This is a genomic window from Streptomyces sp. NBC_01446 (assembly GCF_026340095.1).
Lineage (GTDB): Bacteria > Actinomycetota > Actinomycetes > Streptomycetales > Streptomycetaceae > Streptomyces > Streptomyces aureus.
The window spans coordinates 1-225,827 of the sequence record NZ_JAPEPO010000003.1 but is presented as its reverse complement, the minus strand read 5'-3'; the positions used below and the strand labels follow the sequence as shown (position 1 = coordinate 225,827).

The 225,827-nt window shown below is 68.8% G+C and carries 196 protein-coding genes and 45 pseudogenes (1 of these 241 running past the window's edge); 125 read left to right on the top strand and 116 right to left on the bottom strand.

The features are described 5' to 3' along the window. Positions 1-522, top strand: the 3' portion of a protein-coding gene (tnpB, locus tag OG456_RS45230) for an IS607 family element RNA-guided endonuclease TnpB (RefSeq protein ID WP_266570961.1). 951 nt of this gene lie to the left of the window's left edge; 522 of the gene's 1,473 nt are visible here — the last part of the coding sequence; the start codon falls outside the window, past its left edge; it ends in the stop codon at positions 520-522. 57 nt (positions 523-579) lie between these two features. Here tnpB (OG456_RS45230) and OG456_RS45225 read toward each other — a convergent pair whose 3' ends face one another. Next, positions 580-735, bottom strand: coding sequence for a hypothetical protein (locus tag OG456_RS45225; protein ID WP_266570960.1), 156 nt, complete (start codon positions 733-735; stop codon positions 580-582). Between the two features lie 76 nt (positions 736-811). Between OG456_RS45225 and OG456_RS45220 the strand changes: the two are divergent. From OG456_RS45220 to OG456_RS45210, 3 genes and pseudogenes are all read left to right on the top strand, one after another. Continuing rightward, positions 812-1,157: pseudogene (locus OG456_RS45220) on the top strand (hypothetical protein); the annotation flags it as partial. A gap of 120 nt (positions 1,158-1,277) precedes the next feature. Further along, positions 1,278-1,856 carry a hypothetical protein gene (locus OG456_RS45215; protein ID WP_266571760.1) on the top strand — a complete coding sequence of 193 codons (579 nt, stop codon included), beginning with the start codon at positions 1,278-1,280 and terminating at the stop codon, positions 1,854-1,856. 209 nt (positions 1,857-2,065) lie between these two features. Then, positions 2,066-2,716, top strand: coding sequence for an HAD family hydrolase (locus OG456_RS45210; RefSeq protein WP_266570959.1), 651 nt, complete (start codon positions 2,066-2,068; stop codon positions 2,714-2,716). Between the two features lie 246 nt (positions 2,717-2,962). On the opposite strand, the gene OG456_RS45205 is transcribed toward OG456_RS45210, so the two are convergent. Both OG456_RS45205 and OG456_RS45200 read right to left on the bottom strand, forming a co-directional pair. Beyond that, on the bottom strand, positions 2,963-3,313 hold the full coding sequence (locus tag OG456_RS45205; RefSeq protein ID WP_266570958.1) for a hypothetical protein: 351 nt from the start codon (positions 3,311-3,313) through the stop codon (positions 2,963-2,965). Between the two features lie 80 nt (positions 3,314-3,393). Then, positions 3,394-3,582: a hypothetical protein gene (locus OG456_RS45200; protein ID WP_266570957.1), complete on the bottom strand. Its 189-nt coding sequence runs from the start codon at positions 3,580-3,582 to the stop codon at positions 3,394-3,396. Between OG456_RS45200 and OG456_RS45195 the strand changes: the two genes are divergently transcribed. After that, positions 3,569-4,213: a GNAT family N-acetyltransferase gene (locus OG456_RS45195; protein WP_266570956.1), complete on the top strand. Its 645-nt coding sequence runs from the start codon at positions 3,569-3,571 to the stop codon at positions 4,211-4,213. The genes OG456_RS45200 and OG456_RS45195 overlap by 14 nt on opposite strands. Before the next feature lie 117 nt (positions 4,214-4,330). After that, positions 4,331-4,525: a hypothetical protein gene (locus tag OG456_RS45190; protein ID WP_266570955.1), complete on the top strand. Its 195-nt coding sequence runs from the start codon at positions 4,331-4,333 to the stop codon at positions 4,523-4,525. A 318-nt stretch (positions 4,526-4,843) separates the two neighbouring features. Here the strand turns inward: OG456_RS45190 and OG456_RS45185 are convergent, their stop codons facing one another. From OG456_RS45185 to OG456_RS45170, 4 genes are all read right to left on the bottom strand, one after another. Then, positions 4,844-5,191 (bottom strand): YciI family protein, encoded by a 348-nt coding sequence (locus OG456_RS45185; RefSeq protein WP_266570954.1) that lies wholly within the window; start codon positions 5,189-5,191, stop codon positions 4,844-4,846. A 64-nt stretch (positions 5,192-5,255) separates the two neighbouring features. Beyond that, positions 5,256-6,146, bottom strand: coding sequence for a virginiamycin B lyase (locus tag OG456_RS45180; protein WP_266570953.1), 891 nt, complete (start codon positions 6,144-6,146; stop codon positions 5,256-5,258). Between the two features lie 14 nt (positions 6,147-6,160). Continuing rightward, the gene (locus OG456_RS45175) at positions 6,161-6,817 is read right to left on the bottom strand and encodes a CatB-related O-acetyltransferase (RefSeq protein ID WP_266570952.1); all 657 of its coding nucleotides are present in this window, start codon (positions 6,815-6,817) and stop codon (positions 6,161-6,163) included. 115 nt (positions 6,818-6,932) lie between these two features. Next, on the bottom strand, positions 6,933-8,402 hold the full coding sequence (locus OG456_RS45170; protein ID WP_266570951.1) for an MFS transporter: 1,470 nt from the start codon (positions 8,400-8,402) through the stop codon (positions 6,933-6,935). A gap of 152 nt (positions 8,403-8,554) precedes the next feature. Between OG456_RS45170 and OG456_RS45165 the strand changes: the two genes are divergently transcribed. Continuing rightward, entirely contained in the window at positions 8,555-9,121 is a 567-nt protein-coding gene (locus OG456_RS45165; protein ID WP_266570949.1) for a TetR/AcrR family transcriptional regulator, read from the top strand. A 130-nt stretch (positions 9,122-9,251) separates the two neighbouring features. Then, entirely contained in the window at positions 9,252-9,473 is a 222-nt protein-coding gene (locus tag OG456_RS45160) for a hypothetical protein (protein ID WP_266570948.1), read from the top strand. Positions 9,474-9,665: 192 nt separating this feature from the next. Here OG456_RS45160 and OG456_RS45155 read toward each other — a convergent pair whose 3' ends face one another. Both OG456_RS45155 and OG456_RS45150 read right to left on the bottom strand, forming a co-directional pair. Beyond that, positions 9,666-10,118 (bottom strand): tautomerase family protein, encoded by a 453-nt coding sequence (locus tag OG456_RS45155; protein WP_266570947.1) that lies wholly within the window; start codon positions 10,116-10,118, stop codon positions 9,666-9,668. A 261-nt stretch (positions 10,119-10,379) separates the two neighbouring features. Further along, a pseudogene (locus OG456_RS45150) lies at positions 10,380-10,697 on the bottom strand (transposase family protein); the annotation flags it as partial. Between the two features lie 255 nt (positions 10,698-10,952). Here OG456_RS45150 and OG456_RS45145 point away from each other — a divergent pair. Further along, entirely contained in the window at positions 10,953-11,333 is a 381-nt protein-coding gene (locus OG456_RS45145; protein ID WP_266570946.1) for a hypothetical protein, read from the top strand. Between the two features lie 69 nt (positions 11,334-11,402). Here the strand turns inward: OG456_RS45145 and OG456_RS45140 are convergent, their stop codons facing one another. After that, on the bottom strand, positions 11,403-12,578 hold the full coding sequence (locus tag OG456_RS45140) for an ISAs1 family transposase (protein ID WP_266570945.1): 1,176 nt from the start codon (positions 12,576-12,578) through the stop codon (positions 11,403-11,405). A gap of 1,031 nt (positions 12,579-13,609) precedes the next feature. On the opposite strand from OG456_RS45140, the gene OG456_RS45135 reads away from it, so the two are divergent. The 3 genes and pseudogenes from OG456_RS45135 to OG456_RS45125 all read left to right on the top strand — a co-directional run bounded on the left by OG456_RS45135 (position 13,610) and on the right by OG456_RS45125 (position 16,743). Further along, positions 13,610-14,332, top strand: a complete 723-nt coding sequence (locus tag OG456_RS45135; RefSeq protein ID WP_266570944.1) for a hypothetical protein — start codon at positions 13,610-13,612, stop codon at positions 14,330-14,332. A 236-nt stretch (positions 14,333-14,568) separates the two neighbouring features. Next, positions 14,569-15,585: pseudogene (locus OG456_RS45130) on the top strand (ISAs1 family transposase); the annotation flags it as partial. 72 nt (positions 15,586-15,657) lie between these two features. Further along, complete coding sequence (locus OG456_RS45125) at positions 15,658-16,743, top strand: integrase core domain-containing protein (protein WP_266571759.1); 1,086 nt, start codon at positions 15,658-15,660, stop codon at positions 16,741-16,743. A gap of 102 nt (positions 16,744-16,845) precedes the next feature. Here the strand turns inward: OG456_RS45125 and OG456_RS45120 are convergent. Beyond that, positions 16,846-17,094 (bottom strand): annotated as a pseudogene (locus OG456_RS45120) (helicase associated domain-containing protein); the annotation flags it as partial. Positions 17,095-17,101: 7 nt separating this feature from the next. Here OG456_RS45120 and OG456_RS45115 point away from each other — a divergent pair. After that, positions 17,102-17,296, top strand: a complete 195-nt coding sequence (locus tag OG456_RS45115) for a hypothetical protein (RefSeq protein WP_266571817.1) — start codon at positions 17,102-17,104, stop codon at positions 17,294-17,296. Positions 17,297-17,325: 29 nt separating this feature from the next. On the opposite strand, the gene OG456_RS45110 is transcribed toward OG456_RS45115, so the two are convergent. Genes OG456_RS45110 through OG456_RS45100 form a run of 3 tightly spaced genes read right to left on the bottom strand, consistent with a single transcriptional unit; the run spans position 17,326 to position 19,171 of the window. Next, positions 17,326-18,459, bottom strand: a complete 1,134-nt coding sequence (locus OG456_RS45110) for an epoxide hydrolase family protein (protein ID WP_266570943.1) — start codon at positions 18,457-18,459, stop codon at positions 17,326-17,328. Positions 18,460-18,482: 23 nt separating this feature from the next. Further along, complete coding sequence (locus tag OG456_RS45105; RefSeq protein WP_266570942.1) at positions 18,483-18,875, bottom strand: hypothetical protein; 393 nt, start codon at positions 18,873-18,875, stop codon at positions 18,483-18,485. Continuing rightward, positions 18,872-19,171 carry a hypothetical protein gene (locus tag OG456_RS45100; RefSeq protein WP_266570941.1) on the bottom strand — a complete coding sequence of 100 codons (300 nt, stop codon included), beginning with the start codon at positions 19,169-19,171 and terminating at the stop codon, positions 18,872-18,874. Before OG456_RS45100 ends, OG456_RS45105 begins: the two co-directional genes overlap by 4 nt. Between OG456_RS45100 and OG456_RS45095 the strand changes: the two genes are divergently transcribed. Beyond that, complete coding sequence (locus OG456_RS45095; RefSeq protein WP_266570940.1) at positions 19,149-19,358, top strand: hypothetical protein; 210 nt, start codon at positions 19,149-19,151, stop codon at positions 19,356-19,358. The genes OG456_RS45100 and OG456_RS45095 overlap by 23 nt on opposite strands. 97 nt (positions 19,359-19,455) lie before the next feature. Here OG456_RS45095 and OG456_RS45090 read toward each other — a convergent pair whose 3' ends face one another. Then, positions 19,456-20,175, bottom strand: coding sequence for an alpha/beta fold hydrolase (locus OG456_RS45090; RefSeq protein ID WP_266571758.1), 720 nt, complete (start codon positions 20,173-20,175; stop codon positions 19,456-19,458). Between the two features lie 531 nt (positions 20,176-20,706). Here OG456_RS45090 and OG456_RS45085 point away from each other — a divergent pair. Beyond that, entirely contained in the window at positions 20,707-21,672 is a 966-nt protein-coding gene (locus OG456_RS45085; RefSeq protein WP_266571757.1) for an alpha/beta fold hydrolase, read from the top strand. Positions 21,673-21,858: 186 nt separating this feature from the next. Here OG456_RS45085 and OG456_RS45080 read toward each other — a convergent pair. Together OG456_RS45080 and OG456_RS45075 are read right to left on the bottom strand one after the other, a co-directional pair. Continuing rightward, a pseudogene (locus OG456_RS45080) lies at positions 21,859-22,117 on the bottom strand (acetoacetate--CoA ligase); the annotation flags it as partial. 8 nt (positions 22,118-22,125) lie between these two features. Continuing rightward, positions 22,126-22,356 (bottom strand): annotated as a pseudogene (locus OG456_RS45075) (alpha/beta fold hydrolase); the annotation flags it as partial. On the opposite strand from OG456_RS45075, the pseudogene OG456_RS45070 reads away from it, so the two are divergent. The 6 genes and pseudogenes from OG456_RS45070 to OG456_RS45045 all read left to right on the top strand — a co-directional run. Beyond that, positions 22,356-22,511, top strand: a pseudogene (locus OG456_RS45070) (IS110 family transposase); the annotation flags it as partial. The pseudogenes OG456_RS45075 and OG456_RS45070 overlap by 1 nt on opposite strands. Positions 22,512-22,704: 193 nt before the next feature. Beyond that, positions 22,705-23,094, top strand: a complete 390-nt coding sequence (locus tag OG456_RS45065; protein ID WP_266570939.1) for a lipocalin-like domain-containing protein — start codon at positions 22,705-22,707, stop codon at positions 23,092-23,094. Between the two features lie 113 nt (positions 23,095-23,207). Continuing rightward, positions 23,208-24,083 (top strand): fumarylacetoacetate hydrolase family protein, encoded by an 876-nt coding sequence (locus OG456_RS45060; RefSeq protein WP_266570938.1) that lies wholly within the window; start codon positions 23,208-23,210, stop codon positions 24,081-24,083. A 61-nt stretch (positions 24,084-24,144) separates the two neighbouring features. After that, a complete protein-coding gene (locus tag OG456_RS45055) occupies positions 24,145-25,068 on the top strand; it encodes a VOC family protein (protein WP_266570937.1) in 924 nt (307 codons plus the stop codon). Positions 25,069-25,091: 23 nt separating this feature from the next. Beyond that, on the top strand, positions 25,092-26,732 hold the full coding sequence (locus tag OG456_RS45050; RefSeq protein WP_266570936.1) for a bifunctional 3-(3-hydroxy-phenyl)propionate/3-hydroxycinnamic acid hydroxylase: 1,641 nt from the start codon (positions 25,092-25,094) through the stop codon (positions 26,730-26,732). Positions 26,733-27,024: 292 nt separating this feature from the next. Continuing rightward, a complete protein-coding gene (locus tag OG456_RS45045; RefSeq protein ID WP_266570935.1) occupies positions 27,025-28,329 on the top strand; it encodes a CdaR family transcriptional regulator in 1,305 nt (434 codons plus the stop codon). A 175-nt stretch (positions 28,330-28,504) separates the two neighbouring features. Here the strand turns inward: OG456_RS45045 and OG456_RS45040 are convergent, their stop codons facing one another. The 5 genes and pseudogenes from OG456_RS45040 to OG456_RS45025 form a co-directional block, all read right to left on the bottom strand. Further along, positions 28,505-28,900: a hypothetical protein gene (locus OG456_RS45040; protein ID WP_266570934.1), complete on the bottom strand. Its 396-nt coding sequence runs from the start codon at positions 28,898-28,900 to the stop codon at positions 28,505-28,507. A 46-nt stretch (positions 28,901-28,946) separates the two neighbouring features. Then, complete coding sequence (locus OG456_RS50990; RefSeq protein ID WP_353963584.1) at positions 28,947-29,168, bottom strand: NIPSNAP family protein; 222 nt, start codon at positions 29,166-29,168, stop codon at positions 28,947-28,949. A gap of 130 nt (positions 29,169-29,298) precedes the next feature. Continuing rightward, positions 29,299-29,463 (bottom strand): SsgA family sporulation/cell division regulator, encoded by a 165-nt coding sequence (locus tag OG456_RS45035; protein WP_266570933.1) that lies wholly within the window; start codon positions 29,461-29,463, stop codon positions 29,299-29,301. 74 nt (positions 29,464-29,537) lie between these two features. After that, positions 29,538-29,636, bottom strand: a pseudogene (locus OG456_RS45030) (SsgA family sporulation/cell division regulator); the annotation flags it as partial. A 395-nt stretch (positions 29,637-30,031) separates the two neighbouring features. Further along, a complete protein-coding gene (locus tag OG456_RS45025) occupies positions 30,032-30,445 on the bottom strand; it encodes a hypothetical protein (protein ID WP_266570932.1) in 414 nt (137 codons plus the stop codon). 163 nt (positions 30,446-30,608) lie between these two features. On the opposite strand from OG456_RS45025, the pseudogene OG456_RS45020 reads away from it, so the two are divergent. Then, positions 30,609-31,148, top strand: a pseudogene (locus OG456_RS45020) (ATP-binding cassette domain-containing protein); the annotation flags it as partial. A gap of 215 nt (positions 31,149-31,363) precedes the next feature. On the opposite strand, the gene OG456_RS50680 reads toward OG456_RS45020, so the two are convergent. Beyond that, positions 31,364-31,660: an ATP-binding protein gene (locus tag OG456_RS50680; RefSeq protein WP_323136488.1), complete on the bottom strand. Its 297-nt coding sequence runs from the start codon at positions 31,658-31,660 to the stop codon at positions 31,364-31,366. A 166-nt stretch (positions 31,661-31,826) separates the two neighbouring features. After that, a pseudogene (locus tag OG456_RS45015) lies at positions 31,827-33,827 on the bottom strand (SpoIIE family protein phosphatase); the annotation flags it as partial. A gap of 327 nt (positions 33,828-34,154) precedes the next feature. Between OG456_RS45015 and OG456_RS45010 the strand changes: the two are divergent. Next, positions 34,155-34,787 carry a TetR/AcrR family transcriptional regulator gene (locus OG456_RS45010; RefSeq protein WP_266570931.1) on the top strand — a complete coding sequence of 211 codons (633 nt, stop codon included), beginning with the start codon at positions 34,155-34,157 and terminating at the stop codon, positions 34,785-34,787. Between the two features lie 50 nt (positions 34,788-34,837). Here the strand turns inward: OG456_RS45010 and OG456_RS45005 are convergent, their stop codons facing one another. Further along, positions 34,838-36,661 (bottom strand): glycoside hydrolase family 15 protein, encoded by a 1,824-nt coding sequence (locus tag OG456_RS45005; RefSeq protein ID WP_266570930.1) that lies wholly within the window; start codon positions 36,659-36,661, stop codon positions 34,838-34,840. 470 nt (positions 36,662-37,131) lie between these two features. Next, complete coding sequence (locus tag OG456_RS45000) at positions 37,132-37,527, bottom strand: DDE-type integrase/transposase/recombinase (RefSeq protein WP_266571756.1); 396 nt, start codon at positions 37,525-37,527, stop codon at positions 37,132-37,134. A 77-nt stretch (positions 37,528-37,604) separates the two neighbouring features. Here OG456_RS45000 and OG456_RS50985 point away from each other — a divergent pair, with 77 nt between their 5' ends. Continuing rightward, positions 37,605-38,156: a hypothetical protein gene (locus OG456_RS50985; protein WP_354006149.1), complete on the top strand. Its 552-nt coding sequence runs from the start codon at positions 37,605-37,607 to the stop codon at positions 38,154-38,156. 43 nt (positions 38,157-38,199) lie between these two features. On the opposite strand, the gene OG456_RS44995 is transcribed toward OG456_RS50985, so the two are convergent. Next, entirely contained in the window at positions 38,200-38,484 is a 285-nt protein-coding gene (locus OG456_RS44995) for a hypothetical protein (RefSeq protein ID WP_266570929.1), read from the bottom strand. Positions 38,485-38,521: 37 nt separating this feature from the next. Between OG456_RS44995 and OG456_RS50980 the strand changes: the two are divergent. The 3 genes and pseudogenes from OG456_RS50980 to OG456_RS44980 form a co-directional block, all read left to right on the top strand. Beyond that, positions 38,522-39,031: pseudogene (locus OG456_RS50980) on the top strand (DDE-type integrase/transposase/recombinase); the annotation flags it as partial. Next, the gene (locus OG456_RS44985; RefSeq protein ID WP_354006148.1) at positions 38,955-39,326 is read left to right on the top strand and encodes an integrase core domain-containing protein; all 372 of its coding nucleotides are present in this window, start codon (positions 38,955-38,957) and stop codon (positions 39,324-39,326) included. The pseudogene OG456_RS50980 and the gene OG456_RS44985, both read left to right, overlap by 77 nt. Positions 39,327-39,518: 192 nt before the next feature. Then, positions 39,519-40,172, top strand: a complete 654-nt coding sequence (locus OG456_RS44980) for a TetR/AcrR family transcriptional regulator (RefSeq protein ID WP_266570926.1) — start codon at positions 39,519-39,521, stop codon at positions 40,170-40,172. A 168-nt stretch (positions 40,173-40,340) separates the two neighbouring features. Here the strand turns inward: OG456_RS44980 and OG456_RS50675 are convergent, their stop codons facing one another. The 3 genes and pseudogenes from OG456_RS50675 to OG456_RS44970 all read right to left on the bottom strand — a co-directional run bounded on the left by OG456_RS50675 (position 40,341) and on the right by OG456_RS44970 (position 45,291). Beyond that, on the bottom strand, positions 40,341-42,020 hold the full coding sequence (locus tag OG456_RS50675) for a SpoIIE family protein phosphatase (protein WP_354006152.1): 1,680 nt from the start codon (positions 42,018-42,020) through the stop codon (positions 40,341-40,343). 24 nt (positions 42,021-42,044) lie between these two features. Beyond that, positions 42,045-42,647: pseudogene (locus OG456_RS50975) on the bottom strand (PAS domain-containing protein); the annotation flags it as partial. Between the two features lie 184 nt (positions 42,648-42,831). Further along, positions 42,832-45,291, bottom strand: a complete 2,460-nt coding sequence (locus tag OG456_RS44970; RefSeq protein ID WP_266570925.1) for a SpoIIE family protein phosphatase — start codon at positions 45,289-45,291, stop codon at positions 42,832-42,834. Positions 45,292-45,485: 194 nt separating this feature from the next. On the opposite strand from OG456_RS44970, the gene OG456_RS50665 reads away from it, so the two are divergent. Then, on the top strand, positions 45,486-45,671 hold the full coding sequence (locus OG456_RS50665) for a TetR/AcrR family transcriptional regulator (RefSeq protein ID WP_323136463.1): 186 nt from the start codon (positions 45,486-45,488) through the stop codon (positions 45,669-45,671). 97 nt (positions 45,672-45,768) lie between these two features. After that, entirely contained in the window at positions 45,769-46,173 is a 405-nt protein-coding gene (locus OG456_RS50660; RefSeq protein ID WP_323136462.1) for a hypothetical protein, read from the top strand. On the opposite strand, the gene OG456_RS44960 is transcribed toward OG456_RS50660, so the two are convergent. Genes OG456_RS44960 through OG456_RS44950 form a run of 3 tightly spaced genes read right to left on the bottom strand, consistent with a single transcriptional unit; the run spans position 46,119 to position 48,901 of the window. Beyond that, positions 46,119-47,303: a cytochrome P450 gene (locus OG456_RS44960; RefSeq protein WP_266570924.1), complete on the bottom strand. Its 1,185-nt coding sequence runs from the start codon at positions 47,301-47,303 to the stop codon at positions 46,119-46,121. The genes OG456_RS50660 and OG456_RS44960 overlap by 55 nt on opposite strands. A 31-nt stretch (positions 47,304-47,334) precedes the next feature. Next, positions 47,335-48,702 (bottom strand): NAD(P)/FAD-dependent oxidoreductase, encoded by a 1,368-nt coding sequence (locus OG456_RS44955; protein ID WP_266570923.1) that lies wholly within the window; start codon positions 48,700-48,702, stop codon positions 47,335-47,337. Beyond that, positions 48,692-48,901: a ferredoxin gene (locus tag OG456_RS44950; protein ID WP_100595393.1), complete on the bottom strand. Its 210-nt coding sequence runs from the start codon at positions 48,899-48,901 to the stop codon at positions 48,692-48,694. The genes OG456_RS44955 and OG456_RS44950 overlap by 11 nt, the downstream gene beginning before the upstream one ends. A gap of 372 nt (positions 48,902-49,273) precedes the next feature. Between OG456_RS44950 and OG456_RS44945 the strand changes: the two genes are divergently transcribed. From OG456_RS44945 to OG456_RS44935, 3 genes are all read left to right on the top strand, one after another. Further along, positions 49,274-49,705, top strand: coding sequence for a hypothetical protein (locus tag OG456_RS44945; RefSeq protein ID WP_266570922.1), 432 nt, complete (start codon positions 49,274-49,276; stop codon positions 49,703-49,705). Between the two features lie 26 nt (positions 49,706-49,731). Continuing rightward, on the top strand, positions 49,732-50,151 hold the full coding sequence (locus OG456_RS44940) for an SsgA family sporulation/cell division regulator (RefSeq protein WP_266570921.1): 420 nt from the start codon (positions 49,732-49,734) through the stop codon (positions 50,149-50,151). A gap of 69 nt (positions 50,152-50,220) precedes the next feature. Next, positions 50,221-50,550: an NIPSNAP family protein gene (locus OG456_RS44935; protein ID WP_266570920.1), complete on the top strand. Its 330-nt coding sequence runs from the start codon at positions 50,221-50,223 to the stop codon at positions 50,548-50,550. 673 nt (positions 50,551-51,223) lie between these two features. Here the strand turns inward: OG456_RS44935 and OG456_RS44930 are convergent. Next, entirely contained in the window at positions 51,224-51,820 is a 597-nt protein-coding gene (locus tag OG456_RS44930; protein ID WP_266570919.1) for a TetR/AcrR family transcriptional regulator, read from the bottom strand. A gap of 247 nt (positions 51,821-52,067) precedes the next feature. Here OG456_RS44930 and OG456_RS44925 point away from each other — a divergent pair, with 247 nt between their 5' ends. After that, positions 52,068-55,289, top strand: coding sequence for a cytochrome P450 (locus OG456_RS44925; protein ID WP_266570918.1), 3,222 nt, complete (start codon positions 52,068-52,070; stop codon positions 55,287-55,289). A 131-nt stretch (positions 55,290-55,420) separates the two neighbouring features. Continuing rightward, positions 55,421-56,467, top strand: a complete 1,047-nt coding sequence (locus tag OG456_RS44920; RefSeq protein WP_266570917.1) for a zinc-binding dehydrogenase — start codon at positions 55,421-55,423, stop codon at positions 56,465-56,467. A gap of 362 nt (positions 56,468-56,829) precedes the next feature. Here OG456_RS44920 and OG456_RS44915 read toward each other — a convergent pair whose 3' ends face one another. Together OG456_RS44915 and OG456_RS44910 are read right to left on the bottom strand one after the other, a co-directional pair. Next, positions 56,830-59,016, bottom strand: coding sequence for a SpoIIE family protein phosphatase (locus tag OG456_RS44915; protein WP_266570916.1), 2,187 nt, complete (start codon positions 59,014-59,016; stop codon positions 56,830-56,832). Between the two features lie 185 nt (positions 59,017-59,201). Further along, positions 59,202-59,837, bottom strand: a complete 636-nt coding sequence (locus OG456_RS44910; protein ID WP_266570915.1) for a TetR/AcrR family transcriptional regulator — start codon at positions 59,835-59,837, stop codon at positions 59,202-59,204. Between the two features lie 137 nt (positions 59,838-59,974). Between OG456_RS44910 and OG456_RS44905 the strand changes: the two genes are divergently transcribed. The 5 genes from OG456_RS44905 to OG456_RS44885 all read left to right on the top strand — a co-directional run bounded on the left by OG456_RS44905 (position 59,975) and on the right by OG456_RS44885 (position 66,475). Next, entirely contained in the window at positions 59,975-61,120 is a 1,146-nt protein-coding gene (locus tag OG456_RS44905; RefSeq protein WP_266570914.1) for a VOC family protein, read from the top strand. After that, entirely contained in the window at positions 61,117-62,055 is a 939-nt protein-coding gene (locus tag OG456_RS44900) for a fumarylacetoacetate hydrolase family protein (RefSeq protein ID WP_266570913.1), read from the top strand. The genes OG456_RS44905 and OG456_RS44900 overlap by 4 nt, the downstream gene beginning before the upstream one ends. Continuing rightward, positions 62,052-63,674, top strand: coding sequence for a bifunctional 3-(3-hydroxy-phenyl)propionate/3-hydroxycinnamic acid hydroxylase (locus tag OG456_RS44895; protein ID WP_266570912.1), 1,623 nt, complete (start codon positions 62,052-62,054; stop codon positions 63,672-63,674). The genes OG456_RS44900 and OG456_RS44895 overlap by 4 nt, the downstream gene beginning before the upstream one ends. Before the next feature lie 16 nt (positions 63,675-63,690). Further along, positions 63,691-65,709 carry an acetoacetate--CoA ligase gene (locus tag OG456_RS44890; protein WP_266570911.1) on the top strand — a complete coding sequence of 673 codons (2,019 nt, stop codon included), beginning with the start codon at positions 63,691-63,693 and terminating at the stop codon, positions 65,707-65,709. A gap of 142 nt (positions 65,710-65,851) precedes the next feature. After that, positions 65,852-66,475 carry a malonic semialdehyde reductase gene (locus OG456_RS44885; RefSeq protein ID WP_266570910.1) on the top strand — a complete coding sequence of 208 codons (624 nt, stop codon included), beginning with the start codon at positions 65,852-65,854 and terminating at the stop codon, positions 66,473-66,475. A gap of 200 nt (positions 66,476-66,675) precedes the next feature. Here OG456_RS44885 and OG456_RS44880 read toward each other — a convergent pair. Next, a pseudogene (locus tag OG456_RS44880) lies at positions 66,676-67,083 on the bottom strand (HoxN/HupN/NixA family nickel/cobalt transporter); the annotation flags it as partial. 39 nt (positions 67,084-67,122) lie between these two features. On the opposite strand from OG456_RS44880, the gene OG456_RS44875 reads away from it, so the two are divergent. The 6 genes and pseudogenes from OG456_RS44875 to OG456_RS44850 all read left to right on the top strand — a co-directional run bounded on the left by OG456_RS44875 (position 67,123) and on the right by OG456_RS44850 (position 72,117). Beyond that, complete coding sequence (locus tag OG456_RS44875; protein WP_266570909.1) at positions 67,123-67,446, top strand: hypothetical protein; 324 nt, start codon at positions 67,123-67,125, stop codon at positions 67,444-67,446. A 421-nt stretch (positions 67,447-67,867) separates the two neighbouring features. After that, a pseudogene (locus OG456_RS44870) lies at positions 67,868-68,160 on the top strand (NAD(P)/FAD-dependent oxidoreductase); the annotation flags it as partial. Between the two features lie 137 nt (positions 68,161-68,297). Next, positions 68,298-69,809 (top strand): MFS transporter, encoded by a 1,512-nt coding sequence (locus OG456_RS44865; RefSeq protein WP_266570908.1) that lies wholly within the window; start codon positions 68,298-68,300, stop codon positions 69,807-69,809. Positions 69,810-70,097: 288 nt separating this feature from the next. Further along, a pseudogene (gene ribA / locus OG456_RS44860) lies at positions 70,098-70,801 on the top strand (GTP cyclohydrolase II). 43 nt (positions 70,802-70,844) lie between these two features. Continuing rightward, positions 70,845-71,396 carry an SsgA family sporulation/cell division regulator gene (locus tag OG456_RS44855; RefSeq protein WP_323136461.1) on the top strand — a complete coding sequence of 184 codons (552 nt, stop codon included), beginning with the start codon at positions 70,845-70,847 and terminating at the stop codon, positions 71,394-71,396. Positions 71,397-71,412: 16 nt separating this feature from the next. Next, positions 71,413-72,117 (top strand): hypothetical protein, encoded by a 705-nt coding sequence (locus OG456_RS44850; RefSeq protein WP_266570907.1) that lies wholly within the window; start codon positions 71,413-71,415, stop codon positions 72,115-72,117. Here OG456_RS44850 and OG456_RS44845 read toward each other — a convergent pair. Beyond that, positions 72,102-72,329 carry a hypothetical protein gene (locus tag OG456_RS44845; RefSeq protein WP_266570906.1) on the bottom strand — a complete coding sequence of 76 codons (228 nt, stop codon included), beginning with the start codon at positions 72,327-72,329 and terminating at the stop codon, positions 72,102-72,104. The genes OG456_RS44850 and OG456_RS44845 overlap by 16 nt on opposite strands. A 290-nt stretch (positions 72,330-72,619) precedes the next feature. Here OG456_RS44845 and OG456_RS44840 point away from each other — a divergent pair, with 290 nt between their 5' ends. The 6 genes from OG456_RS44840 (at position 72,620) to istB (ending at position 77,620) form a co-directional block, all read left to right on the top strand. Next, complete coding sequence (locus OG456_RS44840; RefSeq protein WP_266570905.1) at positions 72,620-72,841, top strand: hypothetical protein; 222 nt, start codon at positions 72,620-72,622, stop codon at positions 72,839-72,841. Next, entirely contained in the window at positions 72,838-73,209 is a 372-nt protein-coding gene (locus tag OG456_RS44835; protein ID WP_266571816.1) for a hypothetical protein, read from the top strand. The genes OG456_RS44840 and OG456_RS44835 overlap by 4 nt, the downstream gene beginning before the upstream one ends. After that, positions 73,133-73,441: a SpoIIE family protein phosphatase gene (locus tag OG456_RS44830; RefSeq protein WP_266570904.1), complete on the top strand. Its 309-nt coding sequence runs from the start codon at positions 73,133-73,135 to the stop codon at positions 73,439-73,441. The genes OG456_RS44835 and OG456_RS44830 overlap by 77 nt, the downstream gene beginning before the upstream one ends. A gap of 554 nt (positions 73,442-73,995) precedes the next feature. Continuing rightward, positions 73,996-75,177 (top strand): ISAs1 family transposase, encoded by a 1,182-nt coding sequence (locus OG456_RS44825; protein WP_266557116.1) that lies wholly within the window; start codon positions 73,996-73,998, stop codon positions 75,175-75,177. Then, on the top strand, positions 75,174-76,703 hold the full coding sequence (gene istA / locus OG456_RS44820; RefSeq protein WP_266570903.1) for an IS21 family transposase: 1,530 nt from the start codon (positions 75,174-75,176) through the stop codon (positions 76,701-76,703). The genes OG456_RS44825 and istA overlap by 4 nt, the downstream gene beginning before the upstream one ends. A gap of 71 nt (positions 76,704-76,774) precedes the next feature. After that, complete coding sequence (gene istB, locus OG456_RS44815) at positions 76,775-77,620, top strand: IS21-like element helper ATPase IstB (protein ID WP_266570902.1); 846 nt, start codon at positions 76,775-76,777, stop codon at positions 77,618-77,620. A gap of 3 nt (positions 77,621-77,623) precedes the next feature. Here the strand turns inward: istB and OG456_RS44810 are convergent, their stop codons facing one another. Further along, positions 77,624-77,833 (bottom strand): hypothetical protein, encoded by a 210-nt coding sequence (locus OG456_RS44810; RefSeq protein WP_266570901.1) that lies wholly within the window; start codon positions 77,831-77,833, stop codon positions 77,624-77,626. Between the two features lie 83 nt (positions 77,834-77,916). Then, positions 77,917-79,362 carry an IS607 family element RNA-guided endonuclease TnpB gene (gene tnpB / locus OG456_RS44805; protein ID WP_266570900.1) on the bottom strand — a complete coding sequence of 482 codons (1,446 nt, stop codon included), beginning with the start codon at positions 79,360-79,362 and terminating at the stop codon, positions 77,917-77,919. Between the two features lie 291 nt (positions 79,363-79,653). On the opposite strand from tnpB (OG456_RS44805), the gene OG456_RS44800 reads away from it, so the two are divergent. Together OG456_RS44800 and OG456_RS44795 are read left to right on the top strand one after the other, a co-directional pair. Further along, the gene (locus tag OG456_RS44800) at positions 79,654-80,112 is read left to right on the top strand and encodes a PP2C family protein-serine/threonine phosphatase (RefSeq protein ID WP_266570899.1); all 459 of its coding nucleotides are present in this window, start codon (positions 79,654-79,656) and stop codon (positions 80,110-80,112) included. 190 nt (positions 80,113-80,302) lie between these two features. Then, positions 80,303-80,680 carry a hypothetical protein gene (locus tag OG456_RS44795; RefSeq protein ID WP_266570898.1) on the top strand — a complete coding sequence of 126 codons (378 nt, stop codon included), beginning with the start codon at positions 80,303-80,305 and terminating at the stop codon, positions 80,678-80,680. Between the two features lie 262 nt (positions 80,681-80,942). On the opposite strand, the gene OG456_RS44790 is transcribed toward OG456_RS44795, so the two are convergent. Further along, entirely contained in the window at positions 80,943-82,100 is a 1,158-nt protein-coding gene (locus OG456_RS44790; RefSeq protein WP_266570897.1) for a transposase, read from the bottom strand. A gap of 23 nt (positions 82,101-82,123) precedes the next feature. On the opposite strand from OG456_RS44790, the gene tnpA (OG456_RS44785) reads away from it, so the two are divergent. Next, a complete protein-coding gene (tnpA, locus tag OG456_RS44785) occupies positions 82,124-82,552 on the top strand; it encodes an IS200/IS605 family transposase (protein WP_266569878.1) in 429 nt (142 codons plus the stop codon). 199 nt (positions 82,553-82,751) lie between these two features. Here the strand turns inward: tnpA (OG456_RS44785) and OG456_RS44780 are convergent, their stop codons facing one another. Further along, positions 82,752-83,150, bottom strand: a complete 399-nt coding sequence (locus OG456_RS44780; RefSeq protein ID WP_266570896.1) for a transposase — start codon at positions 83,148-83,150, stop codon at positions 82,752-82,754. Positions 83,151-83,413: 263 nt separating this feature from the next. On the opposite strand from OG456_RS44780, the gene OG456_RS44775 reads away from it, so the two are divergent. Together OG456_RS44775 and OG456_RS44770 are read left to right on the top strand one after the other, a co-directional pair. Beyond that, positions 83,414-84,004: a Uma2 family endonuclease gene (locus OG456_RS44775; RefSeq protein WP_266570895.1), complete on the top strand. Its 591-nt coding sequence runs from the start codon at positions 83,414-83,416 to the stop codon at positions 84,002-84,004. Continuing rightward, the gene (locus OG456_RS44770; protein ID WP_266570894.1) at positions 84,001-84,288 is read left to right on the top strand and encodes a helix-turn-helix domain-containing protein; all 288 of its coding nucleotides are present in this window, start codon (positions 84,001-84,003) and stop codon (positions 84,286-84,288) included. The genes OG456_RS44775 and OG456_RS44770 overlap by 4 nt, the downstream gene beginning before the upstream one ends. Positions 84,289-84,485: 197 nt before the next feature. On the opposite strand, the gene OG456_RS44765 is transcribed toward OG456_RS44770, so the two are convergent. Together OG456_RS44765 and OG456_RS44760 are read right to left on the bottom strand one after the other, a co-directional pair. Further along, complete coding sequence (locus tag OG456_RS44765) at positions 84,486-85,880, bottom strand: SWIM zinc finger family protein (protein ID WP_266570893.1); 1,395 nt, start codon at positions 85,878-85,880, stop codon at positions 84,486-84,488. After that, positions 85,877-88,864 carry a DEAD/DEAH box helicase gene (locus OG456_RS44760; RefSeq protein WP_266571754.1) on the bottom strand — a complete coding sequence of 996 codons (2,988 nt, stop codon included), beginning with the start codon at positions 88,862-88,864 and terminating at the stop codon, positions 85,877-85,879. Before OG456_RS44760 ends, OG456_RS44765 begins: the two co-directional genes overlap by 4 nt. 1,011 nt (positions 88,865-89,875) lie before the next feature. Between OG456_RS44760 and OG456_RS44755 the strand changes: the two genes are divergently transcribed. The 3 genes and pseudogenes from OG456_RS44755 to OG456_RS44745 all read left to right on the top strand — a co-directional run bounded on the left by OG456_RS44755 (position 89,876) and on the right by OG456_RS44745 (position 92,423). Beyond that, positions 89,876-90,100 (top strand): hypothetical protein, encoded by a 225-nt coding sequence (locus OG456_RS44755; RefSeq protein ID WP_266570891.1) that lies wholly within the window; start codon positions 89,876-89,878, stop codon positions 90,098-90,100. Between the two features lie 112 nt (positions 90,101-90,212). Further along, a pseudogene (locus tag OG456_RS44750) lies at positions 90,213-90,787 on the top strand (IS607 family transposase). Further along, positions 90,780-92,423 (top strand): IS200/IS605 family accessory protein TnpB-related protein, encoded by a 1,644-nt coding sequence (locus tag OG456_RS44745; protein WP_266570890.1) that lies wholly within the window; start codon positions 90,780-90,782, stop codon positions 92,421-92,423. The pseudogene OG456_RS44750 and the gene OG456_RS44745 overlap by 8 nt, the downstream one beginning before the upstream one ends. A gap of 12 nt (positions 92,424-92,435) precedes the next feature. Here the strand turns inward: OG456_RS44745 and OG456_RS44740 are convergent, their stop codons facing one another. The 4 genes from OG456_RS44740 to OG456_RS44725 are packed head-to-tail and all read right to left on the bottom strand — an operon-like array spanning position 92,436 to position 96,226. Continuing rightward, a complete protein-coding gene (locus OG456_RS44740) occupies positions 92,436-92,891 on the bottom strand; it encodes a MaoC family dehydratase (RefSeq protein WP_266570889.1) in 456 nt (151 codons plus the stop codon). Positions 92,892-92,916: 25 nt separating this feature from the next. Further along, positions 92,917-94,404 (bottom strand): long-chain fatty acid--CoA ligase, encoded by a 1,488-nt coding sequence (locus OG456_RS44735; protein WP_266570888.1) that lies wholly within the window; start codon positions 94,402-94,404, stop codon positions 92,917-92,919. 11 nt (positions 94,405-94,415) lie between these two features. Next, positions 94,416-95,285, bottom strand: coding sequence for an amidohydrolase family protein (locus tag OG456_RS44730; protein WP_266571753.1), 870 nt, complete (start codon positions 95,283-95,285; stop codon positions 94,416-94,418). 5 nt (positions 95,286-95,290) lie between these two features. After that, positions 95,291-96,226, bottom strand: coding sequence for an SDR family oxidoreductase (locus OG456_RS44725; protein ID WP_323136460.1), 936 nt, complete (start codon positions 96,224-96,226; stop codon positions 95,291-95,293). A 77-nt stretch (positions 96,227-96,303) separates the two neighbouring features. On the opposite strand from OG456_RS44725, the gene OG456_RS44720 reads away from it, so the two are divergent. The 4 genes from OG456_RS44720 (at position 96,304) to OG456_RS44705 (ending at position 100,800) form a co-directional block, all read left to right on the top strand. Further along, complete coding sequence (locus OG456_RS44720) at positions 96,304-96,750, top strand: MarR family winged helix-turn-helix transcriptional regulator (RefSeq protein WP_266570886.1); 447 nt, start codon at positions 96,304-96,306, stop codon at positions 96,748-96,750. 89 nt (positions 96,751-96,839) lie between these two features. Next, a complete protein-coding gene (locus tag OG456_RS44715) occupies positions 96,840-97,670 on the top strand; it encodes a PaaX family transcriptional regulator C-terminal domain-containing protein (protein ID WP_266570885.1) in 831 nt (276 codons plus the stop codon). Positions 97,671-97,771: 101 nt separating this feature from the next. After that, entirely contained in the window at positions 97,772-99,145 is a 1,374-nt protein-coding gene (locus OG456_RS44710; RefSeq protein WP_266570884.1) for an alpha/beta hydrolase, read from the top strand. A 35-nt stretch (positions 99,146-99,180) separates the two neighbouring features. Then, positions 99,181-100,800 carry an MFS transporter gene (locus OG456_RS44705; RefSeq protein WP_266570883.1) on the top strand — a complete coding sequence of 540 codons (1,620 nt, stop codon included), beginning with the start codon at positions 99,181-99,183 and terminating at the stop codon, positions 100,798-100,800. A gap of 549 nt (positions 100,801-101,349) precedes the next feature. On the opposite strand, the pseudogene OG456_RS50970 reads toward OG456_RS44705, so the two are convergent. The 3 genes and pseudogenes from OG456_RS50970 to OG456_RS44695 all read right to left on the bottom strand — a co-directional run. Beyond that, positions 101,350-101,529, bottom strand: a pseudogene (locus OG456_RS50970) (IS30 family transposase); the annotation flags it as partial. 42 nt (positions 101,530-101,571) lie between these two features. Continuing rightward, the gene (locus OG456_RS44700; RefSeq protein ID WP_266570881.1) at positions 101,572-101,823 is read right to left on the bottom strand and encodes a hypothetical protein; all 252 of its coding nucleotides are present in this window, start codon (positions 101,821-101,823) and stop codon (positions 101,572-101,574) included. Positions 101,824-101,865: 42 nt separating this feature from the next. Further along, entirely contained in the window at positions 101,866-102,318 is a 453-nt protein-coding gene (locus OG456_RS44695) for a helix-turn-helix domain-containing protein (protein ID WP_266570880.1), read from the bottom strand. A gap of 38 nt (positions 102,319-102,356) precedes the next feature. Here OG456_RS44695 and OG456_RS44690 point away from each other — a divergent pair. Beyond that, positions 102,357-102,897 (top strand): annotated as a pseudogene (locus OG456_RS44690) (transposase); the annotation flags it as partial. A 37-nt stretch (positions 102,898-102,934) separates the two neighbouring features. On the opposite strand, the gene OG456_RS44685 reads toward OG456_RS44690, so the two are convergent. The 6 genes and pseudogenes from OG456_RS44685 to OG456_RS44660 form a co-directional block, all read right to left on the bottom strand. Continuing rightward, positions 102,935-104,089, bottom strand: coding sequence for an ISL3 family transposase (locus OG456_RS44685; protein WP_266571751.1), 1,155 nt, complete (start codon positions 104,087-104,089; stop codon positions 102,935-102,937). A gap of 17 nt (positions 104,090-104,106) precedes the next feature. After that, positions 104,107-104,810: pseudogene (locus OG456_RS44680) on the bottom strand (SpoIIE family protein phosphatase); the annotation flags it as partial. A gap of 240 nt (positions 104,811-105,050) precedes the next feature. After that, positions 105,051-106,220, bottom strand: a pseudogene (locus OG456_RS44675) (PAS domain-containing protein); the annotation flags it as partial. 355 nt (positions 106,221-106,575) lie between these two features. Then, positions 106,576-107,342 (bottom strand): annotated as a pseudogene (locus OG456_RS44670) (NADP-dependent oxidoreductase); the annotation flags it as partial. A gap of 391 nt (positions 107,343-107,733) precedes the next feature. Further along, a pseudogene (locus tag OG456_RS50965) lies at positions 107,734-108,195 on the bottom strand (MFS transporter); the annotation flags it as partial. Positions 108,196-108,306: 111 nt separating this feature from the next. After that, positions 108,307-108,945 (bottom strand): HD domain-containing protein, encoded by a 639-nt coding sequence (locus OG456_RS44660; RefSeq protein ID WP_266570878.1) that lies wholly within the window; start codon positions 108,943-108,945, stop codon positions 108,307-108,309. A gap of 229 nt (positions 108,946-109,174) precedes the next feature. Here OG456_RS44660 and OG456_RS44655 point away from each other — a divergent pair. Continuing rightward, positions 109,175-109,444: pseudogene (locus OG456_RS44655) on the top strand (IS6 family transposase); the annotation flags it as partial. A gap of 84 nt (positions 109,445-109,528) precedes the next feature. Here the strand turns inward: OG456_RS44655 and OG456_RS44650 are convergent. After that, entirely contained in the window at positions 109,529-110,686 is a 1,158-nt protein-coding gene (locus OG456_RS44650) for a transposase (RefSeq protein ID WP_266569877.1), read from the bottom strand. Between the two features lie 23 nt (positions 110,687-110,709). Here OG456_RS44650 and tnpA (OG456_RS44645) point away from each other — a divergent pair, with 23 nt between their 5' ends. After that, positions 110,710-111,138 carry an IS200/IS605 family transposase gene (tnpA, locus tag OG456_RS44645; RefSeq protein ID WP_266569878.1) on the top strand — a complete coding sequence of 143 codons (429 nt, stop codon included), beginning with the start codon at positions 110,710-110,712 and terminating at the stop codon, positions 111,136-111,138. A gap of 104 nt (positions 111,139-111,242) precedes the next feature. After that, positions 111,243-111,689: pseudogene (locus OG456_RS44640) on the top strand (transposase); the annotation flags it as partial. A gap of 617 nt (positions 111,690-112,306) precedes the next feature. On the opposite strand, the gene OG456_RS44635 reads toward OG456_RS44640, so the two are convergent. Then, positions 112,307-113,002, bottom strand: a complete 696-nt coding sequence (locus OG456_RS44635) for a TetR/AcrR family transcriptional regulator (protein WP_266570876.1) — start codon at positions 113,000-113,002, stop codon at positions 112,307-112,309. Between the two features lie 261 nt (positions 113,003-113,263). Here OG456_RS44635 and OG456_RS44630 point away from each other — a divergent pair, with 261 nt between their 5' ends. Continuing rightward, entirely contained in the window at positions 113,264-113,635 is a 372-nt protein-coding gene (locus OG456_RS44630) for a hypothetical protein (RefSeq protein WP_266570875.1), read from the top strand. Positions 113,636-113,647: 12 nt separating this feature from the next. Beyond that, a pseudogene (locus OG456_RS44625) lies at positions 113,648-113,899 on the top strand (transcriptional regulator); the annotation flags it as partial. Between the two features lie 104 nt (positions 113,900-114,003). Here the strand turns inward: OG456_RS44625 and OG456_RS44620 are convergent. Beyond that, on the bottom strand, positions 114,004-114,570 hold the full coding sequence (locus OG456_RS44620) for a dihydrofolate reductase family protein (protein WP_266570874.1): 567 nt from the start codon (positions 114,568-114,570) through the stop codon (positions 114,004-114,006). Positions 114,571-115,055: 485 nt separating this feature from the next. Between OG456_RS44620 and OG456_RS44615 the strand changes: the two genes are divergently transcribed. Then, on the top strand, positions 115,056-115,688 hold the full coding sequence (locus tag OG456_RS44615) for a DUF2461 family protein (protein WP_266570873.1): 633 nt from the start codon (positions 115,056-115,058) through the stop codon (positions 115,686-115,688). 59 nt (positions 115,689-115,747) lie between these two features. On the opposite strand, the pseudogene OG456_RS44610 reads toward OG456_RS44615, so the two are convergent. Further along, a pseudogene (locus OG456_RS44610) lies at positions 115,748-115,998 on the bottom strand (IMP dehydrogenase); the annotation flags it as partial. 3 nt (positions 115,999-116,001) lie between these two features. Here OG456_RS44610 and OG456_RS44605 point away from each other — a divergent pair. Beyond that, positions 116,002-116,139, top strand: coding sequence for a hypothetical protein (locus tag OG456_RS44605; RefSeq protein WP_266571815.1), 138 nt, complete (start codon positions 116,002-116,004; stop codon positions 116,137-116,139). A gap of 132 nt (positions 116,140-116,271) precedes the next feature. Here the strand turns inward: OG456_RS44605 and OG456_RS44600 are convergent, their stop codons facing one another. Further along, positions 116,272-116,880 carry a class I SAM-dependent methyltransferase gene (locus OG456_RS44600; protein WP_266570872.1) on the bottom strand — a complete coding sequence of 203 codons (609 nt, stop codon included), beginning with the start codon at positions 116,878-116,880 and terminating at the stop codon, positions 116,272-116,274. A 64-nt stretch (positions 116,881-116,944) separates the two neighbouring features. On the opposite strand from OG456_RS44600, the pseudogene OG456_RS44595 reads away from it, so the two are divergent. Beyond that, a pseudogene (locus OG456_RS44595) lies at positions 116,945-117,061 on the top strand (two-component sensor histidine kinase); the annotation flags it as partial. 3 nt (positions 117,062-117,064) lie between these two features. On the opposite strand, the gene OG456_RS44590 reads toward OG456_RS44595, so the two are convergent. The 5 genes from OG456_RS44590 to OG456_RS44570 all read right to left on the bottom strand — a co-directional run bounded on the left by OG456_RS44590 (position 117,065) and on the right by OG456_RS44570 (position 123,026). Then, positions 117,065-118,798, bottom strand: coding sequence for an amylo-alpha-1,6-glucosidase (locus OG456_RS44590; RefSeq protein WP_266570871.1), 1,734 nt, complete (start codon positions 118,796-118,798; stop codon positions 117,065-117,067). Positions 118,799-118,863: 65 nt separating this feature from the next. Beyond that, positions 118,864-119,625 carry a carbohydrate ABC transporter permease gene (locus OG456_RS44585; RefSeq protein WP_266571750.1) on the bottom strand — a complete coding sequence of 254 codons (762 nt, stop codon included), beginning with the start codon at positions 119,623-119,625 and terminating at the stop codon, positions 118,864-118,866. Positions 119,626-119,693: 68 nt separating this feature from the next. Next, a complete protein-coding gene (locus tag OG456_RS44580) occupies positions 119,694-120,677 on the bottom strand; it encodes a carbohydrate ABC transporter permease (protein ID WP_266570870.1) in 984 nt (327 codons plus the stop codon). Between the two features lie 10 nt (positions 120,678-120,687). Further along, positions 120,688-121,935, bottom strand: a complete 1,248-nt coding sequence (locus OG456_RS44575; RefSeq protein WP_266570869.1) for an extracellular solute-binding protein — start codon at positions 121,933-121,935, stop codon at positions 120,688-120,690. Positions 121,936-122,012: 77 nt separating this feature from the next. Beyond that, complete coding sequence (locus tag OG456_RS44570) at positions 122,013-123,026, bottom strand: LacI family DNA-binding transcriptional regulator (RefSeq protein ID WP_266570868.1); 1,014 nt, start codon at positions 123,024-123,026, stop codon at positions 122,013-122,015. A 301-nt stretch (positions 123,027-123,327) separates the two neighbouring features. Between OG456_RS44570 and OG456_RS44565 the strand changes: the two genes are divergently transcribed. Beyond that, the gene (locus OG456_RS44565; RefSeq protein ID WP_266570867.1) at positions 123,328-126,969 is read left to right on the top strand and encodes a LamG-like jellyroll fold domain-containing protein; all 3,642 of its coding nucleotides are present in this window, start codon (positions 123,328-123,330) and stop codon (positions 126,967-126,969) included. A 122-nt stretch (positions 126,970-127,091) separates the two neighbouring features. Beyond that, positions 127,092-127,376: pseudogene (locus OG456_RS44560) on the top strand (zinc ribbon domain-containing protein); the annotation flags it as partial. Here OG456_RS44560 and OG456_RS44555 read toward each other — a convergent pair. Next, positions 127,290-127,694, bottom strand: coding sequence for an SMI1/KNR4 family protein (locus OG456_RS44555; protein WP_266571749.1), 405 nt, complete (start codon positions 127,692-127,694; stop codon positions 127,290-127,292). The pseudogene OG456_RS44560 and the gene OG456_RS44555 overlap by 87 nt on opposite strands. Between OG456_RS44555 and OG456_RS44550 the strand changes: the two are divergent. Continuing rightward, positions 127,689-127,841: pseudogene (locus tag OG456_RS44550) on the top strand (OsmC family peroxiredoxin); the annotation flags it as partial. The gene OG456_RS44555 and the pseudogene OG456_RS44550 sit on opposite strands and share 6 nt — an antisense overlap. A 199-nt stretch (positions 127,842-128,040) precedes the next feature. Here the strand turns inward: OG456_RS44550 and OG456_RS44545 are convergent. Next, entirely contained in the window at positions 128,041-129,507 is a 1,467-nt protein-coding gene (locus tag OG456_RS44545; protein ID WP_266570866.1) for a non-reducing end alpha-L-arabinofuranosidase family hydrolase, read from the bottom strand. Between the two features lie 681 nt (positions 129,508-130,188). Here OG456_RS44545 and OG456_RS44540 point away from each other — a divergent pair. The 5 genes and pseudogenes from OG456_RS44540 (at position 130,189) to OG456_RS44515 (ending at position 136,675) form a co-directional block, all read left to right on the top strand. Then, positions 130,189-131,619 (top strand): endo-1,4-beta-xylanase, encoded by a 1,431-nt coding sequence (locus OG456_RS44540; protein WP_266570865.1) that lies wholly within the window; start codon positions 130,189-130,191, stop codon positions 131,617-131,619. Positions 131,620-132,127: 508 nt separating this feature from the next. Further along, positions 132,128-133,411: pseudogene (locus OG456_RS44530) on the top strand (IS701 family transposase). Between the two features lie 273 nt (positions 133,412-133,684). Continuing rightward, positions 133,685-135,024 (top strand): annotated as a pseudogene (locus OG456_RS44525) (IS630 family transposase). Positions 135,025-136,042: 1,018 nt separating this feature from the next. Then, positions 136,043-136,294 (top strand): hypothetical protein, encoded by a 252-nt coding sequence (locus OG456_RS44520; protein ID WP_266570864.1) that lies wholly within the window; start codon positions 136,043-136,045, stop codon positions 136,292-136,294. Between the two features lie 3 nt (positions 136,295-136,297). Continuing rightward, the gene (locus OG456_RS44515; RefSeq protein ID WP_266570863.1) at positions 136,298-136,675 is read left to right on the top strand and encodes a toxin Doc; all 378 of its coding nucleotides are present in this window, start codon (positions 136,298-136,300) and stop codon (positions 136,673-136,675) included. 191 nt (positions 136,676-136,866) lie between these two features. Here OG456_RS44515 and OG456_RS50655 read toward each other — a convergent pair whose 3' ends face one another. Genes OG456_RS50655 through OG456_RS44500 form a run of 4 tightly spaced genes read right to left on the bottom strand, consistent with a single transcriptional unit; the run spans position 136,867 to position 139,071 of the window. Next, positions 136,867-137,334 carry an NUDIX hydrolase gene (locus tag OG456_RS50655; protein ID WP_323136459.1) on the bottom strand — a complete coding sequence of 156 codons (468 nt, stop codon included), beginning with the start codon at positions 137,332-137,334 and terminating at the stop codon, positions 136,867-136,869. Continuing rightward, positions 137,250-137,498 carry an NUDIX hydrolase gene (locus OG456_RS50650; protein ID WP_323136458.1) on the bottom strand — a complete coding sequence of 83 codons (249 nt, stop codon included), beginning with the start codon at positions 137,496-137,498 and terminating at the stop codon, positions 137,250-137,252. The genes OG456_RS50655 and OG456_RS50650 overlap by 85 nt, the downstream gene beginning before the upstream one ends. Beyond that, positions 137,495-138,040, bottom strand: a complete 546-nt coding sequence (locus OG456_RS44505) for a hypothetical protein (RefSeq protein WP_266570862.1) — start codon at positions 138,038-138,040, stop codon at positions 137,495-137,497. The genes OG456_RS50650 and OG456_RS44505 overlap by 4 nt, the downstream gene beginning before the upstream one ends. Before the next feature lie 59 nt (positions 138,041-138,099). Then, entirely contained in the window at positions 138,100-139,071 is a 972-nt protein-coding gene (locus OG456_RS44500) for an Lrp/AsnC family transcriptional regulator (RefSeq protein ID WP_266570861.1), read from the bottom strand. 135 nt (positions 139,072-139,206) lie between these two features. Between OG456_RS44500 and OG456_RS44495 the strand changes: the two genes are divergently transcribed. The 3 genes from OG456_RS44495 to OG456_RS44485 are packed head-to-tail and all read left to right on the top strand — an operon-like array spanning position 139,207 to position 143,275. Continuing rightward, positions 139,207-140,514 (top strand): Nramp family divalent metal transporter, encoded by a 1,308-nt coding sequence (locus OG456_RS44495; RefSeq protein WP_266570860.1) that lies wholly within the window; start codon positions 139,207-139,209, stop codon positions 140,512-140,514. Between the two features lie 39 nt (positions 140,515-140,553). Continuing rightward, entirely contained in the window at positions 140,554-141,984 is a 1,431-nt protein-coding gene (locus OG456_RS44490; RefSeq protein WP_266570859.1) for an amidase, read from the top strand. 16 nt (positions 141,985-142,000) lie between these two features. Next, entirely contained in the window at positions 142,001-143,275 is a 1,275-nt protein-coding gene (locus OG456_RS44485) for an FAD-binding oxidoreductase (RefSeq protein WP_266570858.1), read from the top strand. Between the two features lie 409 nt (positions 143,276-143,684). Here OG456_RS44485 and OG456_RS44480 read toward each other — a convergent pair whose 3' ends face one another. Next, on the bottom strand, positions 143,685-144,941 hold the full coding sequence (locus OG456_RS44480; RefSeq protein ID WP_266570857.1) for an MFS transporter: 1,257 nt from the start codon (positions 144,939-144,941) through the stop codon (positions 143,685-143,687). Positions 144,942-145,367: 426 nt separating this feature from the next. Between OG456_RS44480 and OG456_RS44475 the strand changes: the two genes are divergently transcribed. The 4 genes from OG456_RS44475 to OG456_RS44460 all read left to right on the top strand — a co-directional run bounded on the left by OG456_RS44475 (position 145,368) and on the right by OG456_RS44460 (position 149,515). Next, on the top strand, positions 145,368-145,538 hold the full coding sequence (locus OG456_RS44475) for a hypothetical protein (RefSeq protein ID WP_266571814.1): 171 nt from the start codon (positions 145,368-145,370) through the stop codon (positions 145,536-145,538). Positions 145,539-145,773: 235 nt separating this feature from the next. Continuing rightward, positions 145,774-146,697 (top strand): hypothetical protein, encoded by a 924-nt coding sequence (locus OG456_RS44470; protein ID WP_266570856.1) that lies wholly within the window; start codon positions 145,774-145,776, stop codon positions 146,695-146,697. Between the two features lie 1,128 nt (positions 146,698-147,825). After that, entirely contained in the window at positions 147,826-148,239 is a 414-nt protein-coding gene (locus tag OG456_RS50645) for an ATP-binding protein (RefSeq protein WP_323136457.1), read from the top strand. A gap of 787 nt (positions 148,240-149,026) precedes the next feature. Continuing rightward, the gene (locus tag OG456_RS44460) at positions 149,027-149,515 is read left to right on the top strand and encodes a lamin tail domain-containing protein (RefSeq protein WP_266571748.1); all 489 of its coding nucleotides are present in this window, start codon (positions 149,027-149,029) and stop codon (positions 149,513-149,515) included. 269 nt (positions 149,516-149,784) lie between these two features. On the opposite strand, the gene OG456_RS44455 is transcribed toward OG456_RS44460, so the two are convergent. Continuing rightward, positions 149,785-150,414, bottom strand: a complete 630-nt coding sequence (locus OG456_RS44455; RefSeq protein WP_266570855.1) for a hypothetical protein — start codon at positions 150,412-150,414, stop codon at positions 149,785-149,787. Between the two features lie 22 nt (positions 150,415-150,436). Between OG456_RS44455 and OG456_RS44450 the strand changes: the two are divergent. The 4 genes and pseudogenes from OG456_RS44450 to OG456_RS44435 all read left to right on the top strand — a co-directional run. Then, positions 150,437-150,538, top strand: a pseudogene (locus OG456_RS44450) (ribonuclease); the annotation flags it as partial. Positions 150,539-151,268: 730 nt separating this feature from the next. Next, on the top strand, positions 151,269-151,631 hold the full coding sequence (locus tag OG456_RS44445) for a four-helix bundle copper-binding protein (RefSeq protein WP_100596915.1): 363 nt from the start codon (positions 151,269-151,271) through the stop codon (positions 151,629-151,631). A 305-nt stretch (positions 151,632-151,936) separates the two neighbouring features. Further along, the gene (locus tag OG456_RS44440; protein WP_266570853.1) at positions 151,937-152,344 is read left to right on the top strand and encodes a hypothetical protein; all 408 of its coding nucleotides are present in this window, start codon (positions 151,937-151,939) and stop codon (positions 152,342-152,344) included. 94 nt (positions 152,345-152,438) lie between these two features. Further along, positions 152,439-152,975 (top strand): hypothetical protein, encoded by a 537-nt coding sequence (locus OG456_RS44435; protein ID WP_266570852.1) that lies wholly within the window; start codon positions 152,439-152,441, stop codon positions 152,973-152,975. Positions 152,976-153,093: 118 nt separating this feature from the next. On the opposite strand, the gene OG456_RS44430 is transcribed toward OG456_RS44435, so the two are convergent. From OG456_RS44430 to OG456_RS44415, 3 genes and pseudogenes are all read right to left on the bottom strand, one after another. After that, positions 153,094-153,345: a hypothetical protein gene (locus tag OG456_RS44430; protein WP_266570851.1), complete on the bottom strand. Its 252-nt coding sequence runs from the start codon at positions 153,343-153,345 to the stop codon at positions 153,094-153,096. Beyond that, positions 153,342-154,088: pseudogene (locus OG456_RS50640) on the bottom strand (hypothetical protein). The gene OG456_RS44430 and the pseudogene OG456_RS50640 overlap by 4 nt, the downstream one beginning before the upstream one ends. A 447-nt stretch (positions 154,089-154,535) precedes the next feature. Next, entirely contained in the window at positions 154,536-155,108 is a 573-nt protein-coding gene (locus tag OG456_RS44415) for a CGNR zinc finger domain-containing protein (protein ID WP_266571747.1), read from the bottom strand. A gap of 87 nt (positions 155,109-155,195) precedes the next feature. Here OG456_RS44415 and OG456_RS44410 point away from each other — a divergent pair, with 87 nt between their 5' ends. After that, positions 155,196-156,425, top strand: a complete 1,230-nt coding sequence (locus tag OG456_RS44410; RefSeq protein ID WP_266570848.1) for an MFS transporter — start codon at positions 155,196-155,198, stop codon at positions 156,423-156,425. Positions 156,426-157,218: 793 nt separating this feature from the next. Here OG456_RS44410 and OG456_RS44405 read toward each other — a convergent pair. Next, positions 157,219-157,608, bottom strand: a complete 390-nt coding sequence (locus OG456_RS44405) for a DUF6281 family protein (RefSeq protein ID WP_266571746.1) — start codon at positions 157,606-157,608, stop codon at positions 157,219-157,221. A 218-nt stretch (positions 157,609-157,826) separates the two neighbouring features. Beyond that, a pseudogene (locus OG456_RS44400) lies at positions 157,827-157,961 on the bottom strand (GNAT family N-acetyltransferase); the annotation flags it as partial. A 797-nt stretch (positions 157,962-158,758) separates the two neighbouring features. Here OG456_RS44400 and OG456_RS44395 point away from each other — a divergent pair. Genes OG456_RS44395 through OG456_RS50960 form a run of 3 tightly spaced genes read left to right on the top strand, consistent with a single transcriptional unit; the run spans position 158,759 to position 159,533 of the window. Beyond that, on the top strand, positions 158,759-158,962 hold the full coding sequence (locus OG456_RS44395) for a hypothetical protein (RefSeq protein WP_266570846.1): 204 nt from the start codon (positions 158,759-158,761) through the stop codon (positions 158,960-158,962). Further along, positions 158,959-159,189: a MarR family transcriptional regulator gene (locus tag OG456_RS44390; protein WP_266570844.1), complete on the top strand. Its 231-nt coding sequence runs from the start codon at positions 158,959-158,961 to the stop codon at positions 159,187-159,189. Before OG456_RS44395 ends, OG456_RS44390 begins: the two co-directional genes overlap by 4 nt. After that, entirely contained in the window at positions 159,189-159,533 is a 345-nt protein-coding gene (locus OG456_RS50960; protein WP_354006151.1) for a DUF6233 domain-containing protein, read from the top strand. The genes OG456_RS44390 and OG456_RS50960 overlap by 1 nt, the downstream gene beginning before the upstream one ends. On the opposite strand, the pseudogene OG456_RS44385 reads toward OG456_RS50960, so the two are convergent. After that, a pseudogene (locus OG456_RS44385) lies at positions 159,482-159,700 on the bottom strand (LacI family DNA-binding transcriptional regulator); the annotation flags it as partial. The gene OG456_RS50960 and the pseudogene OG456_RS44385 overlap by 52 nt on opposite strands. Positions 159,701-159,740: 40 nt before the next feature. Beyond that, positions 159,741-159,881 (bottom strand): annotated as a pseudogene (locus OG456_RS44380) (peptidase); the annotation flags it as partial. Positions 159,882-160,135: 254 nt separating this feature from the next. On the opposite strand from OG456_RS44380, the gene OG456_RS44375 reads away from it, so the two are divergent. Further along, positions 160,136-161,307, top strand: a protein-coding gene (locus OG456_RS44375) for an IS3 family transposase (RefSeq protein ID WP_266570843.1) whose coding sequence is annotated in 2 segments (ribosomal slippage) — positions 160,136-160,388 and positions 160,388-161,307 — 1,173 coding nt in all. Because the reading frame shifts where the segments join, the coding sequence is not laid out codon by codon here. 203 nt (positions 161,308-161,510) lie between these two features. After that, positions 161,511-162,065, top strand: a complete 555-nt coding sequence (locus tag OG456_RS44370) for an SMI1/KNR4 family protein (RefSeq protein ID WP_266570842.1) — start codon at positions 161,511-161,513, stop codon at positions 162,063-162,065. 166 nt (positions 162,066-162,231) lie between these two features. Here the strand turns inward: OG456_RS44370 and OG456_RS44365 are convergent, their stop codons facing one another. After that, entirely contained in the window at positions 162,232-163,812 is a 1,581-nt protein-coding gene (locus OG456_RS44365; protein ID WP_266557237.1) for an IS1182 family transposase, read from the bottom strand. Between the two features lie 343 nt (positions 163,813-164,155). Here OG456_RS44365 and OG456_RS44360 point away from each other — a divergent pair, with 343 nt between their 5' ends. Continuing rightward, positions 164,156-164,518: a hypothetical protein gene (locus OG456_RS44360; RefSeq protein ID WP_266570841.1), complete on the top strand. Its 363-nt coding sequence runs from the start codon at positions 164,156-164,158 to the stop codon at positions 164,516-164,518. 42 nt (positions 164,519-164,560) lie between these two features. After that, positions 164,561-165,642: pseudogene (locus tag OG456_RS44355) on the top strand (IS630 family transposase). A gap of 13 nt (positions 165,643-165,655) precedes the next feature. Here the strand turns inward: OG456_RS44355 and OG456_RS44350 are convergent. Together OG456_RS44350 and OG456_RS44345 are read right to left on the bottom strand one after the other, a co-directional pair. After that, entirely contained in the window at positions 165,656-166,438 is a 783-nt protein-coding gene (locus OG456_RS44350) for an IS630 family transposase (RefSeq protein ID WP_266570834.1), read from the bottom strand. Further along, positions 166,327-166,797: a helix-turn-helix domain-containing protein gene (locus OG456_RS44345; RefSeq protein WP_266570833.1), complete on the bottom strand. Its 471-nt coding sequence runs from the start codon at positions 166,795-166,797 to the stop codon at positions 166,327-166,329. Before OG456_RS44345 ends, OG456_RS44350 begins: the two co-directional genes overlap by 112 nt. Positions 166,798-167,079: 282 nt before the next feature. Between OG456_RS44345 and OG456_RS44340 the strand changes: the two genes are divergently transcribed. Then, positions 167,080-167,634, top strand: a complete 555-nt coding sequence (locus OG456_RS44340) for a hypothetical protein (protein WP_266570840.1) — start codon at positions 167,080-167,082, stop codon at positions 167,632-167,634. 139 nt (positions 167,635-167,773) lie between these two features. Here OG456_RS44340 and OG456_RS44335 read toward each other — a convergent pair. Both OG456_RS44335 and OG456_RS44330 read right to left on the bottom strand, forming a co-directional pair. Further along, positions 167,774-167,938 (bottom strand): annotated as a pseudogene (locus tag OG456_RS44335) (ATP-binding cassette domain-containing protein); the annotation flags it as partial. A 32-nt stretch (positions 167,939-167,970) separates the two neighbouring features. After that, positions 167,971-168,642 carry a DUF4097 family beta strand repeat-containing protein gene (locus tag OG456_RS44330; protein WP_266570839.1) on the bottom strand — a complete coding sequence of 224 codons (672 nt, stop codon included), beginning with the start codon at positions 168,640-168,642 and terminating at the stop codon, positions 167,971-167,973. A 364-nt stretch (positions 168,643-169,006) separates the two neighbouring features. On the opposite strand from OG456_RS44330, the gene OG456_RS44325 reads away from it, so the two are divergent. After that, on the top strand, positions 169,007-169,741 hold the full coding sequence (locus OG456_RS44325) for a helix-turn-helix domain-containing protein (RefSeq protein WP_266570838.1): 735 nt from the start codon (positions 169,007-169,009) through the stop codon (positions 169,739-169,741). Between the two features lie 232 nt (positions 169,742-169,973). Here the strand turns inward: OG456_RS44325 and OG456_RS44320 are convergent, their stop codons facing one another. The 5 genes from OG456_RS44320 to OG456_RS44300 all read right to left on the bottom strand — a co-directional run bounded on the left by OG456_RS44320 (position 169,974) and on the right by OG456_RS44300 (position 173,636). Next, the gene (locus tag OG456_RS44320) at positions 169,974-170,294 is read right to left on the bottom strand and encodes a hypothetical protein (protein WP_266570837.1); all 321 of its coding nucleotides are present in this window, start codon (positions 170,292-170,294) and stop codon (positions 169,974-169,976) included. Positions 170,295-171,251: 957 nt separating this feature from the next. After that, positions 171,252-171,584 carry a hypothetical protein gene (locus OG456_RS44315; protein ID WP_266570836.1) on the bottom strand — a complete coding sequence of 111 codons (333 nt, stop codon included), beginning with the start codon at positions 171,582-171,584 and terminating at the stop codon, positions 171,252-171,254. After that, positions 171,585-172,382: a hypothetical protein gene (locus tag OG456_RS44310; protein ID WP_266570835.1), complete on the bottom strand. Its 798-nt coding sequence runs from the start codon at positions 172,380-172,382 to the stop codon at positions 171,585-171,587. Between the two features lie 112 nt (positions 172,383-172,494). After that, positions 172,495-173,277, bottom strand: a complete 783-nt coding sequence (locus OG456_RS44305) for an IS630 family transposase (RefSeq protein ID WP_266570834.1) — start codon at positions 173,275-173,277, stop codon at positions 172,495-172,497. After that, positions 173,166-173,636, bottom strand: a complete 471-nt coding sequence (locus tag OG456_RS44300) for a helix-turn-helix domain-containing protein (RefSeq protein ID WP_266570833.1) — start codon at positions 173,634-173,636, stop codon at positions 173,166-173,168. The genes OG456_RS44305 and OG456_RS44300 overlap by 112 nt, the downstream gene beginning before the upstream one ends. 722 nt (positions 173,637-174,358) lie before the next feature. On the opposite strand from OG456_RS44300, the gene OG456_RS44295 reads away from it, so the two are divergent. After that, on the top strand, positions 174,359-175,852 hold the full coding sequence (locus OG456_RS44295) for an APC family permease (RefSeq protein WP_266570832.1): 1,494 nt from the start codon (positions 174,359-174,361) through the stop codon (positions 175,850-175,852). Continuing rightward, positions 175,852-176,799: pseudogene (locus OG456_RS44290) on the top strand (serine hydrolase domain-containing protein); the annotation flags it as partial. The gene OG456_RS44295 and the pseudogene OG456_RS44290, both read left to right, overlap by 1 nt. A 617-nt stretch (positions 176,800-177,416) precedes the next feature. On the opposite strand, the gene OG456_RS44285 reads toward OG456_RS44290, so the two are convergent. Beyond that, complete coding sequence (locus tag OG456_RS44285) at positions 177,417-179,033, bottom strand: helix-turn-helix domain-containing protein (RefSeq protein WP_266570831.1); 1,617 nt, start codon at positions 179,031-179,033, stop codon at positions 177,417-177,419. A 241-nt stretch (positions 179,034-179,274) separates the two neighbouring features. Between OG456_RS44285 and OG456_RS44280 the strand changes: the two genes are divergently transcribed. Then, entirely contained in the window at positions 179,275-179,727 is a 453-nt protein-coding gene (locus OG456_RS44280) for a hypothetical protein (RefSeq protein ID WP_266570830.1), read from the top strand. Between the two features lie 115 nt (positions 179,728-179,842). On the opposite strand, the gene trxB is transcribed toward OG456_RS44280, so the two are convergent. Next, positions 179,843-180,817, bottom strand: a complete 975-nt coding sequence (gene trxB, locus OG456_RS44275; RefSeq protein ID WP_266570829.1) for a thioredoxin-disulfide reductase — start codon at positions 180,815-180,817, stop codon at positions 179,843-179,845. Then, on the bottom strand, positions 180,814-181,236 hold the full coding sequence (locus tag OG456_RS44270; RefSeq protein ID WP_266571745.1) for an arsenate reductase ArsC: 423 nt from the start codon (positions 181,234-181,236) through the stop codon (positions 180,814-180,816). Before OG456_RS44270 ends, trxB begins: the two co-directional genes overlap by 4 nt. A gap of 96 nt (positions 181,237-181,332) precedes the next feature. Between OG456_RS44270 and OG456_RS44265 the strand changes: the two genes are divergently transcribed. The 4 genes from OG456_RS44265 to OG456_RS44250 all read left to right on the top strand — a co-directional run bounded on the left by OG456_RS44265 (position 181,333) and on the right by OG456_RS44250 (position 184,711). Next, entirely contained in the window at positions 181,333-181,641 is a 309-nt protein-coding gene (locus OG456_RS44265; protein WP_266570828.1) for a helix-turn-helix transcriptional regulator, read from the top strand. Beyond that, positions 181,638-182,750 carry an ACR3 family arsenite efflux transporter gene (gene arsB / locus OG456_RS44260; protein WP_266570827.1) on the top strand — a complete coding sequence of 371 codons (1,113 nt, stop codon included), beginning with the start codon at positions 181,638-181,640 and terminating at the stop codon, positions 182,748-182,750. The genes OG456_RS44265 and arsB overlap by 4 nt, the downstream gene beginning before the upstream one ends. Next, on the top strand, positions 182,747-183,814 hold the full coding sequence (locus tag OG456_RS44255; protein WP_266570826.1) for an ArsO family NAD(P)H-dependent flavin-containing monooxygenase: 1,068 nt from the start codon (positions 182,747-182,749) through the stop codon (positions 183,812-183,814). The genes arsB and OG456_RS44255 overlap by 4 nt, the downstream gene beginning before the upstream one ends. A 72-nt stretch (positions 183,815-183,886) precedes the next feature. Next, a complete protein-coding gene (locus OG456_RS44250) occupies positions 183,887-184,711 on the top strand; it encodes a sulfite exporter TauE/SafE family protein (RefSeq protein ID WP_266570825.1) in 825 nt (274 codons plus the stop codon). 83 nt (positions 184,712-184,794) lie between these two features. Here the strand turns inward: OG456_RS44250 and OG456_RS44245 are convergent, their stop codons facing one another. Together OG456_RS44245 and OG456_RS44240 are read right to left on the bottom strand one after the other, a co-directional pair. After that, positions 184,795-185,169, bottom strand: a complete 375-nt coding sequence (locus tag OG456_RS44245) for a helix-turn-helix transcriptional regulator (protein WP_266570824.1) — start codon at positions 185,167-185,169, stop codon at positions 184,795-184,797. Positions 185,170-185,211: 42 nt separating this feature from the next. Beyond that, positions 185,212-186,272: pseudogene (locus OG456_RS44240) on the bottom strand (flavin-containing monooxygenase). A 112-nt stretch (positions 186,273-186,384) separates the two neighbouring features. On the opposite strand from OG456_RS44240, the gene OG456_RS44235 reads away from it, so the two are divergent. The 3 genes from OG456_RS44235 (at position 186,385) to OG456_RS50955 (ending at position 189,668) form a co-directional block, all read left to right on the top strand. Next, positions 186,385-187,788, top strand: a complete 1,404-nt coding sequence (locus OG456_RS44235) for an NAD(P)-binding domain-containing protein (protein ID WP_266570823.1) — start codon at positions 186,385-186,387, stop codon at positions 187,786-187,788. Further along, complete coding sequence (locus OG456_RS44230) at positions 187,785-189,026, top strand: MFS transporter (protein WP_266570822.1); 1,242 nt, start codon at positions 187,785-187,787, stop codon at positions 189,024-189,026. The genes OG456_RS44235 and OG456_RS44230 overlap by 4 nt, the downstream gene beginning before the upstream one ends. A 117-nt stretch (positions 189,027-189,143) precedes the next feature. Beyond that, the gene (locus OG456_RS50955) at positions 189,144-189,668 is read left to right on the top strand and encodes an ATP-dependent DNA ligase (RefSeq protein WP_353963585.1); all 525 of its coding nucleotides are present in this window, start codon (positions 189,144-189,146) and stop codon (positions 189,666-189,668) included. A 102-nt stretch (positions 189,669-189,770) separates the two neighbouring features. On the opposite strand, the gene OG456_RS44225 is transcribed toward OG456_RS50955, so the two are convergent. Further along, complete coding sequence (locus tag OG456_RS44225) at positions 189,771-190,544, bottom strand: FAD-binding oxidoreductase (RefSeq protein ID WP_266571744.1); 774 nt, start codon at positions 190,542-190,544, stop codon at positions 189,771-189,773. Positions 190,545-190,897: 353 nt separating this feature from the next. Between OG456_RS44225 and OG456_RS44220 the strand changes: the two genes are divergently transcribed. Further along, complete coding sequence (locus OG456_RS44220; protein ID WP_266570821.1) at positions 190,898-192,241, top strand: endonuclease domain-containing protein; 1,344 nt, start codon at positions 190,898-190,900, stop codon at positions 192,239-192,241. A 29-nt stretch (positions 192,242-192,270) separates the two neighbouring features. Here the strand turns inward: OG456_RS44220 and OG456_RS44215 are convergent, their stop codons facing one another. Beyond that, positions 192,271-192,453, bottom strand: a complete 183-nt coding sequence (locus tag OG456_RS44215; RefSeq protein WP_266570820.1) for an FAD-dependent oxidoreductase — start codon at positions 192,451-192,453, stop codon at positions 192,271-192,273. A gap of 848 nt (positions 192,454-193,301) precedes the next feature. On the opposite strand from OG456_RS44215, the gene OG456_RS44210 reads away from it, so the two are divergent. Together OG456_RS44210 and OG456_RS44205 are read left to right on the top strand one after the other, a co-directional pair. Further along, positions 193,302-194,540: a replication-relaxation family protein gene (locus OG456_RS44210; protein ID WP_323136486.1), complete on the top strand. Its 1,239-nt coding sequence runs from the start codon at positions 193,302-193,304 to the stop codon at positions 194,538-194,540. A 92-nt stretch (positions 194,541-194,632) separates the two neighbouring features. Then, positions 194,633-194,928: pseudogene (locus tag OG456_RS44205) on the top strand (hypothetical protein). An 89-nt stretch (positions 194,929-195,017) separates the two neighbouring features. Here the strand turns inward: OG456_RS44205 and OG456_RS44200 are convergent. Further along, positions 195,018-195,338, bottom strand: a complete 321-nt coding sequence (locus OG456_RS44200) for a hypothetical protein (protein WP_266570819.1) — start codon at positions 195,336-195,338, stop codon at positions 195,018-195,020. After that, complete coding sequence (locus OG456_RS44195; RefSeq protein ID WP_266570818.1) at positions 195,338-195,889, bottom strand: hypothetical protein; 552 nt, start codon at positions 195,887-195,889, stop codon at positions 195,338-195,340. The genes OG456_RS44200 and OG456_RS44195 overlap by 1 nt, the downstream gene beginning before the upstream one ends. Positions 195,890-196,080: 191 nt before the next feature. On the opposite strand from OG456_RS44195, the gene OG456_RS44190 reads away from it, so the two are divergent. Next, positions 196,081-196,488, top strand: coding sequence for a hypothetical protein (locus OG456_RS44190; RefSeq protein WP_266570817.1), 408 nt, complete (start codon positions 196,081-196,083; stop codon positions 196,486-196,488). A 150-nt stretch (positions 196,489-196,638) separates the two neighbouring features. Here OG456_RS44190 and OG456_RS44185 read toward each other — a convergent pair whose 3' ends face one another. Continuing rightward, positions 196,639-197,532 carry a LysR family transcriptional regulator gene (locus OG456_RS44185; protein ID WP_266570816.1) on the bottom strand — a complete coding sequence of 298 codons (894 nt, stop codon included), beginning with the start codon at positions 197,530-197,532 and terminating at the stop codon, positions 196,639-196,641. Positions 197,533-197,634: 102 nt separating this feature from the next. Between OG456_RS44185 and OG456_RS44180 the strand changes: the two genes are divergently transcribed. Both OG456_RS44180 and OG456_RS44175 read left to right on the top strand, forming a co-directional pair. Beyond that, the gene (locus OG456_RS44180; protein WP_266570815.1) at positions 197,635-198,723 is read left to right on the top strand and encodes a zinc-binding alcohol dehydrogenase family protein; all 1,089 of its coding nucleotides are present in this window, start codon (positions 197,635-197,637) and stop codon (positions 198,721-198,723) included. Between the two features lie 151 nt (positions 198,724-198,874). Continuing rightward, complete coding sequence (locus tag OG456_RS44175) at positions 198,875-199,384, top strand: hypothetical protein (RefSeq protein ID WP_266570814.1); 510 nt, start codon at positions 198,875-198,877, stop codon at positions 199,382-199,384. A 589-nt stretch (positions 199,385-199,973) separates the two neighbouring features. Here the strand turns inward: OG456_RS44175 and OG456_RS44170 are convergent. The 6 genes and pseudogenes from OG456_RS44170 to OG456_RS44145 all read right to left on the bottom strand — a co-directional run. Beyond that, positions 199,974-200,459, bottom strand: a complete 486-nt coding sequence (locus tag OG456_RS44170; RefSeq protein ID WP_266570813.1) for a hypothetical protein — start codon at positions 200,457-200,459, stop codon at positions 199,974-199,976. Between the two features lie 392 nt (positions 200,460-200,851). Then, positions 200,852-201,577, bottom strand: coding sequence for a helix-turn-helix transcriptional regulator (locus OG456_RS44165; protein WP_266570812.1), 726 nt, complete (start codon positions 201,575-201,577; stop codon positions 200,852-200,854). A 97-nt stretch (positions 201,578-201,674) separates the two neighbouring features. After that, positions 201,675-201,989, bottom strand: coding sequence for a hypothetical protein (locus OG456_RS44160; RefSeq protein ID WP_266570811.1), 315 nt, complete (start codon positions 201,987-201,989; stop codon positions 201,675-201,677). 248 nt (positions 201,990-202,237) lie between these two features. Beyond that, positions 202,238-203,530, bottom strand: coding sequence for a nucleobase:cation symporter-2 family protein (locus tag OG456_RS44155; protein ID WP_266570810.1), 1,293 nt, complete (start codon positions 203,528-203,530; stop codon positions 202,238-202,240). 1,017 nt (positions 203,531-204,547) lie between these two features. Then, positions 204,548-205,789 (bottom strand): IS110 family transposase, encoded by a 1,242-nt coding sequence (locus OG456_RS44150; RefSeq protein ID WP_266570809.1) that lies wholly within the window; start codon positions 205,787-205,789, stop codon positions 204,548-204,550. Between the two features lie 680 nt (positions 205,790-206,469). Further along, a pseudogene (locus OG456_RS44145) lies at positions 206,470-206,574 on the bottom strand (transposase); the annotation flags it as partial. Positions 206,575-207,287: 713 nt separating this feature from the next. Here OG456_RS44145 and OG456_RS44140 point away from each other — a divergent pair. Beyond that, entirely contained in the window at positions 207,288-209,687 is a 2,400-nt protein-coding gene (locus OG456_RS44140) for a 2OG-Fe(II) oxygenase (protein ID WP_266570808.1), read from the top strand. Positions 209,688-209,779: 92 nt separating this feature from the next. After that, positions 209,780-210,846, top strand: a pseudogene (locus OG456_RS44135) (transcriptional regulator); the annotation flags it as partial. 129 nt (positions 210,847-210,975) lie between these two features. Here the strand turns inward: OG456_RS44135 and OG456_RS44130 are convergent. From OG456_RS44130 to fxlM, 4 genes and pseudogenes are all read right to left on the bottom strand, one after another. Then, a complete protein-coding gene (locus tag OG456_RS44130) occupies positions 210,976-211,419 on the bottom strand; it encodes an NUDIX domain-containing protein (protein WP_266571742.1) in 444 nt (147 codons plus the stop codon). Beyond that, a complete protein-coding gene (locus OG456_RS44125) occupies positions 211,416-211,904 on the bottom strand; it encodes a lantibiotic dehydratase (protein ID WP_266570807.1) in 489 nt (162 codons plus the stop codon). The genes OG456_RS44130 and OG456_RS44125 overlap by 4 nt, the downstream gene beginning before the upstream one ends. Before the next feature lie 87 nt (positions 211,905-211,991). Further along, the gene (gene fxlA, locus OG456_RS44120; protein WP_266570806.1) at positions 211,992-212,183 is read right to left on the bottom strand and encodes an FxLD family lanthipeptide; all 192 of its coding nucleotides are present in this window, start codon (positions 212,181-212,183) and stop codon (positions 211,992-211,994) included. Positions 212,184-212,238: 55 nt separating this feature from the next. Continuing rightward, positions 212,239-213,463: pseudogene (gene fxlM / locus OG456_RS44115) on the bottom strand (methyltransferase, FxLD system). A 720-nt stretch (positions 213,464-214,183) separates the two neighbouring features. Here fxlM and OG456_RS44110 point away from each other — a divergent pair. Next, positions 214,184-215,185: an NAD-dependent epimerase/dehydratase family protein gene (locus tag OG456_RS44110; RefSeq protein ID WP_266570805.1), complete on the top strand. Its 1,002-nt coding sequence runs from the start codon at positions 214,184-214,186 to the stop codon at positions 215,183-215,185. Here the strand turns inward: OG456_RS44110 and OG456_RS44105 are convergent. Next, positions 215,182-216,615, bottom strand: coding sequence for a hypothetical protein (locus OG456_RS44105; RefSeq protein WP_266570804.1), 1,434 nt, complete (start codon positions 216,613-216,615; stop codon positions 215,182-215,184). The genes OG456_RS44110 and OG456_RS44105 overlap by 4 nt on opposite strands. A 114-nt stretch (positions 216,616-216,729) precedes the next feature. On the opposite strand from OG456_RS44105, the gene OG456_RS44100 reads away from it, so the two are divergent. Beyond that, on the top strand, positions 216,730-217,104 hold the full coding sequence (locus OG456_RS44100) for a hypothetical protein (RefSeq protein ID WP_266570803.1): 375 nt from the start codon (positions 216,730-216,732) through the stop codon (positions 217,102-217,104). A gap of 234 nt (positions 217,105-217,338) precedes the next feature. Next, on the top strand, positions 217,339-217,560 hold the full coding sequence (locus tag OG456_RS44095; RefSeq protein WP_266570802.1) for a hypothetical protein: 222 nt from the start codon (positions 217,339-217,341) through the stop codon (positions 217,558-217,560). A 257-nt stretch (positions 217,561-217,817) separates the two neighbouring features. On the opposite strand, the pseudogene OG456_RS44090 reads toward OG456_RS44095, so the two are convergent. Next, positions 217,818-218,572, bottom strand: a pseudogene (locus OG456_RS44090) (IS3 family transposase); the annotation flags it as partial. Positions 218,573-219,579: 1,007 nt separating this feature from the next. Between OG456_RS44090 and OG456_RS50635 the strand changes: the two are divergent. After that, complete coding sequence (locus OG456_RS50635; protein ID WP_323136456.1) at positions 219,580-220,191, top strand: muconolactone Delta-isomerase family protein; 612 nt, start codon at positions 219,580-219,582, stop codon at positions 220,189-220,191. Here OG456_RS50635 and OG456_RS44075 read toward each other — a convergent pair. Both OG456_RS44075 and OG456_RS44070 read right to left on the bottom strand, forming a co-directional pair. Then, positions 220,181-220,606: an ester cyclase gene (locus OG456_RS44075; protein WP_266570801.1), complete on the bottom strand. Its 426-nt coding sequence runs from the start codon at positions 220,604-220,606 to the stop codon at positions 220,181-220,183. The genes OG456_RS50635 and OG456_RS44075 overlap by 11 nt on opposite strands. A 286-nt stretch (positions 220,607-220,892) precedes the next feature. Beyond that, on the bottom strand, positions 220,893-221,261 hold the full coding sequence (locus OG456_RS44070) for a helix-turn-helix domain-containing protein (protein WP_266570800.1): 369 nt from the start codon (positions 221,259-221,261) through the stop codon (positions 220,893-220,895). A gap of 362 nt (positions 221,262-221,623) precedes the next feature. Between OG456_RS44070 and OG456_RS44065 the strand changes: the two genes are divergently transcribed. Next, positions 221,624-224,428 (top strand): multifunctional oxoglutarate decarboxylase/oxoglutarate dehydrogenase thiamine pyrophosphate-binding subunit/dihydrolipoyllysine-residue succinyltransferase subunit, encoded by a 2,805-nt coding sequence (locus tag OG456_RS44065; protein WP_266570799.1) that lies wholly within the window; start codon positions 221,624-221,626, stop codon positions 224,426-224,428. Between the two features lie 369 nt (positions 224,429-224,797). Further along, a partial coding sequence (locus tag OG456_RS50630) for a DUF488 family protein (RefSeq protein WP_323136455.1) occupies positions 224,798-225,827 on the top strand: 1,030 nt, incomplete at its 3' end.

Genomic DNA, 225,827 nt, shown 5'->3' with positions numbered 1-225,827 from the left:
GCCGTGCGTGCCGAGTACGGCACCGTCGTGGTCGAAGACCTCAACGTCGCCGGCATGCTCCGCAACCGCCGTCTGGCACGGAAGATCGCCGATGCCGGATTCGCAGAGATCCGCCGTCAGCTCACCTACAAAGGCCAGCGCAACGCCTGCCCCACGGTCGTCGCCTCGCGCTGGTACCCGTCCTCGAAAACCTGCTCGTCGTGCAAGACGGTGAAAGCCAAACTGCCCCTGCACGTGCGAGTGTTCTCCTGCGACGCGTGCGGCCTGGTCATCGACCGGGACGAGAACGCCGCCCGTAACCTCGCCGACCTCGCATCGGCCGGCACAACCGGTACCGGAGTGGCCGGAGACCGGGGCACGCCCAGCGTGCCGAAACCGCGTGGAGCCGACCAGAAGACCCGCGCCAGCCGGGCCAGCCGCAAAGCTGACCCGGTGCGGGCAGGTGGCGCAAACCCGCCCCACAGGCGGAAGGAACCGCGAGACCTTCAACAGGACACCACCGCCCAGCTCGGGCTGTGGTGACACCGTTAAGGACCATCTGTGCGCAAACGCACGGATTGCTGAGATCTGACTATGACCTCAGCAACGGTACCTCGTCGACGCCGCAGTCGGCGCTGCCACTCCTTGAGGGTCTGCGGCTCTGTCGACGACGCTGAGTTCGCGGTAGTCGTGCTCGATGCGCCAGCGGATCTTGGCCAGGCGGACCAGGTCGGCCATCGGGGTGTCGGCGGGCATGTTGGACAGCCGTGATCCCAGCCATCCGCACGTGGACCCTCGCGGTGACTTCTGACCTGACCAAGCGATGATCGCACTCGGCGGTGCGCTGGCGGACCGCTGGGACCGCCGGCGCACGATGTGGGTCACGGACGCGGCACGTGCGGTGCTGCTCGCGATACCGGCGGCGGCCGAGCTCGACGTGCTGAGCATTCCGCTGCTGGCGGCTGTCGCCTTCCTGCTCGGCCTGGGCGGACTCTTCTTCGACACGGCCGCCACGGCCTATCTGCCGGATCTGCTCGGCCGCGACCCCGTGTTCCTGGAGCGCGCCAACTCCCGCCTGCGTGGCGCCCAGACCGCCGCGTCCGGCTTCGCGGGCTGCCGGCCCATCTCTTGCCCGCTGGGGCATGCGGACCCGGCCGCAGCCGGGCATTGCTGCGGCATGATCGTTCGGCATGTACGCAATGAGGTTCGATGCGCTGTTCGAACGCGGTCGGGAGGCGGTACTGGCGGGTGCGGTTCAGTGCCAGGTGCCGCCTGTAGACGGCGGGAATCGCTGGGTCATGTCCGTCGTCATGCGACCTGACGCCGCGACCGCGCGCAGGATCGGGGAGATCACCCGCGAGGCGATGACCGTTGCTGGGGAAGAACACTGGCCGACCGGGACTGCTGACTCCTCGCACTTCACTCTTCGCGCGCTGGAAGAGCACCGTGTATCGGTCCCGGACGGCGACGCACGGGTATCCCGCTACATGGCTGCACTGCGGGGGACGGCGGCGACGGGCGCCGGCCCCGTTCGGCTGACACTGTCGGGTCTGACCCTGACGCCAGGCTGCGTCATGCTGTGTGCCGAGCCGTCGGGTGACGCTATTGAGCGTCTGTATGACGCCTACGAAGAGGCGTTGGGCGAAGACGGCTGGCTGGAGGCCGATTTCGACCGCAACATCTGGTACTCGACGCTGGTGCATTTCACGCGTCCATTGACCAATCCGCAGGCCGTCGTGGATTGGGTGGGTGAGCGTCGGGAGCTCGGCCTTGGGCAGGTCGAATGCCGTGATGTCGAGCTCGTCGTCTATCGGTTCAACGGGAGCCGCATTGTCATGGAGACGTTGGACGCCGTCACGCTCGGCCATCGACCGTGACCGGTCCCGCCCAGCTTCCTGGCGAAGGGGCAGGAGCGGGAATGTTCACGAGAAATGACGTCAGTGCATTCGACGGCCCGCCGCCCAGGGGCGGGGCCGTCGAGCCTGAACCCGCAGGAAGAAGAGTCGAGTTCCGTGTAGCCGACCACATCGATGCAGGGCGGGAAACCCTCCCGCCCGAAACCAGTGCGCGTGATCTACTACTGGTCATGCCGTTGCTTCTGCTGGACCTCGACAACACTTTGGTCGACCGCGATGCGGCCTTCCGTACCGCGGTCGCGGACTTCCTTGCCCAGCACGGCCTGCCCGACTCTGACCTCACCTGTTTGACGACTATTGACGCCAGCGGGTATACCGCGCGGCACGACGTCGCCGCAGCCCTGAGCGACCGATACGGCGACGTGGTGTCAACCGCCGCTGTCCGCGCTCTCCTCGACAACGGCGTTGCCGAGCACGTCGTTCTGACGCGTTCCTCCCGCGAAGCGCTGAGTAAGGCCCAGGCTGACGGATGGACCTGTGTGATCGTCACCAACGGGCGCACCATCCAGCAGGAAGCGAAGATTCGCAATACCGGGCTCGATCAACTCGTCGAGGGCTGGGTGATCTCGGAGACCGTCGGTCACAAGAAGCCCGACCCGGAAATCTTCCATGCGGCGGCAGCAGCCGTCGGCATGCCTCTGCCTGGTGCGTGGGTCATCGGCGATTCACCGCATGCCGACGTAGCCGGCGCCGAAGCGCTCGGGCTTCGCAGCGTGTGGGTGACGGACGGCCGGCCCTGGTCCCAGGACTCATACCAGCCAACCCACACCGCTAAAGACGTCGCCTCCGCGATCGGCCACGCCATGCGGAATCAGGAGTAGGGACCGCCGCCCGTCGATCCCCGAGGCCCGGCTACAGCTCGACCTTCGACATCTGCGGCATGACCAGCACCTTTCGCCAGGAGCATTCCGATGCTGCCCTGGCAGGTACCCCGGTGCGGCCGAAACTCGTGACCAACACCCGACCGTGGATCTGGGTGCCTCCCAAACCCGTGAACAACTGACGGCGTTACTCGTGAATAGAGCCACTCGAACGGACTACGTCGGAAGGCCCGAGACGATGTCGGGTCAGCCGAGGTACGACGAGCCGGGACGCTGTTCGCCCTGCGCCCGGTCCATCGACTCTTCCTTGCTCAGAGGCCGGTACAGGTAGGCGGCGGCGACCGCCGCCGATACGGCGCTGATCCAGATCACGGCGGCGGGAAGGTCTTCGCGCAGAGTCCCGGAACCCTCGCTGAAGACCACGAAGAGCAGCCACACCACGATCTGCACGACGCCGAACACCGCCGCCACGATGATGTCGCTGCGCTTCTTCGTCTTCAGTGCCCGCCAGACGAACGGCAGCTCCAGGATGAACCCGGCGAGCGCGACCGGAACGATTGCCCAGACGATCTGGGCCGTACGAGAGTTCAGCCCCATGAGGGACCTCCTTGACTGTGGTGAAGGGTCACCCGGCGGCGTGCCGGAGTGCCTTGTGAAGGATGCAGCCAATGGCCGCTTCAGGCGTCCGCTTCTTCGGAGTTGAGGTAATCCGAGTAGGTCGTTGCGTCGTTCCAGGGCTTCACGGCGACGTCGTAGCCGTGCTGCGCGCACAGCCGGTCCCACAGGTCCGGGAACGGCGCCCTGTCGCCCTCGACCGGATCGTCGAGGCGGGCCAGGATGCTGTCCTGATGGATGCTGCAGCACACCGAAGATCCCGGGATGAGAAACAGCCCGTTCACCGACTTTGCCCACAAGCCAGTTCTCACCGGTGAGAAAGCCCTGCTACGCCCCTTCACAGAGGCAGACGCGACCGCCATCGCCCAGGTCATCGAAGATCCTGAAGTCATCCGCTACACCTTCGAACCGTCGGCTGAACTCACGTTGGAACGACTGCGTGCCTGGTACGGGTCACGCAGTGAGCAAGCCGACCGGCTCGATCTCGCAGTCACCGACCGCGCAACGGGGACCGTGGTCGGTGAGGTCGTCCTCTACGACTGGAATCCGGCCAACCGCAGCTGCGCCTTCCGGACCCTGATCGGCCCTCGCGGGCGGGGCAGGGGGCTGGGCACCGAAGCCACGCAACTCATCGTGGGGTACGCCTTTGAGCGGGTCGGCTTGCACAGAATTCAGCTGGATGTGTACGCCCACAACCACAGAGCACGGCGCGTGTACGAGAAGGTGGGCTTTGTCGAGGAGGGCACGCGACGGCAGGCACAGCTGCGTGACGGTGCCTGGCTCGATGAGGTGGTGATGTCGATCCTTTCCCACGAATGGGACGCTCGCGACAACGGCTCTGTCCGCGCCCACTGCGCGTCGGCCAACGGCACACCAGGCTGACTCTTCTACCTCAAGCACGCGCACCGACCAGTCGGCTGACCGTTCAGCGCCGCTGTCACGGGCGCGCTGTCAACAACCCTGAAAGACAGGCTTGTTGATAGCGGCACAGCGGGGATCATGGCGACGATGGAGCCGGTTGAGCTGGACGCGGACCTGGTCGGCGCGGCATCCGTGCTCGCCTTCGCCGCCCTCCAGGCGGTGGAGCAGGCGCTGCCGGAGTACCGCAGCAGCGCGCTCGGGCACCTGGGACGGACCGAGGAAGCCGAAGCCGAGGCGCGCCGGGCGTACAAGACCGAGCAAGGCCGCGGCTAGTTCAAGCACAACCCGCACAGTGCGGACGCCATCGCGGCGGCGACGAAGGCCGCCGACGAGGCGAGGGAGCGCACCGCGCAGTACCTGCTGGCGGCGCGGCTGGAGCAGCTGCGCCGCCAGGCCGCCGCCTCGACCGAGCAGACCGCGGCCGCGCCGTGGACGGACCGGCTGCCCGAGCTCGCCGCCCGCTGGACGACGACGCCACCGGGACTGTGATCGCATGACCGAGCTGAGCGGCGTGGACCTCGCGCGCCAGGCCATGGTCGCAGCCCGGGGGAGTGGAGAACAACGGCGCCGCCGGGGTCGGGTACGTCGCGCTCAGGCGGATTCGAGGATTGGGCGGATCTCGACGGTCTCCGGGGTGGGGAGGTTCTTGGCCAGTTCGATGGCCTCCTCGCGGTCGGCCACGTCGACGATGAACCAGCCGCCGAGGGTTTCCTCGCCGGCGTGCGCGGGTCCGGCGGTCACCGTCGACGTCCCGTCGGCCGCAGTGCGCACTGTCGCGGGAGCCGTGTGGTCGGTCTCCAGGGCGTCGCCGCCGACCAGTTTTCCGGCTGTGGCGAGTCCGCCGATCCAGCCTTCGTACTCCTTGCGGTATGCGGCCCGGTCGGCCTGGATCCGGCGGCGCGACTCGTCCGTCTCGAAGATCACGAGTGCGTATTTCATGGGAATTCCTCTCCGGCCGCCGTACGGGCGACCGTTGCTGATGGTGTGGGAGGGGGTGGCTTGTTCAGGGGGTGCTGTCGGCTGAGGCGATGCGGGCGAGTGAGCCGATCTCCAGCGCGGTCCACAGGGCGCCGTCGGGACCGACGGTGATGCCGTGCGGTTCGGAGTGGGGGGTGGGCAGGTCGTGGACGGTGACGGAGCCGTCGGGGGTGAGCGTGCCGACGCGGTTGCCGCCCCATTCGGTGAACCATGCGGTGCCGTCGCCGTCGACGGTGACGGCGTGCGGTCGGGCGGTGCGGTCGGGCAGCGGGAACTCGGTGATCTTTCCGTCGGGAGTGATGCGTCCGATCTGTCCGGCGGCGATCTCGACGAACCACAGTGCTCCGTCACGGCCTTCGGCGATCCCGACTGGCGCTGCCGCCTCCGTCGGCAGGGGATGGAGGGTGACCGCGCCGTCCATGCCGATCCGCCCGATGGCGTTGGCCTGGTTGAGGGTGAACCACATGCCTCCGTCGCCGCCGGCGGTGATCGCCGAGGGGAACGCGCCGGTGACGGGCAGCGGGAACTCGGTGACGCTGCCGTCGACGGTGATGCGGCCGATGCGGTCGGCGGCGGTCTCGGTGAACCACAGGGCGTCGTCGGGTCCCGCCGCGATGCCGAACGGCCCGCAGCTGGGCGTGGGCACGCCGAATTCGTCGATCACGCCGTCGGTGGTGATCCGCCCGATCCGGTCCGCCCGGTACTGGGTGAACCACAGCGCGCCGTCCGGGCCGGGGGTGATGACGGTCGGCCCGCTGTCGGGGGCGAGTTGGTGGCTCGTCGGCTTCCCACCGGGGACGAGGCGGCCGATCCGTCCGCTGTGGACGAGGGTGAACCACAGGGCGCCGTCCGGTCCTGTGGTGAGGGCGTAGGGTCCGGCTGCGCCGTCGGCCACCGTGTGCTCTTCGATGGACACCTGGGTTACATGACTCAAAGGGGCTTCCCCGTTCCGTGCTCGGTGGCGATGCGTTCGATGTCGGCCGAGGTTCCGGCCATGATGGTGCGGGCGTGTTCGGTCACCAGGTCGGCGGGCCAGTCCCACCACGCGGCGCGCCGCAGCCGCTCGATGTCGGCGTCGTCGTAGCGCTGCCGGATTGGTCGGGCCGGGTTGCCGCCGACGATCGTGTAGGGCGGGACGTCGGCGGTGACCACGGCGCCGGCCGCGATGATGGCGCCGTCACCGATCTGTACGCCGGGCATGACGGTCGCACGGTAGCCGAACCAGACGTCGTTGCCGACGACTGTGTCGCCACGGCTGGGCATGGCGGTCACGATGTCCAGGGTCTGCTCGGCCCACCGGCCGCCGAACATGGTGAACGGGTACGTCGACACCCCCATCGTCGGGTGCTCGGCGCCGGCCATCAGGAAGGTGGTTCCTGTGGCGATCGCGCAGTACTTGCCGATGACGAGGCGCTCCGGCCCGTAGGCGTAGAGGACGTTGCGGCGCTCGAACTCCGTGGCGCCGTCCGGGTCGTCGTAGTAGGTGTAATCGCCCACGGTGATGTTGGGTGAGGTGACCAGCGGGTTGAGGAACACCACGCGGTCATGGGCGGGCAGTGGGTGCACGGTGGTCGGGTCGGGAGACAAGGCCGGGGTCCTTTACGTGGTGGTTGCGGGATGGTGCAAACGGTCCTGGCGGGGCGTCGCCACGACAGGGTCGGCTCACCCTGGTGCGGTGGAACTTCGATCAAGGCGGTTGGTGTCAACGGCTGTTTACAGATGCCTCGTTCGAGGTGGTGACCGCATCTTGATCGGTGGAACGTTGCGGCGCCGCGGAGCCTTCCGCGGGCTTGGACCTCGCCAGCCACAGGCCGGTGAACACGGCGGTGGCCAACGTGATGGCGCCAGCCGCGACGAAGGCGCTGTTGAGGCCGGTCTCGAAGGAGGCGCCGCCGGATTGCCGGGTGCGGACGATGGCTCCGAGTACCGCCACGCCGAGCACCGCGCCGATCTGCCGGGTGGTGCTGCTGATGCCTGATGCGAGGCCGCCTTCCTGCGGGCTGACTGCTTGGATGGCGGCTCCCGTCAGTGGGGACATGGTCAGGGCGAAGCCGATGCCGACGACCCCCAGCCGCCACCACACGTTCCCGTAGCCGGTGTCGGCGTGCACCATGCCGAGCGCCAGCAGTCCCAGGCCGGCCAGGGCCAGGCCGGTGGTGACCACGATGCGGAAACCGTGCCGGGCGGCGAGTCGGCCCGCGTACGGGCTGACGATCACCATGGCGAGGGAGACGGGGAGGGTCTGCAGGCCGGCGCGCAGGATCGAGCTGCCCTGGACGTACACGAAGAACTGGGAGAAGAAGAACGACGAGCCCATGAGCGCGAACCCCACTACGGTCATGGCGGTGTTGGACACGGTGAACAGCCGCTGCCGGAACAGCCGCAGCGGCAGCATCGGGGCGGAACGGCGCGCTTCGACGGCGACGAAGGCGGCGAGGAGGATCACCGCGGCGGCGAAGCTGCCAAGGATCACCGGCGACGACCAGCCGCGGGCACCACCCTCGATCAGCCCGTAGGTCAGCACTCCCACTGCCAGTACGGACAGCACCGTGCCCGGGATGTCGATCGCGGGGGCGGCCGGGTTGCGGGTCTCGCCGAGGTGGCGCAGGCCGACCAGCAGGAGGACCGCGCCGATGGGCAGATTGACCAGGAAGATGGCGGGCCAGCCGAAGGCTTCCGTCAGCACGCCGCCGGCCACGGGGCCTGCGGCCAGACCGATTCCGCTGAATCCGGCCCACAGCCCGATCGCCTTCACTCGTTCTTGCGGCACGGGGTAGGCGGCGGCGAGCAGGGCCAGCGAGGCAGGGCTCAGCGCCGCGGCCCCGATGCCCTGGAGCACCCGGCCGGCGACCAGCCAGCCGACCGACGGCGCGAGGCTGCACAGCACCGACGCGGCGGTGAACACCACCACGCCGGTCAGGTACACCCGCTTGCGGCCGAACCGGTCGGCGAAGATACCGCCGGACAGCAGCAGCATGGCCACCAGCAGGACGTACGCGTCGACGATCCATTGCAGACCGGTCAACTGCGTGTGCAGCCGGTGCTGCATATCGGGCAGCGCCGCTCCAACAATCGTGTTGTCGAGCAGGACCATGAACTGGCCCAGGCAGGTCACCGTGAGCAGCACGGCCCGGTTTGATCGACTGCCTACGGTCGCATGCGATGCAGCCATGGGGTCCCCCCTCAATCGATAGGTGCGCCCGGCCACGGTCGACGCGGGTGGCGATACACCTGAGCGCCCTAAAGCAGCCGGCGGATGCGTTAGGTGACTATAGGGAGGGTCGCCCCGTAAACGCAAGTCGCGACTGCGTTAAGGTGGAGGGTATGAACGAGCGACAGCGAGCCCGGCGGCCCGGCGGGCGCAGCGCCCGCGTGGGCGCGCAGGTGCACCAGGCCGTCACCGACCTGATCAGCGAGCGCGGCTACGGCAACTTCACCGTCGGCGAGGTCGCAGCCCGCGCGGGCGTAGCCGACAGCAGCATCTACCGCCGGTGGGGCAGCCTGGAAACCCTGCTCACCGACGTGGCGCTCACCCGCCTCAATGCGCAGTCGCCGATGCCCGACACCGGGAGCCTGGCCGGCGACCTGCGCACTTACGCGGCCCAAGTGGCCCGCGAGATCACCGGACCCGACGGCCTGTTGTTGGTGCGCCTGGCCGTCGCCCTGTCGAGCATCGGTCAGCAAGGCCTGCAGGCTCGTGACGACCTCCGCGGCGAACGCACCCGGCAACTGCAGTCCATGCTCGATCGCGCCCGCGAACGCGGCGAGCCCGCACCCGACGCGCTCGACGTGCTGGACCACATCCTGGCCCCGATGTATATCCGCGTCTTGTTCGGCATGGTCCCGCTCACCCCGGACTACGTCGACGGGCTGGTCGACCGATTGCTGTGACCGCAACCCGGTTCCTGACCCGCCACGGAGGTCCCTGACCGGGTACGCCTTTCGCCCCGATGGTCAGCTGCACTCTGCGGCGAAGCCATCACCTGAGTCCGGTCGCGTGCGAAGTTGGCTTGTCGTACCGGTGTGGCTTAATGCTTCCCGGCCGCACGGCACGAGCGGCACCATCGACGACCGACGCGACGCATCCGAGCACGCCAACGTCGTGGTCTACGTGCGGGGCGCCGTGCGCGAGACGTACGCCTACGCCCGCCGCACCGGCAGTTCTCCAGCGAACTCCGCCCCAGCGCTGCACGCGCTGGAGAACGCGGCCGCTCTCGTCGACCTCACCGAAGCCGACGACTGACCCGCAAATGACTCCAGGCGCTCCCGGCCCGGAGCGGCGTCGACGGCGCAAGCGTTCTCGAGGTCGCCGCCGCCCCAGCCGCCGTCCACGCCGACCACCACCGCGGCGGAGTCCTCGAGGAAAGCGACCCCACCGTCCGCGGCCGCGCCTGTCACGGGGCTGGGGTTTGCCCGCCGGGATGCAGACGGGGTGTCAGGCGCGGATGGAGTCGGGCCACTTGAAGTCGGCGGGGACGCTGTTGGGGTCCAGGCGGTCGGCGGGGACGCCCTTGCCGTAGGTGACCTCGCCGTTGCCCATCGACCAGTCGGCGGGCTGCACCGTCTGGAGGTTGAAGAAGACGTCCTCCGTGCGCAGCTGCAGGCGCTTGTTCAGCTCGCCGACCACGCCCTTGTAGAAGTTGCCCTTCTGCTCGGGGGTGGCGACGTCGAGGAAGACCAGCTGGATGAACACGACGTTCTCCGAGCGGTGGATTCCCAGGTAGTCGGGGTCGGCGATGAGGTTGCCGGGCTTGTGCTCGGAGATGACCTGGAAACGGTCCTCCGGAACTCCGAGATGAATGATCATCTGGTCGTAGACGACGTCGGCGATGGTGCGCTTGTACTCTTCCGACTTGCCTTCGAGGAGATCAATTCGTGCGAGCGGCATGCGAGGCTTCTTTCTTTCTCTTCGGCGACCGGGGTGTCGCCTTCCGTATGAGTCGGCAAGTTTCCTGCCGTGCCACCAACCAAGGCACTCCTAGACCGGACGTCTAGTGGTGGGGGATGGAGCGCATCCCAGACGCTCACCGCCGTCGCGCACAGGTCATCTGCAGTACACCCGACGTGGTCATGAAGAAGAACGAGACACACGTCCCGCCACAGCAAACCCAAGCCATCGGACGAAGCGTGTCACCGCCCCGCGAGATCAGGACGCAGACGCCGGCCCGCGGAACCGCTTGCGAGGCTGGAGGACGAGCATCGGCCCGAGGTGATCGACGATCCGGTCCGCCGCCCACTTGGAAACCCCGAACAGCGGCGCCAGTTGGCGCGTGGTCAGGTTCGTCCGCCAGTAGGCCGCGACCAGCAGCGCCCGGTCCTCCAGCGGCAGGCTCCATGGCCGACCCCTGCGGACTGTGTCCGCACCCTCGCGCCGCAGAACTGTCACCAGCTTCCCGAACTGGCCCGGACTCAGCCCGGTGAACGGGGCTATCCAAGACGGCTCCGACGCCGTGATCACACCAGCCACGCGAAGATCATCGCAGGATGGTTAGGGCGCCTTCGTCGAGCCGACGGACTGGAGACGGATGATGGAGCAGAACGAAGCTCTGCAACTCGCGGTGGCATTTCTCGCGAGCAGTCAGGGCGAGTACGAGCCGCCTCTTGCCATCGACACAGAGCAAGTCCGCCAGAGCAACGGGCTCCCCCTCTCTGTCAGCCTTGGGTGAGACGTTCCGATCCGGCGGGTTAGCCTGAGAGTGCACGACAGGAGAACCACCCCCTCATGACCAGCACCAAGCCCGCCGGATCCGACCCGGCTCCCAGGCCAAAGCGCCGTTCCTTCAGCCCGGAGTACAAGCTGCGGATCGTGGCCGAGTACGACGCCGCACCCAAGAACGAGAAGGGCGCGGTCCTGCGCCGCGAGCGCCTGTACCACTCGCATGTCAAGGAATGGCGGGCCGCGCGGGACGCCGGGGCCCTGGAAAAGCTGGTCGACAAGCGCACCAGCCCGGCCCGTCCGAAGAAGTCGGCCGCCGAGGCAGACAACGAGAAGCTGCGCCGCCAGGTGGAACGGCTGGAGAAGGAACTGGCCCGGAACAAGGCCGCGCTGGAAGTCATGGGAAAAGGTGTGCCACGAACGCGGGTGGCCGCAATGGGTAGTTGAGCGGCTGAACGCGATGCTGTGCGAGCGATGAAGGTAGGCCCTTCGCAGCCGCCCTGCGGCAGGGCTTGATCAAGTTCCGTTGAGGTCGGGCTTGTAGGTGATGCCCAGGATGGGGAGGGCTCGTTCGGGTTGGTCGCGGATGGCGCGAGTGGTCTTGGCGATGTTGGTCGCTCCGAGGGCTTTGAGGGCTCCGATTGCGAGGTTGCGGAGGGCGGCCATGACGCGGGGTGCGTTGCCGGCGTGGACGGTGGAGGCGTCTTCGGCGAAGGTACGGTCGCGGATGTGGTGCTGGGCTTCCACGATCCAGTGTCCGCGCAGGTGGGAGGCGAGTTCGGCCGGTTTCGCCTGGTGGGCGTCGAGGCTGGTGACCGCGTAGACGGTCTCGCGGGTTTCCTTCCTGCCGGTTGCTTTGCGGCGGCGGTGGACGCGGAGGGCGAGCTTCGCGTGGGGGAAGGCGATGCCGTCGAGGTTGTCGGCGATGGCGAGAGTCTTGACCGAGCGGGACTCGCGACGGCCGTGTCCCTTGTTCGAGGCGGTGTGCTGGATGGCCACCGCGTGCCAGTCCAGACCGTCCAGCTGGGCCCAGGCGGTGGGCTGATTGGGCTTGATCACGGCCACGTAATGCGCCTTCTTGGTCTCCACCAGCCAGGCGACATTGGCCTTCACGGAGTGCAGCGCGTCGAAGGTGACCACGTCTGCGTCCAGGTCGAGCGGTGCAAGCAGGGGCTGGAAGTGCCGTGTCTCGTTGGTCTTGGACCCGACCTCGGCCTGGGCGAGGGTGACCGGGCGGCCGTGGGTGACGGCGGACAGCAGGTGGCGGCGGGGCCGGCTCAGACGGGCGGAGCCGCGCAGTGCCTTGCCGTCCACAGCGATCACCCGTCGTCTGCCCGGGGCTGCGGCGGTATGGCGGTGAGCCAGCCAGGCTCCGACGGCCGCATCGAGTGCGTCGGCGTCGAGGCGCTCGAGGACCCTCCCGATCGCCGATCTGGACGGTGCATGCCGCCAGTGCAGCAGGTGACGGCGCACGTCGAGCGCGGCGAGGAGCCCGGCGTCGGCACGGGCGCTCCACTCGGCGAGCTCGTCGATGGTCCGGGCTCCTGAGACCGCGGCGGCCGCGCAGACCAGCAGGATTGAGGCCAACGAGTACCAACGGCCCCGCCGGGAGCGAGGATCGGGCACCGCCTCCAGGAAGAACCGCAGGTCAGCCACGTCGTCCGGATTGAGCGGACCCAACTTGGCCAACACGGCAGGGATCGGGGAAGATGAGACAGCGGACACGGGAACCCTCTTGATCACTCGGCTTAGACACCTGAATGATCACGGATTCCGTGTCCGCTCTGTCATCCACCCCAACCCGCAGCAGCATCCTCACGCCAGTTGGGCGAACCCGGGAACTTGCGCAAGCCCTGTGTTTGCGGGGGGAGGCTTCAAACCGCCACATGCTGCGGAAGCGGTGACGCGACCGTGGTGAGCGATGTGGAAAAGGCGTCCAAGAGGCGTCAGGTGGGGATCAGGAAGACGGAGCGCGAATCCCCGTAAGGGGGGCGCTGTTGACGCGTCGTTAAGGATGAAACGGCATCAAAACCGGGGGTTACTTTTTGCCCCGGGATGAGCCTGGCGGATACCCGATCTACTGGCCAGGTGGTGCCCGGCGTGGAGGCGACGTGAGCCTGGTCTGCTGCGCTCGCAGGGAACGTGGGAAGACACGAACTGATGCTGCGGTAGCCCGTTTTGGATGACACCGCATAAGGGAGGACCTCAAGCGGACAACCCGCAAGAGGCAGAGTACCGATGCAGATCGTGTCGGCGGACCGGTTCGTAGTAGTGATGAAGTCCTTGCTCGGCGCGGTGAGGGTGGAGCGAAGGGACCGGATTGTCCGTGGTTCGTTTGTTTGGTCAACCGGAGTCAGTCCGGGAGGCAGGGCCCCGGCGTTTGTCTCGGATGTCCGGTTGATCGCGCGATGCCGTAGGGCGTGTGGGTACGCCTCCGGAGGCAACGTCGGAACCTGCGTTGGGGTGTCGCGGTGCGGGGCGCGTGAATGGCCGGGTGGGGCGGCGCTTTCTACGGTCGGACGGGGCCTGGGCGATGTGGCCGCGGGTTGGCGGCAGGGTCCCCGCGCCAGGCATGGTGTGGCGGGCGCGCGCCGGGACTTGGCGAATACTTGATCAATAAAATAGCTGTGCGTGGCTTGTATGTTGCCTGTCCCGCATACAGTCCTCGGACCTGGCTATCGACAGGCTGGGCCCTTCTGTAACTCTTCAACTCCCGAGGAATCATGCGCATCCCGTCTCCTGCCGTCAAGGCGCTCCCGCTCGTCGCTTTGTCACTCGCTCTGCCCCTGACGGCCTGCTCCTCCGGCACGTCCGACTCCTCCGCTGGTACAGCCAAGCCGAAGCAAGCGGCTTCCAAAGACCCGAACGCCGGTCTCCTGACGGGTGCACAGCTGAAGAAGGTCTTGGCGCCGACTTCGTTCTTCCCGGCCGGCTTCGCCGTCGATGCGAGTGGCGCTCGGGACACCGGAGGCACGTACGTCGAGCCGTCGTCGGCGCCCGCGTCGGCGAAGCCGGACTGCGCGAAGCTGGACGGTACGAGCTGGATCGCCGTCACCGGGGTCTCGGGCGTGTCGTTCGCACAGAACGACTTCGTCAACAAGAACACTTCCGAGGACATCGCGCAGGAGATCGACGTATTCCGGGGGACAACGTCCTCGACGGTCCTGAAGGGCGTGGAGGAGGTGGCCTCGGCCTGCGCGACGTTCACCGACGACCAGACTCACACGAAGGTGAAGGTGACCGGGCAGGCGGCGTCCGGCCTCGGCGACGCCGCGTACACCGTAACGCTCACGGACGGCGCGTGGCAGAACGGCGCCACCCTGATTGCGGCCCGTGTCGGCACGAACGTCGTGAGCGTGATGTCGACGGACGGCCACGACAACGGTGCGGCCACGGCGAAGAAGCTGACGGCGCAGCTCGTCGCCTCCCTGAAGAAGACGGCCTGAGAATTTCCTTCGGCTCTGTCGGCACCTGCGCCCCGAGCTGCTGCATTAGCTCTGTCTCCGGGGCTCTTGCCTCATCTCTGCGGCAGGGAGCGCGGGGGAGAACTCCAGGGCCCCGGCGTTTGCCCGGCTCGTGCGAATTTTGGGTCGGTTGATGTCCGTGGCCAGCCCCGGAAGCAGGCGAACACGGCCCCTGTGGATCATGGAGTTGTCTAAGCTTCAAGATCCACGAAGGTGCCGTGTTCGTCCCACCATCATCCCCTAACACTGCTCCCGTTTGCCCGGCACCCCGTCTGCAAGCCCTGCATGAGGGCGCCGCGCGGGATCAAGTCCGCAGCCTGGTCGCCGAGTTCGAGTCGCTCACCGATCCGCGCGGAGCCAGCGGGGTGCGCTACCGGCTCTCCTCCCTGCTGGCCCTGGTGGTCTGCGCGATGACTCCCGCGGGCCACGACTCGATCACCGCGGCAGCGGAGTGGTGCCGGCGTGCGGCACCCGAGGAACTGGCCGCCTTCGGCCTGCCTTACCACCCGCTCCTGGGCCGCTACCGGGTACCGAGCGAGAAGACCCTACGCAGTGTGCTGGGCCGCCTCGATCCGGCCGAGCTCAGTGCGGCCGGGTTCGCCTACCTGACGTCCCTGATCCCCGACAAGCCCGCACCTCCCGCGCCGTTGATGCCCGACGGCGGCCCAGAGCGCGAACAGCGCCGGGCCCACCGGGCTGCCGCCCAGGAAGATCCGGTGCGCCGCAGGCGCCGGGCGATCGCGGTGGACGGAAAGTGCCTGCGCGGGGCACGGCGCTCTGACGGCAGCCGGGTCTTCGTGCTCTCCGCGGTCCGCCACGGCGACGGCATCACCCTCGCCTCGCGTGAGATCGGCGCGAAGACGAACGAAATCCCCGAGTTCCAGCCTCTGCTCGACCAGGTCGACGAAGCCAACCTCGCCGGAGCGGTCATCACCGCCGACGCCCTCCACGCCCAGCACGCCCACGCCGCCTACCTGCGCGAACGCGGCGCCCACTACCTCCTCACGATCAAGAACAACCAGCGCGGTCAAGCCCGCCAGCTCCACCGGCTGCCCTGGAAAGAGATCCCCGTGATCCACCGTGACGACACCCGCGGCCACGGCCGCCACGAGCAGCGTCACGTGCAGGTCGTCACCGTCGACGGCCTGCTCTTCCCACACGCCCGCCAGGTCCTGCGCATCCAGCGCAGACGCCGCCTGTACGGGGCGAAGAAGTGGTCCAGCCAGACCGTGTGGGGCTCGTAAAGTCATCGCCGCAGGTGAAGGCCGGTGTTCAGGGTCGTTGGCGGTGGCTGGGATGCTGCCGGGATGATCGTGTCGCTGCTCTACCGGGCCACCCGCGCGCTACTGTCCCTGCCTGCGGTGCTGCTTCGCCGAGACACTGCCAAGGATGCCGAACTTCTGGTGCTCCGGCACGAGAACGCGGTGCTGCGGCGGCAGCTCAGGGGTCCGGTCCGCTACGAGCCGACCGACCGGTTCTGGCTCGCCGCGCTCTCGTCACTGATACCGCGCCGACGCTGGGCCAGCGTCTTCCCGGTCACGCCGGGGACGCTGCTGGCCTGGCACCGACGGCTGATCGCGAGGAAGTGGGACTACTCCGCCCGCCGCGGCCGCACCGGACGCCCGCCGACCGCGGCCGCGCTCAAGAAGCTGGTGCTGCGCCTGGCCGGGGAGAACCCGCGCTGGGGCCATCGCAGGAGCCAGGGCGAACTGGCTCGGTTGGGACACCCGATCGCCCACTCGACGGTTTGGCAGATCCTGCACGCGGCCGGCCTCGACCCGGCCCCGCGCCGCACTGGCCCGAGCTGGCGCGAATTCCTGACCGTGCAGGCCGAGGGGAACATCGCGGCGGACTTCTTCCACCTGGACACGGTGACCGGCAGGCGGCTGTACACGCGGGCGTTCCTCGAGCACGGCACCCGCAGGCTGCACATCACCGGCGTCACCGCCCACCCGACCGCGCAGTGGGCCACCCAGCAGGCCCGCAACCTCACCGACCAGCTCGGCACCCGGGCGGGGTCACTGCGCTTCGTGCTCCGCGACCGCGACACCAAGTACACCGACTCCTTCGACGCCGTCTTTGAAGCCGAGGAGATACAGGTGCTGCTCAACGCGCCGCGGGCGCCGCGCATGAATGCCCACTGCGAACGCGTCATCGGCACCATCCGCCGCGAGGCCCTCGACCATATCCTGATCATGAACGAGTCCCACGCTCGGCACGTCCTCGCCGCGTACCAGGACCACTACAACGGCCATCGGCCCCACCGGTCCAGAGACCAACGGCCGCCCCGGGCGCACGACCAGCCCGCCACCGTGCGTGACCTCGACGCCCGCAGACTCCTGCGCACCCGCGTCCTCGGCGGCGTCGTCAACGAGTACCGGTACGCCGCCTGAGCTGCAGCGACGACTTTCCGAGCCCCACAGGTTCTTGGCGAGACGGAAGCAGCGCTGCCAGGCGGTGTCCCAGACCGGGCACCAGCCTGGATCGATCGCGTCCAACGCATCCTGACGGCTCTCCGGCAAACCCCACCCTCCCACAGGCACCAGCTGGCCCTGTTCGTGCGCGAGAGCAGCCTCCACGGCCTGCCGGGCAGCAGCCCGCTGGTTCTTCAGCCACACACCGACCGGGAACCCGCCCTCACCCACCGCACCGACCGGCGCCAGCAGATGCCCGTGTTCTTCCGCCCAAGCCCGGGCGACAGCGAGGCCCGCGTCGAAGGCATTATCGTGCGCGCTCCACACCATCCCGAGCTTGTCCAACTGCCGCACCCGCTCGCCCTCGAGCAACTCCGTGGCCCGGCTCTCGCCGTTCGTGCGGCACCACGTCAACATGCTCGGCAGGTACTCGTTCCAACTGCCGGAGCTGCCCGGGGGCCTGCGGCCCTGCGGGATCCGGACGCCGACGACGACCGGTAAGTCGATCCGGCTACGGGCGCGTTGGTGCTGAGGCTCAAGAACTCTCACGGGTTTCGGTGTTCACCGGTGTGCGCGGAAGAACTCGGTGAGGTCGTGCGCGAGGAGCTCGGGTTCTTCGTGGGCGGCGAAGTGTCCGCCACGGGGCATGCGGGTGTACCTCGTGATGTTGTACGTGCGCTCGGCCCAGCTGCGGGGCGGCTGAGTGAGGTCGGCCGGGAACAGAGCGAGGGCCGTGGGCACGTTTACCCGCTCCACCCGCCTCGTCAGCCGCTGGGCGTATTCGTAGTAGGGCCGGAAGGAGGTCGAGATGGTGCCGGTGAACCAGTAGAGCGACGCCTGCGTGAGGAGGAAGTCGTCGCTGAACCGGGACGACACGTCACCACCGCAATCGCTCCACGCACGGTACTTCTCGACGATCCAGGCAAGCAACCCGGTCGGCGAGTCGGCCAGACCATAGCTCAGCGTGAAAGGGCGGGTGCTCTGTTCGTGCAGGTACCCGCCCTCTTCCGCGGACCACCCCGCGACGGAATCGAGGTACTCCTGCTCCTCTGGGGTGACACCGGCCGCGTCATAGGAGACTGGACTGGCGATCGCCATCAGATGGATGCCCACCACGGCCTCGGGGTGTGCCTCGCCGAGCCGGGAGGTGATGCCGGCACCCGGGTCGCCCCCGTGCGCGGCGTAGCGGGAGAAGCCGAGTTCGTCGTGCATGAGCCGGTGCCAGATCTCATGTGTCTGCGGCGGCTCCGCGAGCGAGGGCCGCTGAGGAGAGAGGGCGAATCCGGGCAGCGAGGGGACAATGACGGTGAACGCGTCGGCGGCGTCACCCCCGTGCCGCGACGGCGTGGCCAGCCGGCGGGCGAGGGTGGTCAGTTCGAGGAAGGTACTGGGCCACCCGTTGGTCAGGACGATCGGCAGGGCGCCGGGGTGTTCGCCGTCGAAGCGGAGGTAGTGGACGGGGGTTCCGTCGATATCTGCGAGATGGGACGGTAGGGCGTTGATGGTGGCTTCGTGAGCACGCCAGTCGTATTCGGAGGCCCAGTAGGTGACGAGACGTCGCAGTTCGCCGGAGTCGGTGCCGGCCTCCCACCCTGTGGCGGGCCAGGGGGTCGGCCAGCGTGTGTTGAGCAACCGTGAGCGCAGCTCGTTCAGTTCGGCCTCGGGGACGGCGATCGCGGGCGCGTGGCGGGTCATGGGGGTCTCCATGGGGTTCGTTCTCACATGACAGTGGTGCGTGCCTGGGTGTCGGAGCCGCTCTGCGTGCGGTTGTCGGGGGACAGGCGGGTGGTCCCGGCGATCACAGTGGACAGAGCCATGAGAATCGCGATGACGAGCAGGGCGACGACGGTGACGGCCCGGCGGGGGCCGATGCGGGTGACGACCGTCCCCGACAGGGGCAGCACGATCACGCCGCCGACGGCGATGGTGAGCAGCAGGAGTCCCAGTGATGCCGAGTCGAGATTCAGCTGCGTGCGGACCTCGGGGAGCCGGGAGGACCAGGTCGACCCGGCCAGCCCCAGACCGGCGAAGGCCGCGTAGGTCGCCCTCGCACCCGCCGTCACCTCCCGCGCTGTCGGCGCCGCCGGGACGGCTGCAGACGCACCGGTCACGATCCCGGCCGACCAGCTGGGCCGATGGTCTGGTCGATCGCGTCCCGCGTCTTCTCAGGCGACTCCGGAGCAGTCGTGAGCAGAGCATGCATGATCATTCCCTCAAGCAGGGGGCCCAGGCGGGCGGCGCTGTCCGGGCCGGCGAAACGGGCCAGAACAGTGCGGCTGCCCTCCGTCCATGCCTGCGTCAGGGCTCGCAGTCCGGGGTTGCGGAGCGCCGCCAGGTGCAGCTCGAAGCCGAGGACCGCACTGCGGTGCCTGGCCAGGACCTCCGTGGACGAGATCGACCAGGACATCAACGAATTGCTCGTGCGTTTTGACATCCTCGAACAGATTCTCAAACGCCGCGGACTGCAGTTCGACATGCCGGGCGAACGCCTCCGTCTGGAGATCGGTCGAGCTGGCGAAGTGGTAGGTGATCGACCCGAGCGGCACGCCGCCCGGGCAGCAATGTGCCGATGCATCGTGCCGGCCACTTCATGATCACGTGGGCCCGCGCCCCGTCAACACCGTTGCGTTTGAGTCTTGAGTCGCAGGTCAAGCCCTGGTGAAAGGCGGAACGGCGTTGGGCAATAGCTGCTCAGGCGTTCCAGTGCGCTTCAAGGGCTGCGGCGACCTCGGCCGGCTTCTGGATCAACGTCCAGTGGCTGCAGTCGAGCTTGACGACCCGGGACGCTCGCACGGCTTCGCCGAGTTGATCGGCGAACGCGATCGGACAGGCCGGGTCGAGCGTCCCCCAGAGGACCAGGCACGGTGCGGACACGTTCGCCAGTTCCGGTTCCCACTCCGCGCCCACCGTCATGGCGGAGCGGTACAGCTTGAGGATGCTGTCCCTCATCGACCCGTCCACGTGACGGACCATTTCCTCGGCCACGTCAGCCGGGACATCGAGTTTGCTCAGGTCCTTGGCGAAGGCTGCTGGGTCAAGCTCGTTCATGAACCGGTCCCCCGCGACCGGGTCCTGCCAGATCTTGGCCAGCGGATGCCAGTCGTACTGAGCACTGACCGGAGCGCTACTGCCAGCCCACGTACGAACCAGGTCCGGCCGCAGGGAAGCGACGCGCGCGGTAAGAATGCAGCCCCAGTCATGGCCGACCAGGTCCACCGGCTCGCCGACCTGCTCTAGTCGTTCGATGAGCCAATCGACGTACTCCTCTTTGGTAGAGCCGAAGCCGTGCGGCCGCGGTGCGCCGAAGCCGGGCAGGTCCCAGGCCGCGACGTCACTTCGGCTCAGGTGCCGGCGCACTCCGTCCCACACACGGTGAGTGTCGGGGACGCCGTGGATCAGAACTGCAGGCATGGACGACAACTCCTTCACGGGATGAAAACATCATACATGAGGCTTTCATCATTATTATGTTTTTGGCCCCGAGGCGCGACTCGGGGCCCTGGAGCCGTCATGTCCCGTCCCCCTGCCGAACGCATGGCCCAGGGGGTGCCGTCGCTCCTGCGGCATGGTCAGGCCGCTGAACAAGGGCACAACCCCCGTCGCCCCGGCTCTCCATCACAGCCCGCCGCCGGTGGGTGTGGTGGGGACGAGAAGGAGAGACGCCTCCTTCGGTGGTGCGCCATGAGTCGGTGGTGCCCGGCGAGCCCCCGCAGGACCGCTTGGGCATCGAGAGCACCGGCAACTGGACACCCGCCGGCGCCGCTGGCCCTTCCGCTGCCAGCCTGGTCGCAGCCTGATGGGAATGCGATGCCTGCCGGCGTGGCGGTGCGCGTCGAACTGAGCAACGGCCCCGCGACCACGGCGGGCGATCACTCGGCTGTCGGTGTGATGGCGCGTAGCGTTGTTACGTACCAACCGCACCCTGGAAGGGGGCGCGTGACCATGGTCGAGCACCGCACCGTCACGGTTGGAGGGCTTCAGCTGCACACCGCGGAGGAGGGCGAAGGGCCCCTGGTTCTCCTGCTCCACGGCTTTCCCGAATGCTGGTACAACTGGCGCCACCAGTTCGCGCCCCTGGCCGGGGCCGGATACCACGTCGTCGCCCCCGACCAGCGTGGTTACGCCCGCAGCGACCGGCCCGCCGCGGTTGAGGAATACACCACCCTGCACCTCGTCGGTGACGTCATCGGCCTGATCCATACACTCGGCGCACAGCAGGCCGTGGTCATCGGCCACGACCTGGGCGGCATGGTCGCTTGGTCCACCGCGCTGATGCGGCCCGACGTCATCCGGGGGGTCGTGGGCCTCAGCGTCCCGCCTCCGCAGCGCGGTCCGATCCCTCCGCTGCAGGCGATGAGCGAGCGGTTCCGCGGCCAGTTCTACTGGAACTACTTCCAGACCCCCGGCGTCGCCGACGCCGAGCTCGCGAAGGACCCGCACGCCACCTTCCGCCGCGTGATGTATGGCCTCTGCGGAGACAACCCGCACAGCGACCCGCCGATCGAGCCGCTCGTCCCACCGGGCAAGGGATTCCTGGACCTCTTCGAGGACCCCGAGGAACTTCCCGCCTGGCTCACCGAGGCCGACATCGACACACTCGCGACGGAGTTCACCGAAGCCGGGTTCACCAGTGTCCTCAACTGGTACCGCAACTTCGACCGCAACTGGCAGCTGACCGCCCCATGGGACGGCGCGCAGTATGAGATGCCCGGCCGCTACCTCACCGGCGATCGGGACCTGGTCTACGGATTCCCGGGGATGGACCGATTCATCCCCGCCCTGCCCACGCTCCACCCGACCGTCGGACCGGCGCACATCCTTCCCGGCTGCGGCCACTGGATCGCCGAGGAACGCCCCAACGAGGTGAATGCGGCGCTCCTGGAATTCCTTGGCTCCCTGAACAGTTGACGACCAGTCGGCTGCGGTCGAAGTCGGCACGTCTTTTCGGCAGCTGCCGCGGGAGCGACGGGCGCCCACAGTAGTGCGGGCGCCGTCACAGCCTTGATCGCGGCCTGCGGTACAGCCGACATCTCGACGACCTCACGTTGCTCCTCACCGCACGTCCGCGGACGGAGTGCCGCCGCGCCACCGTCGGCGATCGCGCAGGGAATCGTCCAGGCCGACCCCGTCGGCGAGTACCACGAAGAGCAGCATCCAGTAGCCGCCGTCGGGTTCCTCCGCGCCGATGACGAGGGCCTCGGCGAATTCGGGGAGGTGTTCGACGACGTCGTGGATGTCGGGCACTGCCCAGGCGTACGCCGTTGCGGTTGAGGGTGGCGTCGGAGCGGCCGTGGACGATCACCGAGCCGTGCGAGGTGTGGGTGATCCAGTCGCCGTGCCGTCACACGCCCGGTAGGCGCGGCGACGCACCGCTGCGCCGCCCGCAACGAGCAGCCCTGAGTTGACCTCGCCGAGCCGCCCCGACGACGTACCGGCGAGCGCGACGGCGGCCACCCGGTCGCGTACGAGGTCCGGGTGCCGGTCGGCCAGGGCCATGACCGTCATGCCGCCCATGGAGTGTCCGACCAGCACGATCGGCCCCTCGGGCACGGCCGCGTCGATGACGGCCTTCAGATCGCTGCCGAGCTGGTCTGATCAACGAGCGGCGCGAGCGGCTGCTGTCCCGCCGAGTCCTGAATGACGAGGCGGCCCTGCTGGAGCTGATTCGCCACGTCCTGGACATCGACCAGAAAGTGCTGTGGGCGGTGGACGTCAATCACGGCGGTGCTGCGCTGCTGATCGGTCTGCGCTGTCAGCCCAAAGCAAGCGGACTTTTGAGTGCCGGGGACCAAGAGTCGGTGCCGCGGTCGCGGGTCTACTGCTCTGTGTGGGCGGCAGGCGTCGGCCACTCGGTCCGGCCGCTCGGGCATCGCCGTGGTGCTCTGTGACGGTGCCTGTCGCGGTCGGGCCGACGGTACTGGAGCATGGTGCGAGGCAGACATGAACGGTTTGGTCGGAGCTTGGGCCCTTGAGGACTTCTCGGAAACATGCCAGGGGACGGTCGTCCGTCCGCTCGGGGAGCGTCCCAGCGGGGTGCTGCTCTACGCGGCCGACGGGTGGATGAGCGCACTGCTGACAGCCGATCCCGATGTGGCCCCGGTCGCATCCCACGTCCAGGAGACAGTGGGCCGGACCGTGGCGTATGCCGGCCGCTGGGAGCGCGAGGCGGACGGGCCGGTCATGCACCTTATTCAGGCGAGTCACTACGCACCGTGGGTGGGGACGACCTTGGTGCGCAATGTCCGGTTCAGTCCGGGACGGCTGGAGCTGACAGCCGCCGGGGCCGATGAGTCCCTGTTGCGCCTGCGCTGGCGACGGGCCGACGCCTGACGGCGTGGGACCGGGCCGGCCGCCCGCCGCACAGCCGGAGCAGCGACAACGACCGCCTGGCTGATCACCCTCTCATCCCCTTTTCCCCTTTATTCTCATGGAGGTGTTGTGCCATGCGCACAGCCAATCTGAACGGCCGTCTGGTGCTCGTCCTCGACGACGGTGCCGTGGACGTGGAGAAAGCCAGTGACGGGCTGTTCTCCTCGGACCCGCAGGCAGTCTTCGACCGCTGGGCCGAGTTCAGCGACTGGGCCCAGTCCGCGGCCGCGACCGGCCACCAGCGGACGCCCTTGGAGGAGCGGCAGCTGGGCGCGCCTGTTCCGCGCCCGCGGCAGGTCTTCGCGGTCGGGCTGAACTACGCCGACCACGTGGCGGAGTCGGGGGTCGCCATACCGGAGCGTCCCGCTGTCTTCACCAAGTACCCCACGTCCCTGACCGGGCCCTACGACACGGTCTCGCTGCCGAGTGCCTTGGTTGACTGGGAGGTCGAGCTCGTAGCGGTGATCGGTCGTGAGGCGTCCCAGGTCGCCGTCTCGGACGCGTGGCAGTACGTGGCCGGCCTCACGCTCGGCCAGGACCTGTCCGAGCGCGGCATCCAGTTGTCGGGACCGGCGCCCCAGTTCTCCCTGGGCAAGTCGTTCCCCGGCTTCAGCCCGACCGGGCCGGTGCTGGTCACCCCGGACGAGTTCGACAACCCCGACGACCTCGCGCTCGGCTGCGCGATCGACGGCGAGACCATGCAGGACTCGCGCACCTCCCAGCTGATCTTCTCGGTGTCCCAGCAGATCGCCTGGATGTCGTCGATCTGCCCGCTGCTACCCGGCGACCTGATCTTCACCGGCACACCGGCAGGCGTGGGCGGTACCCGGGACCCGCGCCGCTTCCTGGCCCCCGGCGAGGAATTGCACAGCTGGATCGACGGCATCGGTGAGCTGCGCAATCCGCTGGTCGCCGGCCCCAGCTACCCCGAAGGCCCGCAGGCCGTCTGACGCGCGGCCGCACCTTCCTGCGTACCCCATCCGCACACCGAAGCTTTTTGAGGAGACTGCCATGGCCCTGCACCGCGTGGCGTACATCACGATCGGGGTGCCCAATGTGGCCGACACCTCGGCTTACTACGCCGATTTCGGGCTGACGGACCTCGGCGACGGCCGTTTCGCCACTGCCGACGGCGGCGAACAGCTCAAGATCGTTCACGCGGCGCGGCGCCGCCTGGAAGAGCTCACCCTGAGCGCCGACGACCCCGACGACCTCGGCCGGATCGGCTCGGCCCTGGACCGGCTCGAGGTGCCGTTCGTCCGGGACACCCACCGCCTGCGCGCGGTCGACCCGGGCACCGAGGTGACGGTGACCGTCGAGGTGCAGCCGCGCATCGTGCAGCCCGCAGCCGCGCGGATGCCGTACAACGCTCCCGGGCGGATCGAGCGGACCGGCGAGCGTGCCGCCGGCGTACTGCGTGAGGGGCCGGTGCGCGTCCGCCGTCTGGGACACGTTGTCCTGGGCTCCACCGAGCAGGAGGCTTCCCAGCGCTTCTTCACCGAAGGGCTCGGCTTCAAGGTCAGCGACGTGGTACCGGGCGCGGCGTTCCTGCGCTGCTCCACCGACCACCACAACGTCCTCGTCCAGCAGGCCCCCATCTCCTTCCTGCACCACACCTCCTGGCAGGTGGACGACGTGGACGAGGTCGGACGCGGCGCCACCCGGATGCTGGAAGGCCACGCCGAGCGCCATGTGTGGGGTATGGGCCGCCACCAGCTGGGGTCGAACTTCTTCTGGTACCTCAAGGACCCGGCCGGCAACTTCTCCGAGTACTACTCCGACATGGACTGCATCGTCGACGACCAGCTGTGGACGCCCGGGATGTGGGAGGACGCCCGCGTCGCCCTGTACAACTGGGGCCCGCCGGTGCCGCCGTCCTTCCTGCGTCCCGAGGACCTCGCCGCGCTGATGACCGGCGCGCACGACGCCGGCTGAACGAAAGGAACGCAGGCACGGTTATGAGCAGCTCTACCAAGGGCCTCGCCGCGCAGGCCTACGACGTGCTGGTCGTCGGCGCCGGTCCGGTCGGGCTGGCCACGGCCATCCAGCTGGCCACCCGAGGCCGCCGGGTCGGCATCGTCGAACGCTGGCCGCAGCACTACCCGCTGCCGCGCGCCGTGGTCTTCGACCACGAGGCCGGCCGCATCCTGGCGTCGCTGGGGGTGGACATGGCCGCTGTCAGTGAACCCGCTGTGGACTACGAGTGGCGCAATGGAGAGGGTCAGCAACTCCTCCATTACGACTTCTCGGACGGCAGCCACTCCGGCTGGCCCAACCTGAGCGCGTTCAACCAGCCCACCCTGGAAGCGGCCCTGAACGAGCGCGTCCGGTCGCTGCCGGGGATCGACATCCTGCGCGGCTGGGAAGCCGTCGGCGTCCAGGCGGGCCCCACGGCGGTGGAAGTCACTGTGGCGGAGAGCACCGGAGACGAGCCCCTGCTCCGTGACGGAGAACGCGCGCAGCGCACTCTCCGGGCCGCGTATGTCGTCGGCTGCGACGGCGCCAACAGCTTCATCCGTTCGTGCATGCGCACCTCGGTCACCGACCTCGGCTTCAAGTTCGACTGGCTGGTCCTCGACGTCATCCCCCATGACCGGGACCGCCAGTGGACGCCACGGAACCTGCAGCTCTGCGATCCGGCCCGGCCGACCACGGCGGTGGTCGGCGGCCCGGGCCGCCGTCGCTGGGAGTTCATGCGCCTGCCCGGCGAGTCCATCGCCGAGCTCCACCAGGCCGAGATGGCCTGGAAGCTGCTCGAGCCGTGGGACCTGCACCCGGACAACGCCACCCTGGAGCGGCAAACCGTCTACACCTTCCAGGCACGCTGGGCGGACTCCTGGCGCGACGGCCGACTGCTGCTGGCCGGCGACGCGGCCCACCAGATGCCGCCGTTCGCCGGGCAGGGACTGTGCTCGGGACTGCGTGACGCCATCAACCTGAGCTGGAAGCTCGACCTGGTGCTGTCCGGGAAAGCCGACGACAGTCTGCTGGACACCTACACCACCGAGCGATGCCAGCATCTGCAGCATGCGATCGAGAAGTCTGTGGGCCTGGGGAGGGTCATCTGCGAGCCGGACCCGGCCGCGGCCGCCGAGCGCGACGCCCGCATGATCGCCGACCAGCAGGCAGGCCGCGTACCACAAGGAGATCAGTTCCTGGTGACCTTCACCCGCGGACTGCTGGACCGCGACCGCACCGGCGCCACGGCGGAGCCGACCGGGCAACTCAGCCGGCAGGGACGGGTGCGGTTCGCGGACCGTACCGGCCTGTTCGACGAAACCGTCGGCATCGGGCTCACCCTGCTCACCACCGGTGATCCGCGTGACGGGCTCGACGAGGACACCCTGGCCTGGTGCGACCAGGTCGGGCTCCGCCTGCTGAGGATCACGGACGACCCGGCGGCGAACGGCCCCGACGACGCCGTCGATCTCGACCGCACCTACCTGATTGACCTGGCCCGTACCGGCCTTGAGGCCATGCTGGTGCGCCCCGACTTCTACATCTTCGGCGGCGCCAAGAGTACGGCCGACATCCCGCGTCTGGTGGATGCGCTACGCGGCCGACTCACGGCGGTCCCCGCCCCGGAGGTCACCGCTTGAGCCACCGGCGCCACAGCCGGTGCCCACGGCCGGCCTCGCCGAGCACAGCGGCGCGTGACACGGCCGGCGCTCACCGCGCCGCGCCGTGCCGACACGCGGAGTGAACCAGCCCGGCCGGTGAACGGTGCGACCGTCCCGGCCGGGCAGCACGCCGTCGGCCGCACGGCGGCCCTCGTCAGCGGCGGGGTCCGCGGCTGCTCGACTCTCCGCGGAAAGATATGGTCCCCTGACCTGGGTGGCAGCAGCGAGCGGCCCGCTCGCGCGCCTCCCCGGCGACGGAGGGACGGGAAGCGTGACGGGACAGTGGCTCCAGTGGTTGCGGCCGGATCCCGGCCGCCTGACCGAGCCCGTCCTGTCGCCGGTGGAGCTGGCCGCGGCACGCACGGAGCTTGGCGCGGCCCCGGTCGAGTGGGCGCTCCAGAGCGCCGACGCCATCGCAGAGGAGGTTTTGAGGAAGGTGCCCGAGCACGGTGGCGGTCCCACTGCCGGGACCACCCTGCGACGTGTGACCCAGTCCGCGGTGCTGACGGGCTTGCACCTGATGGCGTCCGACTTCAGCCGGCCCATCCCCACCCTCGCCGAGGATGCGCTGGAAGGATGCCGGGAGTTTGCGCGCCGCGGAATCCCGCTGGAGCTCGTCCTGCGGGGAGTGCGGCTCGGGCACGCGCAGCTGGCGCACCGCCTGGCAGCAGGAGTCGAGGAGCACGTCCCGGCCGACCAGCGCCTGGCCGAGCTGCGCCGGATCGACGACCTGATGTTCACCTACGTCGACGCCCATTCGAGCGTCATGGCCGAGGAATACATCGCCGAACGGGACCGCTGGCGTGGCAGTGACGAAGCCGCCCGCCGCGCCGTCATCGACGAACTGCTGGCCGCCCGCCCGGTCGACCGGGAAGCCGCCGCCCTGCGTCTGCGGTACGACCTGTCAAGCACGCACGTGGCCGCAGTGCTGTGGGGCGACGACACCGCCACCTCCGCGCCCGCCGCAGAACGGCTGCACCACGCGGCCTCGACCATGGCCCGCGCCCTGGAAGCGGCCAGGACGCTCGTCATCCCGGCCCACGACAACAATGTGTGGGTATGGTTCGCCGTCAGCGGCGAGACCGCCGAAGACCACATCCGACACCTGCGCAGCTCCATGCCCGAGCCGGCAGGGGTGCGTGCGGCTCTCGGCCCGCCCGCACCAGGGCCCCACGGCATGCGCCGCAGCCATCTGGGGGCGTTGCAGGCACAACGGATGGCCTTGCGCGCTTCGGACTCCTGGCTCTGCGACTACCGGGACATCCGCCTGGCAGCCCTCGTCACGGCTGACTCCGAACACGCACGCTGGTTCGTACAGGAGGTCCTCGGGCCGCTGGCCTCCGAGGGAGCCCGCCTCCATGAGCTGCGCGAAACCCTGCGCATCTACCTCGCCGAGGAACGCAGCCCCCGCACCGCGGCCGAACGCCTGCACATTGCCCGCAACACCGTCACTTACCGCGTCAAACGCGCGGAGGAACTGCTGCCCGTGACCACCACAGCAGTCAGCTCACTGGAAGTGCGCGTAGCGCTCGAAATGGCGGCTGCCTCACGAACCGGCACGTCGGCCGCTAGCTGAAGGCAGTGCCCGGCGGTTTCTGTCCGTAGTCCGAGCCGGTTGTGCGAATCAACTCCCAGCGATCCTCGACGCCTTCGCCCAGCACAAGCATGCCCTGGAAGCCCGCAGCATCCTGGCTGCAGCACCGACCCCACCATGGCTGCGAAGCTGACACGGCGGCGGCTGCTGTCGCTGCTCAGCAGGCCGGCCGGGTCCGCGGCATCCAGGCCGAAGCCGCAAGGCTCCACGAGGTCTCCCCAGCCTGTTTGACGTGCGCCATCGCCCGGCGGAGGCCGCCGGTCATCGTCTCGGGGCCGCAGCGCTTGTACGGGCCGTTGAAGCGCTGCTGGACCGCCTGTCGGGTCACACCCAGGGCGGCACCGATGTCGGTCCACGAGGAGCAGTACGTCCGGCAGTGCTCGACGTAATCCTCGACCAAGTCGTCAGCCAGCGCGTGCAGTTGGCCGGCAAGTTCGGCAGCGACGGTCAACAGGGCGAGCCAGTCGAACTGTTCTTGCCCTGCGGGGCGGTGCGCGGTCTCGCATCTCCGGTCGACTTCCGCGATGAGATCGTCCAGGTCCGGAAGAGCCATGAGGACGCTCACCCTTCTGGCTGCGTCACCCGTCGAAGGTCAACCGTTATCGCAAGGGCGATTCGGCGGTGGGCGTCAGCACGGACTCGGCGATGTCCAAGCCTTCCATGTCTGCGCGGAATTCAGGACTCGACAAGTGCGCATCCAGCCGCTCCTGCATGTCGTCGGCGTCCCTGTAAGAAACGAGGGCGTACAGCTGGGGAGCCTCGCTTGCGGGCGCTGCGGGCACCATCCAGACACCGTGTGTGGTGATCCGGTGCTTTGCCATACCGGAATGTGCTTGGCCCAGATGGTCTCGTAGGCGGCGAGCGGCTCAAGGCTGCGCACGGTGTAGACACGAAGCTGTTATTGGGACATGAACTTTCGTTCCTTTTCTTCTGGGCGTGGACGGATGGCGGTCAGTCTTGCGAGGGGAGGAACGCGAGTTCGGTGTCCCAGTCGATACGTCCGGACTCGGTACCCCGTGGCACCAGCGCCTCCGTGTTCTGCAGGAAGGGCTTGATGTCCTGCACGGGAACCTCGAGCAAGGCGGTGCCTGCGGAAGATCCGAGGGTGATGTACATCGCCTCGTCACCAGGACCAACGGCCAGACCCGGACATCTCCATCGCCCGCGGAATCCGTCAGGCCATCTCTCAGAAGGTCGCGACCCAGGACCCATTCGACCGGCTCATCACCGTGGACGAAGAAGACGGCACGGACGACATAGGGATCGGTGGGTTCGTAGCACAGGCGCATGCACATGGGCAGGGAGTAGTCGCGTGAGACGACAAGCTGCGCGGCCACACCCTGCAGGACGGTCTTCAAGGACTTCATCGACATTCACTCCAAGGCGCCACTGCCTCAGCCGCCCGCCACCCGGCTGGCGACGAAGAGGGCGGAGGGAGGGGCGTTACAGCAGGGCCCGGGCGGCCGGACCGCGCAATTCGTGCGCGCATCGCGACAGCTGGGCGACGTGAGTCCGCGACACCTGATGGGTGTCCGCAGGCAGCGGCTAGGGCGGGGCCCTCAGTCGGGCGGCCCGGGCGGCGGTCAGGGACCGCTGATCCCTGACCAGCGAGCGCCTCCCTGCCGCCGACGGACTTCAAGGCGGGCGAAACGGCCTGGGCCCATGGCCACAAGCGGATCCTGCCTCACCAGCCACCGTGGTTCCGGTTGTGGTGTTCCCCGTTCCAGCCGATGTGCTCTGAGCGGTTCCAGTCGTGCTGGTACGACCGGCCGGACTTCCAGCCATGTCCCTCGCCCTCCCAGCGGTAGAAGTGACCATCGCGGTAGAAGAGGTCATCGCAGTCGTGCCGGGTCGAATCGGTGCCGTGGTGGTCCTGGTGCCAGCCGCGGATTCCGTCGCAGGAGTAGCCCTGTTCGAGCAGGTAGCCGACTCCGTGGTCCCAGTGGTAGTCGGCGGCCTTGGCGCCGACAGCCGGGCGGTGGACGTGTGTGGACGCAGGAGTCGCGGCCGAAGCGGTGCCCCCGGCACCGAGAACGGCGACACCCGCGACCGCCACGGAGGAAGCAGTGACAGCGATGCGCTTCGTGAGCTTCTTCATGATCTTTCCTTCCCGGTTGGCGTGAGGTGCGCCGACCGGTTGTACGGGCAGGCGATGTGTAGCGCCTGGCGTGGTCCGAGTCAGATTTTCCATACGCTGTATGGAATCTCCCTTTCATTAATACCATACGTTGTATGGAAAGGTCGAAGTGGCATGGGTCACGGGCGCGAAGTCGATTTTCCAGGCACTCGACCTGGCCGTGCCCGCAGGCGCACTATCGGCCTGGTCGGCAGGTCCGCCGGCGGCAAGGCGACACTCACCCGGCTCCTGCTGCGGATGCCGGACATCGTCGACGGACGCATCATGATCGGTGGTAAGGACATCAGCCGGCTGCGCCAGACCGACCTGCGCTCACTGATCGCCTACGTCCCGCAGGAACCCGCCATGTTCCACCGCAGCCTGCGGGACAACATCACCTTCGCCCGGCCCGGCGCCACCGACGAGGATCGGCCGCGGCGTGGCCGAGCACGTCACGGAGTTCGCCGACCAACTCCCCGACGGCTTCGGCACTCTGGTGGGGGAGCGGGGACTGAAACTCTCGGGCGGCCAGCGCCAGCGCCAGCGCCAGCGCCAGCGCGTCGCCCTCGCCAGGGCCATCCTGCGCGACGTCCCAATCCTGCTGCTCGACGAGGCGACCAGCGCGCTGGACTCGGAGAGCGAGCTCCTCGTCCAGGACGCCCTGTGGTGGTTGATGGACGGACGTGTTCCTCGGCGGGACGGGCCTCACTCTCGACAGACCGAACTGACCCTAAAACGCCGAAGTCAGTAATTCGGCCACACCAAGAAGTGCGCTGCCAGGGCCGACGCCGATCACCATCGTGGACATGGCTGTCCATCGCTGCATGGCCCCGCCCTACCAGACGGTTGGCCCCTCCAGCCCGGACGATCATGAGAAGTCGTCGCGGGCATGGCAGCGCATCATGTCGCGAGGTCCTTGAAGGGCAGGTCTTGTTCGGCCCAGACGATCTTGCCATCCGTTGCGGAGCGCGAGCCCCACCTGCGGGAGAGTCGAGCGACGAGGGAGAGGCCGCGGCCGTTCTCGTCGAGGACGAGGGGTTGCCGTGGACGCGGGTGACTGGTGCTGTTGTCGGAGACTTCGCAGGTCAGAACCTGGTGCTGGATCAGCCGTAGGCGGATCGGCCCGCCGCCATAGCGGATGGCGTTGGTGACCAGTTCGCTGACGATCAGCTCCACGGTGGTCGTGAGATGCTCCATCCCCCATGCGCTGACCTGGCGGCTGGCCAGGTGCCCGGGCGGTGCGAACGGCGGTCGGCTCGTTCGGCAGGTCCCAGGACGCGGCCTGGGTCGGTGGCAGAGCGCGGGTGCGTGCAAGGAGCAAGGTGACGTCGTCAGAGTGTTTCTGGGTGGGCAGGGCGTCGATCACTGCGGAGCACATGTCATCCAGGGATCGTTCGGATGGTGAAAGGGCGGCGCCCAGGCGGTGCATGCCGACGTCGAGGTCTTCGTCGCGGGTTTCGATGATGCCGTCGGTGTAGAACGCGAGCACACTTCCCTCGGGGAGTTGGAGTTCCACGGACTCGAAGGCGAGCAGGCCGAGGCCGAGGCCGAGAGGTGTTCCGGCGGGCATGTCGGGGAAGGTGACACGGCCCTGCGGGTCGATGATCGCGGGCGGGGGATGTCCGGCCCGCGCCATCGTGCACCGCAGGGTGACGGAGTCGTAGACGGCGTACAGGCAGGTGGCGCCCACCACGGCGGGGACGTGGCCGGGGCCGTCGGCGTCTTCCTCGCCCAGTCGCCGGACGGTGTCATCGAGGTGCGTCAGCAGTTCATGGGGAGGCAGGTCCATGTCCGCGAGCGTGCGGACGGCGGTGCGCAGCCGGCCCATGGTGGCCGCGGCGTTGATGCCGTGTCCGACCACGTCTCCGACGACGAGGGCCACCCGGGCGCCGGACAGCTCGATCACGTCGAACCAGTCACCCCCCACTCCGTGGTCCATGTCAGCCGGCACATAGCGCGACGCCACCTCGATGGCGTCGCCGCCTCGCACTCGGTGCGGAAGCAGGTCACGTTGCAGCGTGAGGGCGGCGGTGCGTTCGCGCGTGTACTGGAGCGCGTTCTCCAGGCAGAGTGCGGCTCGGGTGACGAGCTCCTCGGCGAGGAGCAGGTCGTCCTCCTGGAACGGCGTCGGTTCTTCGGAGCGGGCGAACAGCGCCAGTCCCAGCACGCTGCGCCGCGCACGGATGGGTACGACCATCAAGGAGTGGATGCCGTGGTCGCGCACCTTCTGCGCCCGGACCGGGTCAGGGTCGACCCAGGGGCCGGCATGGGTGTCCAGCACCGGTTCCAGGTGCGACCTGCCCGTGCGCAGGGCGGCGGCGAAGGATGAGGCCGGTTGGGGGTGGATGACCTCTTCGCGTATGAACGGCAGCCTCGGCACATTCGGGTCGATGGTGGCCACTCCGGCACGGCGCAACACAGGGGGGCGGCCGCTCGCCGTGCCGCTCCCTGCCGAGAGCTCGAAACCGAGCGGAACCGACTCCACCAGGTCGACAAGGACGTGGTCGGCCAGGAGGGGCACGGCCAGGTCGGCCAGCTCCTGCCCGGTCCGCATGACGTCGAGGGTGCTGCCGATGTGTGTACTGGCCTCGCTGAGAATGGCGAGGCGCTCGCGCGCCCGCCGGTTGCCGGTGACATCCACGGTCATGGAGCACACCCCCAGAGGGGTGTCGTCTGCATCCTGGACGCAGAAGAACGAGACCGAGAACGCGTGCTCACGGCGCCGGACCGCCGGCGGCCATGCCCGGTATTCGTGGACCATGGTGGTGCCGCTGTCCAGCACCTGTCGCATCACCACCTCGAGCGCTTCCGCCTCAAAGGCGGACAGCCAGTCCTTCAGGCCGTGTCCGAAGCGTCGGTCACGACGAATGCCGTCTTGCTGTTCCATGGCGTCATTCACCCAGGTGCAGCGCAGCTGAGGATCGTAAACGGCGATGCCGATCGGGGCGTGGGATAGGAGCGAGTCCCGCACCGGCTCGGTGCTCGCCCCGGAGGACAGCGCGCCGACGTCGGTCACGGATACCAGCCACCGGATGTCGGTGTTCTGTCCCCGCAGCAAGGAGACCCGCAAGGTCATTCTGAGCGTGTGGCCGTGGCGGTGGCGGACCGGCACGGTGCCGGACCAGCCACCTTGGGCACGGCACTGCTCGGCGAAGGCCGAAGCACCAAGGGCGTCCACAGGGGACGCCAGCACGCGTGTGGCGGACCGCCCCACCATGTCCCTGGCCGCGTACCCGACGAGCTGCTGAGCGGCCTCGGTCCACCCCACCACCGTTCCTGTTGCATCGATCACCGCTATCGCCGCGTCGGGTTTTTCACTGGGGCTCACCGGCTCGGCGGGTGATGTGTAGTCGGTGTGGGTCATGTGGTTCATCCCATCGGTGCGGAGGTGAGCGCGCGACGGCATGCGGCGGGCGGACCCGACCGACGATGCACGGTGACGTCCACGGAGTGGGCCGTAGCGCCGCATGGGTCCGAATTGAGTCAACTTCGCCCATATCTGATGAAATGGTCAGATACGATCGCTTTGCTGTCAAGGTCGCCAGAAATGATCCTTCCATCAGTTGTGGCGCCGTCGCAGCCTGCTCGGTCCGTCGAACCCGCTGTGCGCGGGGACCTTCGGTGGACGTCCGGGGTCGGTGGTGACATGATGAAAACATCAGTAATGCCGCTTCTCTCACGGTGCATGCCGATGTCAGTCACAGGCAGGAATCGCTTCGAACGCCGTAGGTCCCAGACCCGGCAGGCGCTCGTCCATGCCGCGCGGGAGATCCTGGCCGAGTCCGGCGACACCAGCACCAGCATCCGGGCTATCGCGGAGCGTGCGGACGTGGGCTTCGGCTCCTTCTACAACCACTTCACGTGCAAGCCGGACCTGTTCGATGCGGCCGTGGCCGATGCGCTGGAGGAGTACGCCGAAGCCATCGACGACCGCTTGCACGGCGTCGAGGATCCCGTCGAGCGCCTCGCCGACGGCATGCGGCTCAGCGCGCGCCTGGCCGGATCACACCCGGACATCATGCGGATCCTGTGCCACAGCGGACTCGGTCGCCTGTGCACCGGCCACGGACTGGCTCGGCGCGCGAAGCGCGATATGGAGCAGGGCATGGCCTCGGGCCGCTTCGCCGCGGTGGACCCGGTCATCGCCCTGACCGCGCTGAACGGCAGCCTGCTGGCGCTCCTGCAGCTGTGGTTCATCCTGCCGCAGGCCGACAGTGACCAAGCCGCGAGCAAGATGGTCGAGATGCTCCTGCACCTGCTGGGTCTCTCCGCTGATGAGGCCCGCGACCTCGTCCGGCGGCCCCTTCCCTCGGCAGCCTCGTAGCGGGGTGAGCCGGTGCCGATGCGGGGTGGCAGTGCGCCGAGGGGGACCTGTCAGCCCAGGGCGCGGTCGAGATTGAAGGCCGCGCTGATGAGAGCGAGGTGGGTGAACGCCTGCGGAAAGTTGCCCAGTTGCTCCCCGGTATGGCTGATCTCCTCCGCGTACAGACCAACATGGTTGGCGTAGGTGAGCATCTTCTCGAAGGCCAGGCGCGCTTCGTCCAGGCGCCCGGCTCGGGTGAGAGCCTCCACGTACCAGAAGGAGCAGATGGAAAAGGTGCCTTCGTCACCTTCGAGCCCGTCTGGGCTGGCCTCAGGGTCGTAGCGCCAGACCAGGGAGTCGGAGACCAGTTCGTTGCCGAGGGCGTCGAGGGTGGACAGCCACACGGGGTCGTTGGGTGCGATGAACTTCGTCAGCGGCATCATCAGCACCGCCGCGTCCAGAACGTCGCCGCCCTCGTGCTGGACGAACGCCTGCTTGGTGGGCGACCAGCCCTTGTCCATGATCCGCCAGTAGATCGCGTCCCGGACCGGGCCCCAGCGGCCGAGCTCGGCGGGAAGGCTCCGGTGCTGGGCGATGCGGATCGCACGATCGATGGCCACCCGGCACATCAGCCGGGAGTAGAGGAACTTCTTACGCCCGCCGCGGGTCTCCCACACGCCCTCGTCCGGCTGGTCCCAGTGCGCGCAGACCCAGTCCACCAGCGCGCACACCGCACGCCAGCGACCGCTGGAAAGAGGTTGGCACCACTTGTCGTACAGGTACACGGAGTCGATCAGGGCGCCGTAGATGTCGAGCTGCAGTTGGGTGGCGGCACCGTTGCCGATCCGCACGGGCGCCGAGCCCCGGTAGCCCTCGAGATGGGGTAGCTCGGTCTCGGGCAGTTCGGAGCGTCCGTCGATGCCGTACATGATCTGGAGCGGCCCGGACGGTCCGTCGTCACGCCGCTCGATGTGCTGGGTGAGGAACCCCATGAAGGCTTCGGCCTCCTCGGCGAAGCCGAGCCTGAGCAGCGCGTAGACGGCGAACGCGGAGTCGCGTACCCACGCGTAGCGGTAGTCCCAGTTGCGGCTGCCGCCGATCTGCTCGGGCAGGCTGGTGGTAGGGGCTGCCACGATCGCGCCGGTGGGCAGGTTGGTGAGCAGCTTGAGGGTGAGGGCGGAGCGGTGCACCATCTCCCGCCACCGGCCGCGGTACCGGGACTGGTGCAGCCAGCTCCGCCAGAACGCGACCGTGGCCGTGAACTCCCGCTCGGCCTCAGCGAGCGGGCAGGCGTCCGGCGCAGTGTCTTGGCCGGCCCGGTTCAGGATGAAGACCGCGGTCTCACCCTGGGAGAGGGCGAACCGCGTCCGGACGTCCTTCCCGTCGGACTCCAGCGGCACCGTGGCGGTCAGCGCGAGCGACAGCGCCTCGGACGCGAACAGGGCCGAGCATTCCAGTGTCCGCAGGGTGTGCGGTTGGGCGCCGTAGCCGAACCGGGGTGCCACCCGGGCCCGGAACGGAATGGTGCCGCGGACGCACACCACCCGCCGGATCAGCCTGTGGCGGTCGGACTGCATGGAGTCCGCCACGGGCATGAAGTCCTGGACCTCCCCGAGCCCGTCCGCGGTGAAGAACCGGGTGATCAGCACATTGGTGTCCGGGAAGTAGAACTGCTTCGTATCGGCCGGCACGGCGGCCGACAGCTCGAACGCGCCGCCCCGGGCCGCGTCGAGGATGGCGGCGAAGACGCTCGGGGAGTCGAAGGAGGGACAGCAGTACCAGTCGATGGTTCCGTCGGTGCCCACCAGGGCCGCCGTGCGCAGGTCCCCGATCAGGCCGTGCTCGGCGATCGGCAGGTAGGGGACTGACGTGGACCGTGTCGGTGCTCCGGACATCGCAGCAGCCTCCTTTTGCTCCTGCCTCCACTGTGGTCCTTCCCGATCGCATGGGCATCAGGGCGGCCGAGCGAAGGCATCGAGCGCCCGATCAAGCGGTGGTCGGCCCGACAGCACCAGCTCTCGGCTCAGCCCTGAATGCGCCCGCCGTCCGGTCCCCTGACCCGCACTGACGGTGACTGTCGGCGAGCGTGCCGCCCCGCCAGTGGGACGGCCGTGCGAGGCGGCTCGGGGCCCGGCCCGGTGGGAGCGAGTCGGCCCGGGTGCCCGTCGAGGTCAGACCTCTTGCGTGAGCTGGGCTGAGGTGCTGGATGCCCTGGCCGGGCTCGGACCTTCCCCCGGGAAGGTGGGCACGCGGTTATTGATCACGCGGCGAGCGTGAGGTTAGAGGTGTGGTGTCGGTGTTCGTATTCGTGGGGGCTGAGGTGGCCGTTGGCGGAGTGCCGGCGGCGGGTGTGGTAGCGGGTCAGTCAGGCGAAGGCGGCCCTGCGGCAGGTGTCGAAGTCGCCGTAGTCGTGGGCGCCCTGGAGGGTCTCGCGTTTCAGGCAGGCGCGGAAGCTTTCGCAGGCCGCGTTGTCGGCGCTGGTGCCGGCCGCGCCCATCGACCGTGTGACCCCGAGATGGTCGCACAGGCCGGCGAAGGCCCGGGATCCGTATGGCGCTGCGTGGTCGCAGTGGAACACGGCGCCGTCCAGGCGGCCGCGGGTCGAGGCTGCCATCCGCAGTGCGCCGGTGACCAGGCTGGTGCGCATGTGGTCGGTGATGGACCAGCCGACGACCTTGCGGCTGAAGCCCGTCATCGACATCACCACTCTCAAGACGGTCGGGGCACCCCTGCCCGTCGGCAACGCCCCACATGACGTCACCTTGGCCCCGGGCGGGCTTCGGGTGTACGTCGCCAACCCCCGCCTCGAACATCGTGTCGTTGGTGGACCTCTGAGTAATGACCCGTGAGGAGGATCAGCGTATGGGCGAGTTCGTCATCGTCACCGGCGACGAGGTGATGGCCGCGCCTGCCGAGGACCCCGACGCGACATACACGCTCGCCCCGCTTACGCCCCTCCCCGTATCCGGATCAAGCCCGCATGTGCAGGTTCGCGGCCTGCCCGCATGCGTGCCGGACGACATCGAGAAGAAGCTCAAAGCGCATTCACCTATGTCGCCGCAACGTTCACAGTCCCTGGGGGCGGAACCATCTCCTTCGAACCCAAGGACGCTGACAAGTCCCGGAAGACCGACGGCGGCGGGTTCCGGGGAACCGCTCGTTATCGTGCCACGGCTGGCGGACGGGAGAGGGCCGGGCCACAGACCGGTTGTTCATGCACGATGCAGGGTTCTACACGCCGTCGCGCCGGGAATGACTCACAGCCTGCCACGCCGCAACGCGGCCGTGGGGTGCGGACGTCGTCACTGCTCGCCCGAGTCTGCCTTCGCCTTGGCCTTTTCGTCGGCTTCAATCTCGTGCCTGCGCCCTCGTCCTTCGCGTGTTCGGTGACCGCGGCCTGGACATCGCGGGCAGGTCACGACCGCCCCCCTTGTTAACCAACGCTGCCGTTGATCTCGCCGTCGTCGTAGTAGTCGAGGGTGTCCTGATCCTTCTTGGGCATGTCGTCGATGGCGTGCTTCAAGACCCAGGCTGTGAGGAGGGTGTCGTAGTCCTCCTGGCGGAGGCTCTTGCATGCCTCGGGCCGGTTGGTCTTGGTCGCTGACGAGCTGAGCGCCTTCTGAAAGTCGGCTTGCTGCTCGGCTTCGGACTTGCCACAGCCTGTGAGGCCGACGGTGAGTGCGAGTAGGCCGGCGATGACGGCTCCGCGGATGCGCATGGTCCCCCCAAGGACGGTCGGGTGCTGAGGGGGCATCATGCGTCGCGTGGAGGCAGCGTGGTGGCAGTGTGGCTGTCTTGTGACCGCAAGCCATGCGCCCGCCCCGGCGATAGGGCGCCCCATGGCGGACGGCGACTCGCTCTACGCGGCCATGGGCGCGCGCTGCGGCATGGGCACCCACGGCTCGCCGAAGATCTGGATCAGGCTGGTGAGGCAGGGCTGGCGAGTCTCGGTGAACACCATCGCGAAGATCATGTCCGGGTTCGGCCTGGTCGCGCGGAAGGTACGCAGAAGGCGGGGGCTGACCCGGCCAGGCAAATGGCCGGCCGCTCCGGACTTCGTGCGGCGGGACTTCACCGCCGAGGCGCCCGACCTGGTCTGGTGCGGGGACATGACAGAGATCGATACCGGTGAGGGCAAGCTGTACTTGGCCACGGTCATCGACCTGTTCTCCCGCCGCCTGCTCGGCTATGCGATGGGCACCCGCCACGATGCCGAACTGGTCGTCGCCGCTCTGCACATGGCCGCGACAACCCGCGGCGGCGACGTGCGCGGCGTCATTTTCCACACCGACCGCGGCAGCGAATACGCCTGGCGGAAGTTGCGCCGGGCGTGGTTCCTGCTTCGACAACGCCGTCAGCGAGGCGTTCAACAGCGTCCTGAAGGTCGAGTACGTCCACCGGCACACCTTTGTCACCCGTGCAGCGGCCCGGATACGGATCGCGACCTGGATCACCGACTTCTACAGCGCTCGACGGATACACAGCGTGTGTGGCTTCAAGAGCCCGATCGGATACGAGCACGACTACTGGGCCGACCTCAGCAAGAAGTTGGCTGCATAGGAAGGTCCCCACGATTCGAGGGCATTGGCAGATGGCCAGCATGTCCATGGGGACTTTACGTGCGGCGGCTGCTGGCGAGATTGGCGCACAGCGACGGGCCGATAGAGCAGGCGATTCCCGCTTCTGCCAAAATAGGCCGTACCGATTGGCCTTTGCACCACCATCCTGCGATACAGATCTACCGAGGTTGTCGTGAGCAAGCCCGTGGCCCGCGCGCCTCAGCGCCGCAACGCACGGTCCAACCGGGCGCGCATCCTGGACACGGCCCGCCAGGAGCTCGGCCGGAACCCGAACATCACGATGGAGGAGCTCGCGCGAGCCGCCGGTGTCGTGCGGCGCACGCTCTTTGGGCATTTTCCCGGGCGGGAAGCCCTGCTGGTCGCGCTCGCCGACGAGGCGTCCGCAGCGCTGCAGGAGGCGGCGGAGGACGCGGTGGGGCTGGATGAGCCGGCTGAGCGGGCTCTGGCGCGGCTGTTCCTTGCGATGTGGCCTGTGGGAGACAGGTACCGGATGCTCTTGGCGCTGGCTCGCAGGCACTTGGGAGCCGAACGCGTAACGGGGATCCTGGCTCCGATCCGAGACGCGGCGACGGACATTTTGGAGAGGGGACAGCGGGACGGAGTTTTCCATTCCCGCCTGCCGCCCGTGGCGCTCAGCGCCGGACTGGAAGCGCTGACGGTCGCCTTGCTGGAGAGCGTTAATGACGGGGTACTGGATGATGATGTCGTCCCTCTCGTCATCGCCACCCTGATCGCTGCCGGGGTGCCGGAGAAACGTGCGAGTGACGTGGTCATGGACGTCTCTTCCGTGATCAATGCCAAGCCCGGCTTCGGTGATGGCACCTGATCCCGGTCGCTGCGACTCCATCGATCCGAGCCGCGCCGTGGCCACGAGGTGGGGGTCTGCTCCTGCTCGCAGGCTCCCGCCTCGGGTAGCTGCTGTCATGGCACACCGGGTCGAGAGACATCACAGCTGTGGGTGACTCTGCCTCGACCCACTCGGTGAGCGGTAGCTTCAGGGGGAATCCTGGATGACTTGCTCGGACCAGATTGTCTTTCCGTTCTGGCCATGGCGGCAGCCCCATCGTCCGCCGAGTTGAGCGACGAGGAACAGGCCGGGTCCTCCCTCGTCGGTTGTGCGGGCACGCCGCAGGCGGGGTTGGGTGCTGCTGGAGTCGGTGACCTCGCATACGAGGGCGTCATGGCGAATCAGACGGAGGTCCATCGGAGGACGGCCATAGCGGATGGCGGTGGTCACCAGTTCGCTGACGATGAGTTGGGTGGTGAAGAGGAGGTCGTCCAGGCCCCACATGGTGAGTTGGCGGGTTATCCACTCTCGAGCCTTGGAGGCGGCGGCCGGATCGGCCAGGATCTCCCAGTGAGCGGTGTCCGCCGCTGGGATGGCGCGGGTGCGGGCCAGGAGCAGAGTCGCGTCGTCGCGCGGCGCTTGGTCTGTCAGGTCGGCGAGGAGAGCCCGGCCGGTTTCGTCCAGCGCGCGATCCGGACGGCATGACACGGCGAGGGCATCTGTCAGGCGCCGCAGGCCTTGGTCGATGTCGCGGTCGCGGTGTTCGACCAGCCCGTCGGTGTAGAGGGCGAGCACGCTGCCCGGCTCGAGGTGGATCACGGTGGTCTCGTACGGCATGCCGCAGACGGCGAGCGGTGGCCCCGGGGAGATCGCGACTGCTTCGGCGGTCCCGTCGGGCCGGACCAGGACGGGTGGCGGGTGCCCGGCACTGGCTATGGCACATCGTTGGGTGACCGGGTCGTAGACCGCGTACAGGCATGTGCCGCCGATGATGTCGTGGTCGCCGGCTGGGGCTTCGGCCGCGAGGCGCTGGACCAGGTCCGCGAGCCGGGTGAGCAGCTCGTCCGGTTCGAGTTCCAGGTCCGCGAGCGTCTGGATGGCGGCGCGCAGGCGGCCCATGGTGGCGCTTGCGGGCATGCCGTGGCCGACGACGTCTCCGGCGACAAGTGCCAGCCGGAGAGAGGGCAGAGCGATGGCGTCGTACCAGTCGCCGCTGATTTCGGCTCCGCCGCCTGCGGGCAGGTAGACGCCGGCGGTCTCGGCTGCAGGACTGTCGGTCGTGGCCGGGGGAAGGAGGCGCTGCTGCAGCACTACGGCCGCCCGGTGCTCGCGCGTGTAACGGCGGGCGTTGTCGATGGCGAGCGCACCCCGTGAGGCGATCTGTCTCATGAGGTCCGCCTCGTCCTCGGTGAAGGGGTCGGATCGGCCGCATCGCCAGGCCGATATGGCGCCGAGCGTGAGCCCGCGGGCATGCAACGGTGCCACCATCACCGAATGGGCGTCCTTCGGGACGAGATACTCGACCAGCTGCGGGTCGCTGACCAAGGCGATGTAGTCGTCGCGGCCGAAGACGACTGTGTCGCCGTGTCGGAAGCTGCGCAGGAGGGGGTGGTCGGGAAGGGGCGGGACGGGGTCGCCGCGTTTGATGTCGGCCGGCCACACTGCGGTGGTCGGCGCAAGGGCCGCGTTGCCCATGTCTCCACCGCCCAGCTGCTTCGAGGGTTCTTCCCCGTTGAAAACGGGGTGCGCAAGGTCGACTGCGGCGAGATCCGCGAACGCAGGTGCGAGAACGTCCGCAAGGTCCTGCGCAGTGCGCACGACATCCAGGGATCCTCCTACTCGCTCGGCCACCTCGCGGGCGAGATCCAAATGACGGCGGGCACGCATCTGGTCGGCGTTGTCGATGTAGAGGGCTGCGACCCCCGTTGGGCGTCCTCGCGCGTCCTCCAGACGGAAGGCGGACAGCGACAGCGCGTGCTGCCGCGCCGGATCGTGCCGCCAGCTCACTTGCTGGTTCTTGCGGATCACTGGGGCACCTGTCTCGAGTACCTGGCGCAGTACTGCCTCGAGGTTCTCGGCGTCCTTGGCGCACAGTACGTCGCTCAGCCGAGCGCCGGGCTGTACTGGACGGCCGTCGAGAGTGCCCGGCGTGGCGTTCGTTTGCACGGTGGTGAGATCCGTGTCGTGCACAGCGATCGTGATCCGGTTCTGTGCGGACAGTGCACGCAGGAGCGCTGCGCCCTGCTCGTGGTGGGTGACGCGGTGTGTAGGAGCGGCCAGGACGAGGACCTCCGCCGAGCCCACTTTTGTGGTCCGGAAGGTGACATCGACGGTGTCGCCGCACTGGTGCCACAGCCGTACCCGGCCGGACGTCGGCATCTCCGTGGTGTCGCGCAGGTCGTCCGGGAGGTCGGCCACCAGTTCCTGCGCGGGGCGGCCACAGACCTCTTCGGCGCGGAACCCCGTCAGGTCCTCTGCTGCCTTGGTCCACCGCAGCACCGCGCCTCGATTGTCGAGGACGGCGGCTGCCGGACCGTCGCAGGCGTACTACCTGCCGCTGGGACCGGAACCGGAGACGCCTGCCGAGTATGCGTTCTTGACACTCTCTGTATTCATCTCTGGCCTTCTTTCCGAGAGCCTGGGGCTCGAGAGATCGGCCCGCTGTGGCGGCGCCGTCGGCCGCCTGGTCGGCAGCGCGTCACACCACAACGGCTTTGGAGCGCAGGTCTTGTTCGGCCCAGACGACCTTGCCGTCCGTGGCGGAGCGGGAGCCCCACCTGCGGGACAGCTGCGCGACGAGGAAAAGACCGCGGCCGTTCTCGTCGATGCTGTGGGGATGACGGGGGCGTGGGTGGCTGGTGTTGCTGTCGGAGACTTCGCAAGTCAGGACTTGGTGCTGGATGAGCTGTAGGAAGATCGGCCCGCCGCCGTAGCGGATGGCGTTGGTGACCAGTTCACTGACGATCAGTTCCACGGTGCTTACCAGATACTCAAGCCCCCATTCGCTGAGCTGATGAACAGCTGCCTGCCGGGCGATGCGGACGGCGGCCGGCTCGTTCGGCAGTTCCCAGGAAGCGACCTGGGCCGGTTCGAGTCCGTGAGTCCGCGCAAGGAGCAAGGTGACATCGTCGGCCGGGGCCTGGGACGGCAAGGCCTCGATCACCTGAGAGCACAGGTCTTCCAGGGACGGACCGGTCCTGGCCAGGGCGACGCCCAGACGATCCAGGCCCACGTCGATGTCGTCGTCGCGGGACTCGACCAGACCGTCGGTGTAGAGCGCGAGCAGAGTTCCCTCGGGCAGTTCTAGTTCCACGGACTCGAAGGGGACTAGGCCGAGGCCGAGGCCGAGCGGGGCCCCGGCGGGCATGTCGGGGAAAATGACATGACCCTGCGGGTCGATGATCGCGGGCGGGGGATGTCCGGCCCGCGCCATCGTGCACTGCCGGGTGACCGGGTCGTAGACGGCATACACACAGGTGGCGCCCACCACCGCGGGGTCCTGGTCGGGAGCGTCGGCGTCTTCCTCGTTCAGGCGCCGGACCGTGTCATCTAGGTGCGTCAGCAGTTCGTGGGGAGGCAATTCCATGTCCGCGAGCGTGCGGACGGCGGTGCGCAGCCTGCCCATGGTCGCCGCAGCGTTGATGCCGTGTCCGACCACATCGCCGACGACGAGGGCCACCCGGGCGCCGGACAGTTTGATGACGTCGAACCAGTCGCCCCCCACGCCGTGGTCCATGTCAGCCGGCACGTAGCGCGTGGCCACCTCGACGGCGGCGCCGCCTCGCACATGGTGGGGGAGCAGGTCGCGTTGGAGCGTGAGGGCCGTGGTGCGTTCGTGAGCGTACCGGAGAGCGTTGTCCAGGCAGAGCGCGGCGCGGGTGACGAGCTCCTCGGCGAGGAGCAGATCATCCTCCTGGAACGGCGTCTGCTCCTCGGAGCGGAAGAACAGCGCCAGTCCCAGCACGCAGCGCCGCGCACGGATGGGGACGACCATCAAAGAGTGGACCCCGGTGTCACGGACCTTCTGCGCCCGCACCGGGTCGTGGTCGACCCATGGGCCAGCGGTGTCCAGCACCGCTTCCAGGTGAGCGCCGCCCGTGCGCAGGGCGTTGGCGAAGGACGAGGCGGGGTGGACGTGGACCACCTCTTCGCGCACCCACGGCAACTCCGGGACATCTGGGTCGATGGTGGCCAGGCCGGCACGGCGCAGCAGAGGGAGGCGGCCGCTCGTCGTGCCGATCCGCCCCGAGGGCTCCACCCCGAACGGAACCGACTCCACCAGGTCGACGAGGGCGTGGTCGGCCAGCAGGGGCACGGCGAGGGCGGCCAGTTCCTGCCCGGTCTGCACGACGTCGAGGGTGCTGCCGATGCGCGTGCTGGCTTCGCTGAGGATGGCAAGGCGCTCACGCGCCCGCCGATTGCCGGTGACATCCACGCTCAGGGAGCACACCGCCAGTGTCTCGCCGTCGGCGTCCTGGAGGCAGAAGAACGAGGCCGAGAACACGTGCGCCCGGCCACTGCCCGCCGGTGGCCACGCCCGGTACTCGTGGACCTTGGTGGTGCCGCTCTCCAGCACCTGCTGCATCACTGCCTCGAGTGCTTCGGCCTCGAAGCCGGGGAACAGATCTTTCAGGTGGCGTCCGAACCATCGGTCACGAGGAACGCCAACGTGGTGCTCCATGACGTCGTTCACCAAGGTGCAGTGCAGTTGCAGGTCATGAACGAGGATGCCGATTGGTGCGCGGGCGAGGAGCGACTCCCGCACCGGTCCGTTGGTCGCCTCCGAGGACAGGGTGCCGATGTCGGTCACGGATACCAGCCACTGGGTGCTGGCGTCCTGTCCCCAAAGCAACGAGAGCCGCAGAGTCATTTTGAGCGTGTGGCCGACGCGGTGGCGGACCGCCACGGTGCCGGACCAGCCACCCTGGGCACGACACTGCTCGGCGTGCGACGCAGCCCTCAGGGCCTCCTCGGGAGGCGGCAGCACGTGTGCGGCGAACCGGCCTACCACCTCCCGGGCCGTGTACCCGACCAGCTGCCGGGCGGCATGCGTCCACCCGACCACCGTCCCCTCCGCATCGAGCATGGCTATTGCCGCATCGGGTATTCCTCGGGGGCTCACCGGCTCGGCGAGTGGCGTGTGGTCGGTGTTCGTCATCCGGCTCTTTCCATCGGTGCGGAGGTGTGAGACAGCGTCGACATGTAACTTTCGTCGGCTTTGTCCACTTCTGATTGAAGTGTCAGATGCGATCGCTTCATCGTCAAGTAAAAAATGATGGATTCATCAGAATTGTTGCTCTCATTGATGGGCGTGCCGATGCCCGCCACGCAGGAACCGATTCGAACCCCGTCGTGCCCCAGACCCGCCAGGCACTCGTCCGCGCCGGGCGGCAGGTCCTGGCCGAGTCTGGCGGCAGCAAGGCCAGCGTCCATGCCGTCGCGGAGCGTGCGGACGGGGGCCTCCGCTCCGTCTACAACCACTTCACGGGCAAGTCGGGCCTATTCGACGCGGCCGTGGACGATGCACTGAAGGAGTAGGCCCAAGCCGTCGACGAACGCCTGCACGGCGTGGACGATCCGCCGAGCATCTGGCTGAGGGCGTTGGCGTGCGGCTCAGCGCGTGCAGGCTCGGCGGGTGAAGCGCGACGTGGAGGACGGCATGGCCGCAGGCCGGTTCGCCGTGGTCGACCCGGTGATCGCCCTGACCGTGCTGAACGGCAGCCTGCTGGTGCTCCTGGAGCTGTGGTGCAACCAGCCCGAGGCCGACAGCGACCAGGCCGCAGGCACGATGGCCGAGATGGTCCTGCACATGCTCGGTCTCTCCCCGGATGAGGCCCGTGACCTCGCCGGGCGGCCCCTCCCGCTGCAGCGTGAAGAGGATCCTGTCGCGCACGGGCCCACTGGCGCCGACTGCGCACCGATTCCCACGGCCTGCGTAATGTCCGGGGTGGCTGGTCTCTTTTGCCGCTGTCGCCGCCCACAGCCTCAGAGTTGGATGGGCAGGTGGCGGGGTCCGCGGAGCATGGCGTTCTGCCGGTAGGGCGGCGGGTCCTGGACCAGGCGTGCCGTGCCGAGGTGGGGGAGCAGTGCGCCCAGTGCGGCTTGGGCTTCGATGCGGGCGAGGGGTGCGCCGTAGCAGACGTGGATGCCGCTGCCGAAGCCGAGGTGCTCGTTGTCGGGGCGGGTGGGGTCGAACCGCTCGGGGTCGTGGAACCGCCTGGGGTCGCGGTTGCCCGAGGCCAGCACCAGAACGACGGGGGTACCTTGGGCGATCGGGGTACCGGCGACGTCGATGTCGGCGAGCGGGATGCGCTCACGGATGTGGACCGGAGGTTCGTAGCGCAGCAGTTCCTCCACCGCTCGCGGCAGCAGGTCGGGGTCACGGCGCAGTTGGTCCAGGTGCTCGGGTTGGCGCAGCAGGGTGAGCACCCCGTTGGTGATCAGGTTGACCGTGGTCTCGTGTCCCGCGATGAGGAGCAGCACGGCGGTTTCCGCGAGTTCCTCCTGGGTGAGCCGCAGGGCCGGGTCCGGTTCGTTGATGAAGGCGGAGAGCATGTCGTCGCTCGGCTTGCCACGGCGCTGTTCGGCGAGATTGACCAGGTACCCGCCCATCTCGATGCGCGCCTGGTCGCCCGCCTTGTCGGTCTCGGTGGTGTCCTGTTCGGGCCTGACGTCGGCGGCTGCGACCAGGGCGTCGGACCAGGCCCGGAACAGCGGCTCGTCCTCGTGCGGTACGCCGAGCAGGCGGCAGATCACCGTGACGGGCAGCGGGTAGGCGAAATCGTCGACGACGTCGATCTGTCGGCCCGCCTCGAAGGACTCCATCAGTTCCTTGGTGATCCGGTCGATCTCGCCGCGCATGGCATCGACCCGGCCCGGGTTGTGCGGCGGGCCGAAGGGCCGCATGGCGAGGGTGCGCAGCCTGTGGTGCTCCGGGTCGTCGAGCCGCAGGAACGGCGGCTTGTGTGTCACTTCGCCACGGCTGCGGGGGTCGGCACTCATCCGCGGGTCGTGGAGCAGAGAGGCGATCTCGTGGTAGGTGCCGACCAGGTAGCTGCCGTCTGCCTGCTGCACCACGGGACCGGCCTCGCGGAGTTCCGCGTAGAGCGGGTAGGGGTTGGGGCGACTGGCGTAGTCGGTGATCCGTGCCAGCAAGGTCTCGGAGGGCATCGTGGCTCCTCGTGGTTGGGCGGGACGGGGGTCAGCGGGTGGGCTGCACCACCGTCAGCCGGCGGTCGGGCAGGTATCCGGTGAGCGCCACGGTGGGGCCGTGCGACAGCCCACTCGGATCCGGCACGTCCGACGGAACCGCGATGTCGGCCGCGATCGCACGGTCCTGGGCGCCGGGTGGGGGCGGGAACGGCGCGGCCGTCTCGATCAGGTGCCGGTAGTAGTCGAGCGACTTGGCCATGTCGACGGTGACGGCGGCGGTGACCCGCCCCTGGTAGCCGTAGACCATTGCCAGGCGACGCGCCTCCAGAGAGCCCTGGGCGATGACCACGTGGTCGGAGTAGGTGGGCACGCCCACCGATTTGATGTTGAGTCCGAACTGGGTCGACCAGAACGTCGGGATGGCCAGGTGCGGGCGCCGCAACGGCCCCGGATTGACCATGTTGTGGGCCGCCACCTCGGCCTGCTCGACCGCGTTGCCCCAGTGCTCCAGGGAGAGCATCTGGTAGCCGAACAGCGGGTGCGGGAACCGGGAGACGTCACCGGCCGCGAAGACGTCGTCGGTGACGATCCCGTACATGTTGAAGGCCCGGCAGCCGGCGTCGCAGGCGATCCCGCGCGGGCCCGCCGCGAGCCCGGAGTCCGCCAGCCACTCGACGTTGCGGATCGCGCCCAGGGCCACGACGCACACGTCTGCGTCGACGCGGCTGCCGTCGGACAGGTCGGCGCCGGTGAAGCTGCCGTTCCCGTGCAGGGCGGTGACTGTCACCCCGGTGCGCAGGTCGACGCCGTGGTTGCGTTGCATGGCGGCGGCGAGTTTCCCGAGGGTGCCACCCAGCGCGCCCACCAGGGGCGCGGGGCCGCGTTCGGCGACCGTGACCTCCAGCCCCCGTTCCCGGCAGGCGGAGGCGATCTCCGAGCCGGTGAAGCCGCCGCCGATCACCAGCACGCGCTCCGGCCCGGCGGCCAGCCGCTCGGCCAGTCCCCCGGCGTCCTCGCGGGTGCGCAGGGTGAATACCCCGTCTAGGGCGCCCTCGTCCTGGTTGGGCCAGGGCCGCGCGCGGGTTCCGGTGGTGATCAGCAGCCGGTCGTATGGCAGCGACTCGCCGTCATCCAGCAGCACCTGTTTCGCGAGTGGGTCCACGCCGGTGGCGCGTACGCCCAGCCTCCACTCGGCGTCCGGGTCCCGGCGCATCGGCAGCCCGGTGGTGTCCGCCGTCGCCTGCCCGAGCAGCACCTGCTTGGACAGGGGTGGCCGGTCATAGGGCGGGTGGGGCTCGTCCCCGACCACGGTCAGCGAGCCGGTGAAACCCTCCTCGCGCAGTGCCTCCGCGGCCCTGAGCCCGGCCAGCGAGGCTCCGACGATGACGATGCGGCCGTCCTCGAGGTCACCGGGCACCGCTGCTCACCTCTTCCCCGAGGAGAATCGCCTGCACCGGGCACGCCGCCGCGGCCTGGCGCACGCGCTCGACCTGGTCGTCGGGGACGGCCGTGGCGTACAGCAGCCCCTCCTCGCCATGCAGCTCGAATACGTCCGGCGCGAGAAAGACGCACTGTGCGTAGCCCTGGCAGCGCGTGAGGTCCACCACGGTCTGCATCCCCACCACTCCCTCGGTTGTCGCACCCCTCCTTCCAGCATGGGGCCAGACCCGGGGGCCCGCATGCCACGGCTCCGGAGACGGAAATCCCGGGCAGCTCGCCCCTCGAGGGAGAGGGCTCAGCCCTGGGACGTGGTCGAGTCCGACGTCGCGCCGATAGGCGGCCGACGCGGTCCGGGCGAGGACATCGAGCCGTTCATGCCGCTGCTTCAGCCGTGCGGGCCATTTCCGCCGCCTGGACAGTTCCATACGTTGTATGGTAATCCTTGTAGAGCACTTCCATACGCCGTATGGAAAAGCATTGACCACCCCCAGGCGCCGCACTTCGCCTGCATTGATGGTGCAGATCGCACCAGTCGGGAAGGGAAGACCATGAACAAGCTCACGAGGCGCATTGCTGTCACCGCTACCTCCGTGGCGGTCGCGGGTGTCGCCGTTCTCGGTGCCGGGGGCACCGCTTCGGCCGCGACTTCTGCATCCGCGCATGTCCAGCGCCCGGCCGTCAGCGTCAACGCCGACGACTACCGCTGGGACCACGGTGTCGGCTACCTGATCGACCTGGGCTACTCCTGGGACGAGATCCATGGCTGGCACCGCGACGGCCGGGATGAGATCAACGGTCGCGGCACCGCTTCGGCCGCGACTTCTGCATCCGCGCGTGTCCAGCGCCCGGCCGTCAGCGTCAACGCCGACGACTACCGCTGGGACCACGGTGTCGGCTACCTGATCTTCGTACAGGGCTATTCCTGGGACGAGATCCGTGGCTGGCACCTCGATGGCCGGGATGAGATCAGCGGTCGCTGACCGCCGCCAGGCAGGAGCGAAAGTCGATGGAGAGTTTGAAGCCCGTCATGCAGGGGGTGGCCGTGCAGCTCGTCATCTCGCGCACCTACTCGCTATCCATGCGTATGAGCCTGCGGTACGAGACCACTGATCCCTACGTCGTCCGTGCCGCCTTTTTCACCGACACCGACGAGCCGGTCGAATGGGTCCTGGGGCGCGATCTTCTGGCTGATGGCCTGAGGGGTTCCGCCGGCTGTGGGGACGTCCGGGTCTGGTCGGCCGTCGGCCGTGGTGACCAAGCGATGTACATCGTTCTCGGGTCACCCGCGGGCACCGCTTTGCTCGAGGTTCCCGTGGAGGATGTCAAGTCCTTCTTGGAGAACACGGAGGCGGTGGTGCCACGGGGTACCGAGTCCGGACACATCGACTGGGACCTCGAGCTGGCGAACCTGTTTGCAAAAGGCTGAGAGAAGCCCCCGACCCCCGTGCCGCTGGGCACCTTTGCCTCGGCGGCAGAAGAGAAGGAAAGAGTGTTCATGTCTCAGTACCAGCTTCGTGTCTACACATTGCGCAGCCCTGAGGTGCTCGTCGCCTACGAGAACATCTGGTCCAAGCACATTCCCGGTATGGCCAAGCACAGGATCACCACACACGGCGTCTGGACGGTGCCTGCGGCCCCCGGGAGTGAGGAGCGCCAGCTGTACGCCCTCGTTTCCTATCGGGACGCCGACGACATTCAGGAGCGGTTGCAGGCGTACCTGTCGAGCCCCGAATTCCGCGCGGACATGGAGGGCTTCGACATGGGCCAGATCGTTGACGTCGCCGAGTCCGTGCTGACGCCCACCGCCGACTCGCCCTTGCGGTGACAGGTACCGAGCCGCTCGAAGTCTGCGGCGACCTGCTCGTTCGTGCCAGAACGCTGCGCAACTCCGCCAAGGCGCTCGCCGGACGGCAGCGGGCATGGACGAGACCGGGGGCACGGTTGCAGTTGCCGAAGACCGGGCTGAGTGCCCGTCAGTACGGGGCAGCCGACGCCCGGTGACATGGAGGCCAGTCGACCGGGGGGTGAACGCGTACCGGCACCGTGCGCCAGGCTTCGGCTGTTGCCGCGTCCGCAGCTCGGCCGTCGAGTCATGTGCAGGGTCGCAGTCCGGAGTGCGACCGAGCCGCACCGTAGCGTCCCGGGTCCTGGACACTGCCGGACGCCGTGGTCCTGGGACCTTCTAGACCGGGGGTCATGCGCACCACTCAGGTGAGCGAACCAGGGGCAAGGGTGAGCGTGAGGTGGCGTAGGGCAGGCTTCGCCCGCAGGGCGCGCAGGTGGATCCGTCGACGGAGTGCACCACCAGGTCGGCCACAGATCGGGCGCCCGGCCCAGCCGCAGCACACCGCGCATCTGCTGCGGCCGCGTGGACAGGGCCTTTCCGGATGACGGGTGGCTCCTCATGCGCCGCGGCCTAAGCCCGCCCGAGTACGGGCCGGCATCAGGCCTCAATGCTTCAGGACTACCCAACAAATGGCCGACGCCCTCGCCGTCCGTCATCCATCGGCGGCAAGTCGGCTCTCCAGACCCGTGATGAGCGTGTCCAGCGCTAGACGGAAGACACCGTTCTCGTCACTGCCTGGAGGGGCGAGCCCGTCTTCGCAGACAGTGGGGGGTTTGAGGCTCGACCACTGGTGGAGCGCGCCATTGAGCTCGGCGGTGAGGACACCGGTGATGACGGCGCACACGAGAGCGGCGATTTGCGGGAGCTCGGAGTGCGGCACCCCAGCGGCGTCCAGGATCGCGGCGAGCGAAACCCAGAACGGGTCTTCGGGCTGGATGAAGTCCGCCTGGTGGCTGAACGAGTAGGCCATGAGCTTGGGGTGGCGGTGCGCCAGCGTCCGGAAATCCGTGGCGAGCAGGCGGATGCGCTCCTGCCAGGGAGCATCCTCCAGCGTCACGGTGCGGAACTGGGTGCCGACCATTCTCGCCACGCCGCGCAGCACGGCGTCCTTGTTCGGCACGTGGTGGTACAGCGACATCGGGTTCGCATCGAGCGCGGTCGCGAGTTTGCGCATGGTGAGCGCCTCGGCCCCGTCCGCGTCGATGAGCCGCAGGGCGGCGGCATAGATCCCGGCCTCGGTCAGAGGCACGTCCCTCTTTCTTGTTCCCCGCGGGGGACGCTTCGCCTTTTCCATACGCGGACGGTATCAGTTTCATACAGCGTACGGAAATGACTTCGGCCACACGGCGACATGACGGTCGCCCGCATGACTCCGGGTTGCGGTCGACTTTCCATACGTCGTATGGTACCAATTCCATACGGCGTACGTTTCCGTGGTGCACTCCGGGTATCGCCGCCGCCCTTGCCCGTCCCCTCTCTGCACAGAGGAGCAAGCCATGACCACACAGCCCAAGAACGACCTGCGACCCATCCGGTCTCCGCGCGGGGTCCCATTCCTCGGCCACACGCCGCAGATCCCCAGCACCAACCCAGTGGAGTACTTCGGCAAGCTGTCCAAGCAGTTCCCCGAGGGCATCTACGGCATGGACATCGCCGGTATCGAGCAGGTCTTCGTCTGGGACCCGGACCTGGTGGCCGAGGTCTGTGACGAGACGCGGTTCTTCAAGCAGATCGACAAGACGCCGCTGGCCCATGTCCGGGACTACGCGGGAGCTGCCCTGTTCACGGCCCACCAGCACGAGGAGGAATGGGGCATGGCGCACCGGGTCCTCCTCCCGGCGTTCAGCCAGCGGGCGATGAAGGGCTACTTCGGGCAGATGCTGGAGATCGCCGAGAACCTGGTGGGCAAGTGGGAGAGCCGAGAGGGCCGGCCGGTCAACATCACCGATGACTACACCCGGCTGACCCTGGACACCATCGCCCTGACGGGGTTCGGTTACCGGTTCGACTCCTTCGCCAAGGAGGATCTGCACCCCTTCCTCAACGCGCTGCTGGAGGCCCTGATCGAGTCGCTGAGGCGCTCGCAGGAGCTGCCGATGATGACCAAGATGCGTAAGGCGGATGACAAGAAGTACCGCGAGAACATCCAGCTGATGCGGGACCTGGTCGAGAGTGTGATCAAGGAGCGTCGTGATGGGAAGGGCACCGCTGAGGATGACCTGCTGGGTCTGATGCTGGAGGCCACCGACCCGGAGTCCGGCAAGGGGCTGGAGGACGACAACGTCCGTGACCAGGTGCTGACGTTCCTGATCGCGGGTCACGAGACCACCAGTGGTCTGCTGTCGTTCGCCACGTACTCGCTGATGCGCAACCCGCACATCCTGGCCCAGGCCTACGCCGAGGTGGACCGGCTGCTGCCGGGTGACACGGTCCCGGACTACGACACGATCATGCAGATGGATGTGATCCCGCGGATCCTGGAGGAGACCCTGCGCCTGTGGGCTCCCATCCCGATGATCGGCAAGTCCCCGCTGGAGGACACCGTCATCGGCGGCTGCTACGAGCTGAAGAAGGGAGCGCGGGTCAACATCCTCGAGGGCCCCCTGCACACTCACCCCAAGGCGTGGGACCGGCCGGAGGAGTTCGACATCGAGCGGTGGCTGCCGGAGAACCGGGTCAACCACCACCCGCACGCCTACAAGCCGTTCGGTAACGGCGTGCGTGCCTGCATCGGCCGGCAGTTCGCGCTCACCGAGGCCCGTCTGGCCCTCGCGCTGGTGCTGCAGAAGTTCAAGTTCGCCGACACCGACGACTACAAGTTGGACGTCAAGGAGGCTTTGACGCGCAAGCCCGGCGGCTTCGAACTGAAAGTGCGGGCCCGTCGGGACCACGAGCGGACCGTCTTCGGCGCAGCCGACCTGCAGACCGACGACATCCGGGAGCAGGCCGCGGTCAGCGGTGTCGGGGTGAACCTGACCGTCGCCTACGGCTCCAGCCTCGGCTCGTGCGAGGACCTGGCGCGCACCATCGCCGACCGCAGCGAGCGCTCCGGGTTCGGCACCACCGTGGTCGGCCTGGACGAGCTGGGCGACAACCTGCCCACCGAGGGCCTGCTCGTCGTCGTCGCGTCCAGCTACAACGGCAAGGCCCCGGACAACGCGCAGCGTTTCGACGACCTGCTCGCCGCCGGACTCCCGGAGGACTCGCTGTCCAACGTGCGGTTCGCGCTGCTGGGCGCCGGCAACACCCAGTGGGTGGCCACCTACCAGGGCTTCCCCAAGCGGATCGAGGCAGGCCTGCTGGCCGCCGGCGCCACCCCCGTCATCGAGCGCGGCATCGCGGATGCCGCCGGTGACTTCGACGGCATGGCCACCCGCTGGATGGACACCCTCTGGACCACCCTGGCCGAGGAGTACGCCGCCGACACCTCCCAGGCCAGCGGCCCGCGCTACCAGGTGCAGCTGCTGACCGAGGCCGACGTGCGCCCCGCGATCGTCTCCGAGCAGGCCTACTCGCTGACCGTCGTCGCCAACGACGAACTCGTGTCCGACGCGACCGGGCTGTGGGACTTCAGCATCGAGCCGCCCCGCCCGGCCGCGAAGTCCATCACCATCGAGCTCCCCGACGGCGTCACCTACGACACCGGCAACCACCTGGCCGTCTTCGCCAAGAACGAGCAGCCGCTCGTCGATCGCGCCCTCGCCCGCCTCGGCGTCGACCGCGACCAGGTCCTGCGCCTGGAACTGCCGGCCGGCGGCCGCACCCACCTCCCGGTGGGCACCCCCGTGACCGCAGGCCTGCTGCTCACCGAGTTCCTGGAGCTGCAGGATGTGGCCACCCGCTCCCAGATACAGACGCTGGCCGAGCACACCGAGTGCCCGTGGACCCGGCCGCAGCTCCAGGCCTACACGGCCGACACCGCAGAATCCGAGGAGCGCTACCAGACTGAGATCCTGGGCAAGCGGGTCTCGGTGCTGGGTCTGCTGGAGCGCTTCCCGGCGGTCGAGCTGCCGCTGGCGGTCTTCCTGGACATGATGGGCCCGATCCGCCCGCGGTTCTACTCCATCTCCTCCGCCCCGTTGGCCAACCCGCGCCACGTGCGCCTGACCGTGGGCCTGCTGGAAGGCCCGGCCCTGTCCGGCGACGGCCAGTACCGCGGTACCTGCTCGTCCTACATCGCAGGCCTCGAGCCCGGAGACGTCTTCTACGGCTACGTGCGGGTGCCCTCCCCGACCTTCGCCCCGCCGGCCGACCCGGCCACGCCGCTGGTCCTCATCGGCCCGGGCACCGGCATCGCGCCGCTGCGCGGATTCCTGGAGGAGCGCGCCTCGCAGCAGGAGAACGGCATCGAGGTGGGCCTGTCCCAGGTCTTCGTCGGCTGCCGCCACCCGGAGCACGACTACTTCTACCGGCAGGAGATGCAGGACTGGGAGCAGGCCGGGATCGCTCAAGTGCACACCGCCTACTCCGCGGTGACCGGCCACCCGGCCCGGTTCGTCCAGAACGCCATCGCCAACGCCGCCGACACCGTGTGGCAGGCCATCCAGGACGGCGCGTACGTCTACGTCTGCGGTGACGGTCGCCGCATGGCACCCGCCGTGCGCGAGGCCCTCGCCGCCATCTACCGGAAGCACACCGGCGCCGACGACGAGACGGCCCAGCAGTGGCTCGCCCAGCTCGAAGCGGACGAGCGCTACCAGCAGGACGTCTTCGCCTGACCCTCAGACGCCGGGAGAGTGCGGCGCTCTTGACACCCGCACTCTCCCGGCCACCACTCACCCCCGACGGCACCACACGGCACCCATCGGCCCGAACCGCCGGGCGTGCCGCTCACAGAAGGCAGATCACCATGGACACCATGCTCGCCGGACGCTTCCACCTGGACAGCAAGAAGTTCGCTGTGGAGGAGGTCCCCGTCCCCGTTCCGGGCCCGGGTGAAATCCTGATCGAGGTGAAGGCCGCAGGCGTCTGCCTGTCGGACGTCCACCTGCTCGACGGCTCCCTCGTCCCGCTGTTCACCACCTCCGACACGGTCACCGTCGGCCACGAGGTCGCCGGTGTGATCCACACCCTCGGCCCCGACCTCAAGCGCGGCCTGACCGTCGGTACCCGCGTCACCCTGGAGGCCGGCAAGACCTGCGGCCAGTGCGCCGGCTGCGTGCGCAGCCGCCCCTGCACCCAGATGCGCACCGCCGGCATCGACTACGACGGCGGCTGGGCCCAGTACACCGTCGCCCGCGAGGACACCCTCATCCCCATCCCCGACAACCTCCCCTTCGACCAGGCCGCGATCATCCCCGACGCGGTCTCCACCCCCTACGCCGCCGTCGTCACCACCGCGGGTGTACGCCCCGCCCAGTCCGTCGGCGTCTGGGGCGTGGGCGGAGTCGGCGCGCACAACGTCCGCGTGGCCCGCCTGGCCGGCGCCGCGCCGATCATCGCCGTCGACCCGCTGCCCAGCGCCCGCGAACGCGCCCTGGCCTTCGGCGCGGACTTCGCCCTCGACCCGGCTGCCGACGACTTCGCCGACCAGGTCCGCGCGGCCACCGCCGGACGAGGCCTCGACTTCGCCTTCGACTGCGCCGGCGTGCCCGCCGTCCGCGAGCAGGCCGCCGCCGCACTCGGCCTGGGCGGCTCCCTCATCCTGGTCGGCATCAGCCCCAGGCCCCTCACCATCACCGAGGGCCTGACCTTCAACTACCTGGGCAAGCAGGTGCGCGGCCACTACGGCGGCAGCCCCGAGTCCGTCACTGAGCTGGTCCGGCTGGCCGAGGTCGGCCGTCTCGACCTGGCCCCCTCGATCACCGACCACATCCCGCTCGCCGAGGCCGCCGACGCGGTCAACCGGCTGGAGAACAAGATCGGCGACCCGATCCGCCTCATCCTCGTCCCCTGACAACTGAACAGAAAGTTCATCAAGACCACCTCGGGCAGGGGTGAGTGGGCGCCGGTGCTTGAGGGAGCACCGGCGCCCACGGTTTCCCGGTATCCGGGTCTGGCGCATACCGACTCCGGGTGGGCAGGTGAAGTCGGGCAGGGCGAGCCGGGTCATACCTCTGTGCGGGACGCACCGAGGTACTGGTCGCCGCGGGAGGAACGGAACGCGAGGTCTGCCGGTGCCGGTGAGCGCTACGCCGAAGTGGAGAATCAGCTGACCTTGTCCGCGTTCAGGTGGACGCCGACAGGTGCTGCATCGTTAGCCAGTCGAAGCCCCCGAGGAAGCTCGCGATCGTCTCGGTGGGCCGGGTGAGATGGTGCTCATACGACCCCGGGAATACCCTCCAAATCCAGCGCTGCTGCGGCCGAGAAGAGGTCCGGTGCGCCCAGGGCACACTCCGCCCAAACCGTCTTGCCACGTCGGGCATGGCGCGTTCCCCAGTGCTCGGCGAGTTGGGCGACGAGGAACAGACCTCGCCCGCCCTCGTGGAAGACACGGGCCCGGCGCAGGTGCGGAGTCGTGTTGCCGGCATCCGCGACCTCGCACGTGAGGGTGCGATCGTGGATGAGACGCAGCTGGATGGGAGGCCGGCCGTAGCGGATGGCGTTGGTGACCAGTTCGCTGACGATCAGTTCAGCGGTGAAGTCGAGTTCCTCCAGCCCCCAGCTGGTCAGCTGCTCGGAGACGCTCGCTCTGACCCGGGCGACCTCGGCCGGGTCGGCATCCACGTCCCAAGTGGCGACCTGACGGTCCCCGAGGGTGTGGGTGCGGGCCAGGAGGAGTGCCACGTCGTCGTGCGGTCGGTCTGCGGGCAGCAGCGCTTCGAGGACGGTGTCACAGGCGGCCTCCAGGGAGGGAGCGGGCTGGGTGAGGGCCTGGCGGAGCAAGGTGAGGCCCGTCTCGATGTCGTGGTCGAGGGCCTCGATCAGGCCATCGGTGTAGAGAGCGAGGAGGCTGCCCTCGGGCAGGTCGATCTCCGCCGCCTCGAACGGCAAGCCGCCCAGGCCGAGTGGCGGGCCGGCGGGCAGCTCGAGGATGTCAGCGGTTCCGTCCCGGGTCATCACGACGGGCAGCACGTGGCCCGCGCGGGCAAGGGCGCAGCGGCCGGCGACGGGATCGTAGACGGCGTACAGACAGGTGGCGCCGATGTCCCCTGCGGATTCGGTGTCCGCTTGGGCAGAGACTTCGGAAGAGACTTCGGCGGCCAGGCGGATGACGACGTCGTCCAGGTGGGTGAGGAGTTCGTCGGGCGGCAGGTCGATGTCGGCGAGGGTGCGCACGGCGGTCCGCAGCCGACCCATGGTGGCGGCGGCGTGGATGCCGTGGCCGACCACGTCACCCACCACGAGTGCGACCCGGGCGCCGGACAGCGGGATGACGTCGTACCAGTCGCCGCCCACGCCGAGCTGGGCGGCAGCAGGCAGGTAGCGGCAGGCGACCTCCACGGCGGACAGCGCGGGTGTACTGCGCGGGAGCAGACTGCGCTGGAGGGTAAGGGCGGTGGCGCGCGCGTGCGTGTATCGACGGGCGTTGTCGATGGCGAGCGCCGCCCTGGCCGCGACCTCCTGGGCGAGGAGCAGGTCCTCGTCCCCGTACGCGTCGGGCTTGTGATGACGGAAGAACTGAGCGACACCCAGCGTGCTACCACGGGCGCACAGCGGTACCAGCAGCATTGATGCGGTCGGACCGAGGTGGTGCCGTGAGGACCGGCCGGTGATCAGGGCGCGAGCCGGTGGTGATCCGTCCGTATACCTCTGGAGCTGCTGCGGCGGAACCGGAGACTCCCCGTAGATCGCTTCCAGGGAGTTCGTCTCGGGGCAACCCTCCATCACCGACCGCTGGGCAACTCGGCGGACCACGAGTGTGCCCTTCGCAGGAGGCTCGTCTGCGGAAGACGTGTCGAGGAGGTCGACGGTGACGGCGTCGGCGAAGTGTTCGGTGGCCAGGTCCGCCAACTCCTGGGCCGTGCGGGCGATGTCCAGGGTCGTTCCGACGCGTACGCTCGCCTCGTTCACCACCGACAGCCGCCACTGCAAATGGCGATCCCGCTCCGCCTGGAAGGTCAGGACGCCCGTCTCCGATGTGCGGTCCAGGTACCCGGTCGTCAGGGCGATCAGCTTGCGTGTCTCCGCGTTGATCAGCTCTGCATCGCTGGTGAGCCGGGGCAGCTCTTCGAGCAGCAGGTCGAGGATACGGCTGTGCGCGAGCCGGAAGGCGCGCAGCATCGCTGTGACCGGCTTCCCGCGCTGAGCCAGCCGACGCGCGCGCTCTGCGTCTGCGGCTGGCGGATCGATCCTCCATGGCTCGATGTCGTGCTCGATGCCGGAAAGTACGGCAAGGACGTGCTCGGCGACGTTCTCCCGCGTCATCTGCGCGATGTCCGGTTCGTCCCACAGCTCGGGGACCTCGCGCCGCAGGTATTGCTCTAGGTCGTGGATCAGCTCGTCCGCTCGCGGACTGAGCACATGCGCGGCACGGGACAGAAGGCTGTCCGCGGTCGGATCCACGCTAACGACGTTACGCCGTCCTGGTGGACCGCGAAGCCTCAGCCAGCTATGCGGTGTCCGGGTGGGAGCCCGGTCTCACGGGCTGGTCGTGGTCGAGGACGAGGGGGCCGCGCGGCCACCGGCGACCTGGGTGGCGCCCACGGCTTTCCGGTGCCCACGGGGCCCGGCACAGCCGGTGCTCCGGGTCAACCGAGGTGGGGCAGCGGCCGTCGGGTCACCTGATGGGCGTCGTCCGGCGGGACGCCGAGCATGCGCAGGACCATTTCGGCCAGGTCCGAGGCGGCCTCGTCGCCGTCGAGGTCGGGGCGGGCCAGCCGCAGCGCCACGAGGGACAGCAGGGTCCCGCCGAGGGCGGACAGGGCGGTGGTCGGGTTGGTGCAGGTGAATCTGCCCGAGGCGATGCCGATCTCCAGGTCGCGCAGGGCTCGAGGGGCGAGGCCCCGGTCGGTGTGGATCTGAGCCAGCCCGCGGTCCCGCAGGATCCGCATGAGTTCAGGGTGGGAGTCGGCCATCTGGGCGGTGAGCCGGAAGCCCGCCGCGACGAGCTCGGCCGGGTCGTCGATTCCTTGTACGCGCTCGTCGATGACCTGCCCGAACTCGTCCAGGGCGTCTGTCACCGCGGAGTCGAACAGCTCCGTCTTGGACTCGAAGTGGTTGTAGAAGGAGCCGAAACCGACGTCCGCGCGCTCGGCGATGGCCTGGATGCTGGCGCTGGTGTCCCCCGTCTCCGCGAGGATCTGCCGGGCCGCACGGACGAGTGCCTGACGGGTCTCGGCGCGGCGCCGCTCGAAGCGGTTCTTGGGCGGGGCTGACGTCGGCATGCGGCGAGTGTAACAACCGTCGCGATGAGTATGCCATTGCTGATGAGATTATCAATTATTTGAGTCCACCCTATTGACGATGGGTAACGGCAAAGTTGATGATTTCCTCATTACAGCAGTGTTGCTTGGAGGACACCATGTCCCACACCCCCGTTAACAGGGCCGCTCCCCAGACGCCCCACCAAGACCTCCACAGTGAGCAGGGCGCCTTGCGCGGTGAGCATCCGGGACGGTCCCGGAATCCCGTGATCAAGGCGGCCGACCTGGCCTGGCTGGAGTTCGAGAAGCCCGACCTGGACCAGGCCGAGGTCTTCGCCCGTGACTTCGGCTTCGCGATCGCCGCCCGCACCGAGGGCGAACTGTGGCTGCGCGGCACCTTCGCCGGCTCGCCCTGCATGGTGATCCGGCGTGGGCGTGCCTCGCGGTTCATCGGGCCGGCGTTCCGCGCGGCCGAGCGGGCCGACCTGGACCGGCTGGCCCGCGCCACCGGCAGTACCGTCCGGGACATCGGCGTACCGGGCGGTGGGCAGTCGGTCGCCCTGCTCGATCCCTCTGGCCTGCCGGTACGGGTCGTGCACTGCACCGAGCAGCTGCCAGCGCTGCCCGAGCAGGAGCCGCTGACCCTCAACTTCGGTACCGATCACCGTCGTACGAACGCCACCCAACGTCCGCCCCGTGAGCCGTCCCGTATCCAGCGGCTGGGCCATGTGGTGCTGGAGACACCGGTGTTCGCCCGCACCCTGGACTGGTACCTGGACACCCTCGGGATGATCGTGTCCGACTTCCTGTTCCTGGACGGGCAGCGCGGGCGCGGGCCGACGATGGCGTTCATCCGGTGCGACCAGGGGAGCGTGGCCGTCGATCACCACACGCTGGCCCTGCACCTGGGGCCCGGAACCGGCTACGTCCACTCCGCCTACCAGGTCACCGACCTCGACGCGATCGGCGCCGGCGGGGAGTACCTGACCGAACGCGGATACCAGCGCAGCTGGGGCATCGGCCGGCACATCCAGGGCAGCCAGCTGTTCGACTACTGGCGCGACCCCGACCACTTCATGCTGGAGCACTTCGCCGACGGCGACCTGTTCTCCTGCGACCTGGAGCCCGGCTGGGCCCCGATGTCGGCGAGCGGCCTGGCCCAGTGGGGCCCGCCGGTCACCCGCGACTTCCTGGGCGCCACCCCGTCCCCCGCCAAGCTGCGCGAGGTCATGACGGCCCTGCGTGGCGACAACGAACTCGATCCCGCACGCCTGCTGGGCCTGATGAAAGCGATGAGCTCATGAGCACCAACGTTCTGCGCACCACCGACGGCTGGTGGGTCGTCCAAGACGAGCGCGCCGTCCGCGCCGAGACCAAGGCGGCCACCACCGCCGAGCTGCTCGCCGACCGGGACGCGGTCCGCGAGGCCGCCGCCTCCGCCGAAAGCGGCACGCCCGTCGCCGACCTGGTTGCACTGCCTCCGGTCACCACCCCCTGCCGGGTGGTCGCCCAGATGGTCAACTACCGCAGCCACGCCAAGGATTCGGGCTTCACCGGCGACATCCCGCCCACCTTCTTCCGCAAGGCATCCGGCTCGGTCAGCGGCCCCCATGACACGATCATCCGTCCCGCGCACGTGAAGTTCCTCGACTACGAGGTGGAACTCGGCCTCGTCATGGGCGCGACCCTGCCCGTGGGCACCGTCGTCGAGGAGCAGGACCTGCCGCGCTACGTCGCCGGCCTTGTCCTGACCAACGACGTCAGCGCCCGCGACGTCCAGCTGACCAAGACCCAGTTCTACGAGAGCAAGTCATATCCGACCTTCACGCCGACGGGTCCGTACCTGGCCCTGCTGGAGCCCGAGGACTTCGCCCATCTGCTGAACCTGCGGCTGCGGCTGTCGGTCAACGGCGTGTCGCGCCAGGACCGCACGCTGGCCGACATGATCGTACGGCCCGCAGAGGCGCTCACTCTGCTCGCCCGCTTTCAGACCCTCGACCCGGGTGACCTGCTGCTGACCGGCACTCCCGGCGGCACGGCCCTGAAGGCCCCGCCCAAGCCGGCCGAGAAGATCGGTGCGCTGCTGCCGCCCGCACTGAAGTGGAAGGCGTTCTTCAAGGGCCAGGCCAAGAACCCCAAGTACCTGCACAGCGGTGACCTCATCACCGCCACGATCGCCACCCCGGACGGACGGATCGACCTCGGCGAGCAGCGGACCCCTGTCACGGACGCAGCATGAAGGCCGCATCCCAGAGACCGGTGGTGATCATCGGTGGGGGACCCGTCGGGGTCACGGCCGCCCTCCTGCTCGCCCGGCACGGAGTGCCCAGCTTGATCCTCGAACGCCACCAGGACATCTACCCCCTGCCACGCGCCGTCGTCGTGGACGACGAGATCCGCCGGATCCTGCAGAGCCTCGGTGTCCACGAGGAATTCGCCGCCCTCGCCCGCCCGGCGCCCGGGCTACGGCTGCTGGACGCCCGGCGCCACGTGATCACCGAATTCCCGCGGTCCATGCACGGACACCACGGCTTCCCGCAGCTGAGCATGTTCAACCAGCCCGAGCTGGAACGCCTGCTGCGTGACGCCTTGGCGCGCCGCCCGGAGTGCGAGCTGTGGAGCGGGGTGGAGGTCGTGTCCGTCACCCAGTCCGACACGCAGAACACCGACGCACCCGACGATCCGACGGGTCCGGTCCGGGTCACCTTCCGGCGCGACGGCAGCGACGAGGAAGAGCACCTGTGGGCCGATGCCGTCCTCGGCTGCGACGGTGCGGGCAGTCTCACCCGTGACGCCATCGGCGCCGTGTGGGAGGACCTGCACTTCGAGGAGAGCTGGCGGGTCATCGACGTGCGCACCAGCCGCCCGGTGCGTACCTGGGAAGGCGCCGAGCAGATCTGCTGCCCCACCCGGCCGGCCACCTTCATGCGCATCAGCGAGGACCGCTACCGCTGGGAGTTCCGGCTGGCCGATGACGAGAACCTGGACGGTCCGGACGGATGGGAGCGCCTGCGCGAGCTGGTCGCCCCCTGGGTGGACCTGCCGTCCGACGCCTCGCAGGGCGACGACTTCGAGGTGATACGACAGGCGCAGTACACCTTCCAGGCCCGTCTCGCCGACCGGTGGCGCAGGGGGCGCGTCTTCCTGCTGGGCGACGCCGCCCACCTCACCCCGCCCTTCGTCGGGCAGGGTCTGTGCTCCGGCCTGCGCGACGCCAACAACCTCACCTGGAAACTCGCCCGCGTCCTCCAACAGGGCGCACCCGAGGGGCTGCTGGACACCTACGAACGCGAGCGCAAGCCGCACGCCCGCCATGCGATCCGCGTCGCGGTCGCCGTCGGCTGGGCCATGACCGGCGGACAGGACCGCGGTGCGGCGTTCCGCCGGGCCGTGGTGGGCGCGGTCTGTCGCGTCCCCGGCGTGACCGCGGCGGTGAGCCGTGACCTCAGCCCCGCCCTGAGCGCCGGTCCACTCGTACGGCGCCGCCCCAGGCTGACCGGCCGCGTGCTGGCCGGCACCTTCTGCCCGCAGCCCTGGGTACGGCATGACGGCAGGCGAGTGCGCCTCGATGACGTCCTCGGGGACTCCTTCGCCGTCCTGACCGCTGTGCCGCCCACGGCGCAGATGACGGCCGTGGCCACGGCACTGGGCGCCCCGACGGTCCACGTCGACGACCTGGGCGACGACGGCACCCTGGCCGGCTGGCTGGCACGCGGCCGTGCCGACGCCGTCCTGCTGCGCCCCGACCGCGTCGTGACGGACACCGTCCCGGCCGGCACCGGCGACTTCACGGACACCGTCGCCTGGGCCCCCCTGCTGCACACGGCCCGCCGCACAGCCGACGCCCGGCCCGCCTGACGAGGAGCACCACACCATGACCACCCCGCACCCCGCGCCGTATGCGGACCCCTTCTTCACTCCCGACCCGAAGTCGGCCGCCCACAGCCGCATTGCGGACTTCGCCCGATGGGCGGCCCGGCACCGGGGCGCCGAAGGTATCCAGGATCCCACGGACTACCGTGCCCTGTATCAGTGGTCCGTCACCGACCTCGAAGGGTTCTGGGCCGCGGTGTGGGAGTACTTCGACATCGACGCGACGACTGAGTACGAGCGGGTGCTGGCCGAGGAGACCATGCCCGGCGCCCGCTGGTTCCCCGGTGCCACCCTCAACTACGCCCATCACGCGCTGCGCAACCTGCAGCCGGACGCTCCCGCGATCACCGCCCTGGACGAGACCGGAGCCGGCTATGAGATCACGGGCCGGGAGCTGCGCGCCCGGGTCGCCTCCGTCGCTGCCAGCCTGCGCGACCTGGGCGTCGGACAGGGCGACCGGGTGGTGGGCTATCTGCCCAACACCCCCCACGCCATCGTCGCCTTCCTTGCCACCGCAAGCCTGGGCGCGGTGTGGTCGGTGTGCGGCCAGGACTACGCGCCCAAGGCCGCCGCCGACCGCTTCGCCCAGCTCGAACCCGCGGTGCTCATCACCGCCGACGGCTACCTGTTCAACGGCACCACTCACGACCGCCGCGCCGCCTCGCTCGAACTCGCCGACGCCCTGCCGACGCTGAAAGCCACGGTGCTCGTGGACCACCTGGGCCTTGCCTGGCCCGAGGGCGGGGACTCGGGGCTGACGATTTCCTGGGACGACGCGGCCAACCGCGCCGAGTACCTCACCATCGCCCCGGTGCCGTTCGACCACCCTCTGTGGGTCGTCTTCTCCTCCGGCACCACCGGACTGCCCAAGGGCATCGTCCACGGGCACGGAGGGGTCCTGCTCGAACACCTCAAGATGCTCGGCCTGCACACCGATCTGGGCACCGGGGACCGCCTGCTGTGGTACACCACCACCCACTGGATGATGTGGAACCTGGTCGTCTCCACCCTGCTGACCGGCGCGACCACCTGCACCTACGACGGCAGCCCGGCACCGCTCGCGCGTCCGGACATCCTGTGGGAGCTGGCGGCCCGCCACAAGGTCACCGTCTTCGGCACCAGCCCCCAGTACCTGCTGGCCATGAGCAAGCTGGGCATCGAACCCTCCAGGCACGACCTGTCGGCCGTCCGCGCCGTCGGCTGCACCGGCTCCGCTCTGCCCGCCTCCGCCTACCCCTGGGTCCGCGACCACGTGGGCCCCGGTGTCCAGCTGGCCTCCACCAGCGGCGGCACGGACATCGTCTCCGGCTTCGCCGGCAGCGCCTCCACGACCCCCGTCTGGGCGGGGGAGCTGTCCGCCCCCGGCCTGGGCGTGGCGCTGGCCGCCTACGACACGACGGGCACCCCTGTCCTCGACCAGGTCGGCGAACTGGTCGTCACCCGGCCCATGCCGTCCATGCCGCTGTACTTCTGGAACGACCCCGACGGCAGCCGCTACCACGACGCCTACTTCGGCGCCTACCCCGGTATATGGCGGCACGGAGACTGGATCACCCTCACCTCGCACGGCTCGGTGATCGTCCACGGCCGCTCCGACGCCACCCTCAACCGCAACGGCGTACGCCTAGGCAGTGCCGACATCCACGACGTCGTCGAACGCCTCCCCGAGATCACCGAGGCCCTCGTCATCGGCGCGGAGGAACCCGACGGCGGCTACTGGATGCCCCTCTTCGTGGTCCTCGCCGACGGGGCCGGCCTGGACGATGCCCTGCGCGAGAAGATCCGCGACGCGATCCGCGCCGGCGCCTCACCCCGCCACGTCCCCGACGAGATCCTCGCCGTACCGGCCCTCCCGCACACGAAGACCGGCAAGAAGCTCGAGGTCCCCGTCAAGCGACTGCTCCAGGGCGCCCCCGCCGAGCAGGTCCTGAACCCCGCGGCGGTCGACCACCCCGAACTGATCGCCTACTTCGCCCGGTTGGGCGCGGAGCGGAACAAGCGGTCAACACACCACACATGACGTCGGTCAGGGGACCACAGGCCCACGTGACAGGACCAGGTCCTTGTGCCCCGCCCGGCTCCGCAAACCCCGTCCCCACGGGGTGGTGCCGGGGCGGTCACCCCGCCCCGGCACCACACACAACCGAAGTAAGAGAGAAATGATGAGCTTGACCGACCGTGAACCGCAGGCCCTCGATGTCCTCGACGACGCCGGACGAAAGGTGCTGTTCACCGAGGCCCGCACCGCGAACACCTTCGCCGAGGTGGCCGTTTCCGACGACGAACTCGCCCTGATCTGGGACCTCGCCCGCTGGTCGCCGAGCGCCGCGAACGGTCAGCCTCTGCGTGTGCTCTTCGTGCGCACCGACGAGGGCAAGGAGCGACTGGTCCGGCATCTCGACGAGGGCAACAGGGCCAAGTCGCTTCAAGCGCCGGCCGTGGCGGTCCTGGCGTACGACGTCGACTTCCACGAGCAGATGCCGACCGTCTTCCCGGCTCGCGGCGACATGCTGCGAGCGGCGTTCGCCGACCAGACGGAGAAGCGCGAGAGCCTCGCGGCCTACAACTCGGCACTGCAGACCGGGGTCTTCCTGCTCGCCGTGCGCGCGGCGGGGCTGGCGGCTGGTCCCATGGCGGGCTTCGACCGGGCCGGCGTGGACGAGGAGTTCTTCGCCGGTACCAGCTGGCGCTCGCATCTGGTGGTCAACATCGGTCACCCCGGTGCCGACCCGTGGTTCCCGCGGCTGCCCCGCGTGCCCGCCGAGGACGCCGTCGCCTATGCCTGAGGGCACTGCCGCCGCCAGGTAGATGAGAGGCGCCATGCCGTGGGCGCCGATGCTCTTCCGAGTACCGGCGCCCATTTTTCACAGAGGTGGCCGTGGTGGATTTTCCGCAGAGGTGTCAGGGCACGAGAACGGGACCAGGGCGCCGATCGGCACCGTGACAATAAATGCGCCGTCCTGCCGAGCTCGCGCATCACCCGCTGTCAGTCGGCCTCTTGCTCGGCGGGCCGCAGCCCGGCGGTCCACTTCTCCTCGATACGGCCGAGCTTCCACACGGCCAGGGCAGCAGCCCACGTGGCGAAGAAGAGGCCGACGATGACGAAGCCGATGGTGTTCAGGTCCAGGCCGCTGATCCAGTCCCAGAACGGGCCGTGCAGGCCGGCCTTGTCGGCGAGCAGGCCCAGTAGTTCGGCGGTACCGATGATCAGCGCGACGGCGACGGACAGGCCGGTGTTGGTGAGGTTGTAGTAGACCTTCCGTACCGGCTTGGAAAAGGCCCAGCCGTAGGCGAAGTTCATGAACGAACCGTCGATGGTGTCCAGCAGGCTCATGCCGGCCGCGAAAAGGACCGGCAGGCAGAGGATGGCGTACCAGGCCAGGCCGGAGGCGGCTCGTTCCTGACTGTCGGCTTCGAGCACTTCGTGGACTGGATGCAGCACACCACCGAGTGGGACACCAAGATCGCCCCGTGGATCGAGAAGTCCGGCGGCCTTGAGTCGCTCACGGGCGACAAGACGCGCGAGGGATTCGAGGAGCACATCCTCGGGAGCATGGCCGGCATGAGGCAGATCCTGCAGGACGGGCAGCAGAAGGCCGCCGCCTACTGGAACCCGGTCAGCTCCCTGACGATGTCGGAGATCATCAAGGCCGACCGGATCAACGCCGCCTTCCAGGAGGTCCTGGACGACCCCGCCGCCGAGGAGGCCCTCCAGCACCCGGCCCTCAAGCCGCTGCTCGCCCAGGCCGCCAGCTGACCCACACCCCGGAGGGGGCGCCACCCCACGCCCCCTCCGGGACCTCGGTATGACCGCGACTCGAAGCGGTGCGACCACGACTCGAAGCGGTATGACCACGACTCCAGCCGGTCCAACGACGACCGAGGCCGCGACAACCGGTGAGACATGGGCCGTCGGTGCGGGTGGGCTCAGACCGTGCACGTCGCCGTGATGCCCGCCGGCGGTAGGCAGGCGTCCGCTGATCTGGGGATCAGCCCCTCCTGACCGCGCCCGGGCGGCGGGCAGGAGGGGCTCAACGGCACCCTCCTGCCTGCACCTGTAGACATTCCATACGCTGTACGGAACAAGGTGATACCGTACAGCGTATGAAACATCCGCGCCGACTTTGCCCGCCCGGAAGGCACCCGTGGGCGGGGCTCGGGGCTGCGTCGGAGCCGGCTGGACAGCCGGCGTCCGCTCCAACCCCGCCTTGGCCCACTTCGTCCTGCCGCTCGGCCCGCGTGGCCACGTCGACACCCTGCACCCTCCAGGTCAGGGGCCTCGACCACGTGTGGGTCGCGGGCGACAACGCCCAGGTTCCCGACCTGGTCGCCGAAGAGGGCGCGTGATGCCCTCCCGACGCGCAGCACGCCATACGCGTACGCGACCCCAGCGTTCGCCGACAACGTGATCACGGTTCCGCGCGGCCGTCCGCCGAAGGAGTACCGGCACAAGAACTTGGGCGCGGTGGCCCGCACGGCCTCCGGCGTCGCGATCTTCTTCACCGAGGCGGTCACGCCGTCCCGCAGCCGTACTTGATCTCTCCGCCCATTTCTTGTCCCTTTCTCCTGCCGCCATACCCCCCGTCCCCTGCCTGGAGGGCTGTCCCCATGTCACAGAACACCGTCGCCGCCGCTCGCGGCGCTGAGACCACACCGGAGAATGGGCCTGTCGACCCGTCACACCAGCGCCGATGGTGGATTCTGGTGGTCATTTCCCTCGCCCAACTGATGGGAGTCCTCGACGGCACCATCGTGAACATCGCTCTGCCGTCCGCCCAGCGCGACCTGGGCTTCTCGGATGGCGATCGGCAGTGGGTAGTCACCGCCTACGCACTGGCCTTCGGCAGCCTGCTCCTGCTCGGCGGCCGGGTCGCAGACCTGGTCGGCCGGAAGGTGACCTTCCTGGTGGGTCTGACCGGCTTCGCGGCCGCTTCCATGCTGGGAGGCGCGGCGAACAGTTTCGGCATGCTCGTCACCGCGCGCGCGATCCAGGGCGGGTTCGCCGCCCTGCTGGCCCCGTCCGCGCTGTCGCTCCTGATGACCACCTTCACCGAACCGCGCGAGCGGGCGAAGGCCTTCACCGTCGCCGGCTCGGTCGCCGGTGCAGGCGGAGCCATCGGCCTGATCCTCGGCGGAGTGCTGACCGAGTACCTGGACTGGCGCTGGACCATGTACGTCAACGTGGTCTTCGCCGTGGTGGCGTTCGTCGGTGGTGCAGCCCTGCTGCACCGCACCCCGCGAAACACGTCCGCCAAGCTCGACGTCCCCGGCACCCTGCTGGTCTCCGCCGGCCTGTTCTGCCTGGTCTACGGCTTCTCGAACGCCGAGAAGCACGGCTGGGGTTCGGTGGCGACCTGGGGCATGCTGGCGGCCGGCGCCGTACTGGTGGCCCTCTTCGTCTGGCGGCAGAGCAGGGCGGCATATCCGCTGCTACCCCTGCGGGTCCTGCTGGACCGTAACCGCGGCGCCTCCTTCGCCGCCCTCTTCGTCAGCGGCGCGGGCATGTTCGGCGTGTTCCTGTTCCTGACCTACTACCTGCAGCAGAGCCTCGGTTTCAGCGCACTGAAGACCGGCTTCGCCTTCCTGCCCATGATCGTGGCATCGTCGTCCGCCTCCGCCGTGGCCGCCAACATCCTGGTGCCACGCATAGGCCCCAAACCGGTGGTACCCGTGGGCATGGCCATTGCGGCCGCCGGCCTGGTCTGGATGACCACGCTGGACATGAACAGCGGATACGTGACGCAGGTACTGCCACAGCTGGTGCTCGTCGGCATCGGGCTGGGCGCGGTCATCGCGCCCGCGATGAGCCTGGCCACCTCCGGTGTGGCCGCGGCCGACGCCGGAGCCGCGTCCGCTGCCGTCAACACCGTCCAGCAGGTCGGCGGGTCCATCGGCGTCGCCCTGCTCAGCACGATGGCCTCCGAAGCCGTCACCGACTACCTCTCCGGCCGCAACCCCAAGGACCCCGGCGTCCTGGCCCAGGCCGGCCTCGAGGGCTACTCCACCGCCTACTGGTGGTCGGCAGCCATCTTCGTCATCGGCCTGGGCGTGACCGCCCTGATCTACCGCCGTGGCGTGCCCCAGCAGGACGAGAACGCCGCGCCTGTCGTTCACATGTGATCAACGAACGGGTCTGTCCGAGACGGGCGCGGGCCGTGCTGCGGTCACCTGCTGCGACAGCTGCCGTGCACGAGGAATAACAAGGGGAAGTGTCCGGGCGCCTTTGACGGGGTCGTGCGGATTCTTTGAGGCTGCCCCGTTCCTCTTTCGAGAACAAGATCGGCGATCCGATCCGCCTCATCCTCGTTCCCTGACGAGTCGACCGAGCGCGATGGGCCGCCCCTGCGGCGGAGTCGGCCCATCGCGCCACCAACATCCCCAACCGCCGCCCCGGAGAAGCAGACCGACATGCGCGACTCGCACAACGCCACCGCATCCAGCGACAGCAGCAGTCCGACACGCCTGTCGGCAGCCACGGTGCGCACCCGCGTGACGGTCCCTCTCCGCTTCGGCGACGGCTCTACGGTGACCGCCGACCTCGCCACCTTCCACCACCTCGCCGACGGGCAGGAACATGTGGCCGTCATCCTCGGCGAACCCGCCACTGGTCGGCCCCCGCTGGTGCGCCTGCACTCCGAGTGCCTGACCGGCGACGTCTTCCGATCGGCCCGCTGCGATTGCGGCCCCCAGCTGTGCGAGGCGGTCGAGCGCATCGCCGACCGCGGAGGCGTCCTGCTCTACCTCCGCCAGGAGGGACGCGGCATCGGCCTCCGCCAGGAGGGAGGCGGCATCGGCCTCTACAACAAGCTCGACGCCTACGCCCTCCAGGACCAGGGCTCGACACCTACGAGGCCAACGCGGCCCTCGGCCTCCCCGAGGACGCCCGCGACTACACCGCCGCCGCTCAGATGCTCGCCGCCCTCGGCATCTTTGAGCTGGACCTGCTGTCCAACAACCCGGACAAGGCGGCCCAGCTGCGCACCCTGGGGCTTACGGTGACCCAGCACGTTCCCACGGGCGTCTTCACCACGGCCCACAACGTCCGCTACCTTCGTACCAAGGCGGTCCACACCCAGCACACGCTGCCGCTGACGGAACTGACGGCGGGCTGACCGCCGATGGCCATCGGGTCATGGCCCCCCTGTCGTCACCGCGATGCCGCGCGTGACCAGACAGACGGGCCGCGTTACCGAGGAGGAAGACGCGTCCCCGGCGCCAGCGGTCGCGATGCGAACCCGGAAGCTGTACTCGGTAAGCCGTGGGGTCGTTCTCGTCCGTCCGCCACCGGATCCCCGTGGTACCCGCTTCCGTGTTCAAGGCCGCTTTGACTCCGGCGGCAGCCCTGCCGGTGGCCCTCCCCGACTCGAGGCACCGGGAGTGAACCCCGGGCCCGCTGGCGAGGGAGACGTTCGCATATGGCCCGCCGACGAGCATGGCCGCTGCGACTCGTACATCCTTCTCAAGCCGCCAGCTGGTACGGCCTTGCTCAAAGCCTGGACGCAGGAAATCAAGATTTTCCTCCAGGAAACGGAGGTCGTGGTGCCCAGGGAGTCCGAGCCCGGGTGGATCGACTTGGACGCGGTGCTGGCGCACTTCCTCGCCGAAGGAAGAAGGCGGCCCAGCTGCCACTCACCGAGAGGCCGGGTCGCTCGGGGCCCCTCGTCACCGAATCCTGTTAGCGTGCCCACCCTGAGGCTGGCAGACTGAATTTGTGCTTCCGTTGATGGCCGCTACTGATCAGAACGCGTTCTCATCGCTTTCTGCCGCCAGTATTGTGTCGGTCAGTGCATTGCTATTCACCGTCGCCTCATTCTGGTGGCTCAACGCCAGACAGGGGCGCCTGGAGTCGTGGGAGCCTCATTCCTTTGCAGCGATTGTCCGCGGCTCCATGACTCGCCTGCGGCTTCCGCTCGTCCTTCACAACAGCGGTGCCAAGCCGATAATCGTGCAGGACCTCAGATTGAGCTTCCCCGATGAGCCCGCCTCTCATCTGCCACTCCTGTGGACGTCTTCAGCATCTCGTCTCCAACCCGGGCCGGACGAGGAATCGGAGTTGCCGACCGGTTTCGTTGTGGCCGGCAGAGAGGCGCGAAAGCTCTTCATCGAGTTCGAGGCACCGTTTTCTGGGTTGGTTCCGGAGGCCCGTGACTACAAGGTCCAAATCCAAGTGAGGGTTGGCCACCGCAAGGGGTGGCGCTCGCTTCTGACGTTCACCTTGAGGACCACCAACATCATTCATCCCGACCAGTACACCGTCTACCACAACGCCCCTGTCGAACTGACGAAGGAAGACCAGAAAAAGGCAGACGCTGCGCTCCTGGAGCTGTTGGAGGGGCAGGAGAAAGGCGATTCCGCCAAGGGCGAAGCCAAGCGGCGAGACTCTTCGGACGACGAGGGCAACACCGGCACGCCTCAAACGCCGACCTGACCTGCCCGCATTAGGGTGTCGCCGTGATCCAGCTGCTGCCCTGCCGTGCCGAGGGCCCGGGCGTTGTGGGCGTGCCCGCCGATCAGCGGCTTGCCCCTCCGGTGCCCGGTCCGCCACTTCCGACCCGAGGCAGGGAAGCGGCCGATGACCCCGTGGGTCCAGGTCTTGTCGCCGCTCGCTGACGACAGCTTGACGAGGCGGTACGCACCCACACCCTCACCTGCGGAGCCGCCATGCTCGCGGCCAACCGCGCCCCTGAGGGCGACAGGCCACTGCAGAGGACGTCGCAGCGGTCGCTCTCACGGAGCTTGCCTTGCTGCTGGACGCTCGCCAGGCCAGTGCCGCACTGAGGGAATCGACACTCCAGCGCGGGTGACCGCCGTCGGATTCGCGCGCTCCTCGGCGCCCGTACAGCGCAACGTGCTCAGTGCACATGGCTGATTAAGCGGGAGCAGCAGGTGACAGCTATGACCGGCCTACCGCACCCGGGTACTCGTAAACGATGCGTCATAAGTCGGAGCTCCGGCGGCGGTGGCAGCCGCGCCATGCGCTGCTGGCGCTTCCGCTCTGCCTGATCGCGGTCGTCACGGTGGTCGACACCCTGGCGCCGCCCGACGTGCACCTTGGCCCTTTGCTGGTCGCCGCCCCGGCGGTCACGGCTGCTATCGGTGGTGCCCGGCTCGTGGCGGCGGTCGGTGCCCTCGCGGTGGTGACCAGCTGGTGATCGGCGTGGTCCGCCGTGGGTGGCCGCTCACGCTCAACCACGAGATGCAGATCCTCTCGCTGGCCATCGTCACGGCGGTCATCGCGGCCTTCTGCTACCTGCGCGAGCGTCGGCAGCGCGAACTGGCGCAGGTGCGTTCGGTCTCCGAGGCGGCGCAGCGTGTGGTGCTGCGTCCTCTTCCCCGTCGCCTCGGCCCGCTGAAAGTGGCCTCCGTCTACCTGGCCGCTGAGGCCGAGGCCCGCATCGGAGGCGACCTTTTTTGCCGCCGCCCGCGTCGGCGAGGTGACTCGGATGATCATCGGCGATGTGCGAGGCAAGGGCCTGAGCTCTATCAGCGACGCAGCCCTCCTGCTCGGCGCTTTCCGTGAAGCAGCCCACCATCACGCCGACTTGGCCGGACTCACGCGGTATCTGGAGGGAAGCGTCACCCGTGACCTGGCCGAACTCACCGAGACCGACCAACGCGCCGAAGAGGACTTCATCACCGCTGCCGTCCTGGAGATCCCTGACCAGGAGCCCGTGATCCATGTGATCAACTGTGGCCACCCACCGCCACTGCTCGTACGCGGTCAGCACGTCACGCCGTTGCTGAGGTCATAGTCAGATCTCAGCAATCCGTGCGTTTGCGCACAGATGGTCCTTAACGGTGTCACCACAGCCTGAGCTGGGCGGTGGTGTCCTGTTGAAGGTCTCGCGGTTCCTTCCGCCTGTGACAGCGGACAGCGCAAGATCCAGGTAGGCGGACATCTCGGGTCTTGGCTGGCGGACAGCTCATCTCCCTGGCTGTTGAGCCATTCGTGGCAGTTCCGAACAGCGGTTCCGAACAGATGATCCCTCCGGGGTTTTGCTCGGTGATGACGAGTCGCCCGAGCAATTCCTCCCGGAGGGATCGTGAAGAAGAATGCCAAGGAAGTCATGGAGATCTTCGAAGCTCTGGACGCCACCGAGTGCGTGTATTCGGCGGCCCAGCTGGCCAGGGGCATTGCGTGTTCGCGATCGGTCCGGTTCGCCGGTCTCGCGTGTGACGTGACGTCATGTTCCGGTACCAGGTGGGATGTTCCCGGGAAGCAGGACAGGCACGGCGCTGGTGATCATGTGGTTGTCGAGACCCATGAGAACCGAGCGAGACCGTGCCTGCCCGAACATCATCTCCCATGCCCGCCAGGCTGGACCAACTGGCCCTCCCGAACCTCCGCGTCACCCAGCAGGACGCCGCCGACCTGCGTCGCTTCCTGATCTGGGTGCCCGATCCACGCGGCCTGCGAGGACGGCGCTATCCCATGCTCCCGCTGCTTTGTGCGGCCGCCGCCGCAGTCCTGGCCGGCGCCCGCTCCCTCGTCGCGATCGGCGAATGGATAACAGACGCCCCGCAGTCCGCCCTGAGGCTCCTCGGCTTCCCGGCCGACCCGCTCACCGGCATCCGGCCGGTGCCGCACGCGGCCACGGTCCGCCGCCTGCTCCAACGCGTCGACGGCGATGCCCTCGACGCGGCCATCGGCGCATACCTGAAGGCCCGAACGCCATCGTCACAGCTGTCCGAGCCGCCGCCGAAGCCGTCGTTGCGGGCGATCGCGGTCGACGGCAAGACCGTGCGCGGCTCCCGCACCACCACGGCCACCGCGATCCAGCTGCTTGCCGCGATGGACCACCACGGCGTCGTCCTGGCCCAGCGGCAGATCACCTCCAAGAGCAACGAGATCCCCTCCTTCCAGCCCCTGTTGGACACCATCGATCTGGAGAACACCGTGCTGACCACAGACGCCCTGCACACCCAGCACGCCCACGGCGCCTACCTCCGCATGCGCGGCGCCCACTACCTGGCCGTCGTCAAGAAGAACCATCCCGCTCTGTATGCGCAAGTCAGGAAGCTGCCGTGGGCCGACATCCCGCTGGAGCACCGCACCCGCGACAAGGCCCACCACCGCGTGGAGATCCGCCGGCTCAAGGTCGCAGCCTTCCGCCACCTCGACTATCCCGGCGCCCGCCAGGCCATCCAAGTCGTCCGATGGCGCAGGGAATTGAGTACCGGCAAGCTCACCATCGAGCGGGTCTACGTGATCACCAGCCTGGACATCTACGACGCCACCCCGGCCCAGCTCGCCGCCTGGATCAGAGGCCACTGGGGCATCGAGAACCTCCTGCACCACGTCCGTGACCGCACCTTCCGCGAGGACGACTCCAAGGTCCGCACCGGCCACCTGCCCCGCACCATGGCCGGCCTGCGCAACCTCGCCGTCAGCCTCTTCCGCCAGAACGGCGAGACCAACATCGCCGCCGCCCTCCGCCACACCAGCCGCGACTACCACCGCCCGCTGTCAGCCCTCGGCCTCACATGACCAACCCGGACAGATCGCGATCATGCAATGGCCCTGCCCAGCTGGCGGGGGTTGATCCCAAGACCGTGCGCCGGTACGCACGGATGAGGGACACCGGGATGTCGGTCGACGCCCCGATCATCAGACCGAAGCTGATCGACCCGTTCATGCCGAAGATCGAGGAATGGGTCGAACGCTCGCAAGGCAAGGTCCGCGCGGACAAGCTCCACGAGCGTCTGCAGCTGATCGGGTTCACCGGCGACGAACGCACGACCCGCAGAGCGGTCGCGAAGGCCAAGGAACGCTGGCAGGCCGGGCATCGCAGAACGTATAGGCCCTGGATCACCGAGCCGGGGCTGTGGTGCCAGTTCGACTGGGGTTGGGGACCGAAAGTCCCAGGTCCGGGCGGGGACGAGCGCGAGACGCTGCTGTTCTGCGCCTGGCTGGCATGGTCGCGCTACCGAGTCGTGATCCCGACCTGGGACCGCACTTTGCCCACGCTCATCTCGTGCATCGACTCCACGCTGCGGGCGTTCGGCGGGGTGCCGACGTATGCGCTGACCGACAACGAGAAGACGGTGACCATCGACCGGGTCGCCGGCGTCGCGGTCCGCCACCCTCAGATCGTTTCGGCGGGACGCCATTACGGCCTGCAGGTCCACACCTGCGTCCCCTTCGACCCGGAGTCCAAGGGCGGGTCGGAAGCAACGGTCCGGATCGCGAAAGCCGATCTTGTGCCGACGGATGCGAACCTGCGGAGCGCGTACGACAGCTTCGCCGAACTCCGTGGCGCCTGCGCGGTGTTCTGCCAGCAGGTCAACACCCGCATCCATCGCGAGACCGGCAAGACACCGGCGTCGATGCTCGACATCGAGCGGGGGCGCCTGCACCCGCTGCCGCCGTCCCCGCACACCCTCGCGCTCGGCGAATCGAGGACGGTACTGCGCGATCAGACGGTCCGCTTCGGGTCGGTGCGGTACTCGACCCCGAGCGGTCTGGTCGGCAGCGAAGCCTGGGTCCGGGCGGACGGCGACGAACTCGTCGTCGTGGTCGACCTGTCGAAGGTGCCCGTGCGGCCCGGCTGGATGCAGGGCCCGGCCGGCCTCTCCGAGGTAGCCCGCCATCCGCTGTCGATGCCCGGCCGTCCCGTGATCGAGCCCTCGCACTACCCCGGCCACCCGCAGGACAAGGACGGCTCGCCCCGGCCGCCGAAGCCCAAGCCTGTCAACGACGCGGAGAAAGCATTCCTCGCACTCGGGCCCGGGGCCAAGTCCTGGCTGATCGAAGCCTCCGCGGCCGGCGCAACCAGGATCCGGGTGAAGATGGCCGCCGCCGTCGAACTCGCCGCCCTGGTCAGCGTTGGCGAGGTCGACCTCGCACTCGGCCTCGCGGCGACCGCCGGACGGTTCGAGGAAGACGCACTCATGTCGATCGTCCAGCACCGCCGCCACGGCACCCGGCCCGCCGACCTGGTCGTCGCCGACGAAACACATTCCGTCCAGCCAGGCACCTCGGCCTGGGCCGACTTCGGCCGCCCCGGCACCTGATCTCCCGGTCCCGGGCCGCTTCGCGGCCCGGGACCGGGGCCTTCACCAGCCCGCACCAGAAAAGGAAGTTGATGATGACCGCACCCGTCATGGACCCCGCCGAAGTTGTTCCCGCACCCGTCCCCACCCCCGTTCCTCCACCGCCACTGGCACCGCCGATCCCGGCCGAGCTGGAGGTCGCACTCAAGCGGATGCGGTTCCCGTACTTGCGCAGGGCGGCCCCCGAGGTCCTCGCGACCGCCCGGTCCCAGCGATGGGATCCGGCCGAGGTGGTGCGGATCCTGCTGGAAACAGAGATCAAGGGCCGTGACGAGGCCACACGCCGCAACCACCGCAAGCAGGCCCAACTCCCCTCCGGCAAGACCTTCGACTCGTGGAAGGAGGAGGACTCCTCAATCCCGGTTCCGACCCAGCACGCGCTGATGACACTGGAATGGATCTCCCGCGCGGAGAATCTGGCCTGCGCGGGCCCGTCCGGTACCGGGAAAAGTCACCTGGCCGAAGCGCTGGCGAACAAGGCGATCGACGAGGGCATGAAGGTGTCCTGGTTCACCCTGGAATCGCTGACCGCCCACCTGGGGCGGGCGACCGTGGACAACACCGTCTCCAAGGCCGTCGCGAAGATCACCCGCTCCGACCTCATCGTCGTCGACGACATCGGCATGCTGCCCAGCGGTCAGGCCGCCGCGGAAGCGTTCTACCGCGTGATCGACGCCGCCTACGAGCGTCGCTCGGTGATCGTGACCAGCAACCTTCATCCCTCAGGATTCGATTCGATCATGCCGAAAACACTGGCCACCGCCGCTGTCGACCGGCTCCTGCACCACGCTCATATCGTCCTGACCGAGGGATCGTCCCTGCGGCTCACCCAGGCCACCACCGGACAGGGCGTCCAGCCTCTCGCCCCGGCCGGCTGACCTCTACAACCCGGCGACGCTCAGCACGTTGCGTATGTCGATCGGCGTCTTGCCCGTCCGTGCGGCAAGCTCCGCCACCGACACCCCGGCACGACGCTCCGCGACGATCACAGCAGACAGACTCCTGCGAGCCACGATCACCGCAGCCTCCGCCTCCCGCAACTGAGCCACCGCACGTTTCAGTACATCCTCTTCACCCGTCACACCGGCCATCGTCCCAGGGACCAATCGAGGGACGAACAGTCATACCGCGACGGGAGATGAGCTGTCCGCCCACCAAGCGATCACCTGTCCGCTCACCCGGACGGACCGCTGTCCGTGGACAGCCTGTGGGGCGGTTTTGCGCCACCTGCCCGCACCGGGTCAGCTTTGCGGCTGGCCCGGCTGGCGCGGGTCTTCTGGTCGGCTCCACGCGGTTTCGGCACGCTGGGCGTGCCCCGGTCTCCGGCCACTCCGGTACCGGTTGTGCCGGCCGATGCGAGGTCGGCGAGGTTACGGGCAGCGTTCTCGTCCCGGTCGATGACCAGGCCGCACGCGTCGCAGGAGAACACTCGCACGTGCAGGGGCAGTTTGGCTTTCACTGTCTTGCACGACGAGCAGGTTTTCGAGGACGGGTACCAGCGCGAGGCGACGACCGTGGGGCAGGCGTTGCGCTGGCCTTTGTAGGTGAGCTGACGGCGGATCTCTGCGAATCCGGCATCGGCGATCTTCCGTGCCAGACGGCGGTTGCGGAGCATGCCGGCGACGTTGAGGTCTTCGACCACGACGGTGCCGTACTCGGCACGCACGGCGGTGGTGAGCTTGTGCAGGGCGTCTTCGCGCAGGTTCGCCACGCGGTGGTGCACGCGGTTGCGTTCGGCGTTCGCCTTGACCCATCGTTTCGATGGTTCCCGGCGGATGGTCTTGCCGGTGGCGGGGTCGTGCACGGCCGGCCCCTGGCGGCGCGACACACGACGGGACAGACGCCGCAGCCGCTTGCGTTCGCCCTCGTAGTGCTTGGGGTTGTCGACGTAACCGATCTGTCCGGCACTGTCGGCCATCACCGCGAGCACCTTCACCCCGAGGTCGATACCGACTGCGACACCAGGACGGGCCACGGGGGTGATCTCCCGCTTGACCTCCATCTGGAAGGACACGAACCAGCGGCCCCGCTCATGCCGCACCGTCGCGGACAGGATGCGTGCCATTCCGGCCTGCACGCGGGCCACAAGCTTGACGGTGGACTCATGGGTGCGGATGGTTCCGAGCACCGGCAGCGTCACGTGCCCCTCGTCGGCCACGCGGATGCTACCGGTGGTGAACCGGCACGCAAGACGGGCCTTGCGCTTGGACTTGAAACGTGGCGTACCCATGCGGGCGCCCTTGCGGCGGCCGTTCTTCGACTTCGTGTAGTTGTCGAACGCGGCAGCCGCGTTGGCCAGGCCGGTGCTGTACGCCTCCTTGGAGTTCTCGTGCCACCAGTGGGCATAGCGCGGATCGGTGCGCTTGACCTGGTTGAACTCCTTACGCAGCGCGGGCAGCGACCACGGCCGCCACGGCGTCAGCTCCTCCTCGGCGACCCCGTACGAGGCTTCCGAATTCCGCTGCCACCACGAGGCCGTCACCCAGCCGACAGCCCAGTTGTACGCGGCCCGAGCAGCCCCGCAGTGCGACCGCAGCGCGGATTCCTCAGTCGCATTCGGGTCCAGGGCGAAACGGAACGCCTGCACCACAAAGCCCGGCTGCGCCTGGAACTTTTTCACCCTGAACACCCCCTCACTAGCCAGTCATTGACTATGCACTACGCATCATGGAACAGATCAACGGATGGATCACCAGCGGTGAAGCCTGCGAGCGGCTGGAAATCGCCTGGCGCACCCTCTACCACCTCCACCGCCAAAGCCCGGACTTTCCCAAACCTAAGAAGATCGGACGAACCCTCCTTGGGAGGCAAAAGCCCTGGATGCCTGGCGGGACAAGCACCCCAAACGTCAGAGAAAAGAAGACGTTCGTTGAGATCCGACTATGCATCCCGCAGCAGTTGTTAGCCCCTCATGGCCGACCAGCCCGAAACCCCATTGGGCCTGGGCGAGTTCTCGAACCCCAGCTACACCCCCGACGTGTTCCCACTGGCGGCCGACGACATCGTCCTCCTCTACACCGACGGTGTCATCGAGGCCCGCGACCAGGAAGGTACTTTCTACCCGCTCGCCGAACGGATCACCTCGTCGGCTGCGGGCTACCCCGAGACCCTCGTCCAATGGATCCGAGACGACCTGCTCGCTTACAGCGGCGGCAGCCTGGGCGACGATGCCGCCATGATCGCGCTCCAGCGCGCCCCCGCATCGCCGGCCGCCTCCGCATCCTCCCGACTCGTCCGGTCCGCATCGCGGTCTCTCCACAGCTCCGCCGGACACTGCACGATCGCGCCTCGCCCAGCCTCTTCGACGGGCACCAACTGGGCGCCGTTTCCACGCCGGGGAGGGGCACCTGAACGTACCCAGGAAGCATAGGCGGTTGGGGCTGGTCAAGGGGTCTGATCTGCTCAAACGCTGAATGGCTCCATGGGTCCAAGACGTCGGCGCGCTGTGGGTGCCGATGCGGCATTGGTTCGACCCCAACCAGGTGTGGGTGTGACTTCCGCCCGGCGAACTGCCGCCTGCCCTGCAGAGCCTGAGCCCGGGCACCAGCCTGGGAACCCTTGTGAACGCGGTGGAGACCGCTCACCCCGACCTGCGGGACCGCTTTCGCGAACAGGTGGCCGCCACCTTGGAAGAAGTCGAGGACGAGGTCGACGGTGCGCGGGGCTACCTTGTCGAGCAGCTGTGGCCGGCCGCGATCTGCTACGCCGTCACCGCAGCCGACCGTTTACGCGATCGCCCAGGCGGCCACTCGACGTGGGACCTCCTCGGTGACGGCTTCGAGGAGGGCAACCTGGCCGAGAACTTCGACCAGATCGGCAGCACTCTGAACGCCTACTCCCTCGGGCCCGTGTTCACCCTGCGGATCGGTGTGTCGGTCATCGCCGAAGCTCCCGGCCTTGCCCCAACTCGTGCGATGCGCCGGAAATCCTGGACTTAAGTGTGCAGCGTGTTGCCATGTCGCCGGACCTCGTGCTGTTGAAGTCATGCTGTCTGATGTGGAGTTCGCCGAGTTGTCGCGGTGGGCGGACGGGGCGATAGGGCCCCGTCCTGGCGAGCGGGCTCGCATCATTTTGGCGTGCGCAGGTGGGATGCCGAATACGTGTGTAGCGGCGGATGTCAACTTGACCCGGCCCTGAAGGGCCGGGCTTGGAGGTAGTGCCCGGCTGGCTGCTGGGTTGGCTCCTCCGTCCAGACACCCGCTATGGGGTGGCAGGGACGCGTGACTCACGCCCCGCAGTCCACACAGCAGCGCCGCGTGCGGCGATGTTGTGGGAAGCGTTCCGGTCTGCGTGGGCAACGACCCCGCAGTTCCGGCAGATGAAGAGACCTTGACCGACACGGTTGCGCTTGTCGGTGTGGCCGCACTCGCAGCACATCTGCGAGGTGTACGCGGGATCGACGTACACCAGCGGCACACCGGCGCGCCGGGCCTTGTAGACGATGAAGTCTCCGAGCTGGGAGAAGGCCCAGGAATGGAGCGTGACCCGTTGCGGCTTGCGGAGCCGTACCCTCTGCCGGATGCCTGTGAGTTCTTCCAGGGCGATACCGGCCGAGGTGCGTTCAGCCTCGGTCACAATCGTCTTCGCGATGACGTGGTTGGTGTTCTTGGCGTGCCGCTGCTCGCGGCGCGAGCGTTCCTTGAGCCTGCGCTTGGCGGACTTGGTTCGCTTCTTCTGGAGTTTGGCCCGCAGCGTTAGCTGCCGCTTGCGGTACCGGTTGAGGCCGCGCCCGGCGGCCTGGTAGCCGGTGGACGTGGTGGCGATGTTGGCGATGCCGAGATCTACGCCGACGAAACCGTCCGGCTCGTACACGTCGGGCTCGGGTACCTCGCACGTGGCGATCAGGTAGAACACGCCGTCACGTTCGATCAGGTCGGCTTCGCCCTTGCGGAACTCGCGGAGTGTCTTGAGCGACTTGGCCGAGCACAGGAACCGCACACCTTTGAGCCGACCGGCCGTCGTCCAGATGCTCACGGTCTGGGCGTCGTACTGCCACGAAAGGCACCGGTCGTCGTACGGCTGAGCCGCGTTCGGCCGGAACGTGATCGGCTTCGACTCGGCCTTGATCCGGCGCTTACTGCCGGTCTTGCCGAGGTTCCCGGCGCGGATGTTCGCCTTCAACGTGGTGTAGGCGTCACGCGTTTTCTTGATCACGTGTTGTGCCGCCTGAGCGCCGAGCCCGAGTTCCTTGAGCTGCGCATAGGTGTGCTTGCGCAGCTCGTACTCACGCGGAATGCCGCGCTTGAACGCCACCCGCGACACCCAGCACGCGGCCTCGTTAACGGTGCGCAGGGTCGCCGACAGCGCGGCGGCCTGGTCGGCCTCCGGTATCAGCTTCACCTGCGTCACGATCTTCACAAGACGGATCGTAGCATTGATCTATGTCACCTCGATGGGAACCAAACCCCAACATCCGCAGGGGCCGAAGCGTCGTTCATACCCTTCACGCCCACTTGGTCTTCACCCCCAAGTACAGGCGCGGACCCTTCACAGACGAGATCCTCACGCGCTGCGAAGAGGTCATGCGCGCCGTCTGCGCCGACTTCGAAACCGAACTGGTCGAGTTCAACGGCGAACGCGATCACGTACACCTACTCGTGCGCTACCCACCGAAGGTGGCCGTGTCCCGGCTGGTCGGATCCCTCAAGGGAGTCTCTGCGCGCCGACTCCGCCAGGAGTTCCCGGCCCACATCCGCAGGTACCTATGGGGCGCGCACTTCTGGTCGCCCTCCTACTTCGCCGCGTCGTGCGGGGGCGCTCCGTTGTCGATCATCAAGGAGTACATCGAGAACCAGAAGCGTCCCGACTGAGGCAGACAGCGCAGACCCGTGCACCAGCGCGGGTCAGAGCAGCCCAGAGAAGCGATTCCTCCTGGGCGTGAACGCCCAGGGTTCCTCGCTAGAACAAGCTGAAGGTGACTGCAGCAACGGTCACCGTTGCGGTCCTGGTCGCGTGGGTCGTCCCGGGGGATCCTGGAGCTGTGGCTAGGCAGAGCGTCCGGAGTTGCAGTCAGTGTGGCAGCCCGCTGTCCGAGGGCAGTCGGAAGTCACGCCGGTACTGCTCAGCGGCCTGCCGGACGAAACAGTGGAGATGTAGGCGTGAGCGGGAGGAGTGGTGGCGGAGCAACGTGGAGCTCGGCGCCGCCTTGCGCGAGGGGTATCCGTACCGTCCGCCGCCGCGGTGAACACGAAGTACGTCGGCGACATCACCGAACAACGGCGTCGGCGGCTCGGTCGGCACCTCCGCCCGACGTCCCCGCGGCCGGCTCGCGCCAGCTGCCCGCACCCAGTTCCGCAAGGTCTCGGGGTTGATTCCCAGATCGGCAGCGACCTGCCGGATCGTCGCCTCGGGCCGCGACTGGTACAGCGCGACCGCGTCGGCCTTGAACTGCGGCGGATAGTTCTTCATGACCACGAGATGTCCTCAGATCCTCAGGATCTAGTGTCTCGTGTGTCCAGGATCAAGGGTCAAGGCCCGCGATTCGAAGGCGCGTCATGGGGCGTCAACCCTGGTGGGTGGTCAGTCCGTATATCGGACTGGCGCAAGTCTTGATTCTGTCAGTCCGCAGTCGGCTCTTCTCGGCATACCCATTCCTTGCTCGACACCCTCGGTGCGGTCGGCGCCCGGCATCGGACCGTGCATATGTCGAAATCCGCATGTACGGTGAGGGTATGACCGAGACGGATATTTACCGGCACCTGCGCGACTACCGCGACGTGCTCGGGGCTCAGGCCGAGCAGCACGGTGCGCGGTGGCCTGAGATCTCCGACGGCCGTCTCATCATGATGATGAGCCCCCGTGCCCGGCATCAGTTCGTCGGTCACCGCCTGCGCAAGCAGCTCGAGCCGCAGCTTCCGGACGGCGTCATCCTCATGGTCGAGACCGATGTCGAAGACGCATCGCTGGGCATCCTGCGTACTCCCGACCTGGTCGTCGTCGACGAGACGGCCGACCTCGCTCACCGTGAGGCACTCGACCCGCGGAGCGTGCACCTGATCATCGAGATCGTCTCGCGCTGGAATGCCTCGAACGACTACCGCGAGAAGGTCGCCGACTATCCCCGCATGGGCGTGCCCCATTACGTGATCGTGGACCCGCGCGATCAGGGCAGCGCCGTGCGCCACTGGGGCATCAGCACCCAGAGCGGACAGCCCGCGTACGAGAACGAGGAGCACTACCGCTACGGCGACACGATCACCGTGGGCGAATGGAAGATCGACACGACGGACCTTCCGCGCTACGACGCCGGGAGTGAGCGGTGACGCCGGGCGAGCAGGTCCGCGCATGGCGGCGCCGGCGCGGCCTCACGCAGGCGGAGTTGGCAGCCGCCGCGGGCACGCAGCAAGCCTCCGTCTCCCGCATCGAGAAGGGAACCGACGTGCCCACGCTGCCCTTGCTGGAACGCATCGCGGAGGCGATGCGCTGCAACGTGACGATCACGCTCACCGACCGCGACGAGCGCCCCGGGCGCGTCGAGGGCATCCCCGACGAACTCCTGGTTTCCGACCGCGACATCCGCTACCGCCTCAAGTCGAACGGCAGTTGACCTCCGCCCCGTTCACCTGCTCCCTCCCTGCGGTGCGGAGGGAGGGCCCGTCCAGCTCGTCGGTTCGTGCTCGTCGCCACCGTGCTCCCAGCGTTCAGGGGGGCTTCGGTGTCCGGTCACCGGACCTCGCCGTCGCCCTGCAGGCGAGGCCGCACGGAGCACCGCGGTGTACGAGAAATCGATGGGGAACGCCACGTTCACCCGGCGGCGAACGTGCCGCGCAGTGCCTCGGCCGCGTCGTGTGCGGGTGGACCGGCCGCCCACCACTGGCCGCGGTCCTTGCGGTACGGGTACCAGCGTTCGTCGGGACCCCAGCGCAGTTCGACGCCCTCGCCGGTGAGCTGCAGGCGGCCGCGGGTCCGGCGGATGCGCGGCGGGGCGGAGCGTTCCGGTAGCCGTACCGTGCGGAGCTGGTGGCGTGCGGCTGCTTCGGCCTCGGGGCTCGGCATGTGGGTGCCGTCCAGGGTGGCGAGTGCTGCCTCGCCGCCGTGGCGCCAGGCGACGGCGGCGCGGGCCAGCCCCGTGCGTGCCTGGTCCGAGCTGTTCAGCAGGCGCCCGAACTGATGCGGGTCGCCGTCGCAGGCGGCGGCGCGGCGGACCGCGTCGTGCCAGGGGCTCGCGTCGAGGAAGAGGTCCGGGGCGGGCGTGGCGGCCTGGGCCTGGCGGTGGTGAGGGCCAGCGGCAGCGGCATCTGCGACATCTGTGTCGTCGTGCGCGCAGGGCCGCGTCAGCTGTGCGTAGAGATGCGCGGCACGCTGTGCGGCGTCTGCGACCAGGAGACGCAGCGGCGCCGGATCGATGGTCTCCCCGCCGGTGAACGGCACGGTCAGGGACGGCATGTCCTGCTGTACGGGTGCGGGCGCCGGAAGGTCGGGCAGGCCAGGGGCGCCGGCCGCTTCCCGGGCCTGTGCGAAGATCCGGGCGGCCGGTAGGCCCGAGGGCCCGGCTTGCTGCGCGGCCGACGCGTCGGCCAGGGCCTGCTCCTGCCGGGCGAGGCGGGTCGCGAGGTCCACGCATGCCTGCTCAAGGGGCCGGCCCCGCAGGGTGAGCAGGGCGTCGTGCCGGGTGTCCAGGGTGTGGGCGAAGGCGTACGAAAGGGCCGCCGCGTGCTTGCACGGGTCGCCCCAGTCGGGGCAGGAGCAGAAGTACGTGAACTCGTCCGGGAGCGGGGTCAGCAGTACCTCCACGGCCAGCGCTGCCTCGATCGCCAGGTCACCCAGGTCTCCTTCGGCCAGCTCGCGCAGCAGCTCGGGTCCGGTGGCGGCCCAGGCGCCCAGGAGCGTCTCCCATGTGGCGTCGGGCAGTTCGGGTACATGGATCTCGCAGCGGTAGGGGGTGCGCCGGCTGCCCTTCACGCGGGCCGCGAGGTATCCGGCCCGTACGGTGATCTCGCCCACCGAACCCTGACGGGCGTAGGTGCGGCCTCGGGCCAGGCGCCCGTCCCGGCCCGAGGAGCTGTACCCGTACGCCTGGCCGTCGGGATCCTCCAGGGAGTCGACCCACCGCTCGCCCCACCACTTGGTCGCCAACTCCCGGCGTCCGCCCAGTGGTTTGGGTGCGGGCAGGGTCATGGCGGTGGCGCGGCGGTTCATCGGGTGCTCCCGTCGTGGGCGGTGGTGTGCAGGGAGACCAGGTCGGCGAGTTCGTCGTCGTCGAGGTCGGTGAGGGCCGCCTCGCCCTGGCCGTGGAGAACGGCGTCGGCCAAGCCTCTTTTGTTGGCGAGGAGTTGGGCGATGCGATCCTCGACGGTGCCTTCGGTGACCAGGCGGTGGACCTGGATGGGCCGGGTCTGGCCGATGCGGTGGGCGCGGTCGGTGGCCTGGTCCTCGACGGCCGGGTTCCACCAGCGGTCGTAGTGGATGACGTGTCCGGCGCGGGTGAGGTTGAGGCCGGTGCCGGCCGCCTTGAGGGAGAGCAGGAAGACGGGTGCCTCGCCGCGCTGGAAGGCGGCCACCATCTCCTCGCGCCGCTTGACCGGCGTACGGCCGTGCAGATACAGGCAGTTGACGCCGCGCGTGGTCAGATGCCGTTCGAGCAGCCGCGCCATCTGCGTGTACTGGGTGAACAGGAGTGCCGAGTCGTCCTCGGCCAGGATCACGTCGAGGAGTTCGTCGAGCAGTCCCAGCTTTCCGCTGCGGCCGGTCAGGCGGGCCGTGTCCGGCTCCTTGAGGTATTGGGCGGGGTGGTTGCAGATCTGTTTGAGGGCGGTGAGCAGTTTGAGGACGAGCCCGTGTCGGGCGATGCCCTTCGTGCGGCGGATCGCGGCGAGGGATTCGCGGACCTGCGCCTCGTACAGGACGGTCTGTTCGCGGCTGAGGAGCACCCGCTGGTCGGTCTCCGTCTTCGCCGGCAGCTCGGGGGCGATGCCCGGGTCGGACTTGCGGCGGCGCAGTATGAAGGGCCGGATGAGTCGGCCCAGGCGCTCGGCCGCGGCCGCGTCCGCGTCGTCTGCTTTGCTGCCGCGAGCGGCGCGTTCGGCGGCGCGTGCGTACCGGTCGCGGAAGGTCTTCAGCGGTCCGAGCAGGCCGGGCGTGCACCAGTCGAGCAGTGCCCACAGTTCGGTGAGGTTGTTCTCCACCGGAGTGCCCGAGAGTGCGACGCGTGCCTGGCCAGGCAGGGTGCGCAGGGCCTTCGCGGTGGCGCCCGTCGGGTTCTTCACGTGCTGTGCCTCGTCGGCGACGATCATCCCCCAGGGGCCGGCCGCGGACAGTACCTCCCTGTCGCGGCGCATGGTGCCGTACGTGGTGAGTACGACCTCGTCCTGTTTGAGCCCGGTCAGGTCCCGGCCCGGGCCGTGATGGCGCCGCCACGGAGTGCCGGGGGCGAACGTGTCGATCTCCCGCCCCCAGTTGCCGAGCAGCGAGGCCGGGCACACCACGAGAGTGGGACCCGCCGGGGCGGCCACGCTGGCTTGCGCGTCTTCGTGTCGGCGCAGGTGCAGGGCGAGTGTGGTGACGGTCTTGCCCAGGCCCATGTCGTCGGCGAGGCAGGCTCCGAGGCCGAGGTTCGTCATCTGTCCCAGCCAGGCCAGGCCCCGCGACTGGTAGCCGCGCAGGTTCGCGCGCAGGGCAGCGGGCGCGGCACGCCCGGCATCCTGGGCGTGCTCTGGGGCGGCGATCCGGTCGCGCAGGTCGGCCAGCCAGCCGCTGGGCCGCACCGGGACGAGGGCCCCCTCCGGGCCCTCGACGCTGCCGGTGAGCGCGGCGCCCAGCGCCTCCAGGGCGCCCACCTCGCGGCGGACGCGCCGCGCCTTGCGCAGCAGGTCCGCGTCGACGACGACCCACTGGTCGCGCAGCCGCACCAGGGGGCGCCTGGCCTGCGCGAGACGGTCGAGCTCGTCCTGGGTGAGGGTGCGGTCGCCGACCGCGAACTGCCAGCGGAAGGAGAGCAGTTGCTCGGGCGAGAAGAACGCCGGCGCCTCCTCCCGCTCCGGCGCCTCGTCCGGTCCGATGACGGCGTGGGCGGTCAGCTCGCGGGCCAGGTCCCTGGGCAGATGCACGCCGATGCCGACCGCCGCGAGCGCCTCGACCCCGCTCTCGAGGAGTGACATGAACTCGTCGTCGTCCAGGTCGAGTTCGGCCGGAGCCGTCTGTCGCGCGAGCCGGACCAGCGGCGGCCACGCCTGGCCGGCCCGGCCGAGTAGCTCCCGCACCTGTTCTACTGCGCGCGGCCCGAACCCGTCCGGCGCCTCGGCGAAGACCTCGGCGGCATCCGCGAGCAGCAGCGGATCCGACAGCGCGTGCACCTGCGCCACAGCCCGCACCGCCTCGCCGGGCTCGCCCGCCGACTCCACGTGCGGCCACCCCTGGGCGAAGGCGTCTTCTCCGGACCAGTCCTCTGGGCCATCGACGGTGTACGACTCTTCGCCGCCGGCCTTCGCACCGTAGGCCTCTCCTTCATACGCTGCCGGCCCGCCGTCTGGAAGTTCGATCCGCAGCGACAACCGCACCCCGGTGTCCCGGCCGTCGGCCACTCGCGCCGCCCACGCCCGCAGCTCGGGCACATGCAGCGGCTCTCGCGCGGCGAACGGCCGGATACCCGCCGCCACTTCAGCCGCCGGGGTGCGCGGCAGGCAGTCGACGACCGCGTCCATGAAGGCCCGCACCCGCTCGTACGGATCGGGGATCAGCACCGGCCCGGTGCCCGCGCCCGGCTCCCGCTCCACCACCACCGCGTAGCCGGCCGGCACCATCGCCCCGGCCAGCTCGCGTACCCACCTCGCATCCTGCTCCGCGTAGGGGCCGAGCCGCCAGCTGTCGTGCCCCTGTGCGCTCACGCCGGGCAGCAACAGCCCCCGCCCGGCCATGTGCAGGGCGTACAGCGCGGCATGCCGCCACGCCTCGACCGTGCTGCTCCGTGTCCCGTCTCCCGACAGGAGCCAGGGCAGGACCTCGGCCAGCGGGCGCACCACTGCTGGCACGGTCCGACGCCGCGCACCCCGCCCGTGCGCCACCACAATCTCCATGTCCGCCACGGGGACGCCGCGGGGGAGCGGTCCGCCGCCGACCGCATGAAATGCGATCCGCCCCTGCCGCGCCGGATCGCCCGGCAGGAACACCGCGGTGCACGCGCGCATTGTCGCCCACCGCGTGGCATCGATCGGCGGACCGGCGGTTGTCTCGGCCCCCGCGGCTGCCGGTGCAGATGCGCTCACCCCAGCCCGGGCGACGGCCGGGCCCGACTCCACGGACACAGCGGGCACCGAGGCGTGCCGAGCGTAGGCAGCGGGGGCAGGGATCTCATGACCGGCGGTATCGAGGTAGCGTTCATCGCGTTCGGTGCCGTCCTCGTCCACGGACACCACGCGATAGACGGTCGCCATGCCGCTGTGCTCCTCACCTGTCGGGAGGCCCGTGCCGTCAACCGCCCCACCCGGACCCAGGGCCGACAGGACCAGTGGTTCAGACTAGCGAAACAGCGGATGCCCCCTTGACAGCCGGGCAGTTACGAGGCGCCGCGGGACCGCATGCGCACACCATCGTGCTTGCCGCGTCCGGGCGCCCGGTGCCTGCCACGTGATCGTTGTCGCCTGGGATCGCGGGGCCTGCGCGTGCCGGGGACGGGCGAGGCCGACGCGCTCGCCGCCCCGCAGCACACCGTCGACCCCGCCGTGTACGGCGCCGTGCGCGAGGGCGTCATCCCTCTCATCCGATCCGGGGAGATCCGTCCCGACTCTTCCGCCGGCCCCGTCTACTTCGTCTTGCACGACGTGGACAGCGAAGGACGGGCCCGTGCACTGGCCGCCGCCTTGCACGCTGTCCTCTACGGCGACCTCGAGCCCCTGGTCCGTGCCGTGCCCCAACGTCCTGACGACGTACCCGCGCCCAGACAGCGAGATCAATCGCAGAGCCCCCTCCCGGCCGCAGACACTCGCCGGCCCGCCCGCATCCGATACGAACGGGCCCGGGAGTGGCAAGGATTCCTGGTTGTCAGGGCTGGCGGCAGGCGACCGCACTGTGTCTCCGTCGGTGCGAGCCGAGCAAGGGCGGTGTAGACAGGAGTCATGGCGCAGCGCCTCGAAGGACTTCGAGGGCCGGTGCGAGCGGGTCGGGCGTTGATCGCCATCCCGATCGCGTGGATTGTTGCGGTGTCCGTGATCGACGATCTTGCTCCGCCCAACATTCATCACCGGCCGGCGTCAGCCGCACCCGGCGGCTCCGACATCCAGCGCCGCGAGACCGCGCTGTGCGCCCGCCTCCCCACGCTGGTCGTCACCGACCGCATCGTCGGCCTGCGCACGGTCAAGCGCGTGGGCCACCTCCTGGGCAGCGACGGCCGCCGCACCGGCGTACAGCTGACCTCTCCCTGGTAGAGGCGGCCTGACCCGCGTGCGGCCGGTGTCGAGTGCCAGGGGTCAGGAACTGCCCTTGACTAAGTGTCTATAAGTGGTCTTTAGCTGTCATGAGTGTCGTATGGTCGGGTGTATGAACCTGACGGAATGGGCGCGCGCAGGGGGTTGCCCCGCGTACTGCGTACCGCTGGTTCCGTGAGGGCACGTTGCCGGTCCCTGCGGAGCGGGTGGGGCCGCGCACGATCTTGGTGAACATCGATGCGAACACTTCACCGTCCGTGGCCGGTGGCGTGGGCCTGTACGCCCGCGTCTCCTCCCGCGACCAGAAGGCCGATCTGGAGCGGCAGACGGCACGTTTGTCGGCATGGGGCCAAGGCCGGGTATAAGGTCGTGCGCGTCGAGTCCGAGGTCGCTTCGGGTATGAACGGCGCCCGCGCCAAGGCCCGTCGCCTGCTGGCCGACCCGGCGGTGACCACCGTAGTGGTGGAGCGCAAAGACCGGTTGGGCCGCATGAACGTCGAACTCGTTGAGGCCGCTCTGGCTGCAACCGGCCGTCGACTCGTTGTGCTGGATGACGGCGAGGTCGAAGACGACCTGGTGCGCGACATGGTGGAGGTTTTGACCTCGTTCTGTGCCCGCCTGTACGGCCGTCGCAGTGCGAAGAACCGTGCCAAGAAGGCACTGGAGGCGGCGGCTGCCGATGGCTGACAAGAAGAAGCAGCTGCGCATCATCGACCCGCCGTTCGTTGCTGTCGGCCCGTTGGGTGTGGCGTTACGCGACCGCCTCAAGCACCTCACGCCAACGGACGAGAAGGTGTTGCGTCTGGTCGGCGAGCACCAGGGCCGCCTGGCCTCTCGCGACCTCAAGGCCCGTTGCGAAGCCGGGCACCAGCACAACAACGAGGCGTGGGCATCCCGCAAGCGTGTCCTGAGCGAGCAGTCGTCGTCGCGTATCGCGGGTGCGATCACGAAGGCCACGCACGACCAGTACGGCCTGGCCCGACGCTGCCTGCTCGCCCATGTCCACAACCTTGAGGCCGGTATCCGCATGCTGCGACACCGCCTGTCCCTCCCGATCGGGGAGAAAGGCAGCAAGCGGGCGCCGGGCGGGTACCGGTCCAAGGGCGAGTGGTTCCACAAGTCCCGCCGCCTGGCCACCCTGGAACACCGCCTCGACATGGCCCGCGACGACTGGAAGTCCGGACGTGTCCGTGTCGTTCGCGGCGGTCGGCGGCTGCTCAAAAACCGGCACAACCTTCAGGCCGCGCAGCTCACCGAGCGCGAGTGGCGTCAGTGTTGGGAGGCTGAGCGCTGGTTCCTCGCCGCAGACGGCGAGTCCGGAAAACGCTTCGGTAATGAGACGATCCGCGTCACCCCTGACGGCGAAGTGTCGATCAAGATGCCCGCCCCGCTCGCCCACCTGGCCAACAGTAGGCATGGCCGGTACGTTCTTGCCTCCAAGGTCGCGTTCGCGCACCGTGGGGACGAGTGGCGCGAGCGCACCGAGGCCAACCGTGCCGTCGCCTACCGCATCCACTGCCACGTTGAGCGGGGCCGCTGGTACCTCACCGCTTCGTGGACCAGGCCCGTCGTGCAGACGATGTCGCCGGCCACCGCTTGCGCCAAGGGCATGGTCGGCGTCGACACGAACGCCGACCACTTCGCCGCTTACCGGCTCGACCGGCACGGCAACCCAGTCGGCGACTCGCGCCGCTTCCACTACGACCTGTCCGGCACCGCCGACCACCGCGACGCCCAGATCCGGCACGCCCTCACTCGCCTCCTGCACTGGACCAAGCAGAGCGGAGCGCAGGCGATCGGCATCGAAAACCTGGACTTCGCCGCCGAGAAGACCCGCGAGAAGCACGGCCGCAAGAAGCGGTTTCGGCAGCTCATCTCCGGTATGCCCACCGGCAAGCTCAAGGCCCGCATCGTCTCCATGGCCGCCGAGCACGGCATCGCCATCGTCGCCGTCGACCCGGCATACACCTCGATGTGGGGCGACCAGCACTGGCGCAAGCCCCTGATCAGCAAGACTCGCAGCATGACGCGCCATGACGCCGCCTCGGTGGCCATCGGCAGGCGCGCCCTCGGGCACCCGATCCGGCGACGGACGGCACCGCCCCAGCATCACCGGAGTGATGGTGCTGGGCATCGGACCGTCCAGGCCGATCGTGGTGAGCGAGGGCGTGAGGAAACCCGCCGCCCCGTCCCGGAGCGTGCACACGATGCACGTTGCCGGACAGGGACAACGAGAACGCGGGGGACCAGCGCATCCAAAACCGTTCGGGATGCGCGCAGTTCCGGGACGTGGGTACAAGGCTCACTCCCGGACACTGTTTAGGAACGGTCCGTATCAGGCGTAGAAGCGGGACAGGCTCTGCAGTACGGCAGCCGGCTTGGTCCCGCCCTCGATCTCGACCGTCCCGTCCACGGTGATCTGCAGTCCTCCGGCGACCTCGTCGACCGCCGCGAGGCGCGCCACGAGGCGGATGCGCGATCCCACCGGCACCGGCGCGGGGAAACGGACCTTGTTGAGGCCGTAGTTGACCTTGGTACTGACGCCCTGGACGTCCAGCAGCCCGGTGAAGAGCGGGATGAACAGCGACAGCGTCAGATACCCGTGGGCAATGGGTGCGCCGAAGGGGCCGGCGGCGGCGCGTTCGGGGTCGGTGTGGATCCACTGATGGTCCTCGGTCGCGTCGGCGAAGCCGTTGATCCGGTCCTGGGTGATGTCGATCCAGTCGCTGGTGCCCAGTTCGGCTCCGGCGAGGGACTTGAGTTCGTCCAGCCCGTTGACGGTGACGGTCATGATGGTTGCGTTCCTTGTCTGGTTGTCAGTTTCCGTGCTGGGCACGGACTTTGTGCTTCAGGAGCTTCCCGGATGCGGTACGCGGCAGCTGTTCCACCCGTACCGCCGATTTGGGGATCTTGTACTTGGCGAGTACTCCGGCCAGTGAGGCCAGCACCTCCTGGGGGTCGGGCTCGCTGCCCTCCCGGGCGACGAAGACCGCCCGGCCGACCTCGCCCCACTTGTCGTCCGGGACGGCGATCACCGCGCATTCCGCCACATCGGGGTGGGCCAGCAGGGCGAGTTCGACCTCGGCGGGTGAGACGTTCTCGCCGCCGGAGATGTACATGTCCTTGACTCGGTCGGCGATGGTGACATAGCCGTCCTCGTCCACGCGGGCCGCGTCCCCGCTGTGGAACCAGCCGTCACGGAAGGCCGCGGCGGTCTCCTCCGGCAGCCCCCAGTAGCCGGCGGCGACGTGCGGGCCGCGGACCGCAACCTCGCCCAGTGCGCCGGGGGCCATGGGGTGTTCATCGGGGCCGAGCACCCGTACGTCGCTGAAGAAGTGCGGGACACCGGCCGAGCCGACCTTGCTCGTCGCGTGTTCGGCGTCGAGGAAGAGCGTCCCCGGGGCGGCCTCGGTCATTCCGTAGCCCTGGAGGAAGGTGAGGCCGCGGGACTGATAGGTGCGGATGAGCGGGGTCGGCACCGGGGCGCCGCCGCAGGTGAGCAGCCGCAGCGAGGAGAGATCGGCGCCGTCCCAGCCGGGCTGGCGGGCGATCAGGTCGTACATGGTGGGGACGCCGAACATGAAGGTGACGCGGTGCTCGTCGATCAGTTCCAGGGTCGCGGCCGGGTCGAATGAGTCGACCAGGACACAGGTGCCGCCCTTGAGCAGGACCGGCAGGGTCAGCATGTTCAGTGCGGCGGTGTGGAACAACGGGGCGGTTACCAGGGCGCGTTCGTCGGCCGTGAGGTCGTGGTCGACGAGGACGTTGAACGCGTTCCAGACGAGGTTGGCATGGGTGAGCATGACGCCCTTGGGGCGACCGGTGGTGCCCGAGGTGTACATGATCAGGCAGAGGTCGTCTGGGGCGACCGTCTCGTCGATCGGCCCGGCGTCGGCACCGGCGAGCAGCTCCTCGTAACCGGGGCCGATTTCCACCGCCGTTGGCGGTGCGTCCCGCGGAACGAGTGCGGCGCACTGCGGGGCGTAGAGCAAAGCGCGGGTGCCACTGTCGCGCAGCTGGTAGGCGATCTCGGGAGCGGCCAGCCGGGTGTTGAGGGGAACGAAGACGGCCCCCAGCAGGCCCGCGGCGAAGAGGGTTTCGAGGTAGGCGGGGTGGTTGGGCCCGAGGTACGCGACTCGGTCACCGCGCCGGACGCCGGCGGCGCGCAGCGCCTGCGCGAGCCTGCTGCTGCGCTCGTGCAGGCCGGCGTAGCTGAGGTGGTGGGAACCGTGGACGAGTGCGGTGCGGTGGGGTGTCTTCCTGGCCCGGCGCGCGGGCCAGGATCCGATGCCCTCATTACGCATATGACGCTCCTTCAGGAGAGGAGCCCGAGCAGCCGGGCGGCGTTGTCCTTGAGGATCTTGGGCCGGACGCTGTCCTTGATGGGCAGCTTCTCGAAGTCGGCGAGCCAGCGGTCGGGGCTGAGCACCGGGTAGTCGGAGCCGAAGAGCACCTTGTCCTGCAGCAGTGTGTTGGCGTACTGGATGAGTTGCGGCGGAAAGTACTTGGGCGACCATCCGGAGAGGTCGATGTGGACCCCGGGCTTGTGGGTGGCCACGGCGAGGGCCTCGTCCTGCCAGGGGAAGGAGGGGTGCGCCAGGATGACCTTGAGGTGCGGGAAGTCGGCGGCGACGTCGTCCACGTACATCGGGTTGGAGTATTTGAGGCGGATGCCGCCTCCACCGGGGACGCCCGCGCCGATGCCGGTCTGGCCGGTGTGGAAGAGCGCGATGGTCCCGGTCTCCTCGATGACCTCGTACAGCCCGTACGCCATCCGGTCGTTGGGGAAGAAGCCCTGGATGCTGGGGTGGAACTTGAATCCCTTGACCCCGTACTCCTCGACCAGCCGCCGCGCCTCGCGGATCCCGGCCTTTCCCCGGAAGGGGTCGATGGAGGCGAAGGGGATGAGGACGTCCGGGTTGGCCGCGGCGGCCTCGGCGACCTCCTCGTTGGGTACGGGCGGGGTTCCGGTGGCGTGTTCCGCGTCGACGGTGAAGACGACGGCGGCCATCTGCCGCTCCCGGTAGTGGGCGGCCAGCTCGGGGAGCGTCGGCTTCCGGCTGCCTTCGACCTTGAAGTAGCCGCTCGATGCCTCGTGCAGATCCTCCGGGAGGGAGGAGATGCCCTTGGCAGAGACCTCGGCGTGCGTGTGCACGTCGATCGCGGTCAGTCGGTCGAGATCCATCTCGTTCATGCCCCGGCCTCCGAGGGGAGCCGCGGGGCGGGGATGCCGACACTCTGCGGTTCGCGGCCCACCGAACCGTGCCAGCTGTCCGCGATGGTCTGCGGGCTCCAGCCCCCGTCGGCGTACGCGAGGGCGATCTCCTGCGGGTGCGACCAGAGGGTGAGCTTGTCGCCGCCGATGCCGATGCACTGGCCTGTGACGTCGCGGGCGGCGTCCGAGGCGAGGAAGGGCACGAGGGCGGCACAGTCCTCGGGGGTGCCGAAGCCCTCGCCCTTGCGCAGAAAGTCCGGCAGTGGCGAGCCCTGCTTCCATTGCTCGATATAGGGCGCGAAGGCGGGGATGGTCTCGGTCATCGACGTGGCGGCGACGGGCACCACGGCGTTGGCGGTGATACCCGAGCGGGAGAGCTCCATCGACCAGGTACGGGTCATCGCCGCGATTCCCGCCTTGGCGGCCGCGTAGTTGGTCTGCCCGAAGTTGCCGCGCTGCCCGGCCGGGGAGCCGACGAGGACGAGGCTGCCACCCTCGCCCTGCTCGCGCATCCGGACCACGGCGGCGCGGGCGCAGGTGAAGGTGGCGCGGAGGTGGGTGCTCACGACGGCGTCGAAGTCGTCGTCGGTCATCTTCCACAGCACCCGGTCGCGCAGGATGCCGGCGTTGGTGACCATGACGTCGAGACGGCCGAAGGAGTCGACCGCGCGGGCCACGAGACGGTCCGCGGCCTCGGCGGTGCCGACTGCGACGGCCTCGGCGACGGCTCGGCCGCCCGCCTCGACGATCGACTTGGCGGCCTGTTCGGCGACCTCTGCGTCCAGGTCGTTGACGACGACACAGGCACCGGCCGCCGCGAGGGCGGTGGCATAGGCAAGGCCGAGGCCGCGCCCGCTGCCGGTGACGACGGCGACCTTGCCGGTGAGATCCAGGAGGAGTTCAGTACTCATGGAGAAGGAAGCTAAGAGAAACCATTGTGTTCGTCAATAGTTGTCACTGGCAGTCATTCTGCGACATGCTGACTCCCATGACTGACGCCCCCTGGATGTACGGCCTGCACGCGGACACCGGATATCTGCTCTACCGACTCGGTCTCCGCTCGGGCAGCATGTTCAATTCCGAGCTGGAACAGCACGGCCTGCGCCTGCGCCACTACGCACTGCTGCGCTACCTCGCCACCGTCGAGGGCGCCCTGCAGAGGGAGTTGAGCACCCGGCTCGGATACGACCCGAGCGCGATCGTGAGCCTGGTGGACGATCTCCAGCGCCTCGGTCTCGTCGAGCGGCGGCCCGACCCCAAGGACCGGCGCAACCGCATCGTCGTCCTCGCCCCCGCCGGCACCAAGCTGCTGAGCGAGAGCGAGCAAGACGGATCCAGGGTCACCGACACCCTCCTCGCCCCACTCGACCCACAGGAGCGCCGCACCCTGCAAGCACTGCTGCTGCGCATCGCCGAAGCGCCCGACGCGCCCTGACCGGCACAAAGCAGGATGGATGAGAGACGGCCGTCACGGAAAGAACGTACATTGCTCACGGCCGGCCGGTACGGCTCTACGCTGGGCCCGTGACCAGTGCCGACACCCCCGATGCGCCCGAGCCGCGCACCCAGTCCGTCATGCTGTCCTTCTTCGGCATCCATCTGCTGGGGCGCCCCCTCGCGGTCTCCTCCGGCAGTGTGATCGCGGTGCTCGGACAGGTCGGCGTCAGCGAGGAGGCTGTGCGCTCCACCCTCAACCGGATGGTGCGGCGCGGCCTCCTCGAGCGCCACCGCCAGGGCCGCAAGACGTACTTCGGGCTCACCCCGCACGCCGCGACGGTGCTCGAGGACGGCCGTGACCGGATCTGGCACACCGGCGCGGTCAACCGCGACTGGGACGGGCAGTGGACGATGGTCGGTTTCTCCCTGCCGGAGGCCTGGCGCAGCGAGCGCCATGACCTGCGCTCCCGGCTGGTCTGGGCCGGGTTCGGCCCGCTGCAGAACGGACTGTGGGTGGCGCCGGCCCCGGTGGACGTCCGCGAGGCGGTGTCCGGGCTCGGCCTGGAGCCGTATCTTCGCGTCTTCCGGGCGACCGTGGCCTCTCCGACGGAGGTACGCGAGGTATTGGAGCAGGCCTTCGACATCCCGGCCGTCGGCGCCCGCCACCAGGCCTTCCTCAAGCGCTGGGACCGCACCGACCCGGTTCCGGAGTTTCCCGGGGAACTGGCCGGTCAACTCCTGCTGCACGCCGACTGGCTGAGTCTCGTACGGCAGGACCCGCACCTGCCTGCCGAACACCTGCCCGCCGACTGGCCCGCCGCACGGGCGGAGTCCGTCTTCCGCGGACTGTCCCGGCGCTGGGAGCGGCCTGCGGCGCTGGCTGCGGCGGAGTTGCTGGACACCGTCCCGCTGGACTGAGCCGTTCAATGTTATTCGTCATTCTATTGACGGCCGTCTTGAACCAGACCTACATTCGTCGCACTTCGGCACGCTCCCCCACCACACTGTGGAGCTTTCCCATGCCTCGAATGCGCCCCCGCACGCTTGCCGCCACCTGCGCAGCGCTGCTCCTCTCCCTCACCGCCCCTTCGGTCGCCGCCCGGGCGGACAGTCCGTCCCCGGCCGCGACAGGCCCGGCCCACATCAGCGGAACACTCTCCGACGGTGCGACCTGGATCGCGGACACCCCCGCGCACTGGAAGGGCACCGTCCTGCTCTTCAGCCACGGTTTCGGCCCGACCACGGCGGACGACGCCCCGAGCTCCGCCGCCAAGTCGGCGCTGCTCGAAGCGGGTTACGCGCTCATCGGCTCCTCCTACGACCCGCACGGTTCCATGTGGGCACTCGACTCCGCCGAGCGCGACCAGTTCGCCGCCCTCACCGCCTTCCGGAAGCAGGTCGCCACCCCCACCCGGACCATTTCGGTCGGGCAGTCGATGGGCGGCCTGGTCAACGCGCAGATCGCCCGCGACGGCGCCGGCCGCATCGACGGCGCCCTGGGCCTGTGCGGGCTGGTCGCGGGCGGAGTGGACCTGGACAACTACCAGCTCGACGCCGAGTACACGCTGGCCACCCTCTTCGACCCCGCCGATGCCGACCGCCTCGTCGGCCTCGCCGGCGCCGCCGAGGCCAACGCACTCGCCACCCGCCTGACTGCAGCCGTCACCGCGGCGCAGCAGACCGCCGCCGGCCGCGCCCGGATCGCCCTTGCCGCGGCCTACCTCAACCTCTCCGACTGGGCGCCCGGCCAGAGCGCACCCGCGGCCTCGGACTACGCGGGGCAGCAGGCCCAGCAGTACGCCTGGCTCGCCCAGGGGCTGCTCTCCTTCATCGTCCCGGGCCGCTGGTCGGTGGAGCAGTCGGCGGGCGGCAACACCTCCTGGAACAAGGGGACCGACTACGCCGCACGGCTGCGGGGGTCCGTCCACGCCCGGCAGGTCCAGTCGCTCTACCGGACCGCCGGAATCGATCTCCGCTCCGACCTCGCCACGCTCACCCGCAATGCGCGCATCACCGCCGACCCGCAGGCCGTGGCGCGCCTCGAGCACAGCTCCACCGCGGGTCAGAGCCTTTCCGTACCTCTGCTGGACATCCACACCACCTCCGACCAGCTCGTCCCCGTGGAGCAGGAGGACGCCTTCGCCCGGCGCGTCCGCGCGGCCGGCGCCTCCTCGCTGCTGCGGCAGGCCTACGTGTCCCGGCAGGGCCACTGCAACTTCACCACTGCCGAAGTCGTCGCCGCGCTCCACGCGCTGGAGCACCGGCTGGACTCGGGCCGCTGGGACGACGCCACCACTGCTGCCCGACTCCAGCGCGACGCAACCGAGTTGGACCTCGACGGTGCGGCCTTCACCGCCTACCGTCCGGGCCCGTTGACCGGCTCCGGTCGCTGACCGTCCGTCATTCACCCATTTCCCAGGAGCCCTCCGTGTCAACGAAGACCGATTCCGCCTCCGCCGCCATAGGTCCGGGCCTGGCGAAGGGCACACTTGTCGCCGGACTGCTGGCCGTCTGTCTCGCCCAGATCGGGCTGGCCATCCCGGCCACGCTCAACGGACTGTTCCAGAACGACCTGCAGCCGGTCGGCTCCCAGCTGACCTGGATATCGGATGCCTTCCTGCTGCCCGTTGCCGTGCTGGAGCTGACCTTCGGCCTGCTGGGCGACCTCTTCGGCCGTAAGCGGCTGCTGGTAGGCGGCGCGGCACTGCTCGCCGTCGGCGAGGTGGTCAGCACCACCTCCTCCGGTATCCACCAACTCTGGTTCGGCCAGGCCCTTGCCGGCCTCGGTGCGGCCGCGCTCTTCCCCGCCTCGCTGGCGATCCTGGCCGCCGGAACCACCTCCCCCGCCCAGCGGGCCCGGGTCATCGCCCTGTGGGCGGCGCTGCTGTCCACCGGTGGATTCCTCGCGCCGCTGCTGGGCGGCATCACCGCCACCTACGGCTCCTGGCGGTGGTCCTTCGTCGTGGTGACCGTCATCGCCGCGGCAAGCGCGGCGATCAGCGCGCTCTTCGCCACCGACTCCCGCTCCCCCGAGGGTCGTTCACTGGACCCGGCCGGTCAGATCACGATCGGCATCGGCCTGTTCGCGCTCCTCTACGCCATCATCCAGGGTCCCACGGACGGCTGGGCCTCAACCCCGATCGTTTCCGCCTTCGTCGTCGCCGCCGCATCTCTGGGGCTGTTCGTCCTCGCCGAACTCCGGGCCGCCTCACCGCTGCTGCGGCTGGATCTGTTCCGTAACCGGTCGTTCGCCGTCGCCTCCGTCGTCGCCGTCGTGGGCATGTTCGGCTTCCTCGGCACCGCCTACGCGGTCAGTATCCGCCTCGGCCCGGTGCAGGACCAGCCGCCGATGCGCACCGCCATGGCCTTCCTGCTTCTCAACGGCATCGCCCTGGCCATGCTGCCGCTGACGGAGCGCCTGCTGAAGTCCGTGACGCCGCGCCTGCTGCTGGGCTCGGGGCTGGTGCTGATCGCCGCGGGTGACTACTGGGCGGCCACCCTTCCGATCACGGACCGGGCGTTCACGTCGCTGATCCTGCCGCTGGGTCTGGTCGGTCTGGGCTTCGCCGTCACGGTCTCCTCGATCACCGCGACCGCCGTCAACACCGTTCCGCTGCACCTGGCCGGGATGGCGAGCGCGACCACCAACCAGCTGCGCGACTTCGGCTTCACCCTGGGCCCCGCCGTCATCGGCGCGGTGGCACTGAGCCAGGCATCGAGCGGCTTCCACTCCTCGCTGCACGCCTCGGCACTGCCCGAGTCGCTCAAGGGCGCCGGGTCCGCGGTACTGGAGGAGGGCGGGCCCCTGGCCGTCAACGGCGCGTCCGCCGCCTCACCCAAGCTGGCCGAGCTGCATCCACTGGCGCTGGAGGCCCTCGGCCACGGCTACGCGATCGGCTTCGTGGTCTGCGGCACGGCGGCGCTGGTCTCCGCCCTGCTGGCGCTGGTCGCCCTGCGCGGCCGCTCCGCCGGCAGCGCGGTCCCGAGCCCCGTAGAAACGGCACGACCGTCGTGTGGTGAAGCTGAGGGATCCCGGAGCCGCACCTGATACGTGTCCTGGTCGGATCACCGCGGCGGCCAACAGGGAGGTGGCGACATGCCGGAACGCCCCGATCCGCGCCCCACGGCGCTCGTCGGCCCGCCGGCCGGGTGCACGCCTTTCGGTGCTCCATGTGATCGCCTTCGGCGGCAGGAGGAGCAGCTTTTGCCGGCCGACCCGGCGAGGTTTCGGCGACTGCCGAGCGGCTCGGGGTACTCGGAGGTGCGGGGATTGAGCACCGAGTCCGACCTGATGGCGGTGGCGGGGATCCTGCCGTCGTTCTAGCGGATCCTCCCCGCCACCGTGACCGAGGGTCCGTCGGGGACGGCAACATTCCGTGCACGGCAGTGGACAGGTGAGCCCCGTGGGCTGGAGCCGGACAAGTGCCTCGGCTGGGGTTGGTGGCCCCTCGACGCACTCCCGAACCCGACCGTGTCGTACACCGCGGCCGCCATCAAAGGCATCCGGGCCGGGAGCTGCTACACCGAGATGGGCTGGACGTTTGGGCAGGTACTGCCGGAGCAGCTTGTTGGTGTTCTCGTTGGTGCCGCGCTGCCAGGGGCTGCGTGGGGCTGCGAAGAACACGTCGACGCCGGTGTCAGCGCTGAGACGCTTGTGGGCTGCCAGTTCCATGCCGCGATCCCAGGTCAGCGTGCCGCGTAGTCGGGAGTCCATGCGCGTGTATGTCGCGGCCAGAGCTGGAACGACCACGTTGGTGTGGCGGCTGGCGAGTTTCACGACCGTGAGGAACCGCGTCTTCCGGTCGACCAGTGTGGCGACCTAGCTGTTGTTCGAGCCGATGACCAGATCGCCTTCCAGGTGCCCGGGCTCGCTGCGGTCCTCCGCGGCCTGGGGGCGCTCCTCGAGCGGCCGGGCATCGGTGATCTGCGAGCGCCATTGCCCCTTCACCGTGTGTCGCTTGTTCGTCCGGATCGGGCGGCCGGTGCGAAGGCGTTTGCAGACTTCGCGGGGGATCACCTTCCACCGGGCGGTGTAGACCGACCGGTAGATCGTCTCGTGGCTGATCTCCATCGCCGGGTCATTGCCGTGATAACGACGAAGGTGGCCGACTATCTACTCGGGTGACCACTCCTCGCAGAGCAGGGTCAGTACCGTCTGCCTGAGCGCCGGTCTGGCGGCGAGCAGGCACTGTTTCGGGCGCCGGGCACGGTCAAGTGCCCGTTCCTGCGCAGCGATTGCCCGATAGACGTCGCGTCCGCCGTTGTTGCCGACTTCACGGCTGATCGTCGACACCGCACGCCCCAGCAGGCGGGCGATCGCCCGGTAGGAATGGCCGGCACAAAGCCCGCGTGAGATCTCCTCCCGCTCGCCCAAGGTCAGGCTTCCAGCGCGCGCCTTGCGGGGCGCGGGAGCGATTCCTCCGTGGTGCTTGAGGACGGTGAACACCGAGCCGGGTGGTTTGCCGATCTGTCTCGAGATGACGCTGATCGACTCCCCGGACCTCCACCGCCGCCACAGGTCGACCTTCATCGGGTCTGTACGCTCACCGGTGTAATTGATGATCATGGAAGAGACATCAAGTGACTGACACCGTGACCGAGTCCGTGGCCGCCGATGACCAGGCGGAACCGTCGTTGGAGACCGCGGCGGTTGAGCAGAAGCTCATTGACCAGCTCGTCGAGCAGGCCCGGAGTAAGGGGCTGCAGCTGACCAAGACGGTTCTGGAGTCCGCCCTGGAGGGCGAGATCACCGACCACCTCGGCTATGGCAACCCACGATCCGGCGGGCAAGGACGGCGGCAACTCCCGCAACGGAACCCGGTCCAAGACGGTGCTGACCGACATCGGCCCGGTCGAGATCGACGTGCCCCGCGACCGCGAGGGCTCCTTCGAGCCGGCCATCGTCAAGAAGCGGCAGCGCCGGCTGACCGGCGTCGACGAGATGGTCCTCTCGCTGTCCGCGAAGGGCCTCACCCACGGCGAGATCTCCTCGCACCTGGCCGAGGTCTACGGCACCAACGTGTCCAAGACGACCATCAGTACGATCACGGACAAGGTGATGGACGGCATGGCCGAGCGGTCCAACCGGCCTCTCGACCGCGTCTATCCAGTCGTGTTCATTGACGCCATCAACGTGAAGATTCGGGTTCTGTCGACGATCTTGTGATCCGGACGGGCTGGACTCATCGCGCGAGCAGGACGCGTTTGCGAAGGGGATCGAGGCCGGCTCGGCCGAACATCTGCCGCTTCAGCATCTTCAGCCGGTTGATATTGCCCTCGACGGCGCCGGAACTGTGCGGCAGGGACAGGCCGTTGCGGACGGCGTCGAAGTCGCGGCGGAGGTTGCGGGCGAAGCGCGCGAGTGGGGCGAAGGGGTCTCGTTCGACCTCGGTGATCCAGTCCTCGAGGCGGTCGCCATGGCGTGCGGTCATCATGACGGCGAATTTCCTGACGTGCCCGGTGAGCCGGTCCAGGTCGGGATCGCGTTCACGCAGCCGGCGGAGCTTGCTGGCGTCCTCGTCCCGCAGGTGTTCGGGGTGGGTCATGATCCATGAGGTGACCTCGCGGACCGATGGAGGCTTTGGTCCCGGATCGGGTGCGTGTCCGCGCCCGGTTCGGTAGCGGCGCAGGTGACGCTGGACGGCCAACTCGCCTCCGGGATAGCCCTGTTCCTGAATCTCGCGGTAGAGCTGGGCGGCGTTTCTGACGCCTTCGTTCCAGCGCCGGTGCAGGTAGCCGGCATACGGGTCGACGATGTGCGCCCGCTGCAGGCTCTTGGCGATGACGTCGTCCGCGGAAGGGGCGTTAACCAACTTACGGACGGTGGCCTGGTGCAGTCCGATTTTCCGGCCGATCGCCGCCTTCGACATCCCCTGCTGCCACAGGTCGTGGGCAGCGGCATGCTGTTCACGGAGCCGAGTCACGATCTTCAGCTCCGTCTGCGGCTGGACTACCTGCGGTTCGTCGGGAATGTCAGCGGGTTCCGCAGGCGGTTCGGCCAGACGGGAGCGATGACCGTTCACCGTCTTCTCGACCGCCTGGCCGAGATTGGCCCACAGATGATACCGATCAGAGACCTGCTCGGCCTGCGGCGCCCCGATGCGTGCGCCCTCCGCGTAACCGCTGGACCGGTCCCGGCTGATCACCTTCACCTCGGGGTGGTCGCGGAGCCATGCGGCGAGGTCTTCGCCTTCGCGCCCGTCGTAGAGATGCAGTGGACGGTGGGTGGCCATGTCGATCAGCACCGTGCCGTAGTGACGGCCCTTGCGGAAAGCGAAGTCGTCGACTCCGAGGACCTCCACCTCGCCGACCTCCGGTTCAGGCAGGGCTCTGACCAGCCGCAGCAGCGTGTCCTGACCGCGCGGAAGCGGGGCTCCTCGGACTCGGGCAGCCTCAGGAAGCCATGCCGTACGGCGCGCGCACCCGCTCCTCGCACACCTCCCGGAGCGTGTGCCCCGTGGCCCGGCGCACCACCTCGCCGGTGAGCGCGCCGATCACCAGGGCGTGGTAGCCGTTCTAGTCAGCGGCGGGGTGGATGCGGGCCAGAAGGAGGGCGATGTCGTCGTCCATCGGTCCGTCCGGGGCCAGGGTGTCGACGACCGATGTGCATAGGTCGTCCAGACTGGAAATGGGGCCGGCGAGAGCGGTGCGCAGCCGCTGCAGTCCCCGGTCGACGTCGTGCTCCGTCTCGATCAGACCGTCGCTGTACAGCCCTATCACGCTGCTGTCCGGTAGCTTCACCTCGGTCGATTCGAAGGAGCCCAATCCCACCCCGATGGGTGCACCTGGAGGTACTTCGGCGAAGTCGACCGATCCGTCCGGGAAAATGATCGCGGGTGGGGGATGGCCGGCACTGGACATGGTGCATCGCTGAGATTTCGGGTCGTACACACAGTAGAGGCAGGTGGCTGCAAAAGCCGATGGTGTGGAGGTGCCGTCGTCGAAACGGTCACGGGCGATGTCGACGGCGAGTTCATCCATGAGATGTAGCAATTCGGCGGGCGGCAATTCCAACTTGCTGAGCGCACGGGTCGTGGCGCGCAGGTGTCCCATGGTCACGGCCGCGTTGATGCCGTGACCGACAACATCTCCCACGACCAAGGCCACTCGGCCATCAGACAGTTGGATGACGTCGAACCAGTCGCCGCCGACGCCGGCGTGCGTGTCCGCGGGCAGGTAGCGGGTGGCCACCTCGACTGTGCTGCCGCCTGACAAGTGGTGCGGCACCAGGGCGCGTTGTATCGCAAGCGCGGCAGTTCGCTCTCGGGTGTATCGCAGGGCGTTGTCGATGATCAGTGCGGCCCGGGCCGTGAGTTCCTCGGCAAGAGCAAGGTCTGCCTTGCTGAACGGAACCGGGTTCTGGCTGCGCACGAAGACGGCGATGCCGAGTGTCGCACCGCGGGCCTGCAGGGGGACGATTATGAGGGAATGCATTCCGGTCTGGCGAATGACGTGGGCCCGATCCGGGTCGTTGTCGAGCCAAGCGCCGGGGGAGGTGTCGAGAACAGGCTCGAAGTAGGACCTACGATTTTTGAGCACGGTGGTGAAAGGGGATGCTGGCGGAACGTAGACCGGCGTTCCGCGCGCCCAGAGAGACTCGCGAAGATCGGCGTGGATGGAAGCGGCGCCGGCGCGGTAGAAGCCAGGGATTCTCGTATCGGTGGACTTGAGGCGTCTCAACGGCTCCTTGTCCAGCGGCACGGCCTCGACGAGGTCGATGGTGACGTAGTCGGCGAGGTTCGGTACCGCTGTCTCCGCCAGCCTCTGGCTGGTGACCAACGGGTCCAAATCTGTGCCAATGCGGCTTTTCGCCTCGTTGAGCAGGCGAAGTCCTCCGACTTCCTGCCCGGTGCTGGCCTGCACAGCCACAGAACAGACGCCCAGCGGTCGACCGTCCGGTCCATCGAGACGGATCAAGGCAACACAGTAGTAACGGTCGGGGGCGCGAGCCTCGGTCGGCCACAGTTCGTACCCGAGGAGCGGCACCCCGTTGTGCAATACGCGCGCCATAGCGCGTTCCAGAATCTCTGGGTGACGAGCGCGGACCACATCGGTGACATAGCCGCCCAGCTCCGGCTCGGAGCTGTAGATGTCCTGATTGTGAACGCTGTCGTTGAACCAGACACAGCGCAATTCCCGGTCCCAGATGACCAGACTGATCGGCGAGTGGTGAAAGAACGCATCCGCCGCTGCCGGATCCAGGCCTGGCCGGCCAAATGTGTTCGGCCCCCAAACGAGCCAACCCGCGCCGCCGTCAGTGTCCAGAGGAGTAATCCGCAGATCCACAGCTGACTCATGGCCGTCGCAGCGGCGGATCCGCACCCGCCCTGACCAGGGGCTGCCGGCAAAGATACGGGGAATTTCCGGGGCGCCCGAAACCAGCAGGCCCTTGGCGGGACTATGGAGCGCTTGGTCAGCCGAATAGCCCCATAGGCGCTCGGCGGCCCCGGTCCACACGGAGACCGTCATGTCGGCACTGAGCACTGCCAGGACGTCACCCGGTTGCACGGCCCACTCTCCAGCTGCGGAGCTCGTAGAACCATCACTGGACATACTGCAACTATGCCGCGCATGTGCCGGCCCCTCTACGGCAGGGGGCCACTGCTCGATGACCGCAATGTCAGTGCCCGCCGAATCTCTCCGCGACGAAGCCGTCGAATACGCCGACCGGATCCGGCAAGCCGGCGGCGAAACCGAGCTGCGCGTCTGGTCAGACACCCCATGACGTTCGGGGGCTGGTGGCGTGAGGGTGTGCGCGGTGCGACCAGGCGGTTGCTTCCTCGCAGTGGGTCCTCCGCGGTACGGAGAGCCGGTGTCCTCACCCTCACTCCTCTGCGACGCGGATGATCGTGCGGCCGGCGATGCGCCGCTCAGGGGTGAAGGCGGCGGCTGCCTCGGCCCGCGCCCGAACGGAGCCGACCCGCACCTCGAGCCGTCCTTCCCGGAGTCGCCGGGCGAGGTCGGTGAGGCCTGCGCGGTCGGGTTCCACGACGAAGAAGAGGGCCCGCCCGTCGTCGGGGCGCACGGTGGGCGGGTGGGCGATCGTGATGAGCGTGCCGCCGGCGCGCACGAGCGCGGCCGAGCGTTCGAGCACGTCGCCGCCGATCACGTCGAACACCACGTCGACCTGGCCTGCGTCCTCCCACCGGTCGGCCTGCAGGTTGAGGCACGCGTGCGCGCCCAGGCCGAGGACGGTGTCCCGGTCGGCGGAGCGGCCCGTGCCGATGACGCGGGCTCCCGCCTCGCGGGCGAGCTGGACGGCGAGGCGCCGTGAATCATCATGGTCTGACCGGTAGTGAGGTGTGCGTGGTCGAACAGACCCTGCCAGGCGGTCAGTCCGCAGATCGGCAGCGAGGCTGCCACCGTATGGTCGACGTCGGCGGGGAGCGGAGCGAGATTGCGGGCTTCCACGGCGACGTACTCGGTGAGCGAGCCATCGCGGGTCCAGTCCGTCAGCCCGAAGACGCGCTGGATGACGGTGAGACCGGTGGTTCCGTAGCCGAGTTCCGTCACGACGCCCGAGACCTCGTGTCCCGGCACGGTCGGGGTGCGGTCGCGGCCGGCGCGGTCGGACGTGGTTGCGGGCCAGTCGCGACCGGGGACGGCAGGGCCATGGCCACCGCAGGGCCGGGCCGATCCCACGGTCAGGAGGACTGCGCCCAGCAGCGTGGCCTGCCGCACCGTGTGGTGGGCGGAGCACATGCCGCCCATGCCGCCGGCCAGGAACAACGCGGCGATGTCGAGTCCGCCCGCGGCTCCCTGCGTGACGTGCAGGACGTCGGTGACCACTGAGGGGGTGAGCGTGAGGAACAGCCCGGTGACGGACCAGCTCGCCACGAGGGCGGGTACGGCGGCCAGAAACCGGCGCCGGGAATCCTTGGGGGACCCCCGCCCTGGGACGGAGGGAGACGGGGACGCCGACCGGCGACGCCACCGTCTCGGGGATGAGCCAGATCGCCCCCGCGAGGAGCAGGAAGATCCGGGTGAGGGCGGAGAAGACGTCGGTGTCGGGGTGGGGGACCGACTGGACCGGCAGCCCCACCACCGCGGCGCCGGCGGCCAGGCCCACGCTCGTGCCGACCGCCGTCACCGTGGTCCCTGCCTGCGGCGGTGGCGGGTGTCTCGCCGGGGAGAAGTCGACCAGCCCGGCCGCCAGCCCACTGATGGCGGTTCCGGTGGCGACGCCCTGCACCGCCCGTGCGATCACCAGGGACAGGACACCGTCGGCCGTCCAGAAGATCGCCGTACTGGCCGCTGCCGGCAGGAGTGCGGCGAGCGGCACCGGACGGCGTCCCAGGCGATCGCTCGTGGCACCGAGGGTCAGGAGGGCACCGAGCAGCCCCACGACGTACACGGCGAAGACGACCGTCACCGTGGTGACCGAGAAGTCCCAGCGCTCCCGGTAGAGGGGATAGATCGGCGAGGGTGCACTCGCAGTCGCCATCGGCACGACGGTGGTGACCGTCAGAACGGTGAAGGCGGCGCGTCGTCCCAGAGGACGAGGTCCGCGGAGGGGCCGAGCGGTTTCATCGGCACGCTCGTGACTGCTGCCGGCTCACTGCGACCAGGGCGCATCGGTGATGCGCTCAATCACGGACGTGCGGTGGAAGCCGGGAACGGAGCGTTCCAGGTAGTCCGCATTGATGGTCCCGTACGTGGTGTCCGGACGGTCCTTGAGCCCCTCGATGAACGTTTGTACGAATTCCTTCTTGAAGTTTCCGCGCGGATGAGCGGCGATGATCTCGTCCACCTGGTCGCCCTCGAGTCCGTCCAGGCCCCAGCCGACCGCGTCGGTCAGAACGCCGTAGTTGGTGGCAGCGATCTCCGGGCCCATCCGGCCTGGAATCCCCGGCGTCGTGTGCAGTGCGATCGCCGTCCAGACCACTTCGGCGGCGCTCTTGGGGAACCCGCGGTCGAGCAGGAACTTGCGCGCGTGGTCGGCGCCGTCGAGCTCGAAACGCTGTTCCTCCTCGGAGAACGGGGTCAGGAGGCCGGCGTCGTGGAACATCGCGGAGATGTAAAGCAGCTCGGGATCGGGCTGCAGGCCCAACTCGCGCGCGTGCAGGGAGGCGAAGAGAAAAACACGCCGGGAGTGATGGAAGAGCAGGGGCGTGATCGTTTCCCGGAGGTGGCTCGTGGCCTCCGCCACGGCCGAGGTCTCGGGGATTTCCACCCCTGCGATGATGTCGGTCATGCGTCCGCTCTTTCCTATGCGATCTGTTACGAGTGGACTGTGCGTCCGTTGTCCACAGTGCCGGCCATGCGGACTTCGGTACCGCATCGGTCCGGCCGTGAACCACTTAAATTCCAGCCACTTCAGGATGGGGCTGCGAGCTCTGACACGCATCGGATAGCGAGGCGCTGTCACGTCGACTGACCGGGTGGGATGATCTTCTGGTTGATCACGCTGGGAGGGGTCGTCCGTGGGGAGCACGTCGCCGTCGTACAGGGGGCACCGGTACCCGGTCGAGGTGATCTCCCACTGTGGGTGGCTGTACTTCCGCTTCCCGTTCAGCTTCCGCGAGGGCGAGGAGCTGATGCTCCAGCGAGGCGTCATCGTCTCCTACGAGACGACCATCCGCCGCTGGTGCGCCAAGTTCGGCCAGGCCTACGCGAACGGACTGCGCCGCCGCCGGCCCCGGCCCGGCGACAAGTGGCACCTGGGCGAGGTGTTCATCAAGGTCAACGGGGAGGTCAACTTGACCTGGCCCTAAAGGACCGGGCTTGGAGGTAGTGCCCGGCTGGCTGCTGGGTTGGCTCCTCCGTCCAGACACCCGCTATGGGGTGGCAGGGACGCGTGACTCACGCCCCGCAGTCCACACAGCAGCGCCGCGTGCGGCGATGTTGTGGGAAGCGTTCCGGTCTGCGTGGGCAACGATCCCGCAGTTCCGGCAGATGAAGAGACCTTGACCGACACGGTTGCGCTTGTCGGTGTGGCCGCACTCGCAGCACATCTGCGAGGTGTACGCGGGATCGACGTACACCAGCGGCACACCGGCGCGCCGGGCCTTGTAGACGATGAAGTCTCCGAGCTGGGAGAAGGCCCAGGAATGGAGCGTGACCCGTTGCGGCTTGCGGAGCCGTACCCTCTGCCGGATGCCTGTGAGTTCTTCCAGGGCGATACCGGCCGAGGTGCGTTCAGCCTCGGTCACAATCGTCTTCGCGATGACGTGGTTGGTGTTCTTGGCGTGCCGCTGCTCGCGGCGCGAGCGTTCCTTGAGCCTGCGCTTGGCGGACTTGGTTCGCTTCTTCTGGAGTTTGGCCCGCAGCGTTAGCTGCCGCTTGCGGTACCGGTTGAGGCCGCGCCCGGCGGCCTGGTAGCCGGTGGACGTGGTGGCGATGTTGGCGATGCCGAGATCTACGCCGACGAAACCGTCCGGCTCGTACACGTCGGGCTCGGGTACCTCGCACGTGGCGATCAGGTAGAACACGCCGTCACGTTCGATCAGGTCGGCTTCGCCCTTGCGGAACTCGCGGAGTGTCTTGAGCGACTTGGCCGAGCACAGGAACCGCACACCTTTGAGCCGACCGGCCGTCGTCCAGATGCTCACGGTCTGGGCGTCGTACTGCCACGAAAGGCACCGGTCGTCGTACGGCTGAGCCGCGTTCGGCCGGAACGTGATCGGCTTCGACTCGGCCTTGATCCGGCGCTTACTGCCGGTCTTGCCGAGGTTCCCGGCGCGGATGTTCGCCTTCAACGTGGTGTAGGCGTCACGCGTTTTCTTGATCACGTGTTGTGCCGCCTGAGCGCCGAGCCCGAGTTCCTTGAGCTGCGCATAGGTGTGCTTGCGCAGCTCGTACTCACGCGGAATGCCGCGCTTGAACGCCACCCGCGACACCCAGCACGCGGCCTCGTTAACGGTGCGCAGGGTCGCCGACAGCGCGGCGGCCTGGTCGGCCTCCGGTATCAGCTTCACCTGCGTCACGATCTTCACAAGACGGATCGTAGCATTGATCTATGTCACCTCGATGGGAACCAAACCCCAACATCCGCAGGGGCCGAAGCGTCGTTCATACCCTTCACGCCCACTTGGTCTTCACCCCCAAGTACAGGCGCGGACCCTTCACAGACGAGATCCTCACGCGCTGCGAAGAGGTCATGCGCGCCGTCTGCGCCGACTTCGAAACCGAACTGGTCGAGTTCAACGGCGAACGCGATCACGTACACCTACTCGTGCGCTACCCACCGAAGGTGGCCGTGTCCCGGCTGGTCGGATCCCTCAAGGGAGTCTCTGCGCGCCGACTCCGCCAGGAGTTCCCGGCCCACATCCGCAGGTACCTATGGGGCGCGCACTTCTGGTCGCCCTCCTACTTCGCCGCGTCGTGCGGGGGCGCTCCGTTGTCGATCATCAAGGAGTACATCGAGAACCAGAAGCGTCCCGACTGAGGCAGACAGCGCAGACCCGTGCACCAGCGCGGGTCAGAGCAGCCCAGAGAAGCGATTCCTCCTGGGCGTGAACGCCCAGGGTTCCTCGCTAGAACAAGCTGAAGTATTTGCGGCGGGCCGTCGACCAGGACGGCAACGTACTCGACATCCTCGTCCAGAACCGGCGGGACAAAGCCGCCGCTCGACGCTTCTTCCGCAGGCTGATGAAGAAGACCCGGTCGGTGCCGCGGGTGGTCGTCACGGACAAGCTCCGCTCATACGGCCCGGCCCACCGCGAGGCCATGCCCTCCGTCGAGCACTGCTCCCACAAGGGACTGAACAACCGGGCCGAGAACAGCCACCAGCCCACCAGGCAGCGTGAACGCGCGATGAAGGGCTTCCGTAGCGCGGGCGCAGCCCAGCGTTTGCTGTCCGCGTTGAGCGGCATCTCACCCCACTTCCGGCCCCACCGGCACCTGATGACAGCCTCCGACTACCGAGCCGAGATGACCCTCCGCTTCGCCATCTGGGACCAGATCACCGGTGCTGCCAGCCGGCCCACCACGGCCTGAACACAAGCCCGCGGGCCCACCACGCCCCGACGCACCATCAGACAGTCACGCACCCAACAACGTGACAATGCCCGATCACCCTCCGCCTGGACTCCGCTTTTTGGCCTACGTGAACCTCAACACGGATGGTCCAGCCGCGGCCGATGCCAAGATCCTGGACTCTGTCACCCGCATGTTCGAAGTTGAGCCAGAACCCGTTCTCGTGGATGAAGCCAAGCTCGACGACGCGCGCCGCCGCCGGGAGCGACCAGGAGCACGACTTGAAGCAGGACCAGGTGCGCGATCAGAGGCGCGACCACGCACCCGGGGGCGCGGGTTCATCATCATCCCTGTACGTGGCTACCCGGGACATCAACATGCAGACGAGGCTGGCCGCTGTGGGCCTCCCATTCATTGAGGCCCCTTGACCTTGTGCGAGCCCCGGGCCTGTGACTGATGCTCAGCCTGGCTTTGTCCACGACTTCTCACCGACAGAGCCACTTCACCGACCAGCAGCTGTTTCACCAGTCGTGCGCCTGGCCGCCCGGAGTGCTGTCCGGGGTCTTCCCGGCCGGTCGGCCGAGGTACCGGTCCGGTGTGACGCGCAGGTGTTATCGGCGGCCTCGGCTCTCGTGTGGTCAGGACTGCTCGCGGCAGCCCTCTTCGGTGCACTCGAGAGTGACGAGGGTCTGGTCGACCTGCTGGCTGGTCAGAGGAGGATCGGGCAGTTCGTGGGCGCCCTCGGTGCGGAAGGCGTCGAGCATCAGGTGGAGGTGGCGGCGCCAGGCCTGGGGGGCGATGGTGCGTGTGGCCTGGATGATCCCGGCCTGGGACCAGATCACGAAGGCGATGTCCTGCGCGGTGACGTCGCCGCGCAGGACGCCCTGTTCCTGGGCGTTGCGCATGATCTGGACACAGAGTTCCTTGGTGCGTTCGTACATCTCGCGGCCGGCCACGTGAAGGGGCAGCCGTGCCGAGACCAGGTCGTTGAAGGCGCGGTCGCAGGCCTGCAGCTTGCAGAGCTTCTCCAGGTAGCGGCAGAACCCCTCCCAGGCATCATCCATGGCCGCGGCTTCTTCCGCGGCGGTGAGCAGTTCCGCGTACTTCGCGTTGAAGAGTGTTTCGACCAGGTCGAGCCGGGTGGGGAAGTGGCGGTAGAGCGTGCCGATCGCGACGCCGGCCTCGCGGGCGACGCCCTCCAGGGACGCCCCGAGGCCCTGCTCGGAGAAGGCCGTGCGGGCGGCGGCCACGATCGCGTCCCTGTTGCGCTGTGCGTCACGGCGCAGGGGTTTCGCCGGCGTCTCCCTCGCGGACGGGGCGTGGTGGTGGCTCATGGCTCGAGCGTAACATGAGGCCCCCCTCGAATTCGGTTGTTGTCATGTTTCCGATCGCAATATCGCCCCTCCGACGTGCTGTGATGAGCCTCACCGCAAACATGAGGCCCCCCTCGGGTACGGTGGCAGAGCCAAATGTGAGGCACCCCTCCGGATGACCTTGCGGCAAGCCGACTGACCCGGGATTTCCGGATCTCGGTTCACATAGAGCGGCGGCCGCCAGTTCGGCGAAACCGCGGCAGTCTCGCAAGGGAAATGACCATGAACAGCATGACCAAGCGCGTCTCGATCGCACTCGCCTCCACGGCACTGGCCGGCGGAGTCCTTCTCGGAGCCGGCGGCTCGGCGTCGGCAGCCACGGCTTCGGTGCCCGCGCAGCACACGCACTACGTGTCCGTCACCTCCGCGACCGGCAGCGAGCAAGCCGGCCACCACACGGATGACGACCACCGTGGGCAGGACGCTGTGCGCGACGTACGGGCTGCGGACCACGAGGGCGAAGCGGCCTCGTGGCGCGGTGTCAGCGCCGCCCGCTGGTACGAGGATCAGGTCGACGCAGCGGCCTCGTGGCGCGGTGTCAGCGCCGCCCGCTGGTACGAGGACCAGGTCGTCTGGTCCCTGAACCACAGCTGACGCGGCCCGAGCCGCCCCACCCGGCAGGGCCGGGGCACCCGCGTCGAGTTCCATCCCCTCAACCAGTCCCAGGTCCCCCGACCGCTGCAGCGCGACGTCTCCTTCCGCACCCTCAACGTGCGGCACTGGGACCGGGTGGTGCAGGCGTGGGCGGCCGATGACGACGAGGCCATGGACGAGGCATGGTTCGACGGCATCACCGTCGACCTCGGCTCCGACTACGGCGCCTACGAGTACGTCATGAACATCGGCTTCGCTGCCTGACGGCTGCTGTAGGGGCTCGCGGCTGATGTCGTAACCCCACGGGTCGTGTCGTACCGATGTCGTATACGACATCGCCGTGAGACTAGCGCGTGGGGTGCTGCTGCTCAGCGCCTCGTCTCGTACCTGGTCAGGACCACGCCGCCGGGAAACGTCCGCGTCTCGACCAGGTTCAGGTTCACCCAGCTGTCCAGCGCGGTGAAGAACGGCGTGCCGCCGCCCACCAGGACCGGATGGGTGGCGATCGCGTACTCGTCGATCAGCCCGGCGCGCATGGCCGCCCCGGCGAGCGTTGCGCCGCCGATGTCCATTGGGCCGCCGTCCTCGGCCTTGAGCCGGGTGATCTCGGCGATCGCGTCGCCGGTGACCAGGCGGGTGTTCCAGTCGACCTTGTCGATCGTGGAGGAGAACACCACCTTCGGCGTGTCCCGCCAGTTCCGCGCGAACTCGATCTCCGCCGGGGTGGCGCCCGGCTGCTGGTCGCCGGTCGGCCAGTAGGAGCTCATCGTCTGCCACAGCTTGCGCCCATACAGCGACAGGCCACTCGCCTGCTCGTGGTCGAGCCACCACTGGAACAGCTCGTCGCTCGGCGGTCCGCTCCAGCCGATGTCGTCGTCGGCCGCGGCGATGTAGCCGTCCAGGGTCAGGTTCATGCCGTAGATCAGTTTCCGCATGGCCCAGCCTTCCGTCCGTGGGTGTCCGGCGTATAGACCAGCGGCGGCGCGGGAAACTCATCGGTGCGCGATCTGGGCTCGCCGGTAGTCCTCGTGCTCGGGGCTCAGCGTGGTGTACTCGGCCGACTCGGGCAAGCCGCCTGATCTCGACCTCGCCCTCGCGAGGAAATGCCACGGATTTGAGACTGGTCATGGGTGACAAGGCCGTGAGACTGCCAAGAACGCCCAGGTCACGCAAAATCGACATGTCACGAGCGGCGAGACCCTACAAGCACTGTGGGATCTCAAGTTCGGCTGCACAATCTCACCGCCCGCTTCATATCGACTGCACTCTCCGTGCTTCTCGACGAACTCGCCCACCGCGCACGGCACATCGAACTGGCCGGCAAGAGCCCCGCCGCAGCACCTCCCACCTTGTCTGGGGTTACGCCTCCCTGCCCGTCTCACTCTCCGCGCGCGGATCATGGGTGAGCTATCCTCCGCGCATGCGCGGACAGTTCACCGGCTGGCCGGAGCAGGCCATGGACGTGTTGTGGCAGCTCCAGGGCGAACCCACCCACGCGACCCGCGAGCGCTACCGCGCGGACCGCGAACGCCTGATCCGGCAGCCGATGATCGCCCTGCTCAACGAGGTCGCGGACACCGACCCCAAGTACGAGGACTTCTCCGTCTGGCACTATCGCACCGACTCCTGGTGGTGGCAGCACCAGGGCGCGGTGATCCGGCTCGGCCGCAAGATCGAGATCGGTCTCCGGTTCGACCTGGACGGCCTGCGGATCCAGGGCGCCTGGTGGTACCCCGATCCCGGCCAGGTGGACATGTTCCGCAAAGCCGTGGCCTCCGAGGGGAGCGGCCGCGAACTGTCCGCCATCGTCGAGGACGTGCGGAAGAAGGGCTACGACATCTCCGGGGACGTGATGAAACGCCCACCGCGCGGCTATCCGACGGACCACTCCCGTACGAAGCTGCTGCGCCACCGTTCGGTGATCGCCGCCCGTCCTCTCGGCTGCGAGGAGTGGCTGCACACCTGCGAGGCGGTTGACCGGGTCCTCTCGGCCGCCGCCGACCTGGACGCCCTGCTGATGTGGCTGGTCCGCCATGTGAAGGGCGCCGCCTGACATCACGAGGCCGCCGCGGGGAACGGGAGAACCACACCCGTGCCGCCGGCCCCCCGCGCTCAGAAGGTGATGCGCACCTTCAGCGCCGACCGGTCGTCCATCGCCCGATATTCGTCCGGCACCTCGGCCAGGGGGACGGCACGGTCGAAGACGGGCCCCAGAGAGCACATCCGGCAGGAGTTTGAGAATGCAGGCGCGGACCGGGGCGATGCCCCGCGCGGCGCGATGTTGCGGTCGAACATCCGGCGGCAGAACGGCCCCCGCGTTTCCCGTCGTCCGGCACCCCCACACAGCCGACCGCACCGCCGTCCCAGTGCCCACCACCGACAATGTGACGGTCTACCTGTTCCGCAAAGAGGACCACCTGGTGATCACGTTGGAGAGCCGAGCGGGCGTGGTTCATGGCGTCCAGTTCGTTCGTACGGTGGCGCGCTCCACCTGGACGCCATGAACCACGCCCGCTCCACGGTGTGTGGGTCGACGGCGGACGGGATGGGAGCTGGGTGAGTGGTGGGGTTGAGGAGGAGGTGGGGGCGCGCGAGAGACAGCGTCAGCGGGATCGGCGCAGCACTGCCCAGCTGCCTCATCCCGCATTGGCTTCGACAGCCTGCCAATCGCCCGGCAAGGCATCGGCGACGTCTGTCGCAGGCAGGTGCAGGGGGCCGGCCTCACCGAGTTGGTTGATCCACAACAGCACGCCGTCCGGAGCCAACACGCGAACGATCTCGGCAGGAAACAGCAGCATGTCGATCGCGGCGACGGCTGACACTTGGGCATTGGTCAAGGGGAGCGCGGCGGCATCGGCGCGGACACGAGCTGGTGAGCGGCCGACAGCTTGGCGGAGCATCTGTTCGGAGAGGTCGACACTGATCACGCGGGGGAACTCACTGCGGAGTAGCTCGGTGAACAGACCTGTCCCTGATCCGAGTTCCAGGCACACGCCATCAGGGAAGGGCCCGCCACGCTCCAGAGCATCACGCACCGGTTCGTCTCGACCCGTTGCCAAGGTGGTGTCCCACTCGGCAGCCGTCTGATCGAACTGGTCGGCGATGAAGTGGGACGTCTCGCCAACCCAGGAACGCCGGCCAACAGCCAGCTCGCGGGCAAAGATGCGGAACACCTCGGCCGTTCCCCTTGAAGGAATTGGCTTACCGTCGAAGCTGGGCCAGATGCGAGGCAAGAAAGAAGTCACGAGCCCATGTCAGCAGAAGCAGGCCCTGCATGGATCGACCCCGGGGTGGAACGCGACTTGCACCCGCCAGGGCCTGATCGGCCTGCGCGAGCCCGCCGAGCTGCTCCACGGCACCTTCACCGCCGCGCCCACACCGGAGGGCGGATACAAGGTCGCACTGCGGGCTCCGTCCCGGCCCGACTGTTCAGTGGGATTCCCTGTGTACGTGTGCTGCGGCGAGCAGGAGATAGGCGGCGGCGGTCCAGGTGTACGCGCGGTCGCGCAGCCCGGTCCCGGTGAGGGCGTCAAAGTTCTCCGCGAAGCCGTGGGTCTCGCACAGGGTGCGGAAGCGGGCGCTGATGTCGTCCGCGAGCCGGAGGTGCCCGGCGCGGCGCAGCCCGTCCTCGACGAGGACCGTGGCGGGGGCCCAGATGGGCCCGCGCCAGTAGCCGTCGGACAGGTAGTGCGGCGAGGAGGGGCGTTCGGTGGCCAGGCCGTGCGGGGTGAGATGGGCCTCGATGCGGGCGGCCAGTACGTTGCTGATCCGGGCCGGGAGGTGTTCGCCGACCACGATGGGCATCAGGTCGAGGAGGCTGGCGCTGGACCAGGTCTCGCCGCTGTCGACGCCCTGGGTGACGAAGCGGTCTTCGCGCCACAGCTGGTCGAGCATCGCCGTCTGGATCTCCTCGGCGGCGCTCGCCCAGCGCTCGGCGCCGTCCGAACGGCCCAAGTCCTGGGCGAGGGAGGCCAGTTCACGCATCTGCAGGGCGAGGAAAGCGGCCAGGTCGGCGGTGACGACGACGCGTTCCGGGTCGAAGGCGGTGGCGTTGTCCCAGCCGCTGTCGTTGCCGTGCTGGTAGTGGGGGAGTGCGGCGCCGGGTGCGCGGCGGGCAGTGAGCCAGAAGTTCGTCCAGCGCTCCAACCGATCGTACGTGGCGGCCAGTTCGTCCTGCCCGAGGGGCATGGTCAGGCGGCGTCGAAGGTGCCCGAGCGTCCACCCGTGAATGGGCGGCTTGACGAAGTTGCGCAGGACTTCGGAGTGCGTGACCGAGTCGGGCAGCGCCCCCGTCTCGTCCTGGTGGTCGAAGGGCAGGTGGTACTGGTCCCAGGCCAGTTCGGGGCAACCGGGCGCCAGGGCAAGGGCGTTGAAGCAGTGGTCCCAGCTCCAGACCTTGTCCATCCAGTGCTTGGACATCAGCACGGCGGGCCGGGTGACCAGAGAGGCGGGGCGTACGGTCGCGGACCACAGGACGTAGGCGGCGAGTTCGGCCGCGGGCGTGGCGGCCGAGCGCCACGGAGCCACCGTGTCGGCGAAGTCCGTGAAGGCGTTCTGCGCCGCCTCGACGATCTTGGTGAAGGCGGCCGACGCCACGTACCGAGGGCGGGCCGTGTCGATCTCCTCGACCGCGATCTCCCAGGGCCCGTCCCCCACGGAGCCGATGGTCAGTCCGCGCTCGGCGGCGCCCAGGCTCTGGCTGCCGAAGGCGGCGACCGTGCCGGACAGCACGGTGACGCGGTAGCGGCGCCCGGTCTCGTACGACGTGAAGACGTGCGCGTCGGCAGCGGCGTCGTGGAAGAAGTAGGTTCCGTTGAACGGGGTCAACGTCCCTGCTGCCGCCGCGAGGTGAAGACTCAGCCCCTCGCCGCGCAGCCGCACGGTGTCCGGAGACTGGTAGGCGAGGTCGACGCGGCCTGCGGCGCCGAGCCAGCTCAGCAGGCCCGGGGTCGCCTCCACGCGGGTCGCCGCCCGGTCGCCCGTCGCGGGGTCGAGAGGCATCAGGCGCAGGACGGCGTGCATGCCGTTCTGGTGCGAGACGAGGTGGAGGTCGTCGGCGTGGGTCTTCTCCGCCACCACGGGGGAGAGGTCGAACCAGGACCCGTACGTGCTGAACGGGATGTCGTGGACGGAGAAGGCCGGGCCGGGACGGGCGGCGGTCATGTGGTGTCACTCGTTTCTCGGGCAGGGGGTGACCACGGCGACGAGGGGCCATGGCGAAGGGGAGATCAGTCCTTGACCGCGCCGGCGGTGACACCGGCGGCGACGTAGCGCTGAGCGAGGACGAGGATGACGGCCGCGGGCAGCGAGGCCAGGACGGCGGTGGCCATGATGGCGTTCCACTGCTGGTTGTTGTTGCCGATGTAGTGGTAGATGCCGAGCGTGATCGGCTCGTGGGCGCCGCCGTTGGAAAGGGTGCTGGCGAACACGAAGTCGGACCAGGACCACAGGAACGCGAAGAGCGACACGGTGACCACGGCGTTGCGGCTCATCGGCATGACGATCGACCAGAACGTGCGCAGCGGGCCCGCGCCGTCGGTCCGCGCGGCCTGGAGGAGTTCGCCGGGGATGCCGGACATGAACGCGGTGAAGATGAGCACCGCGAAGGGAACGGCCAGGGTGGAGTCGGCGACGATCAGCCCCGGCACGGTCCTGAGCAGCCCGAGCTGGAGGTAGATGGCGTAGAAGCCCATCGCCATGATGATGCCGGGGATCATTTGGGCGGCCAGCAGCACGAAGCTCAGGACGCGGCCGCCGCGCGGGCGCAGCTTGGCCAGCGCGTACCCGGCGGGCGCGGCCAGCGCTACGGTCAGGGCGACGGTCCCCAGGCCGATGACCAAACTCGTTTCCAGGTACGGTAGTTGATCGTCCAGGACGGTGCGGTAGCCGGTCAGGGTGCCGTGCAGCGGGAGCAGGTCGGGCGGGCTCTTGCGCATGTCCGTGTCCCGGGTGAGGGACACGTTCAGCATCCAGTAGACGGGGAAGAGCATGACGGCGGTCAGGACGACGCCGATCGTGGTCTTGAACCAAGTGGTCTTTGTACGCGCATGAGTTCGGCTCACGACAACGCCTCCTGTCGCCGCTGGACCCGGATGTAGACCAGGCCGAAGACCAGGGCCGCGACCACGAGCAGGTTGCCGACGGCGGCTCCCGGCCCGAAGGCGGGCAGCATGTTGCCGAAGCCGAGTTGGTAGGACCAGGTGGCGAAGGTGGTGGACGCGTCCGCCGGGCCGCCCTTGGTCATGATCCAGATGATGTCGAGGACCTTGAGCGTGTAGATCAGGCCCAGCAGCAGCGTGATCGCGGACACCGGGCGAAGAAGCGGGAACGTGATGCGCCAGAACCGCTGCCAGGCGTTCGCCCCGTCGAGCGCGGCGGCCTCGTACAGGCCGGAAGGGATGGACTGCAGGCCGCTGTAGAGCACGACCAGGTTGAACGGGACACCGATCCAGATGTTCGCGATGATCACCGAAGTCAGCGACCAGGACGGCGACGTGAGCCAGTTGACCGGGTCGACACCGACGGCGTGCAGGGCGGCGTTCACGATCCCCGAGTCGCTGTTGAGCATCCACGACCACGTCGACGCCGACACGATCAACGGCAGCAGCCACGGTACGAGGAACAGGGCCCGCAGGGTCGCGGCGAGCCGGAAGTGCTGGTTGAAGAAGACCGCGAGGGCCAGCCCGATCGCGTACTGGAAGGCCAGGCACACGAAGGTGAAGACGGCGGTGTGGAGCAGGGCCGGGGCGAAGGTCGGGTCGTCGAGGACGGTGCGGTAGTTCTTCAGGCCCGTGAACGGTGCGTTGCCCTGGACGAAGGAGCGGACGGTGTAGTTGCGCAGGCTCAGGTCGAGGTTGCGGTAGAGCGGATACGCGTAGAAGAGGACGAGGTAGACGGTCACCGGGGCGAGGAACGCCCAGGCGGCCCACTGGGTGGAGGCGGGCCGTCGTCGCTTCTTGGCTCCGGGCGGGGGAGTGGGGGCCGGCTCGGCGGGGACGGGCGTGGGCCGGGGGAGGTCCGGCGGATGTGTGGTCTGGTTCATCGGTGTCATGTCACTTGACCGAGCCCTGCGCCGAACTCAACGCGTCCTTCGGCGACTTGGACCCGCTGAGAGCGGACTGCACAGCCTTCCACAACTGCTCGGAGATCTTGGGGTACTTGGTTCCCAGGTCGTCACTGGTGCGGCCCTTGGCCGCCTTGACCGCGGCGACCCACGGCTTCAACTCGGCGTTGTCAGCGACCTGTTTGTCCTGGACCTCGCTCGTCGGCGCCACGTAGGACAGGGTGGTGTCGGTGGCGTAGATGTTGGTGGTGCTGGTCAGGCAGGCCGCCAGCTTCTTCGAGGTGGCGTAGCGATCGGTGTCCTGCTGGACGGGGATGGTCACGAACTCGCCGCCGGTCGGTGCCGCGGCGGCGCCGCCCATGGCGGCGGGGATCGGCAGCACGCCGTAGTCGAGGCCGGCCTTCTTGGCGTTCGCGAGCTGCCAGGTGCCGTTTTCGCCGAAGGCGTAGTCGCCGCTCGCGAACTCCTGCCAGCTGGTGGTCTGCGTGTTGTTCAGTACGGAGTTCGGGGCGTAGCCGTCCTTCAGCCAGTCCTTCCACAAGGAGAGCGCCGACTCGGCCTGGGAGGAGTCGAGTTGGGTCAGCTTCGCGCCCGCGCCCCAGAACCACGGCAGGAACTGGAAGCTGCCCTCCTCCGTGCCGATCGCCGAGAACGTGATGCCCTTCTTGCCGGCCTTCTTTACCTTCGCGAGGGCGGCCGTCAGTGACGGCCAGTCCTTGACCGAGGCGATGTCCACTCCGGCCTGCTGAAGGACCTTCTTGTTGTAGTAGAGGGCAATGGTGTTGGCGCCGATGGGTGTGCCGTACGTCTTGCCGCCCGACTGCCCGGCGGCGAGCAGGTTGGCGTCGACCTTCGAGGTGTCCAGCTTGGTGTCGGCGGTCGAGGTGAGGACGCCCCCGTCGGCGAGGGTGGAGACCACCGGGTTGTCGACGACGAGGACGTCCGGCGCGTTGCCCTGCTGCGCGGCCAGCAGCGTCTTGTTGGCCAGGTCGCTGGTGTCGAACCCGGTCCGCTTGACCTTCACGCCGGCCTTGGCGCCGCACTGGTCGAGGAGCTTCACCCAGGCCGAGCTCTTGGCGAACTGCGGATAGGGATCCCAGACGGTGTACGTGCCGCTGTCGGCGTCCTTGGAACCGGCGCTGCCCGAACCGGAGGAACAGGCGGTCGCGCCGGCCGTGACGGCCAGGGCGGTCAGGGCCGCGACGACCAGGCGGCGTTGTCCGGAGGAGCTGTTCATGGCAGGGGTCCTTTGGTTTTGGGCATGCGGGTGCCGTGAGCACGGCGAAACGGGGCCGGGCGGAGGGGATGGGTAGGTCAGTCGGAGGTGGCGGGCCCGGTGCTGGCCCGCAGCGAGATCGGCGGCGTGAGCAGATGGTGCCGGGCCGGTGCGTCGGGCTGGTCGAGCCGCTCCATCAACAGATCGACGGCGAGCCGGCCCATCTCGGCGGCCGGTACGTCGGCGGCGGTGAGCTGCGGTGTCACGGTCTCCGCCCAGCGGCTGGCGACGACGCCGGTGACGGAGAAGTCGCGCGGCACGTGGCGGCCCGCCCGGGCGAGCCCGCGGTACAGGCCGCCCAGCGCCGCCTCGTTCAGTGTGACCAGGGCCGTGGTCGCCGGGTCGTCGTGCAAGATGCGCTCGACGCAGCTCTGCCCCGACGCGGCGTCGTCCCCGCAGCAGTACGCGCGGACCGTGAGCCCGCGCTCCGCGGCGGCCTTGGTGAAGCCCTCCAGGCCGTGGTGCGCCGACTCGTATCCCGAACGCAGCAGCTGCTCGGGCCTGTTGACGAAGGCGATGCGGCGGTGGCCGAGGTCAGCGAGGTGGTGCACGCACGCCTCCGCCAGCGCCGTGTGATCCAGGCCCACCCACCAGCCGTCGTTGTTGTGCGCGGTCCGGCCGATGGCGACCGCCGGGAAACCCACCGAGGCCAGGTGGTCCACCCGGTCGTCCTCGAGCCGGATCTCCATCAGGATCGCGCCGTCGACCCGCCGCTCCCCGAGCAGCCGCTGGAAGGAACGGTCGCTGTCCGCGCCGCTCGGGGACAGCAGCACGTCGTAGTCGCAGGCCGCGGCGGCCTCCACCACGCTGCCGATGAAGTCCAGCTGCATGCCGGTGTAGTGGTTCCCGGCGGGCGGGAAGACGAGACCGATCGTGCTGGTACGCCCGTTGGCGAGAGCCCGCGCACTGGCGCTCGGCCGGTAGCCGAGCTCGTCGACGACACGCTGGATCTTGCGGCGCGTCTCCTCCGACACCGGGCGCTTGCCGCTCAGCGCGTACGACACGGTGCTGCGCGAGACACCGGCCAGCCGGGCTATCTCACCGATGTTCACGGCAACTCCTCACGGGACGAGGGGACACCGGCCACTCGTCGAACCGGTTCGCGTGGAGTGAACGTAGGGAGGGACTGTACGCCTGTCAAGACCCCCTGCATGACCTACCAACTCGCCTAAAATGGCGGAAAGTTCGTTCTGTGCGAGGGATTGAAGGCGTCTTCGCCCGGTGCTAGCTTGCCGAACCGGTTCGACGAACTGATCCTTCCGGCACCCGTACTGGCTTCAGCGCCGCAACAAGTCCCCGCACCAGGGCAGTTCCCCCACCTCACCCGCACCGGTCGAAGACGAGGACTCATCCATGTCATCCGCTGACAGACCATCCCGGCGCCGGGCCCCGGCCGCCGTCACCCTGGCCCTCGGCGCGGGCCTGCTGGCCGCCCCGGCCGCCCCCGCGCAAGCCGCCGACCCGCCCGGGCCGGCCGTCCACTACACCTTCGACCAGGACGACCTCGCCTCCGGAAAGATCACCGACGCGTCCGGCAACGGCCGCACGGCGACCCTGGTCAACGGCTCCACCGCCCAGTCCGTCACCGGCGCCGACGGCGGCAAGGCCCTCGCCCTGCCCGGCGGCGCGTCCACGTCCGACGGCGCATACGTCCGTCTGCCCCGCGAAGTCCTCGCCGACAGCGCTGACTTGACGGTCTCGGCGCGCGTGAAGTGGAGCGGCGACAGGGCCCCCTGGCAGCGCGCCTTCGACCTGGGCACCGACACGTCGACGTACCTGTTCACGACCCCGTACAACGGCGACGGGCTGCTCCGCACCTCGGTGACCACCGGCGGAGGCGGCGCGGAGGCGCAGGTGTCCGGGTACGCCCCGCTCCCCGCCGACGCGTGGCGGACGATCACGGTCACCCTCGACACCGCGGCCCAGCGGGTCACCACGTACCTCGATGGCGTGCCGGTTTCCTCCGCCAAGTCGACCGTCAACGCAAAGGATCTGCTGGGGAGTTCGGCCACGACGGCCGGTTACCTTGGCAAGTCCTTCTACGCGGACCCCCTCTTCAAGGGCGCGATCGACGACTTCACCGTGTGGCATGCGGCGCTCAGTCCCGAGCAGGTGGCGGACACCGTCGGCGGACAGCTGCCGACCCTCACGGAGTTGTCGAAGACGACCTTCGACGTGCGTACGACGACGGGTACGGCCCCGTCGCTGCCAGCGGCCGTCCGCTCGTCCTACTCCGACGGCTACGACCGCGACGCACCCGTCACCTGGGACGCCGTGCCCTCCGACAAGTACGCGCGACCAGGCGCCTTCACGGTCGTCGGCACCGCGGCCGGACGCGCGGTGAAGGCAACGGTCACCGTGGTCCGCGAGGGCGCACTCACCGTCGACCTCGGCTCCAACACGGGCGCGTTCCACGGCGGCGCCTCCGGCACCCTCTACGGCGTCTACGGACCCGACGTCCCCACGAACAACCTCATCGAGGGCATGGGCCTGCGCACCGTCTCCACCAAGGCACAGGACGGCCCGCAACACCCGGGCGCCGACGCCCTCGACGTGGTCAAGCCGCTGGCCGACTCCACCGACGGCGACGTGTACATCTACATGACCGACATCCACCGCGGCTTCCCGTACCAGTGGCCGGGCGACACCCCCGAAGAGAAGCTCAAGCTCTACAAGGAGAAGATCGCCAAGCAGGTCGACCAGGTCCTCCAACTGCCGAAGCAGTACCAGGACAACATCGTCTTCGTGCCGTTCAACGAGCCCGAGGGCAACATGTTCGGCACCGGCGAGTGGAGCTACGACAAGGTCAGCTGGCTCAGCGACCCGGACGCGTACTTTGCCGCCTGGGACGACGCGTACAAGCTCATCAAGGGCAGGATGCCGGAGGCCAGGATCGCCGGCCCCAACACCAGCGTCCTGTACTCCCAGGTGAAGGGCTTCCTCACGCACGCCCTGGCCGCCGGCACCCTCCCCGACGTGATCACCTGGCACGAGCTCAGCCACCCGGAAGCGGTGCGCCAGAGCGTCGCCACGTACCGCACGTGGGAGAAGGACCTGTTCAAGGGAACGGACCGGGAAGGCACCCAACTCCCCATCAATATCAACGAATACGCCTTCAACTACCACACCTCGGTGCCCGGCCAGATGATCCAGTGGGTCTCCGCGATCGAGGAGTCCAAGGTCGACGCCGACATCGCCTACTGGAACATCGACGGCAACCTCTCCGACTCCGCCGTGCAGTCCAACCGCGGCAACGGCCAGTGGTGGCTGCTGAATGCGTACGCCTCCATGACCGGGCACACGGTGCAGGTGACGCCACCCTTCCCCGGCCAGAACTACACGATGCAGGGCGTCGCCACCCTCGACCGCGACAAGCGACAGGCCCGCCTCCTCTTCGGCGGCTCCACGGGCCAGGGCCACATCACGTTTGACAACATCCCGAAGAAGCTCTTCGGAGAGCAGGTGCACGCCTGGGTCCGTGAGATCGACTGGAGCGGACAGATCGGCGACAACACAGGCGCGAAACTGCTCACGGAAACGGACCTGAAAGTCTCCGACGACGGCAAGGCGACCGTGGACTTCGGCGACGGCGCGCTGCCGAGGCTGAAGGAGTCGTCGGCGTACGAGATCATCCTCGGCCCGTCCACCGGAAGGGTCACCAACCCCCAGTCCCCGCCGGTGAGTTGGCAGGCGTCGTACGAAGCGGAAGACGCCGCCCACACCGGGTCCGGGTACACGAAGAACGGCCCCGAGGGATCGACCTCCGACGTCTCGAAGTTCTACACCTCCGGCGGCTACGACGTCGGCGGCCTGCGCACCGGCTCCGACGTCACCCTCGACTTCACGGTGGACGTCCCCGAGGACGGCCGTTACGACCTGAGCGTCTTCGCCAACTCCCTCAACACCCACGACAAGGTGAAGGAACAGGGCCCCACGAACGTGTTCCTGAGCGTGGACGGCAAAGCGGCGAGCGAGCAGGAACTGAACCTGCCGCTCGGCTACAAATGGGTGGTCTGGGACCACGCCGACACCAAGGTGAAGCTCACCAAGGGCAAGCACACCCTGACGCTCGCCGCGAAGAGCCTCGACGGCAAGCGCGCCACCAAGGGCGACGCCATCGTCGACCGCCTCACCCTCGCGCTGCCCACGCCTTCGGCCACCACTCAGGTCCACGAGGGCGAACTGGCCTGGCTGGGCGGCGGGGCCCGCCCCGTCTACGACACCGGATCGGGAGCGGCCCGCCTCGCCAAGAACCAGACGGCCACGTTCTGGGTCTTCTCACCGGCCGACCACGAGGCAACCCTCAAGGTCGACACACTCGTGGGCACCGGCGCCCGACTCGCCGTCAACGGGCACGACGTCCTGAGCCTGTCCAAGAAGCACCAGAGCGTGGCGGTGTCCTTCTCCGGCGGCCTCAACAAGGTGACGCTGACGGGGACTTCGGCCCCGACCCTCCTCGACCGCCTCACCGTCACACCCACCGAGGGCACGCTCACGCCCCGTACGTACGAGGCGCAGGACGCGGCGCTCGCCGGCTCGGCCACACTGACGCCGCTCTCGCTCGCCACCGACGGCACGGCGATCACCGGCATCGGCGGCGACCCCGGCAACGGCAACACCGCGACCTTCACCGTCCCCGCCGACCGCGCGGGCCTGTACGCGCTGCGCATCCGCTACTCCAACCCCGAACAGTCCGAGGCCACCCACTACAACCCGGACCCTCTCGCCCGCCACGCCGACCTCTCCGTCAACGGCGGCGCGGCCCGGCGCGTCGGCTTCCCCCATACCTTCCACCAGAACAACTTCTGGGAGCTGACCGTCCCCGTCCACCTCAAGAAGGGCGAGAACACCCTCAGCTTCCGCTCCGAGGAACTCCCCAACTTCGACGGCACCACCTATGCCTCGGACACCTTCCCTGACACCCTGCTCCGCTCCCGCTACGCCCCGCTGATCGACCGGATCGCGGTTGTGCCCTACGCACGCGAGGTGTCGTGAGGTAGGCGCGCCGCGGCAGGGGAAGCGAAGCCGGGCGGGTCGACCTGGTCGCCCGCCCGTCTTCGCGTGCGCGGGCGATGCCGGGGTGCCGTAGCACCAGGACGGCCGGGATGGTCCGGCGTGGCGCCGCCTCGAAGGCCGGACTCAACCGCAGCATTCTTGACGCGGGTTGGGGGGTGTTCCTGGGCATCCTCGCGCAGAAGGCTGAAAGCGCCGCTCGTGTATTGATCCCGGTGGACCCCCGCAACACCTCGCGCACCTGCCCCGAATGCGGGCACGTGGACGCGCAGAACCGCGACGGCGAAAAGTTCCAGTGCACCTCATGCCAGCACATCGACCACGCCGACCGCGTGGGCGCCTGGAACGTCGCACTCAGGGCCGGGCTGGTCCTTCCCGACGTGGCATAGCCACCGACAGGAGAAGCCCCCCGGATTTATCCGGGGGGAGGAGTCACAGCACCAGCGTGTCCTCGGTGTGTCGTCCGCGCCGTTCTCCTCCTGGAACCGCATCTGCATCTGGTAGACCTCGATCACGGCGTCGAGCGGCATCAGGGCCCAGCCGCCCAGCATGAGATCCGAACCGTCTACGCCGCTCTCACCGGCGGACAGCCGCCACAGCGCCTTCAACTCCTCCGGAACGCTCACGCCGAAGGTTTCTTCCAGAGCCACGATCTCGTCGTCGGAGGCGCCGGGCTTGAGGACCGCGTACGACGGCGGAGCGGCAATCGGATGTCGGACCTCGGGGTCACCTTCTCCGTCACGTTCCCGGACGGTCCTTCGGGCGATCGGGCCCGCGCCATCCTGCCGCGGGCGGTGAAGACCTCGCGCGACCGGCTGTGCACGGTCAGCCGGACCGTCGAGGCGGGCACGCCCTGGTGGGGGACGGTGCGATCCGGCTCGATTCACCGGGCTGGATCGCGCGCGACCCGGACGCGTAGCAGGCACTCCGCCGCGTCGTGGGCGCAGTAGCAGTGCACATGTGCCCGGCGTTGTCGCGCGACCGGGGCGGGCTCGGCCTTTCGCCGAGCCCGCCCCGCCGGCTCCCTACCGGGGCCGGACCCGTGTCACGCCGTCAGCGCTGCAGTGTCAGCAGACCCGGACGGTAGGGCAGGAGGCCGTAGTCGCCGCCGGAGTTGGGGCTGCGTCCCTGGTAGAGCAATTGCAGATTGCAGGGATCGACGGTCATGGTCTGATCGGCGCTGGTGCGGAGCAGTTCGCCGTGGCTGATGTCGTTGGTCCAGGTGGCGCCGCTGTTGGCCTTGCCGGCGAAGGGGTTGCTCTCGGTCGCGGCCTGGGGTGTCCACGAGCCGTTGAGGCTGGTGGCGGTGAACGAGCGGAAGTAGCGGCCCTGGGAGCCGATCGCCTCGACCATCATGAGGTAGCGGTTCTGGCCCTGGAGCTTGTAGACCTGCGGGGCTTCGAACAGGTTGTTCGTCGTATCGCTCATGACCACTGTCGAGTTCGCGCCGAAGCTGCTCGGGAAGTTCCCGATCGGCATGCTGGCCCGGTAGATCTTGCCGTTGTCACCGGCGAAGAACAGGTACATGTTCGTCCCGTCACCGATGAGCGTCTGGTCGATGGGTCCTGTTCCGGAGCCGGTGATGCTTCCGGAGAAGAGCACCTGCGGTGATGACCAGCCGTTCGGGTTGGTGGGGTCGCTCGACGTCCGGTAGGAGAAGGCGGTCCCGCCCCACTGGTAGGTGAGCACCCAGATGTTCTTCGGCGCGAAGTAGAAGAGCGTGGGCGCGACGGTGGCGGAAGACATCGTGTTCTGGCTGGCCGAGGCCATGTCCGACCAGTTGGTGAACAGGCCGAAGTTCATCGAACCCCAACTCGTCCCCGTGTCGTGCGTCGTCGCGTAGACGAGCTGCTTGCCGTTGTACGGGACGACGGTGAAGTCCTTGAGCGAGGCCCAACCTGGCTTGGGCTGCGCCAGTGCGCCCGTGGAGGTCCAGCGGTACGTCGACGGAAGATCGCAGGCGCCGGGAGTGTCCCCGCCGACCTTGACGAGCTTCCACTGCTGGTTGGTGCCGCCCCAGTCGTCGTACTGGACGATGTTCGCGCTGTCGGCGGTGGAGGCGCCTTGTACCTCGAGGGCCTTGTTGCTGTGGCGCGAGATGAGCCTCACGTAGCCGTCCGAGCTGTCGGCCAGCCGCCACTGCTGATTCGTGGCGTTCAAGTCGGTCCACTGGACGATCGCGCCGCTGTTCGCGGTGGACCAGTTGTGGACGTCCAGCACCTTGCCCGAGTGGCGGGACTTGATGCGGTAGTAGCCGTCCCCGGAATCGACGAACTGCCACTGCTGCTGGTTCTGATCGTTCCTGGTCCACTGGGTGATGCGGGCGCCGTCGTCGGTCGCCAAGTTGTAGACATCCAGAGCCTTGCCGCTGTTGCGGTTGACCAGCACATACGAGGCGTTGGTGTCTACGGTCGCCGCGCTGGCGGGATGGGCACCGAGGAAGGTGGCCACGAGCAGGAAGGGCGCCAGGACGGCGAGTAAACGTCTCCGGCGGACCGGGGACGGATGGCGGAACCACATCAGAGGGACTCCTTGAGGGGCGAGGGCGGAGGTGGCCCCGATGAACCGCGGAGCGGCCACGCCGGGGGTAGGGGGACAGGGGCGATCCCGAAAACTTTCGGAAAGTTCCCGGAAGCATTGACGCCACAAGCTAGGAATGAGAGGCCGTCCGGTCAAGGCCTGTCGCCGATCTGTCTACAAACGGCGCCTCACCGTTGGGCTCGACAGGCTGTCGTGCCGACTGGAAATACCGTGCACAACACCGCGAACCGGGCTTACGGCGTCCACCGGTCGTGGCGTCAGGAGTTCGCCGCTGACTCGCTGGGATTTCAGAAAGTTTCGGGCGAGGAACGGAATCTTCTGCGGGGAGTATTGACGAGCCATCGTCAATACCTCAATCATCCCTGTCTGAGACACCGTCCATAGTCCGGGATTTCGAACCATGTTGACCCTGGACGCTCTGTTCTGCACGGCAGATCCACGTCCACGCACAGCCGCGCGGCAGATCCGCGCACCACAGCACCTGCGCCACCCCGTTTCGTTCCGGTGAGGTTCGCACCCACGCATCCTGGCTCTTCGCGTAGTTGGAGAGGTACGCGACGCCGCGTGGTGGTTCCCCGGCTGAGCCGCGATGGCGTCCTTTCGTGCCGGTCGACCCCTGCACTTCAGTCCTTCCGTGATTTCTACCTTGGAGGCACAGTCATGGGCTCGTACGCCCTTCCCAGACCCGTTATCCGCCGGAAGACACGCGGTCTGCTGTTGGCGCTGATCGTCGGCGTCTTAGTTGCGGTCGGCGCGCTGGTCGCCCCACCGAAAGCACACGCCGCCGAGAGCACACTCGGTGCCGCGGCGGCGCAGAGCGGCCGCTACTTCGGCACCGCTATCGCCTCGGGCAGGCTGGGCGACTCGGCGTACACGTCGATCGCGGGCCGTGAGTTCAACATGGTGACGCCCGAGAACGAGATGAAGATCGACGCCACCGAACCGCAGCGGGGCCAGTTCAACTTCACCGCCGGTGACCGCGTCTACAACTGGGCGGTGCAGAACGGCAAGCAGGTCCGCGGTCACACCCTGGCCTGGCACTCCCAGCAGCCCGGCTGGATGCAGAGCCTCAGCGGCAGCACCCTGCGCCAGGCGATGATCGACCACATCAACGGCGTGATGGGCCACTACAAGGGCAAGATCGCCCAGTGGGACGTCGTGAACGAGGCCTTCGCCGACGGCAGTTCGGGCGCCCGGCGCGACTCCAACCTGCAGCGCACCGGCAACGACTGGATCGAGGTCGCCTTCCGCACCGCGCGCGCCGCCGACCCGGCCGCCAAGCTCTGCTACAACGACTACAACGTCGAGAACTGGACCTGGGCCAAAACCCAGGCCATGTACGCCATGGTCAAGGACTTCAAGCAGCGCGGCGTGCCGATCGACTGCGTCGGCTTCCAGTCGCACTTCAACAGCGACAGCCCCTACAACAGCAACTTCCGCACCACCCTGCAGAACTTCGCCGCCCTCGGCGTCGACGTGGCCATCACCGAACTAGACATCCAGGGCGCCTCGTCCACGACCTACGCCAACGTGACCAACGACTGCCTGGCCGTCTCGCGCTGCCTCGGCATCACCGTCTGGGGTGTACGCGACACCGACTCCTGGCGCTCGCAGGACACGCCGCTGCTGTTCAACGGCGACGGCAGCAAGAAGCCCGCGTACACCTCCGTCCTCAACGCACTCAACGGCGGCTCCACCACGCCCCCTTCGGATTCCGGACAGATCAAGGGCGTCGGGTCGGGCCGCTGCCTGGACGTGCCCAGCAGCAGCACCACCGACGGCACCCAGCTCCAACTGTGGGACTGCAATAACGGCACCAACCAGCAGTGGACGTACACCGCCGCCGGTGAGCTCAGGGTCTACGGCAACAAGTGCCTGGACGCCGGCGGCACCAGCAACGGCACCAAAGTCCAGATCTACAGCTGCTGGGGCGCCGACAACCAGAAATGGCGCCTCAACTCCGACGGATCCATCGTCGGCGTCCAGTCCGGCCTCTGCCTCGACACCGTCTCAGCCGGCACCGCCAACGGCACCCTGATCCAGCTCTACACCTGCTCCAACGGCAGCAACCAGCGCTGGACCCGCACCTGATGAAGACCTACGGTGCGGCTCCCGCCCCTCCACGAAGACATCGCTGATGGTCCCGGGTCGCCGCCATGGTGGTGGCGACCCTCGGGATCTGCCTGCTCACCGCGGTCAACGCCGGCCGCCACGCGTTTCACCCGAGTGTCAGGCTCACTTGCCCCGGCAGGTGATCGCTGGGGTACTGGCCGCGCGGCTCGTACCTGTTGATGCGCCGCGGGCACTACTGACGACGCCCGGATCCGCGACATCACCCAGGCCCTGCCACCCCATTGGGCCGACCGCCTGTTCACCGCCCACGAGCAGGGCGCAGGCGAGCAGCAGATCGCGGCCGACGGCCTCGCAGAGATGTACTTCCGCGCAAACAACTCCCGGGCACACGGCCTCGGAGTGGAATTCACCGACGTAGAACGGCTCGATATCGAGCTGTGATCGCCCGCCCGCCCCCGCGCTGCACGCGCGGGGGCCCTGACGGTGGCCACAGCACGGTGGCGCCATTTGGGGGCATGTTGGGCGTGTGGATACGCATCAAGTGAACCGTGCTCGGGTGAAGTTGGCGATATTCGTGGCTGATGTGTTCGCGTCGGTGCCGCGCAAGGATCAGCGGGCGAAGGGTGACTGCTATCTGCGGGGCTGATGCTGGACGGGCGGCGTAAGTCGATCCAGTCGATGGCGGAGCGGCTGCCGGACGGCAATGAACAGAACCTGCAGCAGTTCGTGAACCAGTCGACCTGGGATCCGGTGCCGGTGCGGCGGCGGATTGCGGAGCGGATGGTGCCGCAGATCGGCCCGGATGCCTGGGCGGTCGATGATGTGTCGTTCCCCAAGGACGGCAAGATGTCGGTCGCGGTCGCGCGCCAGTACTGCGGAGCGCTGGGCAAGCAGGCCAACTGCCAGGTCGCGGTGAGCGTGCACGCGGTCTCCGACACCGCCTCCTGTCCGCTGCAGTGGCGGTTGTTCGTGCCCCGGGAGTGGGCGCACGATGCGCCACGGCGGCAGAGGACCGGGATACCGCAGGAGGTCGGGCACCGGGAGAAGTGGCGGCTGGCTCTCGACACCTTCGACGAGCTGGCCGGGTGGGGACTGGTGCCGCCGGTGGTGGTGGCCGACGCCGGCTACGGGCAGAACGCCGACTTCCGCGACGGCCTGAGCGAGCGGGGCATCGGATATGTCGTGGCGGTCCGTTCGGACGTGACCGTCCACCCGCACGATGCACAGCCCACCGCCCCGGCGTGGTCCGACAACGGCCGCAAGCCGCAGCCCCGCTACCGCCACAAGCCGTCCTCGGTCGCCGCGCTGGCGGCCGGCCATGGGCGGCAGGCCTTCATCGAGGTGACCTGGCGGGAAGGCTCCCGCGGGCCGATGCGCTCGCGCTTTCTGGCCCTGCGGGTGCGGCCGGCCGGAGTCCGGGCCAGCCGCCTGGCCCAGGCCGCCGCCACCGCCCAACACGGCTACTGGGACGGTGTTCTGCCCGAAGTGACGCTGCTGGCCGAATGGCCCGAGGACGCCCAAGAGCCCACCGACTACTGGCTGTCCAGCCTGCCCGCCGGCTCCCCGCCGGCACCCCGCCGGCCGAACTGGTCCACCTGGCCAAGATCCGCTGGCGCATCGAGCACGACTACCGGGAACTCAAACACGGCCTCGGCCTGGACCACTTCGAGGGACGTTCCTGGGCCGGGTAGCATCACCACGTCACCCTGGCCACCGCCGCCCAGTCCTCACCGAACAGCGCCTGGCCCCAAAAGCCGATACAGCGGACTCAGCCTCTACCAGATCCTCGACGCCATCCAGGACCTGCTGAACTGCTGGACCGGCACCTGCACCACCTGCCACCGCCCCCTGCCCAGAACATCCACCACCAGCCAGAACCCAAGAGCCAGAGCAACCTAACGGGTAGTGTCCTGCGCCAGTAATTCGTCGGTAGATCCGTCCGGCCCCCTGGCGGCCAGGCGGCCGGACGCCGACCGCGCGTGTTGGCCCTTCGAGCCCCAGCCGGAACTACCTAGGAACTTCCGGCGCGGGACACTAGTGTGATGCGCCAGAAATGGCGACTCTAAGTATGTAGGCTGTTTTCATGGTGTCTCGGGGTCCTCGTGCTGTCGAAGTCGTGCTGTCCGCCGAGGAACGTGCGGAGTTGACGCGCTGGGCGGACGGCGCGGTATCGGCTCGTGCGGCGGAGCGGGCCCAGATCATCCTGGCCTGTGCGGACGGTGTGTCAAACACGGCTGTGGCAGCGGACTTCGGGGTGAGTGCGGCGACGGTACGCAAGTGGCGCTCCCGGTTCGCGGCCCAGCGGTTGGCAGGCCTGACGGATGCGCCGAGGCCGGGCCGGCGTAAGTCGGAGCTGGTGCTGTCCGAGGCCGAGCGGGCAGAGCTGACGCGCTGGACGCGGCGGGCGAAGACCGCGCAGTTCCTGGCGCTGCGGGCGAGGATCGTGCTGCGGTGCGCGGACGGCGGGACGAACAAGGAAATCGGTGCCGAACTCGGCATCGCGCACAACACGGTGAACCGTTGGCGCTCCAGGTTCGTCCGGCTGCGGCTGGACGGGCTGACGGATGAGCCGCGTCCCGGCAGGCCGCCCTCGATCCTGCTCGACCGGGTCGAGGACGTGCTCACCGCGACCCTGGAATCCACCCCGGGCAAGGACACGCACTGGTCGCGGGCCTCGATGGCCAAGCACTCCGGCCTGTCGAAGTCCACCATCGGCCGGATCTGGAAGAAGTTCGACCTCAAGCCACACCTGCAGGATGCGTTCAAGCTCTCCACCGACCCGCAGTTCATCGCCAAGGTCGTCGACGTCGTCGGTCTGTACCACCACCCGCCCGAGAAGGCGGTGGTGCTATGTGTGTGGACGAGAAGTCCCAGATCCAGGCCCTGGACCGCTCCCAGCCCGTCCTGCCGATGATGCCGGGCATGCCCGAGCGCCGCACCCACGACTACCACCGGCACGGCATCACCAGCCTGTTCGCCGCCTTCAACATCGCTGACGGCACCGTCATATCGGAACTCCACCGCCGCCACCGGGCCATCGAGTTCAAGAAGTTCCTGACCCGGATCGACAAGGCAGTGCCCATCGGCCTGGACGTGCACCTGGTGTGCGACAACTACGCCACCCACAACACCCCCGAGATCAAGACGTGGCTGGGCAAACACCCCCGCTTCCACGTCCACTTCACCCCCACCGGCTCCTCCTGGATGAACCAGGTCGAGCGGTGGTTCGGCCTGCTGACCGACAAACTCATCCGTCGCGGCGTCCACACCTCCGTCAAGGCTCTGGAGGACGACATCCGCGCATGGATCGAGGAGTGGAACCACGATCCCAAGCCCTTCACCTGGACCAAGACCGCCGACGAGATCCTGAACTCCCTCGCCGACTACCTCACCAAAATCAACCCACCAACCACCAATACGTGAAAGCTACTTAGAGTCGCCATTTCTGGCGCATCACACTAGAGATGGGCGGGCGGATCTGCGGACTTCCTCGCTTCCACGGCGCGCGGTGAGGTCGCCTCTGCTGAGGTGGAGCAGCTGGCCGATCAAGCGTCGGTCGTGGTCGACCGGTTCACCACCGCACTGATCGCGGCACGGACGGCGTCTCACCGTGGTCGGCGATCCCTCACGCGCACCAGGCGATGCTGCGCGCTGCTGGTTGGTCAGGGAGGGCGTAGTGGGTGAGCGTCGGAGCAGGCACGGGTGACTGCAGCCGGATTCGCGCGTTAGAGCTACGTGACCACGACGACCCCGCAGCCAGCCCCGGTCACCGGCCGCGAGGAAACGGTTCCTCCAGCGCCGGGTGAGCCGATCTTCACGCAGCTGGCCGCCCGCTGGGAGGCGGAGGGGCGTGTCGTGCCGGGGCAGGTGGATGGAGAGTGGGTCAGGCTGGCAGACAGGAGTACGTGGCCCACTCGATAGGCCAGCGTGGTGCGGTGCTCTCCCCCCATCCCCGCACCCGCTGTACCGGCCGGCAGCCTCGCCGACCTGCCCGGTTCCGAGGCTGCCGGACCGGCTCGCCGGTCAGGTCGGGCCCCGGCCCCCGGCAGCCCTCACCCCTCCGGCGACCGCGTGACCGGCGTCTGACCGGGTGATCAACGGAGTGCTCTAGCGCGTACGGACGGGTGGCCGACCTCGCTGCCGCTCGAGACCAGGCAGTGAGCGCAGCCATTCCGGCGGGTGACGCGTGCACGTGACATGGACACGGCCTATCCATTTGTGATCATGGTGTGCCCTGGCAGTCTCGCAGTGCGAGAGCGGCTGGCACCGCTCGTGATGACGCAGACCGCCCGGCGCCCACCGGGCTCAGGCATCCGCGCGATCTGGACGGGCAACAAACGCATTGCGTCGCAGCGATCGCCGGGCCCAGCGGGGTACCTCTCGTAACCTGCTTTGACCTGCGATGATTGATGACAGGGTACCTGGACGGTATGCTCCAGGCATGCCTGCCTTGAATGTGGAGTTCAGCGAAGAGGAGCTCGACGAGCTCCGCGAACTGGCGCGAGAGCAGGGGGTCACCCTCAAGGCCCTGGTACGCGCCTCGACCGCCGACCAGATCGCCCGCCACCGTGCCCTGAAGGAAGGCGCCGAGGTCTTCGCCCGCGTCTTTCACGATCCGGCCCTCGCCGAGGCCATCGCGGCCGCGGGCCAGGATGACGGCCCGGCGGCCGGGGCAGCGGAGCGGGCCGCCTGACCGATGCCGCCTGTCATCCATATCGACATGAGGTGGCTCCTGCAGCAACAGGAGACCGCCCTGCCCGAACACCCGACCGTCGGCGACTTCTCGGCGCTGATGGCCGGCGTGGCCCGCCACCGCGTCGACCCGCCTAGGGCCGGCACCGACTCCGACGCGTCCTGGCGCGCGGCAGCCCTGCTGCACACCTTCCTGCTCCTCAAGCCGCTGCCCGCATACAACATCCGTTTCGCCTGTGCTGTGACGATCGCCTACATGCATGCCAGCGGCGAAGGCATCGACGCCCCCTACGGCGAACTCGTCGACCTCGCAGGCGAACTGCTCTCCGGCAAGGCCGACGTGTTCACGGCGGCCGACCGCATCCGCGCCTGGCGCCTGTAACAGGGACTGAACCGCGGACCCCTGCGGCGGGGCACTGGCAGGGAGTTGAGACATCGCAGCGGTTGGGCCGTCAGGGTTGGAATCCTGCATCACACTGCTACGGGGGGACAGGGCCCGGATCCACATGCACATGGATCTGGACCCTGTTCTGTTCACGCTGTCTGATGAGGTGGTTACGCTCTACCGGACTCCTAGCTGGCGTGTCGTGTGAAGTGGCCCCTTCTGGGCGACACCACACAAGGGCTGGGCTGGCGGTGTGCGTGTCGGTTGCGATGACTTACCGGCTGACGCTGATCAGCGTCAGCGGCAGGGGTGCCGTTGTGGAGGTAGCGGGGACGTCCGTCGGCGGCGGCTTCGAGGGCGGCTGTGAAGCGGGGCCGTATGTGGTCGCCGAGCCGGGCGCGTGCGATGTTCGGCGCGACGACTTCTGCTGTGGCCAGCTCGCCGTCACGGGGGCTGAGCTTGCCGTTGTCGTTGGTGAGGGTTCCGCCGTCGAAGATGAAGGCGATCTGGTCGTCCCAGGGGCCGTAAGGGGCAACCCAGTCGACCACGAGGAGCCGGAGACTGGTGAGTGTCAGCCCGAGTTCCTCGGCCAGCTCGCGGCGCGCTGCGTCCGGCGGGGCTCGTTTGCTTCGACCATCCCTCCGGGAAGGTCCCATCCGGGCTTGTAGGTGGGGTTGACCAGGAGGACTTGGCCGTCGGCGTCGCGTAGCAGGACGTCGGCGGCGACGCGTTTGCGGGCCTGCTTGGCGTTTCCCTCGGCGAGGTAGGCGTTCCACGCTTCCGGGTCGGCGGGGGTGGGGGTGGTGTGTGCGGGACTCATGCGGGGGTGCCTCCGGGTGACGACGCGATGATGTCGGCCAAGAGGAGCATTCTCGCTCTGCGTGCGTCGTCGAACCGTGTCAGGTACTGCCGCATCGGCCCGTAGGCGCGATGCGGTTCCAGGAGCTGTCGCAGCGCGTCGAGCTGCTGTACGACGCGGACCGATCCGAGGGTGGGGCTCGTGCTGAGCAAGCCGTGCCCGGTCTGTACGGCTGCATCGAGATCGCCCCGGAGTACGTGGATGTCGACGAGGGTGATCCGGCTCAGGGCCAGGGACCGTGCGCGGCGGGACTCCCGGAGTGCGACTGCCGCTTGTGCCTGCGCCAGGGCCGCATCCAGCTGGTTGAGGTCGCGCAGGATCAGTGCCGACTCGCTGACCAGGGCGGCGGCCCCGCGCCAGGGGTGAACACCAGCAGCAGGTCCACTGCCAGGAAGGCCGCCAGTGCCGTTGTATCCATCGCTCGTTCCCTCTCGTGCTTGTTGCTCCGCAGGGAAGGCTAGGCCGGATATGCCCGAAGGGGCCGGACTCCACGTGGCAGGCATCTTCCGCTGGTCCGCCCGCTGATCCAAACGAAACCGCTTAGGCGAGCCGGTGAGGTGAGTCAACGGTGGGCGCGCATCGGCACACCGCCTCGCTTCAACGAGGCGAGAATCAGAGCCGTTTCGATGGTCAGTGCATCGCTGGCCCACGGGGCCATCGTCACGAAGTCGTACAGGTGGCCCTCGCTGGGCAGGGCCGCCAGGACCAGGAGCTGGTGATCGCCGGCGACGAAGCTGGCGTAGCGGACGTAGGGGGATCGCGCCAGGGCGCCGGCCACCTGGTCGAGTCGGCCCGGCGCCACGCGGATCCTGAGGACCGCCTCGGTGGGCAGGCCAAGGAGCGTCGGGTCGATCACGGCACGGATGCGTACCTGCCCTGTGCGGCGCAGCGTGCTGACGCGACGGCGTGCGGTGGCCTCGGACACCCCGGCGATGCGGGCGAGTTCGTCATAGGTTCGGCGGCCGTCGTCCGCGAGGGCGTCGAGCAGGAGGACGTCGGTGCGGGTCGGTTCCTCCGGCGGGGCGGGGGACGGGACCGACTCGGGTGAGGTGGCCAGGGCGGCGGTCTCCGCGTCGGTGAGCAAGCCCGGCTGCCACTCCCGGATGGTGCTGAGGTGCCGCAGGACGGGGTGGGCGACTGCCTCCGCGACGCCGGGGAGTCCGGGGAGTTCGTCCATCACGAGTCCGGCGAGGCTTTCACGAGGGCCGACCAGCTCGGCGATGCAGTCCGGGGAACCGGTCAGGACATGGGCGAAGGCGCAGTCGGGGCGGCGGGCCAGCGCGCCGGCCGCCATCCGGGCCTGCCCGGCTGTGCTGCGCACGAGGACCACCGTGCTGTGACCGCGCACCGCGAGAGCGCCGACCTTGACGTAGCCGGAGGTGAGCAGACGGGTGCCTCGCCGGATGACCGTTCGTTCCGCCTCACCGAGCGCGCCGGCAACCCGGCGCCAGGAAGCGCGGCCGTCGACCTGGAGGGCGCTCAGGATGCGCCGATCCAGCAAATCCGCCACAGAGCCATGCTGTTGTGCTGCCATCGCGCCGATCCTATGGCGGATTCCGTCGATGTCCAGCGGAATCTTGTACGCATCCGTCATCGCGTTCGAGTCTGTCCAGCACGGAGCCGCACCGAGCCACCCGCCAGCCCTGCCCTGCTCCCGTGACCGACGGAGATGATCCATGTGACCGCGCCGCACGGAACCACCGACCGGCCACCGGCCGTTGAAGCCCCGCAGGCGCCCACGACCCGGCGCGGCCGACTGACCCTGCTCGGGCCGGGACTGGTCCTCGCGGCTGCCAGCGTCGGTGCGGGTGACATGGTCACCTCCCTCTCGGGCGCTGCCGGTTACGGCCTCGCGCTGCTGTGGGCGCTCCTCGTCGGGGTCGTCGTCAAGAGTGCTCTCACCGAGGCGGTCGGCCGGCTGCACCTGGCCACCGGCCGGACTGTGATCGCCGGCCTCCGTTCGGCCGGCCGCTGGTTGCCCGCCGCCTTCTTTCTCTTCGTCCTGGTGATCGCGCTGCTGTACGGCGGCGCGCTCAGCTCGGTCGCGGCGCTCGCGCTGACCACGCTTCTGCCCGCGTTGCCCCTGCATGCGACTGCCGTGGTGATCACCGTGCTGTCGACGGCGATCGTCTACATCGGCCGCTACGCGTGGTTCGAGCGAGTGATGAGCGTGTTCATCCTGGTCAAATTTGTCGGCATGGTAGGCCTTGCCGTCGCCATGCTCGTCACCGCCGACGATCTGCCGGGGATGCTGTCCACGCTGAGCCCGCGCCTGCCGCAAGGGTCGGTGCTGACCATCCTCGCCCTGATCGGAGGGGTCGGCGGCAGCGCAGCCATCGCCTCGTACAGCTACTGGGTACGGGAGAAGCAGTGGCGGCACCCCAGCTGGCTGCCCGTGATGCGCGCCGACGTGGCGACCAGCTACGCCGTCACGTTCCTCTTCGTCCTGTGTACGAGCATCGTCGGCGCGGGCCTGCTGCATGGCTCGGGCCGCACGATCACCGGCAACGACGGTCTCGCCGCGCTCGCCGATCCGCTCGGCGCCGACCTGGGCTCGGCGGCACGCCTGCTGTTCCTTGCAACCTTCTTCTTCGTCACGCTGGGGGCACTGGTCGGCGGCTTCAACTCCATCGGATATCTGCTGTCCGACTCGCTGCGCACACTGCGCGGCATCCCCGACGAGCAGGCGGAACGGCATATGGCGCCACGCAGTTGGCCGTTCAGGGCGTTCGTCCTGGGCGCCGGCGCGGCAGGGGTGGGCGTCACCTTCCTCGGGAAGCCGGTGTCGCTGGTACTCCTGTACGCCACTGTCGGCTCGCTGATCCTGCCGCTGCTGTCCGGGGCGCTGCTTGTGCTCCTCAACCGCCGCACCGTCGAGCCGGTCTTCCGCAACAAGCTTCTCTCGAATGTGTTGTTGTCCGGCGCCTTCCTCCTCTTCGGGGTGCTGGCGGCGGCCCAGTTCGCCGAACTCTTCTGACCCGCCCCACCCGCCCCACCCGCAGCACACGGAGCCACCATGAACGAACTCAGCTTCCGCACCGCCGTCGACCTCGCCGCAGCCCTGCGGCGCCGTCAGGTGTCCGCCCGCGAGGTACTCGCCGCCCATCTGGAGCAGATCGAGCGCGTCAACCCGATCGTGAACGCGATCGTGACGCTCGTCGCCGAACAGGCCATGGACGCCGCGGCACGGGCCGACGAACGGCTCGCGGCGGGCGAGGAAGTGGGGCCGCTGCACGGACTGCCTGTCGCGCACAAGGACCTCGCCGACACGGCCGGAATCCGCACCACGTACGGGTCACCGATCTTCGCCGACCATGTACCGGACCGGAACCACCTGGTCGTCGAACGCCTCAAGCAGGCCGGGGCGATCACCATCGGCAAGACCAACGTGCCCGAACTGGGCCTGGGTTCACACACCGTCAACAAGGTGTTCGGGCCGACCCGCAACCCGTACGACCCGACCCGCAGTGCCGGCGGCAGCAGTGGCGGTGCGGCCGCGGCGCTGGCCGCCGGGATGGTGCCGCTCGCGGACGGCAGCGACACCGGCGGCTCCCTGCGCAACCCGGCCTCGTTCAACAACGTGGTCGGCCTGCGGCCCTCGCCCGGCCGGGTGCCGTCCTGGCCGGACAGGACGCCGTGGGCGCAGCTGTCGGTGAAGGGGCCCATGGGCCGCACGGTCGCCGACACCGCGCTCGGCCTGTCCGCGCTCGCCGGCCCCGACCCGCGCAGCCCGCTCGCCCTGGACACGCCGGGCGCCGCCTTCGCCCCGTCCGCGCTCGACGGCGCCGACCTGTGCGGACTGCGGGTGGCCTGGGCGCCGGACCTGGGCGGCGCCGTGCCGGTCGAGCCCGAGGTGACGGCGGCGTTGACGCCCGCCGTGAAAGCACTCGAGGCCATGGGCTGCACGGTCGAGGAGGCGTGCCCGGACCTGTCCGGTGCCGACGAGGTGTTCCGCGTCGAGCGGGCCTGGCAGATGGAGGTCGCCTACGGTGCGCTGCTCGACCGGCACCGCGACCGCCTCGCCCCCCAGGTGGTGTGGAACGTCGAGGAGGGCCGCCGCCTGACGGGCCCCGACGTGGGCCGGGCTCAGGTGCGGCGCGCCGAGCTGTTCCACCGGGTCAGGGAGTTCTTCGGGACATACGACCTGTTGATGCTGCCGGTGAGCCAAGTGGCGCCTTTCGCACTGGAGTTGGCGTACCCGAGCGAAGTGGCCGGGGTGCCGATGGAGACGTATCTGGACTGGATGCGCTCGGCGTACCTGATCTCCGTGACGGGTTGCCCGGCACTGTCCGTGCCTGCGGGGTTCACGCCTGCCGGTCTTCCGGTCGGCCTGCAGATCGTCGGCCCGCACCGGCAGGACCTGGCTGTGCTGCGCGCCGGGCACGCCTTCGAGCAGGCGACCCGAGCCGGCGAGCGCCGTCCTTCGCTCGCCGTGACGACCCACTGAGGAGGGGAAGTTGAACATGTCCCACCAGTACACAGCCCCGCGCAGCGCCCTGATCGTCGGCGCAGGTATGGCTGGTCTCGCCACTGCCTGGTACCTGCAGGAAGCGGGCGTCGAGGTCACCGTTGTCGACCGCAAGGGCGTCGCGGCCGGCGCGTCCTGGGGCAACGCCGGCTGGCTGACCCCGTCCTTGACCGTGCCGCTGGCGGAGCCGAGCGCGCTCAGGCTCGGCCTGCGCACCATGTTCTCCCCGTCCTCACCGCTTTACATCCCGCCGCGCGCGGACGCCCGCCTGGCGCAGTTCCTGCTCGCCCTCACCCGGCGCTGCACACACCGCCAGTGGCAGGTCGCCATGGCCGCGCTCTCGGTGCTCAACCGCGGTGTGCTCGCCGCGTACGACGAACTCGCCGAGGGCGGAGTCGCCGAACCCACCCGCGCCAGTGACCCCTGCCTGCTCGCCTTCACCGACGAGGCCGCCCGCCGCCCGATGGTCGAGGAACTGGAGGCGGTGCGCGCCGCAGGACAGGACGTGGCGTACGAACTGCTGACCGGCGAGCAGGCCGCATGCCTCGAACCGACCCTGCGCCCGGATCGGATCGCTGCCGCCGTCCGGCTGCACGGGCAGCGGTACCTGAACCCCGTGGCGTACACGACGTCGCTCGCCGACGCGGTGCGGGAGCGCGGCGGCAAGATCGTGGCAGACCTGGAGGCCGTGAACGTGCGCGATCTGGGCGGCGGCCCCGGCGGTGGTGTCGCCGTGCGCGGCGCCGAGGGACAGGAACTGCGTGCCGACGCGGCCGTGCTCGCCAACGGCGCCTGGCTGGGCCGCCTCGCGGCGCCCTTCGGTGTCCGCACTCGCGTCCAGTCCGGCCGGGGCTACAGCTTCACCATGCCTGCGGCAGGCCTGCCCACGACGCCCACCTACTTCGCGGCGCAGCGTGTGGTGTGCACGCCGCTGGACGCTGAGCGGGTGCGGGTCGCCGGGATGATGGAGTTCACCGCCCCCGACCGGCCCGCCGACCCACGCCGCGTTCAGGCGGTGATCGAGGCGGTCCGCCCTCTGTTGCCCGACGCCGACTTCGGGCGCCGCACCGAGGAGTGGGCCGGCCCGCGCCCTTGCACCGCGGACGGCCTGCCCCTCATCGGCCGCACCGTGTCACCACGCGTTCACGTGTGTGGCGGGCACGGAATGTGGGGCATCGCTCTGGGCCCCCTCAGTGGAAAGCTGCTGGCGGACGGGATGGTGAGCGGACGGTACGCACCCGAACTGGCGGCCCTGCATCCGCTTCGCTGACTCCCGCGTGCCGCGATCCCTGCGTACCCCGGTCTCGGGTCTGGCACGAGAGTGAAGCCAACCGCAGGATGACTGCGCCGAGTTCAGCCGAACCCAGGACTCGTCGGAGTGAAGTCGGCCGTCCGATCCGCTGGCGGCAGCACTTTCGGGTTCCCTGCGATCAGGACGTCGCGTCATCTGACGCGGAACCTCATATGGGCCTCGGGGCGCCCACCTGCCGCCGGACGGCGCGGCGACAGCGTCTGCGTTGCTTTCAAGGGGGCTGGGGGTCCGGCGTCTGCAGGCGAAATGGCGACACGGCGAACCCGGCGACGCACCCACACTCCCACCGCACACGCCAGCCGGGTGCGGAAACCTCACGGTCAGGCGCCCGGCGCGAGGCAGGCGGGGGCGGACTCCGGTGGCGACCTCAGTGCTGCGGGCGCCCGGGCAGTCGGCTCAGGAGTGCGACAGCGCACAGCACGGGGATGAGTGCGGTCAGCGTCCAGGTCAGGCCGGCGAGCTCGGCGGCCCAGCCGATCGCGGCGGGACCGAACAGGGTCCCCGCGTAGGTGAAGGTGGTGAATCGGGAGATCAGCGTCGCGGCTTCCGGGCTGTCCGCCTTCGCCTGCCCGACCGCGCTGTAGGCCAGCGGGATCAGGACCGACGCGCCCGCGCCCGCGACGGCGAATCCGCCGATGGCCGCGACAGGGTTCGGCGAAAGAAGCGCCATCGCCAGGCCGCACGCCGCGACGAGGCCGCCGGCACGGAACAGGACCGGGGCGCCGTAGCGCAAGGTCAGGCGGTCGCCGATCACCCGGCCGACCGCCTGAGCGCCGGTGTACGCGGTCACCGCCGTGGCTGCAAGACCGAGCGACGCGCCCCGGGAGTCGTGCAGGAAGATCGCGCTCCAGCCGAGGGCGGCGCCCTCGCAGACCATGAGGGCCGTGCCGGTCAGGCCGAGTGCCACGACCTCGCGGCTCCAGCCGCCGCGCAGGCCAAGGCGGCGCGGCTCGGGCGCGGACGCGCGGGCGCGGTCCCCTGTGCCGGTCTCCACCAGGAGCGGCCCCAGCAGCAGGCCCCCGGCCATGAGCACGGCGGCGGCTGCCACGAGGTGCGTGGCGAACGAGATACCCGCACGTTCCAGGACGGCCGTGGCGAGTGAGGCTACGACAGCGCTGACGCTCCATGCGGCGTGGCAGCCGTTGAGGATGGGACGTCCCAGGCGCCGCTCGATCGCGACGGCATGGGTGTTCATGGCTGCGTCGGTGGTGCCGTGCACGGCACCGAGGGCCGTGACGACCACCACGAGTTCGACGGCTCCTCCGACCAGGCCGACGAGCGCCAGCAGCACGGGCATGACGAGGAGTGAGGTGCGCAACACCGGCCGCGTCCCGACCCGTGCCGTCAGCAGTCCCACACCCTGCATGCAGGCGAGGGCTGCCACGGCAAAGACCATGCCGATGAGCCCGAGTTGGCCGTCGCTCAGATGGTGCTTGTCCTTCAGTGATCCGAGCCGGACGATGTACGTCGACAGCGTGAGCCCGTTGAGAAAGAAGACGGCTGTCGCCGGCCACCGTCCGGCGCTCGCCGCCCTGCCGGGCGGTGCCGACCGGGTCGAGCCGCCCCCGGCCTGGTCGGCAGCCGTTGTAGTCGTGTGCGCCGCGGTCTGGTCCTCGGCAGTCATCGTGCGCGCTCCGTCGCGTTCCACCCGTGATCCGAGAGTGCCCGGACGACAGATGAAATCGAATCAACTCTAGCCGCAGACTGCTGACATCGCCCGCCTGCGGGCGAGATAAGCCCAGGGGAAGATCACTTCCCGCACAGATGCCGCTGTCGCTGTGGCCGAGGCTGCATGCGTTGGACTTGACCAGCTGAACACCGATGCCACCGAAGCTGGTTGAGGCGGCCAGGGGCTGTCAGTGGCTGGTGACAGGATCACCGGCATGGTTTCCGTACGTACTACTCCGCCGCGGCCCGTGGACGTGACCGCGGTCTTTCCCGAGCTGGCGCCGTTGGCACGTCCCGCGATTCGGCTGCACCCTCGTCCCGGATCGCCTTCGGTCGGGGAGAGCTCGGTCGGGGGGCCGTTGCTGTGGCCGGTGCAGGAGCCATGGCCGATGAACCGGCCCTCGACGCACCCAAATCGCTGGCGTTCTGGGGGCGAGGCGTGGGTGGAAGCTGGCAGTTGACCATCCCGCAACAGCAGTTCGACACAGGACTGAACCTGAACGGGCTGACCCAAATCCAAGTGTGGATCGGATACCAGTTCCTCCACGGTTGACCGATGTCAAGAAGTTCTTGCGCCGGTGAACGATGTCGGAAAGCCGTGTGCGGGAGAACCGCATGCACGGTTTCACTTGAAGCGGCGGGGACTGGAAACGGAGCGTCAGCTACCGCGCCAGTCCCCGACCCTACTCAGAACGCTTCCTGACCTGCGTTCGGCGATGGTGCGGGTTATGTTCGGGTCACCGGATGAAGATCGAATCACCGGATCATTCCTGTTCGTCGGAAGAGTGATGGGACGGCAGCAGGTGACCGAGGAGAAGCCGAAGAGCAAGTCCTTCGTGGAGAAGGCCGCCTATGTGGTGACGCCCGGAACCGCTGTTCTGGGCCTCTTGTACTACTTCGGAGCCACTTACTGGAACGCCTACTACACCTATTTCGGCATCCGGGTGAACCAACTGGACTACTCAATCCAGGACTACCTGCTCGGCAGCCCCCCGGCGCTCTTTCTCCCGGTCTGGGTCCTGCTGACCCTCGGAGTCCTCGTCTTCTTCGCCTTCCGGTGGGCCGAGCGCGAACTGGCCCGTCCCCGCCACAGACAACTGCGGACCCTTGTCTGCCGTTCGGCTGCGGCCGTGGGCATTGCTCTGCTGCTCCTCGGTTTCCCGGTGTTCCTCGAACCGCCGTGGTGGTGGGATCTGGTGCTGAGCCGGCTGAGATCCGGATGGCCGAGAGACCTCGTACCCACATTCTTTGTGGCCATCGGGGCGGTAGTGATGTTGCTGGCGCTCCGCCTCTACCACCGGTCCGGCGGCCAGGGCGAAGGGCCGTGGCGCCTGGCCGAGGGCTTCATGGTCGCCGTTCTCGCCATGGTTCTGTTCTTCGACGTGGCCCGCTACGCCCGGGGCGTGGGGGAGTCGTCGGCCGCCGCCGAGGCGCAGAGCCAATTCAGCGACCTGCCGGCGGTCCTGGTTCACGCGCGGGAGCCGGTCGAGCCGGCCAGCAAGACGATCCACTGCGTGGACGAGGGGAAGCAACACCAGCCGTTCCGCTACCGCTGTGTGGGCTATCGGGTACTGACCCACTCGAAGACGCACTACTACCTCATCCCTGCCAACCGGGATCCGCAGTGGGGAGACGTAACCATGATCCTCATGGACGACGCGTCGATCCGGGTGCAGGTACAAGGCGAGTACCGGGGAACGGGGGCATCCTGACCCCACCCGCGCTCCCGTTACGCCGGGCAGCTTGCGGGCGGTCAGGTCGCCGGGGCGCCAGGCGTCGCCGGTTGCGGAGGCGGCGTTACGCCGCCGCCAGGCTCAGTTCCGGGAGTGGGAGGCGCGGTGTTCTGCGGCGGCTCGCTCGGTGGCTGGGGCATGGGAGACTCGCCGGGACCGGTCGGACTTCCCGTGGGACCCGTCGGCCCTTGGGTCCCCGGGGAAACAGCGGGGCCCGATGTCTCAAGGCCCGACGGGACGGTGTTGGGGGTGACCCCCGGCTTACTGGCGGCGGTCACCACTGTCCGGATCGGCCATGTCGGTGAGTCGATCTTCAGCAGTGCGGCCGCAGGCGCGTCGTTCGACCCCCGGATGAAGCGGATCTTGAAGGTGCAGGACTGCCCTGGCGGGATCGGATCGTCACCGCAGTGGTCCTCGACGATCTGGTACACGTTGTGTCCGCCGCCGGAGGTCTCCGGCGCAGCACCGGTTCCGTCGGCCTTGGTCTCCTGGACACCGGCCCCTTCGTCCGCACCATCCCCGGCGACCGTCGGCTTGTCGTGCTTCCAGGCACGTTGCTCGTTGTTCTTCATTTCGACGGCCGTGTCCGCGGACTCACCCACCTTCACGGCCGGGAACCCAATCCCGGAACCACCACCCTGGCCGCCACCGCCCCCAGAATCGGAAGGAAACAGCGTGGCCTTGCCCACGACACTCGCCGACGGCGACGGATGCGAGGACCCGCCACCCCCCGCACACCCTCCAAGGACAAGGGCACCGAGGGTGCCCACGGCCACCGGTGCCCTCAAGGCACCGCCCCGGCCGCTTCGGCCCATGCCCCGTACCCGGGCACGGCTGCCCTGCTCCCAGATCACAACAGCCTCCCGCACATCGTCGGCCCAGCCCCTCGGCCTGCCGGAGCGAGCATGCCACCGGGATGCCACCGAAGATCACACCCAGGCTGGCGCAACACGGATACCACCCACAGTGATGCAGGGAGGGCCGCCACTTGACGAACGCCGCGCGGCTTCTTGCGCAGAGAAGTGGGAAGCTGCCTCGACGCTCCCCTGCCATCACGCAGGACACCGACCGTTCCTGACCAGTGCGCATGAGTGAGTCGCGGACCCAGTGCTGCGTGCCGGGTGCATCCCGAACGGTGTTGGATGCGCTGGGTTCCCGCTCTCGCGTCCCGCTCGGCAACGGCCCTTCGGGGGGCCGGTCCGTGGTGGGTGGGCGGTTCCCTCACGCCCCCGGTCACCCGGTTCGGCCTGGACGGTCCGATGCCCCGCACGATTCCCCTTCGAACCCGAGGCCGCGAACCTGTTCTTCCAGTTCATCTCGGGCAGATACGAACGCGCGTCCGTGATCGTCACGAGCAACAAGCCCTTTGGGCGCTGGGGCGAGGACTTCGGCGACGACACCGTCGCCGCCATGATCGACCGCCTCGTCCACCACGCCGAAGTCATCTCTCTCAAGGGCGACAGCTACCGCATGCGCGGACGTGACCTCGGGCGGGTTCCAGCCGCCAACACCGGGGAATGACCAACGTCAACGGACCAGCAGGGGGCCACTTTTCAACCGCCGGAACTGGCTCACAATTCAGGCGTCGCCGACACGAGGACGCGTTACGCCGCATGATGCTGGGTTGGATGCGGGCTGGGCGGGCACGCGAGCAGCACTTCGAGGGGCCGCCGTTCTTTTTGGCGGCCATGTTGAGCTGCTACGCCAACACGGCTCCGCCGTATCTGATCCAGGCTTGCCATCCGGGCCTCGACCAACGAGGCCGAACGACCCGCGCCTGGTACTGTTGATCTTGAGCTGGCCGGCGGAATTCATGCTGGCACGCTATGCGTTGGTGGTCCAAGGAAAAACGTCCCGCTTCCTGCGGGGAGATGCAGGTGCAAGGCCTGCCCAGCGCTCCGTGAAGACCCCGCACCGAGATCTGTGGCGCGGGGTCTTTTCACGCCTGCTTCCTGCCCTGGGCCGGTGTGGACCGGTCCAGCGGCCACGGAGTTCGGGCTGCGGCGCTGTTACTCACTTTCGGGTGGCGCCTGCCCGCTCGCCGAGCCGCCGGGCCTGACGGATGCAACGCGCCGACCGGTCACGGCAAGGGATGCGATGCTGTCAGCCCATCAATTCTGCACATAGGCGACATAGGTGGATGTTGCAGGCGCGTGTCACGGTGGTGTGGGCAATTGGCAACACGTGCCGCGTTGGGCCTGGGCGTGCCGGTGCGGTGAGCAGGGTGTGCGTGTGCGGCCAGCCGGCCGCACACGCACACCGCACCACCCGGCTGCTCATCGGGGACAGTCGGGCTGGTGCCCGCATGATGCAGGGAGTACCTGTGACCGTATCCACGTCCGCTCGCCGTCTGACTGCCGCCGCGCTGAGTGCCGCTGCCGTCACCGCGGCGATCGCGGTGCCCGCGTCCGCCGCCGATCACGGCGCGCAGTGGCGGAGCGTCGAGATCAGCCGCGTGCAGTACGACTCCCCGGGATGGGACAACCGTTCCAACCGCTCCCTGAACCAGGAGTGGGTGGAGATCACCAACAACACCCGCCGCAGCGTGAACCTTGACGGCTGGACCCTGGCGGACGAGGACGGCCGCACCTACACCTTCGACCACTACCGCCTCGCCGGCCGTGCCACGGTCCGCGTCCACACCGGTATCGGCTACGACACCCGCCACGACCTCTACCAGGACCGCCGCGCCTACGTGTGGGACAACCGATCCGACACCGCCACCCTGCGCAACGACCACGACCGCTTCGTCGACGACGCTTCCTGGGGCCGCCACCACTACCAGAACCGAGGCTAGAGAATCCTGGGCCGCACACCCGGGGCGCGTGCCCCTGGCTGCGGCATCAGGGTGAGAAGATCCGTGGCTCGGCTGGGAGTTCCCAGCCGAGCCACGGCTGCATCCTCGGGGGGATTGTGCTGCCCACTCCGGCGAGCCCAGGAGCGACCAGCTGCCGCAGAGCGCGTTCCGAACCGCCCCTCTCATGTGGGTGGGCTGCGCCGGACGCGAAGAGACGCGGCAGAACCGACCTCGCTGTCCTGGATGCCGAGCGAAGCCGGTCGGAAGGCTCAATGATCAACGACGTGTGGGTTTTTGCCGATCCAGTACAGGGCGGTGTCGATGTCGCGTGCCGTCCAGTCGTCGGCGTACTGGTGACGGTGGTCGAGGAGATCACCGAGAAGCTGCATGTAGCGGCCGTACCGTCCTGGAGCACGGGTGAGAGTGAGGCCGAGAGCGTTCAGGGCGTGTTGCACTCGGCGGTCGTAGACGGCCATCCGTTTCGGTGCCGCTGCGGTAAGGACGGCTGAGGCCAGGGCGTCACCGATACGGAAGCCGGGCAGTTCACACACGACGGCGCGCCCGGCACGGGCGGCTTCACTGCGCGAGAGCGCGGTATCGCGGACTGCGGTGACTGCCCGAGCCGTGACTGCGCGGACCTGCGTTTCGGGTAGGGACATCAGCTGCGAGACCCAGGGGGTCTGCGCGGTCAGCCGCTTCCAGACCACCAGTGCTGCGATGTCGCTCTTGCCGAGACTGTCTGCGCGCTCCGTTCGCTGTGCGATCTCCCGGAAGACTTCGTCGTAGTGGGGTGAGACGTCGGACAGGTAACTGGCACGCGCGGGGACCAGAGCTTCCCATGCACGATTGCAGGCGGCAGCCGACTCCTGCGGAGGAATCGAATCCACGGTCTTCTTCACGACCTTTCGTGCCGGTTCGGTTGTGGAGTTCAACGCTGAACTCGAACGCGGACGTGCCATCGAAGGTGGCCTTTCACCGGGCGAGGAGCCGTACGCCGAGCCCCGCGACACCCGCAAGCTCTGATGACGGCCGGCACGTCAGCGGTTCCCTCGCGCGGTAGCGACTTCGCCCGGCTGTCACTCTGAGCCTCTGAGCCGACCTGAAGCACCGCTGCCGTTGGACACCCTCGCCGATCTCCTGTCCTAGCTGCTGCTGCGCAGCAGCAGCACGCGCTGGAGCTCCCTCATGCACCGAGGAGGCTCCACGCGTCGCGGGCCGCCAACGCAGCCGCGCCCCTTTGGTGGGTGGGTCCGCGCATCCGGAGCGACAGGCCGGGCGTCCCTGCGCCGGCGCCTGGCTCACCGTGCGGCCCAGCGTGGCCGCGGCCCGGGCGAACCTCGTGGCGTCGACGACGGCTGCACCGCCCAGGCCGTTTGAAGTAGACGTACACGTCGTCCCGGTCCGGCCAGGCGTCGGCGATGCGTCCGTGCAGCGTGCAGCCGCGTAGACCTCGTCCGCCTCTTCGGGCGGGTGGAACTCCTCGAACCTGGCAATGTCTCGTGCTCGCGCTGGCGCCCCCGAGGCTGCGGACCAGGAGATCGTCGACGGCGCCCACTTCGGGGGCGTGGCCGGAAGCCGTGGGACGACAACTCCGATGGACCCGTGACGTGCCCCTGGTGAAATGCCGGGGACCGTATGCTTTCGGCGCAAAGGTTGCGGAATCCTTCCATCTGCTCCATGGCGGGAGGGCACGGGCAGGCGTAAGACAGGGGTAAGGGGCCCGCCCCGGGCCCCCAAACCCCCAGGAGGAGCCATGACCCAGGCCGGATCGATGACCGCGATGAGCAAGGAGATGCAGGACTGCGTCGCAGCGTGCATGTCGTGCCACAGCGTCTGCGAGGAGACCATGAGCTCCTGCATGCAGATGGGCGGCCAGCCCCAGATGCAGATCATGCGCGCGCTCATTGACTGCTCTGAGATGACCCGCATGTGCGCGGACATGATGATGCGCCGCTCGCCGATGTCGCCCGAGATGTGCGCTATGTGCGCCAAGGCGTGCGACATGTGCGCCGAGGCGTGTATGTCCATGCCGGACGATCAGCAGATGATGCGCTGTGCCGAGGCGTGTCGCCGCAGCGCGGAGATGTGCCGCGCGATGGCGGGCGCCACGATGTGATCCCTGCCTGATCGGCTTCGACGGCGCCCGGGCCCGGGCGCCGTCGAAGCCCACGGCGGCGCCAGATCGGACTGGGGGTCCTCCAGCTGTCTCCACGGGTCGCCCAGTGGATGTGATAGAGCGCGCCGTCCGCGATCAGTAGTGTTCGCGCCGCCGTGATCAGCTCCTCGCGTGCATCATCGATGTTCTCGATGTGCTCCATGCGGTCCTCCCAGCCGGGCCCCCTCCCTCCCTCCGCCCAGGACACGCGCGAAGACAGGGGAGGGAGGGACGCAAAGTCGGCCGCCCGGGGTGAGGAAACGTTGTTGTCGATCGCCCGACATCACCCAGAAGTCCACGCGGCGTTGGCCACGGGCACCACCCTCGCCGACCAGGCCCCGCTCGTCGGCCGCCTCCTGCAGGGCGGAGTGAGCCGCGAACACATCCGCGAGGCCCTCGTGGGGCGCCCTTATCCGCCACCACAGCAGCGCACCCACTCCCTGTCCGCCCTCGTCGCCGCCCGCCTGCAGCAGCTCGCGCTCCTGGCCGCAGCCTCCGATCAGGCTCGCCGTTCCTGGATGGCGCCGCCACAACCCACCGAGGCAAACCCGCAGAGACTGGCGATGGACGTGATCACGCCCAAGCCTGAGTGCCCGGGACAAGACGGCCTGTGCGGACGGCCCGTGGGCGCACCCGGCGCGCTGTGCCCCCGCTGCGCTCCCGAGCCGGCCTGAAGATCCGCGCACCACAATTCGATGCCCGAAGGCAGGGGAGGCATCGCGGACGTTCCGGCAGGAGGCTGTCAGTCCCTGTTCATAGGATCACGGCATGTCTGATGCCTTCACCGTCTTGTGGACCCATGACACGTGCCGCGCGCTGCGCAAGGAAGGGCGCGTGGGCGAGCGATCTCCGGTCGCTTTCAGTGGCGTTCACTCGTCCCTGCCAGCGTGGACGGGTGCCCGTGCTGGGGACGAGGTGTACGCGCTGCACGTCAAGCAGCGCGAAGTGTTCGTGGTGAGTCAGATGCGAGTGATCGACGTGGAGCGTCGCGACTGCTGCGGCATAGCCCCCGCCGCCTGGGACGATCCTGCGTATCCCGGGCATGACGACTGGTCGATGCTCGGCGCGGGCGGCTGTGGGGCTCAGGCGGTACACGTGGACGCGACGCCCGTACGCTTCGATATACCCGTCTCTGGTGAACTGCTCACGGGGCTTGCCTGGCGCAACCGGCGAGGGCAGACCCGCGGTCTGAAGTACGTGGTGGATGGTCGCCTCGAAAGATCGATCAGCCTCCAGGGGTTCTACCGTCTGACCCCCGAGGGCGCTGACGTGCTGGCGGCAGTCGTCAGCGGTCCTGCCCGTTGAATGTCCACCACCTGCCTGGTCACCGAGGCCGGCGGAACCTGGAGCCGACACGCCCCAGCGGCCACTGGGGGCCCGCTGACCTATCCTCAGGTCTTAGCGTCCGCACGAGCGCGTCACGTCACCTTGGCGCCCCAGGTCGGAGCGACCGCTCCAGACGACGGAACATCTCACCCGGGGAAGTGGACCACCTGCGGAGCTCCCACTCGACGTCGGCGGCCTCGGCCAGCCGCAGTTGTGCGGAGGCGCTCGCCGTGTGTTCCTTGTATTTGGTGAACTCTGTGATGTCGGCGTTGCTCCACCAGCCGTGCAGGACATCGGGTGCCGTCGATGCTGAGGACCGGTGGTAGTGGCCTGCTCTCACGCCGATCATGACTGCTCCCTGGGGTGCCCGCCTCGCTGGGGGCGCGTGAGGGTGGCGGCGGTGATGACGCGTGGTCCGAACCGACTGCGAGCGGCGTCTGTGACGGCTTCGATGCGGCGGGCTTTGTCGTCGCCTTCGTCGAGCAGTAGTTGATGGTGCGCAGTCTCGTCTGGCCCGAGCCGGTCGGCGCGCAGGGCGAGGTGGCGTACTCGGGTCCGCTCGAGCCCCAGCGAGGTGTAGAGGCTGTAGGCGAGGGCGGTGAGGGCGGGGGAGTGGGCGCTTGGTTCCGGCAGGGCGCGGCTGCGGGTGGTGCTGGTGCGGCCGGCGTAGCGCACGGTGAGCGTGAGTCACCGGCACACCTCGTGTGAGGTGCGCAGCCGGGCTCCGAGTTCTTCGGCCAGGGCGAGCAGCGCGCGGCGGTGTGCGTCCGGGTCCAGTTCGTCTCGGTCGAAGTTGCGGCTGGCGCTGGTGGAGCGGATCAGGGCGGTGCGCTGCACGGGCCGGTCGTTGTTGCCGCGGGCGCGGGCGGAGAGTTCGCGACGGGCCTGCTGGCCGAGGATGCGGGCGAGCACGCTTTCGGAGGTGTCTGCGAGCTGTCCGATGGTGGTGATCCCGTATCGGGACAGAGTTTTGGCGGTGGCCGGCCCGATGCCGGGCAGGGCGGCGATGGGCCGGGGCTTGAGGAATGCGTCGACCGCGTCGTCGTCTGGGGCGATGACGGTGATGCGCCCAGGCGGGGTGGCGGCGGCCATTGCGGCGATGAGCGGGGAGCGGCCTCCGCCCACGACGGCGTGCACGCCGTAGAGCGCGAGCGCACGCAACTGCAGGATTTGGCCCAGCTCGTGGGGGCTGCGGCCGAAGTGGCCCAGCGCCCCACTCACGTCCATGTCGACGCTGTGATCGTGCGGATAGGGCTGGTACCAGGCCCAGGAGGTCCTCGAACACCGCTTCCGGCGCCTCGTGCGCGCCGAGTTGGACGTGAACACGCAGGACACTGTGCCCGCGGCGCCTGTCCGCGGTTCCGGTCCGGGGGAGGGCGGGCATGTCCTTTACCCTGCGCTTCCTTGGTTCCCCAGACGCCTCAGTGTGTCTCGTCTACCTGCTGCGGACGGGCCCGTCGCCATGACGCGCGAGCCTCATGTCGCACCTCGACACCCCCGAGGCGTCGCTTCGCTGCGGGCTGACCAGTCCGTTGCGCCTCAGCTTGGCGAGTTCCTGCGGGCGCGGAAGGCTGCGGCTTTGACCCGGCTTCGGCAGGCGTTCGAGCAGAAGTGGCGGACGGCGTTGCGGGAGTTGTCGACGTAGACGCGGTCGCATTGCGGTGCCGTGCACACGCCGAGGCGGCCAGCCAAGTTGCTGCCGATAGCCAGGGCCAGGGCGGTCGCGCAGCCCGCGCTCCAACCGACGGAGAGCGTGTCCTCGGCGCCATGGAAGTGAACCTGCCAGGGCTCGGCATCTACGCGGTCGAGTTGGGGACGGGCTCCGGTGGTGCGCAGGAGGGCGTTCACGTGCTCCGCGGCCTGGTCGGTGCGGCCGTTGTCGACGGCGTCGAACACGGCCCTCAACTGCTGTGCGGTGTCCGTCAGATAGGCCGCGTGTGCCGGCTCAACGGTGGAGCGGGCGGATGCGAGCGGCAGCGCCTCGTGCACGGCCTGCGGGAGCTGATCGCCGCGTGGAGCGACATAGGGGCGGCCCTGTCGGGAGCCGTCGGTCAGCGCATTCACGAGCGAGACGGCTGCATCGAGCAACGTCAGCACGTGACCATCGAACATCACTTGACTGGTCACTCCTTCGAGTCCTAGCGTCCACGTGTTACCGACGATATCCGTTTCGCTGGTGACGAGTGAGGGGTGAGGGCTTTGCACGGCAGCAAGAGATTGCCGCGTTCGGTACGGCTGCTGATCGTTGCGCGGGCGGTCAACCGGCTCGGTGCGTTCTCGATGTCGTTCCTCACCGTGCTCATCACGACGAGCTTCGGGGCCAGCGCTGCCGTCGCGGGATATGTCAGTGCCGCCTTCGGGCTCGCCACGATTCCCTCACGCCTGGCCGGAGGACGCCTGGCCGACCGGATCGGCCGACGCCGCACGATCGTGATGGGCCTGACGGGGTGCGCGGTGGCGCAGCTGGGGCTCGCCGCTGCTGACAGCCTGAGCCTGGTCATCTGCTGCGCGGTCTTGCTGGGCCTGGTCTTCGAACTCTACGAACCGCCGAGCCAAGCCATGATCGCCGACGTGGTGGCGCCTGGGGAGCATGTGCGCGCCTACGGCCTGTTGAATGCGGCCTTGGCCGCGGCGGGCATGGGCGCCGGACTTCTGGCGGCAGGTCTGGGCCGCTGGGATCTGCGCTGGCTGTTCGTCGTCGACGCGATCACGTGCCTGCTCTGCGCGCTCACCGTCCAACTGGTCCTGCCCGCCGACCACCGCACGGCCACGGCCGCCGTACCCGAGCAGGGACTCGCCGTCGCTCCGTGGCGGGACCGTGCCCTGTTGCTCCTCTTGGCAACGGGAACGTTCTTCGCCGTGATCTACCTCCAGATCATGATCACGTTGCCGCTCGCCATGGACCATGCAGGACTACAACCTGCCGACGCCGGGCTACTGTTCACGGCCTCCGCCCTCACCATCTGCGCAGGCCAACCGCTGATGAGCTGGAGCCGGCTCTCCACGCTCTCGGCACCAGTTGCCTTTACTGCCGGGCATCTACTGCTGGCGCTGGGCCTCGGTGGATACGCGCTCGCTCACACGCTGGTCGGCTACCTGGCGGCAACCGTCGTCTGGAGTGTGGGCGACCTGCTCCTGGTAGGCCGCGTCTACGCGGTCGTTGCCGAGCTGGCCCCGACAGACGGAAAGGGGCGCTACCTGGCCGTTTACGGAACCAGTTGGGGCATCGCCGGGATCACCGCGCCTGTGATGGGGACGCAACTGATCGAGTACGCCGGTCCAGCAGGGCTGTGGAGCGCGATGGCGCTCGCGTGCCTCCTGCTCGCCGTGCTGCAGCCGGCTGTGGTCCGGTTGGCCACGCCTTGCACCGTTGGTGATGGCCAACGAAGGTCCGTGTCTGCCGAGTTGCCGGACCAACAGCCTGGCTGATCCCATGACGTCAGCCGAGCGTTCGAGCGTCTCACTCCGTCCCGAACGCGCCCTGCGCGATGCCATGGAACGGCTCTTCGCCGGCCGCCCCACCCGCACCGACGGCAAACTCACCAAGAACAACCTCTGGCGCGAAGCCGGTGTCAGCCGCGCCACCCCGTGCTGGCCGGATGGGACCACCGCATCGGGCACAGCCCAGCCCGTCTCCAAGACCGCAAACAGGCCGAGGCCATCACCGCCCTACGCGCGCAGCTCCGGGAATCCCGAAAACACCGTGATCGTCTCCAGGATCAAGTTGACGCCGCAGCAACCGTCATTGCTGCGCTGTACGGCGAGAACGCCGCTCTTCGTGAGCAGATCTCAGACCAGTCAGCGACCGTCGTACCTCTCACGCCTCGACGGTGACCCCATCGTCGTCAATGTCAGTTGGAGTTGCACCCCCTGTCTCGTGAGACATCTAAAGATCTGGAGAACCTTGGCTGCGGTGGCCCAGGCGCCGCAGGTCAGCGGAGCGGCTGCCAGCGGTCTCCAGATCGGCCCAGGCATGGAGCCTCGAGCCCGCGACGGCCGGGCATCGCGGCGAACTGCTGATCGCCCAGGTCGGCCCGTTGCAGGTTTCGGTCGGCTCTGGTGACCATGGGGACGGACGAGCCGGACACGTCGTTCGCGTTCCCCTGGCCGACCTCATTCCCAGTGGCCCGTATCGATCAGGTCCTCGGCCGGGGTGCGCGGGTCACGCCCTGCACACACAGACATCGATGGGAGGCCGACCACCTGCCCCTGCGGGCGCGCGTCACCTGGTAGCCGCCTTCGGCGGCGGGTCCAGCTCCCGCGCCTCGATCAGTTTCCTCAGCTCCGGCAGGGTCTTCTCCGAGTTCCGCTCGATGTAGAGAGTGCCGCCGGCCGGATGGTCCACGGTCACGGCGTGGACGGGGTCCACGCCTTCGATCGCGTACACGGGTACCGGACTCGAAGGCACTCCCTGGTCCTCATCGTTCGGAGTGTCGTCGCACCCGGGTCTGGTGCCCGTGCCGAGCCGTCTGCCAGCCGTGACGCCGACGCCGTCGCCTTCGTCATCGGGATAAAGCCCGTGCCCCAGGTAGGTGTGGCCCCGGTACACGAGCAGGGCCGCGCAGGAACCGTCCGCCCCGCCTTGCGTGGTGCCCGTCTGCGCGCAGGCCACGGACAAGCTAATCAGGGCAGCCGCGAGCACCGCCCGTACGCTCGCCAATCCAGCCGCCCCCGCGCTCGCCGTCCTATCGGCCGTCCGCCTGCCCGCCATGTACCAACCTCCCCCGGCCGCCGGCACCTCCGGCACGCCGGACCTTGGACGCCAGAGGGCCGCGAAAGGTTCGCTCTCTGCTACGTGATGGCACCGCCCGGGAGCCGTCAGCGCCCGGCCGCCCCGCGTATCCGCAGTTTCTCGATGTCCGTCAGCGGCGTGTTGTGCAGGGCAGGGCGCGAGCGCAGGAAGTCCCCGGCTCGGGCGAGGAAGTCGTCAACGTCTTGGGTGAGGCACCAGTCATTCGGGAGCATGCTTCATGATCCCGAATCTCACCGGCTCGGGAAGCACTTACTCAACACGAGTCCGGGGCACAGGGCTCGGACGTCGGTCGGCGAGGCTTACGCGACGACCAGCCGCGGCCTTGTGGTGGAGGTTCTCGCGGGCACGACCCGGCACGCCACGGTGAGCGTGCGCCGGGTGCTGTCTTGTGACGGCGCACCTTGAGCGCGTGCCAACGAAGTCTGAGCGATTGTGGCGGCGCCTGCGCGCCTGCTCTCTCCAGTTGCCGTTGGGGTGTGCTCAGTGCCTTCTTGAAGAGCGGGTGGAACGGCCCGCTCTTCAAGAAGGAGCGCACCATGGCGCAACCGGTAAGTCGGCCAACAATCAGTGCTGAGCAGTTCAGCCGAGTGCGTGACGAGATTAGGAGCACGGCGGCGCCCGAGAAGGACGCTCAGTCCATCCGGGACTGTGCTCTGCGCATCGTGCAGACCCTAGGCCTGGCGCTATCCACGGATGACCTGAGCAAGCTCCTCACCGAACTCATGGCACCGAGGGTGGCCCCACCCCCTGGGAGCCCTCAGTTCCTCACCCGAGAGGACATCCTGGACATGCCCGACGAGCAGTCAGGAGAAGATGAAGGCCCGGTTAGGTAGACCGGGCCGTCACGCCTGATCACATCCTCAGCTAACCGGAGAGGGTGTCTGGCCCCCACCACTCAATCTTCGATGGCAAGCGGTCAAGGTTCGCTGGCACAGGACAGGTGCGTCCGGACCTGGGGTGAGGGTGTCACGCCTTGCCGAGAAATTCGAACACCTGACCTACTGGGTTCATGGTGCACAGCGGACATTCCCCCGACATCGTGCAGTCTCAGCGCGAATGGGACCGCACCTATAGGGCGCTCGCCGGGGCTGCGGCGGGCAGTAATACGCGGCTGCGGCGGCGGTTGATCGATCTGTCCCGGCGGCTCGTGCGGGACGTTCCGCGGGAGCGGCGGGCCGACCTGCGGCGCCGGGCCGGGCAGGAGGAGTCATGACCCGGGTCCGGCGGTCCTGGGAGGTCACCGAGCGGCAGCGCTCGGTTCTCGCGGCTATACGCGCCCACATCGCGGATCACGGTGAGGTGCCTACGGTCCGGGAGATCGCTGTGGCGGTGGGCCTGTCCAGCCCGTCATCGGTCCTGTATCAGCTGCGCCGTCTAGAAGAGGCAGGCGCCCTTCGGCGTGCTCCAGGCGCTGGCTCGCGGGAGTACCGGCTCAGCTGATGTCTGACGAGACCCACCACATCGACACTCTCCGGTTCCTGGAGCGGGTACAGGAACGCGATCTCGCGCGTATGCGCAGGTGGATCGCGGACGCTGAGCGGCGCGAGGCGGAGCGGTTGCGGGGTGAGCGGATGCGGCCGCCGGCCGCGGACTGGTTGATAGAGCTGGGGATCGGCTCGGGCCGGGCGCCGGTGTACGTCCACGTCGGGGGCTGCCACATGGCGAAGAACCGCACGAAGTCGATCACCGAGGAGCAAGCGCGGGGCACGTTCCCGCCGCCGAGGGAATCACCGACGACGGCGACGGCGCCCGTGCGGTGGGTGACCAGCTGGCGGGCGGCCTGATTGGGCACGTAGTCCAGCTCGGCGATCACTTGGCGGACGCGCACCACGACCTCGGCCCGCACCCGGGGCTCGCGGTTGATCACTCGCGAGACCGTCGATCTCGACACCCCCGCGCGGCGCGCGACGTCCTCGATGGTGGGGCGCTGTCCGTGTGACCGTCGCTTCAACACCGTCTCCGATTGGGCGAGTTGGTCGGGCGTACGGTGATCAGTATGCCTCGACGACCGTGACCTTCTCCTCGGTGACCTCGCCCTCCACGATCCGGTACGAGCGGAACTGGAATTCGCCGAGGCCGTCGGTGTCCGCGGTGGAGACCAGGACGTAGTGCGCGCCGGGCTCGTTGGCGTATCGGGCTGCGCGCCGGTCAGGGGACGGTCACCGTCTCGGTGGAGGACGCCAGCTGCGTGCCTGTGGCTTCGCATGACCGACTCCGAGATCGAGATCACCGCAGACCTGGTCCGCGACCAGCGGTATGGCGGTCGGGCTCCCGCTGTGTGGTTGTCAGTCCCCGCGCTTGATCAAATGATCGCCGATTGAGGCGCCTCGAAGTTCTCGGACAGCGGTCCCCATAGGATCGAAGTCCAGAACGGCGGAGAGAGCACGTGACACAGAAGCGTAGGAAGTTCAGTCCTGAGTTTCGGGACGAGGCGGTCAAGATGGTGGTCGTGGAGTCCCGCCCGATCGCCGAGGTCGCCCGAGAGATACAAGTGAACGAGGGAACGCTGGGCACCTGGGTCAGCCGGTACCGGCAAGAGCACGCCGGGGAGGAGCCTCCCCTGAGCATCAGCGAACGCGCCCGCCTGCGCGAACTGCAACGCGAGAACCGGGAACTCCGCATGAAGACCGAGTTCCTGGGAAAAACGGCGGCCTTCTTCGCCCAGGAATACCGGTGACGGAGAAGTACGAGTTCATCGACGACGAGGCCGACAACTTTCCCGTGCAGCAGCAGATGTGCACCTGGGCGGGAGTATCCACATCGGGCTTCTACCACTGGAAGTCCAGGCCATTGTCGGCCACCGCGAAGCGCCGTGCGGAACTGAGCGCTGTCATCCTCCAGATCTTCTCCGACTCGCAGGAGACCTACGGCTACCGGCGTGTCCACGCCGCGCTCCAGCGGATGAACGTGCAGGCCGGAGCGGAACTGGTCCGCGCGCTGATGCGCGAGCTCGGCCTGGTGCCATGCCAGCCGCGGCCCTGGCGGGCGACCACGATCGCCGATGATGCGGCGCCGGCCACGCCCGACCTTCTGGCCCGTGACTTCACCGCTGACGCTCCCGGGCGCAAACTGGTCAGCGATATCACCTATGTTCACACCTGGGCCGGGTTCTTGTATCTCGCGACCGTCATCGACTGCCACACCAAAGCGGTGGTCGGCTGGGCGATGGCCGACCACATGAAGACCTCTCTCATATCGGATGCACTCGATATGGCGGCCCGGAACATCGACCTCGCCGAAGGCTGCATATTTCATTCCGACCGCGGCAGTCAATACACGTCTCGGGAACTTCGTTGCAAGCTCCGCTCGTTGGGCCTGCGAGCGTCGGTCGGCCGCACCGGTGTCTGTTGGGACAATGCGATGGCTGAATCATTTTTCGGCGCCCTCAAGAACGAACTCGTGCACCGAACTACGTTCCCAACACGCGCACATGCCCGCCGGGCGATCGTCCGCTACATCGAGATGTTCTACAATCGAAAACGCCTCCACTCCGGCCTCGGCTACAAGACACCCGCAGAAGTCCACGCCGAGTACGAGGAGTTGCAGACAGCGGCATAAGGAGAACCCTCAACACCGCTGTCCGAGAACCGCAGGGCCCCTCAGTGACCCTCGGCTGTCACGCGATGGGATACAGGTTTCATGCCGCAGAACACACAGCCGAAGTCGTCCTCGCGCACGACGTTGCGCTTCTGGGGCGCTTCGCTGCCGGGCCGTAGAGTGCGCCGTCAGGCCCTGAGGTAGACGTTCAGAAAGGAATGACCATGGGGGACGTGCAGTTGGCGTGGCAGCGATTGGTGGACTGGCTGGAGACGCATGCACCGACGACTGCGTCGTCGATCCTTGCTCCCGCTCCGCCGGCAGCGATCACTGCGGCAGAGAAGCGCATGGGCGTCGTTTTCCCGGTCGACCTTCGGACGTGGCTCCAGGCATCCGGGGCCGACAACGGCCCTGAGGGTGTCACGGAGGGGGTCGTGCCCGGCAGCAACCGCGATTTGCTGGGACTCGCGGCCATGGAGCGGACGTACCACTTCAAGATGGAGATCGAGCGCGACGACCCGTCCCCCGATACGGAGTTTCCCTTCTGGCATGAGCAGTGGATTCCGATCATCTCGGACGACGATACTTGTTACGGCAAGTTCCTGGATGCGCGTAGCGGTCAGATCGGTTCATTCGGCGATGGGGATGCGCCATCCTTCGGAGTTCACGAGTCACTGACCGTTCTGTTCAGCGAGACGGTCGTCCTCATGGAGCAGATTTCTGCGGGGGCGCAGGGCGCAACTGGACGTGTTCAGGGCGGCAGGCTGATCTGGGACTGATGATCGGCGTACGCACCCAGGCCAACGGTGCCGACCGACACCACGGGCCCACTGCTATTTGAACCTTCGCCGCACCGTTCGAGATCCACTTCCGACACACGGCCTAGAAGACTCATGAAGATCTTGCTGAGGGGTTGTCCGGCCGCAGGCCGGGCGGCCCCTCCGGCTATGTATTGACCGGGGTGAGGTGCCAGGTTCCGTTGGTTCGGGTGAGTCCGAGGTTGATCAGTCGGCGGAGGTTGAGGGCGGCTGCTCGGGTGTGGAGCCAGGCGTCGTTCTTGATGGTGCCGCGGTAGCGGAGTTTGCGGTTGTTGTGGTGGACGAGCCAGGCGACGGCGCGTTCGACTGGTGGTCTCCAGCGCCGGTAGTCAGCCTGCCAGTCGGGATCGGTGGCGGTCTGGTGGCGAGCGGCGGCGAGCAGGTCGTGGTGCGGACGGATGGTCAGGATCCGCCCGGCCTTGGCCTTGGTGCACCGCTCACGAAGGGGGCATCCGGCGCACACGTCCTTGAACGAGGCTTTGCGCTGGTGGTGCTGCCCGGCGGGAGCGGATAAAGGGACGGTGTGTCCGGCGGGGCAGGTCACGGTGGCGGCGCCGGTGTCGATGATGAAGTCGTCGAGGGTGAAGCCGCCAGGGACGGCGGGCCGCAGTGGTGCGGGTTTGAGGAACAGCCGGTGACCGGCAGTTTCGAGGCTGTGGCGGGCGTCGCCGGTGGAGTAGGCGGTGTCACCGAAGGCGTCAACGGGCTCGTCCTCGTCGGTGAGCAGGTCGATTCCGACCATCGCCTCGTGGTGCTCGGGACCGGCTCCGGGCCGCAGGGCGACGGCGGTGTATAACCCGGTCTCGGGCTCCATGGCGAGGTGGGCCTTGAAGCCATCCTGTTGGTGGGTGCGGGTCTTGTGCACGTGCCGGGCTTCGGGGTCGACAGTGGAGACCATCCGGTTTGGTGCGGTGCCCTGGGTGATGCGCCAGCGCCCGTCGCGGCCGTCGGAGTCCTCGGCGGGCTCCACGTCCTGACCTGCGACCAGGGCCAGGATGCCGACCGCGTTCGCGGCCTTCTCGTCGAGCTGCTGCTCGGGCAGATGGCCCAGCAGCCGCAGTGCGTCACCGACCAGGGCGTCGACCAGGTCGGCACGGGCCTGCTCGTCGTTCCAGGCGATCCTCGGCTTGCCCGGGTCGTTGTAGTCGTGCGCGGTGCACTGCACGGCTGCCACCTCGCCGGCCCCGGGGACTTCCCGGATCACCGCCCGGATGGCGGCGATGATCTGGGTGACGGTGTCCTGGGTGGCCACCGCGTCGTCCAGCACAGTGGAATCCAGCGCCCGGCGGTGCTTGCCCTTGAGGACACCGGTGGCCTTCACGACCTCACGCACAGCCTCGAATACCCGGTTCGGCCGGGCGGAACGGGCCAGCCGGCGGCGGAAGTAGGCCAGCAACGACGGATCGAACGCCATGTCATGAAGGCCCAGTCCACAGGCGGCCTTCCACCGCAGGTCGCACCGCAGCTCCTGGACCGTCTCGAAGTCCGAAAGCCCGTGCAGGGCCTGTAGCGTGATCGAAGCGGCCAGGATCTGCGGCGGCATGCTCGGCCGCCCGTTCGCCGACGGGTACATGTCCGCAAACATCTCCGCTTCGAACAGCGCGCTGCGATGCTCGGCCAGGAACGCGAACACACTCCCTGCCGGGATCAAATCCCGGCAGGTCTCCCATACATCCGGCCCGATCGTCTCCCCGGCCCATTCCCCCATCACCACAACAAACAGTCTGGCCCCGCCGCTCACGCGGCGGGGCCAGAACCCAAGATCTTCATGAGTCTTCTAGGGGAGGCGCAGGGGCGTGTCCCGGTAACCGGCAGCGCTGATCGCAATTTTGCTTGATTTTGGCCGCGGATGTGTGGGCGCCTCAGCCAGGTGCTGATAGGTCTCTTCGGGTGGTGGCTACGCCCGGGTTTGATGTGTCCTCGGTGGCCTCGGGTCGGCTCATTGGGGAGCGAGCGGGGGCAAGGTATCCGGCGCGGGTATTCTGCTGCGGGGGTTGCAGGTGGCAGGGTCGAGTGGACGCAGTTTCAGCCGGGGGGGCAACGTGGTGCGGGTGCTTAAGGCGGTAGTCCCGGTCCTCGCCCTGGTGGCGGTGGCGGCGGGGTGTTCCTCGTCCGAGGGCAGGGACGCGGAGCGGCTGACCGCGCAGCGGGAGAACTACTGCACGCAGCTGGGGGCGTGGCAGGAGGCGCGGAACGCGGCGGGCACGGACACTCCGAAGTCAGGGTACGACGATGTCGGGGCGGTCGCTCAGGACGCCTTCCTCGCGATGCGACCGCTCCGGGATGAGCCCGTTGGCGGAGGCCGCACCTTGGCGGAGGCGACGGTGGCAGCGATGAACAACCGTGACTCCGAGGCGGAGGGGCGCGTCGTGCAGTACTGCGGCGATGTCGGCTTCGAGACGCTGACCCGCTAGTGTCCTGAGTCGTTAGTTCGCTTGCGGTTGTAGGGTGGAGCGATGCCGGGTCCGAAGCCGTTGTCGCTGGAGCTGTCCGATCACGAACGCCGGGTGCTACGCGGCTGGTTGCGCAAGCAGACCGCGTCGCAGGCGCTGGTACTCCGGTCGAGGATCGTGCTGGCGTGCGCTGAAGGCCTGTCGAACGCGCGGGTCGCGGAGGACCTGGGTGTCTCGCGGGAGACCGTACGTAAGTGGCGGGCCCGGTTCGCCGCGGACCGGCTGGAGGGTCTGGTGGACCGACCACGCGCGGGGGCGCCGCGGAAGATCACGGACGAGCAGGTCGAAGCCCTGGTCGCCAGGACCCTCGACCAGGTGCCGCCGAAGGGTGATTCGCACTGGTCGACGCGTTCGATGGCCGAGGCGGCGGGCATGTCGCAGTCGGCTGTCTCGCGGATCTGGCGGGCGTTCGGCCTCAAGCCGCACATCGTGGAGACGTGGAAGCTCTCGACCGACCCGCAGTTCGTGACCAAGGTCCGTGACGTGGTGGGTATTTACCTGTCGCCGCCGGAGAACGCCCTGGTCCTGGCTGTGGACGAGAAGTCGCAGATACAGGCCCTGGACCGAACCCAGCCCGTGCTGCCGATGGCGCCGACCACGCCGGCGAAGATGACCCACGACTACGTCCGGCACGGCACAACCAGTCTGTTCGCGGCCCTGGACATCGCCTCCGGCTCGGTCATCGCCCAGCATTACCGCCGCCACCAGGAGTTCCTCCGCTTCCTGAAGGTCATCGACGCCGCTGTCCCCAAGGACCTCGAACTTCACCTGGTCCTGGACAACTACGCCACCCACAAGACCGAGCCGGTCAAGAAGTGGCTGCTGCGTCACCCTCGCTTCCACCTGCACTTCACGCCTACCTCGGCGTCCTGGCTCAACCTCGTCGAGCGCTGGTTCGCCGAGCTGACCTGCCGCAAGCTCCGCCGCTCGGCCCACCGCAGCGTCGTCGAACTCGAACGGGACATCCGCGGCTGGATCAACGAGTGGAACAAGAACCCAAAGCCGTTCGTCTGGACGAAAAGGGCCGACGACGTCATCGACACCCTCGCCGCATACTGCAACGAATTAATGACTCAGGACACTAGTAGACCGTCGTGGCTAATTTTTGGGATAAAGGTGACGTAGTTTGATGCGTGCGTCGTGGGTGGTGAACTGCCAGTCCACCTGACGTTGGTCGGTGTTGGTGGCGTTCTGCCAGGCCGAGAGTTCGGTGTTGAGGATGTCGAGGTCGTTGATCCGGCGGTCGAGGCATTGCCGGGTCAGCGCGGAGAGTTCGATCTCGGCGATGTTGAGCCATGACCCGTGCTTGGGCGTGTGGTGGATCTCGAGGCGCTGGGCCAGGGCGAAGGCTTTGTCGGGGGTGAATGCCTCGTAGAGCGAGGCGATGGTGTGGGTGTTGAGGTTGTCCATCACCAGTACCACCGTGTCGGCGTCGGGGTAGTTGACGGTCAGGAGCTGCTCGACCTGGCCGGCCCAGTCGGTCCGGGTGCGCCGGGACAGTGCCTGGACGCGGCGCCACCCGGCCAGGGGCTCGACCCAGCAGAAGATCGAGCAGGTGCCGCAGCGGATGTACTCACTGTCCTGGCGGGCGTCGTGGCCGGGGCGGGCCGGGAGCGGGGCGCGGGCATGGTCGAGGAGCTGGTAGGGCTTCTCGTCCATGCACACGACCGGACGTGCTGGGTCATAGGGCCGGGCGTAGATGGCCAGTACGTCTTCCATCCGGGCCGCGAACTGCGCGTTCGCCTTCGGTGGGATGGTCCAGCACTTCTTCAGATGAGGACGCAGTTCCGTTTTTTTAAGACCCGCCCGATGGTGGAGTGATCCAGGTTCGGGATGTCCTCGGCCAGGGCGACATGCTTCTCCAGCAGCCGCAGGGACCACCGGGTATAGCCCTGGGGTGGCTGTGAGCACGCCATCGCGATCAGCCGGGCTTCGACCTCACCGGTCACCGGCGAGGGCACCGGCGGCAGCTCGCGCTTCTTCCGGGCGATCGTGGCGTGAACATCGCCACCGGTCTCGGCGAACCGCTTGGCCACCAGCCGCAGTGTCTCGCCCGAGACTCCGGCCCGGGCCGCGACCGCGTCCTGCGAGCCGATCGCGCCTGCAGAGGTGTCGAGCGCGAGCAGCACCCGCGCCCTCCTGATCACCGAGGCTGGATGGATACCCGTCGTGGTTACCCGAACCAGCTCTTCACGATCAGCCGCGGTCAGCACCACCGGCCTCTTCTTCTGCGAACCCATCACCCCAACTCCCGTCCGGCAGAAGGGAAGCAACATCTGCCGGACCCCACCATCCCAACCAAACAACCCAGAACTAAGCAACGACACGCTACTAGTGACCTGAGTCAGATCTCTGGTGTGGTCTCCGAACGCGTTGCCCTATAGATCGTGTTGAGCATCGGTTTGAGTGAGCGGCCACGGTCGGGTGAACGTCAGCTGAGATCGGCATGCGCGATCTTCCATGGGCTGGTGGGCGAACCGCTTCGGTGCGGTGAACGGTCCGGAATATAGAAGGGGGAGGCTATGCGTGGGCTGTGGTGGGTGGCCGGGGGCGGGTGCGTCCTGGTGGCGTTGGGCGTGGGCCTTTGGCTGGGATTCATGGACGAGGGGCATCCGTTCGGTGACACGCGGGCCTGCGAAGGGAGCGATGTTCCGTTGCAGCAGGAGCTCGATGTCATACGCCTTGCTCTCCCCGCTGGTGCCGGAAATGTCCACTACGTCACGCACTCTGCGGCGGCGGCCGGAGGTGTCCGGCTGGCTGTGGCGTTCCGCAGCACCTCGCAGGCGATGCAGGCGTATCTGCGGGAGAACAAGATCGTGACGGAGGGGCAGCGCAACCTCGACGACGGACGGTTCGAGCTGGGTGACGTCGGTGCCGCCCCGTCGAGTCTCGGGCTGTGTGGGAATGTTGCTCAAATCCAGGCGCCCGCCGTCCTCATCGACAAGCAGCGCGAGGCGCTGGACGGGCAGGAAGAGGTCGTCGACATCGCTCTCCAGCTGAACCCCGCCGGTATGGCGGGCAGCATCCGACCCACGACGAGCGTCCTACTCACGGTCACGGAGAGCTCGCGGCCGTGAGGAGAGCCGACGTCAGCGGCATCGGCAAGTACGCCGACGCCCGACCAGCCTGGTTCTTGCCCTCGGGTTGATCGGGGCGCAGGGCCGCTGCGGTGGCCGCATCCTCCGGTCGGCTACGCTCCGCGTCGCAGTGCGTGATGAGGAGGGTGGAAAGGATCTTGACCGCGGTGGTCTTGCCGGTGCCGTTCGGTCCGAGCAGGGCGAAGACGGTTCCTTCGGGGACGGCGAGGTCGATGCCGTCGAGGACGGTCTTGTCGCCGTAGGACTTGCGCAGCCCGTTCGCCGCGATGGCCAAAGTACTCATGAATGGCGCTCCTTCGAGACCTGTGGGCGGGGTTAGAGGCTGCGGGCGGTGATGTTGCCGTGGGCGGTGGTGGCGTGGATGGTGAGTGCGGCGGTGGCGCCGTCGGTGTTCTTGAGGGTGTTGTGGATGCGGCCGTAGGTGGTGCCGGCGTCCAGAGCGGCAGACACGCCGCGGGCGGCGCCGATGGTGATGTCGCCGGACTCGGTGCGCAGTTCGACCGTCCCGCTCGTGGCCTCGGTGATGTTCAGGTCGCCCTTTTGCGTGCTGATCTGCGCGGGGCCGTTCAGGCGGCCGACCAGGATGTCTCCGGCCTGGAGGGTGAGGCGGGCGCCGGTGGTCTCGTCGAGCTTGACCGTGCCCTGCGCGCCCTCGAAGGTGACGTCGCCGAGACGTCCGACGCCGCGGAGTTCGGCGGCGGCAGTCTTCGCCTCGATGCGGGAGCCGGCGGGCAGCTGGACGCTCACTTCGACGGAGCCGGAGTTGCCGAGGATCCGGTTCTTCGCGGCGGCAGCCTCGATGCGCAGAACACCGTCGGCGTAGGTGACCGTGGTCTGTTCGGCGGCCTTGAGGTCGCGGCTCTTGGACTTGTCGGCGGGCAGGATCTCGACGGTGGTGTCGGCGCGGTCGGCGGCGATGAACCGGATGCGGCCCGCGGGGATGTCCAGGACGGCGGTGACGGGGGAGGGGGTGTCGAACTTCTGCATGGTGTGCTCCTTGAATCCGTGGTTTCTGATGGGCGAAACGCTACGTTGCATTCAAGGATCGGGCAACAGCTTTGTTGCGCAAGAACCCTATAAACGCAGGTAGTTGCAGGGATTTCATTGCAATGGTCTGGGCTCTAACGCAACGGCCCGCACTCCTGGTCGTTGCAATGGAATGGGAGTGAACGCTATAGTCGACCCGCCCGACCCCGGACGCGAACGCCGGACACCGGGCGCGAGGCAGGGATGCCCGTCACGGGCGCCGGACGTGCATGCCGGCCGCTGGGCACGTTGCCGGGTACGAACGCCGGATGCCGCGGACGGGCGCCGGGATCGGTGCAGGGCTGTGAAGGAGAAGGGGAGCGCGATGCCGGGAGGCAGACTCACTCAGCAGGAGCGTCAGCAGATCGCGCTGGGGCTGGCCGATGGCCTGGCCTACGCCGAGATCGCCAGAAACCTGGAGCGTCCGACGTCGACGGTCACGCGTGAGGTGATGCGTAACGGCGGCCCGACCGCCTACCGCGCGGACCTCGCCCACCGGGCGACGCAGCAGCGTTCCCGCCGCAAGCAGCCGGCAGCGCCCCGTGATCCGGGCGCGCCTTCGCAGGCTCATGGGCGTGATGCGGATGCGGTGCGCGCGTATGAGGAGACGTTCACGACCGTCCTCATACAGTCGGGCACGCCGAAGATGATGGCGCGGGTGATGTCCTGTCTCACTCTCACCGACACGGGCAGTCTGACCGCGGCCGAACTCGTCCAGCGTCTGCAGGTCAGCCCCGCGTCCATCTCGAAGGCGGTCGCGTTTTTGGAGAGTCAGGGCATGGTCCGCCGGGAGCACGATGAACGCCGCCGTGAGCGATATGTCGTGGACAACGACATCATGTACCAGTCGATGATGGCCTCCGCCCGCTCCACGGCCCACATGGTCGACATCGCACGGCAGGGTGTCGGCGTCCTCGGGTCGGGTACTCCGGCGGCGACCCGTCTGGAGAACATCGCCCGGTTCCTCGATTTCGTCTCCGAAAGCATCGCGCGCGCGGCCGAGCAGGCCCGCGACATCCTCCACACCCAGCCCGAACCGCCGAAGGACAGCACTACCTGAGCCTTCCTCAGACCGTCAGGCGCGTAGCCGTCTTCGCCGGCGGCCAGGCCGGCCGGCGCAACAGCATTCCGGGCTGTGGCCACGAAGTACGGCCAAAGCGGTCTGCATCTTCCACGGCACCGTCACGGCCGCAACGATCCGGTACTGGCTCCGCCCGTGAGGCACCGGAGGGAACCTGGTCGTGCTGCGTCACGTCGCAGCTGGTGCTGTTCGAGGTGAGGGAGCGCCCGGATCAACGCCCGGCCCCCACGGCCGTCACCCCTTGGAGGCGGCTTCCCGGATCAGGGGCTCGAACTCCCGCCGCACGTAGGCGTCGAACGGCGCCGTCGATCACCCGCTGCACCCCCTGCTCTACCGCGAACTCCTTGATCGCCGCGCGGGAGTCGGGCTCCACACCCCCGCCGATGATCAGCACCCCGAACTCCCCGGTCTCCAACAGCCTCCGGGCCCCCTCGCCGGTGCTCACTTGCTCGGCGTCGAAGCCGTCCGCGTGCAGCGTGGCCAGCACTTCCATCACCCTGGCGGGCGTCCTTCCCAGCACCAGTGTCCTCATGGCGGTTCCCCTTTGATGCGTCAGCATGGGTGCCCCCGAACCTAGAAGCTCAACCAGACCTGAGGTCAACCCTCAACCCCTCGTCCCCGCCCCGGCTGCCGCACCGCCCTCGCAGGCAGGGGTGGAGTTGTCACCGGTGCCCGACTGGAGGAAGTTGCGAGCCCCGTGGTGCGGACGGCTGCTGGGTGGCCGACTGGTGCCGGCCCCGGGGATGGTGAGGGGTGCTCACCCCGTGACCCCGTGACCCCGTGACCTCGTGTCAGCGTTCCCTGGCGCCTTCACGCAGCCGCGCTTGTCATCGGTCTCCTCTGTGTATCCGACATGGGATATGAAGGCTTGCGTGCGGGTCGGCGTCTTCGTTTCGAAGGTGACGAGCCGTTATGTTCTGGGATGTGTGAGTGATGGCGGGCGGTCTGCACATGTGTGGCTGTCCCGCCTGGCGCCATGTGCGGGGTGTTTGGGTGGGGCAGGGCGGGCTCTGCCACGAGGGTGCGGGGTGCGAGCTGGGTCCGGCGGCCTGGTACTTCTGGGCACCCGGACCCCACCCGCGATTGTGTCCTCCTCGGCGGTCCTCGAACGGCCGGTGCGCAGCCCCTCCCCGCAAAGCGCTGACTGTGTTCTGGCCGGTGGGGCCGGTGAGGCGTAGAGGTCGTTGCCCGGTGAAGCCCCCCGCTTCTGGCGCAGTCCCTGGAGGTCCGGATGAGTGAGGGAACGCCGCCACCGGAGTGGAGCCTGGACGGACACTCGAGTGATCTCTCAACCTCCGGTCGAGCTATGAGCGGGTCGTGTGGGGGGTCACCCTGTCCGCACCCGCGCCCGTGCCCGTGTCCGTGCGGGGGAGGGGCGGCCGTCGTTTCCCGGTGATGTGCCGTTGGACAGGTCTGCTGAGGAGTGTGGGCGCTCCGTTGAGGCCGAGGTCCTGGAGGGTGCGGCCGTCGTGCAGGGTGTCCTGCCCTACTAGGCGCTTGCATACTCGACCAGTTCGCGTACGGCGGGATGGTGGCGGTGCTGCTGGAGCCGTCCCAGGAGCGCGGTGCTCAGGTCGAGGCAGCGGGCTGCTTTGGTGGCCCGGGCGGTGTCGAGTGCGGTGCGGGCGTGGGCGGCGGCCTGGGGGATGTCGTGGGCGGCGAGGGCAGCGTCGGCGCGGTAGACGGTGAACACGGCCCGGGTGCGGTCGCGTTCGCCGTTGAGGAGGTCGAGGCCGTTGTCGATGGCGGCGGCCGCGGTGGCGGGCTGGCCGAGGTCGAGGTGGCAGCGGCCGGCGTCTGCTTCGAGGTCGGCGGGAGACATTCAGGACACCCAGGCTGGTGTCGTGTCGGGCCGGGCCTGGTCGAGTTCACGGGTGGCGGAGGTCAGGGCGCGGTGGGTGCCGGTGCGGTCGCCGAGGACGGCCAGGGCGCGGGCGGTGTGCACGTGAAGGAGGGTGCGGGCGGCGGGGGAGTGGGTGCGGGAGCGGGCGAGCGCGAGGATGTCGACGGCCTCCTTCGGGAAGGCCCGCCATGTCGCCTGGTAGGCGAGGTCGGCGAGGATGCCGGTGCCGAGGTCGCGGTCGCCCGCGAGGTAGGCGGCGTGCATGGCGGTGTGCCAGCGTGCTTGTGCGAGGCCGTGGTGGCCGTTGTCGAATTCGTTCCAGCCGGCGCTCTGTCCGAGCTGTGCTGCCATGGAGTGGAGCCGGATCGCGGTGGGCTGGTCGTAGCGGGCGTTGTCGAGCAGCTCGTGCATGGCGCTGCGGTGGGCCTCGATCAGCAGCGCGGCGACTTTCTGGTGGTGCGCGCTCATGGCGCGCAGTTCGTCGGTCCTGTGTTCCAGCCAGTTCAGGAGGTCCTCGTCGAGGCGGCCGCCGTCGAGCGCGGTGTCGAGGCTTACAGCGTGGGCCGGGGTGGCGTGGGTCCACTGCTCGGCCAGGGCGACGAGTGCGGCGCCGGAGTAGATGAGGAAGGCGCGGCGGTTGTGCGGCGTGCGCTCGCGGTCGGCGCCCGAGCGGCGGCCGCGAGCGCACCCCGCACGCTTCATCCGCGTCGAGAGATCGTCCATCGACCAGTTGTGTTCGTCGCGTACGGCGGCGAGCGGGTGGTTGATCAGCCGCATCACGGGCGTCCTGTCTGCTCGGCCGGTGCTCCTGAACTCCACGATGGTGCGCGGGTGTTGGGCTGAGCAAGCCCACCTCAAAGTGAGTTGCCCAGCTAGTAGACCGTCGTGGCTAATTTTTGGGATAAAGGTGACGTAGTTTGATGCGTGCGTCGTGGGTGGTGAACTGCCAGTCCACCTGACGTTGGTCGGTGTTGGTGGCGTTCTGCCAGGCCGAGAGTTCGGTGTTGAGGATGTCGAGGTCGTTGATCCGGCGGTCGAGGCATTGCCGGGTCAGCGCGGAGAGTTCGATCTCGGCGATGTTGAGCCATGACCCGTGCTTGGGCGTGTGGTGGATCTCGAGGCGCTGGGCCAGGGCGAAGGCTTTGTCGGGGGTGAATGCCTCGTAGAGCGAGGCGATGGTGTGGGTGTTGAGGTTGTCCATCACCAGTACCACCGTGTCGGCGTCGGGGTAGTTGACGGTCAGGAGCTGCTCGACCTGGCCGGCCCAGTCGGTCCGGGTGCGCCGGGACAGTGCCTGGACGCGGCGCCACCCGGCCAGGGGCTCGACCCAGCAGAAGATCGAGCAGGTGCCGCAGCGGATGTACTCACTGTCCTGGCGGGCGTCGTGGCCGGGGCGGGCCGGGAGCGGGGCGCGGGCATGGTCGAGGAGCTGGTAGGGCTTCTCGTCCATGCACACGACCGGACGTGCTGGGTCATAGGGCCGGGCGTAGATGGCCAGTACGTCTTCCATCCGGGCCGCGAACTGCGCGTTCGCCTTCGGTGGGATGGTCCAGCACTTCTTCAGATGAGGACGCAGTTCCGTTTTTTTAAGACCCGCCCGATGGTGGAGTGATCCAGGTTCGGGATGTCCTCGGCCAGGGCGACATGCTTCTCCAGCAGCCGCAGGGACCACCGGGTATAGCCCTGGGGTGGCTGTGAGCACGCCATCGCGATCAGCCGGGCTTCGACCTCACCGGTCACCGGCGAGGGCACCGGCGGCAGCTCGCGCTTCTTCCGGGCGATCGTGGCGTGAACATCGCCACCGGTCTCGGCGAACCGCTTGGCCACCAGCCGCAGTGTCTCGCCCGAGACTCCGGCCCGGGCCGCGACCGCGTCCTGCGAGCCGATCGCGCCTGCAGAGGTGTCGAGCGCGAGCAGCACCCGCGCCCTCCTGATCACCGAGGCTGGATGGATACCCGTCGTGGTTACCCGAACCAGCTCTTCACGATCAGCCGCGGTCAGCACCACCGGCCTCTTCTTCTGCGAACCCATCACCCCAACTCCCGTCCGGCAGAAGGGAAGCAACATCTGCCGGACCCCACCATCCCAACCAAACAACCCAGAACTAAGCAACGACACGCTACTAGGGCAGGGGAGTGCTACGGGCCCCAGGTGTCCACGGTGAGTACTCACCTGGGCCTTACGCGGCGTCGGGCCACACCGGAAGGCTGGTGCTGCCGCAGGCCGCGCCGAGTCCGCGCGCGGAGCACTGGTCGCCTGTCGGGCCAGTCCGGGCGCACAGCGTGATGGACTCCTACGAACTGCGTGGGATTCGGGGGGTGCAGAGCTAACCCTCGGGTGCTCCAAGGTCTGCGGTGCTGTCCGGCTGAAGCCCCGGCCTGGCCGCGGTGAAGGACGGGTGTTGTCTGAATCAAGTCCAGCGGCGCCGCTTCGACCTGGAGCGTCACTGCAGTCGCCGATCCGGAGAGAAGTACTCGCCGACGTTGCCGGCGAGGTCAGGGGCCGCGCACTTCACGGCTGTTGCGCTTCTTGTACCGCGCAGTGGCGAAACCTGGGGCCGGCCACCCTGTGCACCCCGGTTCCGGCGTCCGTGACCTCGTCGCCCGGAGCTTCGTCGTGTTCCGGGTGGGTCAGTCCGATGTTGGTGGCAGCAACAACCGACGGGCCACGGCTTTGACGCGCACGACAGGACAGCCCCGGTGACGCCCCCGTACGTTGTGCCGACCAGGAGCTGACGGAGAGTGGAGCCCAGGATGACCGAACTGATCCCGCCGGAAAACACACGGCCGGCGCCCGGGGCGGGCAGACGCACGCTCGGCGTGCTGCCCCTGGTCGGAATCTTCTTCTTCACAGTGTCCGGAGGCCCCTTCGGGCTCGAAGCCTCACTCTCCAGCGCCGGTCCGGGCATGACCCTGCTGATGATCGTCCTGGTGCCGGTGGTCTTCGGCGTACCGAACGCGCTGGTGGCAGCGGAGTTGAGCGCCGCGATACCGGTCGACGGCGGCTACTACTACTGGACGAAGATCGCGCTCGGCAGAGGTGCGGCATTCGTGTTCGGGGCCTGGAATTCGATCGGGTCGGTGCTGAACCTCGCCCTCTACCCGATCCTGCTGGTCGACTACCTGGCCACCTGGGTCCCGGACATCGCCCGCGGGAAGGGGCTGGTGATCGTGGACCTGTTCCACGGCGGTTTCGTCGTGGACCTGCACTGGATCGTCACCGTGGCCCTCATCGTCCCGATGGCGTACCTGAACTACCGCGGCTCCAAGGCGGTGAGCGAGTACTCGGTCGGGATGATGCTGTTGATCCTCGCACCGTTCGCGATGCTGACGGTCCTGGGCATCTGGCATGCGGTCGGCAACGGGATCAACGTGCTCTCGCCCTTCATGGTGCCGGGGCAGAGCGCCCACTCGTCGGTGGCCGGCGCGCTCAGCGTGATCGTGTGGCTGTACCTCGGCTTCGACGGCCCGAGCACCGTGCTGGGCGAGGTCGCCGACGCGCACCGGACCTACACCCGGGCCCTGGTCATCTCGGTTCCGCTGATCATCACCGCCTACCTGTTGCCCACCATCGCCGCCATCGGCAGCGGGCTGCACCAGGGCTCGCCCGCCGACTGGGCCCAGGGCGACTTCATCGTGGTCGGCGAGGCCCTGGGCGGAATCTGGCTGAAGGTGCTGATCTCCCTGGGATCGGCGCTCTCCCTGGTGGGGCTGTTCATGGCGATCCTGCTGACGAGCACCCGGGTCCCGCGGGCGCTCGCCGCGGACGCGTACCTGCCGCGCTGGATGGCCCGGGACAGCAGACGGTTCAACACGCCGGTGGGTGCGCTGCTGGCGAGCACCACCATCGTCGTCGTGCTCTCCGCCGTCGACTTCAGCTCGATCCTGCGGGCCACGGTGCTGCTCACCCTGGCCTCGATCCTGCTGGAATTCGTGGCCTTCCTGGTCCTCCGCTGGAGATATCCGCAGATGCTCCGGCCGGTTCGGGTCCCCGGCGGCTGGCCCGGCGCGGTCCTGGTCGTCGTGCTGCCCACAGCGATGATCGTGTACCTGGCGTGGAGTACGGCGGTCGACGAGGCCGCGACGTTCGGCACGAGTCTCGCGTTGGCGCTGCTGGCCGTGCTGCTGTACCCGCTGTGCCGACGGTTCGTCAAAGGCGACCGGCCGGACGCGGATATCGACTCCTCCCAGGTCGAGCTGGGTCCGGACCGGTTCGCGGGATTCGGTTCGCGGAAGGCGGGCGTCTGATGGATGTGCAACGGGTGCTCTCTGGGCTTGCGGAGCAGTTGCGGACCTGGTGGCCGGTGCCGGGAATCGCGATCAGCGTCGTCGATGGGACCGGCGATTCCGCGTTCGTCACCGCAGGATTCGCGAACGCGGAGTCCGGGGCGCCGGTCTCCCGTCGCACGCGGTTCGAGATCGGTTCCATCAGCAAGACCTTCACCGCCTTCCTGCTCGGCATACTGGCGGACGAGGGGAAGGTGGACCTCGACGCGGCGGTCGCCGACCACCTGCCCTGGTTCGCCCCGAACGGCGGCTCCCGCGCGATCACCGTCCGGCACCTCCTGCAGCACACCTCCGGCCTGGTGGCCGGGGCCGACGCGCTGCCCGATGCCGCCGCACGCGGCTACGCGCTACGCGATGCGAGGACCTGGGCCGAACCAGGTGAGCTGTTCCACTACTCCAACGAGGGCTACAACCTGCTGGGGTTGATCGTCGAGCAGGTGACGGGGGAATCGCTGGCGGACGCCATGGCCGGACGGCTGCTGCGGCCCCTGGGCATGCGCGACTCGGCGGCACGGATCACTCACGAGGACATCGCCGAACTCGCCACCGGGTACCGGTTCCTGCGCGACGACCGCCCACCGCTGCCGTCGGCCCCGCTCGCGCCGGCCGGCTTCTTCGAGTATTCGGCGGCCGATGGGAACGTGCTGGCAACCGCTTCCGACCTGGGCCAGTTCGCCCGCATGCTGCTGGGCCGGGGCACCCTGGACGGCACCAGGATCATAAGTCCCGAGCGGTTCCGACAGATCGTCACGGTGCCTGCCGGCGCGGTCAGTTCCGGCTACGCGCTCGGCGTGGACGTGGAAATGATCGACGGCCACACCTGGCTGACGCACGCCGGCGGGATGGTCGGATACCGCTCGTACCTCGCCGTCGACACCGACGGCGGGCACGGTGTCGCCGTGCTGACCAACGCACCCGGCGAGTGCCAGATCATCGACCGCTTCGCCCGCCATGTGCTCGCCGTCGTCCAGGGAGCCCCGGCGGACCCGGCGCTGTTCGACCCGGAGCGGATCCCCGACGCCCAGCGCTACGTCGGGATCCACGGAACGACGCCGCGTCAGATCCGCGTCGAGGCCACGGGCGACGACCGTCTCTCGCTCACCTCGGGCGAGGTGACCGGCAGGCTGTACGACGCGGGGGACGGGCGGCTGGTGTGCGATCACCCAGGATGGTCCGCCTACCACCACTTCCTGGACGGACGCTGGCTCTACGGACCCGAGTCACTGGGCCCCAGCCTCTCCGCGCCGGCCGCTCCTCCGCATGCACTCGCAGGTCACTACCGGAGCTACACCCCCTGGTATCCCAGCTTCAGCATCGTGCAGCGGGCGGGACGACTGCACATGATCGCCGCGACCGGCGTGGAAGCGCCCCGCGACGAACCGGAACTCGTCCCGCTCGACGACGGGACGTTCCGCATCGGAGCCGACCCCCGGCTGCCGGAGCGCCTGACGTCCGGCCCTGCCCTGGACGGCGCGGTGCTCTGGGTGGACCTGGACGGGTGCCGCTACACGCGCTCGTTCCGGGATCAGCCGGAGCCTTGGGAAGCGCCCGTCCGCAGCTCGCGCACCCGGAGCTGGAGGTGCGCGAGCAGCATGGCGTCGGAATCGGCGAAGTCCAGCCCGGAGACCTCGCGGATACGGCGCAGCCGGTAGCGCAAGGTGTTGGGGTGGATGTGCAGGGCCTCCGCCGCGGTGTCGGTGGCTCCCGCGGCGGCGAGATAGGCGGCCAGGGTCGCCGCCAGCGGACCGTCCTGGCCCTCTTCCTGGCGCAGCCGGTGCAGCGCGCCGCCGGCGTCCGGCAGGCCGAGCGCCTCGGTCGCGTCAGCGAGGTGCAGCAGCAGCACCGCCAGCGCCATGTCCTCCACGGTGCGCACGGCCGGTCCGCGGACGGCCGGGTGCCGCAGCGCCCGCAGCGCGGCGTCCGCCTGCGCCCGCACATCGGCGATCCGGCCCGTCGATTCGGCCGGTCCGCCGACGGCGACCACATAGTCACCGGCCAGTGGGGTCCGCGCGAGGAAGTCGCGGGCCAGGGCGACGGCCGACTCCAGAGCCGTGGCGTGTTCCGGAGGCCAGGCAGCCAGTACGTACACCGCTCCGGTGCCCGCCACCAGGGCTGAACGAGGGTGCACGGCCGCCAGAAAGTACTCCAGCGTGTCCGCGAACCGGCGCAGCCCGACGGTGTCCAGCGCGTCGGAGCCCGTGCTCCCGGCCAGCCGCGGGGCCGCGGCCAGGACGCAGACCGGGCCGGAGCCCAGCTGCAGCCGGCTCGCCTCCACCGGGTCGGCCGCCCCGCCGAGTACCGCGGCGGCCAGCTCGCCGCGCTGGCGGCGGGCGTAGCTGGTCTCCGTGCGCAGGCCGACCAGCTGCAGCGCGACCACGGGCGCGAATTCGCGCAGCCGGGCTGTGGCCGCCTCGTGGAGCGGCCCGGTGACGGCGGCCCAGATGTAGCCGACGACGTCCGAACCGGCCCGGACCGCGATCGCCAGCCTTGCCAGCTGATCCGCCCCGGTCGCCTCCATGTACACCGGCTCGGTGCTGGCATGGAGCCGCTCGAACTCCTGACGCTCGCGCTGTTCGGCGAGCGTCCGCTGGTGCACGGCCCGCCCCAGGATGGTCTCGATCCGCTCGGAGTCGGTCCGGTCCTGCCCCTCCGACCAGGCCACCAGCGCGGAGAAGCGGTCCTCGATGGTGACCGGGGCGCCGACGCTCTCGTAGACCGCGTTCGCCAGGGCGAACAGCTCTGCGCCGCTACCGGCCGAGCGCACGCGCGTCCTCGCGTACTCGAGCAGCTGCTCACGGACGGTCGTCGCCACGTGCATCCAGGACGCGTCTCGGTTGACCTCGATGATCGCCAGCTTGTCGTGGGCCGACGGCGGCACCGGAGCCTTCACCGCCAGCACCTCCGCGCCGGCCTGCCGCATGGCCGCGGTCAGCTCGCGCAGCTCGGCCTCCGTGGTCACGCCGACCCCCAGCACCACACACCCGGGTCCGAGCTGTGTCGGCGCACCCGGGGCATGGATGGCGATGTCGGTGAGCGGCCCGCCGCTGCCGGTCCCCTCCTGGACCAGGCGCAGCAGCGCCGGGCCGATGTTGTCCACGAGCTGACGGACGGGCAGGTGCCCCCGAGCGCCGGACTCCCGCATGGTGCACCCCCGACTCGAAGGACTGTTGTGGGCGTCAAGTCTGGGAGACCCGTATTGACGATGTCAACGATGATCCGGAGTGACCGTAGCGGGAGCACAGCAGGAGAGTGGGACGGATCAGTGGCACAAGGAGCGCGGATGGCAACGATGCAGACGCAGGCAGACCGGGAACTGCTGGGGCTGTTCCCGATTCACCGGAGCTGTCATCCCCAGCGGCGACGACAGCTGGCACACCGTAGAAGTGCAGGAGCAGGGGCAGTTGGAAATGCGATCCAACGCCCGGATCGCCGGCAACAGGATCGACGAGACGGGAGAGGGCGCTGCGGTCATCCGCAATATGGGCACGCTTGTCATGCGCGGCACGTCGTCCGTCGAGAACAACACCGTCACCAGCCACCTGGTCGACCACCCTGAACCAACGGGCAGCATCCTGCTGGGCGGGACCGCCGCGGGCATCTACAACACCGGCACTCTTGAGGTGAAGGAGCAGGCCTCCGGCATCGTCACTCTTCCCGTAGATCGGCCCTGCACCTTCCGTTGTACCGACCGCGCCGCACAGGTGGACGGCGTAGGGACTTTTGGGCCACGGAGTTGTCCATGTGACCAGGCAGCCTTGTTGGCAATCAGCGCCGCAGGTTGTCGCTGGCCCCGACGGATGTGTCGCGGCGTAGTTGGCAATGGTGCAGCAGGCTAGTTGGCGAGCCGTGGTCACCGCCTGTGATCAGCTTGTTTTCCCGATGACGGCTGGTGCGAGGACGACAGCGGCGGGGCCGCCGGAGCTTCCGGACGCCCCCGCCTGCGAGTGCCGCTCAGGCCGGGACGGCGGTGGTCGCCGGCTCGGTCTCTGTCGAGCCGCGGGCGGCGAGGTAGCGCTCGGCGTCCAGAGCCGCCGCTGCGCCCGTCCCAGCGGCGGTGATGGCTTGCCGGTAGGTGTGGTCGACGACGTCGCCGGCGGCGAAGACCCCGGGCAGGCTGGTACGCGTCGACGGGGAGGCCACGCTGACGTAGCCCTCGTCGTCGAGGTCGACCTGACCCTTGAAGAGTTCGGTGCGCGGGTCGTGGCCGAGGGCGATGAACAGCCCGGTGACGTCGAGGTCGCGGGTGGCGCCGGTGAAAACGTCGCGCAGGACGACGCCGCCGAGCATGCCGTTGGTCTCCTTGATCTCGGCGATCTCGCTGTCGAAGGCGAAGGAGATCTTGTCGTTGGCGAACGCCCGGTCCTGCATGACCTTGGAGGCGCGCAGGGTGGAGCGTCGGTGGACGACGGTGACTGAGTTGGCGAAGCGGGTGAGGAAGGTGGCTTCCTCCATGGCGGTGTCGCCGCCGCCGACCACGACGATGTCGCGGTCACGGAAGAAGAACCCGTCGCAGGTCGCGCACCAGGACACGCCCCGGCCGGAGAGCTCGTCCTCCTTGGGCAGGCCAAGCTTGCGGTAGCCGGAGCCGGTCGCGATGATCACCGTCTTCGCGCGGTGCACGGTGCCCGCGGAGTCGGTGAGCAGCTTGATGTCGCCGGTGAGGTCGACGGAGACGATGTCGTCGTCGATCATCTCGGCGCCGAACTTCTCGGCTTGGGCCCGCATGCTTTCCATGAGGACGGGACCGTCGACGCCGTCGGGGAAGCCGGGGAAGTTCTCCACCTCGGTGGTGGTGGTCAGCGATCCGCCGACGAAGATGGAGCTGCCGAACAGCAGGGGCCTCAGTTGGGCGCGGGCGGTGTAGAGGGCGGCGGTGTATCCGGTGGGGCCGGAGCCGATGATGACGACGTCGCGTATCTCGCTCACGCCGTTGCCCCAGGCTTCTCCGGGGCAATCTCGGCGATCAGGCCCTCGACCAGGATCTTGATCTCGTCGCGGATCGGTCGTACGGCCTCGACGCCCTGGCCGGCCGGGTCCTCCAGCTTCCAGTCCAGGTAGCGCTTGCCGGGGAAGACGGGGCAGGTGTCGCCGCAGCCCATGGTGATGCAGACGTCCGACTCGCGGACCGCGTCGATGGTGAGGATCTTCGGCGTCTCCTTGGAGATGTCGATGCCTACCTCGGCCATGGCCTCGACGGCGGCCGGGTTGACCTGATCGCCGGGGTTCGAGCCGGCGGAACGGACCTCGACGCGGTCGCCGGCCAGGTGGGTCAGCCACGCGGCGGCCATCTGGGAGCGGCCGGCGTTGTGAACGCAGACGAACAGGACGGACGGCTTGTCGGCCATGGTGATCGTTCTCTCTCGTCGCATGGCGGAACCCAGCCCGCCAATGACTTCAGCCCCCGCTGGTATCAGCGGGTGATGATGTGAGAGTATCAGTGCATGCTGACTTCAGTCGATCCTGATGTGATCCGGGTGCTGGGCGATCCGCTCCGCCTCCAGATCGTGACCCTGCTGGCGCGCGAGACGCTCTGCACGACCCACCTGGTCGAGGAGACCGGAGCCAAGCAGACCAACCTGTCCAACCACATGAAGGTGCTGCGCGAGGCCGGGATCGTGGAGACCGAGCCGTGCGGCCGGTTCACCTACTACAAGCTAAAGCCCGAGGTCCTGACCGGGCTGTCCGAGCAGTTCGCAGCGCTCGCTGCCTCCGCCCGTACCGCTGCCGAGAACAAGAGGGCCTGCCCGTGACCTCCACCGAGCCCACCACCGCCCCCGCTCCGGCCGGCGGCGGGGACGACTCGATCGTCAAGAAGCTCTCCACCCTCGACCGCTACCTCGCGGTGTGGATCCTCCTCGCCATGGCCGTGGGCCTGGGCCTGGGCCGTCTCATCCCGGGCATGAACGACGCGCTCGCGAAGATCGAGATCGGCGGGATCTCCCTGCCGATCGCGCTCGGCCTGCTGATCATGATGTACCCGGTCCTCGCCAAAGTCCGCTACGACAAGCTCGACCGCGTCATCGGCGACAAGAAGCTGATGGTCTCCTCGCTGGTCATCAACTGGATCGTCGGACCGGCGGTGATGTTCGCCCTGGCGTGGATCTTCCTGCCGGACCTGCCCGAATACCGCACCGGCCTGATCATCGTGGGACTTGCCCGTTGCATCGCCATGGTCATCATCTGGAACGACCTCGCCTGCGGCGACCGCGAGGCCGCGGCCGTCCTCGTCGCGCTGAACTCGGTGTTCCAGGTCCTCGCGTTCGGCCTGCTGGGCTGGTTCTACCTCGACCTGCTGCCGCGCTGGATGAACCTCGGCGACGGCCAGGGCCTGGACGTGTCCGTCTGGCACATCGCACTGAACGTCATCATCTTCCTCGGCATCCCGCTGCTGGCCGGCTTCCTCACCCGCCGCATCGGCGAGCAGAAGCTGGGCCGCGACGACTACGAGCAGAAGTTCCTGCCGAAGATCGGCCCCTGGGCGCTGTACGGACTGCTGTTCACGATCGTCATCCTCTTCGCCCTGCAGGGAAAGACCATCACCTCGCAGCCGCTGGACGTCGCCCGGATCGCGCTGCCCCTACTGGTCTACTTCGCGATCATGTTCTTCGGGACCTTCCTCCTCGGCAAGGGCCTCGGCCTCGCCTACGACCGCACCGCGACCCTCGCTTTCACTGCGGCGGGCAACAACTTCGAGCTGGCCATCGCGGTCGCCATCGCCACCTTCGGCGTCACCTCCGGCCAGGCCCTGTCCGGCGTCGTCGGACCACTCATCGAAGTCCCGGTCCTCATCGGCCTGGTCTACGTCGCCCTCGCCTGGCGACGGAAGTTCGCCGCCGACGCGGTGACGACCGCCCCGTGACACAGCACACGGACGTGGTGGTGGTCGGCGGCGGCCAAGCAGGGCTCGCCGCCGGCTACCACCTGCGCCGCCAGAGCCTCGACCACGTCATCCTGGACGCCAGCCCGGCGCCGGGCGGGTCCTGGCAGCACATGTGGAACTCGCTACACCTGTTCTCCCCGGCCGAGCACTCCTCCCTGCCAGGCCGGCTCATGCCCGCCCAGCCCGGCCAGACATACCCGGACGCCGGGCACGTCGTGGACTACCTCGCCGACTACGAGAAGCGCTACGGCCTGCCCGTCCAGCACGGCACCCGTGTGGAGGCCGTACGCCGCGACGGCGATCGGCTCCTGGTCGAGGCCGACACCGGCACCTGGCGGGCCCGCGCGGTCATCAGTGCCACCGGCACCTGGACGCGGCCCTTCCTCCCCTCTCTCCCCGGCCGCGACGTCGTCACCGGTCAGCAGCTGCACACGGTGAACTACCGCTGTCCGGCCGACTTCGCCGGCCAACGCGTGATCGTGGTCGGCGGCGGGAACTCCGGCGCGCAGATCGCCGCCGACCTCGCCCTGGACAGCCGCGTCGACGTCACCTGGGTGACCCAGCGCCCGCCGCGGTTCCTCGCCGACGACATCGACGGCCGCGCCCTGTTCGACGTCGCCACCGCACGCCGCCGCGCCCTTCAAGAAGGCCGCGACGACACCGGCGGGGTGGCCTCGCTCGGCGACATCGTCGCCGTGCCGCCCGTCCGTGCCGCCCGCGACGCCGGGCTCCTGACCGCGAGGCCGATGTTCTCCCAGCTCACCACTGACGGTGTCCGATGGGCCGACGGCAGCCACGAAAGCGCGGATGCGGTCATCTGGTGCACCGGCTTCCGCCCGGCCCTGTCCCACCTGGCCCCGCTCCAGCTCCGGAGCACGCGCGGGCACATCGCGACCGAGGGCACCCGGGCCGTCGGCGAACCGCGCCTGCACCTGCTCGGCTACGGCGACTGGACCGGCCCGGCGTCCGCGACGCTGATCGGGGTGGGGCGCCCCACACGGGACGCCGCCCGCGAAATCGCGGCGCTGTGCACGCACAACTGACAGAGCGGCCCAGCGTGTTTCGTGACTTCCCCCAGTGTCGCGGCACAGCATGATCGGTGCAGACTGCCCCCCATGACCTCACCCCTGGCCGCCGACCCGCCACGTCCAGTGAGCCGGGCGTACTCCGCGCCCGCGGTGTTCGGCGCGGGCGCGGGCATCGGCATTCTCGGCGGGATGATCGGCCTGGGCGGTGCGGAGTTCCGGCTCCCCCTGCTGATCAGCCTGTTCGGGTTCGCGGCACTGTCCGCGGTCATCCTGAACAAGGCCATGAGCCTGGTCGTGGTCGTCACCGCGCTGCCCGCCCGGCTGGCCGCGGTCTCCGCCTCCCAGCTGGCCGGTCACTGGCCCGTCGCAGTCAACCTGCTGGCCGGGAGCCTGCTGGGCGCATGGGCCGGAGCCAGCTGGGCGGTACGGATGCGCAGCTCCACCCTGTACAAGGTGCTGGCAGCGCTGATGGTGCTCATGGCCGGCGCGCTACTGGCCACCCACCTCGCCACTTTCGGGACGCTCGCGCTGCCGCTGTGGGCGCAGGTGCCCTGCGGAGTCGTGGCCGGCTTCGGCATCGGCGTGGTCGCCGCGATCATGGGCGTGGCCGGGGGCGAACTGCTGATCCCGACGATCGTGCTGCTCTTCGGGCTGGACATCAAGACGGCGGGAAGCCTGTCCCTGCTGGTGTCGCTTCCGACCATGCTGGTCGCCTTCGCCCGCTACAGCCGCGACGGCAGCTTCGCCGTCCTGGGCGCCAACCTCCGCTTCACCGCCGTGATGGCCGCAGGCTCGATCGCCGGCGCGCTGCTGGGCGGACTACTGGTCGGCGTCTTCTCCGACCTCGTGCTCGTTCCCGCACTGGCGGTGATCCTGCTCATCTCATCGGTCAAGCTCGCGCGTCACGACTGAGTCCGTGAGGCCCCTCGCCCCGGCACAGCGACCACCCACGCTCAACGCCCTGCTCGCCATGTCCCGCTCTGTCCGTTCGATCGTCACGCCGCGGCGGGCATGGCCAGCAGCTTGCCCATGGCGGCGAGCACCGACGGCTCGACCCGGTAGTACACCCAGGTGCCGCGCCGCTCGGAGGTGAGCAGCCCGGCCTCCTTCAGCTTCTTCAGGTGGTGGGACACCGTGGGCTGGGAGACGCCGACATCGGAGATGTCGCACACGCACGCCTCCCCGCCCTCATGCGAGGCCACCGCGGAGAACAGCCGCAGCCGGACCGGATCGCCCAGCGCCTTGAACATCCGCGCGGCCGTCTCGGCCTCCACGGCGGTCATCGGCCGCTCGGTCAGCGGCGGGCAGCACGGCGCCACACCCTGGCCATCGGCGGGCTCGAGCAGCGGCAGCACCTTCGCATTCGACATGTGTCTATGTTGACACATGTCGAACCAGCGCGGGGAGGTCCGTCACCGGAGCGCGAGTTGCCCGGCCAGGCGCCGGGCAACGCGGCCCGCGTCCCGACCCACGCCACGCAGAGAGTTCGACGACAGACTGCGCTGCCATTCCAGCCCGACGAATGCCAGGCCCGGCACGCCGGTGGCAATCCCCTCGCGGTGCCGGGGGTCCCCCTCGGCGTCGAGAGCGCCGTCGAGGCCGGCGAGGTACGGCAGGTCGGGGCGGTATCCCGTGGCGAGGACGATCGTGTCGGCTTCCTCTCGCTCGCCGTCCGGCCAGACGAGCTTGCTTCCGTCGGCGCCCGTGAACATCGCTCGCCGCTCGGGCCGGCTGGCGGCCAGGGCGGCCCGGTAGCGGCCGTCATCGAGGACCGGCTGCGCCGGCGGGCGCGACAGGAGCCGGCCGAAGGGCGCGGTGTCCAGGCCAGTGCGGGCCAGCCAGAAGTGCAGGTCGCGGCCGAGGAGCCGTTGCGCCGCGAACTTCACCGGCCGGCGGGTGGCGAGCGTGACGCGGTTGGTCGTGGCGAGCTCGGCGGCGATCTGCACCGCGGAGTTCCCGGCCCCGACCATGACCACTCGGTGGCCGGTGAACGGGGCCGGACCGCGGCAGTCGGCGGCGTGCAGCACCTGTCCGGCGAATGCCTCCAAGCCCGGCAGCGCCGGGCGGTGGGGGCGCCCGAACGTCCCGGAGGCCGCCACGACGGCCGCGTGGAAAGCCGGCCGCCACCCTCCAGCTCCACTTCGAAGACGTCGCCGGTACGGCGGACCGCGGTGACGCGGCAGCCGGTGCGGATCTCGGCGTCCAGGCGGTCGGCGTAGGCGGTGAGGTAGGCGACGACCTCGTCGCGGTGCGGATAGCGGTCACGGTCGGCGCCGGGAAACGGCATCCCCGGCAGCGAGCTGTACCGGGCGGGTGAGAACAGCGTGAGGCTGTCGTAGTAGCGCGGCCACGACCCGGCCGCGCGGCCGGACGCCTCCAGCACCACCGGCCGCAGCCCCCGGCGCAGCAACGCGTGGGCGGTGGCGAGGCCGGACTGGCCGCCCCCGATGACAGCGACGTCGATGTGCTCCATCAGCGATCCCCCACGTGGTTTCGATGAATGTCTATGTTGACGCTCATCAATACAGGTCCCATGCTGGGCCGCGCAAGCCATCGACAGATGTCGAATCACGCTAGGAGTCGTCGTGAACGCGCCCGCCACCACCGAGCTGCCCGTCGTCGTGATCGGGGCCGGACCCGCCGGCCTGGCCGCCGCCGCCCACCTTCTCGACCAGGGCATCGAGCCCCTGGTCCTGGAAGCCGGCCACACTGCCGGCGCAGCAGTGCGCGAGTGGGCGCACGTCCGGTTGTTCTCCACCTGGGGCGAGGTCGTCGACCCGGCCGCCGAGAAGCTGCTGGCGCCCACCGGCTGGACGCGCCCCGACCCGGCGACCTACCCCTCCGGCGGCGACTGGGCCGATCTCTACCTGCAGCCGCTCGCCCACGCTCTCGGCGACCGCGTCCGCACCGGCGCCACCGTGACCGGCGTCTCCCGGGCTGGCCGGGACCGCATCGTGGACGCCGACCGCGAGCAGCAGCCGTTCGTCGTGCACGTCGCCCACGCGAACGGCCGCGAGGAACGCCTCTTCACCCGCGCCGTCATTGACGCCTCCGGTACCTGGGCCACGCCCAGCCCGGCCGGCGGCAGCGGCCTTGCCGCCCTCGGCGAGAAGGCCGCCGCGGACCGGATCACCTACCGCGTCCCGGACCTGAAGAACCCGGCCGTACGGGCCCGGTACGTCGGCAAGCGCACCGCGGTCATCGGCTCCGGCGCCTCAGCGTTCACCGCTCTCGCCTACCTCGCCGACCTCGCCAAGTCCGACGACGGCGCGGGCACGAAGGGCGTGTGGATCCTGCGCCGGGGCATCTCGGGCTCCACCTTCGGCGGCGGCGAAGCCGACCAGCTCCCCGCACGCGGCGCCCTCGGTCTCGCCGCGAAGGCCGCCGTCGACGACGGTCACGCCGACGCGGTCACAGGCTTCCGCACCGACGCGATCGAGCGCGATGCGGACGGCCGCCTGGTCCTGGTCGGCGAGGACGGGCGCCGCCTGGACGCGGTCGACCAGGTGATCGTGTTGACGGGCTTCCGCCCCGACCTGTCCTTCCTCGACGAGCTCCGCCTCGGTCTCGACGAGCGCCTCCAGGCTCCCGTCGAGCTGGCGCCGCTGATCGACCCCAACCAGCATTCCTGCGGCACCGTCTACCCGCACGGCCACCGCGAGCTCTCCCACCCGGAGCAGGGCGTGTACCTGGTCGGCATGAAGTCCTACGGCCGCGCCCCGACCTTCCTGGCCATGACCGGCTACGAGCAGGTCCGCTCCGTCGCCGCCGCCATCGCCGGCGACCTCGAGTCCGCCGACCGCATTGAACTCACCCTCCCCGAAACGGGAGTGTGCGGCGGCGCCGGTCTGTTCGACGCTCCCGACGCCCAGGAGGCCCATGGTGGCGGGTGCTGCGCGCCCGCGCCGCAGCTCGTACAGCTCGGCGCCCCGGTCGCGGTAGGGGTGGCTGCCGAGGAGGCCCCGGCGGGCGGCTGCTGCGGCTCGTGACCGACCTGGGCACCACCTCGCGCGGGGCCGCGACCGGAACAGGGGACCGGTCGCGGCCCCGTGCCGCCCTGCCCGCCCTCTGCGCCACGCAGATCGTGAGCTGGGGCATCGTCTACTACGCGTTCCCCGTCCTCAACCCCCAGATCACCGCCGCGACGGGGTGGCCGACCGGCGCGACCACCGCGGCGTTCTCGCTGGGTCTCGTCGTCTCCGCCCTCGCCGGGATCCGCGTCGGGCGCATCCTCGACCGGCGCGGCCCGCGCACCGTCATGACCGCCGGGTCCGTGCTCGGCGCCATCAGCCTGCTGATCGTGGCCACAGCCCCCAACCTCCCGGTTTTCATCGCCGGTTGGGCGCTCGCCGGATTCGCGATGGCGTCCACCTTCTACCAGCCCGCGTTCGCCGCCCTCACCCGCTGGTGGGCCCCCAACCACGTGCGGGCCCTGACCGTGGTCACCCTTGCCGGCGGTCTCGCGTCCACGGTCTTCGCACCCCTGACCGCAGCCCTCGCCGAGCATCTGTCCTGGCGCCACACCTACCTCGTGCTCGCCGCCATCCTCGCCGCCGTCACCATCCCCGTCCACGCCCTGGCCCTGCGCGCACCCTGGCCCGACGCCCCAACCAGCCCCGCACACACGGCCGCAGGCGCTGCCGGGGTCGGGCGCAGCCGACCGTTCCTGCTGCTCGCCGCCGCCTTCACTCTGTCGGGCTTCGCGATGTACGCCGTCGTTGTGGCCCTCGTCCCGCTCCTCCTGGAGCGCGGGTACACCACCAGCCAGGCCGCGTGGGCCCTCGGCATCGGCGGTGTAGGCCAGACCCTCGGCCGCACCCTGTACGCAGCCCTCGCCCGCCGCACCACCGCAACGGCCCGCACCACGATCCTGATCGGACTCGGCGGACTGATCACGGCCGGGTTCGCCGCCGCCCCTGGCCCGTACGGCCTCCTCATCGCCGTTTCGGTCGTAGCCGGCATGGTCCGCGGCAACCTCACCCTCCTCCAAGCCACCGCCATCACTGACCGCTGGGGCACCACCCACTACGGCCGACTCTCCGGACTCCTGGCCGCACCCGCCCAAACAGCAGCAGCACTCGCACCGTTCGCTGGCGCTGCCCTCGCCGTGCCCCTGAGCGGCTACGGACCGCTGTTCTTCCTCCTGATCGCCGTCTCCGTGGCCGCCGCGCTCATCGCGCCGTGGACAGCCACCGACGGCGTACGCCATCCATCCCCACGGCTCTGACAACCGCCGCGTCCCTGCAAGCACAGACGAACCCGCCCTGGTTCTGTCTCCAACTCGGCGACGGCGCGCGGGTTCAGCGGCTGCCCCCTCCTGGATTTCGCGAACTCGCGCGCTTCCGTGTTCGATGTCCTCGCCCATGACGGCCAGGACGTCCGCGGGCATCCCTACACCGAACGCCGCGCCCTGCTTCTTGATCTGCTTCACGATGTACCGCTCCCGATCCAAGCCGTTCCGGCTACCGACGATCCCGATGTCGCGCAACTTTGGTACGACACGCTCCGGGACCAGGGGATCGAGGGCGTCGTGTGCAAGCGGGCCTCTTCCCCGTACCGGGCCGGACACATCTGGCAGAAGGTACGGCACTCGGACACGGTCGACGCGGACGTGGTCGGGTATGTGGGGCCAGCGGCTCGGCCCCACCGAGTGGCGGTGCGGCTGCCGGATGGGAGCAGGGTCTTGTCGCAGGCGTTGGCGGCTCCCATCGCGGCGGAAGTGGCTCGCCACGTTGCGAAGGCTGGTCCGGGCCGCAGGGCCCGCACCTCTGGCGGCGAGTCGTACGTGACGACGTCACACGGTCTCGTGGTTGAGGTGCTCGCCGGCACAACCCGTCATGCCGTGGTGACCGTGACGCGCGTCCGATAGCCGCCATCGCATGGTCCCCTTAGCGATTGGTTTTGATCCCTTGACCTGGAGGGATGCAGCCGTGGCAGTGTCTGCGGATGCCGTTGTCGTCGAGAAGTGATGTCAGTGAGCGCGCGGGCGGCAACGCTGTAGCTCGGGGGCTGGCCTGCCGGTCACGAGTTTGTCTGCGACGAGCCGTCCGACGGTGGGCGCCAGGGTGATGGCGGAGTGCATGACTGCGACGTAGACGGATCGGTCGTGTGTCGCGTATCCAATGACGGGCCCGTGCGCGGGCATGGGGCGTTGGCCGGTGCGGTAGCCCAGCAGGCGGCACTGGTCGCCTTCCTGGAAGGTCGCCTGCAGGTGCTGGAGCGCGTCTTGAGCGGCCTGCTCACGCGCTGCTGCTGTGCCTTCAACGTGCGGCACGACCAGCAAGAGGTCGCCGTCCCGTACCTCTCGGACCTCGAAGCCAGGGCCGGCCACGATGGTCTTGACCAGGCCGGGCGGTGCTGTGACCCGCGCGAGGGTGGCCGGGGAGGCGGCAATGGCCAGGTCGGCCGATAGCGGCTCGCAGAGTTTGGGTACGCCTGCAGTGAGAACGACGGTGGTGGCGGCGTGGAGCCCCGTCGAAGTCAGCACTCCGTCAACGTGTCCGTTGGTCACCTGCAAGGAGGTGACCGCGGTGTTGTGGAGCACGGTTGCTCCGTGGGCGCCGGCGGCTGCCGCGAGTGCGTGGGTCATGGCCGTTGGGTCGACGCCTGCGTCGCTCGGGGTGTGGATGGCCTGGTCGGGTGGGTGCCGGAGGTTGGGCTCCAGGGCTGCGATGTCACTTCGTCCGATGCGGAATTGGCTTGGGCCCGGCCGTGTGTCCTGCGCTGGTGTGTCGGCCCAGGTCAGCGAGCCGGTCCGGCGGAGGGTGAGATGGCAGTTCGTTCTCCAGGCGTCGGTAGTCGGCCATGGCGTACTCGCGGAGGTCTTGGGCTCCGCCGGGCCAGTGGCCTCCCGCGCCGCGGATCCAGACGAAGGAGTCTTTGGTGACCCCGGTGACTCTGTTGCTCAATTCGTCTGGGCTCGGGGACCGCTGATGCGCGAGGGTGACTTGCCCGGTTCTTGACGTTCTGGTGGTGAGGCTGCGGGCATGGGAGGTGCTGACGAACCAGATGCTCAGGAATATGGAGTTGCGGGCGGCGGCCCGGCTGACCGAGGCGCTTGGGACCCGTTGCCGCGTTGCAGGCCGGTAGCCTGTCGGTATGTCAGAGCGTGTCATGCCCGGTCGCACGGACGGCCTGATCACCCTGGGTGCCGCGGACGCTCTGTGGGTCGATTTGACGGCCGACAGTGCTGTGCCGACGGCTTCTGGGGCATTCACCTGCTCTCCTGCCCATGCCCGGGTGGGGTACGTCCTGCTCGGCGGCCGTGTGGTGGCGACGGTGAGGGCGAGCGGCGGTCAGTGGAGTGTTCCGGAGGTTGAGGTGCGCCGGGCGGCCGCGGAACTGAACGCGGTGGGGATGGATCGGCAGGACCTGGTCCGCATCGGTCCGTTTCGTGGGGCGCCGAGGCAGGAGTGCACCGAGGAAACGCCGCTGCGTTGGCGCCGGCGCATCACGGGGGAACTGCAGGAGCTGGGCGGGCCCGCGCGGGCAGCACGACGTGAAGTCGGCCGGCCGTACCATCTGGCGGGGATCGACTGGCGACAGATACTCGTGGAGCAGACCCGCGACGGGACGCGGCGGACGTGGTGGCTGCCGCGCGCTGTGGTCAGGCTGCTGGATGCGGCCGAGCACGCCGAAACGCAGTGGGTGCAAGCCGCGCGGACCCGCCAGGCAGGCGCAGCCGTCACGGAGCCGCCCTCCTACCCCCGGCAGGCCCGAGAGGCCGGCGGTCGGCAGACGACGAGCCCCGAGGGCCCCACCGCCTCACTGCGCCCGTACAACAAAGAGCTGGAAGGCCAGCTGTACTCGGTGCTCAGCAGGAAGCCCGGTACCTCCCGCAGGGTGGCTGGGTGGGCGTGCGCTGTCTGCCGCACTGCGCCCGCCGCCGTCCTCGACCACTGCCACGAACACGGCTACGTCCGTGCCCCCCTCTGCCAGTCCTGCAACACACTGGAACGCCCCGACCACCTGTACAGCAACGACATCCGCGTGGCGAACCGCTACACACGCCTCTTCCACACCGACACCGACGACTGGCTCCGCCACTGGCACCGCTGCCCCGGCTGCCGCGCACGCACCACCCTGCCCCTGCCCCACCTCGCCGCATGGACCGCCCACACAGCCTGCCGATCACTGCGCCCGACCCACCCCGCTCCCCGCGGGCGCACACCCTGCGGTGTCCTGCGCGTGTCCTGGACGGGCAGTCACCAGGCGCCCCGTTCCTGCCTGCTCACGGTCGCCGTCGACTTCTGCCCCTCCGGCGAGCACCGTGTCCTGGCGCGAGTCCCCTACCGCGAAGCCGCCGAGCGGTTTCGCACCTGGCTGGCCGAGACGGCCCCTGCCGTGGCCGCCGCGGCCGGTCCTGACCGCCTGGACGGCCTCCCTGCCCAGTTCCGGCCAGTTATCGTGGACACCAGCGGCGAGGGCCCAGCACTGTTCTGAGCGAGCACCGGGAGACCTGACGCCCCACGTCACCTCGCAGCTGCCGGCCCCGACAGGGTCACCCCGCACGCCCCAGCGAAATGTGCAGCAGAGTCCCCGGTGGCCGGTGCAGGTCCTTGTTCGAGCAAGGTGACCGGGATGCCCTGACACGCCAGGTGGTAGGCCACCGAGGAGCCGACGATTCCCACACCGACAACAACAACGGCTGACATGAGGTCCTTTTCGATAGGCGACGACCATTCAGGCTGTGGCTGCAGCCGTACCAACACAGTCGGGTCACTGTCGGGATGACGCAACGGGATGTGCTGCGGCTCGTCTTGCTCAAGGAGAACCGAACGTGCCGCCTGGAGAGCTCAGTTGACGTGCGCTTCCTTCTTTAAGACCGCGGGCCGGGATGAGCAGACCGCGGTCAAGGGGTGATCGCGCAGGGTGGCGCCCGTCCCGCACGCGTCAGTTGCGCGCGGACGTACGAGCGGCCGCCCCATCCCGGCCCGGCTGGGAGGAACGAGGACCCCGTGCCCGCACCGCCCCCCGCCGCCCTTCCGGCCGCCGTGCCCGTCGCGCACGATGGAGCCTTGTCCACCGCGGCGCCGCCGCCCGGCCCGTGTCGCCCGCGTAGTGGGTGCAGCGGATGGGCAAGCCCTGGTGGTCTCCTGCTGTCGGCGCTTCCGTTCGCACTGCCGAAGCCACTTCCGTGCCCGACGCCTGTGCATCCTGCATTTCCCCCTGGTCACCACGGGTTTCCGGAGGCCGTACCGGATTGTCACAACCCTCTTCTCTCCCCTTGTACTTGAGTTGGTTGTCGGTGGTGGAGGAGATCATCGGGTTCGGGGGGCCGGATCCCTCCGCGGCCGGTGGCCGGCGCCCGGCTGGTGGCCGGACGCGATCGATGGGAGGGCGGGCGTGATGGCGGGCAAGCGCAAGGTGAACGAGGCGGGATCGTCGAACGGGCTGCGCGGTGACGTGCTGTGTGTGCTCGGTGTGCTCAAGGTCGCGACCGCTGACCAGATACAGCGGCTGGCCTCGCCGCATCTGACCTACCGGCACACCCTGAAGAAGACTGCGGCCCCGGGGGAAGGAAGCCCGCACCGCCTCCCACCGTGGTGCGGCCAACGACCTGCGCAGGCATGGCCTGGCCGTCGACGGCGGCCGGACCCGGGGCGGTGAAGAGGTCCGGCTGCTTACCAAGGACGGGCTGGCCGCCGCCGCGATCGACCTGGACCGCGAGCCGGAGGTAATGGGCGGCATACCCAAGAGCGCGGGCCGCTCCGGAGCCTCCCACCCCATGACGGTGAACGAGACGGTCATCGCGCTGATCCGCCCGAAGCCCGACCTCGACCTGGTCGCGGGGGAGCCTGCCGAAGCGGTCGCCGCCGCGCAGGCCGCCGTCGACGCCCCCAAGGGAATCGGCAGCACCACCTCCTACGCCACCGAGGTCGCGCTCCCGGTGAAGGGCACCTGGAAGAACCCTGCGATCGGCAGCGCCCGCGCCGACGTCGTCGTGATCGCCCCGGACGACAATGTGCCGCTGCTGCTCATCGAGGTCGACAACTGCACCGAGGAAGCCGCCCTCATCGCCGCGAAGTTCGACAAGTACGCCCGGTTCTTCCAGCGGAAGGACAAGGACACCGACGGCATCGAGAAACCGATGTGGCGCACCCGCTGGTCCGCACCCGCCTGGGAGGGATACGAGCGGGTGCACCCGCCGGTCCTGCTCGTCTTCCACCAGGTCGGCAAGCGCTCCGCCAAGAGCCAGATGGAGAGGGTCGCCGACCTCACCCGCCACCACTGGCAGGGCCGGTGGCATCGCGAGGGCGGCTTCCACTCCTACGACGGCTGCATCCCCATCGTGGCGACCACGCTGGAGCTGCTGCGCGAGCACGGACCAGCCGGGCCCGCGTTCTGGCGCTTTGGCCGCAAGAAGCGACAGCCGCTGCTGGATGCGATCGGCAACCCCCGCCGGGAGGCTGCCCTCGCCCGCAGCCGGCAAGCCGCCCGGGAAGAGGAACAGCGCCGCGCGGAGTGGGAAGCTGCGGAGCGGGAGGCACTGCGGCCGGTGTGCGCGGAGTGCGGGCGGAAATTCACCGACGACCGGTTGGAGGCGGTCGACTTCCGGAACTGGCAGAACCCCGAGTCGCACCCGCACCTGTGCGAGGACTGCCAGAGCCGGGCCGTCGTGGTCGAGCAGCAGGCCGAAGCCGACGAACGCGACCGGCAGGAGCAGGAGCAGGAGCAGGAGCAGGAAGCCGAGCGGGCAGCGCAGAAGGCCGGCGGCTGGCTCTCCCGCTTCCGCACCTGACCCCGGCAAGCCCTGGCCACCGACCACACGGGCAAGCCCAAGGAGGCCCTGGGCAAGCCCGCGTTGTCGGTGGCGGCTGCAACGCTGGACGGATGAACGGCGATGAGCAGCTGCTGCGCGGCCGGGTCTACGGCCGCGACCACGACGACCCCAACCCGGGCCCGCTCCCGCACCGGACCTACGCCACGCTCATCGGCGGGCCGTTGGACGGGCTGCTCCTGACGTCACCGACTGGCGGCCGGAGGAGATCGATGGCGGGGTCGCCCTGTCCACCGAGCTCGGGCGGTGGCCCGGCGGCCGCGCCCTGTACGACCCGCAGCGGCAAGAACTGCGCGCACCCGGCCCCGGCGTGATGTGCCGCTTCTACTACTCCGGCGACACACCCTGACCGCTGCTCACGTGCTCCGGGCCCGGCCCCTCTCACCGGAGGACCGGGCCCGGAGCACGTGCCCGGTCGTCAGCGGGCGCTTCGGTCGATCAGGGGACCACGCTTCCAGAAGACGCCCCTGGAGTCCTCGTCACGGGCCATCCACACCATGCGGGGACCACCGTTGTCGGCGGCTTCGGCGATGCGCTCCACCAGCTCGTGCAGAGGTCCGCGGCTTCGTCCTCCTCGATGTCGTCGGACGGGAACCCGGCCCGTACGTCCTGGCGAACTTCCTGACCGCCGCTGAGACCGATGGTCATGAACTCGGGCCGCTTCACGTCCCACCACACCTGCTCGATGGTGTCGGCCCGCACCATCCGCACGCCCAGAGCCTCGCTGTGCAGTTCCACCCACACCTCCGTTACGGCCATCAGCCCTGCCCTGGCACCCCAGGTCCGGCGTAGTAGGTGCAGTCAGTCAGCCCGGCCTCCAGACGGGCCAGGCGTCGAAGGAAGCGTTCCATGTCGACGGGGCCGCCGCCGCGCATTGCCTTCCACGAGTGCGCGTACCGGTTCGCCCAGTCCTGCAGATGGCTCGCCTCACCGTCGAACAGGCCACCCGCGTCCCGCTGCCCGCGCCGGGAGCCGATGCTCATCGGCCGGAGCCGATGGTGCCTGGCGGCGGAGGGCCGCCGATAGACCCAGAGTTCCGCGCCGCTGCCGCCGGAGTCGACCACCACCGACCCGGGCAGCAGGTCCCACGTCTCCTCGATGGCGGCCACGGCCTTGTTGATGTCGCTCGCCGGTCGGCCGGGCATGAGCTGCACGTGCCCGACCCGGCCGTCGTCGTGCTCCAGCACATCTAGCACCGCCCCCGGCAGCGGCCCGCTGGGGCAGGCGATCTCGCGGTCCCAGATCTCCTGCGCGTCCTTGCTCCGCTGGAGGAACTCGCCCCGCCTGCGCTGCTGTTCGTGGTCCGTCATCGACCCCTCTTCCCATCGATCGGCTCTGAACCTTCCGTTGTGCCGACCCCGCCGCGGAGATGGACGGCGTAGGGATTTTTGGGCCACGAAGTTGTCCATGGACCATGATTCAGGGTGCACCCCTGGCTGGAGGTCGTCTTGTCCGCCGTCACTGGAGGGCGGAAAGATCGACACGGACCATCGACGTCACCATGAGGGGGAAGAACACGGTGAGCAACGCGCTGCAGTATCCAGAGGGGTGGTTCGTGCTGGGGCTGCCCTGGCCGGAGCGGACCCAGGACGGGTGGGGCGAGTGCGCGCTCGCCATCACCCCGCGCACGATCCCGCGCGACCTCGTCAGCAAGGAGGCCGGCACCGCCCTCGACCTCGCGGGCGGCCTGGCCCGGGATCCGGCCGAGGGGCCGGGCAAGGCCGTCTTCTTCTCCGACGTCACCCTCTGGCTCAACAAGCAGGGCAAGGACTGGGGCGACCTCGGGATCGACTACGAGGCCGTTATCGACGAACTCACGAAGGCTCCGGTCCCGCAGCTGGCTTTATTCACGAGTATTGAAGTCAGTTGTTCACGGGTTTGGGAGGCGTCCAGATCCACGGATTGGTGATGTTCACGAGTTTCGACGTCACGGGGGTGCTTGCTCGGGCAGCAGCGGTGTGCTCCTGCTGAAAGGGCCCTGGCGAATGCTGAGGTACAAGTGATGGTGTGCGCCCTCGGCGGGCTACGGCACCGAATCCGACGGCCCCGGCGGCACGTATCAGGCGGTCGAGGTAATTGCTCGGGTGACTGCCGTGATCGCCGGGGTTGGGCGGCCGGGGAGGCGCGCCACGAGAACCCGGCGGATCTCGGGAGGTGCGCCTTCGACGTGCAGCAGGCTCACCCCGGGCGGCAGCACCGGCGAGAGCCGGGAGGGCACCGTTGTCACCCCGAGGCCGCCGGCGACCAGCTGAAGCTTCGTCAGCCAGTCGCGCGCGCAGTGAACGATGTGCGGCCGTCCGGGCAGGCCGGGCCAGACGCCGAGCAGTGGCTCGGAGTTCGATGACAGGGTGGCGATCCACGGGGCGTCGACCAGTTCGTCGACGTGCGCCGCGGTGCGGCCGGCGAACTCTCCGGTCGAAGGCACCGCCACGACCAGTTTGGTGTCCGCTACGGTCTCGACGTGCAGGCGCGGCGACTCGCCATCCAAGGGCCGGTGGGGCGGGCGGGACGTCAGTACGGCGAGGTCGATCGAGCCTGCGCGCAGTGCCCGGATCAGGGTGGGTGTGGTGCCCTCGGTAGTCGTGACCGTGATCTGCGGGTCGGTTGCCGCGAGGCGGGCGAGTGAGGGAGGCAGGATGGCCGCGCCCGCGCTCAGGAACATTCCGAGCCGCACCAGTTCGGTCCGCGGGACAGTGCCGGTGAGGTCGCGCTCGGCCGCCGTCAGGCAGTCCAGGATCGTGCGAGCGTGGCGCAGCAGGGTTAGACCCGCGGGGGTGAGCCGCACTCCGTCGGGGCGGCGTTCGAACAGGGCGGTGCCCGCGCTTCGTTCGAGGGAGGCGGCCTGGCGTGAGACCGCCGACTGGGTGTAGCCGAGCCGGGTGGCTGCTGCGGTGAAGCTGCCGGACTCGGCGATCTGCCGCAGGATCCGCAGGCCTGTGCTGGAGATGTCCATGCGGCATACGCATACCAGAGATGCGTGATCGTCGCTTCCCGCATGCCTGTCGGGCTCCTAGTGTCGATCGCGGCGAACACGGACGAGCATGGAGGTCATCACGTGCGAGCAGCAGTTCTGACGCAGTTCGGTGCCCCGCTCATAGTGCGGGAGGTGCCCGACCCCGAGGCCGGCGGCGGCGAGGTGGTGGTCGAGGTGCTCGCCACCTGCGTGGCCCCGTACGCGGCCGAGGTCTTCAGCGGCGAGCGGAACTACCCCCTGGTCCCTCCCGTCGTGCCCGGGATCGGTGGCGTGGGACGGGTCGTCCACGTGGGCCCGGACGCCACCCGGCTGCGCGTCGGCGACATGGTGTGGTGCGACTCGACGGTGCGCTCGCGGGACGACGCCCTGACGCCCGACATCACGCTCCAGGGCTGGAGCTCGCGCGGCGAGGGCGGCGCGCGGCTCGCCCGGTACCTGCACGACGGTTCGTTCGCCGAGCTCATGCGGGTCCCGACGGAGAACGTCTTCCCGCTGCCCGCAGCGGCGGAGGACGACCCGGCCCGCTGGGCCGCGCTCGGCGTGCACGTCATCCCCTACGGCGGGCTGCTGGCTGGCGGACTTGCAGCCGGTGAGACGCTGCTCGTCAGCGGGGCCACCGGCAACCTCGGCAGCAGTGCGGTCGCGCTCGCGCTCGCAATGGGGGCGGGCCGCGTGGTCGCCCCGGGCCGCAACCGGGCCGCACTCGACCTCCTCGCCGACCGGTTCGGTCCGCGTGTGCGCCCGGTCCCGCTCACCGGGGACGAGGCTGGCGACCGCGCGGCGATGTCCGCGGCGGGCGATGGCCCGATCGACATGGTGATCGACCTGCTACCGCCGAGCGCACCCAGCTCGGCGGCGCGCACGGCAGCCATGACCGTGCGCGAGTTCGGCCGCGTCGTTCTCATGGGTGGCGTCGGCATGCTCGGTGGCGACGACCTCGCACTCCCGTACCCATGGATCATGCGCAACTCGATCACCGTGCGCGGCCAGTGGATGTACCCGCGTACAGCGAACGTCGGCATCATCCGGCTCCTCGCCTCGGGCACCCTGGACCTCGCCCCCGAACGGGTCCTGTCGTTCGGCCTCAATGCCGTCAACGACGCCGTCACGTACGCCGCCTCACATGGTGGCCCGTTCGACCGCACCGCCCTCACCCCACCGGCTCGCTGACAAGACCGACTGATCTCCACATGTCAGCGCCACGGCCCACCGCCTCACGAGCGCAGGCCTCCATACTGCTGCTGCTATTTCTCGTGAACAACCATGAACCTCAAGATCACGAACTGCTGCCCGAACGGACGAACAAACGCTGCCATGTGAAGTGAACGAAGCCACCGGATTCATCTGCAGCCGATGCTCCTTCGACTGGGAGGTATGGGAGACCCCGGCATTCGACGCGCCCAACTACGCCACGGCCTACAATGGCGCGCTCGACCCGGCGGACGAGGAACTCGCCCTGGTGCTGCTCACCGAACGCGTCAAGTTCCGCGCTCTGCAGGCAATCAGCGGCCGCGGGCCCGCAGTCGAGAGCAGCGAGCACCGGCTGGTGCTCCTGCGGAAGGCAGCGTGGCTGGACCGTGCGGCGCGCGAGCGGGAGGTCGGCTGGTACCTGGGCCGGTACAGGGACGACGACGTCAACGAGGCGAGCACCAAGGCCGTCAGGGCCGCGTTCGAGTTCCTGAAGTTCGACGTGGACCACGGCTCCGTGTACACCGAGGGGCCGATCGGCGCGGGCTCGCCGGAGTGGGATATCGCTGGTGGGACCAGGGCGTATACCCGGCAAGAATTTCTGGCTTGGCTGGTCGCCTGTGATGCGGAGCTGGGGACGTGACCGCTCTCAATGCGGACTTGGACAAGCGGCGGATCCGCTGGACGCATGAGACCGCCGCAGAAGTGATGCGGGCTGCTGGAGCCGAGCCTTTGGAGCTGTACCCGGGGGCTGGCAGAGCGTGGCGATGCCGTTGCTTGCGCTGCTGCCGCGAGAGTGCGCCGCGCTTGGCCGATGTTCGGAAAGGCAAGGGAAGTTGTCGGCACTGCGGCCACGAGCGGGCGGCCTCAGGCAAACCCTCTGTCGCTCTACCCAAGCGTGGGCTGTCGGACCCGTCACTCGTTCCAGTGTGCCGCCGCGTCCTCAGCAACTGCGTTGCCGCTGCGGTAAATCAGCGAAACGCAGCAACCATGGAGACCCAAGCTGACCGGCAGCAGTCCCCGTCGACCGACTGACCAGCAGGACAGACATCAGGGACCGCCCGCCCGTAGTTCGTATCGAGCGGCTCAAGGCGCGGTCTTCGGACCGTGCCGCTCTTGTGCCAGAACGGACGGGGACTCACGGGGGCCCGGGGTCCGCAGCGGTGAGTTCGACCCGCACTCCCCACGGTAGCGAATCCACTGGTCACGCACGTGATCGCCCAACCTCGCTCCTAAAGAGGTTGTCCAGCGCCCTCACCGGCTCCACACCCGCTGGAACTCTTCGGCCCGATGGCCTCCAGCGGGTCCTCTTCAGGGTCCATCGCTTGGTCTGTCAGGAAGCCGTGCTCGTCCTCCAGGTGCTCCCAGCTGTATCGGTGGAGTTGGCCGGCCGAAGTCGGCTTGGCTTGCTTGATGGCGACCAACTCGCCGCGGTCAGGTACGGCCTCGAAGTACCACAAGCCGCTCTCCTCGTCAGCGCCGCGAAAGCGGTATCGCAGGGTGGCCCTCTCATCAAGCGCTCGGAAATACGCCGCGGTCTCCGCCTTGATGCGCTCCAGGGGCTCGAGGTCGCCGTAGAGGGCAGCGTGCAGGGCCGCGGCCAGTTCGCGGGCCCGTCCTTCGCAGTCCACATCGTGCAGGACGAAGTCGACGGGGCCGGCCGAGGAGTCGGGGCGGATCTCCCGGGAGCGGATGAGGAAGGCGACGGCCTCGCGCACAGCGTCATGGACGGCGCTGTTGATGGTGTGCTCGGGCGCGGTGAGCGCGTCGGCCTTGACCGCCTACAACGGGCCCTGGCGCTCCACCGCGATGAACACGACGCCGCTGCTCCTTGGCCTCCTTGCACGCGGCCTCGAACGCGTCCAGACCGGTCGCGTCCGGGATCCGGTCGGCGGGACAGGGCGTCGGCAGCGGCTCCATGCGAAGCATCCTCCCAGGAGACAGACAAACACGCTGCGCGGTGACACGGCGCGTGTCCCCGTAGACAGGCCAGGCGGCGTTGCGATGGTGCGCGACAGACAGCCCCGGTTTCCCCTTCCCGGGCCGCGTGAGAAACCGCCCTGGCCGCGCCCCTCGGGTGCGTGACCAGGGCTTCGCCGCTCAGCCCAGCTCAGGTAGGCGAAGCGGAACGGGGAGTTTGGCGTCTGTCGGTGTGGTCTACCAGCTCCCAGAAGTGCTCTGGCAGGCGGCGCAGCCACTGGGTGCGTTCGCTGGCGATCTTGCGCAGCACGGCCTCTGCGCTGCCTGCTACCGAATGGCCCATGTAGCGCTGGGTGATGTGTGTGTACTCCTGGCGCAGCACTTGTAGCGCGTACTTCACCTGCTGTTCGTCGACGTCGGCGAGGTCGGCGAGTGGCACGATGTGGCTCTTCCAGTGGCCCTCGACGGCCTGCGCCAACAGTTGGGTCAGTTCCGCGATCTGGCTGATGATCACCCGCAGGCTTTCGGGAGGCATCCCCAGTGCCTCTGCCAGGGCTCGGGTCTGGTGCTCATCGCCGTTCCAGCGGCGTTCGGCCTCCGCCTTGGCGTACGTGTGCAGCTCCATCCCGATGCGGTGGGCCAGCCGTTCACAGGTCAGTTGCCTGGCCATGCGGTGGTCGCGCAGTGTCCTGGGGCGTATGGCCATCAGCACAGGGGTCGGACACCACAGCACATCCGCGAGCACGAAAAGCTGGATCTCCGACGGCACTTTCGTGCCCAGCTCCCATGCCTCCACCAGCTCGGGGCCAAGGTGCACGCCCAACTTGGCCATTTCGGTCGCAACTTGTTCGGGGGTCATCCCCGTCCGCAGGCGCGCCGCGCGGGCCTCGAGGGGAGAGAAAGGGGGTGTCGACAAGTGCAGGTCACCTCGGTGGGGCCCGCAGAGCCATGGGGACTCCGCGGAGCTTCGGTCTGGTCAACTCCGGTTGGCGCACGGCGGGGGCTCTCCGCGGTCATCCTCGGCCGCGAGGCGGTCCCATCGATGTCTTCGAGCGCCTTGCGATCGTGAGCGTCTGGAAGAAAAGGTTCAGCAGGATCGTGGTCGTGCCGCCGAGAGTGATGCCGCCGCCGAGCGCGGCTCGGGCCTCCAGGGACGTGTGGTCGAACACTAGGGTGCCCGCGGTCGGCAGCATCGCGGCGCCGAGACTGACCGTCAGGATCAGCGCATTGGGCTCTTTGCGCAGATCGACCCCACGCAGGATCTGGATGTCGAACATCGCCGCGGCCACGCCGCCGAGGGATTTCGTCGGTGGCACGTCTCGCCGCATCCCGGTCAGGCGACGGCCGGCAAGTAGCGGGCCCAGCCGCCGGGGGAACTCGGCGGTGGCCGCGTGGGCGCGATTGGCCTCGGCCCTTGGGAACCTGGTCGGTGGCGACTGGCGCGGGCGAAGGCCAGCCTGGGCGAGCTATTGCGGATGCTCGCCCAGGCCCGCGCCCGGGGTGTCGAGATAAGCCTGTAGGGGGCTGCGGCTGACTGGGGTCAGCTCACTTCCCTCACCTGCGCCAGGGCCGCGATCTACCCCTCCGGTACGTATGCGAGCGGGACCTCACGACCTTTGCCCAGGTGATTGAAGAACAGGTTCAGCGTGATCGCCAGCAGGCAGCCAGCCGAGATGCCCGAGCTCAGCACGGTCGCGACCTGCTCGGGGAAGGCGTGGTAGAAGCCCGGGAAGGCGATGGGGAAGATCCCGAAGGCCAGGCTGACCGCCACGATGATCGCGTTCGATCCGGCACTCAGATCCGCCTTGCCGAGCGTGCGGATGCCCGCCACCGCCACAGAGCCGAAGAGCACCACGCCCGCCCCACCGAGCACCGGCTGCGGCACCAGCGAGACCAGCGCGCCGACCGGTGGCAGCAGGCCCATCACAATCAGAAAGACCCCGGCCAGCGCGACCACGAATCTGCTGCGGATCTTGGTCAGCGCCACCAGCCCGATGTTCTGCGCGAAGGCTGAACAGATGAAGCCGTTGAACACCCCACCCAACGCAGTCGCCAGACCGTCCGCGCGCAGGCCGCCCGCGATCGTGCGGTCGTCCGCAGGCCGCTCTACGACCTCACCGAGCGCGATCATGTCGGCCGTGGACTCGGTCATCGAGACCACCATCACCACCAGCATGGAGATGATCGAGGCTGCCTCGAAGCGCGGCGCGCCGAAGGCGAAGGGGTGCGGCATCTCGAAGACCGGCAGGCTGCTGAGCGCATGCATGTCGACCTTGCCGAGCGGGATCGCCGCGAGGGTGCCGACGAGCAGGCCGAGCAGGATCGAGATCCGTTGCAGGAAGCCGTGCAGGAAGCGGTCGAAGAGCAGCACGGCGACCAGCGTGAGCCCCGCGAGGCCCAGGTTGGCCAGCGAACCGTAGTCCGCCGCACGGGAGTTGCCGCCCTGCGCCCAGTTTCCGGCCACCGGGAGCAGGGAGATCCCGATCAGCGTGATCACCGTGCCGCTGACCACCGGCGGAAAGAACCTGACGAGCCGGCAGAAGACCGGGGCCAGCAGGAAGCAGAAGACGCCGGCGACCAGGGTGGAGCCGAAGATCAGCGGCAGCGCGGCACCCTTCTGCGCCCCGACCACCGCGAGGATCGGTGAGACGACGGCGAAGGAGACACCGTTGACGAAGGGCAGCCGCGAGCCGATCCGCCAGACCCCCAGGGTCTGCAGCACAGTGGCGACGCCGGCGATGACCAGGCTGGCGGCGAGCAGAGTGGTGAGCTGCGCCGCGGTCAGGCCGACCGCGGCGCCGATGATCAGCGGCGGGGCGGCCACCCCGGCGTACATGCTGGCGACGTGCTGAAGCGCGACGGCCGCCATCCGGCCAGCTGGCAGCACCTCGTCGACAGGATGCCGTGACTCCCCAACCCCAAGCGCTGTCTGAACTTCCACCTGCTGTCCCTCCACATCTGGCGGTGGCTTCGGGTCCGGGAACGACGACCGAGCTGCAGGACGAGCGCGGCGACGCTGGGACGACCCTGGCGGACGACTGTGTCGTCGCCCACCCACCGGCGCTGGGAGAACAGATCCGGCCCATAACGAGATCCACGATGCGGAATACCAATTCCGCGTTCAACGGAATGTAGAAAGCGCCACCCTGTTCGTCAATGCCTCCCACTCGATCGACGCACTACCAGGTAGGAATCTGGAGCTTCCTCCAATGGCCTGCTCGGTACGGCACCCCCGCAGACCGGACCTCCGACGCCTCCCACAGACAGGCACGCCGCCCAGCCGCTTCGACCTACCACATGCGGATCCCCCCAGCCGATCGCGGCGAGCGGTAGCCGGCTCGACATCTCCGAGCGGCGGGCTGGGGTCGTAGCAGGTCCCGTCGTGATCACATGACTCAAACTCTCGTTCGATGGCCACTCCTCAGGCTCGGAAAGACCACAGCCTCTAACCGCGAATCCGGCTGAGGTCACCCGTGACGGCCGCATGATCAGGCTGCTGCCGGTCGAGAGCGTGGCGCCGATGAGCAGCAGGACGACCAGCAGAGCGAGCGTGGACACGCGTGTTCCCCCTTGTTTGGGCATGCGAGGGCCGCATGCGGGGCCGACGGCAGAGCTTGGATGCCTGCACCCGTGGGTCGCAGAGTGCGGCTCAACCGGACAGGGGAGGAGGTCCCCCGGCGGTACCAAGCTGGGGATGACAGTGGCAGTACCGGGGGCTAGGCCGTGTCCGATGGGTCGAGTGATCTGGTCAGGGCAGTGTTTGAGTGGCGGTTTCACTTCCAACGCGACCGAGTACGTCGGGAAGCACCGATTTCTTTTCCTGGGTCTCCTCGTGCTCCTGGCTCCCACGTGCGTGTCCCGATAGACATCTCAGCGAGCTAAGAAGTCAAGTGGCAGCCGTGATTGATGACGTGAGGGACGTGGTGAAGGCACGTTGTTCGTCGAAGTGGAGCCGGTGCTGAAGGCAGTGGTGGAGTTGGCCGAGCATGCGCTTCAGGAGGTTTCGTTGGGCGCTGGCGTGCCAGTCTCCGTGTTCACGTCGGCGGCGGTAGTGGGCGTCTGCTCCGGGCGATGCTTGGAGTGAGGAGAAGGCCCAGAGGAAAGCGGCGTGCATGAGCCGGTTGTTCTTCACCATGCGCCTGCCGACGTAGTGCTTCTTGCCGGAGGCGCGGGTGATGGGTGCGGAGCCGGCGTAGGCCTTGAGGCCGCGGGCGTCAGCGAAGCGGTCGGGGTCGTCGCCGATCTCCGCCAGGACGCGGGCGCCGAGCTGGGGGCCGAGGCCGGGGAAGCTGAGGAGTATCTCGGCGTCCGGGTGCTCGCGGAAGGCTGTCTCCGTAGCCTGGGCGAGGTCGTCGCCCGCCTGGCAGGCCGCGTCGAACTGCTTCAGCAGGGCGAGGAGTTGGTGGCCGAAGGCGTCCTCGATGGCTTGCGGCTGATGGGCGTGGTCGGCCCGCAGGACGTCGCGCAGTCGCTCGGCCTCGGCGTCGATGCTCCGCTGGCGGCCTCTGCGCTTGAGTGCGGCCCGCAGTTGGGCGAGCGACAGCCGGGCCGCCCTGGCCGGGGTGGGGGCGGTGGCGAGCACGGCGCGGGCGTCCGGCCGGGCCAGGCCGCCGGGCTTGCTCTGGAAGGCGGCCAGCGCGGCGGGGTAGTACTCGCGCAGGAGCGAGCGGATTTGGTTGCCGAGCTGCTGGCGGTTCCAGACGGCGTCCTGCTGGGCGCGGGCCAGGACGGTGACGGCCCGGCCCTGGTCGGAGTCGGCCGGCAGGGGGCGGTGCACGGCCATGTCGGTCTGGAGGATGTTCGCCAGGACCAGGGCGTCGCCCGGGTCGGACTTCTTGCGCGAGACGCCGTGGCGGTCGCGGTAGCGGGACGCGGCGAGCGGGTTGATTGCGAACACCTTCCGGGTGCCCGTACGCAGGGTGGCCACGAGCAGGCCACGACTGGTCTCGATGGCGACCGGGATGGGCTCTTCGGGACTATCGCCGTGCTCGGCGAGCAGGTCCAGCAACAGCCGGTAGCCAGCCGCGTCGTCGCTGATCCGGCGCTTGGCCAGCAGCTCGCCGGCCTCGTCGATCAGGGCGACGTCATGATGCGATTCGGCCCAGTCTATGCCGCAGAAGATCCTCAACCAAGTCTCCCAACTTTGCCTGTTTCCGCAGGTCACGAGCACATGCGGGTCACGCGGCGCCCTAATCCCAGGACTCTGACGGTCCGCCATCTCAGTAGCCATTCGCGACACCAGCGCACCCCAGGGGCCTCCGTCTGTGCCAGAGCTCACGGCTCGCGGAGGTCAAGAAGAGCTCACCCTGGAGCGGGCTCGTACCACGACGGCAACGAACGACGATCACCGGTGGGTTTCGTGGCGGCCCGAAGACGCCGGGCGGCCCGCTCTATCGGGAGGCCTCGACGGGCCAGGGGCCTTTCAAGGATCGGCCCGGCGCCCACGCGACCACCACGAAACCCACCACATGGCAGCACCGCTCTTTGAGAAGGCCTAACAGGCCCGGGGGGATCCAGGTGTCTGTCACGTCAGGCCCCCCGGAAACCCAATCGGGGTGTTTCGGGAGCGCCTTCACACAGGATTAGGGGCCTTCGCGACAGGCTGCTGGATCCGCCTGGCCAGCAGCCGGAGCGTCCCTCGGGTGAATGCGATCGACAGGAACCCGCAGATGATCAGAGACGCCCAAAGTTTTCCATAGTCCATACCGTAAGCCCCCCTCCAAGGTCGGCCCATGGTACGTCTGTTGGGCTTCGCGGCGTGTCTTGCCCTCGCCGGTGCCGGTGGCCGACGCCGGGCCGGGTGAGGCGGCTGGCGCCGCAGAGTGCGGCGAAGGAGGCCTCGCTGCCCATCCGGTCCGGGTTGTCTCCGGCTGCTATCAGCAGTGCGGAAGCGGTGTCCGGGCCGACGCCGTCACCGACCTCAACGGAACTTGATCAAGCCCTGGGTCGACCGGCGACGACAGCGGTGGCCGCCCTCAATCCGCAAGACTGGAACGGGCAGGGACTGTCCGTCGTCCGGCTCGGGTTCGGCGGGTGAGAAGACGCTGTAGGAGCAGTACGACGGCTGCCGGCCAAACCCGAGACCAACTACTACAGCGAGACCACAAAACCCCAGGTCACAGTCAAGATTTAGAGTCTCGATCGAACCCGGAACGGTTCACTGACCAGGTACGGGGCGTGCTGCTCGGACGGTTCGGCCGGGTGCAGGCACGTCTATGGGCACGTGGTCATGTGTGGGTACGTGCGGGGGAGCGGCGGGTGCGGTGGCGTCGGGTGGTGAGGCTGTTGATGTGTGGTGGCCGCGGTCAGGGCGTCCAGCCTCTCACCCCGTCCAACTGACCGCCGTCCGAGGGATGGAAAGTCATACCGGACAAGGAGATGAGCTGTCCGCATACAGGGAGATCAACTGTCCGCTCACCCGGACGTCCCACTGTCCGTGGACGGCGACTTCGACGCCTACTGGCGCTACCACCAGCAACACGATCACCTACGGTTCACACCATCCGCTACCGCGACATACTCACCCTCGCCGCATGACCAATAGCCCGGGAACAAGGACTGCCCGCGGCGTTTAGGGTTTCCGGGACAGGCCATACGGCACGCTGCACCCCTGGGGACGAAACAGTATGGGACACGGAGCACGGAAGCAGCTGGCGGAGCTGCTCGACGACGCGCAGCGGCGCGGGGACTTCAGCACCCGTATCGAGATGTCGGCCCGCGCGCTGCGCATCGAGGTCGACGGGGTGGGGGAACTGCCGCTGCCGCTGCGTGCCCCGGTCACCAAGAAACTGATCGCGCAGGCCCGGCAGGCATCCTTCGGCCGCGGCGAGCAGACCCTGTCCGACACCAGAGTCCGCGACACCTGGGAGATCACCCCGGACCGCATCACGCTCGGCGGCACCGACTGGGACCGCACCCTGGACGGCGTCCTCGACGGTGTCCGCACCGCGCTCGGTCTGCCGCCCACCGTCGTCCTACGTGCCGAGCCGCACGCACTGCTCGTCTACGGCAAGGGCCAGTTCTTCCTGCCGCACCAGGACTCCGAGAAGGACGACTCCATGGTGGGCACCCTGGTCGTCTCGCTGCCCTCGCACCACACCGGCGGCGAACTCGTCGTCTCGCACGCCGGCCGCAGCGTCGTCCACCAGGCGTCCCGGGAGAAGCTGACCTTCGCAGCCTTCTACGCGGACTGCCTGCACGAGGTCAAGCCCGTCAAGTCCGGCTACCGCGTCACCCTCACCATGAACCTCCTCGCCGAACGCGTCCGCCCGGCTGGCGAGGACGACGGGGACCCGGTCGCCGACCTGGCCCACTGCTTGACCGAACACTTCACCGAGCCGGCCGAAGAGCGCTACGCCTACGGCCGCCAGAAGGCCGCGCCCCCGAACCGCCTCGTGTACCTCCTCGACCACGAGTACACCCAGCGCGGCCTGGACTGGGACCGCCTCAAGGGAGCCGACGCCACCCGCACCGCCCTGCTCCGCCAGGCCGCCGCAGAGACGGACTGCGAAGCGGTCCTCGCGTTGGCCGAGGTGAAGGAGACCTGGGACGCGCATGCGCCGTACGACCGCTACGACTACTACGGCGAGGTCGAGCACTACGACGACTGCGAGGACGAGGAGTGCGAGGGCGAATGCCTCCTGGACCCCGACGGGGAACCCGGTGCCGAGCGCCGCCGCAGCGGCGACTTCTCCAGCTACGAACTGAACGAGCTGATCGACGACGAGATCACGCTAAGCTGGTGGACCCGCCCGGACGGCACCGGCGGCGAGCAGATCAACCTGCCCGTCGCGTACGCCGAGGTGTGCGCCACCACCGAGAACAAGGACCTGACGCCCTACCAGTCCGAGTACGAGGGCTACATGGGCAACTACGGCAACACCCTCGACCGCTGGTACCGGCGGGCTGCCGTGGTCCTGTGGCCCCGGCAGCGCTCGTTCACGGCCCGCGCCGAGGCCGGCTCCGAAGGCGCACTGCGGGAACTTCAGGGCCACCTGGATGCCGGGGACCTCGACCGGGCGCGCACGCTCGCCCAGTCGCTCGCCCCGTTCTGGAAGCACCACGGTTCGGGCGAGGCGGCCGCGGCGCTCTTTGCCGCCGCCCTGCCCGTCGCGGTGGGACTGCGGGAAGCGGACACTGCCACGATGCTCCTCGCGCCTTTTGGGGTGGAGGCCCTGGGCGAGCGGCACGCCCCGGGTCTCGCGGCAGCGGCCGCGCGGTACGGACGGACGTGGGCCCGCGGGGCCGTCAGCAGCTGGTTCGGCACGGTTGGCGCGTACACCGGGGCCGGCCGCGCGGCGTGGCTCGAATCGCTGCCCGGCCTGTGCACCGCGCTGCGGGCCGCCGACGGCGATGGGGACGCGATGGCCTCGCCGCTGGCCGAGGGTGCCTGGCAAGCAGTCGAGCAGCAGCTCACCAGCTGGCTCGGCATCGGCCGCGAGACGGAGCGCCGCACAGGCATGGAGGGGCTTGGCGCATCACTGGCCCGCGTCCTGCAGGCGGCAGGGCCCGAGACCGCCGGCACCATCGCCGCCACGCTGCGCGGCCTGCCGGACACCGCCCTGGAATGCCTGCTCCCCGCCCTGCGCACCGCGGCCCGCCAGCCGACGACCATACGCGACGGCGCACCCGCCGCCCGCGCTTTCCAGACCCTCGCCGACCACTGCGAGGACCGGCTCGCCGCGGCCCTCGCCCGCCCCGTACGTGCGGCCGACGACTGGTCCCTCACCCCGGCCGGGACATGCCGGACTGGCTGCGGACTCTGCCCCGACTTGGACGCCTTCCTCACCTCCCGCACCCGCCACGTCATGGAGTGGCCGCTCGCGAAGGACGGACGCCGCCACCTCCACACCCGCATCGACCAGGCCGGCCTGCCCGTCTCCCACACCACCCGGCGCCAGGGACGCCCCTACGTTCTGGTACTGACCAAGACGGACGCCGTCTTCACCCGTGAACAGGCGACCCGAACCCGCGCCGAGACCGACCTGGCGTGGCTGCGGGACAAATGGCCCCGGGCGGGCGGTTGAGAGGTGACACATCCGTACCTCTCCCCGACAGCGATGACGAGAAGAGCGAAGGGTGCGGGCAATGCCGTTGCTTGAATGGTAAACCGGGTACGTACGCGTCCCGGGTGATGACGCCGCGCGGTTCCACTGCGGTGACCGGCCTGGAGCTGATGACCGCGCTGCACCCGCCGACCCGGGCCAGCGCGCCGGACGAGAGCGGCAAGCGCACCTCGGAGCACAACCCCGGCTCGCTGGGCAAGGACCCGATCGGCTTGTTGGACTGGCCGCCGTGCGAGGTTCCCGACGGTCACCCGGTGCTGGGGGATCTGCCGCGCTTCCACGTCCGGGGCCCCGGCGAGAAGCTGTTCGAGGAGGCGTACGACTGGGCGCGCCGCTCACCGACGAGGAATGCATGCGCCGCAACCTGGTCGGCATCGATGTCAACATGGCCTTCGCCGCCGGCGCGAACGGTCTGCTGGTCGGCCTCGCCCAGGCGCCGACGCACGTCATGGCGCCGGTGTTCGACCCGAAGCTGCCCGGTGCCTGGCTGGTCGACCTGTCCCATGTCGACTTGTCGCGGGTGAAGTCGGGCAAGGAGTGGGTGAAGCTCGACGGGGAACTGTTGCCCAGCCCGTTCACGCCGAAGGGCGAGCGGCCGGAAGGTCCGGCCTGGTACGCGACGCCGACTGTCGCCTACGCCCAGGAGCTGGGCTACGACGTGACGCCGACCGAGGCGTGGGTGGGCTGCGACAACGGCCGTTACCTGGACGGCTGGTACAACCGGCTGCGTGACGCCTACATCGCGACGATGGCCGACCTCGGGGTGGGCGCCGACCTGCCGCCCCAACAGTTCCTGGCCGCGATGGACGGCTACCGGCAGCACGACCCCGAGCTGGCGATCGTCGTGTCCGCGATCAAGGCAACCGTCAAGGGCGGGCTCGGCAAGCTGCGCGAGCGCCCGCGCGGCGAGGGCTGGAAGCCCGGCGAGCCGTGGCGCGCCCTTGCCCGGCTCACCTGGCGGCCGGACATCCGCGCCGCGATCATTTCCCGCACGCGTATCAACATGCACCGCAAGATCGTCAAGCATGCCGCTTTCACGGGGCAGTACCCGGTCGCGATTCTCTCCGACTGCGCCGTATATGCGGCCGATGGCGCCAGCCCGCTGGACTTTTTGCCCTACCTCGGCCTCGGACGCGGTGAGCGTGTCGGTGTTCACCGCGATGACGCTATCGGCGGCACAGCCGTTCGCCGCCGTGGACGCGGTGTTGTCACTCGAACCCATGACGACCTCTCGCGCGGTGTGCCGGCGCTAGGCCCAGCCGTGTTCCGTCAGGCCACCGTCATCGTTCAGGTAGCCGAGGAGGCCTTCCTTCGGATACTCGATGAGGTCCTCGGGCAGTTCGTGAACCCTGAACCACTCCAGACCCATGCACTTGTCTGGTTCCCGGTTGACTGGCTTGCCGCTCCACTCGGTGGCCTCGAAGAAGAACCCGATCCGCTGCACGGTGTTGTCCTGGTGATGGTGGACGACGTGCACCAGGCGCAGATGGTCCGGATCGACGGTGACCCCGGTTTCTTCGCGCAGCTCCCGTGCGGCGCCCAGACGCAGGGGCTCGCCCTGATCGAGCTTGCCCGACGGCATGTGCCAACGTCCGTAGCCGTAGGGGCCGCCGCGCTGGGAGAAGAGCAGCTTGTCGCCGTCGCGGAGGATGACATGGGTGTCGATCACGGGTCTTGCGACTTCCGGGTTCATGTTCCCTTGGGGGTTGTTGGGGTCGGAGAAAGTGCCGACGCTACCGGCGGCTCGGGGGTGCGCGTCGGCGATTGCGGATTCGACGTCCGATAGGGGTGGCACCGCTGGTATCGAGGACCAGAACATTCGCGTTCCTGATGCCTCGCAGTGGCCCCGACCTTGACGTCGGCCACCCCGGCGAACAGCGCGAAGGGAGTCGGCCGGTGCCGCCAGCGCAGCAGGTAAGAGGTCACCGAGAGGGCGGCGCGGCGGATATGCCGCGGCTGAGTCTGCCTGCCATGAACGATCGACTCGACGGTACGCGTCAGGACCGGGCTGGCGGCGAAGAGCGCGTTGCGCACGTCCGGCCGGGCGAAAAGCTGCGCGAGCCACGTCCGGGTGGCGCAGGCATCGTTGAGGTCGAACGTCTCAGGACGGTCGGCGGGGTTGGGCTCGGTGGTGGCACGGAGCACTGCTGCTCCGGCCCAACGGTACGTAACAGCCATGATTCCTTCCGGTCGCTCGCAACGGGAACCAACGGGCGCGGGGGCACCGATCCTGCTCGGCGCCCCCGCTGCCGGCTCAGCGGCTGGTTACTCGGGGTCGCGGACCAGCAAGCTGCACGAACTGGCGCCGCCCCCGCAGGTGTTGCCGCAGCCGTCGCTGGTGGAGCACATCAGCTTCCCGATCGGGTGGGTGGCCAGGACGACCTGCACGCCCAGGGGCGCGAAGTCGTCGTCGACCTGCGAGGGGGCCGGCTTGTCGAGCATGGCGGTGGCGCTCATGTAGATCACTCTCCTCAGTGGTGGAGTGGTGCATGACGACCTGGCGACGCGGTCGTTAGACCGCGGGCCAGGAGAGTGAGATCCGGCTGTGCACCTTGTTGATGACGCGCTCTCCGGCGATTTGGTCATCGGGGGTGTCGGCCGGATAGACCCGGATGATCGGGATGGGGCCGCCGCGGCGGTGGGCGTCCCAGTCGCGCAGGCTCTCGGTGAGCTCATCGGCGAGCTGCTGCGCGTGGTGGCCCAGGGCGTGGACGCCGTACTCGACGTCCGTGTCCCCGGCCGGGCGGTGGACGAGGTAGGCGAAGCTGTCGTCTGCGACGGCGGCGAGCGAGAACCCGGGGTTGTTCGGGGCGACGATGCCGCTGTTCTTGTCCTGGTCGACGCTCATGATGCAAAAGCCGGGCACGGTGATCGCGAGATGCATCTGGAGTGTGGCAAGCGGCTCTTGCCGGCCGATCGTGACCCCCGTCCAGGTCTCGATACGCCGTGTCGTCACTGCGTCGTTGAGCTGGCTCGGTTCGATGGGCAGCCCGTCGTCGAAGCGCAGCCCGATCTCCTCCGTGCCCGCCACGAGGAGGAGCTGCTCCTCGTGCGCGGTGGGTGCCCTGCATCGGGACGAAGCCGCATGCCTTCGCCGACTCGGATTCCAGGTGATCGCCGTCCAGCACGAAGGCGACGGACCGCGTCAGCCCGCGCATGCGCAAAGGGACGATCAAGCGGCCCTTGGAGTTGAGCTGGCGAGTCCAGGCCGGCGGGATGTCCCACGCGCCGACCGTCACGAGAATGACGTCTACGGCTTCCAGACCGGGGATGGGCTCGGCCGCGTCCGCGGTCACCACACGCACGTGGTCGTAGCCGTTCGCGGCGAGGAGGCGTTCGGCACGCTCGGTGACCTCCGCATCGATATCGACCGTGGTCACCGAGCCCTCTTGGCCGACGAGTTCGGCGAGATAGGCCGCGTTCAGGCCGCCCGAGCCGATCTCCAGCACGGACATGCCCGGCCGTACCTGCGCCTGCTCCAGCATGAAAGCCTGGATCTGCGGGGCGGACACGCTACTGGTCTGCACGCCGTGCTCGGAGGTCTTGGTGATCACGGCCTTCCACGGGTCATAGACCTCGTTCAGCGGAGTGCCGGGCGGGGTGAAGCGGTCCCGCGGCACTCGGCGCATCACCGCTTCGACCTCGGGAGAGGTGATCCAGCCCTCGTCACGGAGCTGGTCGATAGTGTGGTTGCGCAGGCGGGAGGCCTCGGTGGCGTCGGTCGTCACGTCTGTCATGGGGGAGTAGTCCTCTATCCATTGGTCATACGGCTGGAGCGGTGGCGCTGCGGGGCGTGGTTCGTATTCGCATCGCCACACCGGTCAGGCAGGGGTGGAACTTGGCGGTGACCTCCACGGGCGTCCCTTCGCGTACGAGCGGCGTGTGAGGAGAGGCCTCGGGGGTGGCTCCTCCCCACACGCCCCTTCCGGAAGGACCCTTGCGGCAGGGCCTCTACCGGGTATTGCATCGCCCGCCTGTGACAACGGGTGTGGTGTGGGCCGGCCGGAACCTCCTCCACAGAAGTACGGCCGGGGTGCAGGCAAGGCCTTACACCACTCCCGCTACAGGAGTCCCGGTTCATGGGGCGGGCGGCCTGAGCGTCATCACCGCGACGGCCGCTCCGCCGACGAGCGTCGGTCCGACGAGCAGCGTGACGCGTTTGCGCGTGCCGTCGGCGCCGTAGCGGTCGAGGGCCCTACAACGTCGACGTCGCCGCGAAGGCCGTCGAGTTGCTGCTCGGACTGGCGACGCCGGTGGTGCCGGCCTCGCGCAGCGCGTCGGTACTTGAACGGCCCGAGGCGTCTGCCAGCACTGCACGTCGTTGGCCGGCCGTGGGGTGATCCAGCTGGTTGCCGCGTCAGTTCGTGCGTATCTCTTTCAGGGGCGGCAGCGATGCCCGCCTAGGGCGAGGGGCGAGCCCTGGCGGTCACTGGGGGAGAGGCGCAATGATCAGGCCTATGCGCATTCTTCTCCTTGGCGGCACCTGGTTCCTGGGGCGCGCCGTCGCCGAGAACGCCTTGGCGCGCGGTTGGAGGGTCACGACCTTCAACCGCGGCCGCAGCGCCCCCGACCTGCCAGGGACCGAGCCGGTGCACGGCGACCGCACCAGTGCGGACGACCTCAAGCGGCTTGCCGCTCACGGCCCGTGGGACCTCGTCGTTGATACCTCGGCCTCCGAGATGGCCCCGTGCCAGGTCCTCGACGGCACGCGCGTGCTGGCGGCCGAGGCGGAGCGGTACGTGTACGTCTCCACGGTCAATGCCTACCGGGGATGGCCGTACGAGGCGCTCACGGAGGACAGTCCCGTCTATGCGGCGCCGCCGGACGCGTCCCGCGAGTACGGCGCCGGCGACGGTGTGACCGTGCACTACGGCATGCAGAAGGCCGGATGCGAGGCGGCTGTGTTGTCTCAGTTCGGGGACCGGGCGACAGTGTTGCGGCCCGGCGTGATCCTGGGGCCTGGCGAGTATGTGGGGCGCTTGCCGTGGTGGCTGAGCCGGGCCAGGCGGGGAGGCGCGATCCTCGCCCCGGGCCAGCCCGGCACGCACGTCCAGCCGGTCGATGTCCGGGACGTCGCCGAGTTCGCGCTCACGGCAGCACCCGGCGCCTACAACGTGACCGCGCCGCGCGACCGGGACACCATGGGTGACCTGCTGATGGCCTGTGTGGCTGTCACCGGCAGGCGCGGGCGCCTGGCGTGGGCGCCTAACGAGCTGCTCACCGCGCATGGTGTTCGGGAGTGGACCGAGCTCCCGCTGTGGCGCACGGCAAAGGGCACGTGGGCCGTCGACAGCACGCGCGCGCGGGCTGCTGGGCTCGTGTGCCGTCCGCTCGCGCAGACCGTCGCCGACACCTGGGAGTGGCTCACGTCGGGGTCGATGCCGGTGGAGCATCCGCGCTGGGACGACCACGGCATCGACCCCGACAAGGAGATGCGCATCGTCGCCGAGCTTCGTTAGCCCTCTATGGCCAGGCGGCTGCCGGGCAGGGGCCGGGCGGCCGCACGGGCGACGAAGTCCTCGATCTGCTCAGCCAGCGTCCGCGCCGCGGGCGCCTGTTCGAGCTGGGGCCGGGCGAGCTCGCCGCGCAGCTGGGTGACCCGGTCGACCAGGCCGATGGTGCGCCATTCCACGGGGGTGGCCAGCACCGGTTCCAGGGCTTCGTCGGCGCCGTCGAGTTCGCCGCGCAGTAGACGGGCCCGTGCGAGGTCGACGGTCACCTGCATCTGCACCGGACGGTCCGCGTTGGGATCGGCGTCGAGCAGCTGCAAGGCGTGGAGTGCGGATTGCTCGGCGCGCTGTGAGTCTTTGAGGACGAGGTACGTCGTGGCGTGGCTCATCGCGGCCCGGGCGGGCCCGAACGCGAACTCGCCGCCGACGTCGTCGTGCAGCTCGTCGCGCACCTCGGGGCCGGGGTCGAGTGCCTGCTGCACGGCGCGTTCGGCGTCGCGGGGGCGTCCCAGGTGCGCCCAGGCGCGGGCCTCGATCGCGGACAGCCGCATGTGTCCCATAGAGCCGACTCCGCCGAACGATTTCGCGATGTGGATGTTGCGCATGGCTGCCGTCGGGCGGCCGTCCCAGTAGGCCAGGTACGCCAGCACGCCGTGCGCGTAGGCCTGGAGCGGCCCGTGCTCGATGGTCTGCCCGTACATGGCGGCCGTCCGCGCGAACTGGGTGGCCGGACCGAGCACGCCCAGATCGAACGCGGCCACCGACAACAGGGCCCCGGCCTGCCCGGCCGCCAGGTACAGACGCTCTTGTTGCCGCGGCCGCTGCGTGCGCTCCAACTTGTCCTGCACGTCCAGCAGAAGGGCTTCCGCGCGCCGGAACGCCGCGACGGGGTTGGTCGTCTCGTAATCCACTGCCAGCGTCTGCACGTCGTCGTCGATCTGGTCCAGCGTCATGTCCGGCAGATGGGCCGAGGCGGCGTTTCCGGCGTGGGTGGCGGCGTCACGAGCAGTCATGGCGATATCGCTTTCGTTGAGCGCTGGGTGCAAGGTGACCGCTGCCTGCGGGACAGGCGCGAATAAGGCCAGCACCGACGCTCCGAACATCCTCTGCAGGATGAGGGGCGCCGGCGGATTCGGCGCCCGCCGCTGCTGGCCGCTTGTCCACCGTCTCCACGTCGGCTCGGAGACATCCGCCGACCGGTAGCGGGCTTCATCGCGTTCGTTGCCGATGAGCCGACCGGTCTTGCGGTACTCCTTCGCGGCCTCTTCGTAGGTCCACGCCCGGTCCAGGACCAGCGCGTGAAGCAGGTTGCGCGGCTGCTGCTGTTGCGACATGAGGTCCTCCTGACGGACGCGCCCCGGTGGTGACAGCCGGTCAGCATCGTGAATATCGCCCGTCCAGACTGCCCGGGAACCACCCACGATGGAGGTGATACCCACCTGATAGCCCGTCTGAATTCGTGAGACCCAGGTGAGACCCCGGGCGGATGGTGCCGCTCCTGTCGCGCCGGGAGGCTTGTGGGCCAAGCACGCCAGTCCAGACGAGGGGGCGCCGTGAGCACCGTGGACTCACACCACGCCAGATCACGTGAGGGCACTGAGCCCCACGACGCGGAAGAGGCGATCGACTTCCGGGCCGTGCGGGCCGCCGTCACGGAGGTCAACGACACGCCGCTGGCCGCGCTCGAACGGCCCGGGATCGAGGAGCGGACCCGGTGCATGGCCGCCCATGTGCGGCGCATGATCCGCGAAAACGGCCCGGACCGCCCTCCGTACGCGACGTCGATCTTCCGCGCCGCCTACCGCGTCCTGGACTCGCCGACCAGGCCCACGACGCTCGACTCGGACTGGGCCGCCTGGAAGCACCTGCAAAACCTCGCCTACAGCGCGGCCGCGCTTGTCGAGCTGCTCGATGCGGACACGGCGTGAGGGCCCGCATCCGCCTCGTCGAGGCACTGATCACCACCATCCTGGCTGCCGCCGGCGTCGGCGCGATCGGCATCGCGTTCTGGCACAGCCTTTCCTGAGCCCCCGCCGCGTCTCGCACAGGAAGGCCGAGGCGCGGCGGGCCGCGAGATCCCGCTCCCCGGGCAACTCCGCACGGCATTCGGCACCCGGGGAGCGGGCCCCGGCACCATCCGCTCTACATCCACGGAGGATCCGATGAGCACTGCCACCATTCCGTTCGCCGCGCGGGCCGCGGCCCCGCCCTGCCTCGTGAAGACCTCGATCAAGGGCGTGTCCTGGAACGAGGGGCTCCAGATCAACCAGCAGGAGGACGGCAGCCCCTGGCACACCGGGGACATGGCCGCCTCGACGACGGACACCAACCAGGACGGGCAGGGCGACGACGTCTCGGACCCGTACTACGCGTCCGCGTCATGACCACCGTCGCCCGCCCGGTGCTCGTGGTCGCCGAGCAGCTGGACGCGTCCGCCGAGATGGTCGTCGACCAGCTCAACCGGCGCGATGTCCCGGTCATCCGCTTCGACGTCGCGACCTTCCCGCAGCAGCTCACCCTCACCGCCGCGTATGCAGCCGGTGAGGCCCGAATGGGTAGCTCTGACGCAGGGCGGCTGCGGCGACGTCAAGGACCGCGTTTTCGACCTGGATCTGGACAAGCCCAAGCTTGTCGACCGCGACAGGTCCAACACCGTTGCCAGATAAAGGAATTGGCCGTTGCCGATCGGGAGATAGGTGATGTCGCCCACGTACTTGGTGTTCGGTACCTGGGCGGTGAAGTCCCGCTGGAGCAGGTCCGGCACCGGTGTCGCCGACGGCTCGGGAATGGTCGTGCGGACCTTCTTGCGCAGGTGCAGCCCGACGATGTGGAACTTGCGCATGACGCGCTCGACCCGCTTGTGATTGACCGGCCTCCCGGCATCCTTCAGCTCGGCGGTGACGCGCGGAACCCCATAGGTGCCGTCCGATTCCTGATGGATCCGGTTGATGTGCTCGGCGAGCTCGGCATCCGCCCTCGCCCGGCCGGCCCGCGCGGATGCGCCAGCCAGCCACTGGTAGAAGCCGGACCGCGAGACCGCGAGTATCCGGCACAGCCGCTTGACGCCGAAGGCGTCACGGTGATCCTCGACGAACTGGAAGCGGCTGCTCACCAGCTGGTCTCGGCCGCAAAATACTTCGCGGCCCTCCGCAGGATCTCCCGCTCGAGCTCGAGTTCCTTCACCCGGGCCCGCAGCTGCCGGTTCTCCTTCTCCATCGCGGTGGCCTCCACCGCCCCGGGCCGGGCTGCCTGCCCGGCATCCCGCACCCACGTGCGCAGCGTCTCGTGGTTGATGCCCAGGTCCTTGGCCACCGACGCGTACGTCCCACCCGGGCTCGAGTGGTACAGCGCGACGGCATCGGCCCGGAACTCAGGCGAGTACTTCGACGTCCCCAACGGGAACTCCTGTCCTATGGATCATCACGATCCAATGATCAGGGTGTCCACGCTCAAGGGGAAACGCCCGAGACTCCTCCACGATACTGCTGCGTCCCAGCAGTGCCACTCTTGCCTCAAAGCAGCGTCAGGCATACCCGGCCATGGTGTCCACAGTGGTCAGCGGTCGGAACGGCAAGTCGATCCCCGTGCCGTTCCCGGCCGTACGCAGGCACCCAGCCGGCTCGCCATCGTCGAGCGCGTCCGACGGGATCAAGGAACGCAGACGCAGTTGGTCAAACAGGGCGGTCCCCACCCGGCGCCGGAGATCACGCAGAGCTGTCTCCGACGGCCGTGCCGGAGCGAGCGGGCGCAGTCCGGCCACCGAACTGCTGAGGCGGCCACCCTGCTGCAGGGCGATCCAGGCCAGGGCCGCTGAGCCGCCGGGGTCTGGTCCGCAGAACCGGAGCGGCGAGGATCGTTGCGGAGAGTGTGGACCCGATGGTCGGGCCGTCCCCGTTGGTGCCCTCCTGGCCAGCAGCTCCAGGAACGTAGAGGAACCGCGTCCGCCCCCGTGCGCCTGATTCGGTGCGAGCGGCCGAGGACGACGGCGCCGCGCTCACCAGGGACGGTGACCGGAACTTGCAACGGGATGCGATCGACCGCCAGGTGCGGGACGGTGGATCCAGGTGGCGATTCCGCGTTGCTGCGGCGCTGGACACGAGCCGAGACGGGCCCGGGACGGCGGGAGCGGTCTTGGTGGACATAAATCTCGAGGATCTGGAGATACAGGAGCACCCCGATCCAAGCCGGGACTGGTCCACAACGGCTACTGGGGCTGGGAAGGGCCCCCTCGATCGAAGAGGTGCGCCGTGACCTGCGCCAGGTCACCGCGAGATCCGCCCCGGCTGAGATCCGGACGGCCCCTGCGTGCACGCTCCCGGGGACGCCGGTGGCCGTTCCCAGCACTATCCGTACCAGCCACCGTCCGACTCGCACCGCAGCACCGGCTGAGTGGAGCATCCGCCATGGAATACCTCGTCACAATGACCACCCACGTCCCTGAGGGAACCGCACAGGAGGAAGTCGACGACATCCGCACTCGTGAGGCCGCGAACTCCCGCAGGCTCGCCGAGAAGGGGCAGTTGCTCCGGTTGTGGCGCCCGCCCCTGCGGCCCGGCGAGTGGCGCACCCTCGGGCTGTTCGCCGCGTCGGACGCCGAGGGGCTGGAGGATGCCCTCGCTTCCATGCCGCTGCGCGTCTGGCGCAGTGACGAGGTCACACCCCTGACGCAGCACCCGAACGATCCGGGACCGGCTTGGACCGGCGAATCGCGCGCCGCCAAGGAGTTCCTGGTGACCTTCGCCCCGGCCGCGCACGAGGGTGCCTCGTCCCAGGCGCCGGCGGACGCCACCGCGGCGGAGGCGGTCCGTGCGAGGGAACTGGCCGGGAAAGGGCACCTGGTGCGGCTGTGGCAGACGCCCGGCGAGGGCCGTGCGCTCGGCCTGTGGCGCGCCCGGGACCCCGCCGAGATGCAGTCGGTCCTGGATTCGCTGCCCTTGGCACCATGGCTCTCCATGGAAACGACCCCGCTGAGCGAGCACCCGAATGACCCGGGGTCAGGGCTGGTCAGGAGCTGATGACCTCAGCCAGGCCGAGCTGACGCAGCATGCCGAATTCGTCGCTGCTGCCCCAGCGCTCGACGAGCTTGCCGTCGCTGTCGAAGCGGCTGATCTGCATGCCGCGGTAGCTGACCTTCTTGCCGGTCGCCGGCCGGCCCATCAACGGTCCCAGATGCGTCCCGCTGATCACGTAGGCGAAGGCCAGCTCGTCGTCGGTGGCCATCAGGTGTTCCACCTCGACGTGCAAGTCGGGGAAAGCAACTCGTAGCTCGTTGAACATGGCCTTGTACCCCTCGGGTCCCTGGGCCTGCCCTGGAGCGGGGTCATGATCGACGGAATCGGGAGCGACGATGTCGTCGAGGGCGTCGAGGTTCCCGGTGACCACGGCCTCTCCGAATGCGGTCTGTGCGGCGATGTTCGCTTGCTGCGCCATGGGCACTCCCGGGCATGTATGGGGCACCGGCTTGTTCGCGGGCCGAGAGGTCCGCACCTACGCCGTACACCGACCGTACATCCGGCGCTGACACACAGCATGTCTGCACGGCAGGCCTCCGCCGGGGCCGCCGGCCGACGTGGCGCACCGCCCCTCAAGGTCACCAGCGGCGGGCCGATGGCATCACTGGCGAAGGCTCGTGTCCGTGGGGACGGCGTCCGAGCGGGCAGAGCATCGCGCACCGACGACGAGCGATTCCGGCCGACGACCGGTGAGTGTGCATCAGTCAGAGGACGAGGTGCCGGCGCAGCCGCATGTGCGCGGTCCTCTCGGCGTCGGCGAACCTGACACGTCCCGCCTCGGTCAGTGTGACCTCGACCGTCCTGCGGTCTCTGCCGCGGCGATTGCGTTCGATCAGCCCGGCCGTCTGCAGGTTCTTCAGGAGCGAGGACATCCGGGTCCCCGATTCCTGGAGGAATGCGGTCAGCTGGGTCACGGGCACGGGTCGGCCCTCAGCTCCGGCGAGAGCACCGAGAATGAGGTAGTCGTGGAGCGACAGACCGTGCAGCGCCCGCAACTCGCCGTGCAGGAGGCCGAGGCTCCACAGGATCGGTGGAGGCTGTGGTGTGGTGTCCGCCGGATCGCAGTCGATCATGTTTCTTTCCCGGGGTGGGTCCACCGGCCGCGGGCTCGCGGCCACACGGTCGTAACCAGGTTCCCCGCGACGCTGATGGCGGGCCGATGGGACAGGAAGCCCTCATGTCAGGACACCGCATCGTCCGCGCCCGCTCCGCGGACGACCGTCCGGCCGATGTCCCGATATGAGGCTGATGTGGCCTGGTGGACCGTCCGTCCCCGTTCTCTCGCGGCCCTACCGTCGACAACGCGACGTGGCCGCAGAGGTTGCTCTGTGCAGCGGGTGCCGGATGCGGGGATACGGGACACGCGGCGCAGACCGGCTGTCAGGGCCGCGCCGGGATCGTAGGGCTTCAGACAGGGAAGAAGGCGTTCTACGCCATGGCCTCGCAATCAGACACCGCTCGAACCGTGGTTCACGGGCTGGATTTCGGACTCAACGCATGGGTCGTGGACGAGCAACGGCAGCGTTTCCTGCACGACCCCGGCTCGGTCGGGGAGACGTGGAGGGACTTCTTCGCCACTCCGGGAGCCCTGGCCGTCGCGGCTTCCTCGCCCGTTCCGGCCGCCCGGGGCACATCGCCGACCCGGCCGGGGGGCGCCGTCTTCGCCCCGGACCATGAGGGCGGCGACGAGGCGGCGCTCAGGGCCGTCCGGGTCGCGGCGCTCATTCACGCCTATCGCGTGCGCGGCCATTTGACAGCCGGTACGGACCCGCTCACGGCGCAGCTCTCCGCCGCCCATCCGGAACTGGACCTGGCCGCGTTCGGACTGGCTCACGTGGACCAGGCACAGGATGTCGTCGTGGACGGGTTCGCCGGGCACGCCGTGACAACGCTCGAGGAAGTGCTAGGCGCTCTACGGGAGTTCTACTGCGGCAGTGCCGGGTTCGAGTACATGCACATCCAGGACTCCCGCGAACGCCGCTGGATCCAGCAGCGCGTCGAGAGGCCGCAGCATCGGCCGGACCGTGCCCGGCAGCTGCGGATCCTCTACCGGCTGGGGGCAGCGGAGGCCTTCGAGACGTTCCTTCAGACCAAGTACGTGGGTCACAAGCGGTACTCGCTCGAAGGCGGAGAGTCGGCCGTCGTGCTGCTGGACGCCCTGCTGCACAGTGCCATCGAGGACGGTGTCGCAGAGGCCGTTATCGGGATGACGCACCGCGGCCGGCTGAACGTTCTGGCCAACATCATCGGCAAGTCCTACGCCCAGATCTTCAGCGAGTTCGAGGACGCGGTGGTCCTCGGGTCCGTGCAGGGTTCGGGGGACGTGAAGTACCACCTCGGCGCGGAGGGCATCTACCGCGCTCTGCACGGCGGCACGATCGGCGTCTCGGTCGTGGCGAACCCCTCCCACCTGGAGATCGTGGGGCCGGTCACGCAGGGAGTGGTGCGCGCCAAGCAGGACCTGGCGGCAGAACACAGCGGGTCCGCGCGCGTCCTGCCGGTCGTCGTCCATGGAGATGCGGCGTTCGCCGGCCAGGGGGTGGTCGCCGAGACGCTGAACATGTCGCAGCTGCCCGGCTATCGCACGGGCGGGACGGTTCACGTTGTGGTCAACAACCAGGTGGGCTTCACGACTTCGCCTTCCAGCGGCCGCTCCAGCACGTACGCCACCGATGTGGCACGGATGGTGGAGGCGCCGATCTTCCACGTGAACGGCGACGACCCGGAGGCGGTCGACCGCGTCGCGCGGCTGGCTTTCGAGTACCGCCAGACGTTCCACAAGGACGTCGTGGTCGATCTGGTCTGCTACCGGCGCCACGGGCACAGCGAGGTCGACGACCCGTCCATCACGCAGCCGGTGATGTACGACCGCATTGATGCCAGGCCGTCGGTGCGCACTCTGTACGCCGACGCTTTGGTGGAACGCGGCGACATCAGCGAGCGCCAAGTGGAGGGTGCCCGCCGCGACTATCAGGACCACCTCGAGAGGGCCTTCGCCGAGACCCGGATGCTGCCCGCTCCCCGCTCCGCCCAGGACGTTCCCGGCACCGGCGCCGGACAGGACACCACGCCGCGCGCAACGCACCGGGCGGTGACCGCGATCGGCGAGGCGAAGGTGCGGCAGGTGATCGCCTCGCAGGCCGACCTGCCGCAGGGCTTCACGGTGCACCCGCGCGTCATGCCGCAGCTGCACCGGCGTACAGCGGCGCTTGAGACGGGAGCAGTCGACTGGGCCACCGCGGAAATGCTGGCGATCGGTTCGCTGCTGCTGGAGGGCGTCCCGGTGCGGTTGGCCGGGCAGGACTCGCGGCGCGGCACCTTCGGCCAGCGCCACGCCGTTCTGACCGACCGTCGTACCGGTGCGGAGCACACGCCGTTGCGCTCCCTCGGCCCGCGGGCCGCAGATTTCGCACCGTACGACTCGATGTTGTCCGAACTGGCGGCGCTGGCCTTCGAGTACGGCTACGCATTGGCCCGCCCCGAAGCCCTGGTGCTGTGGGAGGCGCAGTTCGGGGACTTCGCCAACGGCGCGCAGATGGTCGTCGACGAATACATCGCCTCGTCCGAGCAGAAGTGGGGCCAGCGCTCCGCAGTGACACTACTGCTGCCCCACGGTCTGGAGGGCCAGGGCCCGGACCACTCCTCCGCCAGGGTCGAGCGCTTCCTGCAGCTGTGCGCCCAGGACAACATGACCGTGGCCATGCCCTCCCTGCCGGGCAATTACTTCCATCTGCTCAGGCAGCATGCGCTGGGCGGCAGCAGGCGGCCGCTGGTGGTCTTCACCCCGAAGTCGATGCTGCGGTCGAAGGCGGCCACCTCCGGCCTGGCCGAGTTCACCCAGGGCGGCTTCCGTCCGGTCCTGCCGGACGAGACGGTGGACCCGGCCCGGGTCACGCGCGTGCTGCTGTGCTCGGGCAAGGTGTTCTACGACCTCGACGCCCACCGGCACGCCTCGGGCTCGACCGACACGGCGATCGTCCGCGTGGAGCGCCTCTATCCGTTCCCCGACGAGGAGCTCGCGGCGGAACTCACCCGCTTCCCTTCGGCCGCGGACGTGCGGTGGGTACAGGAGGAGCCGGAGAACCAGGGTGCGTGGTCGTTCGTCGCACCGCGTCTGTACCGGCTGGCCCGGCGCGCTGTGGAGTGCGCGAGCCGGCCCGAGGCGCCCGCGCCCGCGGTCGGCTCGGCCCGTCGGCACAGCATGGAGCAGAAGGCTCTCGTGACATCGGCCTTCCGGTGACCAGCGGCTCGCGCGGTGCCCATCGGCTGCCCACCGCTTGACAGGCTCCTCGGGCTGAAGCGCGAGGATTCTGGCCGTCCCACGGCCTCGCGATGCTCCAGGCTGTGCGGCGGCTTCGGCGCGCAGCTCGACGTGGGTCCCGGCGTGCCGTGCCCTGGGCGTGTGGCGGACGGGCTTCCCCGGCAGGCCACCCGGGCCGAGACCCCCACGGAAGCAGGCCCGACCGCACGAGCAATCGCGCACACCGTCACCCAGGCCCTGGCCTGGGCGGCCGTAACCGCCGGCCTCCGCACCATCCCCGCGCCCAAGACAATGAAATTGGCCTACCAGTAAAATGCTGCTATCGCGAGAGCGGCCGGAGGGCGCGTCATGGCCGAGATCATCTGCCGCAGAATCGATGAGCAGACGCCAGGCGAGGTCGGCGAGCTCGTGCTGGTCGACCGGGTCTGGCCGGAAGGCATCCGGCGGCAAGGCGCACCGCTCGACGTGTGGCTGCGGGAGGTCGCACCGTCCGTCGAGCTGCAGCACTGGTACGACCACAACCCCCAGCAGTTCGGTGAGTTCCGCCGCCGCTATCTCACCGAACTGGGCGATCAACAGCACCGGTACGCGTCTGCCCGGCTTCGGGACCTGGCCGAACACCGCAGCCTCACCCTGCTGACCGCCACCCAGGACATGGACCACAGCCACACCGCGGTCCTGGCCGAATGGCTCACCGAACCCGGCTCTCACGATGAGCGGCCCGTGGATGCCGCCTCGCCCGAGCCCGGACGTACCGCTCCCGGTTCCCGGCCGCCCGGACACCGCGAGGCCGTCTCCGCCGCGGTGGCCAACCTCAACGCTGGCACGCTCGCGTTCGTGATGGGCACCGGCATCGTCTCCACCGCCCTGTACGTCAACGGCGCCGGCACCGCCTCCGCCGTGCTGCTGTGGGTGGCCCTGGCCGGTTTCGCGATACTGGTGCCCGCCTACGGCTGGCGGTTGCTGCGTCGGCGCGAGCGGTTCGTCGCGGATCTCCTCGGGCCGCGTGCCTTCGCGTTCCTCACCCTCGCGATCTCCTCGAACGTGCTGGCCGCGCGCCTTGTACCGGACGGCCACACCGCAGTCGCCGGGGCGTTCCTGGCGTTCGGGACGCTGGCGTGGGTGGTGCTGGACTACGGCATTCCGCTCGCGCTCATCACCACCCTGAAGCGGGGCCCCTCGCTCGACCAGGTGAACGGCACCTGGTTCCTGTGGGCGGTGGGATCGGAGTCGGTGGCGGTCGCGGCGGCCTCGTTGGCCCGGGTGACCCCCGGACACGCACTCGCCGTGCTGGCGGTGGTGTGCTGGGCCGTCGGCCTGATGCAGTACCTGCTGACCGCCGCACTGGTCCTGGCCCGGCCGGTGCGGCCGGAAGGCC

Bases quoted from the DNA above. Each gene is read 5' to 3' on its own strand.
- OG456_RS50985 (WP_354006149.1), top strand. From the start codon at position 37,605: ATGACCCGTGAGGAGGATCAGCGTATGGGCGAGTTCGTCATCGTCACC.
- OG456_RS44515 (WP_266570863.1), top strand. From the start codon at position 136,298: ATGCCGCCTGTCATCCATATCGACATGAGGTGGCTCCTGCAGCAACAG.
- OG456_RS45145 (WP_266570946.1), top strand. From the start codon at position 10,953: ATGACCAGCACCAAGCCCGCCGGATCCGACCCGGCTCCCAGGCCAAAG.
- OG456_RS44340 (WP_266570840.1), top strand. From the start codon at position 167,080: ATGCGTGGGCTGTGGTGGGTGGCCGGGGGCGGGTGCGTCCTGGTGGCG.
- OG456_RS45005 (WP_266570930.1), bottom strand. From the start codon at position 36,661: ATGTCCGGAGCACCGACACGGTCCACGTCAGTCCCCTACCTGCCGATC.
- OG456_RS44840 (WP_266570905.1), top strand. From the start codon at position 72,620: ATGCGTCATAAGTCGGAGCTCCGGCGGCGGTGGCAGCCGCGCCATGCG.
- OG456_RS44590 (WP_266570871.1), bottom strand. From the start codon at position 118,798: ATGACCGCCGCCCGTCCCGGCCCGGCCTTCTCCGTCCACGACATCCCG.
- OG456_RS45065 (WP_266570939.1), top strand. From the start codon at position 22,705: ATGAACGGTTTGGTCGGAGCTTGGGCCCTTGAGGACTTCTCGGAAACA.
- OG456_RS44940 (WP_266570921.1), top strand. From the start codon at position 49,732: ATGGAGAGTTTGAAGCCCGTCATGCAGGGGGTGGCCGTGCAGCTCGTC.
- OG456_RS44110 (WP_266570805.1), top strand. From the start codon at position 214,184: ATGCGCATTCTTCTCCTTGGCGGCACCTGGTTCCTGGGGCGCGCCGTC.
- OG456_RS44345 (WP_266570833.1), bottom strand. From the start codon at position 166,797: ATGGGTTCGCAGAAGAAGAGGCCGGTGGTGCTGACCGCGGCTGATCGT.
- OG456_RS44485 (WP_266570858.1), top strand. From the start codon at position 142,001: ATGTCCCACCAGTACACAGCCCCGCGCAGCGCCCTGATCGTCGGCGCA.
- OG456_RS44160 (WP_266570811.1), bottom strand. From the start codon at position 201,989: ATGCGGCGAGACGTGCCACCGACGAAATCCCTCGGCGGCGTGGCCGCG.
- OG456_RS44620 (WP_266570874.1), bottom strand. From the start codon at position 114,570: ATGCGGAAACTGATCTACGGCATGAACCTGACCCTGGACGGCTACATC.
- OG456_RS44390 (WP_266570844.1), top strand. From the start codon at position 158,959: ATGACCCGGGTCCGGCGGTCCTGGGAGGTCACCGAGCGGCAGCGCTCG.
- OG456_RS44985 (WP_354006148.1), top strand. From the start codon at position 38,955: ATGCGATGGGCACCCGCCACGATGCCGAACTGGTCGTCGCCGCTCTGC.
- OG456_RS44565 (WP_266570867.1), top strand. From the start codon at position 123,328: ATGTCATCCGCTGACAGACCATCCCGGCGCCGGGCCCCGGCCGCCGTC.
- OG456_RS44775 (WP_266570895.1), top strand. From the start codon at position 83,414: ATGACCGAGACGGATATTTACCGGCACCTGCGCGACTACCGCGACGTG.
- OG456_RS45190 (WP_266570955.1), top strand. From the start codon at position 4,331: ATGGCGACGATGGAGCCGGTTGAGCTGGACGCGGACCTGGTCGGCGCG.
- OG456_RS45085 (WP_266571757.1), top strand. From the start codon at position 20,707: ATGGTCGAGCACCGCACCGTCACGGTTGGAGGGCTTCAGCTGCACACC.
- OG456_RS44435 (WP_266570852.1), top strand. From the start codon at position 152,439: ATGTCTGATGCCTTCACCGTCTTGTGGACCCATGACACGTGCCGCGCG.
- OG456_RS44830 (WP_266570904.1), top strand. From the start codon at position 73,133: ATGATCATCGGCGATGTGCGAGGCAAGGGCCTGAGCTCTATCAGCGAC.
- OG456_RS44905 (WP_266570914.1), top strand. From the start codon at position 59,975: ATGTCCCACACCCCCGTTAACAGGGCCGCTCCCCAGACGCCCCACCAA.
- OG456_RS44480 (WP_266570857.1), bottom strand. From the start codon at position 144,941: ATGACTGCCGAGGACCAGACCGCGGCGCACACGACTACAACGGCTGCC.
- OG456_RS44695 (WP_266570880.1), bottom strand. From the start codon at position 102,318: ATGATCATCAATTACACCGGTGAGCGTACAGACCCGATGAAGGTCGAC.
- OG456_RS44780 (WP_266570896.1), bottom strand. From the start codon at position 83,150: ATGAAGAACTATCCGCCGCAGTTCAAGGCCGACGCGGTCGCGCTGTAC.
- OG456_RS44865 (WP_266570908.1), top strand. From the start codon at position 68,298: ATGTCACAGAACACCGTCGCCGCCGCTCGCGGCGCTGAGACCACACCG.
- OG456_RS44935 (WP_266570920.1), top strand. From the start codon at position 50,221: ATGTCTCAGTACCAGCTTCGTGTCTACACATTGCGCAGCCCTGAGGTG.
- OG456_RS44540 (WP_266570865.1), top strand. From the start codon at position 130,189: ATGGGCTCGTACGCCCTTCCCAGACCCGTTATCCGCCGGAAGACACGC.
- OG456_RS44095 (WP_266570802.1), top strand. From the start codon at position 217,339: ATGAGCACTGCCACCATTCCGTTCGCCGCGCGGGCCGCGGCCCCGCCC.
- OG456_RS44725 (WP_323136460.1), bottom strand. From the start codon at position 96,226: ATGAGTACTGAACTCCTCCTGGATCTCACCGGCAAGGTCGCCGTCGTC.
- OG456_RS44720 (WP_266570886.1), top strand. From the start codon at position 96,304: ATGACTGACGCCCCCTGGATGTACGGCCTGCACGCGGACACCGGATAT.
- OG456_RS44370 (WP_266570842.1), top strand. From the start codon at position 161,511: ATGGGGGACGTGCAGTTGGCGTGGCAGCGATTGGTGGACTGGCTGGAG.
- OG456_RS45225 (WP_266570960.1), bottom strand. From the start codon at position 735: ATGCCCGCCGACACCCCGATGGCCGACCTGGTCCGCCTGGCCAAGATC.
- OG456_RS45100 (WP_266570941.1), bottom strand. From the start codon at position 19,171: ATGTCCTGGTCGATCTCGTCCACGGAGGTCCTGGCCAGGCACCGCAGT.
- OG456_RS45025 (WP_266570932.1), bottom strand. From the start codon at position 30,445: ATGAAGAAGCTCACGAAGCGCATCGCTGTCACTGCTTCCTCCGTGGCG.
- OG456_RS45050 (WP_266570936.1), top strand. From the start codon at position 25,092: ATGAGCAGCTCTACCAAGGGCCTCGCCGCGCAGGCCTACGACGTGCTG.
- OG456_RS45125 (WP_266571759.1), top strand. From the start codon at position 15,658: ATGATCGTGTCGCTGCTCTACCGGGCCACCCGCGCGCTACTGTCCCTG.
- OG456_RS45195 (WP_266570956.1), top strand. From the start codon at position 3,569: ATGCTGCAGCACACCGAAGATCCCGGGATGAGAAACAGCCCGTTCACC.
- OG456_RS44710 (WP_266570884.1), top strand. From the start codon at position 97,772: ATGCCTCGAATGCGCCCCCGCACGCTTGCCGCCACCTGCGCAGCGCTG.
- OG456_RS45035 (WP_266570933.1), bottom strand. From the start codon at position 29,463: ATGTACATCACCCTCGGATCTTCCGCAGGCACCGCCTTGCTCGAGGTT.
- OG456_RS44500 (WP_266570861.1), bottom strand. From the start codon at position 139,071: ATGGCAGCACAACAGCATGGCTCTGTGGCGGATTTGCTGGATCGGCGC.
- OG456_RS44200 (WP_266570819.1), bottom strand. From the start codon at position 195,338: ATGGCCGTAACGGAGGTGTGGGTGGAACTGCACAGCGAGGCTCTGGGC.
- OG456_RS45060 (WP_266570938.1), top strand. From the start codon at position 23,208: ATGCGCACAGCCAATCTGAACGGCCGTCTGGTGCTCGTCCTCGACGAC.
- OG456_RS44810 (WP_266570901.1), bottom strand. From the start codon at position 77,833: ATGGCCGGTGTGACGGGTGAAGAGGATGTACTGAAACGTGCGGTGGCT.
- fxlA (WP_266570806.1), bottom strand. From the start codon at position 212,183: ATGAGCGCCACCGCCATGCTCGACAAGCCGGCCCCCTCGCAGGTCGAC.
- OG456_RS45185 (WP_266570954.1), bottom strand. From the start codon at position 5,191: ATGAAATACGCACTCGTGATCTTCGAGACGGACGAGTCGCGCCGCCGG.
- OG456_RS45055 (WP_266570937.1), top strand. From the start codon at position 24,145: ATGGCCCTGCACCGCGTGGCGTACATCACGATCGGGGTGCCCAATGTG.
- OG456_RS44825 (WP_266557116.1), top strand. From the start codon at position 73,996: ATGCCCGCCAGGCTGGACCAACTGGCCCTCCCGAACCTCCGCGTCACC.
- OG456_RS44635 (WP_266570876.1), bottom strand. From the start codon at position 113,002: ATGAGCCACCACCACGCCCCGTCCGCGAGGGAGACGCCGGCGAAACCC.
- OG456_RS44155 (WP_266570810.1), bottom strand. From the start codon at position 203,530: ATGGCGGCCGTCGCGCTTCAGCACGTCGCCAGCATGTACGCCGGGGTG.
- OG456_RS45040 (WP_266570934.1), bottom strand. From the start codon at position 28,900: ATGGCTCTTCCGGACCTGGACGATCTCATCGCGGAAGTCGACCGGAGA.
- OG456_RS50960 (WP_354006151.1), top strand. From the start codon at position 159,189: ATGTCTGACGAGACCCACCACATCGACACTCTCCGGTTCCTGGAGCGG.
- OG456_RS44925 (WP_266570918.1), top strand. From the start codon at position 52,068: ATGACCACACAGCCCAAGAACGACCTGCGACCCATCCGGTCTCCGCGC.
- OG456_RS44460 (WP_266571748.1), top strand. From the start codon at position 149,027: ATGCAGGGAGTACCTGTGACCGTATCCACGTCCGCTCGCCGTCTGACT.
- OG456_RS44995 (WP_266570929.1), bottom strand. From the start codon at position 38,484: ATGCGCATCCGCGGAGCCGTCATCGCCGGCCTACTCGCACTCACCGTC.
- OG456_RS45010 (WP_266570931.1), top strand. From the start codon at position 34,155: ATGTCAGTCACAGGCAGGAATCGCTTCGAACGCCGTAGGTCCCAGACC.
- OG456_RS44855 (WP_323136461.1), top strand. From the start codon at position 70,845: ATGCCGCGCGTGACCAGACAGACGGGCCGCGTTACCGAGGAGGAAGAC.
- OG456_RS44125 (WP_266570807.1), bottom strand. From the start codon at position 211,904: ATGGCTGTTACGTACCGTTGGGCCGGAGCAGCAGTGCTCCGTGCCACC.
- OG456_RS44430 (WP_266570851.1), bottom strand. From the start codon at position 153,345: ATGATCGGCGTGAGAGCAGGCCACTACCACCGGTCCTCAGCATCGACG.
- OG456_RS45090 (WP_266571758.1), bottom strand. From the start codon at position 20,175: ATGCCTGCAGTTCTGATCCACGGCGTCCCCGACACTCACCGTGTGTGG.
- OG456_RS44490 (WP_266570859.1), top strand. From the start codon at position 140,554: ATGAACGAACTCAGCTTCCGCACCGCCGTCGACCTCGCCGCAGCCCTG.
- OG456_RS44745 (WP_266570890.1), top strand. From the start codon at position 90,780: ATGGCTGACAAGAAGAAGCAGCTGCGCATCATCGACCCGCCGTTCGTT.
- OG456_RS44660 (WP_266570878.1), bottom strand. From the start codon at position 108,945: ATGACCGACATCATCGCAGGGGTGGAAATCCCCGAGACCTCGGCCGTG.
- OG456_RS44075 (WP_266570801.1), bottom strand. From the start codon at position 220,606: ATGGCGCAGCAAGCGAACATCGCCGCACAGACCGCATTCGGAGAGGCC.
- OG456_RS44475 (WP_266571814.1), top strand. From the start codon at position 145,368: ATGGCCGATGAACCGGCCCTCGACGCACCCAAATCGCTGGCGTTCTGG.
- OG456_RS44580 (WP_266570870.1), bottom strand. From the start codon at position 120,677: ATGAACCAGACCACACATCCGCCGGACCTCCCCCGGCCCACGCCCGTC.
- OG456_RS44190 (WP_266570817.1), top strand. From the start codon at position 196,081: ATGAGGGGGAAGAACACGGTGAGCAACGCGCTGCAGTATCCAGAGGGG.
- OG456_RS44735 (WP_266570888.1), bottom strand. From the start codon at position 94,404: ATGCGTAATGAGGGCATCGGATCCTGGCCCGCGCGCCGGGCCAGGAAG.
- OG456_RS44395 (WP_266570846.1), top strand. From the start codon at position 158,759: ATGGTGCACAGCGGACATTCCCCCGACATCGTGCAGTCTCAGCGCGAA.
- OG456_RS44505 (WP_266570862.1), bottom strand. From the start codon at position 138,040: ATGCCTGCCACGTGGAGTCCGGCCCCTTCGGGCATATCCGGCCTAGCC.
- istB (WP_266570902.1), top strand. From the start codon at position 76,775: ATGATGACCGCACCCGTCATGGACCCCGCCGAAGTTGTTCCCGCACCC.
- OG456_RS44415 (WP_266571747.1), bottom strand. From the start codon at position 155,108: ATGTTCGATGGTCACGTGCTGACGTTGCTCGATGCAGCCGTCTCGCTC.
- OG456_RS44495 (WP_266570860.1), top strand. From the start codon at position 139,207: ATGATCCATGTGACCGCGCCGCACGGAACCACCGACCGGCCACCGGCC.
- OG456_RS44585 (WP_266571750.1), bottom strand. From the start codon at position 119,625: ATGCTCTTCCCCGTCTACTGGATGCTGAACGTGTCCCTCACCCGGGAC.
- OG456_RS44765 (WP_266570893.1), bottom strand. From the start codon at position 85,880: ATGAACCGCCGCGCCACCGCCATGACCCTGCCCGCACCCAAACCACTG.
- OG456_RS44700 (WP_266570881.1), bottom strand. From the start codon at position 101,823: ATGGAGATCAGCCACGAGACGATCTACCGGTCGGTCTACACCGCCCGG.
- OG456_RS44295 (WP_266570832.1), top strand. From the start codon at position 174,359: ATGACCGAACTGATCCCGCCGGAAAACACACGGCCGGCGCCCGGGGCG.
- OG456_RS44285 (WP_266570831.1), bottom strand. From the start codon at position 179,033: ATGCGGGAGTCCGGCGCTCGGGGGCACCTGCCCGTCCGTCAGCTCGTG.
- OG456_RS44800 (WP_266570899.1), top strand. From the start codon at position 79,654: ATGGCCGACCAGCCCGAAACCCCATTGGGCCTGGGCGAGTTCTCGAAC.
- OG456_RS44630 (WP_266570875.1), top strand. From the start codon at position 113,264: ATGAACAGCATGACCAAGCGCGTCTCGATCGCACTCGCCTCCACGGCA.
- OG456_RS44895 (WP_266570912.1), top strand. From the start codon at position 62,052: ATGAAGGCCGCATCCCAGAGACCGGTGGTGATCATCGGTGGGGGACCC.
- OG456_RS44760 (WP_266571754.1), bottom strand. From the start codon at position 88,864: ATGCGCGCGTGCACCGCGGTGTTCCTGCCGGGCGATCCGGCGCGGCAG.
- OG456_RS44970 (WP_266570925.1), bottom strand. From the start codon at position 45,291: ATGACGAACACCGACCACACGCCACTCGCCGAGCCGGTGAGCCCCCGA.
- OG456_RS44890 (WP_266570911.1), top strand. From the start codon at position 63,691: ATGACCACCCCGCACCCCGCGCCGTATGCGGACCCCTTCTTCACTCCC.
- OG456_RS44270 (WP_266571745.1), bottom strand. From the start codon at position 181,236: ATGGCCGACAAGCCGTCCGTCCTGTTCGTCTGCGTTCACAACGCCGGC.
- OG456_RS44250 (WP_266570825.1), top strand. From the start codon at position 183,887: ATGACCTCACCCCTGGCCGCCGACCCGCCACGTCCAGTGAGCCGGGCG.
- OG456_RS44445 (WP_100596915.1), top strand. From the start codon at position 151,269: ATGACCCAGGCCGGATCGATGACCGCGATGAGCAAGGAGATGCAGGAC.
- OG456_RS44130 (WP_266571742.1), bottom strand. From the start codon at position 211,419: ATGAACCCGGAAGTCGCAAGACCCGTGATCGACACCCATGTCATCCTC.
- OG456_RS44875 (WP_266570909.1), top strand. From the start codon at position 67,123: ATGCAGCACACCACCGAGTGGGACACCAAGATCGCCCCGTGGATCGAG.
- OG456_RS45170 (WP_266570951.1), bottom strand. From the start codon at position 8,402: ATGGCTGCATCGCATGCGACCGTAGGCAGTCGATCAAACCGGGCCGTG.
- OG456_RS50650 (WP_323136458.1), bottom strand. From the start codon at position 137,498: ATGAGTCCCGCACACACCACCCCCACCCCCGCCGACCCGGAAGCGTGG.
- istA (WP_266570903.1), top strand. From the start codon at position 75,174: ATGACCAACCCGGACAGATCGCGATCATGCAATGGCCCTGCCCAGCTG.
- OG456_RS44900 (WP_266570913.1), top strand. From the start codon at position 61,117: ATGAGCACCAACGTTCTGCGCACCACCGACGGCTGGTGGGTCGTCCAA.
- OG456_RS44315 (WP_266570836.1), bottom strand. From the start codon at position 171,584: ATGTCTCCCGCCGACCTCGAAGCAGACGCCGGCCGCTGCCACCTCGAC.
- OG456_RS44615 (WP_266570873.1), top strand. From the start codon at position 115,056: ATGCGCGGACAGTTCACCGGCTGGCCGGAGCAGGCCATGGACGTGTTG.
- tnpA (WP_266569878.1), top strand. From the start codon at position 110,710: ATGTCACCTCGATGGGAACCAAACCCCAACATCCGCAGGGGCCGAAGC.
- OG456_RS45210 (WP_266570959.1), top strand. From the start codon at position 2,066: ATGCCGTTGCTTCTGCTGGACCTCGACAACACTTTGGTCGACCGCGAT.
- OG456_RS44740 (WP_266570889.1), bottom strand. From the start codon at position 92,891: ATGACCGTCACCGTCAACGGGCTGGACGAACTCAAGTCCCTCGCCGGA.
- OG456_RS44910 (WP_266570915.1), bottom strand. From the start codon at position 59,837: ATGCCGACGTCAGCCCCGCCCAAGAACCGCTTCGAGCGGCGCCGCGCC.
- OG456_RS50990 (WP_353963584.1), bottom strand. From the start codon at position 29,168: ATGGCAAAGCACCGGATCACCACACACGGTGTCTGGATGGTGCCCGCA.
- OG456_RS50680 (WP_323136488.1), bottom strand. From the start codon at position 31,660: ATGGAGCATCTCACGACCACCGTGGAGCTGATCGTCAGCGAACTGGTC.
- OG456_RS44730 (WP_266571753.1), bottom strand. From the start codon at position 95,285: ATGGATCTCGACCGACTGACCGCGATCGACGTGCACACGCACGCCGAG.
- OG456_RS45165 (WP_266570949.1), top strand. From the start codon at position 8,555: ATGAACGAGCGACAGCGAGCCCGGCGGCCCGGCGGGCGCAGCGCCCGC.
- tnpA (WP_266569878.1), top strand. From the start codon at position 82,124: ATGTCACCTCGATGGGAACCAAACCCCAACATCCGCAGGGGCCGAAGC.
- OG456_RS44215 (WP_266570820.1), bottom strand. From the start codon at position 192,453: ATGTCAGCCGTTGTTGTTGTCGGTGTGGGAATCGTCGGCTCCTCGGTG.
- OG456_RS44195 (WP_266570818.1), bottom strand. From the start codon at position 195,889: ATGACGGACCACGAACAGCAGCGCAGGCGGGGCGAGTTCCTCCAGCGG.
- OG456_RS44245 (WP_266570824.1), bottom strand. From the start codon at position 185,169: ATGTCGAATGCGAAGGTGCTGCCGCTGCTCGAGCCCGCCGATGGCCAG.
- OG456_RS44575 (WP_266570869.1), bottom strand. From the start codon at position 121,935: ATGAACAGCTCCTCCGGACAACGCCGCCTGGTCGTCGCGGCCCTGACC.
- OG456_RS44065 (WP_266570799.1), top strand. From the start codon at position 221,624: ATGGCCTCGCAATCAGACACCGCTCGAACCGTGGTTCACGGGCTGGAT.
- OG456_RS44320 (WP_266570837.1), bottom strand. From the start codon at position 170,294: ATGAGGACACTGGTGCTGGGAAGGACGCCCGCCAGGGTGATGGAAGTG.
- OG456_RS44850 (WP_266570907.1), top strand. From the start codon at position 71,413: ATGGCCGCTACTGATCAGAACGCGTTCTCATCGCTTTCTGCCGCCAGT.
- OG456_RS44220 (WP_266570821.1), top strand. From the start codon at position 190,898: ATGTCAGAGCGTGTCATGCCCGGTCGCACGGACGGCCTGATCACCCTG.
- OG456_RS44545 (WP_266570866.1), bottom strand. From the start codon at position 129,507: ATGTGGTTCCGCCATCCGTCCCCGGTCCGCCGGAGACGTTTACTCGCC.
- OG456_RS44365 (WP_266557237.1), bottom strand. From the start codon at position 163,812: ATGGGGGAATGGGCCGGGGAGACGATCGGGCCGGATGTATGGGAGACC.
- OG456_RS45215 (WP_266571760.1), top strand. From the start codon at position 1,278: ATGTCCGTCGTCATGCGACCTGACGCCGCGACCGCGCGCAGGATCGGG.
- OG456_RS44325 (WP_266570838.1), top strand. From the start codon at position 169,007: ATGCCGGGAGGCAGACTCACTCAGCAGGAGCGTCAGCAGATCGCGCTG.
- OG456_RS45135 (WP_266570944.1), top strand. From the start codon at position 13,610: ATGCGCATCCCGTCTCCTGCCGTCAAGGCGCTCCCGCTCGTCGCTTTG.
- OG456_RS44950 (WP_100595393.1), bottom strand. From the start codon at position 48,901: ATGCAGACCGTGGTGGACCTCACGCGCTGCCAGGGCTACGCACAGTGC.
- OG456_RS44140 (WP_266570808.1), top strand. From the start codon at position 207,288: ATGGGACACGGAGCACGGAAGCAGCTGGCGGAGCTGCTCGACGACGCG.
- OG456_RS44470 (WP_266570856.1), top strand. From the start codon at position 145,774: ATGGGACGGCAGCAGGTGACCGAGGAGAAGCCGAAGAGCAAGTCCTTC.
- OG456_RS44520 (WP_266570864.1), top strand. From the start codon at position 136,043: ATGCCTGCCTTGAATGTGGAGTTCAGCGAAGAGGAGCTCGACGAGCTC.
- OG456_RS45110 (WP_266570943.1), bottom strand. From the start codon at position 18,459: ATGACCCGCCACGCGCCCGCGATCGCCGTCCCCGAGGCCGAACTGAAC.
- OG456_RS44265 (WP_266570828.1), top strand. From the start codon at position 181,333: ATGCTGACTTCAGTCGATCCTGATGTGATCCGGGTGCTGGGCGATCCG.
- OG456_RS50675 (WP_354006152.1), bottom strand. From the start codon at position 42,020: ATGCGTGCCCGCCGTCATTTGGATCTCGCCCGCGAGGTGGCCGAGCGA.
- OG456_RS50635 (WP_323136456.1), top strand. From the start codon at position 219,580: ATGGAATACCTCGTCACAATGACCACCCACGTCCCTGAGGGAACCGCA.
- OG456_RS44070 (WP_266570800.1), bottom strand. From the start codon at position 221,261: ATGATCGACTGCGATCCGGCGGACACCACACCACAGCCTCCACCGATC.
- OG456_RS44185 (WP_266570816.1), bottom strand. From the start codon at position 197,532: ATGGACATCTCCAGCACAGGCCTGCGGATCCTGCGGCAGATCGCCGAG.
- OG456_RS44960 (WP_266570924.1), bottom strand. From the start codon at position 47,303: ATGCCCTCCGAGACCTTGCTGGCACGGATCACCGACTACGCCAGTCGC.
- OG456_RS44310 (WP_266570835.1), bottom strand. From the start codon at position 172,382: ATGCGGCTGATCAACCACCCGCTCGCCGCCGTACGCGACGAACACAAC.
- OG456_RS44300 (WP_266570833.1), bottom strand. From the start codon at position 173,636: ATGGGTTCGCAGAAGAAGAGGCCGGTGGTGCTGACCGCGGCTGATCGT.
- OG456_RS44920 (WP_266570917.1), top strand. From the start codon at position 55,421: ATGGACACCATGCTCGCCGGACGCTTCCACCTGGACAGCAAGAAGTTC.
- OG456_RS50655 (WP_323136459.1), bottom strand. From the start codon at position 137,334: ATGGGACCTTCCCGGAGGGATGGTCGAAGCAAACGAGCCCCGCCGGAC.
- OG456_RS44945 (WP_266570922.1), top strand. From the start codon at position 49,274: ATGAACAAGCTCACGAGGCGCATTGCTGTCACCGCTACCTCCGTGGCG.
- OG456_RS45205 (WP_266570958.1), bottom strand. From the start codon at position 3,313: ATGGGGCTGAACTCTCGTACGGCCCAGATCGTCTGGGCAATCGTTCCG.
- OG456_RS44885 (WP_266570910.1), top strand. From the start codon at position 65,852: ATGAGCTTGACCGACCGTGAACCGCAGGCCCTCGATGTCCTCGACGAC.
- OG456_RS44330 (WP_266570839.1), bottom strand. From the start codon at position 168,642: ATGCAGAAGTTCGACACCCCCTCCCCCGTCACCGCCGTCCTGGACATC.
- OG456_RS45155 (WP_266570947.1), bottom strand. From the start codon at position 10,118: ATGCCGCTCGCACGAATTGATCTCCTCGAAGGCAAGTCGGAAGAGTAC.